Here is a 222,404-nt window from a genome sequence, read left to right on the forward strand (position 1 = left end):
CACCGAGTCGGCCGTGACGTCGAGGTCGGGGTCGTCGATGCGCGACCGCATGTCCTCGATGCTGTCGAAGACCACGGCCGGGCCCGTGTGCTGCAGCAGCGCGGGGGTGGCCGCCGCCGGCTTCACGATCGCGCCGCGGGGCGCCAGGTTGCCGCGGAGCACGGCGATTCCCGCGTTCTGCATGAGCGGAGCGTCGCGCGGCAGAATCACCGTGTCGTCGAAGACGGGCCGGTCGGCGAGCGCGTCGACCAGAGGCGCGCCGGTCACCGTGATCGGATCCGGGCGCAGCAGGTCCGTGACCTCGGCGAGCGCCGCGAGCACGCCGCCCGCGCGGTAGAGGTCGTCCATCAGGAAGGTGCCGCTCGGCTGCAGGTTCGCCAGCACCGGCACTCCGCGCCCGGCGGCATCGAAGTCGTCGAGCGTGAGGTCGACGCCGAGCCGGCCGGCGATCGCCAGCAGGTGCACGACGGCGTTGGTCGACCCGCCGAGCGCGGCGACGGCGACGATCGCGTTGAGAAAGGCATCCCGCGTCATGATCTGGCTCGGAGTGCGGTTCTTCGCGACCATGTCGACGATGAGCTGTCCCGTCTCGTGCGAGAGCGACAGCAGTCGGGCATCGGCCGCGGGGGTTCCCGCGAAGCCGGGGATCGTCATGCCGAGCGCCTCGGCGACGACCGCCATCGTCGAGGCGGTGCCCATCGTGTTGCAGTGCCCCTTGCTGCGGATCATCGACTGCTCCGACTCGATGAACTGGCCATTGGTGATGGTGCCGGCGCGCGCCTCCTCACTGAGCCGCCACACGTCGGTGCCGCAGCCGAGCGCCTCCCCGCGGAAGTGGCCGGTGAGCATCGGGCCGCCCGGCACGACGATGGCGGGGATGTCGACGGAGGCGGCCGCCATCAGCAGTGCGGGGATGGTCTTGTCGCAACCGCCGAGCAGCACCACCCCGTCGATCGGGTTGGCGCGAAACATCTCCTCTATCGCCATTGCCGCCAGGTTGCGCCAGAGCATCGCCGTCGGCCTGACCTGGGTCTCGCCGAGCGAGACGACCGGCAGGTTGTAGGGCACGCCACCCGCGGCCCACACCCCGTTCTTCACGCTCTCGGCCACCTCGCCGAGGTGCATGTTGCAGGGCGTCAGATCGGATGCGGTGTTGGCGATCGCGATCTGCGGCTTGCTGCCGTCGAGGGCGTCGCTCGGGTTGCCGCGCCGCATCCACGCCCGATGGATGTAGGCGTTGCGGTCGCGTCCTCGGTACCAGTCGGCACTGCGGAGGTGATTCACCAGTGAACCTCTTGACTCCAACCGCGCGAATGGTTGGGTAATGTTCGAGATTATGGCATGCACCGCGGCGGGCATGAGATTCGAACTCGGCGAAGGCATCCTCTGGGATGACCGCGCCGCCCGCGTGCGCTGGGTCGACATCTGGCGCGGCCGGGTTCACTCCGGCGCGCTGGACGGCGGTCAGATCGTCGACATCGACACGCGCGAGATCGGCCAGACCGCGGGGGCGGTCGCCCTGGCGGAGGACGGCGGACTGCTTCTCGCCGCCGCGCGCGGTCTCGCCACGATCGCACCCGACGGCACCGTCTCCTTCGGGCCCGACCTGCTCGGTGCGCGGCGCGACGTGCGCCTGAACGACGGCGCTGTCGACCCGCACGGGCGTTTCGTCGTCGGCACGCTCGCCCTCGGCCGCGCGCGCGGTGACGAGCGGCTCCTGCGCGTGTCACCCGACGGCACCGTCGAGACGCTGCGCTCGGGGATCGGGCTCTCCAACGGCGTCGCCTTCTCGCCCGACGGCGCCTGGATCTACCACGTCGACACGTTGGCGAGAACCGTCGCCCGGCATCCGTACGGCGCCGGGGAGTTCGACACCTCGGCGCCGTGGGAGGTGGTCATCGGCGACTTCCCCGCCTACCCGGACGGTCTCACGGTGAGTTCAGACGGCAGCCTGTGGGTGGCGCTGTTCGGCGGCTCGGGGGTGCAGCGCCGCGCCCCCTCCGGCGAACTCCTCGAGACGATCCCGGTGGACGCGACCCAGGCCACCTGCCCCGGTTTCGTCGGGCCGGCGCTCGACGTGCTGGCCATCACCACCGCCTACGAGGGCCTGACCGAGTGGAGTGACCAGTCCGGGGCGATCTTCCTCGCCGACGTCAACGCGACCGGGATTCCGGCGTCGCGCTGGGCGGGCAGCACCCTCCCGCTCGGGGCGGGGCGAGCCTGATGCGCGCGCTCGTTGTGACGGCGCCCCGGGACGCCTCCGTGCAGGAGGTGCCCGACCCCGTCGCCGGCGCGGGCGAACTGCTGGTCGATGTGGAGCGGGTCGGCATCTGCGGCACCGACGTCGAGCTCTACACCGGCGAGATGGCGTACATCGAGCAGGGCCACATGCACTTCCCGCTGCGGCTCGGACACGAGTGGACGGGCCGTGTCGTCGGCGTCGGCAGCCGCGCCGACGAACCGTGGCTCGGCGCCCGCATCACCGGCGACACGATGCTCGGGTGCGGTCGCTGCGCGTACTGCACCGCCGGAAAGCAGCACGTCTGCCCGGACCGCTTCGAGGTGGGCATCCGCGACGGATGGGCGGGCGCCCTGGCCGAGAAGGTGCTGATTCCGACGCGATTCGCGTTCGAGATCCCGTCGCAGGTGAGCCTGGCCGCCGCCGCGCTCGTCGAGCCGGGCGGCAACTCGCTGCGGGCGGCGCGGGCGGCGCGCATCGAGCCCGGCCATCGCGTGCTGGTGCTCGGCTCGGGAACGATCGGGCTGCTCGCCGCCCAGTTCGCCCTCGCCGAGGGGGCGGAGGTGCACGTCGGCGGCGTGCGCGCCGAGTCGCTCGCGCTCGCCCGCGCGCTCGGGGTGCCGCACACGCACCCGCTCGCCGAACTGGCCGACGGCGACGAGAACCGGTTCGACGCGGTCATCGAGTGCACCAGCAACGAGCGGATGCCCGCGCTGGCCGTGCGCCTCGTGAAGCCGGGGGGCCGCGTCGTCTACATCGGGCTGTCGTCCACGCCGAGCCTCGTCGACTCGCGCGCGATCGCCCTGAAAGACGTGGACGTGGTGGGGATCCTGTCGGCGTCACCCGGGCTGGCGGGGGCGATCGAGGCCTTCGCGAGCGGGGCGGTCGTTCCGGACGCGATCGTCAGCGAGGTCGTCGCCCTGGCCGAGGTGCCCGACCGGCTGGAGGGGCGACGCGGCGCGGCGGCGGGGCCCGGCCCCAAGGTGCACGTCGACCCGCGGCGCTAGTCGGGGGTGCGGCGAGGCTTCTCCGCGCGCGCCCGCGCGACGACAAGTCCACGGGCGGAGTCGGGGAAGCGCGCCAGCATCTGGCGCACCTCCTCGGCCTCGACGTGCGCGCCGAAGAGCTCGGTGTGCGGCTCGAAGCGCACCCCCTCGGCGAGCGGTCCGGCGACGACCGGGTCGAAGCCGAGGTCATCGACCAGTCGGGCGACCGTCGCCAGGTCGGCGGGGTCATCCCCCGCGATCGCGATCGCCTTGCGCCCGGGCGCGCCGGGCGGCCGCGGCTCCTCGTCGAGGTCGTGATAGCCCATGTGATTGAGCGCCTTGACGACCCGCGAGCGCGGGAGGAAGCGCTGCACGATCTCGCTCGACGAGGTGGTCGGGTCGTTGAGGTCGTCGCGGATGCCGTCCACCTCCCACCAGTAGTTCATGGCGTCGACCACGAGCTTGCCGGCGAGCTCGTCGACCGGCAGCGCGGTGTGCTTGCCGAGCGGAAGCGCGAGGACCACCAGGTCGGCGCGCGCCGCCGCATCCGCCGCAGTGGTGGCGACGGCACCCGGGGCGAGCACCTCGATGATCAGCCGGATGCGCTTCGGGTCGCCCGAGCCGGCGATCAGCACCTCGTAGCCGGCCTCGCGCGCGAGCCGGGCGAGCACGGTGCCGACCTTGCCCGCACCGAGGATGGCGAGGGTGGGTTGGGGCATGAGTTCAGCGTAGGGAACTCAGCGGGTGGGGTGCAGGCTGCTAGGTCGCCGCGCAGCGCTGGCGCCACGCCTCCTCGTTGTTGTGCACCGGAGCTTCCAGCACGCGCAGACCCGACGCGGCGCCGTGGTCCATCGGCCCGAAGAACTCGGTGATCGCGGCGGCAAGTTGCGCCACAGTGTCAGGGAGGTCCTCGGCGAGATTGCGCGACTCGCAGGGATCGGTGCTCAGATGGAACAGCTCCGCGGCGCCGTCGTGGCGCACAATCAGCTTGAGGCGCTCGGTGCGCACCATCCGGGTGTCGCCGTACTCGCCGAAGACCCGCCCCGCACCGGCCACCTGCTCGTCCCGCAGCACGGCAGCGAATGAGCGCCCCGGATAGACCGCACGATCGCGGCGCGGCGGCGTCAGACCTGCGTGATCGACGATGGTTTCGAACAGATCGCAGTGGTTGGCGAGGCGGCCGCTTCGCATGCCGGCGGCCACGCGCCCCGGACGGTTCAGGATGACGGGAACTCGAATCGACTCCTCGACCATGTTGTATGGCCGGGTCCCGTTGCCCTTCCCCCAGATCCCGTGCTGCCCCAGACACAGCCCATGGTCGGAGGTGTAGACGAGCAGCGTGTCCGCGCGGAGATCGCCAGCGTCGAGGGAGGCCACCAGCCTTCCCACCTGCTCGTCCAGAGACGTGACGGCCGCGTAGTACTGCGCCACGGCCTCCTCCTCGCGCCCCGGCAGCACCGAGAGCGATTCGCCCGCGAGCCGGCCGGGCGTCGGCGCATCGCTGCACGCCGACGGCGCCGACGCGCCGCGGTATCGCGCCACGAGTTCCTCCGGCTGCCCCGACCACGGCGAATGGGTGACAAAAGGCGCGACGACGAGGAAGAACGGCTTGTCGTCCGGGCGGGTGCTCAAGAAATCCAGCGCCCGATCGAAGATCGCGCTCGGATCATGAGCACTCCGCTCGGGCACCGGCTCATCCGACCAGACGACCTCGTGCGCTTCCGGCTGGGCGGTGAAGCCTTCGTACACATGCCAGTAGTCGACGCTCGCCGGGCGGCGGCGGGCATCGCCGAGGTGCCATTTGCCGATGTAGCCCACCGCGTAGCCGGAGTCGTGGGCCAGATCGAGCAAGGTCGGCAGCTCGCCCAGCCACGCCCGCTCGGCGACGGAGGCGAGCGTGGTGTCCAGGTAATCGTGAATCCCGTGCTGCGACGGCATCGTGCCGGTGAGCAGACTCGCGCGCGCGGGCGAGCACACCGGCGTCGGGGTGAACGCGAACTCCATCGTCGTTCCCGACTCGGCGAGAAGGTCGAGGTTCGGCGTCTGGACCGTCGAGTTGCCGTAGGCGCCACTCGCCCACGCCGCATGGTCGTCGGACAGCACGAGCACCACGTTCGGGCGCGTCATGCTGCCGTCCGATGCGTGCGCGGAGTTACTTGACGGCACCCTCGACCAGGCCTTCCTCGAATCTGCGCTGGAACACGATGTAGAGGATCACGACCGGCAGCTCGATCAGCACCAGGGCGGCGAAGAGCCGCGGAACGTCGACGAAGAACTCCTGCTGGAACGCGCGCGGCACCACCGTGACCACGAGGAGCTCGGGCGTTCGAATGAACAGGAACGCCAACAGGAACTCGTTCCATGTGCCGAGGAAGGTCCAAATGGCGACCATGATGAGTGTCGGCTTCGACAGCGGGGCCATCAGCCGGAACGTCTGCCACGAGGTCGCCCCGTCGACCTTCGCCGCCTCGAGCAGCTGAGGCGGGAACGAGTCGTAGTTGTTCTTCAGCAGCACGAGCGCGAAGGGCAGCATGATGGCCGCGTACGGGATCACGAGCGCGAGGTACGTGTCGTGCCAGCCGAGCGATTGCACCAGCTGCGTGAGCGCCACCAGCAGCGCGGCGAGGGGCATCATCAGCCCCACCAGAAGCGTGACGTACAGCGTGCGGCGCAGCGGGAACCGCATATGGCTGAAGGCGAATCCCGCCGCCGAGCTGACGGCGAGCACGATCGCGACGGTCGCCACCGTCACAACGGTGCTGTTGAAGATGTAGCGCAGCACGTTCTGGCGGCCGATCACGTCGGCGTAGTTCTGCAGACCGCCCTCCTGCAGCGACATGATCACGAGGTGGAACAGCGGGAGCACCCAGATCGCGGCGAAGGTCGCGACGATCATCAGGCCGACGTTGCGGCGATAGGCAAGACGTTTCATTCGTCGTCTCCCTTCTGGTAGCGCCCGATCGAGAAGGCGGTGAGGATGAGCGCCCCGGCCACCACGACGGTGCCGAGCGCCGCCGCGCGACCGTAGTTGCCCGCAAGCATCGTGTCGAGAAGCAGCGTGGTCGGAGTCTCCGTCGCGTTGGCCGGACCGCCCTGCGTCAGCACCCACGGCAGATCGAAGAACTTCAGCACGCCGATCGCGGCGAGAGTCAGAATCGCGTAATGCGATGACCTCAGCATCGGGAACACGACCCTCCAGGCGGTCTGCCAGGAGTTGGCCCCATCGACCTTGGCCGCATCGAGCACTTCACCGGGCATCCCGGCAAGACCCGCCTGGTAGATGGCCATCGCGAACCCCGTCCACATCCACACGTGGACAAGGGCGACGACCGGAAGGGCAATCAACGGGTCGGCGAGCCACGCGCGACTCAGCCAGTCGAGCCCGATGTCGCGGAAGAACGAGTTGAGGGGGCCGTTGCTGGCCTCCAGGATGTCGGCGAAAAGGTACCCCATCACGATGGGGGTCAAGACCACCGGGAGGAAGAACACGGTGCGCAGAATCAGTCGCCACAGCCCGTTCCCGCGGAGGGCGAGCGCCAACCAGAACCCCAGCAGCATCTGGCCTGTGATGATGATGAGCCCGTAGGGGATCAGGTTTCGGAGGGCCTGGCCGACGGCGCGATCGGAGAACACCCACTCGTAGTTCTCGGTCAGAGAGAAGGCGTAGTCGCCCGTCGGGCCTTGCGTGTAGAAGCTCAGCTCGACGTTGCGGACGATCGGCCACAGCAGGAACACCCCGATGAGCACGGTCGCCGGCAGCACATAGAGCAGCCCCTTCCAACCGGAGAGCGGGTCGCGACGGCTCTTCCGTCGCGCGCGGGACGGCGCCGGCGGCGTGGTGGCCGCGGGCGCCTCGCGAAGCAGCGTGGTCATCGCGAGCCCGCCGCTGAGGTCCCCAGCCGAGGAGGGGCGAGCTCGTCGGTCCACGTCCCGAGGACCGTTCCCAGAGCCCGCAGCTTGCCGAGGCCATGCTTCGTGTCGGGCAGGAGGTACTGGCCCTCCGTCCACTCGTTCCAGCAGCCGATCGTCACCACCTGCGGATACTCCGGATGTTCCGCGATCCACTCCGTCGCCGCCGCGGCGAGCCGCCCGAATCCTTCCGGAGTGTCGCCGACGACGAGTTCGTGCCCGGGCCAGGCGGCGCGATCGCTGACGCCGGCCTGCCGCGCCGGCTCCAGTGCACGCGGGGTCGAATCCCATCCCGGTCCGATCAACGGAAGGAACGGCAGCGCGGACTTCGCATCCATGTCGTCCCAGAGGCGGTCGACCACATCGGCGACCACCGTGTCGTACTCAGGCAGCTCCTCCGTCGAGGGCCGCTCGGCGGCCGCCAGGTAGATCGGGTTGTACACGCCGTAGCTGTCGAAACCGAGGTCAGCAATCGCCGAGAACGCCTCCATGCCCCCCTGGGTGGCATGCAGGTGGATCTCGGGGAGGCCCTGCGCACGGGCGAGCTCACGCACCCAGTCCAGCAACCTCGCCACCTCGTCCCGGCCATGCTCGGAGATCAGGGTTTCAGCATCCCAGATCACCAGCACTGGGCGCCCATCGACTCGGGCGTAGCGCGGGTGCCCGAGGTAGCGCGTCACCAGGTAGCTCAGGCTCCGGCGCGACTCCTCGAGAGTCTGCGACGGTGACGCGAACAGCGGCTCACGGGCACCGATGCCCACCGCGCCGAACATCCCCTGGAAGTCCTCGACGGCGGGCTTCCCCCAGGTGGGGCTGAACCGGTACCACGGGTGATTCGTCCACATGACGGCGAAGTCGGGGGCCCCGGGCGTCTCGTCTCGCAGGAAGCCCTCCTCGAGCGCCTCGTGGAACATCGGGCGGCCGTCGTACCAGTAGCTGTCGAAGATGAACGCGTCGATGCCACCAGCGTTCGCCAGCTGCGAGTAGATCCGCCACGTCGCCGGATCGCCCTCGTCGAGTTCGCCGTACGCGGGCGTGCGCGGCTGGTGGTGGCCCTCGAACCACGGTCGCCCGCCGCGAGCCAAGACGTACTCCGTCCAGCCCGGACCGAAGATCCGGTCGTTGTCGGCCGAGCGATGGAAGTGCGGGAAGGTGTAGCAGAAGACAGTCGGTTTCACTTTGCGTTTCGTTTCTGTTCGTTCAGCGGGCGGGAGAGGCAGCCCGGGTCACATGTCGAATCCGACGTGGTCGAGGTTGAAGTACAGTGCGTACCCGTTCACATCGAGGTGCACCGTGTAGGTGACATCGATGCGATCGATCGAGTCGCGGTGATCCCAGCCGCTCAGATCGACGTTGACGCGGTTCCACTGATTCGGCTGGTACTCGATCGTCGTCGCCAGCTGCTCCGCACCGCTGTGCACGGTGACGGTCGCCTCATACTTGTCCGGGGAGTTCGGCCAGGCGCCGTAGCCGTTGACGTAGGCGTACAGCGTCGAAGCGTCCCCCAGATCGATCGGCGTCTCCGGTGCGACCGTGACGGACCGCGGCGAGACGCCATTCATCGTTCCGCTGTGGATGCGCATCAGGTGCGAACCCGCGAACGGCGTGCCCGGCCCGTTCGCCATCGACGTCACCGCGCCGATCGCGTTGGTCGGCGCCACGATCTGCCAGCCCTGGGTGGTGCCGTCATCGAAGCCGTACAGCACGTTGGCGACGCTGACCCGGTAACTGCCCGCGGCTTCCGTTCCGCTCGTCGTCACGGCCGAGACCGACAGGTCATAGATGTCGGTGGCCGCATCGTCAACCAGAGCGACAGTCACGGGCACGGCGATGACAGATCCGTCGTGATCCGCCGGAACGGTGAACGGCTGCGGAGCCGCGGTCCAGCCCGCCGGAACGTCGACGGTGATGGTCCCGGTCGCGCCGCCCTCGGCCTGCGCCCAGACGCCGACGTCGAAGGTGATCTCGTCGCCCGACGCCGCCTCGGCGACCGAGTCGGAGATCAGCAGCTGCAGGCTCTCCTGCGCCGCGCCGACCGGCGTGTAGCGGAACGACGCGAGCCCGGAGGCGTCGTCGGTGACCGCGAGGTCACGGCCCAGCACGGATCCGAGCACCTGCACGTTCTCGCCGGAGGTCACCTCGCCGCCGGGGGCGTACCAGGCGTCACCGTTCACCGTCTCGGTGCTGACGATGTAGTAGATGCCGGGTTCGAGCGTCACCGGAGCCGCGAGCGGGGCATACACGTGCCCCGACTTGTCGCTCTTCTCGGACATGTCCACGGCCGCGGAGGCGACGATGCGCCCCGAGCTGTCGAGGATCTTCACGCGGTGCACCTGCGAGTCGTCGCCCGACTGGAACCGGCCGAGACTCGCCACCTCGATCGCGCGCGGCCCGACGGCGATCCGCGAGCCCACCTGGCCGTAGTAGTCCGTCCGCAGCTCGGCGTCAGCAGGGTCGACGTCGTCGACGGCGAACTCGGTCTTCTTCTCGCTCGCCAAGGGTGCCTCGATGCACGTCTTGCAGTCCACCGATTGGGTGGCCTTCTTGTCGCTCGCTGGCAGCTGGATGTCCACGTTGCCTGCGGCGTCGGCGGTGATGATCGCGGTGCCCTGGCCGGATGCCGAGACGCGATGCTCGCTCCCCGGTTCCTGATTGACGAACCGAACCGTGACGGGCGTCGGCACGCCGTCGTCCCACTTCAGTCGGAACGATGTCGTCGAGCGGTAGGTGATCTCCACCGGCTTGCCCCGCCAGGAGTAGTCGAGCTCGGTGCCCGTCATCGCGTCGGTGATGAACGGCGCCACGCGCAATTCGTCGAGCTGCGGCTGCAGCCCGTATCCGTAGTGGTAGAGGCCCCACGTCGGCATGACCGTCGTCGGGAAGAAGCGGGCCGCCCCGGTGCCGATCAGCGGGTTTTCGCGATCCCAGGTCGATGCGCCGTAGAAGCCATCCACCTCATAGCGGAGCAGGAAGCTCGCGATGCTCTGCTGAAGCAGCGAGGGATCATCCAACAGCGCCAGTCCCGCATAGAAGTCGCCGTCCGGCCCGCCGTACCAGCCGCCGTTCGACTTGTCGTTGGTGGGAGCGGAAACCCCCGCGTCCCAGAGGTCCCCCACCGTCATCGGAGCGAGATCGAGGTTCTCGCTCAGGTTCTGCGCGGTGATGGCGCGCGCGATCTGCTCCGCGCGTTCCGGGGAGACGATGTCGGTGTTCAGCGCTCGCGCGTTCACCGGAAGGTGCAGCACATCCTGGTTTCCCGAGCCATACAGGAACGTCTCCGTCGCCGGCGACCAGAAGCCGCCGTCCGCGACGTCCCGGTTGAAGCTGACCGCGATCGTCTCGGCGATGCCCCGCCAGTGGTTGGCCTGGTCGGCATCGTCGAGAACGGTTTCCTCGATCTCGGCCCACTCGGTGAGAGCCTCGTACAGAAGCACCGTCGTATAGCCGTTGAACTGACCGGTCGAGCGCTCCCAGTAGTCGTTGCCTCGGGTGGGACGATCCAGGTCGGGAATCGGGTTCGTGACAAAGCCAGTGGTCGGATCGCTGAAGTTCGCCATCAAGAACTCGAGGCTGCGCGTCACTGCGTCCTTGTGCTCCGCAACCCACGCCGCGTCGCCGGTCAGCCGGTAGCCCTGGACGACACCGAGCGCGTAGCCGGACTCCTGGTCGGTGTAGTCGTTCCCCCAGTAGGGCGGTTGGCCGGGGTCCGAGCACACCACGTTTCCGGACGGGCGAACCAGGTGGTCGCGGATCGCGTCCATTCCCGCCTGGAATGCGGAGATGGAGGCCGAGTCGCCGAAGATCTCGACCAACTGGCCGATCGAATGCATTTCGAGCGGAGGCAATTCGGTGGCGTAGCCGGGCTGCTCGGTGCTCGCGCCCTTGTCATGGTCCTGCATCATCCAGCGGCCATAGACGTTGATGGCCTGGCTCAGCGCCTCCTCGTCAACGCCTCGCAGCTGTCCGAGGTCGAAATAGCTGTCGTAGTCGTCGGGCACGAACTCCTGCACGACTGTGCTCGTGGTGCCCGCCGGCACGTTCATCGTGCGGAACACCGGAAGGCCGGACTTCTGTGTCTGACCGCCGTAGCCGAGCGCATTGCCGAACCGGTAGGTCAGGGTCGGGTTCCCGACGACCGTCGCCAGGTTCAGGGGCTGAGCGTCGCCGTGCTGCTCCCGCCACACTTCGGTCGCGCGTCCCCGCGTCGCGCCGTCACTGCTGGTCTCGCCGATGACGCGCAGCGCCACACCGTCGTCCGCGTCGAGCAGCGTGTAGGAGACCTGTTCCTTCGAGGTGCGAATGTTGGGCGCGAACATCTCGCCCGCCGCGAGCCAGTCCCGCTGGTAGGCGTTGAGCAGTTCCCCGCCGACCGGCGTGGTGCCGCCATCGTCGGCCCAGCGCACCTGCTCGAACGCGTCCTCCGCGAACGTCACGCGGGGCTGGCCCTGCTGGAGCACCGCCGCGTCGCTCACATACGTGCGCTCAAGGGTCGACACCAACCGGTCGTCGTGCGCCTCCAGCACCCAGCGCTCCTCAGCGACGGAGGTCGTGTAGATCAGCTCAACCGTGTCGGCCTGCTCGTCCACCGTCACCGCTGGCGTGGACGCGAGCTCAAGCGAGGAGACCTCGCCGTCCCCGACCTCGACCCAGGAGTACATCCCGCCGTCGAGGACCTGGTTGCCATCGATTGTCAACTCGGTGATCGCCGCCGCGTTCGCCGTGTCGAGGGTCGCGCAGTAGCGCTTGCCGCACAGCGTGATCTGATCGCCGTTGACCGTGATTCCTTTCTTGGCGCCACCGCTCGCGGCCGCAGCGGCTGGCGCGCCCGACACTGCGGACAGGATGAGGGCGAGAGCCACACCACCGGCAGGCAGCAGGCGTCGTCGGATTGCAGTACTCATGTCACATCTCTCAGTGTTCGGGCGCGCCAGTGCGCCGCGGTCGTCAGGAGGGAACGGAGATGCCGCGCAATTGCGGCGCCGGGATCAGCCCTTGGCAGCTTCCACCCGTGCGGCGGCTTCGGCAGCGGTGGCTTGACCCGCGGCGACGGCGATGAGCGCGTCACCCAGGGCGCTGAACGCCTCGGGGTCGTCGATCTGGCGGTAGCCGCCGAGGCTCTCGGTGATGAACTCCTGGATCGCGTCACGCGCCGCAGCGGCACTGGCGGGGATGCTCTCCTCGACCTGGATGGCCTCGGTGTGCACGGGGAACGTCAGTCGGTCCGCGGTCAGGATGCGCGCACCTTCGCCCGCGCTCATGAACTCGACGAAGCGATAGGCGGCCGCGAGGTTGTCGGAGTCCGCGTTGACAGCGATGATGTTCGACACATCGCCCGTGACCGGGGCGAGATCACCGTTCGGCGTCGGAAGCAGTGCCACACCGATGTCGAAGCCGCCGATCTGATCGGCGCTGTTGATGAACATGTCGAGGTTCCAGCTTCCGTTCGCGAGGAACGCGGCCCGACCTTCGGCGAACAGCCCGTAGGTGTCGTTGTAGGTCGCGGCACCGACGGCGCCTTCCTGCACGATGCCGTCGTCGAACAGCTGCTTCCAGCTCTCGAACACGCTGACCAGCGCCGGGTCCTCCCAGGATCCGGACCCTTCGATCGCGGAGTACAGCGCGTCGCTCGCGCCTTCGCCGTTCGCGATGGCCATGAAGTAGTCGACATCCATCCAGCCGTCCTTGGCGCCGAGCGCGAGCGGCTCGTAGCCAGCGGCGCGCAGTGCCACCGACGCTTCCACCATCTCGGCGTACGAGGTGGGCACCTCGATGCCGACCTCATCGAGAATCGTGTGGTTCACCCAGAGGAATCCGGCCGCGCCGTAGCCGAACGGCAGACCGGCGACGCCGTCGTCACCGACGACCCGCTCAAGAGCCGCGTCGCGATAGATCGACTGCCAGTCGTCGCCGAGCGACCCGGCCGCGAGGTCGTCGAGCGGGAGCGCGAAGCCCTGAAGCTGGTTGAACAGGGCACCGGGGTCCATCATGAAGACGTCGGGTCCCGATCCAGCGCGCAGTTCCGTCTGGATGCTCGTGCGGTAGTCGCCGTTGGGCAGGAGCCGCGGAATGACCTCAACGTTCGGATACTCCTCGTTGAAGGCAGCGATGACCTTGTCCATCGTCTCCGCGGTCGGCGTCCACGACTCGAACTCGATGGTGCCGGTGACCTCGGCGTTGAGGATCGCGTCGACGTCAACGTCGCCACTCGAACCCGAACTCACGGCCGGCGCGCCGCAGCCGGCCAGCGCGAGGGATGCCGTGGCCGCCACGGCCGCCACCATCAGTTTTCGACTGAACATGTCCGATCTCCTTTGATCATTTTTACGATTCAATTCGTGACGAGGCTAGGGCACGAGGCGATTCGGGTCAAGCAGCTCCCGAAAATAGGCGATCCGCTTGCCCTGCATGCCGGTCATTTCGCAGTCTGCCGCCTTTCCCCAGCTGGAAAAGCGATGTATCCTGTTATCGATTCAAGACTCGTTTTCATCACTGTGCGCCGCCGCACAAGGTAGGAGCACCCGATGTCCTCTGTCGGAACCAAGGAGGTCGCCCGACGCGCGGGCGTCTCCGTCGGCACCGTCAGCAACGTCATCAATCGCCCCGAAGTCGTCTCGGCGAAGACGCGTGAACGAGTACTCGAGGCGATCCGCGAAGTCGGCTACGTGCCCAACGAGGTCGCGCGCGGCCTGCGCATCGGCCGCACGCTCACGATCGGTCTTGTCGTCCTCGACATCGGCAACCCCTTCTTCGTCGACCTCGCGCGAGGCGTCGAAGAACTCGCCGACGAGCACGGGTCCACCGTGGTGCTGTGCAACAGCAACGAGGACCCGTTGCGCGAGCGCAAGCACCTTGGTCAGCTTGAAGCCCGCCAGGTTCGCGGCATCATCATCACACCGGTGAGCGACGAGATCCCGCATCTCGAAGACCTCGCCGCCAAGGACATCCCGGTCATCCTCGTCAACCGCGCGCCCGGCCGCAATCACTGCACGGTGGCGGTCAACGACACGCTCGGCGGCTGGCTGGCCGGCAAGCACCTGCGCGATCTCGGCCACCGCTCTGCTGCGTTCGTCGGCGGGCACGACGCGCTCAAGCCGACGCGGGATCGCCGGGAAGGCTTCCTCGACGCCGCCGGTCCGGCTGAGCCGGACGGCATGCAGGTGCTCACGATTCACACCGACTCGCTGTCCGTCGAGGACGGGGTCGCCGCGGGTCGTCAACTGGCGTCCATGGACCCCGAAGACCGCCCGACGGGTGTCTTCTGCGCCAACGACATGATTGCGCTCGGGCTGCTGCAGGAGATGACGCGTCAGCGCATCCGCGTGCCCGAGGACCTCGCCATCGTCGGGTATGACGACATCCATCTCGCCGCGAGTGCTGCCGTGCCGCTGAGCTCGATCCGGCAGCCGCGAGAGCAGCTCGGTCGCGCGGCTCTCGAACTGCTGCTGGAAGAAGAGCGCGACGGAAAGGCGCACGCGCACCGACACATCGTGTTCCAGCCCGAGCTGATCGTGCGGGAATCCAGCGGCGGACCCCGCGCCTAGGCGCGCGACCCGATGACCACCCGCTCGCGACGACTTAGGCCTGAGGCAGGCTCCGGCGCGAACGTGCCAGGGCGAACAGCGTCCCGACCGCGATGAGCAGGAGCGCCGCCGCCACGGTTCCGGCGACGACGTCGCTGGCCATGCCGGTTGCCGCAAGCTCGGGCTCCGCCGCATCGTCGACCTCGCCCGCATCCGCCTCGAGCGCGATGCTGCCCGCCGGGCCCCAGAGTTCGAACAGGGCGCTCATCGGCGTCGGCGTCCACGTGATGTCCGAGACGCCCGACCAGGGCGAGAACTGGCCGTTCTCCCAGTCGTCGCTGCTCGTCGACCGGTAGGTGGTCACGACGAGGGTGTAGGTGCCGGCGGTCAGGGGCGACACGAATTCGGGCGCCTGGTCGTCGGAGATGTAGTCGACGCCGCCATTCACGAACGAGATGTTGTCGAGGTCGCGATCGTCGTTGCAGTCGACCAGGTTGTCGGCCGGGTTCTCGGGGTCGAAGCTCGTGTACACCGCGAGGAAGAAGTCCTGGGAGGGGTAGTAGGGCTGGCCCCACTGGACATCCTCGTCGACGGGTGTGACGTCGATCACCCGGAAGGTGAAGTCCCCGTCGGTCGAGATGACGATCGGGAGCGCCTGGTACGGGTGGTAGCCCGCCTCCATCTGGCAGTCCGGGAATCCGCCGAGGTCGACATCGTCGCCGGCAAGGTGTACATCGACCTCGAAGTCATCGATGACGACCGGCATGTCGACGCGCGTCGTGACGGTCAGCGACCCGGTCGGGTCGGCGGCCGGAGTCGCGAAGTAGACGTCGATGTCGAGGTCGGACTCGTCATCCTCGAACGCCAACTCGATGTCGACCTGGTCATCGACCGTGAAGGTGAAGCTCGACGCACCTGCGGGAACGTCGAACCGGTCGACGGGCGTCGCCTCGCCGGGAACGGTCATGGCGCCCCGCGCGTCGATGTCTTGGACGCTCCAGTCCTCGCAGTTGAGCAGGGTGATCGTGAGCGTCTCGCCGGGGAGGATCACCTGGTTGTCGCCGTCGCCTTCGCCGACCGCGCAATCCACGGTGATGGAGGTGCGGGTGTCGCTCGGGCCGCCGAGGGCGACGGCGGCGGAGACGCTGCCAGTCACGACGAGGCCACCGGCGAGCGCGCCGATGAGAAGGGAATTTCGGACGCGCAGCATCGAGTCTCCAGAAGTCAGGGGGTCGGGCCAGCGTAGCGGGATGCGGGCCGGGCGCGTGCCCCCGCGCGGCGTGGCGGGAGGGCATCTCGGCACGGCACGATGATCTCCCTCCCGGGTTTCTGCTGCGCCGCTCCTCGAGCGACTTCTCACCCCACGGGCCGACACCCCCTCGGGCCAGCAGCTTTCCTGTAGATTTCTCGCGGACTGGCTGCCTCGGGGGCTCGCGCCGTCGCGCGGCGAGTCCACCCAGCCGCTCGAACGAATCACTGTCGGGCAGCACCGACAGGCGCTGGCGGGAGGCGAATCCATGGAAGACCCCACACGCGAGACAACCAAGCTGATGCTCGACTTCAACGGTGTGCCCATTCGCACCGGCCGTGAACTCGTCGAAGCGATGCGGCCCGAATGGGAAGCGGCGACCGCGCTGCTGGACGAGTGGCCGAACCCCCGCCTGGTGCCGTGGATGCGAGCGAGACCCGACGGCGATCTGCTGCTCACGGCGCTGGGAATGGAGCACTCTGGGGCCGCTCGCTTCGTCTACCTCCAGGCCGAGTTCGACAAGGAACGCACCCCCGAGTTCCGCGGCATCCCGCTCACGGAAGCCTCGATCCAACAGGCGCTCGCCGAACTCCAGGCGTGGGAACAGGATCCCGACGGCGACCGACCCAGCGCCTACGAATGGCTGTTTGAGCTCCGCGGCGGCCGGGTCTTGCGCGCGCTCGCGTCGACATCGCGGGGCGACGCCTCAACGAGATTCCTTAGGGCCGACTACGCGCTCACGCGCTGGCCACGAGAAGGCAAGCAATTCCTGGTCGAGGCTCTCAACGCGTGGAACTTCATCCAGACGGGCAACGAGTCGTCGACAACCTCCAGTTCCAGCGTCAACGAGTCAGCGGCAGTGGCCGCCAAGAGCGATCGGCTCCCGACATATCGTGTCGACCAGCTGGCAGAGCTCGACGCAACGATCCGCGAGTGGCGCCAAGAGCTCGAGGCGCTCCCTCGCGAACAGAACCGACTCGGGACTCCCGACAATGCGGAGTTGGTCGAGGCGCGCGCGCCATGCGCGTGCCGTTCGTGCACTCCGAGAACTCTCCAACCCATTGCTCGGACTCCACGATTTGGCTCTTGACCACTTCAGTGCCGTCGCAGGCGCTTTCCGCCGTTCGGGTGCCCTGCATTCAACCGTGTTTGCGGCCGCTTTCAACCCAGACTCGTTGCCCCCGATCAAAGCCGAGACCGTGCGTCGAGCGGACACGATGGTGTCGACCTTGGCGGACCTCGATGCTCTTGCGCTCACCCCCGGCGGCGAGGACGACGCGATACTCATGCGGCACCGAGAGTGGATCAGGGAGCTCGTCGAGCGTATTCGGGGCGCTGACCCCGCCGACTGCGGCGTGCTGATCGCCGCGAAGCACCTGCTCGATGTAATGCAGGAAGGTCTTGAAGACAACCTCGCGCGGAAACGACACGAGCTCGGCGACCAGACGGCTTGACGTCTCGTCGCGCACTGCCACGGCAGTGAGCGAACTCAACAGCCTGCTTCAGGCCAGAACGTCAGCTCGGACCCACCTCGCGCCGAATCGAGGGTGCGGGGCGCGCGTGAGTCTCGGCGGCGTGCCGGGCGGGATCTGGTCCGGGTTCAGGCTCGCGAACGCCTCTGCCGGAGCCCCCCGGAGGTCTTGCGCACCGCCGGGGCGAGGCGTATCGTGCAACCAAATGGTTGTAGAACTTGAACTCTCCGACGACGACGTGAACCGCATCTTCCGGGCTCTCGCCGACGCGACGCGACGCGACATCGTGCGCCGAACGCTCGTTGCCGACGTTTCGGTGTCGCAACTCGCGGACGCGTATGCCATGTCGTTCGCCGCGGTTCAGAAGCACGTCGCCGTGCTGGAGGAGGCGAGGCTCGTGACCAAGCAACCGCGCGGCCGGGAGCGGATGGTGCGGGGCAATCCCGACCGCATCCGCCAGGCGCAGCGCCTGCTCACCCAGTTCGAACACGTCTGGCGCTCCCGGATCGACCGCCTCGACGCGCTGCTCGAAGAAGACCACGACAACTAGAAGGAGCGATCATGCCCGTCACCTCCGTCGAGAAAGACCTCGACGCACTCACCCTCACGATCGTCGCGGAGTTCACCGCGCCCCTCGCCCGACTGTGGGATGCCTACGTCGACCCGCGCCAGATCGAACGATTCTGGGGCCCTCCGACGTATCCCGCGACGTTCCTGCGGCACGATGCGGCGGTGGGCGGCCGCAGCATCTACAAGATGACCGGGCCGGACGGCGACGAGCACTACGGATTCTGGGAATGGACGGACGTCAAAGCTCCGGCGTTCTTCGCCATCGTCAACGGCTTCGCCGACGAGACCGGCACACCCAACACTGAGATGCCGAGGATGCGGGCGACCTTCGCCTTCGAGGCGACGGACACCGGCTCACGCCTGACCACCGTCACGAGCTTCGACACGCTGGAACAGCTCGAACAGCTCCTCGCGATGGGGGTGCTCGAGGGCACGACGGCGGCCATGGCGCAGATCGACGACGTGCTCGCCGATCTCGCCGCCTTCGCCTCCGACCGTGCCGCCGAGGCGCAGCTGCTCGGCGACAGGCAGGTGCGGGTGTCCCGCGTCATCCGCGGAACCGTCGAGCAGGTGTGGCACGCGCACAACGACGCCTCGACCATGCAGAAGTGGCTGCTCGGCCCCGACGGCTGGACCATGCCCGTCTGCGAGATCGCGACGGCCGTCGGCGACAGCTACCGCTATGTCTGGGAGCCGGACGGCGGCGGCGAGGGCTTCGGCTTCACCGGCGAGCTGCTCGAGTTGGAGGCGCCCTATCGTGCGGTGACCACCGAGGCGATGATCGGCATGGACTTCCCCGCGACCCTCAACGAGCTCACTCTCACACCCGTCGCGGGCGGCACGCTGCTGTCGATCGTCATCACCTACGCGGATGCGGCGCAGCGCGACGCGGTGCTGGCGACCGGCATGACCGGCGGCATGGAGACCAGCTACGCGCGGCTCGAGGGCCTGCTGGAGTCGGTCACGGCGTAGGCCTTCGAGCCCGCCACCGTCGACCCCGTGAGAAGTGCGCGGCCAGATCGAGACCCTTGCCGGTTGCGGCAGATCGCCCGCGGAACCGGAAAAGCCCTCGAACCGAGAGGTTCGAGGGCTTTTCTGTGTCCGAATTCAAGACAGTGGCGGTACCGGTGGGATTTGAACCCACGGTGGGTTTAAGGCCCACACAACTTTTCGAGAGTTGCACCTTCGGCCGCTCGGACACGGTACCGCCGACCATCCTAACGCAGGGTGACGGTCATGCCGAATCGTGCTTGACACATCCATGCAAGCGTCCTAATCTCGTATTCAACCGAACAGTTGAATAAGGAGATGATGGGCACCAGCGACGCGAACGACCAGCTCGACCGGGCCTTCCTGGCCCTGGCCGATCCGGTCCGACGCAGCATCATCGCGCGGTTGAGTCGCGGGCCGGCCACGGTCAACGAACTCGCCGAGCCCTTCGCCATCACGGTGCAGGCCGTCTCGAAGCACATCTCGGTGCTCGAGCAGGCCGGCCTCGTGACGAGAACACGGGATGCCCAACGGCGCCCCGTGCACCTCGACCCCGCCGCGCTCGAACGCCTCACGGCATGGATCGACCGCTACCGCCTCGACGCGGAGCGCCAGTTCCGCGCGCTCGACGGGGTGCTGGCGCAGCTGAGCGACACCTCGAACACCGACACGACCGAAACACCAGGAGAGAAGCCATGAGCAACGCACTGACCGTCAACGCCCCCGAAGGCCTGCCCCTCGTCATGTTCGAGCGCGAGTTCGACGCCCCCGTTGCGGCGGTGTTCCGCGCGCACCAGGACCCCGAGCTCGCGAAGCAGTGGCTCGCGCCGGAAGGCTACGAGATGGTCATCGACCGCTACGACTTCGCCACCGCCGGCGCGTACCGCTACCTGCACAAGAACGACGGGGAGGAGTACGCCTTCAACGGGGTCTACCACGTGGTGCGCGAGAACGACCTCACGATTCAGACCTTCGAGTTCGAGGGCTTTCCCGACGTCGTCACGATGGAAACCAACCGATTCATCGACCTCGGTAACGGCCGCACCCGGATCGAAGGACAGTCGACGTTCCCCAGCCTCGAAGCGCGCGACGGCATGATCGAAAGCGGCATGGAGGTCGGCATGGTGGAGTCCTACGACAAGCTCGACGGGGTGCTCGCCGCCAGCTGACCCGCGCGACCGCGCCGCACGTCGCGGCGCGGTCGGCGCGCCGGGTCGCGGCGCGGTCCCCCGGCGTCGGCGCACCTGGCCGTCCCGCCTCCCGCCGCATCCGCTGCTCCGTGCCGCCCGGTGCCGCCCGATCCGCTGCCCGGTGCCGCCGCATCCGCTGCCCCGTTGACGAAATGCAGGAGAAACGGGGATGCGGGCGCAGCTCAGCCCCGGCAGCTGGCCCCACGCGCGCAGGATCTCCTGCATTTCGTCACGCGGCGGGCACGGCGGGCGGCGGCGACGGATCGGCGAGCGACGGCGGGGGCAGACCGGCGAGCGGCGTCGGACGGCAGATGCGGCGCGCGGGCGGCGTCGGCGGCCGCGCCTAGGCTGTCCGCATGGCTCGCCCCGCATCCGCCGCGTACCGCTGCACCGACTGCGGCTGGACGGGCGCCAAGTGGTACGGCCAGTGCCCCGAATGCCAGGCCTGGGGCACCGTCGCCGAAGCGGATGCGCCCCGCAGCGCCGTCGCCGCGGCGAGCGTGAGCGCGGCCCGCGTCGCCCGCCCGATCACCGAGCTCGACACGAACGCCGTGCCGCGCTGGGGCACCGGCATCGCCGAGCTCGACCGCGTGCTGGGCGGCGGCATCGTGCCCGGCGCCGCGATCCTGCTCTCGGGCGAGCCGGGTGTCGGCAAGTCGACGCTGCTGCTCGAGGCGGCCGCGCGCGCCGCCGCCACCGGCCGCCGCGTACTCTATGCGAGCGCCGAGGAGTCCACCGCCCAGGTGCGACTGCGCGCCGAGCGCACCGGCGCCCTGCACGACGAACTGTTCCTCGCCGCCGAGACCGACCTCGCCACCATCCTCGGCCAGGTCAACGCCGTGAAGCCCGAGCTGCTCATCGTCGACAGCGTGCAGACCGTGTCCAGCGCGATGAGCGACGGCGCGCCCGGTCAGCCCGCGCAGGTGCGCGAGGTCGCGGGCACGCTGATCCGCGTCGCCAAGGAGCGCGGACTTCCGGTGCTGCTCGTCGGGCACGTCACCAAAGACGGCTCGATCGCTGGCCCTCGTCTGCTGGAGCACCTCGTGGATGTGGTGTGCAGCTTCGAGGGCGACCGCCAGACCTCATTGCGGTTCGTGCGGGCGCTCAAGAACCGGTTCGGACCCACCGACGAGGTCGGCTGCTTCGAGATGACCGGCGACGGGATCGCCGAGGTGCCCGACCCCTCGGGCCTGTTCCTCTCGCGCGGCGGCACGCCGGTGAGCGGCACCTGCGTCACCATCGCCCTCGAAGGACGTCGGGCGCTGCCGGTTGAGGTTCAGGCACTCGTCGTCGGAACCCAGGCCCCGCAGCCGCGCCGCGTCGTCGGCGGCGTCGACTCCTCGCGGGTCGCGATGCTGCTCGCCGTGCTCGAACGGCGCTGCGGGCTGCGGCTCGGTCAGATGGATGTGTACGTCTCGACCGTCGGCGGGATCCGGCTCGTCGAACCGGCCGCCGACCTCGCCATCGCGCTCGCCATCGCCAGCGCGGTGAAAGACGTGGCGCTGCCGCAGACCCTCGCGGCGGTCGGCGAGATCAGCCTCGCCGGGGAGATCCGGCCCGTCGCGGCGGCGAAGCAGCGCGCCAGTGAGGCACGGCGGCTCGGGTATTCGACGGTGCTCGACCAGGAGGCCGGGCCGCTGCGCGAAGCGCTGCGGCGGGCGTTCGCGGCGGCCGATCGGGCGACGCCGGCGGGGGTGCCGGAGTTCTAGGGGGTTTCGATACGTCGCTGACGCGACACTCAACCCGCTGACGCGGTTTCGATACGTCGCTGACGCGACACTCAACCCGCTGACGCGGTTTCGATACGTCGCTTCGCGACTACTCAACCCGCTGGACTTGCCGGTCGAGTAGCACGCAACGCGGGCGTATCGAGACCCACCCCGCGCATCCCTCCGCGGTTTCGATACGTCGCTTCGCGACTACTCAACCCGCTGGACTTGCCGGTCGAGTAGGGCGCGCAGCGACCGTATCGAGACCAGCTCGCGCGCGACTCAGGGGTTTCGATACGCCCTTCGGGCTACTCAACCCGCTCACGCGGTTTCGATACGCCCTGCGGGCTACTCAACCCGCGGGGACGGCCCACTCGACCGGGTCTCAGCTCCCGGTCGAGTGGGCCGCGCGGCGGGCTCAGCGCCCGCCGGCTCCCGCAGGCGGGCCGCCGTCGGTCGGCGGCGTGCCGCCGAACTCGCCGCCCGGCTCCTCGGTCGTCCCCCCGAGATCCGTGAGACCCGTGGTCTCGGCCGTCGCCTCCTCGGTCGCGGCCGTGAGATCCGCGATCACCACCTCGTCGCCGACGGCGATGCCGGAGATGATCTCGACCAGGTCGGTGCCGATCGCTCCCACCTCGACCGGCACGGTGACGAGCTCGCCCCCGTCGAGCACCGAGACCGTGTCGCCGGCATCCGAGCGGTGCAGCGCCGAGATCGGGATCACGACCACGCCATCCGCGGTCGCCACCGAGACCGCGACCTGCGCCGCCGCCCCGATCAGCAGCACCTCGTCGCCCGCGTCGATCGAGATCGTGATCGCGTAGGAGGGCGTCGCCGAATCGGTCGCCACATTGACGAACCCGACCGAGCTGACCGTCGCCGGGTAGTGCTCTCCCGAGCTGGAGATCGTGACATCGGCGACCTGTCCGACCGCGACCTTCTGCACCTCCGCGAGGGTGACGGTCGTCTCGATGAGGTAGCCGTCGTCGCCGAGGATCGTGATGACCGCCGTCGTCGAACTCGCCGCGACTGTGTCACCCACCTCGAAGGCGACCAGCGCCACGGTGCCGTCGATCGGGGCCGTCAGCTCGGCCGCCGCCAGGGACTGCTCGGCGATCAGCACGTTCGCCTCCGCCACCTCGATCGCGGCGTAGTCGGCCACGATGTCGGCCGCGCTCGGCACCGAGGCGATGCCGCCCGCCGACGAGGCGCCCGAAGAGGTGCTGGTGGTGGACGATCCCGACGACGAGTCGCTCGGTGCGCTGCTCGTGGTCGTGCTCGCCGCGACCGCCTCCTGAAGCGCGGTGATCGCCGCATCCAGTTCGGTCATCGCCGCAGCGACGGCCTCCTGCGCGGCCTGGGTGACGGCCTGCGCGTCAGCGACGCCGGTGATCGCCTCCTGGCACGTCACCAAGAGCTCCTGCACCGCCTCGAGCGTCAGCGGCTCCGACTCCTCATCGGATTCCTCCGCCTCGTCGTCGGCGGCAGCGAAACCGGACTCCTCGCCCGACACCGCGTCCGCCTCCGGGTGGGCCTCGGAATCCTCCGCACCCTCGAGCTCGGCGTCGAGGAACGGCTGGCACAGCTCCGTCGCGTCCGTCACGGTGGCGTCTGCGGCGGTCAGCGACTCGGAGGCCGCCTCGATCAGCGCGAGCAGCTGCTCCTGCGCGTTCTGGACGTCGCGAACCGCGGCCTCGATCGCCGGATCCGCCGAGCTCTCGCCCGCCCCCGACGGCGCGGAGCCGGTCGAGGCCGACGCGTCGCTCGAGGTGTCCTCGTCATCCTCCTGCTCGGCGACGCTCGACTGCGCTTCGAGGTCGCTCTCGAGCGCCTCCTCCGCCGAGGCGACGCGTTCCTCGGCGGCCTCGACGGCCTCCTCGAGATCGCTCGTGTCGAGCGTGGCCAGCACATCGCCGGCCTCGACGGTGTCGCCAAGCGAGACGTTCACCGTGGCGACCTCACCGCCGACGCCGAAGCTCGCGTCGCGACGGTTCGCCGACTCGATCGTGCCGATCAGGTCCAGCTCCTCCTCGATCGCGCCGGTGGCGGCGGTCGCCGTGCGGTAGCTGCTCGGGTCGGAGCCGCCGGCCCAGGCGACGCTCGCCCCGCCGACGACGATCGCGAGTCCGGCGGCGCCGGCGATCACGGTGCGGCGTCGGCTCCACGTCACGCCCTTCAGGCGCGGGATGACCGAACTCTGCCACCAGGCGCCCGCTCGCCCGAGCGCCGCGCGCGGCGTCAGGGGGCTCACCGGTCACCCCCCGCATCGGGACGCTGCTGGCCGCCCGCGGCCGCCGTTCGCGTGCTCGCAGCCCTCGTCGCCCGGCTCGCTCACCACGAGCGCGGCCGCCGCGTAGCCGCCCGAGGTGTCGGCCTCGCCCTGCGCGGTGACGCACTGGCCGACGACCAGCGCCGACGTGTCGGCGTCGACCGTCACCAGGATGCTCGTCGCCTCCGTCACGGTGAGGGTCGTCAACGTGGTCGCGTCGTCTTGGCCGGTCGCCTCGACAGTGAAGCCGCTCGAGTCGACCGCCGAGACGGTTCCCGCGGTGACCGCGGCGAACCCGGTCGGCGCTCCGCCCTCGCCGGCCCCCTCGGGGGCATCCGCCGGGGCCTCGCCCTCCGGAGCCGCGCCGTCGGCGGGCGCGTCGCCCCCGGGAGCCGCCCCGTCGGCGGGAGCTCCCCCGCCGGCCGCGAGCCCGGCGATGCCGCACTCGCCGTCGACCGCAGCGGTCACCGTCACCATCGTGGCGAGGGTGGTGTCGTCGGCGTCCGTCGTCACGAAGACGCAGTCCCCGACCTCCAGATCCGAGAGCGAACCCGAGACCTGCGCGGTGATCGTGGTGTCGTCGGTATACGAGACCGCCGTCTGCGACTCGGTGTCCTGCACCTGCATCAGGCCGTCGGAGACGTACGCGATCTCACCGGTGACGCCGGAGGCCACCCGCTCCGGCGCGGCCTGCGCGGCGGTGGTGTCCGTTGCCTCGACCGCCTCTTCGACGGTGTCGGCGGTGTCGGCGGTGGCGCATCCGGCGAGCGCCAGGGTGGTGCCGAGCGCGAACACGGTGAAGACCGGAAGCGCGGCGCGGCGGCGGAGGGGTGTTGTCATGGTGGGTGTCCTTTGAGGTGTCACGGGGGTCATTCGGTGCGAAGTGCGTCGATGGGGGCGAGGCGGGCGGCCCGGGTCGCCGGGTAGACCCCGAACACCAGGCCGATCGCGAGGGAGACGCCGATCGCCATCACGACGGCGGTGGGCGACAGCACGATCGAGCTGCCGATCACTCCCGGGAGGGTGATCGTGGCGAGCGCGCCGAGTCCGGCGCCGAGCACGCCGCCGGTGAGGCCGAGGATGCCGGCCTCCACCAGGAACTGGCGTCGGATCGCCCACGGCGGAGCGCCAAGTGCCTTGCGCAGACCGATCTCGCGGGTGCGCTCGGTCACCGACACGAGCTGGATGTTCATCACCCCGATGCCGCCGACCAGCAGCGACAGCGCCGCGATGCCGGTGAGCAGAATCGTCAGGGTCTGGTAGATCGCCGTCGCCGTGCTGACGAGCGCGTCCTGGCTCGACAGGTCGAAGTCCGCGTCGTCGGCCGAGGTGATGCCGTGCAGGTTGAGCAGGATCGTCTCGGCCTCCTGGTACGCGGCCGACAGCTGCTCGGCCGACTCGGCCTGCAGGTAGATCGTCGTCAGTGCGGTCGCGGTCGGTCCGCCCGACAGCACATCGGAGGCGGTCGACAGCGGCACGATCGCCATGTCGTCGAGGTTGGTCGAGCTGTCGGAGCCCGCGGATTCCAGCACGCCGATGACCTCGAAGGAGGTGCCGTCGATCTCGACCGTCTGGCCCACCACGTTGGTGGTGCCGAACAGCTCGTCGGCGGTCTCCGAGCCGAGCACGACCACGTTCGCGGTGGCGGCCACGTCTTCATCGGTGAGGAACTCGCCGACGGCCAGCTCGCGGGAGCGCACCTCGAGCCACGACTCGGTCGTGCCCGTCACGGTCGTCGTCCAGTTGGTGTCGTTGGCCTCGAGCGAGAACGAGCTCGCCTTCTCGGCGGCGACACCCGCGATGTCGGGGGCGCTGATCTCGGAGTCGAGCGCTTCGGCGTCGGAGGCGGTGAGGGTCGTGGCGGTTCCGAAGCCGCCCCGGGCGCCCGCGGCGTCGGTGGAGGATCCGGGCGAGACGATCAGCAGGTTGCTGCCGAGCGAGCTGATCGACTCGCTGACGTCCTTCTGCGTTCCGAGGCCCAGGCCCACGGTGAGGATGACCGCGGCGATGCCGATGAGGATGCCGAGCACGGTGAGCATCGAGCGCAGCAGGTGCGCGCGCACCGCCGACCACGCGGTCGAGAGGGTTTCGCTCCAGTTCATGCGGCGACCTCCACATCCGACTGGATGAGTCCGTCGCGCACCCGCACCACACGGCGCGAACGCTCGGCGACCTCTTCCTCGTGGGTGATCAGCACGATCGTGCGACCCGCCTCGTGCAGCTCGTCGAACAGCGAGAGCACGTCCTCGGTCGAGACCGAGTCGAGGTTTCCGGTCGGCTCATCGGCGAGGATCATCGTCGGCTCGCCGACGAGCGCCCGCGCGACGGCGACGCGCTGCTGCTGGCCGCCCGAGAGCTCACCGGGCTTGTTGTTCAGCCGCGAGCCGAGACCGACGCGTTCCAGCGCCCGCTCGGCGCGCTCGCGCCGCTCATCCCGGTCGACGCCGGCGTAGACGAGCGGCAGCTCGACGTTGCGCCAGGCCGACAGCGACGGCAGCAGGTTGAAGCCCTGGAACACGAAGCCGATCTCGCGGTTGCGGATGCGTGCCAGGTCGGCCTCGTCGAGGTCGCGCACGTCGGTTCCCGCCAGGCGGTAGGAGCCCGCGGTGAGGGTGTCGAGGCATCCGAGGATGTTCATCAGCGTCGACTTGCCCGAGCCGGAGGGGCCCATGATCGCGAGGTACTCGCCGCGTTCGATCGTGAGATCGATGCCGCGCAGCGCCTCGAACTCGACCGTGCCGGTGCGGTACATCTTGCGCACCTGGTCGAGGCTGATGACGGGACCCGAGGTGTCGTGGACGGCCGCGCTCACTGGCCCGGTGCCTGTCCGCCGAAGTCGGGACGCTCGCCCGCCGTGCCGGTGCCGCCGGCGCCTGGTCCGACGTCGCCGGTGACGCCCTCGGCGGTGCCGGCGTTGCCCTCGCCCGGGGTGAAGGTCGCGACAAGCACCTCGTCGCCTTCCGCGATCCCGGAGATGATCTCGGTGAGGCTGCCGACCGTCTCGCCGACCTCCACCGGGGTGACGACCTGCTCGCCGTCCGCCGTGATCACCGTGACGGTGCTCGTCTCGCCGTCGGTGGTGACCGCGGCGCTCGCGACGGTCAGCACGTCGGTGCGTCGCTCGTAGATGATCTCCGCCGTCACCGAGATGCCGTCGAAGAGGCCCTCGGCGGTGCCGGTGACGTCGATGCTGACCGGGTACGCGGCGGCACCCGTGTCGGTCGAGGGCAGCATGCCGACCTCGCTCACGACACCGAAGAACGCGACGCCGTCGTCGGTCGCGAGCTCGACCTGGTCGCCGACCTCGATGAGCGTGACGTCGGCCTCGCCGACGGTCACGTCGACCGCCCAGGCATCCGTTCCGACGATGGTGAACGCCGCGGTCGTCCCGCCGCCCGCGGCGGAGCCCACCGCGTCGCCGACCTCGACCCCGACGGAGGTGATGACGCCCGCCGCCGGAGCGGTGAGCGTCGCGTCATCGACCGCGTCTTCGGCATCCTCAACCGCCGCTTCGGCGACCTCGACCGCGGCCGCGTTCGCCGCGATCTGCGCCAGATCGGCGGTGCTTCCGTCGCTCTCGTCGTAGCTGTCGGAGAGCTTCGCCTCCGCGCTCGCCAGATCGGCCTTCGCCTGCAGCAGCGCCGCGTCGAGGCTGATCGTGTCGACGGTGGCGAGGGTGTCACCCTCCTCCACGATGTCGCCCTCCTCGACGGAGACCTTGGTGACCGTGCCCGAGACCGCGAACGAGACCTCTTCGTTGACGAGCGGCGTGAGGGTGCCCGAGGTGGAGATGCTCTTGTCGAGGGTCTCGAGGCTGGCGATGGCCGTGGTCGTGATCGTCTCGTCGCTCGAGGACGCGGTCGCGGGGACCACCAGCGTCACGACGACGATGGCGGTTGCGGCGAGCGCGGCACCGGCGGCTGCGCCGATGACGATCCACCGGCGCCGGCGAAGGTGCGCAAAGGCACTGCGGAAGTTCATGATCTCCTCTCGACCGCGCAGACTGCGCGGGATGCATGACCCGAAAAGTACGGTCGGGGTCTATGCGAGATCGTTCGGCTTCCTGAGAAACAGCCGTGAGCGGGGGTTGTGGGGTTTCGATACGTCGCTTCGCGACTACTCAACCCGCTCAGGTTCCCGCCGGTCGAGTAGGGCGCGAAGCGCCCGTATCGAGACCAGCGCCCGCGCGGCGACGCGGTTTCGATACGGCCTGCGGCCTACTCAACCCACTGACCTTGCCGGTCGAGTAGGGCGCGCAGCGCCCGTATCGAGACCAGCGCCCGCACGGCGACGCGGTTTCGATACGGCGCGGAGCGCCTACTCAACCCGCTGCAACTGTGCCGGTCGAGTAGCCGACGCCGTCGGCGTATCGAGACCCCGCTAGTTGAGGAGGAACTGCTTGGTCTCGGCCGACTCGGCCTCGCCGAGCTTCACGGTGAGGTGGTAGCTGGCACCGCCGGCGATGACCTCGGGCCGCGAGCCCGAGCAGGTGTCCGTCGACGACCGGGTGCGGTCCCACCCGAACGGCGTCGTGGCGAGCGTCTGCGAGGGCTCCAGCGCGATGACCGACTCGGTCGGATCCTCCTGGCAGTCCGCCGAGCTCCAGATCTGCTCGCTGCCGCTCGTGATCACGTACTCCTGCGCGCCGGTGCCGACGTCGAAGCTACATGCCGCGGTGCCGACGTTCTCGATCTCCATGGAGAGCATCGGCTGCTCGGAGTTGCCGTAGCTGGATGCGTCGGTGATCGCCGTCAGCCGCACCATCAACGGGTCGCACGCCGCGATCTCGCTCGGGTCAGCCGACGGGTCGGCGGTCGCCGCATCCGTGGCCGCGGGCGCACTCGTGTCGGTCGGAGCCGGGCTGCTGGCGGGCTCCCCCGCGCCCGGGCGGACGAAGATCAGCACGATCACGACGATGACGGCGAGCAGGCCGAGTCCGAGGACCACGCGCCGTCGCCAGTACACCGAGGGCGGCTGCGGGCCGACCGGATGACGGAGCGTCGACATGCGGACAGGTTAACGCCGTCGCCGCGGCCACTCCGTCTGCCGCGCGGGTCTGCCCGAAACCGAGGTGACGAGCTGGTCGGCGAGTTCCGCCTCGACCATGAGCGCGAACTCGCGAAGGCTCGCGACGTCGATCGTCTCGATGTCGCGCGGCGTGACGTCGAAGACGCACAGTGCGCCGATCGGCTCGCCCGAGGGCGCCCGCACCGGGTAGCCGGCGTAGAACCGAAGTCCCGGGCTCCCCGTCACATACGCGTTGGTCGCGAACCGGGCGTCGTGCGACGCGTCGGGCACGATGAGCGGATCTCCGCCGTCGCCGATCAGGCGGTAGCAGAACGAGTCGTCGAGGGAGTGCGCGGCCAGGGTGGGACCGATGAGGGACTTGTACCACTGGCGCCCCACTCCGACCACGGTGAAGGCGGCATGCGACGTGCGGAAGACCGATCGGGCCGCGCGGACGATGCGGTCGAAGCGCTCTTCGGGCTCGGTGCCCGCGATCCCGATCTGCTCCAGGGCGCGACTGCGCTGCGAGGGATCCTGACGGTGGGCGCTCGGCGGCGTCGCGCCGAGCACTTCGTAGGCCACGCCGGCGGCCATCACCTCCGCCCAGAACGCGTACCGCGCCGAGTCGCCGTAGACGTTCTCAATGTCGCCCGGCGTCTGGGGCAGGTCGACGAATGTCACGCCGCGTCGCCGCGCGCACTCGGCGCGCGTGAGCTCGTTCAGCTGACGGGCTCGCCGCTGCAGGACGCGCGCGACCGGACCTGCGAATGCGGGAATCGCCTGAAGCGGCTGGATGCCGGTCACGAGGACCTGCGAATCGGCGCAGCGACGCCGTTCGATCTCGTCGAGCGCGCGGGCGAGGCCGCGGAGCCATTCCCGGCGCGAGGTCAGCGCCAGGACGTCGTTGACGCCGAGCACCAGGCCGATGATCGTGTAGACATCCAGCGATCGCGCCTGCAGCACGCCGGTGGCGTCGCGCATCCGCATGTCGGGGTCGACGGCTCCGGTGGCGGTGACCCCGCCGCGCCGACGCTGCGCGATCGCGCGACAGAGCGCGCCCACGAGGCTCAGGTCGTGGGTCAGGACTCCCCAGCCGGTCGCGGCACCCGAGCCCACCACCAGCACCTCGACCGCGTCCGGGCCCGGCGTATGCGACCGCGCGGTATCGCGCGGCCTTGGCACGTCAACGAGTTCCTGGGCGCGCCATGCCGCCCAGGCGCGCACCGGCGCCCGCAGCGCGGTCCATGGATCGGTCTTCACGGCAATTCATCCCCCTGGTGGTCGACGATCCCGAACCGCCCCTCGCGATCTCGACCCCCTGCTTGTTCGATTTTATGCGGGAGGCCCGAAAGGGATGCTCGACTTCGAGTGCCGCTCGCGACGCCGACCGTGATGCGTCATCCAGGCACCCGGCGAGCAGGAACGCTGAGCACCCGAGCTTGCGCCGCACCCGCGAGCGCGTCGACGAACAGTGCCGCACAGCACAGCACACCGCGGCCGCGGCGGTCCGCGGAACTACGCGCGAACGAGCGCGACGAGCGCGGGGAAGAGCGGATGCCCGTCGCCGATGCCGGTGACGCTCTCGACGAACGCTTCCGCCGTCTCGCCGCCGGCGGCGACGGTCGCGAGACGCGCGGCGAGCTCGACCGCCTGCGGGTCGTCGTCGGAGCGGAAGGCCAGGGCAGCTCCGACGGCGCGAATCAGCGCCTCAGGCTGCGTTCCGGACTCGGCGATCTCCGCCGCGGGGCGGATGAAGCGTTCGTGCCGCGAGAGCTTGCGCAGCGGTTCACGGCCGACCCGCCACACCGTGTCGGGCAGGTTCGGGTTGGTGAAGCGCACGACGTTCTTGTCGACGTAGGCGGCCTGCACCTCGGCATCCACCCCGTGCTTGGCGACGATGAGTGCCGCGGTTTCGGCGAGCACGGCGCGCACCTCGGCCTCGACGGCGGGCAACGCGATCGCCTCGGCGATCGTCTCGGCCCCCGCCTGCGCGCCGTGATAGGCGATCGTGGCGTGGCCGGTGTTGACGGTGAAGAGCTTGCGCTCGATGTACGGCCCGAGCTCGTCGACGAAGGTGGCGCCGGGGATGTCGAGGTCGGCCCCCGCCAGCGGCGGCTGCTCGATGACCCACTCGCAGTACGCCTCGACGGTGACGTCGAGACCCTGGCCCTCGGGCTGTCCGGGCACGATGCGGTCCACGGCCGTGTTGGCGAAGACCGCGCGGCCGTCGAGTGCGACGTCCGGGCGGGCCGCGACGATCTCCTCGCGCAGCCGATCGGTCGCGTTGATGGCGTTCTCGCACGCCATCACGACAAGCGGTGGGGCGTCGTCGGCGCGGCGCGCGATGCCCTCGGCGATCGCGGGAGCGACGAAGCGCAGGATGTTGGGGCCGACGGCGGTGGTGACGACCGTCGCGCGCGAGATCTCATCGAACAGCGCCTCGGCATCCGCGCCGCTGTCGATGCCCGAGACGCCGGAGACGTCGTGGTCGCGCGCTCCCGGTCCGACCTCGAGCACCCGATACGCGCCTGCGGCGTTGATGCTCGCGATGAGTTCGCTGGCGACGTCGGCGAAGACCAGCCGGAAGCCGGCCTCGTGGAGCAGCAGCCCCACGAAGCCGCGACCGATGTTGCCGGCCCCGAAGTGGACGGCTGTCCCCGCCGACTCGCTGGTCACGCGTTGACCTCAGAGAGGATGTCCATCACCTCGGCGGGTGACGCCGCGTTCTCCAGCGCCGCCACCTCGTCCTCGTCCGAGAACACGATCGCGATGCGACCGAGGATGTCGAGGTGCTCGTTGCCCTTGCCCGCCACGCCGACGACGAACCGGACGGGGTTTCCGTCCCAGTCGATCGGCTCGGCGTAGCGCACGAACGAGAGCGCGGACTCGAGGATCTCGTCCTTCGCCTCGTTGGTGCCGTGGGGGATGGCGAGGAGGTTCCCCATGTACGTCGACACTGTCTTCTCGCGTTCGATCATCGCGGGCAGGTAGGCGGCGCTGACCGCGCCGACTCCCGCGAGGATCTCGTGCGCCTCCCGGATCGCCTCAAGCTTGGTGGTGGCCTTGCCGTCGGTGCGAATCTGGTCGATCGACAGGATCTGACGTGACATGGGGAACCTTTCTCGGTGTGCCTAGCTCGAAACCGGCTTGTTGCTGAGCATCTCAGCAACTTCGTCGTACTTCGGGCTGTTCATGAAGTTGTCAACCGAGACGTGCACGGCCGACGGGTTGACGTGCTTCGCACGGTCGGTGAGTTCTGCCTGCGTGATGATCAGATCCTCCGTGCCGTCGAGGTTCGCGATCGCCTTGTTGGTGACCGTGACATCGGTGACGCCAGCCTTCTTGAGCTTCTGACGCAGAACCGAGGCGCCCATGGCGCTCGATCCCATGCCAGCGTCGCATGCGAACACGACGTTGTGAACCCCGCCCTCGTGCTTGGCGACGAGGCCGCCCAGCACCGCGGAGGACTTGCCCTTGTTGGCTTCCGTCTGCGCGACGGCCGCGCCGAACGCGGCAGCCTCAGCTTCCTGGTTGGCGAGGTCGCGCTTGCGGCTCGCCAGCAGGATCAGCATCGCCACCACGAAGGTGACGCTCGCCGACAGGATGACCGAGAGGATCACGCCGACATAGCTGCCGGGCTCCGTCTGGATCAGCACCGCGAAGATCGATCCGGGCGATGCCGGAGCACGCAGACCGGAGTCGAAGATCACGTTGGTGAGGACGCCCGTGGCGCCACCGGCGATCATCGCGAGGATGAGGACCGGCTTGGCCAGCACGTACGGGAAGTACACCTCGTGGATGCCACCGAGGAACTGGATGACCAGCGCACCCGGAGCGGTCGCACGCGCGGCGCCGACACCGAACAGGGTGATCGCGATCAGCAGACCGGCACCCGGGCCGGGGTTCGCCTCGACGAGGAAGAGCAGGCTCTTGCCCGCCTCGGTGACCTGCTCGGTTCCGATCGGCGTGAACACACCGTGGTTGATGGCGTTGTTCAGGAACAGCACCTTCGCCGGCTCGACGATGATCGAGGCGAGCGGGATGAGTCCGGTGTCGATCAGCCAGCCGACCGCGTTGCCGAGCACGTCGGCGATCCACTGCACGACCGGAGCCATCCAGAAGAACGCGGCGAGCGCGAGGCCGAAGCCGAGGATGCCGGACGAGAAGTTGTCGATCAGCATCTCGAAGCCGGCCTTGACCTTGCCGTCCCACAGCTTCTCGAGCTGCTTCAGGATGTAGGCCGCGAGCGGACCGGTGATCATCGCACCAAGGAACATCGGGGTTCCCCAGGCGCCGATGATGACACCCATCGCCACGACCGCACCGATCACTCCACCGCGGTGGCCGTAGACCATCTTTCCGCCGGTGAATGCGATCAGGAGGGGAAGCAGGAAGAGAATCATCGGTCCGACGAGACCCTCATAGGTGACGCCGTCGAACTCGCCACCACCGATGATGGGCGAGCCTTCCCAGCGCCAGGCCTCGACGGGACTCTGGTTGCCGACCCATCCGGTGGGGATGAAGAAGGCGGTGATGAGGCCCCACGAGATGAAGGCCGCGATGTTGGGCATGATCATGCCCGAGAGGAACGTGCCGAATCGCTGCACGCGCACTCGTGCACCGCCGCCCGTGGCGGCCGGTGCGGCTGACGTCGTTGTCATGGTGGTGTCTCTCCTTGTGTTGTGTGGTGGCTATGGTGCAGGGGGTCCGACTAGGCCGTCGGCACAATCGTGGCGGCGGCACGGGCCGCTGCAGCGCTCGGAGCGGCAAGCGCCGCCTCCGCGAGGCGCCGCGCATCTTCGGGAGTGCGCAGCGCGAGTTCCGCACGCACCTCGGCGAGGGCGGCGGGGGTCATCGACAGGCTCGTGACACCGAGCCCGACCAGGACGACGGCGAGCTGCGGATCGGCAGCGGCCTCGCCGCAGACGCCCACCGGGCGGCCGGCGGCGATGCCCGCGTCGGCGAGCATCTTCACGAGCCGAAGCACCGCGGGGTGCCACGGGTCCTGGTAATGCGCGACGCTGCCGAGCATCCGGTCGGCGGCCATCGTGTACTGGGTCAGGTCGTTGGTGCCGATGCTGACGAAGTCGCACTCGGCGAGCACCGAGTCGGCCTGCAGCGCGAGCGACGGAACCTCGGCCATGACGCCCACGGTCTTGAGCCCGATCTCGCGCGCGAGGGTGACGAAGTACTCGGTCTCCTCGGCGTCGGCGACCATCGGCGCCATCACCCAGAGGTCGGCGGGCTCGCCGTCGGCGGCGACCGCGGCCTCAGCGTTGACGAGCGCCGTGAGCTGGTCGCGCAGGATCTCCTCGTGCTCGCGCAGGGCGCGCAGGCCGCGCAGGCCGAGGGCGGGATTCTCCTCGTTGTCAGCGGTGAGATACGGCAGCGGCTTGTCGGCGCCCGCATCCAGGCAGCGCACGACGACCTTCTTGCCGCGGAAGTGGCTGAGCATGTCGCGGTACTGCTCGGTCTGGGTCTCGACGCTCGGCCGTTCGGTCGAGTCGAGGAAGAGGAACTCGGTGCGGAACAGCCCGACACCCTCGGCGCCCAGCTCGACCGCCGCGGCGGCGTCCTTCGACGAGCCGAGGTTCGCCAGCAGCGGCACGGCCGTTCCATCGGCGAGCGCACCGGGCGTGATCGGCGCGGTCGCGATGGCCGCGAGCTCGCGAATGCGGATCGCCGCGGTGTCGAGCGTCTCCGGGTCCGGCTCGACCGTGACGGTGCCGGCTCCCGCGTCGAGCACGACCTGCTGGCCGTCCGTGAGAGCCTCGGCGCCGGCGACGCCGACGATCGCGGGGATCGAACGCGCGCGGGCGAGGATCGCGGTGTGCGAGGTCGGTCCGCCCTCACGCGTGATGAGGCCGAGCACGATGTCGAGATCGAGCAGCACGGTGTCGGCGGGGGCCAGGTCCTCGGCCACGAGGATGTAGGGAGTCGTCGACTCGGGAACGCCCGGGGCGGCGACGCCGCGCAGGCGCGCGATGATCCGCTGGGCGACGTCGCCGAGGTCGGCGGCGCGCTCGCCCAGGTAGCCGCCGAGGCCGATGAGCATCTGCTTGAACTCGTCGAAGGCCTCGTAGACGGCGCGCTCGGCGTTGGTTCCGCTCTCGATGCGCGCCACGACGAGGTCGCGCAGCGCGGGGTCCTTCGCCATCAGGGCCTGCGCCTCGAGCACGTCGCGCGCGTCGCCGCCCGCGACGGAGCCGCGGAACACGAGGTCTTCGGCCACCTGGGCGACGGCGGCATCGACGGCGGCGATCGCGTCGGCGGCATCGCCTTCGAGCGGGTCCGCGGTCGGCGCCTCGAGCGGGGCGGCCATGCGCAGGACGGGGCCGACAGCCACGCGCCGGCCAATGCCGATGCCGTGAAGTTCTGGCATGGATGACTCCTTCATCGATCCGGGCGGTGGGGGCCTTTCCGGCGACATTACACGGATTACTCGACTCAAACAAACAATTCCAAAAAGAAAAGCAGAAAATCAAACTTTTGTTTGTGTTGGGACGGGCGTCGTGAGAAAGTGAACGCGATGTATGCACCGGAGCGGCACCAGGCGATCCTCGAACTCGCGCAGAGTCGGGGACGCGTTGACGTGCGCGACCTCGCGGAGCAGCTCCAGGTGACGCCGGAGACCATTCGCCGCGACCTCACCAGCCTCGAACGGCGCGGACTCGTGCGCCGTGCGCACGGCGGCGCCGTTCCCATCGAGCGCGCGAGCCTGAGCCACACGGTGCCCGAGCGCGAGACCGTTCAGGCCGCCGAGAAGACGGCGATCGCGTACGCGGCACTCGCCGAGGTTCCCGACTCCGGATCGATCCTCATCGACGCCGGCACGACCACCATCCGCCTCGCCGAGATCCTGCCGCGGGATCGTCGACTGACCGTCGTGACGCACTCGCTGCCGGTCGCGATGGCCCTCACCGATCGCCGCGACGTCGAACTCCACTTCCTCGGCGGGATGCTGCGCGGCGACTCGCTCTCCGCCGTCGGAACCTGGACCCACCAGATGATCGGCATGGTCGCCGTCAACGTCGCCTTCCTGAGCGTCAACGGCATCACGCCCGAACGCGGTCTCACCACGAGCAACCTCGCCGAATCGGCCGTCAAGTCGGCGATGATCCGCGCCGCGCGGCGCACCGTCGTGCTCGCCGACCACCGCAAGTTCGGACGCGAGGAGTTCAGCCGCATCGCCCCGCTCGCGGCCGTCGACACGATCATCACCGACGAGGGCGTCAACCTCGAACTCGTCGCCGAGGTCGAGGCCGCCGGCACCGACGTCATCCGTGCGGCCCTGCAGGCCGAATCCCGTACCGCCTAGTTCCGATTCGCAAGGAGAACCCATGTCAGAAGCGCAGCGCACCGTCGAGTTCGGCTCCAGCGTCGGCCTGCACGCCCGCCCCGCCTCCGCGCTCGCGAAGGCCGCCGGCGAGAGCGGTCACACGATCACGCTCACCACGCCCGCCGGCAAGAAGGCGAACGCGGCGAGCATCCTGACCCTCCTGGCGATGGGCGTGAACCACGGCGACGAGGTCACGATCACCGTCGAGGGCGACGACGCCGAGGCGGTCGCCGAGAGCTTCGCCGCGCTCGTCGCGAGCGAGCTCGACGCCGACTAGCCCGCGTCGACCCGTCGCCCAGCGGGTTGAGTAGCCGCTACGCGGCGTATCGAAACCCCCCAGCGGGTTGAGTAGCCGCCACGCGGCGTATCGAAACCCCGCAGCGGGCCGAGTAGCCGCACCGCGGCGTATCGAAACCGCGCCCCCAGCGGGTCGAGTGCCGCGCAGCGGCGTATCGAAACCCAGGCCCTACAGCCGCTTGAGCATCCGCGTGTTGCCCAGAGTGTTCGGCTTCACCCGCGCCAGGTCGAGGAACTCCGCGACGCCCTCATCGGGCGAGCGCACCAGCTCGGCGTAGACATCCGGTGACACGATCCCCTCCGAGATCGCCTCGAAGCCGTGCCGCCCGAAGAACTCGGTCTCGAAGGTCAGGCAGAACAGGCGTGAGAGGCCGAGCTCCCGCGCATCCGCCTCCAGCTGGTGCAGCAGCGCATGCCCGACCCGGCGGTGCCGCCACGCGTCGTCGACGGCGAGCGTGCGCACCTCACCCAGGTCCTCCCACATGACGTGCAGGGCGCCGCAGCCGACCAGTTGGCCGTCGACTTCGGCGACGCGGAACTCCTGCACCGCCTCGTAGAACACGACTCGATCCTTGCCGAGCAGGATCCGCTTCTCCACCAGCGGCGCGATCAGGGCGTCGATCGCGGGCACATCGGCCGTTCGCGCGCGTCGCACCAGCATGTCGTTCACAACGCCCGACTCTACTGCGCCGCGGAGTTCACCCGCTCGCGACGGACTCCGCCGGGAGCTCGAACCAGAGCAGCTCCTCGAAGTCGTCGCCGAGACTCTCGCGGGTGGCCCGCGCCGGCTCGCCGGGCAGACTCTCGAACAGCTCCCGCGCTTCGGCGATGTGCTCGGCGAGCACCGACACCGGCGCGCGGTCGACGTTGTGCGGATAGCGCAGCACGCCCTGCTCGTCGTAGCGGAGCATCGAGAGGCGCAGCGGCGGTTCGACCGCACCGTCGCGGTGCCGCCACAGCCCCGTCGCGGCATCGAAGCGGTAGCGCGGCAGGAGCTTGTGCCCGTGGTCGGCGACCAGGGTGATCGCCTCGACGATGTAGCGGAACACCTCCTCCTCGAGGAAGTAGTTGAAGTTCACGCGCACCCAGCCGGGTTTGATGCCTTCGCATCCGCGGGCGATCTCGCGCTCGAACGCGTGCGAGCGCTCCAGGTCGATGCCCAGCAGGCGATGCCCGTACGGTCCCGCGCAGGAGCATCCGCCTCGGCTCTGGATGCCGAACAGGTCATTCAGGATCGCGACGACCGCATTGTGGTGCAGGTAGCGTCCGTCGGGCCGGCGCACCACGAACGACACGATCGAGAGGCGTTCGGCGGTCGGGGAGCCGAGCACCTGGATCTGCGGATGCCGCTGCCACACCGAGATCGCCCGACTGAGGAAGTCGCGCTCGCGCGCGGCGATCACGTCCACGCCGACCTCGCGCTTGAGCCCGAAGACGAGCCCGGCGCGGATCGACTCGAGGATCGCGGGGGTGCCGGCCTCCTCGCGGTGGGTGGCGTCATCCAGGTAGCGGTGGCCCTCCGGGTTCACGTACATGACGGTGCCGCCGCCGACCACGGTCGGCACGCTGTTGGTCAGCAGGCGGCGGCTCACAATCAGCACCCCGGGCGTGCCCGGGCCGCCGATGAACTTGTGCGGCGAGAGGAAGATCGCGTCCTTGCGAGCGGCCGGATCGCCGTCGCGCGGGTTCATCTCGATGTCGAACGTACGGGGCGGCGGCCGCGAAGTCCCAGAACGCGAGCGCGCCGTGCGCGTGCAGCAGGCGCGTGATCGTGTGCGTCTCGGTGAGCACCCCGGTCACGTTGCTCGCCGCGCTGAACGAGCCGATCTTCAGCGGCCGGTCGGCGAAGCGCTCCAGCTCGGCGGTGAGGTGATCGAGGTCGACGTGGCCGTCGGCATCCTCGTGGATCGTCACGACGTCGGCGATCGACTCGCGCCACGGCAGCTCGTTGGAGTGGTGCTCGAAGGGGCCGACGAAGACGACCGGGCGCTCGTGCGCGGGGATCAGCTCGCGCATCCCGTACCTCGCGTCGAGGTCGGCAGGCAGGCGCAGCTCGAGGATGCCGATGAGCTTGTCGATGGCGCCGGTGCAGCCGCTGCCCGCGAAGATGACGGCGGTGTCCTCGTCGCCGCCGACGGCCGCGTGGATCTCGGCGCGCGCATCCTCACGCAGGCGCGTGGTCTGCAGGCCGGTGCCGCTCGACTCGGTGTGGGTGTTGGCGTAGCGCGGCATCACCTCGTCGCGGATGAAGTCCTCGATGAAGCCAAGGCTGCGGCCGCTCGCCGTGTAGTCGGCGTAGGTCACGCGGCGGGGGCCGAACGGCCCGTGCATGAGCTGGTCATCGCCGATGACGGACTCGCGGATGCGCGCCAGAATCGGCGGATCCGGCAACCCCGGATCCGGCGCAGGAATCGAACACGCCTCCACCCCCACAAGCTACCCCCTGCCGTGGTGCCGCGGGGATGCATCCCGCGCGCTGGGGAGTATCGCGCGCGGCACGCGGTGGGCGCGCGGGTCACGCGGCGCGGGGCCTCGGGGTGCGGGTGCGGCGGGTGCGCGTGGCTGGCGGGGATGCATCCCCGGCGCAACCGAGTGAGGCGTGCGGCACGCGGTTCGGGCGCGGGTCACGCGGTGCGGGAGTAGGCCAGGGGCGCGGGCGCGGCGGGCCGGGCGCGGGGCGCAGCGTGCGGCCGCGGGTGCAGCGCGGGGGGCGCGGGCGCGGGGAGCAGCGTGCGGCCGCGGGTGCAGCGCGCGGGGGCGCGGCGGGCTGGCGCGTACGCGAAGACGGGAGCGCGTGCCGCGTGCGGCACTCGCTCCCGTCGGGAGTAACGCGCATGGCCCGCGCCTCGCCGAACGGCGTGACGCGGGCCCTGCAGAACGACCTAGTCGGTGATCGCGGCGACCTTCTCGTCGAGCTCCTCGCGGCCCGGCTGACGCACGGTCTCGAAGGTGAACTCGCCGCCGCCGTCCTCGGCGCCGGTGCCCGGCTTGAAGTCGACCTTCACGTGGTCGCCCGCGTTGAGGCGCCCGTGCAGGATCTCCTCCGAAAGGCGATCCTCGATCTCCTGCTGCACCGCGCGGCGCAGCGGACGAGCACCCAGGGTCGGGTCCCAGCCGATCTCGATCAGACGCTTGCGTGCGGCCTCGCCGACCTCGATCGTCATGTCGCGATCGAGCAGACGCTCGCTCAGGCGCTTGACGAACAGGCCCACGATCTGCAGCAGCTCGTCCTGCGAGAGCTGCGGGAACACGATCGTCTCGTCGACACGGTTCAGGAACTCGGGCTTGAAGTGCTTCTTGAGCTCCTCCACGACCTTGCCGCGCATGGCGCGGTACGAGTTCTCGACGTTGCCCTCGAGGGTGAAGCCGACGGGGCCGCCCGTGATGTCCTTCGTTCCGAGGTTGGTGGTCATGATGATCACCGTGTTCTTGAAATCGACGACGCGACCCTGACCATCCGTCAGACGTCCCTCCTCCAGGATCTGGAGGAGCGAGTTGAAGATGTCCGGGTGGGCCTTCTCGATCTCGTCGAACAGCACCACGCTGAACGGCTTGCGGCGCACCTTCTCGGTGAGCTGGCCGCCCTCCTCGAAGCCGACGAAACCGGGAGGGGCACCGAACAGCCGCGAGACGGTGTGCTTCTCGCCGTACTCGCTCATGTCGAGCGAGATCAGCGCGTCCTCGTCGTCGAACAGGAACTCGGCGAGCGCCTTGGCGAGCTCGGTCTTACCCACACCGGTCGGACCGGCGAAGATGAACGAGCCCGAGGGACGCTTCGGGTCCTTGAGTCCGGCACGGGTGCGACGGATGGTCTTGGCGAGCACCGAGATGGCCTCTTCCTGACCGATGACGCGCTCGTGCAGGGCCTTCTCCATGAAGATCAGGCGCGAGCTCTCCTCTTCGGTGAGCTTGAAGACCGGGATGCCGGTGGCGTTGGCCAGCACCTCGGCGATGACGCCCTCATCCACGGTTCCGGATGCGGCGACATCTCCCGCACGCCACTGCTTCTCGAGCCGCAGCCGCTCGCCGAGGAGCTTCTTCTCCTCGTCGCGCTTGCTCGCGGCGGCCTCGAAGTCCTGGTCCTCGATCGCGGTTTCCTTCTCGCGACGCACCAGGGCGATCTTCTCGTCGAACTCGCGCAGCTCCGGCGGGGCCGAGAGGATCGACAGCCGCAGACGCGCGCCGGCCTCGTCGATCAGGTCGATCGCCTTGTCCGGCAGGAAGCGGTCGGAGACGTAGCGGTCGGCGAGGTTCGCCGCGGCGACGATCGCGCCGTCGGTGATCGACACCTTGTGGAAGGCCTCGTACTTGTCGCGCAGCCCCTTCAGGATGTTGATGGTGTGCGGCAGGTTGGGCTCGTGCACCTGCACCGGCTGGAAGCGGCGCTCGAGAGCCGCATCCTTCTCGAAGTGCTTGCGGTACTCGTCCAGCGTGGTCGCGCCGATGGTCTGCAGCTCGCCGCGGGCGAGCAGCGGCTTCAGGATCGAGGCGGCGTCTATTGCGCCTTCGGCAGCACCGGCCCCGACGAGGGTGTGGATCTCGTCAATGAAGGTGATGATGTCGCCGCGGGTGCGGATCTCCTTGGTCACCTTCTTGAGGCGCTCTTCGAAGTCACCGCGGTAGCGGCTTCCGGCGATCAGCGAGCCGAGGTCGAGCGTGTAGAGCTGCTTGTCCTTGAGTGTCTCGGGCACGTCGCCGCGCACGATCGCCTGGGCGAGGCCTTCGACGACGGCGGTCTTGCCGACGCCGGGCTCGCCGATCAGCACCGGGTTGTTCTTGCTGCGACGGGAGAGGATCTGCATGACCCGCTCCATCTCCTTCTCGCGCCCGATGACCGGGTCGAGCTTGCCGTCGCGCGCGGCCTGCGTGAGGTTGCGGCCGAACTGGTCGAGGATCTGGCTGCCCTTGTCGGGCGCCTGGTCGTTGCCGCCGACGGCGACCTGCTCCTTGCCCTGGTAGCCGGAGAGCAGCTGGATGACCTGCTGGCGCACCCGGTTCAGGTCGGCACCCAGCTTGACGAGCACCTGCGCCGCAACGCCTTCGCCTTCGCGGATCAGGCCGAGCAGGATGTGCTCGGTGCCGATGTAGGAGTGGCCGAGCTGCAGCGCCTCGCGCAGGCTCAGCTCGAGCACCTTCTTGGCGCGCGGGGTGAAGGGGATGTGCCCGGTCAGCTCCTGCTGACCCTGGCCGATGATGTCCTGCACCTGCTCGCGCACGGCGTCGAGCGAGATGCCAAGCTCCTCGAGGGCCTTGGCGGCAACGCCTTCGCCCTCGTGAATGAGGCCGAGCAGGATGTGCTCGGTGCCGATGTAGTTGTGGTTGAGCATCTTCGCCTCTTCTTGGGCGAGGACGACGACCCGGCGGGCCCGGTCGGTAAAGCGCTCGAACATCTCGATCTCCATCTGGCACGGGGTGCGAGGGCCGCGCCGATACATCGAGAGTAACGACGGGGATTGGCGAATAGTCGCGTGTTCGCCGTGGGCGTGAGGCTTGCGCTTTCTGACGCCCTGATCTAACTTATCGAAGAACGATAATATCGATGATCGATAAGGAGAACCATGAACGCCTCACCTACATCGCTGAGCCGATCCGACCGGATCGGCCTGTACCTCACCATCGCCCTCGGCGCCGTCGCGGCGTTCGGCGTGATCTGGGGCATGATCGCACGGCTGGTCGAGGTGATCCCCGGACGCGATGTGCCCGTGCCGGTGCCCTTCCTCGACGAAACCGCCCAACTGCCCATCGGACCGGATGGCGCGCTCGTCACCGTGAGCGTCGACCAGGCCGTGCTGACCGTCTCCGAGCTCGCCCCGGCGACCCAGTTCGCGCTGATCGCGCAGCCGCTCGTCACGGGGATCGCGATCCTCGCCGGAATCGTGCTGCTGTGCCTGCTCTGCTGGAACCTCGCGCGGGGGCGCGCCTTCACCCGTCGCAACGTCCGCATCATCCTTGCGGGAACGGTGGTGCTGCTCGCCGGCTGGTTCCTCGGATCGATCCTCAGCAACATGACCGTCAACGGAACCCTCTCGGCCATCAGCGACTACGGCTACGACGGGGTGATCTTCGAGGCCGACTGGGCGCCGTTGTTCGCGGTGCTCGCGCTCGGTGCGATCGGCGCCGCCTTCCAGATCGGCGAGCGCCTGCAGCGTGAGACCGAAGGGCTCATCTGATGGCCGCCGCCGAGGACGCCGATGCCGGACGCATCCACTGCCGACTCGACGAACTGCTGGAAGAGCGCGGCCTGACCCTCACCCGACTGAGCGAGCTGGTGGGGGTGAGCCTCGTCAACCTCTCGGTGCTGAAGAACGACCGGGCCCGCGCGATCCGCTTCTCGACCCTCACCGCGATCTGCGACGCCCTCGACTGCGAGGTGGGCGACCTGCTCGTCATGAGCTGACGTGCGTCCGTCGAGCGCGGCGAGCGGATGCCGCACTAGCATCCCGTGCATGAGCAATCTGGAGGCCGACCCGGCCGAGCTCGTGTGCGACCGCGATCCGGCGGTCGCCATCGAGGTGCTCGAACCGCGCGAGGTGCCGCTCGGCGGGCCGCGCGCGATCACGGTGCGGCGCACCCTGCCGCAGAAGCAGCGTTCGCTGATCGGGGCGTGGTGCTTCGCGGATCACTACGGACCGCATCCGCTGGATCACGCCGCCGTCATGGACGTGCCGCCGCACCCGCACACGGGCCTGCAGACGGTGAGCTGGCTGTTCGAGGGCGAGATCGAGCACCGCGACTCGGTCGGCAGCCTCGCGACGATCGTGCCCGGCCAGGTGAACCTGATGACGGCGGGCGCGGGCATTCAGCACTCCGAGGTGTCGACGGCGCGCGCGACCGGCCTGCACGGCGTGCAGCTCTGGGTGGCGCTGCCCGACGCCGATCGCCATCACGCGCCGTTCTTCGAGCACGACTCCCCCGCACCGACGGCGGTCGGGGCCGCGACGCTGCGCGTCTTCGTCGGCTCGCTCGCCGGCTCCCGCTCGACCGTGACGACGTTCTCGCCCCTGCTCGGCGCGCAGCTGGACCTGCCGGCCGGCGCCTCCGTCTCGCTCGACGTCGATCCCGCCTTCGAGCACGGTCTGCTGGTGGATGCCGGCACCGCCGCGCTCGACGGCGTCACCGTCGCGCGCCATCACCTGGGCTACGCACCACCCGGCGCCACCGCCCTTCAGATCACGGCGGGCACGGAGCCGCTCCGCGCGATCCTGCTCGGCGGCACCCCGCTGGGCGAGCCGATTCTGATGTGGTGGAACTTCGTCGGGCGCACCCACGACGAGGTGGTCGCCTTCCGCGAGCGGTGGCAGCGCGAGGTGATCGCCGGCACGGACCCGGACGGGCTCTTCGGCCGCGTTGACGGTTACGCGGGCCCGGCGCTGCCCGCTCCTGAGCTGCCGAATGTGCGGCTGAAGCCGCGCGACCTGCCGACGTCCGGGACCGCGAAGCCCTGATGGTCTGGCAGCAGGTTCTGCAGGCGATCGGCGCCCTCGCCGCCGGCCTGGTGCTGGCATTCCTGGTGGCGAGCGCGATCGTGGTGCTCGGATTCCGGGCCCGGTCGCCTCGCATTCGGCGCTCGATCGCGCGAATGAACCGCTCGGTGAGCAACCCGCGGCAGCTGGCGACGGCAGGTCAGCCGGGTGCGCCGTTCTCGGTGGTCCGCCACCGCGGACGCGTCAGCGGCCGTGAATTCACGACGCCGGTCGGGGCGCTGCGCGCGGGCGGCACGGTCGTGGTGCCGCTGCCCTATGGCGCCGGCGCCGACTGGGTGCAGAACGTCCTCAGCGCGGGCGAGGCTCAGCTGGAGTGCGAGGGGTCGACCCTGCGGATGGTGAGGCCGCGCATCGTTCCCGTCGAATCGATCCGGGCGTCGCTGCCGCGCGGCGAACGGTTCTCGACCCGGCTGTTCCGCGTGACGGACGCGCTCGAGGCCGACGTCGTCGACTAGAGCGCGCGCGCTCGCACGACGACCGTCTCGTCGGGCAGCAGCATCGGCAGTTCGAGCCCTCGGGCCGCGAGCACGGAGCCGGGCAGCGTGATGCCGCCGTCCGACCACCACGGTGGCGGGGTGCCCCAATACCAGGCCGGGTCGGCCCCGAATTCGACCGCCTCGACGCGGTAGTCGAGCGCCGGGTCGAGTCCCGGCAGGCGCCGCAGCGACCGGGCCGACGACTCGGCGCGGTCGAGCGAGCTGAGCCAGTACACGGCATCGCGCGCGTCGGGCGCGACAACGCCGAGCACGGTCTCGCCCGCATCCGCCTCATCGCCGCGCACGACGGCACCGGAGTGCACCAGCCCCCGCAGCGATCGGTACGCCCCCGCCCACGCGGCGAGCGCCGCGCGCTCCGCCGGATCGGTCGCCGACAGGTCCCACTCGATGCCCGCGTGCCCGAACAGGGCGGTCGCCAGCCGGAACGCCAGCGAGTGCGCCCGCCCGGTGACGTGCGCCGGGGCCGCGCCGACGTGCGCGCCCAGATACTCGGGCGGAACCAGCAGGCTCGTCCAGCGCATGATCGTCTGCCGGTCGTGCGCGTCGTTGGTGTCGGAGGGCCACACGCGCTGGGTTCGCTGCAGGATCCCGGCGTCGATGCGGCCGCCGCCGGAGGAGCACGACTCGATCTCGAGATTCGGGTGGTGCTCTCGCAGCTCATCCATGAGGCGATAGGTGGCGATCACCTGACGATGCGCCGAACCGCCGAGCTGGTCCCGGTTCATGTCCCACTTGAGGTAGTCGATCGGGTACTCGGCGAGCAGCGCGAGGAGCGCGTCGCGGATGTGCTCGCGGGCGGCGTCCTCCGCCAGGTCGACGACGTACTGGTAGCGCCACGACTCCGGCAGCCGGTCGCCGGTCTCGCGCAGCACCCACTCGGGGTGCTCGCGGGCCAGTCGGGAGTCGAGCGACACCATCTCCGGTTCCACCCAGAGCCCGAACTGCATGCCGGCCGACGTCACGCGGTCGATGAGCGGATGCAGCCCGTCCGGCCACGACTCAGGGTCGACGGTCCAGTCGCCGAGGGCGCGGAGGTCGTCGCTGCGCCCGATCATCCACCCGTCGTCGAGCACGAAACGCTCCACGCCCACCTCGGAGGCGAGCTCGACAAGGCCCAGCAGCCGGTCGAGGTCGTGCTCGAAGTACACCGCCTCCCACGTGTTGAGCGTGAGCGGACGAGGGAAATCCGGATGCGCCGGCAGCGCGCGCGCCCACGCATGGAATCGCGCCGAGATGCCGTCGAGTCCGTTCGCCGACCAGGCCGCAAGCAGTTCGGGGGCCGCGTAGGTCTCGCCGGGCGCGAGTCGGATCTCCCCCGGAGCGAGCAGCTCGCCCGCGCCGAGCGCCGTGAAGCCGAGCGCCGAGCGGTCGATCCAAACGCGCGAGTCTCCGCTCCAGGCCAGGTGCGCGGCCCAGACCTCTCCGCGCCGGAACCCGAAGCCGGGTTCCCCCACCGCGGTGACGAAGACATCATCGTGTCCGCCGCGACCGTGGCGCGACTCGCGCAGCCAAGTGCCGACGTCGATCGCGGCGCGCTGCGGGACCCGCTCCGCCGACCAGGCGCCGGCGAAGTCGAGTCGCTCGCGGGCCGAGCCCGGCAGCGGCAGCACGGCCGCGAGACCGGAGAGCTCGAAGTCGGCCGAGCCCGTGTTGGTGAGCTGCGAGCGCACGGCCAGCACCCCGTGCTCGCCGAGGTCGTAGTCGATCTCCACCCGAAGCACCGGGTCGCCGTCGGCGTCGTCGACGAGAACGACGCGCGCCGACCGCTCAGAGCTCTCGACGCTCTCGAGCCGGAGCGCCGGTCGCCGCAGCGCCTGGCCGGGCGTCGGGTCGTGCCGGCCGTCGAGACCCGGGAGCCCGCTCCAGCCGTCGGCCAGGAGCGGAACGATCCCCAGCCGAAGCGGCGCATTGAGCGCGCTCGGCGGCACGGCGCGGACGCTGGTGTCGGCGAGCGCGAGCAGCTGCGGCTCGGTCAGCTCGCCGAGGTCGCCGCCGAAGTGGAGGATCGCGGGCATGCCCGCGTCGCGGGCGTCCAGCACGAAGCTCGTGCCCGCAGACCGAAGATGGACGACAGTCATGATTCACCCATCCCCGTGACGGCATCAGTCGGCGTCGAGATTATCTCGGCACGGCCAGTGTAGGGGCGGCACCGCGACGGCGCGAAGCGCGGGCGCGGCTCAGAGCTTCGCGGCGCGCTCCGCCTCGAACTTGGCGCGCTCTTCGGCCTCGATCTTCGCGGCGAAGGCGCGCTCACTGCGGTCGGCGCGGAAGATGGCGCGGAAGACGAACCAGAACACGAGACCGAACAGCAGCGTCGGAATCACGCTGAAGATCGCGTTGGCCCAGTACTCGGTTGGCATGACCCCAGCCTACGCGCCGAAGCCGAGAGCCGAGGCGACGGCGATGACCGCGAGGATCACGGCGAGGCCCGCGTACATCACGAACCGGGAGGTGCGTCGATCCATGTCAGGCCTTCGCCGCGATTCCGACCATGCCCATGACGGTCAGCGCCACGCTGAACCCGGCGACGGCGAGCCACGTCGCGGCGCGAGCCGGGGTGACCTTCGGCTTCCCGCCAGCGGGCGACGGGGGCAGGTTGCTCATGCTCGAACCCTACCGAAATCCGGCGGTGCGGGCCGCCGCGAGGCGACCCGCACCCCGGAGTCATCCGCGCTGTGCGATGCGGATCCGCCAGTAGCTGACGGCCGCCGCGATGGCCAGCGCGATCGCGATCAGCCACCACCACCAGTCGATGCCCGTCGGCGCTGCCGAGGCGGCGAGCTCGGTCGTCTCCTCGCCGGAGCCGGTGCCCGCCGTGTCGTCTGCTTCGGACTCGGCGCCGTCATCGAGCGCCAGGGTCGTGAGCGCGACGTCGGGACCGTCCGCATCCGGCGCCCCGCCGTCGCCGGTCGGTGCCGGCGCATCGCCGTCGCCGCCGGTGGTCGGCGCGAGCGTCGGCCCTCCGGCGCTGCCCGCCACCGGCTCGGCCGCGGTCGTGATGACGAACGTCGACACGGTGGTCTGCACGTTGCCCGCGAGGTCACGCGCGGCCGCACGGATCGTGTACGTGCCATCCGCGAGTCCCGCCGGAATCGTCCACGTTGCCGAGTCGCTCGTCGTTCCGAGCGAGGTCAGGCCCGACGTGGAGCCGATCGGTCCGAGGAAGACCGAGCCGCTCTCGTCGTACAGGTTCGCCACGAGCCGGGCGAGCCCGAACTCGTCGGCGCCCGAGATCTCGACGATCACTTCTCCGTTGAACTCGGCACCGTCGAGCGGCGCGTCGATCGCGATCGTCGGACGCGTCAGGTCGACCACGAACGTGCTGCTGGTCGTCTTGACGTTGCCGGCGACATCATGGGCGCTCGCGCGCAGCGTGTACACGCCTTCGGCGAGGCCCGCGGCCGAGAGATCCCAGGTGCGCGTCTCGCTCGTGGTGCCGAGCGCCGATGCGCCACCCGTCGTTCCGACATTCGTGATGAACGTCGAGTTGGTCGCGTCATACAGGTTGACGTCGAGTCGCTTGAGGGCGACATCGTCGGTCCCTGTCAGCGTGACCGGGATCGTGGACGAACCGCGGAACGGCTCGTCCAGCTCGGGCGAATCGATCGCGATGGTCGGACGCGTGCCGTCGACCACGAACTGGATCACGTGAACACCACGGAGGCCGACGGTGTCGGTCACGTTGGCGCGAATCGTGTAGGTGCCCTCGGCGAGTCCGGCCGGAATCGTCCAGGTACGCGTTTCGGCGTTGGTGCCGAGCGCGCTGAGGCCCGACGTCGAGCCGATCGCCTGGATGAATGCCGTGCTGTCCTCGTCGAACAGGTTCACGCCGATGCGGTTCAGGGCCCCCGCGTCGCTCGCGTTCACGGTCACCTCGATCGACTCGCGCGGCGAGAAGATCGCGCCGTCGAGCGGCGTCACGATCTCGATCTCGGGCGCGGTGGCGTCGCGGCTGTAGTGCACGACGGGCGCGCTCCACGGACCGTTGACACTGGAGGGGTCGCTAGCGCGGTACGGGATGTTGTAGACCGCGCGCACCCGGATCGAGAGCGGTCCCTCGTAGCCGGTGCTGAAGCTCTGCGTGTGCGACACCGTCGCGCCCGCCGCCCACGTGGTGCCGGGAACGTCAACGTACTCGTACTCGAGCGTTCCGTCGCCGTCGCCATCGACGCCGTACTCGATCTCGTAGTGGTTGACGCCGCCGATGCCGAAGACCGCCGTCCAGCTCGCAGTCAGGCTCGTCTCCGAGAACGTGTAGCCGGTCGTGGGCGTGATGATCTCCGGGATGCCGATGATCTGGACGCCGGTTCCCGCGCTCCACGCCGACGCGTTGCCCAGGTCGTCGATGGCGCGAACCTGCCAGCGCAGCGGACCGGTCGGGATGTCGTAGGCCAGCGTCGTGCCCGTCAGGTCGCTTCCGATGGTCACGCCGTCGTTCAGGCGGCCGTCAGTGGTGTTCGGTCCACGACCGAGCACGACCTCGTAGCGCACGCCGTTCGGGTCGGTCACCGGGTTCCAGCGGAACTCGGACGCCTCGAGGGTGTAGCCCGTCGGGAAGGCGACGGTCGGGGTCGCCGGCGCGGTGTTGTCGATCTCGAACGACTTGAGGTGGTTGCCGCCTCCGTTGGTGTTGCCGACGGCGTCGCTGGCGAGCGCGGTCAGGCAGACCTCGCCGTCGGCGACGGCAGTCGTGTCGATGTCGACGCTCCAGTTTCCGCTGGCGTCGACGTTGACGTCGTAGGAGTCGACGAACGCGCCGCAGTTGCCGGTCGCGGGGTTGATCGCCCGGACCTTCAGCACGAACTGGTCGCTGGCGAGTCCCGAACCGGAGTCGTGGGCCGTGCCGGTGGCGGTGATGGTGCCCGAGACGAGGTCGCCGGCCGCGGGTGCCGAGAACGTGACGCTGGGGCGCGAGGCGTCGGCGGTGACCTTCGCGGTCGCCATGGATCCGGCGTCCTTCTGGTTGAAGGCGTCACGCGCCTGGAACTTGAAGACGTGGACGCTGCCGTCAGCCCAGCCGGTGGTGTCGACCGTCGTCGCGTAGTTGGTCAACGAGCTCGAGGAGCCGTACTCCAGGCCGACGCCGTCGAGCTGCGAGTAGTAGATCGAACGGATTCGCGTCCGAGATGGTCGCGGTGAAGTCGAGCATGGCGCCCGGCTTCACGAAGCTCCCGTCGGCCGGGGAGGTGATGACGACGTCCGGCGCGTCGGCGTCGACCGTGAAGGTGACCTTCGCGATCGAGCCGGAGTCCTTGTTGCCCGCGGCGTCGCGAGCCTCGATCTGCGCGATGTAGGTGCCGCTCGCGAATCCGGTCGTGTCGATCGACCGCGAGACCGAGGTCAGGCCGGTCTCGTCGGTGTCGGAGCCCACGCCCTGGACCGCGACGTAGGTGCGCCACGGGTGCGCGTCGCTGATCGACCCGACGAGCGGGATGATCGTGCCGGGGGCGACGACGAGCCCGGGGGCCGGAGCCGAGATCGTCACGTCGGGGGCGACGGTGTCCACGATGACGGACGTGCGCACGGTTGCGTTGTTGCCGGCCGCGTCGTTCGCGCCGATCCGCAGCTCGTAGTCGCCATCGGCGAGGGCGGGCAGAGTCCAGCTGGCGGAACCGCTGGTGCCGGAGGCGCTCGCGGTGCCGACCACAGCAACGAGGCCGCTCGCGTTGTAGAGGGTGGCGGCGAGACGCGCCAGCCCGCTGTCGTCGGTGGCCGACACGGTGACCGTGTCGCCCGAGAAGACGAAGTTGGAGGCTGGCGCCTCGAGTGTGACGGTCGGCCGCGTCGAATCGGCGGCGAGGGCGGGGGAGGCAAAGACAAGGGAGCCGACGGCGCTCACTGCGACAGCAGTGAGCAGGGCAAGGCTCCGCCGGGGGACGGAGAACACGGGTTGATCCTTCGGGGGCTGAGAGAGGTCACCGAGTCGGGTAACTCGTTCGGGTGGTGACCACGGAACTCGGGGGCGAGGTTCCGCTACGTGTGAAGGTACCGAGCACCACCGACATTAATCAAGTGTTGCTCACTAATCGCTCCGGCCGGGTGCCTACTTGACGAGCGGGAAGAGGATCGTCTCGCGGATGCCGAGGCCCGTGATCGCCATCAGCAGCCGGTCGATGCCCATCCCCATGCCCATGGTCGGCGGCATGCCGTGCTCGAGCGCGCGCAGGAACTCCTCGTCGAGGCGCATCGCCTCCACGTCGCCGCGGGCTGCCAGGGTGGCCTGCTCGACGAAGCGCTCGCGCTGGATGACCGGGTCGACGAGCTCGGAGTAGCCGGTGGCCAGCTCGAAGCCGCGCACATACAGGTCCCACTTCTCCACGACGCCGGGGGTGTCGCGGTGCGCGCGCACGAGCGGCGAGGTGTCGACGGGGAAGTCCATGACGAAGGTGGGGCGCTCGAGCGAGCCCTTCACGAAGTGCTCCCACAGCTCCTCGACGTACTTGCCGTGAGTGGGGAGCTTCACCTCCACCTCGACCTTCTCGGCGAGCGCCGCGAGCTCGTCGAGGGAGGTCTCCGGGGTGATCTCGACGCCGGCCGCCTCCGAGAGCGAGGCGTACATCGGCATCCGCTCCCACTCGCCGCCGAGGTCGAACTCGGTGCCATCGGCCCAGGTCACGGTCGTGGAGCCGGAGACGGCGATGGCCGCGTTCTGGATGAGCTCCTGCGTGAGGTCGGCCATCCGCTGGTAGTCGCCGTAGGCCTGGTAGGCCTCGAGCATCGCGAACTCGGGGCTGTGCGTAGAGTCGGCGCCCTCGTTGCGGAAGTTGCGGTTGATCTCGAACACGCGCTCGAGCCCGCCGACGACGGCGCGCTTCAGGAACAGCTCCGGCGCGATGCGCAGGAACAGCTCGGTGTCGAAGGCGTTCGAGTGCGTCACGAACGGGCGGGCCGCGGCGCCGCCGTGGATCGTCTGCAGCATCGGGGTCTCGACCTCGAGGAAGCCGTGGCTCGCGAACGTCTGGCGCAGGCTCTGGACCGTCGTGGCGCGGGCGATGACCGTGGTGCGCGCCTGCTCGCGCGCGATGAGGTCGAGGTAGCGCTGGCGAACGCGCGTCTCCTCGTTCAGCTCGGAGTGCAGGTTCGGCAGCGGCAGGATCGCCTTCGCCGCCATCTTCCACTCGCTCGCCATGACGCTGAGCTCACCGCGGCGGCTCGAGATCACCTCGCCCGCGACGAAGACGTGGTCGCCCAGGTCGACGAGCTCCTTCCAGCGGTCGAGCGCCTCCTGGCCGACCTCGGCGAGCGACACCATGGCCTGGATGCGACTGCCGTCGCCCGCCTGGAGGGCGGCGAAGCACAGCTTGCCGGTGTTGCGCAGATGCACGATGCGGCCGGCGACGCCGACCGTCACGCCGGTCGAGGTGTCGGCCTCGAGCTCCGGGAACTGCGCACGCACCTCGCCGATGGTGTGGGTGATCGGCAGCACCACCGGGTAGGCCTCGCCGCCCTCGGCGAGCATCCGCTCGCGCTTGGCCAGGCGGACCGCCTTCTGCTCGGCAACCTCTTCTCCGTTTTCAGGAGTTTGTGTGACGGGTGTGGCGGATGTCGCGTCCGGAGCCCCTGGGGTCACATCGGTCACAAAAACTCCTGAAAAAGGTTGAAGCGGTCAGTTGAGGTAGATGGCGTCGTTGTCGATCAGCCGGGTGGATCCGACCTGCGCGGCGATCAGCACGCGCGCCGGGCCTCGGAAGTTGTCATCCACGGGAAGGAACGTCGCCGGATCGACGACCTTCAGGTAGTCCAGCTTAACGAGGTCCTCATCCATGAGCACCGACTGGGATGCCGCCAGCACCGCGTCGATGCCGCGATCGCCGGCCGAGGAGGCCGCTTCGAGCGCGCGCGACAGCGCCTTCGCCGCGTGGCGCTCTTCGCCGTTGAGGAAGCGGTTGCGACTGGAGAGCGCGAGACCGTCGTCGGCGCGCACCGTCTCGACGGGCACGATCCGGGTGTCGATGTTGAGGTCGGCGACCATGCGCTGCACGAGGAACAGCTGCTGCGCGTCCTTCTGCCCGAACACCGCGACGGCGGGGCGGACGATGCCGAGGAGCTTGGCGACGACGGTGAGCACGCCGTCGAAGTGGCCGGGACGCGACCGGCCCTCGAACATGCCCGCGACGCTGCCGCCGGTGACGCGGGTGGTGGTCGCGCCGTCCGGGTACATCTCCTCGGCGCTCGGCGCGAACACGTAGGCGACGCCGAGCGGGGCGAGCGCGTCGAGGTCGCTCTCCAGGTCGCGCGGGTAGCGGGTGAGGTCTTCGCTCTGCCCGAACTGCAGCGGGTTGACGAAGATCGAGACCACGACGGTCTCGGCCTGCCGGGTCGCCTCCGCGACGAGCTCCAGGTGCCCCTCGTGCAGGGCGCCCATCGTCGGCACGAGCGCGACCTCGCGTCCGGCGAGTGCGTCGCGGAGCGCGGCGATCGTCTCGATCACGACGGGCCTCGTCACGGTGAACCTCCCTGAGCCGGGGGAAGCCCGACGTGCATCCCCGATGCTACCGGGGCTCGTCGTCGCCCGACGCCGCCTGCAGGGCGTTCTCGACGCTCGAGCGCACCACCGAGCCGAGCACCCGGCCCGGGTTGTCGATCCCGATCTCGCGCAGGATGCCGACGGCCTGGCCGACGATCGCGGTCGAGAACTCGGTCGCCGTCGCGATCGCCTCCGCGTAGGCGGCGCGGTCCTTCTCGGCCACCACCACGGGCTCGGCCCCCATCTCGACCACGAGCGCCTGGGCGATCGGAAGCACCGGCGCGGGGGCGGTGACGGCGCACCAGGACTCGCGCAGCCGGATCAGGTCGAGGCTGGTGCCGGTGAAGGCCATCGCCGGGTGGATCGCCAGCGGAATCGCCCCCGCCTGCAGCGCCGGCGCCAGCACCCCGATGCCGAGCCCGGGGGCGGTGTGCACGACGAGCTGTCCGGGCTGCCAGGCCCCGACGGCCGCGAGTCCGGCCACCAGATCGGCGAGCTCCGCCTCGGGCACGGCCAGCAGCACGAGCTCGCTGCGTTCGACGATCTCGGGGACGGTGAGCACCGGAACGCCGGGCAGCATCGCCTCGGCGCGGTCGCGGCTGGTCTCCGAGACCGCGCTCACGCCGACCAGGGCGTGGCCCGCGCCGCCGAGCGCGACGCCGAGCACGGGACCCACCCGGCCGGCGCCGACGATGCCGACGCCGAGGCGCCCGTCGCGCGGGGACGGGCTCATGCGCCGTCCCGGTCGGCGCGCCAGTGGTGGCTGCGGTCGTGATCGGCGGCGGCGACGCCGAGCGCCGCCGCGTCGCGGAAGAAGCGCGCGGCGTCCTCCGCGTCGAGCGCACCGAGACGCGCCGAGATCGGTCCGGCGACCGTGTGCGGATGCACGACGGCCAGGCGCAGGCGACGCGCGAGCGGGCCCTGCGTGACGGCCACGCTCTGCATGCGGGCGGCCGGGACGATCACCAGTTCGCGCCAGATCGCCCCGCGACGCACGAGCACCGCGTCGGGAAGCAGCGCGAAGCCGTTGCGGCGCCACGAGAACCAGCGCAGCACCGCCGCGCGCCGCGGGGACGCGGTGTAGCCGTCGTCGGGAGTTCCCCGGTCGAGGCCCGCCGAGACGCGGGCGGCGACCTCCGGGGCCGCCAGGCTCGGCAGCACCAGTTCGAGCACCCGGAAGGCGTCGGCTCGCGGCCCGACCGGCAGGATCGTGGTGTTCTGCCGCCCGCCCGCGCCCTGCGCGGACGACGTGCCGGCCCGGTTGACCTTGACCTCCCACCAGTCGAACGGGCGCCACAGCAGCGGCTGCGAGATCGAGATCGAGTGGATGCGGCCCGGCGGCAGCGTCTCGTTCGTGGTCGAGAGCAGCCCGTAGCCGATCCGCACCCCGTCGGGCGTCGAGGCGACCGTGAAGCGCAGCGACTTCACCAGGCGGCTGATCGAGTACGAGCCGACGGCGATCAGACCCGGGATGAAGCCGAGCAGGACGGGCGCGAGCGCGGGCAGCAGCCCCACGTCTCGACCGACCAGGATCCCGAGCACGGCCCCGACGCCCGCCAGGATCGCAATCAGGATGAGCAGCACCAGGCCGCCGCTGAGGGCCGAGGAGCCGATCACCCGGCCGATCGGCATCGCGACGATCGACTCGGGCGGCGCGAGCTGCGGATCCAGTTCGGGCGCGGTGAGCTCGGCGAGCCGCCGGTCGAGCAGGCTCGCGTTCGCGTTCTCGACCACCGATCCGGCGGGGGTCGCGGCCGCGGGCGCGACGCCGTCGATGGCGACGCCGCGCACCCCCGAGGCGAGGCGCAGGATCTCGGCGCGCAGCGCATCCGCGGTCGCGCTGCCGAGGTAGTACAGCTGCACGTTCGCGTCCTGCCCGGCGACGTTGACCTCCAGCTTCGCGGCGCCGAACAGCCGGGCGATGACCGGCCGGGTGATGTTGATGCCCTGGATGCGGTCGAGGCGTCCCTTGCGGTTGGTGCGGAAGATGACGCCGCTGCGCACCTCGACGACCTCGTCGGTGATGCGGAAGCTGTGCATGCGCCAGGACAGGTAGAACGCGCCGATCAGGACGAGCAGCAGCGCGGCCACCCCGAGCAGGGCGAACACGAGATAGCCCTGCTCGACGACGAAGCCGATCGGGTCGTCATCGCCACGCCCGGGGGCGCCGACGATCCCCGGGATGACCGACTCGAAGAACTGCTCGCGCAGGTTCGCGATGACGAACGCGAAGATCGCGATGAGCGCCACCCCGCCGCGAAGGAACGGCGTGGCCGGGTGCAGACGGTGCCACTCGCCGTCGAGGAAGTCCTCGCGCCCGTCGCGGGCTCGACCGCGCGCGTTCACAGTCCGGCGCGACGCGACTCGGCGACGGCGACGAGGTGATCGCGCAGCGCCTCGGCGTCGGGCTCGGGCAGCCCCGGAATCGTGATGTTGCTCGCCGCCGCGGCCGTCACCAGCTTCAGCTCGGCAAGCCCGAGACCGCGATCGAGCGGGCCGCGGTTGATGTCGACCAGCTGCATCCGGCCGTAGGGCACGGCGACGAAGCGCTGGAACATGAGACCCCGACGGAACAGCAGATCGTCCTCCCGCAGCTGATAGCCGATCGACCGCACGCGTCGGGGCGTGAACACGACGATCAGCAGCGCGATGACGCCGACGGTGATCGGAATCGCGAGCAGGAAGGGCAGCTGCGAGAAGAACCAGGGCAGGCCCGTGCCCACCGTGAGAATCGCCCCGCCGATGAGCGTGCCCACCAGGTCGACGACGATGTACTTGGGCGAGACCCGCTGCCACTCACCGGCGACCGGTTCGAGTCGGGTCGGCGAGGAATCCTGCGTTGCGTCAGTCACGACCCCACGCTATCGCGCGGGTGCGGGCCCGTCACGGTCCTCGTCACTGTCAGGCGGCACGGTGCACAGATGCTCGGCCACGAGGCCCGCCACCAGGAGCGCGATGCTCGCCAGCAGCATGGCGACGACGCGCAGCACGGTGTCGAGCTCGGGGGTGACCGTGCGGGTGAGCACCTCGATCAGGAAGCCAGCCCCGACTCCCAGCAGCGCGGCGCCCACGTACGCGCTCGCCTTCGCGAACAGCACCACGCGGGTGGCCCGGAACGGGTCGACCGGCCGACGCACCTCGGCGTGGGTCGCCTGCCAGATCGGCACCGCCACCAGCACCACCAGCACAGCGATGATGACCAGCGAGAACGACAGCGTGTACTCGGGCCGGATCTTGACCAGGCTCGCCGCGGCGAGCACCCGCTGCACGAGGTAGCCGCCCGCGCCCGCGACGAGGGCGAGCGTGAACAGGGTGACCGGGGCGGTGCGCTTCACGAGCGGGTTTCCCCGGTGTCGAGTGCGGCGACCAGGTCGCGCACGGCGCCGTGGCCGGCGCAGCAGCGCATCCGGTGCGACCTCGAGCCAGGGTCGCAGCACGAAGTCGCGCTCGTGCGCGCGCGGATGCGGCAGGGTCACGCGCTCAGTATCCACGGTGCGATCGCCCATCGCGACGATGTCGAGGTCGAGGGTGCGGTCGCCCCAGCGCTCATCACGCACGCGGCCGTGCGCCCGCTCCACCTCGTTGAGCCGGTCGAGCAGATCCTCGGGGCCGAGCGTCGTGGACACCAGCGCCACCGCGTTCAGATAGGCGGGGGCGCTCGGGTCGATGCCCCAGGGGCGCAGGGCGGGCGTCTCGTGGAAGCTCGAGATCGCCTCGAGTTCGATGCCGGGCGTCTCGGCGATCTCGCGCAGCGCCGCGGCGAAGATCGCCTCGCGATCCCCCAGGTTGCTGCCGAGCGCGATGACCGCCGGGCCCGCCGCGGTCATGCGCGCTCCCGCTCGATGGTGACGCTCACATCGGCGAAGGGCACCGAGATCGGCGCCTCCGGCTTGTGCACGGTGACCTCGACACGGCGCACGCGCTCGAAGGCGAGGGCCGTGTCGGCGACGCGCTCGGCGACCGTCTCGATGAGGTCGACGGGGTCGCGCTCGACGGCCGCGACGACCGCCTCGGCGAGCTCGCCGTAGTGAACGGTCTGCGCGAGCTCGTCGTGGGCGGCGGCGGCGCCGAGCGGCAGCCACACGGTCACGTCGATGACGAACTCCTGGCCCCGCTCGCGCTCGTGCGCGAAGACGCCGTGGTGCGCGCGCGCCCGCAGGCCCTCCAGCCGAATGCGGTCGCCGCTCACTCCTGGCCCTCCGGCCCGTCGGCGGAATCGGGGCGCTCCGAGTCCGGCTGCTCGGATCCCGCCTCGAGCTCGTCCTGCTCCGACTCCCGATCCGTCGGCTCGACGGACGCCGCCTCGTCGGCGCGACCGCCGCGCAGGACGTGGGTCGCGGGGGCGCCGTTCCAGGATTCGACGACGTCGAGCGCGAGCCGCGTGCCCGCGACATCGTGCACGCGCACCGCCCAGGCGCCCGCCTGCGCGGCGAGCGCGCTCACCACCGCGGTCGGAACGTCGCGCAGCTCGACCGCCGCCCCCTCGGGGAAGAACTCGCCGAGGAAGCGCTTGCGCGAGGCGCCGACGAGGATGCGGTGCCCGAGCGTTCCGAACTCGGGCAGGGCGCGCAGCAGCGCCCAGTTCTCGACGGCGTTCTTCGAGAATCCGAGCCCGGGGTCGATGACGACTCGCGCCGGGTCGACCCCCGCCACGATCAGGGCCGCGATGCGGTCCTTCAGCTCGGTGCGCACCTCGCTCACGACGTCGCGGTACTCGGAGGGCGTGTCGGAGGGCCCGCGCGAATGCATGGCGACGTACACGACCCCGGTCTCGGCGATCGTGCGCGGCATGTCCGGATCGGCGAGGCCGCCCGAGACGTCGTTGACCATCACCGCACCGGCCTCGACGGCCTCGCGCGCGGTGCGGGCACGCCGCGTGTCGACGCTCACGGGGATGCCGCGCGCGACGAGCGCCTCGATGACCGGGAGCACGCGGCGCCGTTCCTCCTCGGCGTCGACGGGCTCGCTGCCGGGACGGGTCGACTCCCCGCCGACGTCGATGACGCCCGCCCCCGCGTCGCGCAGGGCGAGGGCGTGGTCGAGGGCCGCCTCCGGATCTACGTACTTGCCGCCGTCGCTGAACGAGTCGGGTGTGACGTTCAGAATTCCCATGATCACGGTCATGCGGTTCCCCCTCCGATGAGGGCGAGCACGCCCGCTTGCGTCGCCGGCTCGGCGAGTTCGCCGCGCGCGGCGACGGTGACCGTGGTGGCGCCGGACTGTCGCGGGCCGCGCGCGGCCACGCATTCGTGGCGCGCGTCGAGCACGACGAGCACGCCGCGCGGCGCGAGCGCGGCGTCGATCGTGTCGGCGAGTTCGTCGCCGAGTCGCTCCTGCAGCTGCGGCCGGGCCGCGAGCACCTCGAGCGACTGGACGAGGCGCCCCAGGCCGACCGCGGTGTCGACCGGCAGGTACGCGATGTGCGCGACGCCCGAGAACGGGAGCAGGTGGTGCTCGCAGATCGAGCGGAATGCGATGTCGCGCAGCATCACCAGCTCGCCCGTCTGCTGCGCGTCGAGCGCGACGGCGTCGCCGAGCGGTGCGGTCGGATCGGCGCCGACCCCGGCGAAGAACTCGGCGAACGCGTCGGCGACGTGGCGCGGCGTCTGGGCGAGGCCCGGGCGCGCCGGATCCTCGCCGATCGCCGACAGGAGCTCCATCACCGCCGCCTCGATGCGCGGTCTGTCAATCGGCATCGGCGCGGGCCTCACGCCGTCGCGATGCCGGGGTTCTTGCGCGGCCTCGGCGCGCGGCGCTTCGGCGTGCTCTCCACCGCGCCGTCGGCGGCGTCCGCTTCGATCGCGGCCTTGCCGGGCACCTCGATCGGCGGGAGGTCGCTGAGCGGACGGTCGCTGCTCGACAGCCAGAGCGGGCGCTCGTCGAGTCGCTTCACGTCGGCGAAGATCTCGGCCAGCTGGTTGTGGTCGAGCGTCTCCTTCTCGAGCAGCTCCTTGGCGAGGTTGTCGAGGATGTCGCGGTTGTCGTTCAGCACCTTCCAGGCCTCGTCGTGCGCCTGGTCGATGAGCTTGCGCACCTCGAGGTCGACCTTCTCGGCGATCTCCTCCGAGTAGTCGCGCTGGTGGCCCATGTCGCGCCCGAGGAACACCTCGCCGCTGCTCGACCCGAGCTTGACCGCGCCGATGTCGGCGCTCATGCCGTACTCCGTCACCATCTTGCGGGCGATGCCCGTCGCCTTCTCGATGTCGTTGGAGGCGCCGGTGGTGGGATCGTGGAACACGATCTCCTCGGCGACGCGTCCGCCCATCGCGTAGGCGAGCTGGTCGAGCAGCTCGTTGCGGGTGACGGAGTACTTGTCTTCCAGCGGCAGGACCATCGTGTAGCCGAGGGCGCGGCCGCGCGGAAGGATCGTGACCTTGGTCACCGGGTCGGTGTGGCGCATCGCGGCGGCGGCGAGGGCGTGACCGCCCTCGTGGTACGCCGTGATCAGCTTCTCCTTGTCCTTCATGACGCGGGTGCGACGCTGCGGGCCGGCCATCACGCGGTCGACCGCCTCGTCCAGCGCGCGATTGTCGATCAGCTGCGCGTTGCTGCGCGCGGTCAGCAGCGCCGCCTCGTTCAGCACGTTCGCGAGGTCGGCACCGGTGAAGCCGGGGGTCTTGCGCGCGAGCACCTCAAGGTCGACGCCCTGGGCCATCGGCTTGCCTGCCGCGTGCACGGTCAGGATCTTCTCGCGACCCTTGAGGTCGGGAGCGTCGACGCCGATCTGGCGGTCGAAGCGGCCCGGGCGCAGCAGAGCCGGGTCGAGGATGTCGGGACGGTTGGTGGCCGCGATCAGGATGACGTTCGTCTTCGGGTCGAAGCCGTCCATCTCGACGAGCAGCTGGTTGAGCGTCTGCTCGCGCTCGTCGTGGCCGCCGCCCATGCCGGCGCCGCGGTGGCGGCCGACGGCGTCGATCTCGTCGACGAAGATGATCGCGGGGCTGTTCTGCTTGGCCTGCTCGAACAGGTCGCGCACGCGGCTCGCGCCGACGCCGACGAACATCTCGACGAAGTCGGAGCCCGAGATCGAGTAGAACGGCACGCCCGCCTCACCGGCGACGGCGCGCGCGAGCAGGGTCTTGCCGGTTCCGGGAGGGCCGTACAGCAGCACGCCCTTGGGGATGCGCGCGCCGACCGCCTGGAACTTCGACGGGTCCTGCAGGAACTCCTTGATCTCGTGGAGCTCCTCGACGGCCTCTTCGGCGCCCGCGACGTCGGCGAAGGTGACCTGCGGCGTCTCCTTGGAGACGAGCTTGGCCTTCGACTTGCCGAACTGCATGACGCGGTTGCCGCCGCCCTGCATGCCCGACCAGAGGAACCAGAACAGCAGACCGATCAGCAGGAACGGCAGGATGAAGCCGAGCGCGCTGAGGAAGACGTTGGTCTGCGGAACCTCGTCGGTGTACTCGGCGCCGCTCAGGTCGTTGACCGCCGCGACGACCTCGTCGGCGCGCGCCTCGACGTAATAGAACTGCACGAGCGTGCCGTTGCCGTCGAAGTCGGTGCTGAGGGTCAGGTCGACGCGCTGCTCGCCGTCGACGATCTTGACCTCATCGACCGTGGATCCCTGAAGGAGCTTCATGCCCTCCTGGGTCGTGATCTGCTGAAAGCCGGTGTTTCCGAGCAGGGAGAAGGCCAGGGCGATCGCGCCGATCCCCAGGAGGATGTAGATGATCGGCCCGCGAAAGAAGCGCTTGAGGTCCATGGTGTAGCGGGCGAAGCCCGTCGCCTCCCTTTCGAGGAATACAGACTGTCAGGCTATCGCGCGCTTTCGGGGCGAGCGCTGGATGTTCGCCGGAAGCTGACCGCCGTCAGGAGTAGACGTGCGGGGCGAGCACGCCGATCGCGCGGAGGTTGCGGTAGCGCTCCGCGAAGTCGAGGCCGTAGCCGATGACGAAGGCGTTCGGGATCTCGAACCCCACGTACTTGGCGTCGATCTCGACCTTCGCGGCCTCGGGCTTGCGCAGCAGCGCCAGGATCTCGAGTGAGGCCGGGTTGCGGCTCTCGAGGTTGGCCCGCAGCCAGGACAGGGTGAGACCGGAGTCGACGATGTCCTCGACGATGAGCACGTCTCGACCGGCGAGATCGGTGTCGAGGTCCTTGACGATGCGCACGACGCCGCTCGACTCGGTGCTGTTGCCGTAGGAGCTGACGGCCATCCAGTCCATCTCGACGTCGATCTTCAGCTCGCGGGCGAGGTCGGCCATCACCATGACGGCGCCCTTGAGCACGCCGATCAGCAGCGGCTTCTTGCCCGCGTAGTCGAGTTCGATCCGGCGACTCAGCTCGGCGATCTTGGCGTGGATCTCTTCCTCGGTGAAGAGAACTTCGGTCAGGTCGCCTTCGATGTCACTCGTGTCCATGCGTCGAGCCTAGCCACGCGGCGACGCCCGCGTCGCCCGCGTCTCGGTCGCCATCGGCGAGCGACGCCGGCGTGAACCGTTGCACAATTGTAAAGAGAACAGGGGTTCTTAGCGAACGTTTACATTCCCGAAACAGGTTTTGACTTTTCATAAGCGATGATCGGGCTATCGTTCGGATACCAAGCCCCTCGACGAGAGTTGACCATTTCCCATGCATCATGACTCTGAGGCCGACGCCGCCGCCATCTGGGCGGCCGTGAAGGACATGTACGCCTGCTACCTCAGCGGCGACCGCGAGCGCTCGAACAGCCACATCGCCCCGGACGTGACTCTGTGGGACACCGAGCACGAGCCGCTCGTGATCGGCCGCGACGGACTCGACGCCCTGCGCGACACGCGACCGGCGCCCACCGAGACGACGCGCGTCAGCCGCATCGACACGTCCGAGCCGCTCATCACCGTCGCGGGCGACTACGCCCTGTGCCGGCACACCTTCGAGGTCGTCTTCGAAGACCCGTCGACGCCGCCGGAGCGCGTGCGCAACACCGGCGTCTGGGAGCGTCGCGACGGCCGTTGGCTCGTCGTGCACAACCACGAAGACGTCCTCCCCCCGGCAGCCCCTGCCGCCTGAACCTGCACCACCCCTATCCAGCACACGAAAGGATCCACCCCGTGAATTCGTTCCGCTCCCGCCTGATCGGCGCCGGCGCGCTTGTTGCCGCCGTCGCGCTGGTCGCCACGGGCTGCGCCAGCACGTCGTCCGACGACACGAGCGCACAGCCCGACACCTTGGTGATCGACAAGTCCTTCGACCTGGTCACCGCCGATCCCGCCCGCATGTTCGAGACCACCGGCAACATCGTGCTGCACGCGGTCTACGACAGCCTGCTCACCTTCGAGGACGGCGACTCCACCACGCCGCAGCCGGGCCTCGCCGAGTCCTACGAGGTGAACGACGACGCGACCGTCTACACGTTCACCCTGCGTGAGGGCGTCACCTTCTCGGATGGCACCCCGCTGACCTCCGCCGACGTCGTGTTCTCGCTGAACCGCGCCAAGAACGTCCAGGGCAACGGCTCGTTCCTGATGACCGGCCTGACCGTCAACGCCCCCGATGAGAGCACCGTCGTCGTCACCTCGGAGACCTCGAACACCGCGGTGCCCGCGATCCTGACGAGCGCCACGCTCGGCATCGTGAACAGCGCGGTCGTCATCGAGAACGGCGGCTCGGATGCCGATGACGCCGTCGACACCGACACCGCGCAGGCCTACCTCGATTCGGCCTCGGCCGGAACCGGCCCGTACACGATCGAGTCCTTCGACGTGACGACCGAGGTCGTGCTGGTTGCCAACCCCGAGTACTGGGGCGAGGCGCCCGCCTACGACCGCGTCGTGGTGCGCAACGCCGCCGCAGAGGCGCAGCTGATGGACATCCAGTCCGGAACCGCTCACCTCGCGCTCGACCTCGGCAGCGACCAGCTCGCCGCGATCGAAGGCAACTCCGACCTGATCGTCTCGACCTCGAGCTCGCCGACGTTCTTCTTCCTGTTCGCCAACGCGAACTCGGAGATCTCGGAGCTCACCTCGAGCGACGACTTCCGCGAGGCCGTCTGGTACGGACTCGACCGCGACGCTCTGCTGGAGCTCGCCGGAGACGACGCGGCGCTCGCCTACGGCGTCGTGCCGAACACCTACCTCGGCGCCCTCGGCGCGGAGTCGGCCGTCGAGCGCGACATCGAGCGCGCCAGCGCCGCCGTCGAGCGCCTCGGTGGCGACGTCACCGTCTCGCTCGAGTACCCGAGCGACATCGCGGTGTCGGGCATCAGCTTCGGCCCCGTCGCCGAGCGTGTCGCCGCGCAGCTCGCCGAGGTCGGCATCACCGTGAACCTGGCCCCCGGCCCGGTCTCGACCACGCTGGAGAACTACCGTGCCGGCACCGAGGAGATGGGCCTCTGGCTCTGGAGCCCGGACTACCCGGACTCGGCTGACTACCTGGTCTTCGGCCCGGGCGGCATCGTGGGTCTGCGCGCCGGATGGAGCGCGGGCAGCAACGCCGAGATCGAGTCCCTCATGGAGGAGATCGAGACGACCACCGACGCCGACACTCGCGAGAGCATGTTCATCGAGTACCAGGAGCTGATGAACGCGGAAGGTGTCATCATTCCGCTGTTCCAGCCTGCTGCGTCGGTCGTTGCGACCGCCGCCGTCGGTGCCGTTCCGTTCGACCCGGTGTTCCTCCTGGACATCGCCGCGATCGGCAAGTAACCACACCCCTGGGCACGGGGGTCGGGGAGTCCATCATGCACGGGCTCCCCGGCCCCCGCTGCACCGCCACAGACGAAGGGAGGAGGCGCCATGCTCGCCTTCACCGCGCGGCGCCTCGGCGCCAGCGTCTTCCTCGTGATCGGCACCGTTGTCGTCGCGTTCCTCTTGACCGCCGTTCTTCCCGGCGATCCGCTCACCGCGCGCCTCGGCGAGCGCGCCGCGGCCGACGCGGAGCTCGTGGCGAGTCTGCGCGCCGAACTCGGCCTCGACAAGCCGCTGTGGCAGCAGTTCCTGATCTACGTCGGCAACATGTTCCAGGGCGACCTCGGAACGTCCCAGCAGACCGGCCACGCGGTGCTGGACGACCTCGCCCAGTTCGGCCCCGCCTCCGCGGAGCTCGCCCTCACCGCCACCATCATCGCCGTCCTCGTCGGCGGCAGCCTCGGCATCCTCTCCGCGATGCGCAGCAACACCTGGGTCGACAACACGCTGCGGGCAGTCAGCCTCGGCGGCGTCTCGGTTCCCCTCTTCTGGCTCGCGCTCATCGCGACCTCGATCTTCGCCACCAGCCTGCGCTGGCTCCCCAGCTCCGGTCGACTGGATGCGGGCCAGGTCCCGCCGCCCACCATCACCGGCTTCTACACCTTCGACGCCCTCGCGGCCGGAGACTTCGCCCTCGCCGCTCAGGCCATGACCCACCTGATCCTGCCGGCGATCGTGCTCGCCGCTCCGATGGTCGGACTGTTCACTCGCTTCACCCGCGCCTCCGTGCTCGACGTGCTGAGCCAGGAGTACGTGCGCGCCGCCGAGGCGAAGGGCCTTCCGCGTCGCCAGGTCATCTTCGGCCACGTGCTGCGCGGCGCGCTCGTGCCGGTGCTGACGATCCTCGGCACCGCCTTCGCGTCGCTGCTGGCCGGCACCGTCCTCGTCGAGCAGATCTTCGCCTGGCCGGGCATCGGCTCCTACGCCTACCGGTCGGCGACGACGCTCGACCTCGACGCCATCGTCGGCGTCACCATTTTCGTCGCGTTGATCTACATCATCGTGAACTTCGTCATTGACGTGCTGTACGGCACGGTCGACCCGAGGATCCGCCGCGCATGAGCACTCACCCCGCACCCCCGTCCCCCGACTCGACGCCCGCCGGGCTGTCGCCCCGTGACGTCGTCGATCAGGCCCGCCGCGCCTGGTGGCGGCCCCGGCTCTCGCTGCCGCGCGCCTGGCGTCGACCGCTCGCGGTCATCGGCATGGTGGTCATCGCCTTCTGGGCGGTCATCGTGATCTTCGGACCGTGGATCGCTCCGTTCGATGCGCTCGCGCAGGACTTCGAGCGCTACCAGGCCCCCTCGGCCGAGCACCTGTTCGGTACCGACGGCGTCGGCCGCGACATCCTCTCGCGGGTGGTCGCGGGAGCCCGCATCTCGCTCCCCGTCGCGGTCATCCTGGTTGCGATCTCGCTCGCCATCGGCTCCACCATCGGCGCCGTCGCGGGGTATGTCGGAGGCTGGCTCGACGGCTTCCTGATGCGCATCGTCGACCTGTTCTTCTCGTTCCCGGCGATCGTGCTCGCCATGGCCGTCTCCGCCGCCCTCGGCCCGTCGCTGCTCAACGCGGTGGCCGCGATCGTGGTGGTGTCCTGGCCCGCCTACGCGCGTGTCACCCGCTCGCTCGTGCTCGGCATCCGCGACCAGAACTACATCGCCGCCGCCCGCCTGCTCGGCGCCTCCCCCGCCCGCATCCTGCTGCGCGACGTGGCCCCGAACGTGCTGGGACCGATTCTGGTGGTCGCCACCCTCGAACTCGGCAACGCGATCCTGCTGCTCTCGGGCCTCAGCTTCCTCGGCCTCGGCGCGGTTCCCCCGACGCCGGAGTGGGGCTCGATGGTCGCCGACGGCTCGCGGGCCTTCTACAACTACTGGGTCGCGCTGTTCCCGGGCCTGGCGATCTTCACGGTCGTGCTCGCCTTCAACTTCCTCGGCGACGCCCTGCGCGACGCCCTCGATCCCCGCTCGAACCGGGCCGTCACGAACGCGGAGCTGTGACCGTGAGCACTCTTCTGGACATCCGCGACCTGCACATCAGCCTCGGCGGGCGACAGCTCGTCGACGGCGTCGATCTGACGGTCTCGAAGGGCGAGATCCTCGGACTCGCCGGCGAGAGCGGCAGCGGCAAGACGCTCACCGCGCTCACCACCCTCGGGTTCCTGCCGCACGGCGCGACGGCGACCGGAGAGGTGCTGGTCGACGGCGAGGACACGCTCGCCATGAGCGCCTCCCAGCTGCAGCGGCTGCGCGGCAACCGGGTCGCGATGGTCTTCCAGGACCCGATGACCTCGCTGCACCCCATGCTCACGATCGAGCGCCAGCTCACCGAGCACCAGCTCGTGCACCGCTCGGTCACCAAGAAGCAGGCCCGCGCCCGCGCGGTCGAGCTGCTCGAGCTGGTGCGCATCCCGGATCCGGAGCGCGCGCTGCGCTCCTACCCGCACCGCTTCTCGGGCGGCATGCGGCAGCGGATCGCGATCGCCGCGGCGCTCGCTTGCGAGCCGGAGATCATCGTCGCCGACGAGATCACGACCGCGCTCGACGTGACCGTGCAGGCCGGGATCCTGCGTCTGCTCAGCGACCTCCGCAGCGAGACCGATGCGGCGATCCTGTTCATCACGCACGACCTGGCCGTGATGAACGTGCTCGCCGACCGTCTCGTCGTGATGCGCAACGGCAAGGTCGTCGAGTCCGGCGACTGCCGGGACGTCCTCGCGGACCCGCAGGACCCGTACACGCGAATGCTCGTCGAGGCGCTGCCTCCCGCCGCCGATTTCGGCGCCGCCCCGAGCGAAGGAGAGGACCTCCGATGACCGATCGTCTCGACGTGCGCGATGCCGTGCTGGAGTACCACGTCCCGGGCCGCCCGACCGTGCGCGCCGTCGACGGCGTCTCGCTCACCGTCGGCGCGGGCGAGGTCGTCGGCCTGGTCGGCGAGTCGGGCTGCGGCAAGAGCTCGCTCGGCCGCGCGATCGTCGGTCTGCACCGTCTCACCTCCGGCTCGGTCTCGCTCGACGGCCGCGAGCTGCCGCCGCTGGGCCGCCGCGCCCGCCCGCGGGCCGATCGCGTCGTGCAGATGATCTTCCAGGACCCGTACTCCTCCTTGAACCCGCGGCGCAGCATCCAGCGCCAGCTCGCCGAGGCGATCGTCGCCGGGGGACGCACCTCCAGCCGCGAGCTGATCGACGATCTGCTCGCCACGGTCGACATGCCCGCCTCCAGCGCGACGCGCTACCCGCACCAGTTCTCGGGCGGCCAGCGGCAGCGCATCGCGATCGCCCGTGCGCTGGCCGTGCAGCCGCGGCTCGTGGTCGCCGACGAGCCGGTCTCGGCCCTCGACGCCTCCACCCGCGCGCAGGTCTCGCAGCTCATCTCGACGACGGCGACCGCCGGCGGCGCGGGGGTGCTGATGATCTCGCACGACCTCTCGGGCCTTCGCATGATCGCCGACCGCATCGCCGTCATGTACTTCGGCCGGATCGTCGAGCTCGGCCCCACGGACGCCGTGTGGGGCTCGCCCGCCCACCCGTACACCCGCACCCTGATGGGCGCGATCCCGCGGCTCGGCCGCACGGCGACGCTGCCGGATGCCTCCCCGTCGGAGCGGATCACCTCGCGCCGCGAAGACCCGGCGGGCGCCGAGCTCGTCGACCTGGGCGGCGGGCACCTCGTCGCCGCCGAAGCGCTGCGCGACACCGGGGCGGCGCGATGAGCGTCGCCGTGTCGTACCCGACCCGCGCCGACCTGGCGCTGCGTCACGCGACCGTCGTCAATGTCGCGACGTCGCGGCTGATCCCCGATCAGACCGTCGTCGTCTGCGACGGCGTGATCAGCGAGATCGCCGACGACGCCGCGTTCACGGGCGCCGGCGCGGCCGCGATCTCGGGGCTCCCGACGCGCGATCTGGACGGCGCCTTCGTGATGCCCGGCCTGATCAACATGCATACCCACTTCAGCCTCTCGCTGCCCGGGCAGGCGGGCGAGGTCGTCGAGGCGATGGGTCCGGGCGAACTGGCGCTCTACATGGCCGACGGCGCCGCCCGCACCCTCCGCAACGGCGTGACGACGGTCCGCTGCGTCGCCGAGAAGGGCGGGCTCGACTTCGCGCTGCGCCGCGCGATCGACGCCGGGCACGTTCTGGGTCCCAGCATCCGCACCGCCGGCCGCGCGCTCGCCTGCACCGGCGGCCACGGGCACGGCAGCGACGACACGATCGAGTGCGACGGACCGGTCGGCTTCACGCGCGGCGTGCGCAGCCAGGTCGCGGCGGGCGCCGACCTCATCAAGCTGATGATCTCCGGCGGCATCGCCGGCGAGCACGAGGGCATCGCCACCCCGCAGCTCACGCGCGAGGAGATGGCGGCCGCGATCCGCACCGCCCACGACTGGGGACGCAAGGTCACCGCCCACGCCGGGCCCGCCTCCATCATCGAACTCGCCGTGGAGCTCGGTCTCGACTGCGTCGAGCACGGCTACCAGCTCACCGCCGACGTGGCGCGCGCGATGGCGGCGCACGGCACCGCCCTGGTGCCGACGCTCGTCGTCACCCACGCCGACGCCTTCTTCGAGGAGCTCGGGGTGCCCGCCTGGATGCGCGAGCGCTCCGCCCAGGCCGCCATCCGCCACCGGGAGTCGTTCCGGCACGCGCTCGACGCCGGCGTCGAGATCATGCTCGGCAGCGACATGCCGCCGTTCTGGCCGTTCGAGGGCACGACCGCCGTCGTGCGCGAGCTCGAGCACATGCACGACGCGGGGCTGGATGCCTGGGGCGTTCTCCGCGCCGCGACGATGAACCCGGCGAACTGGCTCGGACTCGGCGAGCGCGTCGGCCGGGTCGAGGTCGGATTCGACGCCGACCTGGTCATCACCCGCGAGGATCCGAGCGCCGCCCCCGCCGCGCTGCGCTCGATGGAGCACGTCGTGCGGCGCGGCGTGCTCGTGCGCGAGGCCGCGGCGTGAGCGCGCCCGAGGAGGGCACGGCGCCCGAGAGCGACATGAGCCTGTGGGACATCCGCGTCGTCGTCGACCGGATCGAAGGGCGCTCGGTGTGCGGCATGCGCCCCGGCGACTGGTGCGAGGTGACCGAGAGCAGCCGCCTGCGCATCCCCGAGGGCGGGCACTTCTGCCTCTACGCGCTGCAGGCGGCGCTTCCGCTGATCCCCGCCAAGCAGCGCGACCTGCCCGCGGGCGACTGGCTCGAACGGGACAACGAGGTCGCCTGCCCGGATCCGGAGGAGCGGCTCATCATGCGCATCGAGCGCACCCGCCGAGTGGACCTGCGCGCGGACGACCTGACATGAGCGTGCAGATCTCGCTCGGCCTGCAGACCGACAAGGCCCCCGGACGCTACGGGGAGCTCGCCGCACACGCGGAGGAGCTCGGCTTCGACGGGGTCAGCGTCTTCTCGGATCTGTGGTTCCAGCCGTCGATCGTCGCCCTGCTCGAGATGGCGGAGCGGACGAACCGGATCCGGCTGGGCTGCGCCTGCTGGAACCCGTTCCTGATCCACCCGGTCGAGCTGACCGGCATGGCGGCGGCCCTGCACGCCCGCACCGAGGGACGCGCCTACCTCGGCATCGCCCGCGGCACCTGGCTCGACGACCTGGGGGTGCGTCCCGAGCGGCCCCTCGGGGCGCTGCGCGAGGCGATCGCCGTGATCCGCGCCTTGTGGTCCGGCGACACCTCCGGCGTTCCCGGCCGCACCTTCTCGCTCGCGCCCGGCGTCGGGCTCCGCACCGAGCTCCCGGATGCCCCGCTGTCGGTGCTCGTCGGATCGTGGGGGGAGCGCGGCGCGGCGCTGGCCGGCGAGACCGCCGACGAGATCAAGATCGGCGGCAGCGCCAACCCCGCGATGGTCGAGGTCACCCGGCAGCGCCTGGCGCCCGGGGTGGAACGCGCAGGGCGCCCGCTCGGAGACGTCGGCGTCGTCCTCGGCGCCGTCACCGTGGTGGACCGCGACGGCGCCAAAGCCCGCGCTGCCGCCCGCGCCCAGGTCGCGATGTACGTCGACGTGATCGCTGCCTACGACCCGACCGTGACCCTGCCGGAGGGCATGCTCGAGCGCGTGCGCGAGTCGCTCGCGCAGGGCGACGCGGCGGCCGCCGGGGCCTGGATCCCGCGCGACGTGCTCGACCGGTTCGCCTTCTCGGGCAGCCCCGACGACATCGCCGAGCAGGCCGCCGGTCTCATCGCGGCCGGCGTCGACCGCATCGAGTTCGGCACGCCGCACGGCATCGACGAGCGCGAGGGCATCGACCTGCTCGGCCGCGCCGTGCTTCCCGCCCTCGCATCCCTTCGCACCGACACCCCGGAGAGCTGACATGACCGACCTTGCCACCGCCCCGTTCGACTTCGCCCGCCGCCGCCGCGTGCTGTCGGAGCGGCTCGACGAGCGCGGCATCGACGTGCTCTTCCTGCCGGCCGATCAGGCGGACTTCGAGTACTACACCGGGGTTCCGCGCCGGGCGCCCAGCTTCGGCTCGATCGCGTACACGAACCACTGGATCTCCGGCGCGTTCCTCGCCCCCGGAGAGGACCCGCTGTTCGTGCTGACCCGGCACTTCCAGGAGTTCGATCTGCCCGACGGCATCGACGGCGAGGTCGTGACCGCGATCGAGACCGACGACGGCCGCGCCGTGTTCCAGCGCGCCTACGACCACTTCCGGGCCCGTCGCGTCGCCGTCCCGAGCGCGCCCTCGGGAGAGAGCTGCACGCACGAGGCCGGCGCCAGCGAGCGCATCGCCGTGACCGGACGCACCTGGGCCCAGGTGAGCATCGAGCTGCGGCGCCACCGGCCCGACGCCGATCTGGTGATCGCCGACGACGTGCTCGCCGGCATCCGCGCGATCAAGGACGAGCAGGAGATCGCCCTGATGCGCGCCTCGGCCGGCATCGTCGACGCCGTGCTGGCCGAGGTCGCCCCGCACGTCGTGGCGGGCATCACCGAGATCGAGCTGGCCTCCGAGGTCGACTTGCGGATGCGGCAGCACGGCTCGCTCGGCGCCTCCTTCGACACCGGCGTGTGGGGCATGGGCCCCGCCCTCACCCGCGACGCCTCGGTGCGCGTCAGCACGGATGCGCTCGCGGAAGGCACGGGCGTCAGCTTCGACTTCGGCGCGATCACCCGCGGGTACTGCAGCGACTTCGGGCGCACCGTGCACATCGGGGAGCCCTCCGCGGAGTACGTGAAGGTGCACGAGGTCGTGATGGCGGCCCAGGAGGCGGCCCGTCAGGCGGCCGTGCCCGGGGCCACCGGCGGCGAGGTCCACGAGGCGGCGCGCCGGGTGATCAACGAGGCCGGCTACGGCGACGGCTTCCGGCACCGGGTGGGCCACTGCATCGGCCTCGACGTGCACGAGGAGCCGTTCCTCTCGGCCGAGGACACGACGCCGCTGCGGCCCGGGATGCTGTTCACGATCGAGCCGAGCATCTTCCTCCCCGGTCGCGTCGGCGTGCGCGTCGAGGACGTGTTCCTGCTCACCGAGACCGGCGCCGAGAACATCAACGCCACCGACCACGACCTGAAGGCGAACGACTGATGCGCGCCGCCCCCCTATGCTCGTGGCACCCGTTCGATTTCGTGAGAAAGAGTTGACGATGACCCCCCGTGATCGAGACGCTGACCGGCAGTCCCCGATGTCGTCGATGACCTCCGAGGTGCTGCCCACGGCGAACCTGGTGGACTTCGACGAGGTGGATCGCCGCCTGCTTCAGCTGCTCGTGGCCGATCCGCGCGTCTCGCAGCGCCAGCTCGCCCGCGAGGTCGGCATGTCCTCGCCCGCCGTGGGTGAGCGCATCGGCCGGCTCGAGCGCAGCGGCCTCATCACGGGCTACACGACCGTGCTCGACTGGGCGGCCCTCGGGTACCCGAGCGTCGTCTACATCCCGATGACGCTCGCCACCGATGCGGATGTGCAGAAGATCATCGGCGAGCTGCGCGCCGTTGACGAGCTGACCGAGCTCGTCGTCGTCACCGGCAGCTATGACCTGATGGCGCGCTTCCGCATCCGCGATCACGCGCACCTGCAGCGCCTGCTGCTCGACCGCATCTGGCCGATCCGCGGCCTGCAGCGCATCGAGACCTTCCTCGGCATCGGCGAGATCGTGCGCACTCGGACGCCCGCTGCGGTCATCGGCGGCGCCGAGCCGAGCCTCACCCCGACCGAGCGCTGACCGCCCGTCCCGGCCAGAGGCGCCGGGGCCCTGCTCAGCGCGGCGCGCGCTGGAGCTGCTGGGCGACGGCGTCGTGGAGCAACATCGTGTCGACCGCGACCGCGAGCGTGTCGAAGCCGCGGGCCGCGAGCTGGGCGGCGAGCTCGTTCGAGCCCGCGAACGCCCCGGCGGCGACGCCGTGCGCGCGGCAGGCGGCGACAATCCGGTCGAGCGGGTTCTCGGGCGAGCTGTCGCGCAGCAGCGACGGAACGTCGGTGCCGAGCGAGAGCGCCAGGTCGAAGGGGCCGACGAAGATCATGTCGACCCCGGGCGTCGCGGCGATCTCATCGACGCCCGCGACCGCCTCGGCGGTCTCGACCATGACGGCGCACTCGACGCGCTCGTTGGCGTCCGCCGCCGAGGCCGGGGTGCGCCCGTAGGCGCCGTCGAGGGGTCCCCACGACCGCGAGCCGAGCGGGGGGTAGCGGCAGGCCGAGGCGGCGAGGGCCGCCTGCTCCGCGTTCTGCACCATCGGCACGATGACGCCGTCGGCTCCCGCGTCGAGCGCGCGACCGATCAGCCACGGGGTTCCCGCCGCGACCCGCACGACGGTGCGGGGGCGATTCGGCGCGCCGGCGAGGAGCGAGAGCGTGTCGACGACGGCCGCGTCGTCGAATCGGCCGTGCTGCGCGTCGAGCACGAGCCAGTCGGGCTCGGCCGAGGCCATGACGGCCGCAACCGCCGGAGACCCGAGGAGGGACCAGGCCCCGATGCGTGTCGACATCACTTCTCCATTCATAGGACATTCGGCTGAAAACTTTTCGAAAGGAAACCCGACTGCCATTTTCAGTTTACAAACGGACGATACAATCGCGTCAACGATAAACATACGAGATCTGCGCCCCCGGGGCGCGCATCGCTTCGAAGGGCCGTCATGCCGCACCCCACCCCCGCCACCGGCGTGCTTCCGCACTCGGGAATCCGCGAGATCGTCGACCTTGTTCTCGTCGACTCCCGGCCGATCGTGCGCCTCGAGATCGGCGAGCCCGACTTCGCCACCCCGGCGCACATCGTCGAGGCGGCCGTCGAGTCGGCACGGCGCGGCAGCTCCTACGTGCAGGCCGCCGGCACGCCCCTGCTGCGCAGCGCGGCCGCGGCGTCGATCGAGCGCCGCTACGGCTTCGATGCGCCCGCCTCGCGGGTGCTCATCAGCCACGGCGCCGTCCACGCCATCGACGCGGTGATCCGCGCCATGGTGTCGCCCGGCGACGCCGTGCTCATCCCCGACCCCGCCTGGCCCAACTACGAGATGCAGGCGATCCTCGCCGGCGGCCGCGTCGACCGCTACCCGCTGCGCGCCGAGCGCGACTACATCGTCGACCCCGACGACATCCGACGCGCCATCACCGCCGAGACGCGCGTGCTCGTGCTGAACTCCCCCTCCAACCCGACCGGGAGCGTCGCTCCCCCCGCCGTCATGGCGGAGATCGCCGAGATCGCTCGCGAGCGCGACGTGCTCGTGCTCAGCGACGAGGTCTACGACGAGATCGTGTTCGAGGGCGAGCCGGTGAGCATGGCGAGCCTCATCCCCGAGCACGCGGTGTCGGTGTTCAGCGTGTCGAAGACCTACGCGATGACGGGGTGGCGCGTCGGATACTCGCTCGTGCCGGAGTGGCTCGTCGATCCGGTGACCCGCGTGCTCGAATCCTCCGTCGCGTGCCTGTCGACCGTGACGCAGGCCGCCGCCCTCGCCGCCCTGACCGGCGACCAGACGCCCGTCGCCACCATGCGGAACGCCTACCGCGAACGCCGCGACCTCGCCCTCCAGCTGCTCACCGAGGCGGGCATCGCCGTGCCGCGCCCCGGAGGCGCCTTCTACGCGATGGTGCCGCTGCACGAGACCTCGGACGCCCGGGCCTCCGCCCTCGACCTCGTCGAGCGCGGCGTCTCGACGGCGCCGGGCACGGCCTTCGGGTTCCAGGCCCCGCACGCGCTGCGCCTCTCGCTCGCCACCTCGACCGACGCGATCCGCCAGGGCGTCGGCATCCTGACCGACTGGTACCGCGAAACCTCGGGCGGAGCCCGCGACCTCGCCGCCCACGCGGCACACTGAAGACGGAGGCACCACCATGGCCGTAGAACTCGGACTCGGAGTATTCACCGGGGAATGGCACCCCGCGCTCGGACTCAGCCACGGCGAGTCGCTGCGCGAATCGATCGCGCAGGTGCAGGCGGCGGAGGCCGCCGGGCTCGACAGCGTCTGGGTGAGCGAGCACCACTTCCACGAGGCGCACTTCGTCGGCTCGCTCGCCGCCTACTGCGGCGCGATGCTGCAGGCGACCGACCGCATCACCGTCGGCTACGGCCTCGCCCTCGCCCCGCTGCACGACCCGGTGCGGATGGCGGAGGACGCCGCGTTCCTCGACGTGCTCTCGAACGGCCGCTTCGTGCTCGGCCTCGGGCTCGGCTACCGCGACATCGAGTACGCGGGCTTCGGCACCGAGCGCCGCTACCGCGTCGGCCGCACCGAGGAGCTCATCGACATCTGCCGGCAGGCGTGGGCGGGCGAGGAGATCGATCATGTCGGTCGGCACTACACCCGCACCGGCATCCGGGTGAGCCCGGTTCCGGAGCGGCCGGCCGGTCCGCCCATCATGCTCGGCGGCCACGCGCCCGCCGCGATCGACCGCGCCGCTCGCCTCGGCGACCGCTTCTGCATGGATGCGGGCACCGACGCCGACGAGTACGAGCGCGGCTCCGGCGGCAACCGCGGCCTCATCACCCGTGTCTCGGCGGTGCTCGAGCAGTACCGCGAGGCCCTCGACCGACACGGTCGGGACTCGACCGCCCCCGCGCTGTCCCTCAACGTCGGCGGTTTCCTCCACCCCGACGGTGCGGATGCGGCGTGGGCGGCGGTCGAGGAGTCGTATCTGCTCACGCGCCGCGTCTACGGCGACTGGTACGGCCTCGACCCGGCCGAGTACGAGACCTGGTACCCGGGAATGCTCAGCGAGCAGCAGATCGCCCAGCGCCGCCGCGAGCTGCTGCTCGGCACCGTCGACGACGTGCTGCCGATCCTCGCCGAGGTGCGCGAACTGGTCGGCGAGAACCTGCACGTGATGTTCCGCTCGAAGTACCCGCTCGTCAGCGACGAGCTGACGCGGCAGTCGATCACCGAGCTCGGCGAGCTGCGGCGCCGCCTGATCGGGCAGGAGTAGCCCGTGGCGACTACGGTCAGTCTTCGCATCAACAACGACCTCGACAGCCGCGAGCTGATCGCGGTCGCCGAGGCCGCCGAGGCGGCGGGGATCGACCAGCTGTGGATCTCCAACGATCTGATGCTGCACTCCGCCCCGGCGGTGCTCGGGGCGATCACGCAGCGCACCGAGAGGCTGCGCATCGGCACGGGCATCATGAACCCGTACACGGTGCACCCCGCCGAACTGGCGATGACGGCCGCGACGCTGCAGGAGCTCAGCGGCGGACGCTTCCTGCTGGGACTGGCCGCCGGATCCGCTGAGTTCCTGAACTGGGTCGGGATCGACCAGCCCACCCCGCTCACGACCACGCGGCAGGCGCTGCGCGCGATCCGCGCCCTGCTCGACGGCGGCGCCCCGGTCGAGGTCGACGGCGCGGGCGAGGGCTGGACGGCCGACGCCCGCCTGCGCTTCACCCCGCCGTCGACGCGGGTGCCGATCTACATCGGCGCGATGAGCCCGCGGATGCTCGCCTTCGCCGGCGCCGAGGCCGACGGCGTGATCGCTCTGCATCTGCCGCCGGAGCACTTCACGACCGCGCGCGCCCACATCGCCGAGGGTGCCGCGTCCGCCGGCCGCACGCTCGACGACCTGGACACGCCCGCCTGCGTCTGGCTCTCCCTCGACGAGGATCCGACCGCCGCGGCGCGCGCCCTCGCCCTCAAGCTGGCGTATTACGGCCCCGCCTTCTCGCCGTTCCTGCTCGGCCAGCTGGGACTCGAGCCGGAGGACTTCGTCGCGGCCGAGCGTCACCTCGCCCGCGGCGACGCCGACGCGGCGGCCGACGCGATCACGCCGACCATGCTGCGGATGGGCATGTGCGGCGGACCCGCCGACGTGCTCGCGCGCAGCCGCGACCTGCTCGCCCTCGGCGCACGCCACCTCAGCTTCGGGCCGCCGCTCGGTCCCGACCCGCTCGCCTCGATCGCCCTGCTCGGCAGCACCGTGCTGCCCGCGCTGCGCGCCGAGACCGCCACCGACCCCACCCCGATTGGATCTGACAGATGAGCCACGACGACGAACTCGGCACCCTCGCGCGCGACGTGGTCGAGGCGACCCTCCGCTGGGCCTTCCACTCCAGCGACGACATCCCCCGCCTGCCGCACCCGGTCGGCTGGATGCCCGACTTCACCCCCGCCGCCCTCGAGCGCCGCCGGGTCGAGATCGCCGAGCTGCGCGCACGCTGGCGCGCGGTGGACGCCTCCGCCGCGACGCCGTCGGCGCAGATCGAGCACCGCCTCGCCGGCGCCATCCTGAACCGCGCGCACTGGGACTTGAACGTCACCCGCAACGCGGAGCGCAACGCGGTGTTCCAGTTCTCGCAGATCCTCGGCCCGTTCTACGACCTCACCCTGCCGCTGCCGCCCTACGACGACGCTCGCCAGGATGCACTGATCGCCGTGCTGGCGGCCGTGCCCGCGCAGGTCGAGGTCGCCCGCGCCCACCTCGAGGAGCAGGGCGTCGCCGACCTCGCGCGCGCCGCCGTGACCGAGATGGAGAGCATCGGCACGCGGGTGCGCACCGCCGAGGAGGCGCTCCGCATCCACGTCGACCCGACCCGGCACGCCGCGCTCGGCGCCGCCGCGGAGGCCGCCGCCGCCGCACTCGACGAGTGGTGCGCGTGGCTCGATGACGCCGCCGACCGGATGGCGCCCGCGCGCGCGGTCGGTCGCGACAGCTTCGTCTGGTTCCTGCGCGCGGTCGCGCTCATCCCCGACGACCCGGACGACCTGGTGCGCGCCGCCACGCAGGACCTGAACCGCGCCATCGTCTGGGAGCAGCTGACCCGCAACCGCTACCGCAACGCACCGCCGGCCGAGCTCGCGCGCACGATCGAGGAGCAGATCGACACCGAGGCGCGCCACGAGCGCCAGATCCGCGACTTCTACGAGCGCGAGGACCTGCTCAGCCAGCCCGAGAGCCTGAAGCACTACCTGATCGCGGAGATGCCGCCGTGGATCGAGCAGCTGCGCAGCCTCGGCGTGCCCGACGACCTCACCGACGAGCACCGGCTCGCGCAGAACGCCGTCTCGTACATGCCGAAGCCGCGCACCGAGCTGCCGTACTTCTACGCCGCCAACGCGAAGGATCCGCGGCTGGGCATCATCCATGAGGGCGCGCACTACCAGCAGCTCGCCCTCAGCTGGGCCTCGGCCAGCCCGATCCGGCGCCGCTACATCGACTCGAGCGCCAACGAGGGGGTGGCGCACTACAACGAGGAGATGATGCTGATGGCGGGGCTCTTCGACGACGCCCCACACTCCGAGACCGTGGTGCACAACTTCACCCGGCTGCGCGCGCTGCGCGTCATCGCCGACGTCAACCTGGCGACCGGCGAGTTCACGCTGACGCAGGCGATCGAGCACTTCGTCAACGCCGTGCCGATGGATGCCGAGACCGCCCGCGAGGAGTCGGCCATGTACCTGGCGACGCCGGGCCTGGCGATGTCGTACCACGTGGGCAAGCAGCAGATGCTGGCCCTGGTGGCGGATGCGATCGCGGCCTGGGGCGAGGAGTTCAGCTTCCGCCGCATCCACGACGCGGTCTGGCAGCACGGCAATACGCCGTTCTCGCTGCTGCGGTGGGAGATCCTCGGCGACCGCTCGGCGATCGACCGCCTCGACGCGGACCTGGCCGAACTGGCCGACCCGGTCGGCTGATCGCGTCGGCTCATCCGGCGCGCGTTCGCCCGGGCTCCGGCGCGGGTGAACGCGGTCAGTGGTCGTGCGGCGGCTTCTGCCCGGTGAGCTCGCCGGCGCGCGTCGAGATGAGGTGGATGCGGCCTCCGCGGCGCTCCGCCGTGAAGCCAGGCAGCGCCACGGCGCCCTGCCCGCGCCAGTCGGTGACCAGTCGCGCGATCTCGAGGGTGTGCGTGCGGCTGAGCGCCTCGTGGAACTCGCTCTGCGCCACCAGCCGGATGATCCGCTGCCGCAGCGCGGCGGGGTTCGCGGTGAGCGCCGCCACCGAAAGCGAGACGCCCGCCTCCTCCAGCTCGACGACGTCTTCGGCCACCTCCTCGGCGAAGGCGTCGAGGGCGGCAGTGTCTTCGCGGAGCTGCTCGGCGGTGCGCGCCAGCGCCTCGGCGACGCCGGGGCCGAGCTCGGACTCGAGCACCGGCAGGACCCGCTCCCGCACCCGCACGCGGGTGTAGCGCGCGTCCACGTTGTGCGGGTCGTCCCAGAACGCCAGGCCCGCGTCGACGCAGGCCTGCCGGGTGGTCGCCCGCGGGATGCCGAGCAGCGGCCGCCGGTAGCGGCCGGACTCGGCGGGCATCCCCTGCAGGCTCGTGGCGCCGCTGCCGCGCGCCAGACCCAGCAGCACCGTCTCCGCCTGGTCATCGAGGGTGTGGCCGAGCAGGATCGCGTCGGCGCCAAGCTCGTCGGCCGCCGCATCCAGTGCCGCGTAGCGCGCCGCCCGGGCCGCCGCCTCGGGGCCGGCCGGGTCGTCAGATGCCACGTTCACGCGCACGACCGTCACCGGGTCGAGGCCGAGCTCGCGCGCCTGCGCCGCCGCGGTCTCGGCGACCTCGGCCGAGACGTCCTGCAGCCCGTGGTCGACGATGACCGCCGCCGCCCGCCAGCCCGCCCGGGGTGCCTCGAAGGCGGTCGCCGCCGCGAGGGCGAGCGAGTCGCCGCCGCCGCTGAGCGCCACCAACACGATTCCGTTTTCAGGAGTTGGTGTGACATGTGTGGCGGAAGTGGCGTCGGCGGCCTCACCAGTCCCACCCGTCACGGAAACTCCTGAAAAGAGTGCGGTGCGGACCGCCCGCCGGAGGTCGGCGATCGCCGGGGTGAGTCTCGGACGCGCGACCATTCGACTAACGTAATGCGAGAACCACTTGCGACGAGAGACCGAGGATATGGCCGAGTACTACGACGTCACCATCGAGGTGCCGAAGGGCAGCCGCAACAAGTACGAGATCGACCACGAGACCGGTCGCGTCATGCTCGATCGCGTGCTCTACACGCCGATGGCCTACCCGACGGACTACGGCTACTTCGAGAAGACCCTCGGCCTCGACGGCGACCCGGTCGACGTTCTGGTGCTCGGCGAGTACCCGCTGTTCCCCGGCATCGGCATGAGCGTGCGCGTCGTCGGCGTGTTCAACATGACGGATGACGGCGGCAGCGACGCGAAGGTCATCGCGGTCGCCGCGAAGGACCCGCGCTGGGACTACATCCAGGACATCAACGACGTCCCGGAGTACAAGCGCAAAGAGATCGAGCACTTCTTCGAGCACTACAAGGACCTCGAGCCCGGCAAGTGGGTCAAGACCGAGGGCTGGGGCGACGCCGCCGAGGCGGAGCGCGTCGTGCAGGCGGGTCTCGCCGCCTACGTGCCCCCCACCCACTAGCCCCCGGCGGGTTGAGCAGCGCGCAGCGCGTATCGAAACCGCGCCCGCCGCGCACCCCTGGCCTCGATACGCCGACTTCGTCGGCTACTCGACCGGCAAACGGGTTGAGCAGCCGCGCGAGCGGCGTATCGAAACCGCGCCCGCGTCAGCCGGTGGGGCGCCCCGCGTACGGCACCAGATCGCCGTACCGGATCGACACCTCGCGCACGACCTGCCCCGGGTACGGCGCCTCGATCATCTTGCCGTTGCCGACGTACAGCGTGACGTGGTACTTCGTGCCCGTCGTCGACCCGCCGTCGGAGTAGAACAGCAGATCCCCGGCCTGCAGGTCGGCGATGTTGACGAGCTTCCCGGCCGGCTTCAGGTAGTTGTACTGGCTGGTCGAGCCGTGCCCGCCGATCGAGACGCCGACCGACGAGTAGGCCATCATCGTGAGCCCGGAGCAGTCCCAGCCGTTCGGTCCGGCACCGCCCCACACGTACGGCTCGCCGAGCTGGGCACGGGCGTAGCTGATTGCTCCCGAGACCTTGTCGCTGGCCGGCGGGGCCGGGTCCTCGGCGGGCGGGTCCGGGTCGTCGGCGGGCGGCACCGGCGGTGTCGGATCCGCGGCCTGCTCCCGCTCCCAGGCGAGACCCTCCTGGTAGGCCTGCTCCAAGTCGGCGGAGGTGTTCTTCAGGCTCGCCAGCTGCGCGTACATGCGCTCGGAGTCGGCCCGCGTCTCCTCGACCCGCGCCTGCGCCTCCTCCACGGCCGCTTCGGCTTCGGCGAGCGCCTCGGCGGCCACCTCGGCCAGTTCGCCGCGCTTCTCCTCGGCGAGCTCCGCCTCGGCGGCGAGCGAGTCGGCCGAGTTGCGGTCGAACACCGCTCGCTCGAGCAGTGCGCGCGAGGTCTCGCTCAGGCGCGACATGGAGGCCAGCATCGAGAGCACCTCGTCGGTGTCCTCTGCCGAGCCGAACAGCAGCGCGAGCGTCGGATCGCCCCCGCCGGTGCGCGACAGCTGGGTCAGGATCTGCGCGGCCCGTCGAGCCGACGCGTCGGCCTGGTCGCGGGCCTCCTCGGAGCGCGCCTCGAGGTTCTCGACCCGCACGGTCGCGGCATCCAGTTCCTGCTGCGCCAGGTCGGATTCCTCCGCCCGCAGCAGCGCGACCTTGCCGAGCTCGGCGGCCTCCGCCTCCAGTGCGGCGAGCGCCGCCTCGATCTGCGCGACGGCAGCCGCGCTGGCCGCCTCGTCCGCCTTGGCCGCCTCGACCTCGTCCCAGCTGGGGTAGTCGGGCATCGGGGCCGCGTGCGCGGCGACGCCGGGTGCGAGCGCGACGACGAGAGCGATGGCTACTGCCGTCGCCCCCCTGAAGCGCCGGCTCGCTGTCATCAGCGGCCCTGTTCGCTCCGTGCGTGCTCAGCCAAGCGTGACCCCCCGGTCTTGCATGAACGTGACGGGATTGGTGAGAACCCCGCTCTGGTAGACCATAAAGTGCAAATGCGGTCCCGTCGAGCCCCCCGTTGAGCCGACCTTCGCGATCTGCTGCCCGGCGATGACGATCTCGCCGACCGAGACGAGCATCCCGCCCGTGTTGATGTGGGCGTAGCCGGTGACGATCCCGCCGCCGTGATCGATCTTGATGTAGTAGCCGAGGTCGCTGTAGTAGCCGGCGTAGACGACGCGTCCGTCGGCCGCCGCGTAGATGGGGGCGTTGTAGCCGCCGCCCGCGATGTCGGTTCCCGAGTGCAGCTTCCACACGTGGTAGATCGGGTGGTAGCGCATGCCGAAGTGGCTCGAGATGTAGCCGGAGGTCGGGTTGGCCCAGCCCTGCGCGTTGACGACCCCGCCGGATGCGGCCGCCCGCGCCTCGACGCCGGCCCGGTAGTCGGCTTCGGTGACCTCGCGCTTGGTGGTGAGCACCTCAAGCTGCGCCTCCAGGCGCGCCTTGTTCTCGGCCTGGGCGTCGTAGGCCTCCTGCGCGGCGATCGCGGCGTCTTGCGCCTCTTCGAAGGCCGCCTCGGCGATCGCGCGGAGCTCGTCGAGCAGCTCCTGCGCCACCGCCGCCTGATCGGTCAGCGACTGCGCGTTGTTCTGCAGCTGCACCGCCCGCGTGTAGAGCTGCTGGTTGGTGGAGCTGAATTTCTGCTGCGCCGACAGGTTGTAGAGGAGCGCATCCGCTTCGTCGCTCTGCGCGAACAGAGTCGCCGTCAGGTCGGTGCCGGCGGCGCCGCGGGAGAGGTTGGCGATGAGCTGGGCTGCGGTGCGCTTGGCGTCATCGGCTTCTTCTTGGGCCGCATCCGCCTGCTCCTTCAGCTGCTGGGCGATGTAGGCCTGCTCGTCGTAGGCGGTCTGCGCTTCCGCGTAGATGGTGCCTTTCTCCTCGGCGACCTTCTGCGTCGCCGCGACCTCGTCTTCGAGATCGGCGAGCAGCGCCTTGATGCGCGTGATCTCCGCCTTCGCGGCCGCCTCGTCGGCCTTGGCGTCTTGAACGTCGTCCCAGCTGGGGTAGTCGACGAGGACCGCCGCGCGGGCGGTCTCGGGCGCAGGTGCGGCGACACCGAGCGCGGGAATGAGGGCGAGCGCGAGCAGGAGCGCGGCCGTCCGCGGGCGCGCCGCCCGCCAGTGTGCGATGCGGCTCGCGCCCACGGCCCCCCGGCCGGGATGTGATCCCATGATTTTCCTCAAATCTTCGTGACGTGGATTTGGCCCACACGAGTCACAAAGGCAACACGAGTCACATTAGCAACAACCCCGAGACTTGCCCAGCATTGAAAACATTGGGATGTCTCGTGCCACAGCGCCGTAACCCTCGACCCTGGCTTGAACCTAACCCGGGTGGCTGGGAAGGCCGTGTTGCGCGCGCCGAAACGGCCGATTGCGTCGATTGGAGTTTTTGGCGCGCCGTGCGTATGCTTGACCCTCGGTTGCTATGTGATTTATTTCATGGCCCCATCGTTTAGTGGCCTAGGACACCGCCCTTTCACGGCGGCAGCACGGGTTCGAATCCCGTTGGGGTCACTCAACACACAATCAAATAGCAAGGCCCTGTAGCGCAGTTGGTTAGCGTGCCGCCCTGTCACGGCGGAGGTCGCGGGTTCAAGTCCCGTCAGGGTCGCGGAAAGCGAGCCTCTCCTGAGGAATCTGGAGAGGCTCGCTCCACATCGGGAACATGTTCCCGAGGCTCTGTAGCTCAGTTGGTAGAGCGCACGACTGAAAATCGTGAGGTCACGGGATCGACGCCCGTCGGAGCCACTCGAAGCCCCCATGACGATGGGGGCTTTCGTTTGTTAACGGGCCGCGTCCACCCTCACGACGAGGGCTTCCGCTCGCCCTCGCCGAAAACGTGCTGCAGTTCACCCTCGGCGCTGAACTCGTAGAAGTAGCCGAAGTCGCCACCGGGAACCCACTGCGCGTACGGCGTCGCGGTGATCCCGAGCTTGCTCTCGAACTCGTGCTCGCCGACATCCGCCGTGAACGACTCCCATGCCTCGACGACATCGGGGCGACCGTCCGCCAGCCCCGCCACGGTCGTGCCGAGCGCATCCGCGATCTTGGCGACGTCGTCGTCATCGATGCGGAAGAAGATCATCGACTCCGACTCACGTGTGAACTTGAACGCCCACCCACCGGACTCTCGCTTCGGAAAGGAGCAGGAACTCCAGGTTTGCGTCATCGTGACCTCCGTCGTCCGCCTTCACTTCGAACATAAGGCGAGCATCCGACACTTTTCCGCGCCCGCCTGGCTCCGCAGTGCAGGCCCCGGCAGCGCCACGGCAACCGACACTGGCCAACGTGTGGAGTCCTCGAGTTGCGGGCTACGTTGTTGTCATGAGCGATGAATCCGAGACCGCCGCCGACCGCACGCACTGGGGGACCCTCGGGCAGGCGTTCCAGGCGTTTCGCTTTCCACTCGAAAACCTCTCTTTTGTCCAACGGATCGTGGATCACGTCGGGGTCGACCGCTACGAAGCACCGGCCTCGCAGAAGCGCTACTTCAGGGCGATCCGCCGCGACGGGGGCCGTGCACTCCGAGTCGAGTTCGGGTTCACCGAGGGGTTCGCCACTGAGGAAGAGGCGGCAGCGGCCTCCGGCGATGCACGCCCCGAGCGCTCGCGGAGCGGCAGCTGGTACATCCCACATCCTCAGAATGCGATTGGCAAGTGGTACGGCGACTCAGGGAGCAGAGCAGACAGACGTCCGATCGACGAACTCGACTGCCCTGATTGCGGCTTCCGGGTCCGCATCGGCTCCGAGTGCGATGACACCGCGCTACCGCACGCAGCGTTGCCGTCCGACCCCTGAACCGCGCATCCCGGTCCGCCCAGCCGGACTGACTGCTTCAAGGCCACTCGTGGCGACACTCTCGACAATCCATCGCCACATGATGACGAAGAGCAGCACGACGGGGAGAACGCACGGATCTGACCGCAGTCCGCGCCAAATGAACCACGGAACGCGGCGAGCCTCAGGGGAACCGTTGTCGAGCCCGACGACTGGATGACGAGAAGCGGCCAGATGAAGTTGTTCCAGCTCGCGAGAAAGGTCAGCGCTCCGAGGGCGGCGAGCGGCGATCCCGACGACAGCAGCACGACCCGCCGGAGCATTGCGACTACCGGACTATGGCGCTACAGGAGGCGGCAGTGAGAGCTTCCACAATTCCCCTACAAGATCAAGGAGCTTCGATCCTCGTCGCGCAACCAAACGTTCCGTCAACGTTTGGACCTTCGCGAGGTACCAGGGCGCCACGTCGCCAGCGCGTCCTCCTCGTAGCCGACGGCTCGCAGCAGTTGCCTGGCGCTCTTAGTGCTGAGCGTGAGCCTGTCGGCTACCTCGCGCACGCTCCACTCGCCCTTAGTGTCGATCCACAGGCGAAGTGCTGCGGGGCGCGAGATGTTGCGGAACGCCCATTCGGACGCCAGAAAACGCGCGTGCCGGTCCTCACGACTCGTCCGTCGCCGGCTCCGTGCCGAGCTAATCAGCCGATAAGCCGCGAACTCAGCGACAGCCGTGATCCCAATATCTACGCCGTGATCCAAGAGCCAGATCACGATGTCAGAGAGCGGCGGGGCATCCCCGCCACGACCTCCTTGCAAGCGCACTACGATCTGTGTCGGCTGCGCCGACACGTACCCGGCCTCCACCGCCACGTCTAGATCGTCGAATGTGGCGTCGGGGTAGGAATCACTCAAGTGCGGTGCGAGCACCAGAACGCCCGAGTACTCGCCGTAGTCGTCCCGAACTACGTAAGGCATCGGCACATCGTCCGATAGCGACACGTAGTCGTCGGCGGACGCACCTACCCGAAGGAGATTGAACTCGAGGTGCCACGGCGACTTGTAGTCATACATTTCTTCCGCGACCTCGGCGAGGTCTCCGCCGAGATCACGTAGTGCGGACATCGCCGCAGAAATCACACTCTCACCAGGATCAGGCTCCAGCTCAACAGATGCACGAATCCCCCAGGTGTTGAAAAAGGGCTCACTCTGAGTGGGGAAGTGGAAATGCATCGAGTAGGTCTTGGGCTGACTCACACCCCGAACAGTAGCCGCGATCAACGCTCAACTACTGTGCCACGCAGAGCCGAGCTCCGCGCCAGGAAGGCGCCCGCGAGCCGCGCCTCCGGCGCTCCCAGCGACGCGGATCCACCCGTACCGGGCACACCCGCACCGCGGTCGCCTGGCGTGTGATCCCACAACACCCCCGATTCGCGGTTCCACGCGACCAGCCCCGCGTAGTCATACGTCGAGGAATCCAGCGGCACCCCGCGCAGGTCCGCATCCTCCAACGTGTGCCGCGTGCCGCAGCCGCAGACACCCACGGGCGTCTCCCCCTTCGGCACGCGATGGACCCGACCAAACGACGGAGCAGTCAGCGTCAGCAGGTAGGAGCGGAAGTGCTCAACCGGGCCATCGAACACACCAGAGCGCACAATCACCGCCAGTCGCCCCGATACAGCTCCGCGCACGACGCGCACTGGCTCCGCACGCGCGACTGGCAACGCACGTGCACACCCGAGCGCGTCTTGAACGGACGAACTCAGACCGAAGGCATCGAGTTAGGCCCTTCTAGAAGCCTCATCCGGAGTCACCGCCGCCCAGATGCGGCACCAAACCCGCGCGCGATGTTCGTCATTTCACGGGGTCACCACCCGCCAGAACCACTTGAAACACCCCCACGCGACGGGCGTTCGTCTACTACTGGGCCGTTCACTCATTTGCTTCATTTGCGAACCCAGAAGACACGGCTCGGCCACACCACGGACTTGACCACCGATTGTCGCCGCTTTGGGAAGCGAGGAAGCGTCGGATACCAGTACGATGACTCGCGTGACACCGAGACTGGGCCAGGAGGCGCCGCCCGAATCACGCTGGCCGGTGGGTCTCGCTCATCCAATGCGAAGCACGGCACCTATGGACTGGCGTGACTGAGGCTGGCAAGCCGCGCGACGAGAGCATGCGGTCGTTCTACGTCTCCCTCGCGATCGTGAGCATCGCATGCGGACTCTATATGCAGAGCTCTAGCCGCCCAGGCGACGGCTACGCCGACGGCGCCGAGTTCATGCATTTCGTCATAGGTGCCGGGATCGGGCTGATGACACCGGTCGGCTGGATCGCAGCGTGGATCCTCGCGTGGCTTGGGGACAAGCTCTTCGGAACGGCAGACGCATCGGAGCCCCACTCCAACACGGTGCGGCGACCGGCGCCAACAGCTCCACCGGGATTCGAGACATTCCCTGGATCAGGACTTAACCCCGCGTGGTCTGGCTACGGCAATTGGGGCGTACAAGAGCGAATGGTAGACATCGCCCATTCTCGGCGAAATGCCGCGTATGCGGTCGGTGTCGTGTATCCGCCGCCGGAAGTCGTGTTCAAAGCATATTGGTACACGTCGGAGGCAAGTACGAAAGTTGTCGTGATTGGTGCCGACCCGTACCCGACGCCGGGCAAAGCGGACGGATTGGCCTTCAGCTCAACGGAACCGCCCCCGCCAACGTTGAGCGCAATTTTCGACGAGCTGCATCGGGATCTGGGCGGGCCACGCAGAACGCGTAGCGACCTCTCCGATTGGGCGAGGCAAGGCGTCCTCCTCCTCAATGCCAGCCTGACGGTTCAGCCAAGCCCTGACGAGTCGACTGCACGAGAGAACGCGAGACGTCACGCGCAGATCTGGCACCCTCTCATCAAGTCGACGATTGAGACTCTCAACTCACGCAACAACGGCGTCGTGTTCGTCCTGTTGGGCCAGCCTGCCCAGAGCTTCCTGCCCCTGATTTCAGCTTCGGGCCGAGCCCTGGCGACGATGCACCCTTCGCCTAGGACGAACTCAACAGTCGGCTCGTTGCCTGCCTTCTACGGATCGGGCGTGTTCTCCAAGACCAATGAGCTGCTCGTGTCAGCCGGAAAGACGCCAATCGATTGGCGAGGCCGCAGCTGAATGCCCACGCGCTCGGCCCGGCACTCAGGCTCTGACATCTGAAACTAGACTTCAAGAAATGGCCCGGGCAACTGCCAGTTGACCCGGCGGCATCGAAGCGCGCGATTAGCTTCGGAGAAACACCACGACTCCATGAACGGCGTCCGAGTCGTCTTCCGCCCACGGCTGTTTCGTGGAGATGGATGCGCCGAATGGAGCGCAATGTGAGCGTGGCTGGCATCTCCACCGACAGCATCGAAAACCTCCGCAGCCTTATCGCCCCAGAGTAAGAAGACAACACGGCGTCGACGTGCCATCACCGCTCGGAGCACATGAAGCGTGAAGTCATGCCAGTGTTGCGAGTGTCGCTTCTTGTTGGCCCGTCGCAAGACAGGGTCGGCAAGCACTGGCTCCACCGTCAGCGCACTGTTCAGCAACAGGACGCCTCGGCGCGCCCACGAAGTCAGGTCACCCCGAACGGGGCGACGGAACCTCACCTCCGGATCCCTCTCAAGGTTGTCGAAGATCCGGCTCAATGAACCGTCGACTCGGTTTCCGTTGGCGATCGAGAAAGCGAGGCCGTCGGGCTTCCCGCTCACCGGATACGGGTCCTCACCGAGGACGACTACCCGTACCTTCCGAAACGGCGTTTCGTGAAATGCGCGGAACACCAAGTCGTGCGAAGGAAGCACTTCTGCCGATGACGTGTACATCTCGGCCGTCGTGGCATTCAGCTCATCCAAGAGTTCACGCCCGAAGCCGGAAGCCATCAACGCTCGTTCCCAGTCCCGGGGAAGACAACGCGCTGTCGCTTTTGCACTCAAGTCGGTTCGCCTCTCGCGGCCACACGTGACGTGCACGCGCCTCACGTTCGTCCAAGGACAGCGTACTGACGACGCGGCGGCATGACGCGCGCCACCGACTGGGTTCGACCTAGTCCCTCGCCGTCCCGTCACCTACCCCGAGTAACATCCGCCGCATGGCTTTCATCGAGGCGTCCGGACTCGTCAAGACCTACACCCCGAAGGGGGCGCCCGTCGTGCGCGCCCTCGACGAACTCGACCTGGAGGTGCCGCAGGGCACCGTCACCGCGCTGCTCGGGCCGAACGGCGCCGGCAAGACGACGACGGTGAAGGTGCTCACCACCCTCATCCGCCCCGACTCCGGCACCGCCACGATCGACGGCGTCGACGTGCTCGACGACCCGCAGGCGATCCGCCGGATGATCGGCGCGAGCGGGCAGTACGCGGCCGTCGACGAGAACCTCACCGGCTTCGAGAACCTCGTCATGGTCGGCAAGCTCTACCACCTGGGCACCAAGGTCGCGAAGCAGCGGGCGACCGAGCTGATCGAGCTGTTCGACCTGGTCGAGTCGCAGAAGCGCCCCGTGAAGGGCTACTCGGGAGGCATGCGCCGCCGCATCGACCTGGCCGGCGCGCTCGTCATCAAACCGCCCGTGCTGTTCCTCGACGAGCCGACCACCGGCCTCGACCCGCGCAGCCGCCTGGGCCTCTGGGATGTCATCGAGACCCTCGTCTCCGACGGCACCACCGTGCTGCTCACCACCCAGTACCTGGACGAGGCCGACCGGCTCGCCGACTCCATCTCGGTCATCGACGAGGGCCGTGTCATCGCGAAGGGCACCGCCGATGAGCTCAAGTCGTCGGTGGGCGGGCAGCGCGTGGCCCTCACCGTTGTCGACCCGGCCGACGGCGCCGCCGTGCGCGACATCCTGGCGCGCTTCGGCACCGGCGAACCGGCGCTCACCGGCGGGCGCACCTGGATTGTCCCCGTCGACGACGGGCCGGCGGCGCTCAGCGCGATCGTCGGCGCCGCATCCGCCGCCGGCATCGCGCTGCACGACGCCGGCATGCGCCGCCCGACCCTCGACGACGTGTTCCTGCAGCTGACCGGGCATGTCGCCGAACAGCCCGAAGACGAGTCGACGGAGGCCCCCGCATGAGCACCCAGACGACCACCGGAACGCTGCAGGCGATCCCCGGCACCCCGCTCAGCCGATTGCTCTCCGATGGGTGGGTCATGACCTGGCGCAACATGATGAAGATCGTCCGGGTGCCCGACGTTCTGGTGTTCAGCCTCATCCAGCCGATCATGTTCGTGCTGCTGTTCAGCTACGTCTTCGGCGCCGCGATCGACATTCCCGGCGAGGGATACACCTCGTTCCTGATGGCCGGGATCTTCGCGCAGACGGTCGTGTTCGGCTCCACCTACTCCGGCTCGGCGATGGCGCAAGACCTCAAGGACGGCATCATCGACCGCTTCCGCACCCTGCCGATGAGCGGCGCGGCGGTGCTGATCGGCCGCACCAACGGCGACCTGGTCATCAACGCGCTCGCGATGACCGTGATGATGGGCACCGGATTCATCGTCGGCTGGCGCGTGAACACCTCACCGATCGAGTTCTTCGCTGCCGTCGGCCTGCTGCTGCTGTTCGCCTACGCGTTCTCGTGGGTGATGGCGTTCCTCGGCATGAGCGTCAGAAGCCCCGAGATCATCAACAACGCCTCGTTCCTGGTCCTGTTCCCGCTGACCTTCATCTCGAACGCGTTCGTGCCGAGCGAGAACCTGCCCACCCCGCTGCGCATCTTCGCCGAATGGAACCCGGTCTCGTCCCTCGTGCAGTCGGCGCGCGAGCTGTTCGGCAATGTGCCGCCCGGCACCCCGACCGGGGATGCCTGGACCGCCCAGAACCCGATCGCCACCGTGCTGATCGGCGTCGTCGTGTTGCTGCTGGTGTTCGTGCCGCTGTCGATCCGCAAGTTCGCGACGCTGTCGCGGTAGTTCAGCGTTGACTGTATGGTCAGTGCATGCTGACCATTCCGACGCGTGTTGATGTGCTCACCCGGCTGGGGCGAGCGATGGCCGATCCCAGCCGGGCGCGCATCCTGCTCGCCCTCCTCGACGGCCCCGGATACCCGGCCGAGCTGGCCCGCGACCTCGACCTCACGCGCCCCAACGTCTCGAACCACCTCAGCTGTCTGCGCGGCTGCGGCTTCGTGACCGCGACGCCGGAGGGGCGCCAGACGCGCTACGAGATCGCGGATCCGCACCTGAGTCATGCGCTCACCGACCTGCTCGCCGTGGTCGAGACGGTCGACGCGGGCGCCGCCTGCGACAACCCGAACTGCGCCGTCGACGGGTGCTGCGAGTGAGCGCCGCCGTCGCCCTGACCGACGCGCGCCGCGCCGTCCTGCAGCGCCGCATCCGCCTGATCGTCGGATTCACGATCGGCTACAACGCCATCGAAGCGGTCATCGCGATCTCCGCCGGCACCGTCGCCTCCTCCGCGGCGCTCATCGGATTCGGCCTCGACTCGGTCATCGAAGTCCTGTCGGCCGCCGCGGTCGCCTGGCAGTTCACCCGCAAGGATCCGGAGCGCTGGGAGAAGCCGACCCTGCGGGTCATCGCCGTCTCGTTCTTCGTGCTCGCCGCGTATGTCACCGTGAGCGCGGTGCTGTCGCTCGCCGGGGTGACCGAACCCGAGCACAGCACCGTCGGACTCGTGCTGACCGCGCTCAGCGTCGTCGTGATGCCGATGGTCTCGCTGCTAGAGCGCCGCGCCGGACGCGAACTCGGCTCCGCCACCGCCGTCGCCGACTCGAAGCAGACGCTGATCTGCGCCTACCTCTCCGTCGCCGTGCTGGCGGGCCTCGCGCTCAACTCGCTCTTCGGATGGGCCTGGGCCGACGCGGTGGCGGCGCTGTTCATCGCCGCCTTCGCGATCCGCGAAGGGATCGAGGCCTGGCAGGGCGACACCTGCGCGACCTCGGTGGGCATGCTGCTCGAGGATGAGGATGAGGACGCGCACGACCACGACCACGACCACGACCACGACCACGACCACGACCACGACTGAGCCTCCTCCCGTCGACAGCGTCGGCGGTCGGGCGTAGCGTGACGCGCATGCACGTCATCCTGATTCCCGGTTTCTGGCTGCAGGGCGAATCCTGGGCGCCCATCACGCCGACGCTCGTCGCGGCGGGGCACCACGTGCTCACCCCGACCCTGCCCGGCAAGGAGTCGGCCGCCGCCGACCAGGCGGGCATCGGCCTGCGCACCCACATCGAGGCGGTCGTCGCCCTGGTCGATGAGCTCACCGGACCGGTGGCGCTCGTCGGGCATTCCGGCGGCGGAGCTATCGCCCACGGCGTCGTGGATGCGCGACCCGAGCGCATCGCGCGCGTCGTCTACGTCGACTCAGGTCCGCTCGGCGAGGGCGCCGTCATCAACGACGACTTCGAGCCGGAGGGCCACGGAATCCCGCTGCCCGACTGGGGCGCCTTCGGAGACGAAGACCTCGCCGACCTCGACGAGAGCCTGCGCGCCGAGTTCCGGCGCATCGCCGTGCCCGAACCGGTGGGGGTGGCCACCGAGCCGCAGCAGCTCAGCGACGAGCGCCGCTACGACGTGCCGGTGACGGTGATCACCTGCTCCATGCCGCGCGAGCTGCTCGAGCAGTTCATCGCCGGCGGGCACCCCTATGTGGCGGAGCTCGCACGCATGCGCGACCGCGAGATCGTCGAGCTGCCGACCGGCCACTGGCCGCAGCTGACCAAGCCGCACGAGCTCGCCTCGATCATCGAGACGGCGCTGGGCTGATGCGCTGCGAGACCAGGTGGGCCTGCTCGACGAGCAGCCGACCCAGCTCGGGCTGACGCTCGGCGCGGAAGCGCGCCTCGATCCCGGTCAGGCTCAGCGCCCAGCGCGGCTCGCCCCGGTCGTCGAAGACCGCGGCGCCCATGCCCCAGCTGCCCTCCAGCACGAGCCCCGGGTTCACCGCGTAGCCGGCCTCGCGCGTCGCAGCCACCCGCTCGCGAATCGCCTCCGCCGAATGCCCCGGCCCCCACTCGCGCTCCAGCCGCGCGCGCGTCAGATACTCGTCGATCCGCTCATCCGACTCGAACGACAGGGTCACCAGACCGGCCGACGCCACCCCGAGCGGGAAGCGGACCCCCTCCGACAGCACGAACGACCGCACCGGGAAGCTGCCCTCCTCGCGCAGCAGGCAGACCGTCTCCTCGCCGCGCCGCATCGAGAAGAACGCGCTCTCGCCGGTGCGGTCCGCGAGAAGTCGCACGCTCTCCCGCGCCGCGTTGACGACGTCGTAACGCGATGCCGCAACCGTGCCGAGCAGATACGCCTCCGGCCCCAGACGCCAGTGCGTGCGGTCCTCGTCCTGGTCGAGCAGGCCGTCGGCGGCGAGCGCGCGCAGCAGTCGGTGCGCGGTCGGGCGGGTCAGCGCGGTGCGCTCGGCGACGAGCGCCGTCGTGATCCCGCCCGGTTCGTGGGCGCCGACGACGCGCAGGATCGCGCTCACCCGCCGCACGACCTGACTGCCGTGAACCTCTGCACTCATCGCCACCTCGTGCTCACATAGTAGACAGCACTCGCCCGCGTGCTCACGACCTGACGAGGTCGCGACCCCCGCGCGGCAGATGATTGACCCGGATGCTCGAAACTCCTAGCGTGGGAACGAAGATCGTCGGACAGGACAAGGAAGCCCGGTGCCCACTATGTGGTCGAACAACGAACCCGTGACTCGCAGCCGCGTCGGCGGCATCCGATGAGCGCCGTCATCGCGGGCTACGCCCGCACCCCGTTCGTTCGCTACCTCGGCGCGTTCGCCACCGTCCCCGCAACCGCCCTCGGCGGACACGCGGCCGCCGAGGCGATCTCCCGCGCCGGGCTCACCGCCCACGACATCGACCACGTCTTCGCCGGCCAGGTGCTGCAGGCCGGTGCTGGCCAGAACCCCGCCCGGCAGTCCGCCATCGCCGCCGGCCTCTCCTACGACGTCCCGGCGCAGACCCTCAACGTGGTCTGCCTCTCCGGCACGGAGGCGGTCACCGCCGCCGCGCGCCTCATCGCCACCGGCGAGGCGCGCATCGTCGTCGCGATCGGCCAGGAGTCCATGTCGCTCGCCCCGCACGTGCTGCCCGGCTCCCGCACCGGCACCCGCTACGGCGCGATCGAGCTGATCGACACCATGGAGCACGACGGCCTCACCGACGCGTTCGAGTCACGTTCGATGGGCCTCTCCACCGAGGAGCGCAACCCGGGCCTGGCCATCACGCGCGAGCAGCAGGATGAGATCGCCGCGGCCTCGCACCAGCGACTGGCCGCCTCGACCGAGTTCCTCGCCGGCGAGATCGCGCCGTTCGAGGTCACCTCCCGCCGCGGCAGCACCACCGTGGACACCGACGACGGACTCCGCGCCGACACCACCGTCGAGTCGCTCGGCGCCCTGCGCCCCGCGTTCTCGAAAGACGGCACGATCACGGCCGGCAACTCCTCGCAGATCTCCGACGGCGCCGCCGCGGTCGTGGTGATGCACGAGGACGAGGCGCGCATCCGCGGCATCCACCCGCTCGCGCGCATCCTCGCGCACGCCTTCGTCGCCGGCCCCGACGTCACCCTGCACTCGCAGCCCGCCCGCGCCATCGAGTCGGCGCTCGCCCGCACCGACTTCGCCGCCGACGAGCTCGCGGCGATCGAGATCAACGAGGCCTTCGCCGCGGTCTCCGTGCAGTCGACGCGCGTGCTCGGCGTCGACCCCGCGCTCGTCAACGCGCACGGCGGCGCCATCGCGCTCGGCCACCCGATCGGCGCCTCCGGCACCCGCATCGTCGGGCACCTCGCCCGGCGTCTGGGCGCCGCCGGCACCGGCTCGGTCGGCGCGGCGGGCATCTGCGGCGGCGGCGGTCAGGGCTCGGCGATCATCCTCGAAGCGCTCTGAGCCCGCACCGCGAGGCGGCCCAGGTGCTCGCCGAGCGTGCCCGCTAGCATCGACCCGTGGATCCGATCTCTCTCAGCTTCGCGGGCATCGTCCCGCTCATCATCTTCATCATCACGCTCGTCTCGATCGTCAAGAATCCGAATCACGGTTTCTTCGGCAAGGTGATCTGGACGCTCGTGGCGTTCTTCCTCAGCATCCTCGGCTCGATCCTGTGGCTGATCTTCGGACGCGGGAAGGTCACGCGCTGAGAGTCGCCATCGTCGGCGGCGGGGTCATCGGCCTGAGCTGCGCACTCGAACTCCGCGACGCCGGTCACGACGTCACGGTGCTCGCGCGCGACGAGCTCGGCGACACCACGTCCGCTCGGGCCGGAGCCGTCTGGTTCCCGTTCCGCGCCGCGCCCGCCGATCGCGTGCTCGCCTGGGGTGCACGCACCTTCGAGCGCTTCGAGACGCTCGCGGCCGACCCGGCCACCGGGGTGCGGATGCAGCGCGGCCGGGTGCTGCACCGCACCCCCGCCCCTGACCTGTGGTGGACCGTCGCGGTGCCGTCGGTGACGACCATCGATGACCCCGCCGAGCTGCCCGACGGGGTGCTCTCGGCGAGCGAGTGCACGGTGCCCGTCATCGACATGTCGTACTACCTGCCCTGGCTGCAGGCCCAGTGCGACGCCCGCGGCGTCCAGACACGTCGCACCGAGATCTCGGAGCTCGACGAGGCCTTCGAGCATGGCGAGCTGGTCGTGCTCGCCGCCGGTCTGGCATCGAATGACTTCGCCGCCGACGCCGACGTCGTGCCGGTGCGCGGCCAGACGGTGCGCCTGAAGAACCCCGGCTATTTCGAGTGGACGCTCGACTACGCCAACCCCGACGGCCTCACCTATGTCATCCCCCGCCTCGACGAGATCGTGTGCGGCGGCACCGACGAGGAGGGCGAGTGGGGCCTCGACCTCGACCCGGCCGTCGAGGCGGGCGTGCTGGAGCGGGTGCGCGCGCTCATCCCGGAGCTGCGCGAGGCGCCCATCACCTCCCGTGCCGTGGGTCTTCGCCCGGGCCGCCGCGAGGTGCGCGTCGAGACGATTCCGGATGCGCAGGGTCGTCCGGTCATCCACTGCTACGGCCACGGCGGCTCGGGCGTCACCCTCTCCTGGGGCTGCGCCGAAGCCGTCACTGCACTCACCGCGCAGCTGTAGGGCGTACGCTCACGAGCAGAGAGCCGTTTCGGCTCACCAAGGAGAGCCCTCATGGGTGACAAATCCGCTCGCAAGAGCAGCCCCAAGACCGCCGCATCGAAGACGCTGAAGGAAAAGCGTCTCGCCAAGGCCGACAAGCGCGCATCGAACGCTCGCACGGCGAACACCGACGCGGTGACGAAGGCCACGAAGCACTAGGCCTCGCGTCGACTCAGCCGATTCGCCCGATGCCCGGGATGAATCGGCCGGTTCGGCGCGCGTACTCGGCGTAGCCGTCGTAGCGCTCGAGCAGCATCCGCTCCTCCCAACGCGCCTTCACCGTCAGCAGCACGACGAGCGCCACCCAGGCGGCGACGTGCCACCAGGTCGCGGCGGCGAGCATCACGCCGAGCGCCGCCAGCAGCAGACCGCTGTAGATCGGATGCCGCACCCGCCCGTACAGCCCGCTCGTCACCAGTTCCGAGCTCTCCAGCGGCACCGGGTTGGCGGTCAGCGACCGGCCGAGCCCGACGACGCCGAGCACCGCGATCACGGCTCCGGCGAGCGCGAGCGCGCCGCCGATCACGAGCGCGAGGGGTGTGCGCTCCCAGAACGGCGTCGTCCACGGCAGCAGCACGATCGCGGCCAGCAGCACGAACTGCACGCCGACGAGCGCCATGCCGATCGCCCGCCGGTTCACGGTCAGCCCTTCTTCGACGCCTTCTTCGGAGCCTTCTCCATCACCGGCGCCAGCCCGGTCGCCTCGAGGTCGCGGTAGTAGGCGCGGGCCTCCTCCTGACGCTCGTGCTCGGCGCTCGTCGCGTTCGGCGCCCGCAGGTGCTCGGGCTCGTAGCCGAACGCGTCGACCAGGTCGACGGCGTGCGGACGCAGCCGCGGCAGCAGCCGGTCGTCGATGTAGTCGGTGATGGCGCGTGCACGCGGCCCGGACAGCCGGCCGTGGAGCAGGTACCAGTCGAGGTTGTCCTCGATGAGGGTGAAGCCGAACAGGTCGCGCAGCCAGGTGAGCACCTGCTTGGTGTCGGCATCCGCCACCTCGTCGAGCGCCTCGGTGAACGCCTCCCACTCGAGCAGCTCGGAGTGGGCGCGCGCCGCGGTGATGAGGTCGTTCTGGTGGCGGTTGAACAGGGCCGCGGCCTCCTCGGCGGGCAGCTTGCCCACCTCGCGGAGGTGCCCGGCCAGCTCGGCGACCATGCTCTCGACGCGGTCGGTGAGCAGCTGACGCTGCGCGTCGGTGCCGCGCACGTAGCCGATCGAGCGGGCGGTCGAGCCGAAATCGGCGACCTTCTGCGCGAGCGCGCGCAGCCCCGAGCGGTTGATGGCGACGTCGCCGACCTGCCCGGCGACGAGTGCGGCCAGTGCGCCCGCATCCGCCTTGGCGAAGCGTCGCGCGTAGTCCGACATCAGGCGCTTGCCGACCAGCTGCAGCAGCACGTTGTTGTCGCCCTCGAAGGTGACGTAGATGTCGAAGTCGGCGCGAAGTCCGGTGAGGCGGTTCTCGGCGAGGAAGCCGGAGCCGCCGCACGCCTCGCGGCTCTCCTGCAGGATGTCGAGCGCCTTCCAGGTGCTGAAGGTCTTCAGCGCCGCGGCGAGCGTCTCGAGCTCCTGGCGGTCGTCGTCGGTGTCTTCGGCGCCGGAGAACACCGCGTGGAACTTCTCGAGCAGGGTCTCGTGCGCGAACGACATCGCGTAGGTCGCGGCGAGACGCGGCAGCAGGCGGCGCTGGTGGCGCTGGTAGTCGAGCAGCGTCACCTCGCCGCGGTCGGTGCCGTCGGCGAACTGGCGACGCGCGGCGGCGTAGCGCACCGCGATCATGAGGGCCATCTTGCTCGCGACGACGGAGGCTCCGTCGAGGGAGACACGGCCCTGCACGAGGGTGCCGATCATCGTGAAGAAGCGGCGACCGGGGCTCTCGATCGGCGAGGTGTACTGGCCTCCCTCGGCGACGTGGCCGTAGCGGTCGAGCAGGTTGGTGCGCGGGACGCGGACCTCGGTGAAGTGCAGGCGGCCGTTGTCGATGCCGTTGAGGCCGCCCTTCAGCCCGTCGTCCTCGCCGCCGACGCCGGGGAGGAATCCGTTCTCGTCGCGGATCGGCACGTAGAACGCGTGCACCCCGTGGTTGACGCCCTTGGTGATGAGCTGCGCGAACACGACGGCGGCGGTGCCGTGCAGGGCGGCGTTGCCGAGGTAGTCCTTCCACGCGGCGCGGAACGGCGTGTGGATGACGAACTCGTCGGCGGCCTCGTCGTAGGTGGCGGTCGTGCCGATCGAGGCGACGTCGGAGCCGTGACCGGTCTCGGTCATCGCGAAGGCGCCGGGAACCTCGAGGCTGAGGGCCGCGGGCAGGAAGCGCTCGTGGTGGCTCTCGGTGCCGAGGTGCAGAATCGCCGAGGCGAACAGGCCCCACTGCACGCCGGACTTGATCTGCAGCGAGGGGTCGGCGGTGACGATCTCCTCGAAGGCGGCGAGGAACCCGCCGTGGTCGTCGTCGCCGCCGAACTTCTTCGGGAAGGCGCGGTGCACGGAGCCGTTCTCGACCAGCAGCTTCAGCTGGCCGAGCACGCGCTCGCGGTGCTCATCCATGCCGAGCGCGGGGTCGCGCCACATCGCCGGGTTCTTCATGAACTCGCGCGAGCGGCGGCGGGCCTCGGCCCAGCGGCCGAGCAGCTGCTCCCCGAGCGCGGCGACGTCGACGTTCAGAGCGCTCGTCTCGATCGCGCTCGTCTCGGTGTTCTCGAAACCATTTGCGTCCGCAGCGGCGGGACGATCGACCAGATCGGTCATGACACACAACTCCCTCGTGAGGTCCTGACGTGAGGCTACGTCCGGCGCCTGCAAACGTCGAGAGAGTCGTTGTCGGGTGACGAAGGCGCGGCGCGAGATCGTTCGGCTCCTTGTCGGGAACCCACAATCGACCGGCGATCCCTGTGGCAGGACCCGCCAGTCTGAACGCGCCGCGCGCCGGGCGTCAGGCCGTGGCGTCGCCGTCGCGGCGGCCGTAGTTCGGCGTCGTGAACGCGCGGTCCCACGGCGCCCCCGGAGCGAGCAGCTCGCGCCACGGAGCCACCTCGACGTACAGCACGCGCATCGCGTCGAGCGCGTTGTCGTGGAGCGATTTGCCGTCGGTCGAGACCGCGTCCTCGGGGACGGCGATCTCGAAGTTCTTCATCATCCCGGTGCGCGACGTCGTCTCGACGCACACGTTGGTCTGCAGGCCCGCGACGACCAGACGGCGCACGTCGAGGTTGCGAAGGATCGTGTCGAGGTCGGTCTGGAAGAAGGCATCCCACCGGTGCTTCTCGATCACGATGTCGCCCGGCTGCGGCGCGACCGCGTCGAGGATCTGCGACGACCAGTCATTCGGCTCGACGACCGGGCCGTCGGCGGCGTCCTTCAGGGACTCGGCGAGGCGGCGGATGCTGGGCGGCGTGTCGGCGCCGTCGGGCCGGCTCACCTGTCGCGTGTAGATGATCGGGATGCCCTTCGAGCGGGCGTCGGCGAGGAGCGCGGCGCACTCGGCGACGACGGCCTCGAAGTTCCAGATCGGCGGCCAGCCGTAGGCGTCGCGTCGGTCCTGCTCGAGGTACATGTTCTGCATGTCGATCATCACGACGGCAGTCCGGTCGCTCATGGTGGCTCTCGCTTTCTTCTTCAATGTAGTGTGAAGCCGTACTCCAATACTGTTGTACAGTATAGGTGTTTCCTCTATGTTTCCGTTCGCTCGTGATTTCGACGCTCGTGCGACTCCGACGCCGACGAAAGGATCTTGTGAACGCCCGCATCTCCACCCCTTCGGCGCGCCGTGCGCCGCGTCGCTGGGCCACGTTCGGGGTGCTCGCGGCGACCGCCGCACTCACCATCCTCGACGTCTCCAAGGTCGGGGTCGCGCTGCCGGCGATTCAGGAGTCGACCGGCGGATCCGGATCCACCATCCAGTTCATGGTGGTCGGCTACACGCTCGCGTACGCCGTGCTGCTTCTTCCGGCCGGACGCATCGGTGACGTCCTCCCGCGCAAGGCCGTCTTCCTCGTCGGCGGGTTCATCTTCCTGGCCGCGAGCGTCATGTGCGCGCTCGCGCCGGACATCGCCTGGCTGATCGCCGGGCGTCTCGCGCAGGGTGCCGGCGCCGGAATCCTGATGCCGCAGGTGCTCGGACTGATCCAGCGCATCTTCCCGCCCGAGGAGCGCTCCCGGCCGCTGGCAGCCCTCGCGGCCACGATCGCCGCGACCTCGCTGTTCGGGCCGGTCATCGCGGGCGTCATCATGGAGCTGGTCGGCGGTGCCGAATCGTGGCGGGCCCTGTTCTGGTTGAACGTCGCGATTGGCGTCGTCGTGCTGCCGATCGCCGCGTTCGTCATCCGCGAGCCGCAGGGCGAGAAGCGCCGCGGCTTCGACGTCGTCGGCTTCCTCCTGCTCGCCCCCGCCGTCGCGCTCCTGGCCGGACCGCTGAGCGCCATCTCGGAGGACTCCCCCGCGTCCTGGTGGACACTCATCCTGACCGCCGCGGGGGCCGTGTTCGCCACCGCGTTCATCCTGTTCGAGCGTCGACGAACCCGACGCGGCCTTCAGGCGCTCGTCGATCCGCTGCTGTTCGGATTCCGCCACCTCACCACCGGTGTCTTCGTGGCGGGATTCATGCACGCCGCCGCGACGGCGGGCACCCTCATCATCACGATCGGCCTGCAGCAGGCAGCCGGGCAGACCGCGCTTCAGACGGCGCTCTGGATGCTGCCCGCGGCCGTGTCCACGATCATCGGCGCGTGGATCGCGGGCCGGCTGCCGCAGCGCTCGACCTATCGCCTGATCGCGATCGGCACGGGGATGGGCGCCCTCGCGCTCGGCGGGATCGCGCTCGCCTTCGGCGCGGCGCCGGTCGGCCTGCTGCCGGTGATCGTGAGCATCATCCTTGTCGCGAACTCCTTCGGCGGTGCGATCGCGGGCCCGGCCAACCAGGCGCGGACGCTCGTCGAGGTTCCGGACTACCGCGCGAGCGTCGCGGGCTCGCTGATCCAGTTCGCCCAGCGCTTCGGCTCCGCCTTCGGCATCGCGGTCGCGCTGATCCTCTACTACGGCTACGAGCACACCGAGACGGTCGCCGGGCAGCCGACCCTCGGCCCGACCTTGGCGATCGCCGTGACGGCGCTCTTCCTCGCGATCGCGTCGGTGCTGGCGATTCTGGATCGCACTCGCGAGCCCGCGCCGGCACCGGTCGCTGAGGCGCCTATCGAGGACGCCGCCACCCGCGCGACCGCCGCGGTCTAGGCGCTCCGCTCGCGAGCGGGACACCGGCGCACCGGGCCGTCCTGCCGGGCATCGGGTCTCCCCCGCGTGCCCGCGGTGCCGCGCCTGTCGCGCCCCGCCTGCACCGCGGCACCGGGGCCCGCCGGACGACGCCGACCCCCTCGGCAACTCGGCCGCTGTCTTGGGCCCGAGCACTGGATGGCGCAGACGGAGGAGCATGGGCGTGCGATGAAGCGGTAACCGTCAATGACGGTGACGCGACCGCGCAGCCGCTCACGGCAGCCGCGCCGGGCGCCGCACACGGCGGATGGTCGGGCACCGCACACGGCGGATGCCTCGGGCACCGCCCTCCCTGCCGGAGCGCCGGGGACGGCGGCCGGCCGGAGCCCCCGACTGTCGCCCCTCGGGCGAGCATCCTTGCCAGGCCCGAGGGCGGCGCTGCGGGCACGCAGAAGGGCCGGCCCCGCCTGACGGCGGGACCGGCCCTGTTCCTGCGGGTGGAGCTAGCCGACCATGTAGACGTCGGTGAACTCGATCCACCAGCTCTTCGGCTGGACGTAGCCCTCGACGTCCGCCGACATCGCGCGCGGCGCGGTGTCGTTGGCGACGAACAGCCACGCGGCGTCCGCGGTGACCAGGTGGCCGACCTCGGTCAGGAGCGCGGCGCGCTCCGCCTCGTCGGTGGTGACGATCGCCTGGGCGTACAGCGCGTCGGCCTCCTCGTTGCAGTAGTTGAAGAGGTTGCCGTCGCAGCCGAACCAGAAGCCGTTCCAGCTCGAGGGCTGCTCGAGGCTGAACGCCTGGTTGGCGGCGTGCCAACCGGTGTTGCCCTCACCGAGCTGTCCGTACATTCCCGAGAAGTCGACCGGCTCGAGGGTGACGTTGATGCCGACCTCGGCCAGCTGCGCCTGAAGCGCCTCGTTCATCGACTTCGCCTGCATCGAGCCGGAGCCCGCCGTGATGTAGCCGACGGTGATGTCGATGCCGTCCTCGTACCCAGCCTCGGCAAGGAGCTCGAGCGCCAGTTCGGGGTCGTAGCTGTAGATGTCGTCGGCCTCGTCGTAGTAGAGGCTGGCCGGGGCGAACATCTGGTACGCGGCGGAGGCGGTGTCGTGCATCAGGTCGTGCGCGATGGCCTCACGGTCGATGGCGAAGTTCATCGCCTGGCGGACGCGGATGTCATGCATCGGCGCCTCTTCGGTCATGAGCTGCCACGACCACTCCCAGTCGAAGGCGTTGCCGACCGTCACGAACCCGGCAGACTCCAGGCTGGCGAAGTCATCCGGCTGGGCGTTCTCGATCCAGTCGACGCGACCCGAGCGAAGCGCCGCGGTGCGGGCGGCGGGGTCCGGGATCAACTCGACGGTGAGGCGGTCGAGCTTGGCGACGTCGCCCCAGTAGTCATCGTTGCGAACGAACGAGATCGACTGGTTCTCCTCGAGCGCGTCGAAGATGAACGGGCCGGTGCCGACCGGGTTCTTCGCCTGGCCGGCCGCGCCGGACTCCTCCAGCGAGGTCGGGCTGGCGAAGTACACGTTGTACAGGTCCGCCAGGAAGAACGCGAACGGCTGGTTGAGGTGGAAGATGACCGTCATGTCATCGACCTTCTCGACCGACTCGATGAAGTTGAGCACCGAGTAATAGGTGACGAGCACCGGGTCGTAGTTGGGGTCGTCCTCGTTCATGTAGCGCTCGAGGTTGAAGAGCAGCGCGTCAACGTCCCAGGCGGTGCCGTCGTGGAAGGTGACGCCCTCCTGAAGGTAGAAGGTGTAGTCGAGGTCGTTGTCCGCGATGTCCCACGACGCGGCCAGGGCCGGCGCGACGCCAGCCGGCGCGTCGGGGTCCGAGACGTCTCGCTTGGTCAGGCCTTCGTAGATCAGGTTGCCGATGAGGCGCTGCCCCTCGTAGCCGGCGGTGGTGATGGCGCCGGTGTCAAGGCTGGGGAACGACGCCATCTGCGAGCCGATGATGAGTTCCTGCTCGACCGTGTCCGAGCTGTCGCTGCCGGCACAGCCGGTCAGGACGAGCGCCGTGGACACAGCCGCGGCCGCGAGCGCCGTCAGGCGTCGCGAGCGGGTGCTTGTGAAAAACATGTCTCTCCTTGTGTCGTAGGGGGGTGCGCGTTTCTTCCGTCGGTCACGTCGCCTCCGCGCTGTGCCTCGCGTCCAGAAGGACCCGGGTATAGGGATCCTTCGGGTCGTCCAGCACGGCACGGGTCGGTCCCGATTCGACGGCTTGACCGCGGTTGAGAACGAGCACGTCGTCACTGAGGTGCTCTACGACCGCGAGATCGTGACTGATGAAGAACAGGGCGACACCGAGGTCGCGCTGAAGCTCCGCGAACGTGTTCAGCACTTGCGCCTGAACGGACTTGTCCAAGGCCGACACCGCCTCGTCGGCGACGATCACCTCGGGGTTGTCGGCGATCGCGCGCGCGATCGCCACCCGCTGCGCCTGCCCGCCGGACAGCTCGTGCGGATAGGCGTGGAGGTAGTCCGCCGTCAACGACACCCGGGCGAGCAGCTCCACCGAGCGCGACGCCCACTCCCGCGCGGGAACCGCCTGGGCGCGAAGCTGGAAGGCCAGCGACCGCTGCACCGTCATCGTCGGGTTCAGGGCGTGGCGCGGATCCTGCGGCACCAGTTGGATGCGCCGACGGGCCATGCGCAGCCGGTGCCGGCTCATCGAGAACAGGTCGTCATCCCCGAGCGTCACCGTGCCGGCGTCAGGTGACATCAGACGCATGACGATCCGGCCGAGCGTGGACTTGCCGCTGCCGGACTCGCCGACCACCCCGAGCGTGCGTCCGCGCTCCAGCCGGAACGAGACCCCGTCGAGCGCCGTGAACGCGCCGAAGCGCTTGACGATGCCGTCAGCTGCCAGAACGGAACTCATGATGTCGCCACCTCGGGAGTCGAGGCCACCGCGTGGCCGGGTTCGATGTCGCGCAACGGTCCCCAGTCGCGGCGCATCCGGACCTCGTCGGGCACCACGGCGAGCTGACCGCGCGGCGTGCGGGCGGAGGGCTCTGCGGCGAGCAGCGCTCGCGTGTACTCGTGCTGCGCGTTGTGCAGAACCTGATGCGCGAAGCCGAGCTCGACGATGCGGCCGCCCAGCATGACGGCGACCCGGTCGTGCGGCTTCGACGCGATGAGGGCGGCGATGCCGATGTCATGCGTGATGAACAGGATCGCGGTGTGAAGTCGTTCGCGCAGGTCGTCGAGGAGTCGCACCACGCGCACCCCGACCGACGCGTCGAGCGCGCTGGACGGCTCGTCGGCGACGATCAGCTCCGGCTCACAGCAGATCGCGATGGCGATCGCGATGCGCTGACGCATCCCGCCGGACACCTCGTGCGGGTAGTTGTGCAGCACCCGCGCCGGATCGTTGATCTGGACGAGCTCGAGCAGCTCGGTGGCGCGAGCGAGCGCGGCCGCCTTGGTCGGCGCCTTGCCGTGCTGCAACAGGGTTTCGACGATCTGACCGCCGATGCGTCGCATCGGGTCGAGCGACGAGTTCGGATCCTGCGGAACCATCCCGACGCGATCACCGTGGAGCCGGCGGAGGGTCCGCCGATCCGCGGAGAGCAGATCGACGCCGTCGAACTCGGCCGTTCCCGAGATCTTCGCGGCGCGAGGCGCCATGCCGGTGATGGTGCGAGCGAACACGGTCTTGCCGCTGCCGGATTCGCCCAGCAGCACGGTGACCTGCGAGCGCTCCAGGCCGAGCCCGATCGAGTCGACGACGGTGTTCCAGCCGCCGCGCGGTGAGCGGAAGGCGACCGAGACGTCGGTCGCGTCGAGTGCCAACGGCGTCTGGGCGTCGAGCTGCCCGGCCGCCGCCGTGGTTGTCGTTGCCCGGCTCATGATTCCTGCCCCCGTCCGGAGATGGCCTCTCGGAATCCGTCGCCGACCAGCGGGAACAGCATCGAGAGCGCGATGATGACGATGACCGGCGCCAGCGCGAGGCCCGGGTCGCTGTAGATGGCGACCTGCATCTCCTGGAGGATCGAGCCGAGTTCCGGCTCGGGCGACGGGACGCCCAGACCGATGAACCCGAGTCCGCCCGCGATCGCCACGTTCGCGCCGACGAGCGACGTCGAGTAGGCGAGCACGGCGGGAAGGGCGACCGGCACGATCTGCCGGCCCAGGATCGAGGGCAGGCTTGCCCCGCTCGCGCGGGCCGCCGTGACGAAGTCGAGATCGCGGATGCGCGTGACCTCGGTCTCGGCGATGCGCGCCACCGGCGCGATCCAGACCACCGAGAGCGCGAGGATGAGCGTTCCGAGTCCGACGCCGAGCGTGATCGCGAGGAGGAGCGAGAGCAGCACCCCGGGAAAGGCGAACAGGATGTCGACGCCGCGCATCATGACGGTGTTGAGTCGTTTTCCGGCGAGCCCGGCGATGGTGCCGATCACGAGCCCGATCGACGTCGCGATCAGGATCGGCACGACGCCCGCGATCAACGAGGTTCGCGTGCCGTAGACCAAGCGGCTGAACATGTCGCGGCCCTGCGAATCGGTGCCGAGCAGGTAGCCGTCGCTGAAGAAGGGCAGCAGCCGGTCGGAGAGCGACCCGCTCAGCGGGTCGGCGATCGGCAGCACCGGTGCCAGCGTCACCACCAGTGCGACGACGACCACCATGCCGAGCGCTACTTGGCTGCGCAGCGGAAGGCGCGAAAGCAGACCGCGGCGCTGGAAGCGCGGCGTCGCCGTCGGTGTCGGTGTCGGTGGAGCCACGGCGGCTCTCCTTTCGCTCGAAAGCAGGCCGGTCATGCTCGTCCCACCCGGATTCGAGGATCGAGCAGCGCATTGAGGATGTCGGCAAGCAGCAGCACGAGAACGAAGACGACCGCGATCACGAGCGCCACGGCCTGAACGAGCGTGTAGTCGCGGAGGGCGACCGACTGCACGACGAGCGCGCCGAGCCCAGGGATGCTGAAGATGTTCTCGACGAACAGCGCGCCGCCGAGCATCGAGCCGACCTGGATCCCCAAGACGGTGATCATCGGCGGCAGTGCGTTGTGGTGCGAGTGCACCGCGAGACGCCACGGGGAGAGGCCGCGCGCGCGCAGCGCGGGAAGGAGCTCGGTCGCCTGCAGGGTCGCGATCGAGGTCTTGAGCGATCGAGCCATCTGCGCGCCCGGCGCGAGCGCCAGCGCCGTCGCCGGCAGCACGAGGTGGGCGGCGACGTCGAGGAATCCGCCGTCGCCGCGGCTGCGGAGCCCTCCCGCCGGGAAGATCGGCAGCAGAACGGCGAAGGCGAGAAGGAGAAGGAGCGCGACCGAGTACTGCGGGGCGGAGAGGAAGAAGGCTTCGATCCAGTCGATCGTGCGTCGCACCGCGCGAACCGAGGAGGTCGCAAGGTTGCCCATCACGATCGCGAGCACGACGGCGATGAGTGCGGCAGCACCTCCGAGCAGCGCCGTGTTCTCGAGCGCCGGGCCCACGATCTCGAGCACGGGGCGGCCCTGGCTGTAGGAGTAGCCGAGGTCTCCGGTGAGCAGTCGACCGAGCCAGCCGAAGAACTGCACGAGGAGCGGCTGGTCCAGGCCCATCACGACACGCAGCTCGGCGCGCTCCTCGACCGTGCTGTCCGTCCCGAGGATCGTGATCGCGGGGTCACCGGGGATCGCCCGGATCGCGAAGAACACGACCGCGGCGACGAAGAAGGCGGTGAGCACTGTCAGCAGCAGGCGCGCCCCGACGAACCGGACGAACCGGTTATGTGCCAAAGTCTTGTAGTCCACAATTGGAATTAGACAGTACTTCTATTTCGGACTTGTTACGCCGGCATTAATCCCGTTCTTCGGTTCCAAACGCATAGTTCACAAAAGGACTACCCTGGAGGGCGTGCGCCGTGTCGACCAACGGCGCTTTATGCTCTGAGTCGACGAAGACTCGGAAAAACGGAGGATCCATGGCGCTGCGACACGCAATCCTGTCCGCACTCTCCCGGGGCGTTCCGCGAACCGGCTACGACCTCAACACGAGCTTCGCCGACGACGTGGACCGCGCCTGGCACGCCAGCCCCTCGCAGGTCTACTCGGAGCTGACCAAGATGGAGGCCGCCGGGCTGATCGACATCAGCGAGCGGAACGAGCGGGGCCGCACGAGCTACGTCATCAACGACGCCGGCATCGAAGAGCTGCGCCGCTGGCTTCTCCTCGACGAGCCCGACCACGGCATCCGCGACGACGCGATGATGCGGCTCACCACGCTCTGGGTGCTCGACGACAAGAACGCCGGATACCTGATCGACGCGGAGACCGCGTTCCAGCGGCGCCGGCTGCTCGGGCTCGAGCACCTGCTCGAGACCTGGGACAACGTCCGGGAGGACACGCGCGTCTGGCGCAACCGCCACGCGATGCACCTGCTGTGGTACCGCCAGACCCAGCAGACGCTGGTGTGGCTGGACGGGCTGCGCGAGGTGCTCGAGAACCCCGATCGCCCCGTGCGCGAGGTCTTCGCCGAGCACGCGATCACGGTTCCGTAAGCGCCACGCACCCGCTCCCGCGGCGCCTCCGCCACCCGCGAGGCGCGGTGATAGCGTGAGGTAGTTCGACGCTCGAAGGAGTTTCCGCGTGCCCTCACCTCGCACCCGCTGGATCGGCCTCGTCGTCGTCAGCCTCGCCGTCGCGCTCATCATCGTCGACTCGACGATCGTCACCGTGGCGGTGCCCTCGATCGTCGAAGAGCTCGGGCTGAGCTCGACCGAGGTGCAGTGGGTGCAGGAGAGCTACACGCTCGTTTTCGCCTCCCTGCTGCTCGTGTTCGGCACGCTCGCCGACCGAATCGGCCGGCGACGGATGCTGCTGCTCGGCATCACGATCTTCGCCGTCTCCAGCGTGATCGCGGCGCTTGCGGGCTCGGGCGGGGCGCTCATCGCCGCGCGCGTCGTGCAGGGCGTCGGCGGCGCGATGCTGCTGCCGACGACGCTGTCGATCATCAACGCCGGGTTCCGCGGCAAGGACCGCGCGATCGCCTTCGCCGTCTGGGGCTCCACGATCGGCGGCATGGCCGCGGTCGGGCCCCTGCTCGGCGGGTGGCTGACCACCTTCTTCAGCTGGCGCTGGGCCTTCGGCATCAACGTGCCGCTCGGCATCATCATCATCGTCGGAGCTCTGCTGTTCGTCGCCGCGTCGCGCGACCCGAACCCCGGCCGACTCGACCTCGTCGGCGCCGCGATCTCGGTGGTGTTGTTCGGCACCCTCGTGTTCGGGCTCATCGAGGGCCGCAGTTACGGCTGGTGGCTGATCGACACCCCCTTCCAGGTGGGCGACTGGACGTGGCCGCTCGATCTGTCGCCGGTTCCGCTCGCGTTCGCGATCTCGGCGCTGGCGCTGGTCGCCTTCATCGCCTGGGGCGTGTGGCGCTCGCGCACCGGGCGGACGACGCTCATCGACTTCGGCCTGTTCCGCATCCCGTCGTTCCGCAACGGCAACATCGTCGCGATGCTGGTGTCGCTCGGCGAGTTCGGCATCATCCTCTCCATCCCGCTCTGGCTGCAGACCGTGCTCGACTACGACGCACTGCAGGCGGGACTCGTGCTGGTCGCCCTCGCCGGCGGCAGCTTCGTCGCCAGCGGCTTCGCCGGCTCGCTCGGGGCGCGACTGCGTCCGGTGCTGATCGTGCGTACGGGACTGCTCGCCGAGATCCTCGGGCTGCTGATCGTCGCGCTCGTGCTCGCCGTCGACGTCTCACCGTGGGCGATCGCCGGCGGGCTCGCGGTGTACGGCTTCGGCGTGGGACTCGCGACCGCGCAGCTGACCGGAGTCGTGCTGAACGACGTGCCGATCGAGGACAGCGGACGCGCCTCCGGCACCCAGAGCACCTCGCGCCAGGTCGGCTCGGCGCTCGGCATCGCGATCCTCGGCACGATCCTGTTCGGGGCCCTCGGCACGCACCTCGACGCGAAGCTCGCCGACGAGGGCTTCGCCGAGTCGGCGCGCGAGGAGATCGTGGATGCCGTGGTCGACAGCGCCGGCACCGCCATCTCCGGCTTCGACGCGGAGCAGCCCGCCGTCGCCGATGCGGCGCGCGAGGCGTTCACCGACTCGACGCGGCTCGCGGCGCTGGCCGCCGCCGGCTTCCTGACCGTCGGACTCGTCGCCACCGCCTCCCTCGGCGGACGGCGCGAAACCGAGGATGCGGAACTAGTTCAGCGCACGTGACCGGGCGCGCAGCGCCACGATCCACTCGACCGTCAGCCAGACGAGGGCGACGCCCGACAGCAGGGTGAGGGGAGAGAAGGCCACGTTCGCCGCATCCGCGAAGTCGGTGTTGGACGGAAGCCCGAGGACCAGCGCCAGGGGCGAGGTCCAGGTGCCGTCGTCCCCGCCGTCGACCAGCACGGCCGTCGCGAGCAGGAACGTGCCGATGTGCGTCCACGCGGCGATGCGGGCACGCACCCGGCCCCCGGCGACGAAGGCGAAGGGGCTGCGCCGGGCGAAGAAGCCGGTGATGACGATCACCACGACGAGCACGTAAAGCGGCACGAAGACGATCAGGCCGGTCAAATAGATGAGGGCCATCCAGCCCGGGGCGATGAGCTTCACGATCGCGGTCGCGAACGGGAACGCGAGCAGCGCGACGCCGGCGGCGACATCGCCCGCGCGACGACTCAGAACGTCGGTCATGGCACGAGATTACTGAGTCTCGGTCACCACGCCCAGCACGGCCTCGCCGTAGGCCTCGAGCTTCTTCTCGCCGACGCCGCTGATCTCGGCCAGCTGCTCGATCGAGGTGGGCTCGGTGAGCGCGACGCCGCGCAGCGTCGCATCATTGAAGATCACGTACGCCGGGACACCCTGCTCGCGGGCCACCCCCGCACGCCATTCGCGGAGCCGCTCGAACAGCGGCTGCGCCTGCTCGGGCAGCTCGGCGCCCGCGCTGCGCTTGGCGCGCTTGACCGGGCGCTCGGGCTCGCGGCGCAGATGCACGGCGCGCTCGCCGGCGAGCACCGCGGCCGAGGCCTCGGTGATGCCGAGGGTGCCGTACTCGCCCTGCACGGCGAGCAGCCCCTGCGCGAGCAGCTGCCGCACGACCCCGCGCCACTCCTGCTCGCTCAGCTCGGCGCCGATGCCGAAGGTGCGCAGCTCGTCGTGGCGGTTGCTGCGGATGCGGTCGTTCTCGCGCCCGAGCAGGATGTCGATCAGGTGCCCGGCTCCGAAGCGCTGGTTGCGCTCGCGCTGCAGGCGCACCACCGTCGACAGCAGCTTCTGCGCGGGCACGGTGCCGTCCCATGACTCGGGCGGGCTGAGGCAGGTGTCGCAGTTGCCGCACGCCGTGGAGCTCTGGCCGAAGTAGTTCAGCAGCTGCACCCGGCGGCACTCGATCGTCTCGCACAGTGCGAGCATCGCGTCGAGGTGCGCGGACAGGCGCCGCTTGTGGGCGACGTCGCCCTCGCCCTCGTCGATCATGCGGCGCTGCTGCACCACATCCTGCAGCCCGTAGGCCAGCCACGCGGTGCTCGGCAGGCCGTCGCGGCCGGCGCGCCCCGTCTCCTGGTAGTAGCCCTCGACGCTCTTGGGCAGGTCGAGGTGCGCCACGAACCGGACGTCGGGCTTGTCGATGCCCATGCCGAACGCGATCGTCGCGACCATGACGATGCCGTCCTCGCGCAGGAACCGCGACTGGTTGCGGGCGCGCGTCGCCGTGTCGAGGCCCGCGTGATACGGCAGGGCCGGGATGCCGGCGGCGACCAGCGCATCCGCCGTCTTCTCGACGCTCTTGCGCGAGAGGCAGTAGACGATGCCGGCGTCGCCCGGGTGCTCGGTGCGCAGCAGCGTCAGCAGCGCTGCATCGGCTGGGCCTTCGGCTCGATGCGGTACTGGATGTTCGGACGGTCGAAGCTGGCCACGAACTGGCGCGCGTCCGTCAGCTCCAGCCGCTGCACGATCTCGCGCCGAGTGGCGTCGGTCGCGGTCGCGGTGAGCGCGATGCGCGGCACCGTCGGCCAGCGCTCGTGCAGCACCGTCAGCCGCAGGTAGTCGGGGCGGAAGTCGTGGCCCCACTGGCTGACGCAGTGCGCCTCGTCGATCGCGAACAGGGCGAGCGGCGCGCGATCGAGCAGGTCGAGGGTGGCGCCCACGTTGAGGCGCTCGGGCGCGAGGTAGAGCAGGTCGATCTCGCCGGCGACGAGCGCCGCCTCCACCTCGCGCCGGGTCTCGGCGTCCTGCGTCGAGTTGAGGAAGGCGGCACGCACGCCCAGGGCGGCGAGCGCATCCACCTGGTCCTGCATGAGGGCGATGAGCGGCGAGATGACGACGCCGGTGCCGGAGCGCACGAGTGCGGGGATCTGGTAGCACAGCGACTTGCCGCCGCCGGTCGGCATCAGCACGAGCGCGTCGCCGCCGCCGACGACGTGGTCGACGATCTCGGCCTGCTCGCCGCGGAACTCGGCGTACCCGAAGACGCGGTGCAGCACCTCCGCCGGGGCGCTCGGCTGGGCGGCGGGCGCGGTGGACGTCATGCGTCCAGGCTAGACGGCACCGCGGACGCGGTGGGGCCGATCACGGCGCCGCGGGCTCAGTGGGGCGCGTGGTACTCGGCTTCGCCGCGCTTCCAGTAGCCCTTCACGATCGACCGCTCGAGGTCGAATCCTGCCGACACGAGCGCGGCGCGCGCCGGCTTCACGACCGACTGTTCGGCGGCCACGAACGCGAAGCCGTCGCCGTCTCGGCGCGGCGCGGCGTCGAGCGCCGCGATCAGCGCATCCAGGTCGCGAACCCAGGTGACTCGGAGGTCACCCGGTGTCGAGATCGACTGCTCATCGGCGGGATCCTCGGCGATCACCACGACGTCGACCGGAACACCGGAGGCCGCCTGGGCCGCGAACCGTCGGATCGCGGGAAGCGCCGTGCGGTCACCGGCCAGGAGCCAGTGATCCGGTCGCCCCTCGATCACCTGAGAACCGCGCGGCCCCCCGACCATCGCTCCGTTGCCCGGCGTGGCCGAGGCGGCCCAGTTCGAGCCGGGTCCCTCGCCGTGCACGACGACGTCGAGCATGAGCTCGTCGTCGCTCCACGACACCGGGGTGTACTCGCGCGACGGGTAGTCGCGCAGCTCGGCGAGCTCACCGGCACCGACGCCGTCGGGTACGAAGAACAATCGCAGGTGGTCATCGGCGCCGCGCGACTCGAAGTCGGTGAAGTCGCCTTCGAGCGCGATGCGGAGGTAGGTCGGCGTCAGCGCGTCGACGCGACGAACGGCGACACGGCGCGAGCCGTTGGGGAGCGGGGTGCGAACGAGTGAGAAGACCATCGCGTCCACTCTACCGATTTTGAGTTTGGTAAGCCTCACCTAACTTCATATATGCTCGCCGAGGCGTGCCGCCCGGTACGCCCCGTCAGGCCCGGGAGAACACCCGGTCACCGACCCAAGGAGAAACAACCTCGATGCGCATTCATCGTCGATCATCGATCACCGTCAGCCTCGCCGTCGTCGCCGCTCTCGGACTCAGCGCCTGCAGCGGCACGGCCGAGCCCGAGGCCGTCGCCACTGCGACCGTCGTCGTGGAGAACGCCAAGCCGGCGTTCATGGCCAGCGACGACAGCACCGCCACGGACCAGACCGTGGTCGACTACTCGCTGCCCTCCGAGAGCGTCGAGGTCCCCTTCCGACCCACCAGCGTCATCACCTTCGACCTGGCCACCCTCGACACGCTGGATGCCCTCGGTCTCGGCGCCGCCGTCGTCGGCATCCCCGAGGCCGTGCTGCCCGACTACCTCGCCGAGTACGCCGAGCTCCCGACCGTCGGCACGCTCTTCGAGCCCGACTTCGAGGCCGTCGCCGAGCTGAACCCCGACCTGATCGTCACGGCGGCGCGCTCCTCCTCCGCGTATGACGAGCTCGCCGAGATCACCACCACGATCGACCTCACCGCCGCGGTCGGCGGTGCGTTCGACCCGGCAGCCGCCATCGTGCGGGCCACCCAGCTCGGCGAGATCTTCGGCGCGGAAGACGCCGTCGCCGCCCTCGTCGGCGACATCGAGACCCGGATCGCTGAGATCTCGGCCCTCGCACCCGACGCCGGTTCGGCCCTCATGCTCATCGTCACCGGCGGCGAGTACGGCGCCTACGCGGAAGGTTCGCGGTTCGGCTACTTCTTCGACGGGCTCGGGTTCACCTCGGCGGTTCCCGCTGCCGAGCTTCCCGGCGCGGAAGGATCCCCGCACGGCGACGTCGTCTCCAACGAGTTCATCTTCTCGGTCGACCCCGACTGGCTGCTCGTGCTCGACCGCGGCGCGGCGACCGGCGAGACCACCGGCGACAGCGCCGCCGCGGAGGTGCTGGACAACGAGCTCGTCGGCGCGACCACGGCCGCGCAGGAGGGCCAGATCATCTACCTCCCCGCCTCCGAGCTGTACATCGTCATCAGCGGGCTGACGGCGGTCGGCAACGTGCTCGACGCGCTCGTCGCGGGACTCGAAGGCTGACACCCTGAATCCCAGGACCCGAACCCTCACGATCGCGGGGGCCGCGCTGGTCGCGGCCCTCGCGGTCGTGTCGGTGTTCATCGGGGTGGCCGAACTGGACGCCCTGGTCCTGCTGGCGAGCCGCATCCCGCGCACCGTCGCCCTGATCCTGGTGGGCGTCTCGATGTCCGTCACGGGGCTCCTCATGCAGGTGCTGACGCGCAACCGCTTCGTCGAACCGTCCACGACGGGCGCCAGCGACGCCGCCACGCTCGCGCTGCTGTTCGTGCTCGTCCTCCAGCCCGGCATGCCGATCTGGGCCAAAGCCATCGCGACGACCCTCGGGGCGGCGATCGGAGTCGCGGGATTCCTCGGGCTCGCCCGGCGCATCCCGGTGCGATCCAGCGTGCTCGTGCCCGTCGTCGGGCTCATGTACGCCGGCGTGATCGCGGCGACCGCCACGTTCCTCGCCTACCGCGTCGACCTCCTCCAAGAGCTGAACAGCTGGGCCCTCGGCGACCTCTCGAGCATCCTGCGCGGGCGCTACGAGATGCTCTACCTGGCCGCGGCGGCGGCTCTGATCGCCTGGATCGCCGCCGACCGCTTCACCATTGCCGGGCTCGGCAGCGACACCGCGCGCGGCCTCGGGCTCAACGCGCGGGCGACCTTCATTCTCGGCGTCGCGATCGTCGCGCTCGTCACCGGAATCACGACCGTCACGACCGGAGTCATCCCGTTCCTCGGGCTGATCGTCCCCAACATCGCGAGCCGCCTCGTCGGCGACAACATGCGGCGGACGGTCCCGCTCGTGGCCATGATCGGCGCCGCGATGGTGCTCGCCTGCGACATCGTCGGGCGGCTCGTGAACTTCCCCTACGAGATCCCGCTCGGCGTCGTCATGGGAATCCTCGGCAGCGTGATCTTCCTCGCCCTCCTGCTCCGCTCGCCGTCCTCGAAGGCGGTGGCCCGTGGTTGACATCGCCACCCGCGCACCGCGCCGGCCGCGCACCGCGCGCCCCGCGATCCGGCTCTCGCTGATCGCCGGCCTTGCCGTGGTGTGCGTCGGGCTCTACCTGTTCACGGACCTGCCGGCGGCCGCCGAATACGCGCTCGGGCTGCGCTCGCGCACCATCGCCGGCATGATCATCGCGGCAGCGGCCGTCGGCGTTGCCACGGTGCTGTTCCACACCATCACGGCGAACCGCATCCTGACCCCCGGGATCATGGGCTTCGACGCGGTGTTCCTGATGATCCAGACCGGCGTCGCGTTCACGCTCGGCCCGGCGTTCCTCGCCGGCGCGCCCGCCGCCGCATCCTGGGCGGTCGAGCTCGTCGTCATGACCGGCGCCGTCGTCGGCCTGTACTGGTGGCTGTTCGTCCGACGCCGCCTCGACCTCCACGTGATCGTGCTGGCGGGACTGATCCTGGGCACCCTGTTCCGCTCGATCACGACCTTCCTGCAGCGCCTCCTGGATCCCGACACGTTCGCGATCGTGCAGAACCTGGTCTTCGCCTCGTTCACCTCGGTCGACCGGACCCTGCTGCTGCCGACCGGGATCCTCGTCGCCGCCGCGCTCGCCTCGTTGTGGCCGATCCGGCGATCCCTCGACGTGATCGCGCTCGGGGAGACGCCCGCCATCGGCCTCGGCGTCCGCCATCGCGCGGTCGTGATGCACACCGTCGTCGCCATCGCGGTGATGGTGGCGGCCTCCACTGCGCTGGTCGGCCCGGTCGCGTTCTTCGGCCTCCTCGCCGCCAACCTCGCCTACAGTCTGGTCGGACACCGGCATCGTCACAGCGTCCCCGCCGTCATCGCCGTCGGCGTGATCGCCCTCGTCGGCGGGCAGCTGGTGCTCGATCGGGTGCTCGGCTTCGGAACCGAGCTTCCGGTCGTCATCGAGTTCCTCGGCGGCGTGCTGTTCATCGTTCTCGTACTCACCGGGAGGGCCCGATGATCCAGACCCAGAACCTCAGCAAGCGACACGGGCCGACGATCGCCGTCGACGACGTCAACGTCGCCATCGCCGCAGGCCTCACCGCCATCATCGGCCCCAACGGCGCCGGGAAGTCGAGCCTGCTGACGCTCATCGGCCGCCTGGCGCGGATGGACGCGGGGGCCGCCGTCGTCGGCGGGCTGGACGTCGCCACGGCGAAGACGCGCACCCTCGCGCAGCGGCTCGCCGTGCTCCGGCAGGAGAACCACCTCGCCATCCGGCTCACCGTCGCCGACCTGGTCGGATTCGGGCGGTTTCCGCACGGCGGGTCCGGTCGCACCGCCGCGGACGTCGAGCACATCGAACGCGCCCTCGAGCTGCTGACGCTCACCGAGCTGCGCGACCGCTACCTCGATGAGCTGTCGGGCGGCCAGCGGCAGCGCGCCTTCGTCGCCATGGCCGTCGCGCAGGACACCGACTACCTGCTGCTCGACGAGCCGCTGAACAACCTCGACCCGCGCCACGCGGTCGCGCTCATGAAGCTGCTCGCCGAGCTCGCCGAGCAGCGCGGGCTCACGATCGTGGTCGTCATGCACGACATCAACACCGCCGCACAGTTCGCGGACTCGATCATCGCCATGAAGGACGGACGCATCCACTGCCACGGACCCGTCGACGAGGTGGTGACCGTGCCGAACCTCAGCACGCTCTACGAGACCCCGGTTCGCGTCGAGCACGTCGGCGAGCGCCGGGTGGTGCTCTGGGACTGACGTCCGGCGCTAGCGTGAGACGGTGATCCCCGTTCTCGTCGGCCTGTCCAGCGCCCTCATCTTCGGTGCCGCCGACTTCTTCGGCGGACTCGCCGCCCGGCGGATCCAGCCGCTGCGGGTCACCTTCATCGCCGCCATCGCCGGCCTGGTGCTCATGAGCGTCGCGGCTCCGCTGTCCGGCGGTGCCGTCTCGGGCGAAGCGCTGCTCTGGGGAGCGCTGTCGGGGCTGAGCGGCGGATTCGCCATCGTGCTGCTCTACGCCGCGCTCGCGATCGGGCCGATGAGCATCCTGTCGCCGCTGACCGCCGTCATCTCGGCGATCGTGCCGATGACCTGGGGGCTGCTCGGCGGGGAGACCCTCACCGGGGTCGGCTACCTCGCCCTCGGCCTGGCGCTCGTGGCGGTCGTGCTCGTCGGCTTCGTGCCCGAGAAGGGCGCGGTGCGGCCGCGCCCGCGGGGCGTTCTCTACGCGGTCGGCTCCGGAATCCTGATCGGCATCTTCCTGGTGATCATGGACCAGACGCCCGACGACTCGGGGCTCGTGCCGCTGCTCGCGAATCGCGCCGCGAGCGTGGTGTTCCTCGGCGCGCTCATCCTGGTGCTGATCGTGCGGGCGCGACGCGGCACCGCGGAGTCGACGGATGCGCGCACCGGCTGGCGCGCGGGCCTCGGCATCGCCCTGATCTGCGGCATCCTCGACGCCACCGCCAACGCGATGATCCTGTTCGGCCTGCGCCTGGGCGACCTCAGCGTCATGTCGGTGCTGGTCGCCCTGTACCCGGCGGGCACGATCCTGCTGGCGGGGATCCTGCTGCGGGAGCGCATCGCTCCCGTGCAGTGGGCGGGTCTCGCCCTCGCGGTGGCCGCCGCCGCGATGCTCGGCTCGCATCGCGAGCTCGCCGCCGTGCTCGCCCTCGGCTAGAAGCTCACGTCATCGGCGCGCGCGACCGGGTGGAATTCGCGCCTCCGCATCGCGGATAACGTGGAGCGGTGATTCCCGTTCTCGTCGGCCTCGGCGCCGCTCTCATCTTCGGTGCCGCCGACTTCATGGGCGGGATGGGCTCGCGCCGCATCGCCGCCGTGCGGGTCACCTTCATGGCCGGGGTCACCGGCCTCGTGCTGATGCTGATCATCGCGCCGCTGGTCGGCGGGGTGGCCTCGGTCGAGGCGTTCGCGTGGGGTGCGATCGCGGGCGTGAGCGGCGGCCTGGCGATCATGCTGCTCTACGCCGCGCTCGCCATCGGTCCGATGAGCATCCTGTCGCCGCTCACCGCGGTCGTCTCCGCGATCATTCCGATGACCTGGGGCCTGGCCACCGGCGACGAGCTCAGCCTGCTCGGCTACCTCGCCCTCGGCCTCGCGCTGGTCGCCGTCGTGCTCGTGGGCTTCGTGCCGGAGAAGGGCGCCGTCCGCCCGCGGCTCCGCGGCATCCTGTACGCCGTCGGCTCGGGGGCGCTGATCGGCGTGTTCCTCGTCTCCATCGACCACGCTCCCGCCGACTCGGGGCTGTATCCGCTGATCACCCACCGCCTGGCGACCGTGCTCGTGCTGGGCGCGGTCATCGTCGGGATGGCGCTCCTCGCGCGACGCCGGGCGCCGCTGTCCCCGGCGCGCGTCTCCGGCTGGCGCGCCGGCATCGTCTTCGCGATCACCTGCGGCGTGCTCGAGGTGACGGCGAACTCGCTCATCCTGATCGGCCTGCGTCTCGGCGAGCTCAGCATCATGTCGGTGCTGATTGCGCTGTACCCGGCGGGCACCATTCTGCTGGCGGCCATCGTGCTGCGGGAGCGGATCGCCCCGGTGCAGTGGCTCGGCCTCGCCCTCGCGCTCGTCGCGGCGGCCACCCTCGGCTCGCACCGGGATCTCTCGATCCTGCTCGGCCTGGGCTGAGCCGCAGCCTCCGGGCGAGACGGAAACGGGGGTGGCGCCTGACGGCACCACCCCCGCATCACACGGCTTCTGCGACCTAGGAGATCGCGACGCCCTCCGCGAGGTCGCGGATCACGTCGTCGCCCGGGCGGACCTGGATCCACTCGGCGGTGATCTCGGCACGGCTGAGCAGGTCCTCCACCTTGCGGCGGCGGTTGCGCGGCACGAGCGTCACGACGACACCGGACTTGCCGGCGCGGCCGGTGCGGCCCGAGCGGTGCAGGTACGACTTGTACTCGTCGGGCGCGTCGGCCTGGATGACCAGGTCGACATCGTCGACGTGGATGCCGCGCGCGGCGACATCGGTGGCGACGAGCGCCTGCAGGCGGCCCTTGCTGAACTTCTCGAGGGCGCGCTGACGGCGCGACTGGTTCAGGTCGCCGTGGATCGCGTCGGCCGCGATGTCCGCCTCGTCGAGGAAGTCGGCGAGCTGCTCGGCGAAGGCGCGAGTTCGGGCGAAGACGAGCTTCTTGCCGGGACCGGAGGCGAGCTCGGCGAGCACCGCGAGCTTGTCGCGCTGATCCATGACGAGCACGCGGTGGTCGATCGTGGAGCTGGCCTGGTCTTCGCCGGCGACCTCGTGGACGCTCGGCTCGACGAGGTAGCGCTCGACGATCTCGGCAACGCCCTTGTCGAGGGTCGCCGAGAACAGCAGCTTCTGGCCGCCCTCGCTCGTGCGGTCGAGGATCTCCTGCACGGGCTCGGCGAAGCCGAGCTCGCACATGTGGTCGGCCTCGTCGAGCACGGTCACGACGACCTGCGAGAGGTCGAGGCGGCCCTGCGCCGAGAGGTCCTGGATGCGGCCAGGCGTGCCGATCACAATGTCGACACCGCGGTCGAGAGCCCCGAGCTGACGCGCGTAGGGCACACCGCCGTAGATCTGCGTGGTGAAGAGTCCGACGCTGCGGGCGATCGGCTGCACGGTGCGGTCGATCTGCAGGGCGAGCTCACGCGTCGGCGCGAGGATCAGGGCGCGCGGCTTGCGGCCCGGCTGACGACGCTTGCTGTCGCCGGCCTGCATGCGCAGCAGGCGCTCGACGAGCGGGGCGCCGAAGGCGATGGTCTTGCCAGAGCCGGTGCGGCCGCGGCCGAGCACGTCGCGACCCGCGAGAACCTCGGGGATCGTGCCCGCCTGGATCGGGAACGGCGAGGCCGCGCCGAGCTCGGCGAGCGCACGCACGATGTTGTCGCCGAGACCGAGGTCGCCGAAGCTCACGCCCTCCGAGTCGCCGGCGACGATGGCCTGCGCCTCGAGGCGCTCGAGCACGACGTCGTCGGTCGGAACGAAGCGGGCGGCCTCGTCCTGACGCGGCGCACGCGCCGGACGGTCATCGCGGAAGTCGCGGCGCGGACGGTCGTCCTGGAAGTCGCGGCGCGGTCGGTCGTTGCCGAACTCGCGACGCGGGCGGTCCTCGCGGGCCGGACGGTCGTCGCGGTTGTAGCGGGGGCGGTCGTCGCGCGCCGGGCGGTCGTCACGGTTGTAGCGCGGACGCTCGTCACGGTCGAAACGGGCCGGGCGGTCGTCGCGGTTGTAACGGGGGCGCTCGTCGCGGTCGGTGCGAGCCGGACGGTCGTCGCGGTTGTAACGGGGGCGCTCGTCGCGGTCGGTGCGAGCCGGACGGTCGTCACGATTGAAGCGCGGACGCTCGTCACGGTCGAAACGGGCCGGGCGGTCGTCGCGGTTGTAACGCGGACGCTCGTCCCGGTCACCGCGCGCGGGGCGGGCGTCCCGGTCGACACGGCCGGTGCGCTGCGCGTCGCGCTCGAAGCGCGACTGCTTGGGACGCGGCTCCCAGTTGGGGCGCTCGCCGGTGCGCTCACCGCGCGCGGCGGACTCGCCGCCGCGGGGACGCTCGGCGTTGCGGCCGCGGGCGACGCGGTCGTCGCTGCTCCAGCGCGCCTTCTTGGGCGCCGGAGCGGTGCCCGCAGCGGCATCCTCGGCACGATAGCCGCGGTGCTTGGGGCTCTTGCTGCCCGACTTGGGGGCGCTGGACTTGAACTTCGGCGCGCGCACAGGCGCGCCCTTCTTCTGAGGCATGGATGTCTTTTCCGGTTGTGGTCACACAGAGTGCACAACGACTGAACGCAGCCGCGTGAGAACCCGGGCGATACTGACCGGGGCCGTTTTCCTGAATGGATTCCTCGTCAGCGGATGCGCTGACGATCCGGCCCGATTCGACACACAGTGAAGCATTGCGGAGAGTTCCGCTGTCGAGAGCCGACCTCGGTACCTTACAGGACCGATCCTGAATTCGCCTATGCTCGCCTGAACATGCCCCGAATCGCGCCGTCCGTGAGAGCTCTCGCGCTCGTGACGCTGTGCGGTGCCGTGCTCGCCGGATGCGTGCCCGCCTCCAGCGAGATCGAAGCCGCCGAGACGGTCGCCGCGCCGCTCGGTCTGCCGCTCGTGGACGGGGTGACGGTGCAGGCGGGCCTCGTCTACGCCTCGCCCGAGGGCACGGAGCTGGCCCTGGACACCTGCCTTCCCGCGAGCGACGGCACCGAGGCGCGACCGGCGATCATCTTCATCCACGGCGGCAGCTGGTATCGCGGCGCCCGCGACGAAGCCCTGTACCGCGAGACCTGCGAGTGGCTGGCGGGCGCCGGCTACCCCACGTTCTCGATCAGCTACCGGCTCTCGCCCGCGGCGCAGTTCCCTGCCGCGACCGACGACGTGCGGGCGGCCCTCGCCTGGCTGCGCGAGCCCTCGCAGGTCGCCGCCTACGGAATCGACCCGGATCGGATCGCGCTGTTCGGCAGCTCCGCCGGCGGTACGCTCGCCGCCTGGGTCGGCACCGCCGGCGAGGGCGCCTGGTCGGCCCCCGACCGGGTGGCCGCCGTCGTGGAGCTGAGCGCGCCGATCGACCTGAGCGGCGTGGCCGAGGACGCCCGACTGACGCCGCGGCGGCTCGACTACCTGGGGTGCGAGTCCGACGACGACTGCGCGGCGGCGGCGCTCGCCTCGCCGATCACCGCGATCGACGCGAGCGATCCGCCGGTGTTCATCGTGCACTCGGAGGACGAGTTCGTTCCGGACGAGCAGGGCGAGCTGTTCGCGGCCGCCCTCCGCGAGGCGGGAGTCGACGTGGAGCTCCTCGTCGTCCCCGGCGACCGGCACGCGATCATGCTGCTCGACGCCGACATCTCGGCGCGCATCCTCGACTTCCTGGCGCGCACCGTCGGCGGCGAGGCGATCCTCGCCGCCGACTGAGCGCGGCTAGTTCGCGGCGGTCTCCGCCGCGGCGGCTCGGGCCTCGCGCTTGGCGGCGCGACGCTCGGAGGCGCCCTCGACGAGGGCGTACAGCGTCGGCAGCACGACGAGCGTGAGCAGCGTCGAGGAGAGCAGCCCGCCGATCACGACGATCGCCAGCGGCTGCGAGATGAATCCGCCCTCGCCGGTGATGCCGAGTGCCATCGGGATGAGCGCCACGATCGTGGCGAGTGCCGTCATCAGGATCGGGCGCAGACGGCGCGAGGAGCCGTGCTCGACGGCCTCGTTCACCTTCATTCCGCGATCTCGGTACTGGTTGACGAGGTCGACGAGCACGATCGCGTTCGTCACCACGATGCCGATCAGCATGATCACGCCGATGATCAACGCGATGCCGAACGGCACCCCGCTCGCCAGCTGCAGCAGGATCGCGCCGGTCGCCGCGAACGGCACCGAGATCAGCAGCAGCAGCGGCTGGCGGAGGCTGCGGAAGGTCGCGACCATGATGATGTACACGATCAGGAGCGATGCCAGAGCGGCCAGCCCGAGCTGGGCGAAGCCCTCCTGCTGGTCGGCGACCGCGCCGCCGACGCTCGCCGAGGCGCCCTCCGGCAGGGTGACGTCGGCGACCGCGGCGGTGACGACGGCGCCCGCCGAGCCGAGGTCGGCCGTGTTCGGGGTGAGCGTGACCTCGGAGGTGCGCACGCCGCGCTCGGTGGTGATCGAGGTGGGCCCGTTCGTGATCTCCACCTCGGCGATCTCCTCGAGTCGCACCGTGTCACCGGTCGGGGTCTGCAGCTCGTACTCGCGCAGCTGCTCGAGCGTCTCGGGCTCGTCCGGGTCGACCAGGTAGATCGAGATCACCGTGTTGTCGAGCTCGAAGTCGCCGGAGGCGGCGGGCTGCATGGCCTGGGCGACCAGGCTGCCGACCGCGAGTTCGCTGAGGTTGTACTCGGCGGCGGCCTCGCGATCCACGTCGACCGAGATGAACGGCCGACTCGCGGCGAGGTTGCTGGTTGCCTCGGCGGTCACGTCGAGGTCGCTCACGGCATCGAGCACGGCGGACGTCGCCTCCAGGAGGGCGTCCTCATCCCCGGCCGAGATCTGGATCGAGATGTCGCTGGAGGCGAACGCGGCGCTCTCGCCGCCGCCAACCGTCACCTCGCCGACGTCGCTCAGATCGTCGATCGCGGCGCGCACGGCGGCCGTGATCTCATCCTGATCGCCGTCCTCGTCGGTGGTGAGCGAGAAGGTCGCGTCGTTGCCGCCGCCGAAGAAGGCGGCCAGCTGGTTGCCGCCGCCGATCGAACGACTGCACGATCTCGACGCCCTCGACCCCGATCAGCGCCTGCTCGACCTTGGTGGCGGCGGCATCCTTCGCCTCGAGGTCGGAGCCCGCGTCAATGGTCTGGGTGACGGTGATCGTGTTGGCGCCGCTGGATCCGATGAAGTTGGTCTGCAGCAGCGGCACGGTCGCGATCGTGCCGCCCATCACCAGCACCGCGGCGAGCAGCGTGATCGCGGGGCGACGCAGCGTCCAGCGGATCACCGGCAGGTACACCTTCTGCAGTCGCGTCGGGCGCTCCAGCTCGTCCTCGCCGGAGGCCGCCGCGGCCTGCGCCGCCTCCGCCTTCGCGATCGCCTTCGCGCTGAGCGGCTTGCGCCCTAGGAACCAGTAGGCGAGCACCGGCACGATCGTCAGGGCGACGAAGAGCGACGCGGCGAGCGCGATCGTCACCGTGACCGCGAAGGGCCGGAACAGCTCGCCCGTGATGTCGCTGACCAGCGCGAGCGGCAGGAACACCGCGATGGTGGTGACGGTGGAGGCGGTGATCGCCGTGGCGACCTCGCGCACGCCGGTCTTGATCGCGGTGAGCTTGTCGTCGCCGAGGGCCAGGTGCCGCTTGATGTTCTCGATGACGACGATGGAGTCGTCGACGACGCGCCCGATCGAGATCGTGATGGCGCCGAGCGTCAGGACGTTGAGCGAGTAGCCGCTCGCCCACATGCCGATGAAGGTCACCAGCAGCGAGGCGGGGATCGAGATCGCGGTGACCAGCGTCGAGCGGATCGAGACCAGGAAGACGAAGATCACGAGGATCGCGGCGGCGAGACCCAGGAGGCCCTCGGTCGCGAGCGTCTCGATGGAGCGCTCGATCGAGGGCGCCTGGTCGAAGACGACAGTGAACTCGGTGTTCGAGCCGACCTTCGCGGCGACCTCCTCGAGCGCCTCCGAGACGGCGTGCGAGACGTCGACGGTGTTGCCGGTCGCCGTCTTGGTGATCGCCACCGCGAGCGAGGGCTCGCCGTTGACCCGGGCGATCGAGTCGGAGGGGTTGTCGACCAGTTCGACGGTGGCGAGGTCGTCGATCGTGAGCTCCTGCGCCTCCGAGGTCGTCACCTCGCCGAAGCCGGGCACCGTCTCGGTGTCGGTCGTGTAGCCGCCGAGCACCGGCAGCGCGCGCAGCTCGTCCACCGATTCGATGCGCGCGCCCGACTGCACGGTGAGGGTCGTGCCGTCTTCGGCGATCTCCCCGACCGCCAGCAGGACGCCCGCCGAGTTCAGCGCGTCGACGATCGACTGCGTGGTGAGGTTGTTGTCCTCGAGCTTCTCGGGGTCGTAGGTGATCTCGACGCGCTCGCCGGCGCCGCCGGTGACGGAGGCCTCGCTCACCCCGTCGAGCGACTGGAACTCGGGCACCGCGATCGACTCGAGTCGGCTGGTGAGCTGGTTCTGGTCGAGGTCGCTGGTGACGGCGAGCTGGATGACCGGGAAGTCGTCGAAGGAGAAGGTCGCCACCGTCGGGGTGACGTCGTCGGGAAGCTGGTTGGCGATCCGGTTGAGCGCGAGCTGCACCTTCTGCTCGGCCGTCGTGAGGTCGGTGCCGTAGTCGAACTCGGCGGTGACCAGCGAGAGCCCCGAGCCGGATGTGGCGCTGGTGCCGCTCAGCCCGCGGATCCCCTGCAGCGCCGCCTCGACCGGCGTCGACACGTCGTTCTCGACGACCGCCGGGCTGGCGCCCGGGTAGCTCGTGGAGATGCTCACCTGCGGCAGGCTGATCGACGGGAACAGCTCCTGCTTGAGCTGGGTGATCGCGATCCCGCCGAACAGGCCGATGACGATGGTGACGAGCGCGATGAGCGCACGATTGCGGAGGCTGAAGAGGGACAGCAGATGCACGGGGATGGCTCCTCGGGGTGTTCGGTCTCCGCGGCGGTGCAGGCCGACGAAGGGCGCGCACGCCACCGTGCACCTGAGTCAGTATCACAAGCGTGCGCGAGCGCACTGTACTCCGACGGGATGAAATCGCGCCGGAAACCGCTCAGACGACCTGGGCGTACTCCGGCTCGGCGACGATCGCGGGGGTGCGGCGCACGCGCGACCAGGCGGCGATGAGGCGATCGACGCCGCGGTCGATCTCGTCGCTCGGATAGGTGAACGGAACCCGGATGAAGCGCTCGAACACGCCGCCCTCGACGCCGAACCGCGGACCCGCCGCCAGGATGAGCCCCTCGGCGCGGGCCGCGATCGCGAGCGCGGTGCTCATCGGGGCGCCGAGGTTGATCCAGCTGGCGATGCCGCCCTCGGTGTGCGGCACCTCCCACTCGGGGATCGCGGCGCGAAGGCGCGCGGCGAGCTGGTCGCGGCCGCGGGTGAGCGCGGCCCGGCGCTCGGCGAGGATCTCGTCGTAGCGCGGGAGCAGCTCGAGCAGGATCAGCTGATCGAGGATCGGCGTGCCGAGGTCGCCGGTGAAGCGCTCGCGCGCGGCGCGCTGGATGAACTCGCGGTCGGCGCGGATCCAGCCCAGGCGCAGTCCGCCCCAGACCGACTTGCCGAGGGATCCGATCGACACGGCGGGCCCGGTCGCCGCGTACGGCGGCGGGGTGGGGCGGCCGACGAGCCCGAGCCCCGCGATCGTCTCATCGGCGACGACGACGGTGCCCTGCCGCGCGGCGAGCCGGGCGACCCGCTCGCGCATCTCCGGGTCCATTGTGCGCCCGGTCGGGTTGTGGTTCTCGGGCTGCAGGTAGGCGAGCACGGGGCTGGTGCGCGGGAACACCTGCTCAAGCGTCATGGCATCCCAGCCCTCCGAGGTGGAGACGGGAACCGGGACGGGCCGACCGCCCGCCGCGCGGATCGCCTCGAGCGCGTGCGGAAACGTCGGCGCCTCGACCACGGCGCGGTCGCCGCGCGAGAGCACCGTGCGCGCGATGAGGTGGATGGCGTGCTGCGCCCCGACCGTGATCATGAGCTGGTCGGCCGTGGTCGGCACGCCCCGCGCCGTGTAGTGCTCGGCGAGCGCCTGCCGGGCGACGAGCAGGCCCAGCGGGTCGAACCCGGACTCGCCGAGGAACCGCGGCAGGTGGGCGACGGCGCGCTCGGCGGCGCCGGCGACCCCGTGCACGGCCGGCAGCATGGCCTTGCCGAAGTCGACGAAGCCGGCGGGGGTGTCGGGATCCGGGTCGAGCTCGTCGTGCCGCGGCAGGCGCGCGACGCTGCCCGAACCGCGCGTGCTCTCGACGAAGCCGGCGTCGCGCAGGCTGGCGTACGCCGACGACACGGTGGTGCGGCTGAGCACCAGCTGGTGGGCGAGCTCGCGCTCCGCCGGTAGCCGCGTGCCGAGCGGGATGCGTCCGTCGAGGATCAGCAGCCGGATGCGGTCGGCGAGCTCCTGATAGACGGGACCGCGGGCGGCATCGCGCCACCCCCGAAGCAGAGAGGCCAGCGCACGGGCCGAAAGCGACGTCACCCGGCCACCCTACGCCAGGCACCGAGAATTGGCATCTTGATTGCAGTCCAATTGCGTCCTTGACTGGCGACATGACCGCACGCATCCTGGCCGACGCCGCGAATTGGACCCGGCGCTGGGCGCAGCTTCTCGTCGGGCTCGTCCTCTACGGCATCGCGCTCGGGGTCATGGTGCGCGCCGGCATCGGCGTCGCACCCTGGGACGTGCTCGGGCAGGGGATCGCCCGGCAGACCGGGCTGCCCTTCGGGCTCGTCACGAACCTCGTCGGCGCGCTCGTGCTGCTGCTCTGGATCCCCCTCAAGCAGAGGCCGGGGATCGGCACGATCCTCAATGTGCTCCTCATCGGCACCAGCGCCGAACTCGGCCTCTGGCTCGTTCCCCAGCAGACGGTGCCGTGGCAGCAGGGCATCGTGTTCGCGGGAGGACTCGCCCTCCTCGCCGTCGCGACCGGCCTCTACATCGGGGCGCGGCTCGGCCCCGGGCCGCGCGACGGCCTCATGACCGGTGTGCACGCGCGCACCGGCTGGCCGATCTGGGTCGTGCGCACCGGCATCGAGGTGACGGTGCTGACGGCGGGCTGGATGCTCGGCGGCCAGGTGGGCGTCGGCACGCTCGCCTTCGCGCTGCTGATCGGGCCGATGGTCGGCGTCACGCTGCCGGTGCTGCGGGTGCCGGTCCGTCCGGGCCCGCTCGAGTCGCCCCGAGAGGAGGTGCCGGCATGATGATCGCCCTCTCCCTCGGCGCGCTCGCGCTGTGGGCCATGATCGCCACGGTCGTCGTCGTCGCGAACGACGGCTACCGCGCGATCCCCTTCGACCCCGACTACGACAGCCGGTTCGCCGCGTAGGCGGCGAGCGCGTCGCGCACGAAGGCCGCGCCGGTCGCGCCGCCGTAGTTCGCGGCGAAGCGCGGGTCGGCCACGTACATCTCGGCGAGCCCGAGCACGTACTCCTTCGCCGGGGCATCGCCCGTGCGCGGGATGCCCGGGGTGCTCCCCAGCCACTCCACGTGCCGTTCGGCGAGTGCGAGCGCCTCGTCCGAGCTCGGATCGATGCCGCTCTCGGCGGCATCGATCCAGTCGCGGTTCAGCGCCGCCACCTGCTCGCGGAACGCGGCCTGGCCGTCGCGGCCCAGGCCCCGCCACCATGCGTCGCTCGTCGCGTACGCCTCGGCGCCCCACTCCCGCTCGACCTCGTCCCGGTACTGGGTGTGGTCGAAGCCGTCGAACATGTCCTCTGCCATCAGCTGTTCACCTCCTTCCAGGGTCTCGATGGTGTGCTCGACGCTCGCGATCTGCCGCGCCAGCCGGTCCTGCTCCTGCCGGAGTTGGGCGAGCTGACGGCGCAGCGCCTCGCGATCATCTCGCTGCCCCTCGATCACGTCCGCGATCGCGGGAATCCCGAGGCCGAGCTCGCGCAGCAGCAGCACGCGCTGCAGGCGCAGGAGCGCGGTCTCGTCGTAGTAGCGGTAGCCGTTGGCGCCGATCCGACTCGGCGGCACGAGGCCGACGTCGTCGTAGTGGCGGAGCGTGCGACTCGTCGTTCCGGCGAGGCGCGCGACCTCCTGGATGCTCCAGTCCCTGGTTTCCGCTGTCATGCCTCCGACGCTACAAGTTGACGCAGCGTCAAGGTCAAGCGCGTCGCCGACGCTGCCGCGCGATCCCGCGCTCCGCAAACTCGGAGATCTGGGCAGTTCAGCCACGACTCGTGGATCCGCGGCCCGTTTCTCCGACTTTGCGCGAAGGTGGCGCACGTCAACGGGACAGCGCGGCTCGGCGGAACGGCGCGCTAGTCGGCGAAGCCCACCGGGATCGCGAGGTCCTGCACGCGGTCCGCCGCCGCCGTGTGGTCGTTGCGGGTGTAGATCGCGCACGCCTCGACGCGGCAGTCCAGGCCCTCGCCCACCGGATCCGGCACCTCGACGTAGGCCGTGAAGCTGCCCGTCTCGAGGTCGTCGAAGGAGCGCGCGCCGAACAGCCGCCACGCCCAGTCGTCGTTCACCCAGTTGCTCGCCGCGAATTGGATGGTGCCCTCGGCGACCTCCTGCTGCTCCTGCGTCGGGATCCCGCCCAGGCACGGTCCCGGCTTCTCGCCCGCGCTGTCCGGGATGCGGCAGATCGCCACATAGATGCCGCGCGCCGGGTCGTAGCCGGATCCCGTCACCACGAGCTGATCGCCGGGCACCAGCGACGACGTGTCGACCGCCGCGCTCGACTCGAAGGCGGCGACCTCGAGCGCGCGGTCGCGCCCGTCGTCACCCGAGGCCGTCACCCGCGTCGGCCACTCATCCTCGGTCGGGTCCTGGTTGGCCAGACCCTGGTTCGAGTGGGTGAGGATGGGCACCGCGATGAGCGCGGCGGGGACGAGGACGACCACGAGCGCGGCCGCGAGAATCCACGGCCAGCGTCGGCGTCGGGCGTTGGAAGGCACGGCCCGATCATACGAGCGCGCGGGCCTCGCGTCCGGTTCGCGGGGAGCGACGCGACTACGCTGGCGCGCGTGACGATCCTCGCGGTGCTTCTGGGGGGCGCGCTCGGCACCGGGCTGCGTCTCGCGCTCGACGCCGCCCTCCCCCACGCCGACGCCGGATTCCCCTGGTCGACGCTGCTCGCCAACGTCACCGGATCGTTCCTGCTCGGACTGCTGGTCGGGCGCTTCGAGCTGTCCACCCCGCTCTGGGCGCGGGCGGGCCTGCGCACCGGCGTGCTCGGCTCGTTCACCACCTTCTCGGCGCTCGCGGTCTCCTTCGTCGCCCTCGTCGATTCGGAGCAGTGGGGTCTCGCCGTCGCCTACCTCGGCACCTCCCTGGTGCTCGGGCTGGCCGCGGCCGCACTCGGCCTGGGCATCGGAACGCGGCGCCGGATGCCCCCGCTGCAGGTGACCGAATGAGCGGCTGGGTGATCGCCGCGGCCCTCGGCGCCGGCGCGCTCGGCGCATTGGCCCGCTACGGCACGACGGTGCTGCTCAGTCATCCGCGCGCCCGGATCCCGTGGGCCGTGCTGACCGTCAACGTGATCGGCTCGGCGCTCGGCGGGGTTCTACTGGGTCTCGCCACCAATGGCTCGATCGACCCGGAGCTGCGGTACGTGATCTTCGGCGGCTTCGCCAGCGGACTCACCACGTTCAGCACGCTGAGCGTCGAGACGCTTCAGCTGGCGTCGCGCCGCCGGCTGCGCGCCGCGATCGTCAGCCTGACCGGCAACCTCGTGCTCGGCCTCGCGAGCGCCGGGGCGGGCTTCGCGCTCACCCTCGCGGCGCTGGCGTAACGTCGCCCTGGTGCCGTCTCAGGCGCCGAGCTTGCTGAGCGTCGCCACCACCTGGCGGGCGATCGTGCGGCCGGCGCGATTCGCGCCGATCGTGCTCGCGGTCGGGCCGTAGCCGGCGAAGAACACGCGCGGGTTCCGCCAGGAGACACCGCCGCCGACGACGACACCGCCCTCCTTCTCGCGCAGCTTGAGCGGGGCGAGGTGACGCAGCTCAGGGCGGAAGCCGGTCGACCAGATGATCGCGTCGGCGGGCCGGAAGCTGCCGTTGCTCCAGCGCACCCCGGTCGGCTCGATCTTGTCGAACATCGGATGCGCGACCAGCAGCCCGCGGTCGATGCCCGCCTGGATGCGGCGACTGCGCGGAACGCCCGTCGTGCTGACGATGCTCGGCAAGGCGCGGCCTTCGCGCGCGGCGGCGTCCTGCAGCGCCACGGCCGAGGCCCCCGCCTCGAGGTCGAGACCCTGCGAGTCGAGGAACTGGATCGGGCGGCGCGAGACCCAGACCAGCGACTTGGCGATGCCCTCGAGCTCCATCAGGAATCCGATCGCGCTGGTGCCGCCGCCGACGACCACGACCGCCTGGTCGCGGAACTCCTCCGCGTTGCGGTACTCGGAGGTGTGCAGGTGGCGACCGGCGAAGGTGTTCATGCCGGGGTAGTACGGCACGAACGGCGCCCCCCAGGTTCCGGTCGCGTTCACGACGACCGGCGCCCGCACCGTCTTGGTCTCCGGCTCGTCGTCCTCGTCGATCCCGGGGAGGGAGAACGACACGGCGAGGCCGTCGAGCTCCGGGGTGACCGAGGTGACCTCGGCCGGGCGCACCACCTGCAGCCCGAAGTGCTCCTCGTAGCGCCCGTAGTAGTCGGCGACGATCTCCTTGGCGGGGGCGTGCCGATCGGCGGTGTCGAAGCTCAGCCCGAGCTCGTCCATGCCGGGGAGGTCGTTGACGCGGTGCGCGTAGCCGAGACGCAGCGCCTCCCAGCGGAACTGCCAGGCACCGCCGGCGCCGGGTCCGCGATCCAGCACGACGAAGTCGTTGCCGGGGTCAAGGCCGAGGCGGCGCAGGTAGAATGCGGTGGACAGTCCCGCCTGACCGCCACCGATCACGACCACTGAGGTGTCGTACTTGGGCTCGGTCACGCGGTCAAGACTAGTCGGCGCAGGTGGACACCAGTCGTTCCCCAAATGGGGTACGTGTTAGACTTTTGGGCAGTTTTCAACCATTGCCATAACTCGAATCAGAGGGGGTCACGCATGGGGCGCGGCCGTCAAAAGGCGAAGCACACCAAGGTGGCGCGCGAGCTGAAGTACTTCAGCCCCGACACCAACTACGGTGCGCTCGAAAAGGAACTCGGCGGCAACTCGCGGCTTGAAGAAGACCTCGAGAAGTGGCCGGAATACTCGGCGTCCGACGACGACGAGTACGACCCAGGTCAGTTCAAGACCGCGTAGGTCGAGTCGTGCCGGGCGCGTGCTCGGCAAGGTTGCGTGCGCACGGCGCCGTGATCAGTGCGCTCGTCAGCGCCATCATCGCGCCCGCGGCGAGATAGATCGCGATCAGGAGCCCCATCGGCGTGCTCTCGTCGACGACGATCAACGGGGCGAGGGTCCAGGTCAGGCCGGCCGTCCACGCGGCCATGCTGATCGGGATCCATCGTGCGCTGCGCGGTCGGTCGCGCAGCGCGAAGAACCACTGCAGGGTCGGGATCGTGGCGACCAGGGCGAGCCCGCCGACGACGAGCAGCACCACGGTGAGCGGCTCCGGGGTCTGGTCGAAGACGCCGCCGAGGCTCAGCGACATGCCCATCGCCCAGGCGAGCGCGGCACCGGCCGCGGTCGCGCTGATCCAGCGCCCGGCGCGGATGCGGGCGCGGCGTCCGAAGCCCAGCACCTGCCCGGTTCCGAGCAGCGCCCCCTCAGCCACCCCCGCGGCGATCAGCGTGGTAAGCGCGATCGGGGGTGGAGCCGCGAGGGTGGCGACGAGGATTCCCGCGAGTGCGGGAATCGCGAACCCGATGATTTCTGCCCCTGAGACGACCATCACCCACCGTGTGGCGAAGCCGTGCTCCGTGTGCGCCGCGTGTGCGGCGCGTCGACCGTGCGCGTGCTCTGCGACGAGCATCGCACTCGCAAGATCTCCGAGTCGGGTACTCATACCGCGACGCTACGGATGCGCCAAGCAGAGCCGTAGGGCCAGAGGTCCCGCGCACCCGCGCCCAAAGTCGGAGAATCGCGCCCCTCGTCCACGAGTCGTGGACGAGGTCGGCTGCGCTCCGACTTTGAGCCGGGGGTCTGCGCAGGGGGTCTGCGCAAGGGGCCTGCGCGGGCGAGGACGATCTAGCCGGCGAACGCTCCGACGAGGCGCACCGCTTGTGCATGCGCAATCGATTTGCCACACTGTGGGAAGGCCGTTCCACGCGCGGTCGCGCGCCACCGAATCCTTCGCTGGCGCGCGACCGCCGACGAAGCTCGACGACGCCGTGCCCGCCACCTCGGGGGTGAGCAGAACCTCGGCGGCGACCTCCGCACCCCCGCGGGCCGCGGTCGACCGCCGCGATCCGAAGAACCCAGACAGGATGGTGACCATGCCCACGATCACGCACGTTGACGCACGGGTCGCGGCGATCGAGACACGGCTGCCGTTCCGCTACGGGATCGCCGAGATGACGAGAGCACCCCACGTGATGGTGCAGGTGCGGCTCCGCACGGAGCACGGCGAGCACGACGGCTGGGCGAGCGAGCACCTCCCCCCGAAGTGGTTCATCAAGGACGCGGCGCTCCCGTTCCCCGACGAGGCCCGCCAACTCGCTGAGGCGATCCTCGACGCCGCCGAGCAGGCGCGCGGCCTGACCGCACCCGACGTCTTCCAGCTCTCGCGGCGCCTCGACCGGCTGGCCCGAGAGAACGCCCCGACGGACCGGTCGGGACTCGTGACCGGACTCGGAGTCTCCCTGATCGAACGCGCCACGATCAACGCGTGGTGCCGGGCCGAGGGGCTCAGCTTCTCGGATGCGCTCGACACCGGCGCGCTCGGGTTCGACGCGGCGGCGATCCACCCGGAGCTGACCGGGCTGGAGCGTCGGCGCGCGGCGAGGCGCACGACCATCGCGGTGCGGCACACCGTCGGACTCGCGGACCCCCTCACGGACGCGGATGTCGAGTTCGACCCGGGTGACGGCCTGCCGGTCAGCGTCGAGTCGGCGATCCGCGCGTCCGGTGTCACGCACTTCAAGCTCAAGACCAGCGGTGAAGCCGACGCCGACATCGATCGCGTCGTGCGACTCCTTGAGGTCTGCCGCAGCGCCGACATCGAGCCCCGCTTCACGATCGACGGCAACGAGTCGATGCACACCGCCGATGCCCTGGTCTCGTGGATCGACACGCTCTGGTCCGAACCTCGCCTCGCGGAGTTCCGGGATCGGCTCGACGCGGTCGAGCAGCCGCTGCACCGGTCCGTCGCCGTGGGAGAGGCGGCGGCCGACGCACTGGCCGAAGTCGGCCGGCTCGCCCCGATCATCATCGACGAGTCGGACGACGACGAGGGCACGGTCCGTCGCGCGATGGACCTCGGATACGCCGGAGGCACCTACAAGGGCTGCAAGGGCGTCTTCCGCGGCCTGGCGAACGCCGCCCTCGTCGAGCATCAACGCCGCCCCGATCGGCGCACCGTGATCACGGCGGAGGACCTGAGCACCGTTCCCCCGCTGACCGTCGCGCAGGACCTGGTCGTGGCCTCGGCGATGGGGCTCGGCCACATCGAGCGCAACGGCCACCACTACTTCGCTCGGTTCGCGCCCCTGGGAGACGACCTGCCGGGACGCTGCCTCGCCGCGCATCCGGATCTCTACCGCCGCGATGGCGCCGGAGCGCGGCTTCGCATCGTCGGCGGCATGCTCGACGTCACCTCGGCGCTCGCGGCGCCCTTCGGCACCGCCCCCGAGCCGGACATCTCTCCGGCGGCCGCGCTGACGCCGGAGAGCGCGGCGCGCATCGCCGACGGGACCGGAACCGCCTCGAACCCGACGTGAGGCGACGGCCAATGAACAATCGGTTGCGCACGCGCCCGTGTTCATGCTTCAATCGGCACAACGAAAGGTCCAGTCGATGACGACTCCTCCCGCCGCCGACGCGGCTCTCGCCCTCCTGCGCCGCGGAACCGTGCTCCCCGCGCACCCGCTCGCACTCACCGAGGCGCGGCGCATCGACGAGACGCATCAGCGCGCTCTGACCCGCTACTACCTCGACGCGGGGGCGGGCGGCATCGCGATCGGCGTGCACACGACGCAGTTCGCAATTCGCGCCGCCGGCCTCTACCGCGACGTTCTCGCGCTCGCCTCCGAGACCGCGCACGCCTGGACCGACCGCGGGCTCGCCCTGGTGGCCGGAGTCGCGGGCGACACCGATGCGGCGATCGCCGAGGCCGAGACCGCGCGCGAACTTGGATACACCGCCGTCCTGCTCAACGTCGCGGCCTGGCGCGATCGCCCCGAGGCCGACATCCTGGACCACGCGCGGCGGGTCGGCGAGGTGATGCCCCTCATCGGGTTCGCCCTGCTGCCCGAAGTCGGCGGATTCCACCTCTCGAGCGGATTCTGGCGGGAGTTCGCCGCCATCCCCAGCGTCGTGGCGATCAAGATGGCGCCGTTCGACCGGTACCGCACCTACGACATCGTCCGCGGCGTCGTCGAAGCGCGCGCCGAGCACCGCATCACGCTGTACACGGGCAACGACGACCACATCATCCTCGATCTGCTGCAGCCGTTCTCGGTTCCGCGCGACGGCGAGAACATCACCGTGCGCGTCCGCGGCGGCCTTCTCGGCCACTGGAGCGTGTGGACCCGCACCGCGGTCGAGCAGTTCGACCGCGTCCGCGCGCTCGCGGATGGCGCCCCGGTGCCGAGCGAGCTGCTCGCACTGGATTCGCGGGTCACCGACTCCAACGCCGCGATCTACGACGCGCGGAACGCGTTCGCGGGGTGCATCCCCGGCTGCCACGAGGTCCTGCGCCGACAAGGGCTGATGGCCGGAACCTGGTGCCTCGACCCGGCCGAGACGCTCTCTCCCGGGCAGGCCGCCGAGATCGACCGGGTGCTGCGGGTGCATGCGGATCTCAGCGATGACGACTTCGTCCGCGAGGGCCTCGACCGTTGGCTCTCCTGACCACCTTCGAACACAAGAACAGGACATCATGACGAACACCGAACTGCTGACCTTCGACTCGCTCCCGGAACGGTTCGCGGACGTCGCAGCGCTCGACGAGTTCATGTCACGACCGACCCCGGAGACCGTGCGCGAACTCGCCGAGCTGGAGGGCGACGTCATCATCCTCGGGGTGGCCGGCAAGATGGGGCTCGGCCTCGCGCGGCTCATCAAGCGCGCGGCGCCCGAGAAGCGCGTCGTCGGCGTCGCGCGGTTCAGCGACCCGGGCTCCGCGGAGGCGCTCGAGGCCGTCGGCGTGGAAGCGATCAAGGCCGATCTGCTCGACCGCGACGCGGTCGACGCGCTCCCCAAGCTGCCCAACGTCATCTACATGGCCGGGCTCAAGTTCGACTTCCGCGGCCGCGAGGGATTCCTCTGGGCGATGAACACGCTCGTGCCCGGCTACGTCGCCGACGCCTTCCGCGACTCGCGCATCGTGGCGCTGTCCACGATCCACGTCTATCCGTGGTCCGACCCGCGCCGCGGCGGCGTGGACGAGACGCACGCGCCGCTCGCCCGGCCCGGCGAGTACGCCAACTCGGTGGTCGGACGCGAGCGCACCTTCCAGTACTTCTCCGAACTCCACGGCACCCCGGGCCGCATCGTGCGCTTCGTCTACGCGATCGACATGCGCTACGGCGTGCTGCAGGAGATCGCCTCCTGGGTCGCCTCGGGCACGCCGATCCCGCTCGCCACCGGGAACGTCAACATCCAGTGGCAGGGCGACGCGCTCAACCACTTCGCGCGGCTGCTGACGCGCGTCACGACACCGGCGACGCCGATCAACATCGGCGGCCCGGAGACGGTCTCGGTGCGACGCGTGGCGCAGGCCTTCGGCGAGATCTTCGGCGTCGACCCGATCTTCGAAGGCGAGGAGAGCGACTCGGTCCTGTTCGTCAACTGCGACCAGGCCGCCGCGGAGCTCGGCAACCCGGTCGTCTCCGTCGACCACATGATCCGCTGGGTCGCCGACTGGGTCGCAAACGACAAGCCCCTGTACGGCAAGCCCAGCAAGTTCCAGATACGAGACGGAGTCTTTTGATGCACCAGTTCCTTTCGGGTACGCGGGTTGTCAGCTTCACCCACTTCCTCCAAGGACCGTCCGCGAGCCAGCTCCTGGCCGACCTGGGCGCCGATGTCATCAAGGTCGAACCGCACGGCGGCGCATTCGAGCGCTCGTGGACCGGTCCCGACAAGTTCCTGAACGGGGTGTCGCCCTTCTTCTCATTGGGGAATCGCAACGTCCGCAGCATCGTCGTGGATCTCAAGAGCGCCGACGGAATCGCGATGGTGCGTCGACTCCTCGCCGACGCGGATGTGCTGATCGAGAGCTTCCGCCCGGGAACTATGGACAAGCTCGGACTGGGCCCGGACGAGCTCACCGAGCTCAACCCGCGCCTGATCTACGCCTCGCTGTCCGGCTACGGCTCCGACGGCCCCTACCGTGATCGCCCCGGCCAGGACGTGCTCGTGCAGGCCCTCTCGGGCTTGGCGATGGCCACCGGACGCGCGGACTCCGCACCGACGCCCGTCGGCGCGTGCGTCGTCGATCAGCACGCCGCCGTGCTCGGCGCCTTCGGCATCCTCGCGGCGCTCCAGGGTCGCGAGCGCAGCGGTCGCGGAACCCGGGTCGAGTCGAACCTGCTGAACGCGGCACTCGACCTCCAGATCGAACCGCTGGCGTACGCCCTGAACGGCTTCGTCGGGAGCCGATCCGAGACGGGCGTCTCGTCGCCCTTCTACACCGCACCGTACGGCGTCTTCGCGACCGCCGACGGACACCTCTGCATCTCGCTCACGGCCCTCGACGCCCTGGAGCGGGTGTTCGAGGACCCGTGGTTCGCAGGAGTTCCGCTCGATGCGAAGTTCGAGCACCGCGACGCGGTCAACGCACGCGTGGCGGAGCACCTCGCCACGCGCACCACCGCCGAGTGGTCGGAGCACCTGAACCAGCACCGGATGTGGTTCGCGCCCGTCAACGGATACGACGAGGTGATCGCGGACCCGCAGGTCAACCACAACGACTCCTTCGACTCCTACGACGACGACCGCGCGGGAACGATCCGCACGCTGAAGCACCCCGTGATGTACGACGGCGTGCGACCCGGAATCCGGACGGCGCCGCCGGAGCTCGGCGCACACACGCGGAGCGTGCTGAGCGACCTCGGCTACGACGCGGACGAGATCGATTCGCTTCTCGCCAGCGGGGCCGTGGCATGACCGACGGGCGGGTCCGGGCGGAATGGAGCGGTGATCGGCTGTCGATCACGCTGGATCGCCCCGCGGCCCGGAACTCGGTCACGCCCGCGATGCTCGACGAGCTCGAGAGCGCGATCGCGGAGGCGCGTCGTGCGCGCGTCGTCACGATCATCGGCGCGGGCGCGTCGTTCTGCGCGGGGGCCGATGTGCGCTCCTACGCCGAACCCGCCGAGCAGCTCGGCCGCCTCGACGCCTACACGCGACGCGCGCGCGACCTGTGTCGGGCGATCGAGACCCTCGACGCCGTCGTCATCGCCGGCGTGCGAGGCTCGTGCTTCGGAGGCGGCCTCGAGATCGCCCTCGCCTGCGACCTCGTCGTCGCCTCGACCACGGCCCGCCTGGGGCTGCCCGAGACCCGACTCGGCCTGATCCCCGGCTGGGGCGGCACGCAGCGCCTGACCCGCTCAGTCGGCGCCGCTCGCGCACGACGACTCATCCTGACGGCGGAGGCCCTGGACGGCGAGACCGCCGAGGCCTGGGGACTCGTGTCCTTCCTCTCGCCCGATGCCGAACTCGAGACCGAGCTCGATCGGCTTGCCGCCCAGGCGCTGACGGGCGCGCCGCTCGCCTTCGCCGCGGCCTCGCGCGCGATCGCGGCGGCATCCGCTCCGTCGTGGCCGGCGCCGGGCGACGAGCTCGAGACCGACGAGCTGCTCCGGCTCTTCGCCAGCCAGGACGGCGCCGAAGGGGTCGCCGCATTCCTGGCCAAACGACCCGCCGAGTTCTCCGGACGCTGAGGAACGACATGCCGCTCCCCCCACACACCTCCCCCCGCCTCGAGCAGTGGCAGCTGGATGCGGTCGTCGGACTCGATCACGGCCTCCCGGTCCTCGCCGAGGTCAACGTGATCGTCGTCGGGCTGGGCGCCGCAGGCGTCGCCGCCGCAACGGTCGCGAGCGAAGCCGGCTTGGATGTCATGGCGATCGAGCGCTACGGCTTCGCGGGCGGCGCTGCCGTCGCGGGAATGTCCGGCACGATCTGCGGCCTCTACCTGGCGTCCGATGACGCATCCCGCGCTCCCGTGCAGGTGGTCGCCGGCTTCACCGAGCGCTTCCGCGCGGCCCTCGACGCGCGCGGCGGCCTGACCGCGCCGCAGCGCTACGGGAAGACCTGGACGGTGGCCCACGATCCGCTGATGTGGCGAGAGACCGCGGATGCGCTGCTGGCCGAGGCGGGAGTCCGCGTGCTCTTCCACACGGCCGTGGTGGCCGTGGTGAAAGACGGCGAGGCGGTGCGCGGCGTCATCCTCGAATCCAATGCGGGACGGGTGGCCGTGCATGCGCGGCGAACGATCAATGCCTCCGGAGACGCGGCGGTCGTCAGTCGCGCGGGCGGCGACTACACCTTCGGGAGCGAGGGCCGCATCCAGAACCCGACGATGTTCTTCCGCCTGGGCGGCGTGGACACCGACGCCTTCTGGCGCGCCTACGGTCCCGACACGATCTGCCCGCCGTTCGTCAGCGACGCCATCCGCGAGGCTCGCGGTCGCGGCGCGGACCTGCCCCGCGAGAAGATCTGGATCTTCCGCACCAGCCGACCGGGAGAGCTGCTCGTCAACGCGACGCGATTGACCGCACCGGACGGCCGGGTGCTGAACGTCATCGACCCGGAGGACTTCACGTTCGCCGAGATCGCCGGACGCCAGCAGGTCCGCAGCTACGCGGCCTTCCTGCGCGACACCGTTCCGGGCTGCGAAGCATCGTTCGTGGTGGACACCGGCGTCGAAGCGGGGATCCGCCAGACCCGCAGCATCGCCGCGATCACGACGCTCACCAACGACGATGTGGTCGCCTGCCGCAAGCGCGACGACGGCATCGCGCGCTCACCCTGGCCGATCGAGCTTCACGACGGCGAGCGGCCGCGGCTGCAGTGGCTTCTCGACGACTGGTATGACGTGCCGTACGGCAGCCTGGTTCCGCAGCGCGGGACAGGGCTCATCGTCGCGGGGCGCTGCCTGGGTGCCGAACACGAGGCCCTCGCGTCGGCCCGCGTGACGGCGCAGTGCTTCGAGTACGGGCACGCGGCCGCCGCGGCCACCCTCGAGTCCCTGGCAAACGACCTCGACTACCGGGAGGTCGACCCCGCCGCGGTTCGCGCCCGACTCGCACGTGCCGGAAGTCTGCTCTAGACCGGGGCCTCTCGGCTAGCATCGGCACAATGGCCAGACTCAAGGATGTGGCGGCGCTGGCAGGCGTCTCACCTTCCGTCGCGTCTCGCGCGCTCACCAACGACGCGCAGGCCCGCATCAGCGCTGAGACGCGTCAGCGGATCCTGGATGCGGCCGCCCAGCTCGACTACGTTCCGGACCACCGCGCACGGGCTCTGCGCCTCTCGCGCTCGGGAGCGATCGCGCTCGTGGTGCCCGAGGTCAACAACGCGATCTTCGGCCGCCTCCACGAAGGCGTTCACGTCGAATGCGACTCTCGGCATACGGCGGTGCTGCTCGGCCAGCTCGACGCCTCGGATCGCAGCAGCAACGGGCTGTCGAAGCTGATCGGACGAGGTCGCGTCGACGGCGTCATCCTGCAACGCGCCGAGGAGTTCGACGATGACGCGCTCGCGACGGCGATCGACATCAATGTTCCGGTGGTCCTGTTCAACTCGACCCTCCCCGGACATGACGGCGCCGTCGCACTCGACGACGCGGCGGCCGTCGCCGTCGCCATCGAGCACCTGAGCGAACTGGGCCACCGCGACATCGGCTTCATCACGGGCGCGCCGCACCACGACGCCGCGGCACGCCGACTCACAGCCTTCCGCGAGGCGCTGGCGGCCCACTCGCTTCCGGTCCGCGAGGAGTGGATCGGGGAAGGCGGCTGGGAAGCACCGGCCGGCATGGCGGCGCTCGAGCGCATCGTCGCCCTGCCGGAGCGCCCGACGGCCGTGCTCGTGGCGAGCCTCAACGCCGCGGTCGGCGCTCTCGCCGCGGCCACCGCGGCGGGCATCGCCGTGCCGGCGGAGCTCTCCCTGGTCGCGATCCATGACGCCTGGATCGCGGCCTACACGACCCCCGCCCTCACGACCGTGCAACTGCCGATGGCCGAGAGCGGACGTCGTGCGGCCGCGATGCTGCTGGATCACCTCGACGGCGAGCCCCTGAAGAACGTCACCCTCCGCGAGCCGCGCCCGCACCTCGTCGTGCGCGCCTCGACGGCACCGCCGCCGGGCGCGGGCGCCGGGCGCTAGAGCGCCGAGCGAACCGCCTCGGGAGAGAGGTGCCCGTCAGCGACCAGCAGGCGATGACGGAACCGAAGCGCGCCCGTCGCGGGCACGTCGATTCCCGACTCGTAGAGCGACGCCCACCCGACGGCCGAGAACGGCTCGAAGCGGTGCAGCCATCGCCGGTCGCCGGTCGCCGGTTCGCCCCGGAACGAGAACCCGAGAGTCACGGGCACCTGTTCGCCGGTCCGCCCGTGGACGGTCATCGTGCGGGAGTCGCCGCCGGACTCGGAGAGATCAGACTCGTCGCCGACGATCGCGTCGGCGCCGAAGTCCTCGGCGAGGCGCAGGAACAGTCCGCCGTAGCCGCCGTCGTCGCGGCCCGCTTGGGCCGGCGTCGCGAGGCTCACGGCCTCGCCCGTCGCGCTCCGAAGCGCGGACTCGAAGTCGATGATCAGCGCGGCGACGCCGTCCACCTCGGTGACGGCGAAGCTCCAGGCGCGCTCCTCGTCCAGCAGCGCTCGTCCGTCGTTCCCCACCCATCGCAGCGTCTGGCCGATCACGGCGGACTCGCCGTCACGGCGCTCCGTCCACGCGAGGTGGTCGATCCGGCCCTGGTTGTCCAGCACCTGGTATCCCTGCTCCGGGCTCAGGTAGGTCCCGCCGCCCCACAGGTTGTGCTCATCGACCCGCGGCATGGCGAACTGGAGCCCGTGGTGCCAGGGGTGATCGTCGGGAGCGAAGCCGGTGATCGTGACGCCGCCGGGGGTGCGAAGCGGGTGGATGAACGGCTTCGGCGTGTTCACCGCAGCGATCTCGCCACCGAGCTCCAGGCGAGCGATCTCGCCGTGTTCGCCGTGCACGGCAAGGCCGCCGGCGGGCATGTCGGCAATCAGCATCTCAGCCACGTCGCGCCGCCGCTCGCGCCGGTCCGGCGGCATCCAGCGCCTCATAGAAGGGGTCGCCCGGGCCGATCTCTCCGCGGACCACCTCACGGCCCTCCGCCGAGGATTTGTACAGTCCGGCCAGGAACTCCAGCGTCGCCCGCGACTCCGCGGTCGTGAGCTCGGGCTTCGCCCCGTCCCGCCAGCGCGCCACGAGCTCCGCCAGCTGGGCGCGATGCGCGTTCACGTTCATCGGCGGCTCGTCGGCGGCCCAATCCGCGAGCTCCACGGCGGCGTCGTCGGCACCGATGGTGCGCACCGACCACTCATCGAGCAGCGGCAGGTACAGGGTCTCCAGACGGACCGTCGCCTCCTCGGCGATGATCTCCAGGCGCGTCGTCGGGTCGTGGCTGACGACCGTCGAGACGACGCTGCCGATCGCGCCGCTCGCGAAGCGCACCGTGGCCACGCTCGCGTCCTCGACCTCGATCGGCCGGGTCAGCGTGTCGGCGATCCCGCTGACCGACTGCCAGTCGCCGCCCATCAGCCAGAGCATCAGGTCGATGGCGTGATAGGCCTGCGTCGTCGTCGAGCCGCCGAACTCGGTCGCGAAGCGACCGCGCCACGGGATGTCCCAGTAGTCGGGGCCGCGGTACCAGTTGGTGTGCGAGATCCCCAGCAGCGGTCGACCCCAGCGCCGCGACCGCAGGCTCTCGGCCACCTGGCCCGAACCGCCCGAGTAGCGGAACTGCGACACTGTCACGCACCAGTTGCCGGTCTCGGCCTCGACGGCGGCGATGCGGTCGGCCGACGCGAGCGAACCCGTCAACGGCTTCTCGCAGAACACCCACGCCCCGGCCCGCATCGCTTCGATGGCGAGCGGCTCGTGGACGTGCGGCGGCGTCGCGACGACCACGATGTCCGGCTTCACCTCCGCCAGCATCTGCGTCGTGTCGGCGTACAGCTGGGTGCAGCCGAACTTCTCCCCGGCGTCGGCGCGACGCGATGCGTCGGAGTCGACGATCGCGACGAGTTCGACATCGTCGGGGAGCGCGGCGATCGCCGGCAGGTGCGCGTTCGCACCGATGCCGCCCGCGCCGATGATCGCGATACGTGCTCGAGCCATTCGAGTTTTCAGCCTTTCAATCCGGTCGTGGCGATTCCCGTGGTCAGGTACTTCTGACCGGCGAGGAAGAATCCGAACAGCGGGCCCAGCGAGAGCACCGCCATTGCGAACATGGGGCCCCATGCGCTGTCACCGCTGGCGTCCAGGAACGCGTTGAGCCCGAGGGGCACGGTGTAGTTGCGGGGATCCTGGAGGTAGATCAGCGGCGACAGGAAGTCGTTCCACGTCCAGATGAACGTGAAGATCGCGGTCGTCGCGAGCGCCGGCACCGTCAACGGGAGGATGACGAACCAGAACGTCTTCCACGGACCCGCGCCGTCCACCTTCGCGGCCTGGTCGAGCTCCAGTGGGAGCGAGCGCAGGAACTGCACCATCAGGAAGACGAAGAAGGCGTCCACCGCGAGGAACTTCGGCACCACCAGCGGGAGGATCGTGTTCACCCAGCCCAGGCCGGAGAACAGGATGTACTGCGGGATCAGGAGCACGTGATACGGCAGCATCAGCGTCGCCAGCATGCAGGCGAAGAAGAAGCCGCGCCCGCGGAACTTCATTCGCGCGAAGGCATATGCCGCCAACGAGCACGCGACGAGGTTGCCCACCACCGAGAGCAGCGCGACCACGGTCGAGTTCAGCATGAACGTGCCGAAGCCGACGCCAGCGCCTTCCCACCCGCGCACGTAGTTGTCGAAGGTGATCGGGTTCGGGAACGGCGAGATCTCGCTGAAGATGTTCTCGCTCTCCTTGAAGGAGGCGCCGAGCATCCAGATCAGCGGATAGAGCATCACGATGCCGAACGCGATCAGGAGAGTGTGCGAGAAGGTCGATCGAACGCGGCTGCGCTGCTGGCCGACGCCGAGCGCGACCGTTCGCTCGTCGAACTTGGTGTCAGTCGTCATAGTGCACCCAATACTTTGAGAACCAGAAGTTGAGAGCCGTCACGATGGCGATGCCGACGAACAGCACCCATGCCATCGCGCTCGCGTAGCCCATGTCGAATCCGGTGAAACCGCGCTGGTAGAGGTAGAGCGTGTAGAACAGCGTCGAGTTGATCGGACCGCCCGTGCCGCCCGAGACGACGAAGGCCGGGGTGAACGCCTGGAAGGCGCCGATCATCTGAAGGATGAGGTTGAACAGCACCACCGGGCTGAGCATCGGCAGCGTGATGTGCCGGAACGTCTGCAGCTTCGACACCCCGTCGACCGCGGCCGCCTCGTAGAGGTAGGCCGGGATCTGGCGAAGCGCGGCCAGGAAGATCACCATCGGCGAGCCGAAGGTCCAGACGTTGAGGACGATCAGGGTGCCCAGAGCGGTGTCGGGGCTTCCGATCCAGCTCGGGCCGTCGATGCCGACGACCTCCAGCACCTGATTGATGAGGCCCTGCGAGCCGAACATCTGACGCCACAGGACGGCGATCGCGACGCTCGCGCCGATGAGCGACGGCAGGTAGTAGATCGAGCGATAGAGCGCCAGGGCGCGAAGGCCCCGGTTGAGCACCATCGCCACCGCGAGCGCGAACGCCAGTTGCAGCGGCACGGAGACCAGCACGTAGACGAGCGTGACCCGGACCGAGTCCAGATACTTCGGGTCGTTGGTGAACAGCTTCTCGTAGTTGTCGAGGCCGACCCACTGCGCCGGGGCCAAGAGGCTGAAGTCGGTGAACGAGAGGTAGAGCGACACCGCCATCGGCCCGAGGGTGATCGCGAAGAATCCGATCATCCAGGGGGCGAGGAACAGATATGGTGCGATGCGTTCGGCCAGGAGTGCGCGTCGGATCGATGCGGGCCGGGAGGTGCGGGGGGCCTTGGCCCCCCGCACCCGGCGCTCACCGTCGCGTGCATCGCTCGCGTCTTCGTTGCTCTGCGTTGAGCGAGTGAGCGTCATCGTTGTCTTTCTTGAGAGTTGACGGGCCGAACTCAGCCGAGTTCGGACGCCGCCTGGGACAGGAACTGCTCGACAGCCTCGTCGATCGTCAGCTGACCGAACTGGATCTGCTGAGCGACCTCCGCGAACAGCGAGTTCACGGTTCCCGAACCGGCGGGGGCCGGAACCGGCGCCGGGGATCCGTTCTCACGGACCGACTCGAACACCGCGATGGCTGCCGCGACGTTGTCGTTCGCGTCCGCCGATGCCGCCTCGATGACCGACGCGTTGGCCGGGAATCCGCGGTTCAGGCCAAGCAGCTCGTTGGCCGCCGGGTCGTTCAGCAGGAAGTCGAGCAGACGCGCCGCCTCGGCCGGGTGCTCCGACTGCGACGAGACCACCAGGTTCATCGCGGTGCGGAGGTACTGTCCGGGGCTGTCCGCCTCCCCGGGCATCCGCTGGAGCACGAGCTCGTTCGGCGTGTTGCCCTGAACCGGGTCGTACTGGTTGATGAACAGGAACGTCGAGGTCGCGACTCCGCCGATCACGGCGTCGTACGGCGTGCCCTGGTACTCCGACGACACGTCGGGCGAGGTGGCCCCGCCGTTGTCGCGCACCGAGGCCCAGTAGGTCCAGAAGTCGCGGAGCGTGTCGTCACTGAAGCCGATTCCGTCGGCCGTGAGGTACTCCTCGCCCGCCTGCTTCGCCCAGACCTCGAACACCTGGTAGCTGTGCGAGAGGTCGGTGACGCCCGCGACATCGCCGCCGGACGCCTCACGAACCTCGCCCGCGAAGTCACGGAGGTCCTCCCAGGTGTAGCCCTCCTCCGGCGCGGCAACGCCGAGGCTGTCGAGGGAGGTCTGGTCGAAGATGAAGCCGTGGGTCGAGAGGCCGAACGGCATCGCGCTGAGGGCGCCGTCGACGGTGTTGACCTCGATCAGGTCGCTCGGCCATCCGTCGAGCGACAGCTCGCCGGCGTTGACCTGCTCGTTGAGGTCGATCAGCTGGCCGCGCGACGCGAACTCGACGAGCACCTCGTTGTAGAGCTGGATCACGTCGGGGGAGTTCCCACCCGTGTACTGGGTGGTGATCTTGTCGAGGTAGCCGTCGAAACCGCTGAAGTCGCGCACGACGGTGATGCCCGGGTTCTGCTCTTCGAACAGATCGAGGGCGGCGTTGGTGCGCTCGTGGCGGGAGTCGTCTCCCCACCACGTCATCCGCAGCTCGACGGGGCCTTCTGCGGCGCCGCTGTCTGAACCGCACGCGGCGAGCGACAGCGCGACCGCGATACCGGTCGCGAGCGCCGCGACCTTTTTGACTGTGCCACTTCGTTGAGCAAACACTCTGAGTTCCTATCTCCTCGTTGAGATGTGCAGATCGCAGGACGGGATGTCCCCGGACGGTGCAGAACCGGCCGAGACCCGCGTCGCCGACTCCAGTGAACAATCGATTTCGCAGGTCTTGCGGCAACTATAGGCGCAACCCCCGAGCGAGGTCAATTGTCGATGAAGACTCATGCCGGGATCCCCCCTTCCGCGTCAGATTCGCTGGCGGCGCGCCCCCTCCGCGGCCCAGCCGAGCAGCGCGGGCACGGCACGGTCGACGAAGAGCTCGGCGTCCTCCGCCGTCGAGTAGGCGTGCGAGGAGATCCGCAGGAAGTCGCTGCCGCCCCAACTCGCGATCTGCGTCTCGACCGCCAGCTCGTCAGCGATGCGGGCCCGCAGCCCGCCCGCGCCCTCCGCCTCCGAGACGAGCCCGTCCGGCAGACGCACGAGGCCCATCGCCGGTGCCGGCATCGCCACCGAGACGCGGTGATCCTCGCCGGTCGCGTCGCCGAACGCCTCCGCGATCAGCTCCTGCGAATAGCGCAGCACGGCGTGCTGATGGTCACGGATCCGCTCCCAGCCGAGCAGCTCCTCGAGCTGCGCGATGCCGAACACCGTCGCCAGGTACGAGGTCGCGTCGATCGTGCCCTGGACGTCGAACGGCGCCGGGAACGGCTCGTCGATCGCCCACGAATCCGTCGGCGGCTGGACCCGGCTCGCCCACGACCCGCGAAGCACGATCGCGGCCGCGCCGCGCACCCCGCAGGCGAACTTGTGCAGGTTTCCCACCCATGCGTCGACCGGGGCCGCCGCGGGGCCGGGCAGCATCCCCGGCGCGTGCGCCGCATCGACCAGGATCGGCACCCCGCGTTCCGCCGCGAGCGCCGCGAGCTCCTCCACCGGAAACAGCCGCGCCGTCGGCGACGTGATCTGGTCGACCACGAACATCGAGATCTCGGGAACGAGCGCCTCGGCAACCCGGTCGAGCACCTCCGCCCGATCGGCGCTCAACGGGACGTCGACGACGCGGACGTCGGTGCCCGCACGCGCCGCCGTCGCACGGGCGGACGACGCCAGCGCGCCATAGGCGTGATTCGTGATCAGCACGGGACCCGTGACCGCCGCACGCAGCACGGCCGTGGTCCCGGCGCTCGTGTTCGGCACGAAGGCGAGCTCCTGCGCGTCGACGCCGAGGAATGCCGCGAGCGAGGTCCGCGCCTCGACGATCCGGTCACGCACCCCCAGGTGCCAGCGCAGCGGATTCAGCTCGACCTCACGAAGCAGGCGCTCCCGCTCCTCGACCGTGACGCGCGGCGCCGCCCCGAACGAGCCGTGGTTGAGGTGCAGCGACGACGGCTCCAGCGACCACAACTGCGCGGCGGGACGACCGTCGAACGTCGTGAGCGCCGCGGGCCGAGCGCTAGTGGTCATGCGAGCCGACGAGGCGCACCGCGCCGCCGTCCACGCCCTTGGCGCCCTGCTCGAAGCCGTCGAGATCGCGATCGCCGACCGTGACGCGGCCCGCGACCCACGCGGGCATCCCCGCCGCCTCAAGCGCACGCGTCACCGCGCTGGCCGAGTCGGGCGCGACGACCGCGAACATGCCGACGCCCAGGTTCCAGGTGCCCTCCGTGTCGGCGAGCGCGAGCCCGCCGAGGTCGGCCAGGACGCGGAACACGGGGTCCGGGCTCCAGGTCGAGCGGTCGACCTCCACCCAGGCGCCGCGCGGCAGCACGCGGGCCAGGTTGGCGGCGATCCCGCCGCCCGTGACGTGGCTCAGGGCGTGCACGGCCCCCGGCAGGTCGGCGAGGATGCCGAGCAGCGGGCTCGTGTACAGGCGAGTGGGCTCGAGCAGCACCTCGCCGACCGTTCCGCCGAGCTCGGCCGAGTGGTCGGTGTAACCGACGCCCGCGTTCGCCAGGATGTGGCGCACCAGCGAGAAGCCGTTGCTGTGCAGACCGCTCGACGCGATCGCGACCACCAGGTCGCCATGCTCGATGCGCTCCGGGCCGAGGACCGCATCCGCCTCGACGGCTCCCACCGCGGCGCCCGCGATGTCGTACTCGTGCGGCTTCATCAGGCCCGGGTGCTCCGCGGTCTCGCCGCCCACCAGCGCGGTGCCGGTCTCGGCGCAGGCGCGCGCGACCCCCTCGACCAGGGTGGCGATCCGGTGCGGGTCGACCTTGCCGCAGGCGATGTAGTCGGTCATGAACAGCGGCTTCGCGCCGACCACGACGATGTCGTCGACGACCATGCCGACCAGGTCCTGCCCGATCGTGTCGTGCTTGTCGAGCGCGATCGCGATGTCGATCTTCGTGCCGACTCCGTCGGTGCTCGTCGCCAGCAGCGGGCGGCGGAAGTCGCGCAGCGCGCTCACGTCGAACAGTCCGGCGAAGCCGCCCACGCCGCCCAGGACCTCCGGTCCGTGGGTCGCGCCGACCGCGGCCTTCATCAGCTCGACGGCGCGGTCACCCGCGGCGGTGTCGACGCCGGCGGCGGCGTAGCTGGCGTCACCATGAGAACTGGATGCGGCGGTCACACAGCCAGGGTAGCCGTCCGCCGCGCGATGCGACGCCGCCCTATGCGAGACTGAGACGTACCCGCGGTGCGGGTACGCATCCTTCACCGGTGGGAGCACTCCGCGGAATGTGCGGCATTGTCGGCATCGTCTCTTCGAGCCCAGTCAACCAGCAGGTCTACGACAGCCTTGCGCTGTTGCAGCATCGCGGCCAGGACTCCACCGGCATCGCGACCGCCGACGGCAGCATCATCCACATGCACAAGGCCAAAGGCCAGGTCCGTGAGGCGTACCGCACGCGCGACATGCGCACCCTGCTCGGCACCATGGGCCTCGGCCATGTTCGCTACGCCACGCGCGGCGACGCCGAGAAGGAGCAGGAGGCGCAGCCGTTCTACGTGAACGCGCCGTACGGCATCGTGCTCGTGCACAACGGCAACCTCACCAACACGCGTGAGCTGAGCGACCAGCTGTTCCGGGTCGACCGCCGGCACCTCAACACCAGCTCGGACACCGAGCTGCTGGTCAACGTGCTCGCGCACGAGCTGCAGTCGCAGGTGCGTGGCACCGACCTCGACCCCGACCAGATCTTCGACGCCATCGAGACGCTGCACGAGCGGGTCGAGGGCTCCTACGCCGCGATCGCGCTCATCGGCGGGCACGGACTGCTGGCATTCCGCGACCCCTACGGCATCCGTCCGCTCATTCTGGGTCGCCGCACCAGCGGACTCGTCGGCACCGAGTGGGTCGTGGCGAGCGAATCGCTCGTGCTCGAGAACGGCGGCTACGAGGTCGTGCGCGACGTCGAACCCGGCGAGGCGATCTTCATCTCGCGCTCGGGCGAGCTGTTCGCGCGGCAGTGCGCGAAGAACCCGCGCCTGATCCCGTGCTCGTTCGAGTACGTCTACCTGGCGCGTCCCGACTCGATCATGAACGGCATCTCCGTCTACGACGCGCGCCTGCGCCTCGGCGACCGGCTCGCCGACACCATCGCCAAGTACACGCCGTCCGGCGACATCAACGTCGTCATGCCGATCCCGGATTCCTCGCGTCCCGCCGCGATGCAGGTGGCGCAGAAGCTCGGCATCGAGTACCGCGAGGGCTTCTACAAGAACCGCTACGTCGGCCGCACCTTCATCATGCCCGGGCAGGAGCAGCGCTCGAAGAGCGTCAAGCAGAAGCTCAACGCGATGAGCTCCGAGTTCAAGGGCAAGAACGTGCTGATCGTCAACGATTCGATCGTGCGCGGCACGACCTCGAAGGAGATCGTCGACATGGCGCGCATCGCGGGCGCCAACTCGGTGACCTTCACGAGTGCCGCGCCGCCGGTGCGCTACCCGCACGTGTACGGCATCAACATGCCGACCCGGGCGGAGCTGATCGCGCACGGTCGCAAGATCCCCGAGATCGCGACCGAGCTCGGCGCCGACTACCTGATCTACCAGGAGGTCGAGGACATGCAGTCGGCCATCCTCGAGGGCTCCGACATCCAGGGCCTCGAGATGAGCTGCTTCACGGGCGACTACATCACCGGCAACGTCACCGACGAGTACCTCGCCTGGCTCGAGTCCAACCAGCTCAGCTGACCCCTCTTCCGCCGAGCGCTGCCCGCGCGGGCGCGGGTCAGCGGGGGGTGCGGGTGGCGGTCGCGGTGCGGGCGCGGCGGCGCGAGATCGCGTCGAGGATGAGGGCGACGACGGCGCCGAGCAGCGCCCCCGCGGGCACGCCGTAGATGAGGAAGTAGCCGAAGGTCGCCGCGAACCCGATGCTCGGGTCCGGCTCGAACAGGCTCGTCGCCACGAGCGTGCCGATCACGCCCAGCACGATGCCGAGGGTCAGGAAGACGCCGATGCGCGGGGCGCGCCGGATGCGCACCTCCTGGCGCTCGTCGCCGGCGTTGTCGGATTCGGGGCTGCTCACCCCTCCATTGTCGGTCACGCGGGGAGCGCCGGGTTCTCCCACGAGATCGGCAGGAACTCGCTGAGGTCGGCGCGGGTGCCGGAGGCGACGACGTGCGCCGACTCGATCGCGGCCGCCCAGTCGAGCGTGCCGGTGGCGAGCGCGATCCAGGTGGCGGCATCCATCTCGACGACGTTGGGCGGCGTTCCGCGCGTGTGGCCGGGGCCGCCGACCACCTGCACGGCGCCGAACGGCGGCACCCGCACCTCGACCGAGTGCCCCGGCGCCTTCTCGGCCAGCAGCTGCAGCAGGTACCGGGTCGCGAGCGCGGTCGAGTCGCGATCGCCCTCGCCCCGCATCTCCTTGCGGATGGATGCTTCGCCCACGATCGCCGCGATCTTCGCCTTCGCCATGCCTCCACGCTAACAACCGACCCCGCAGAACTCACGGTTCGCTGGACAGGTTCGGGCGCCTCGCGCGCGCCAGGTAGCCTGGCCAGGTGAGAATCCTGGTCCTCGGTTCGGGCGCCCGCGAGCACGCGATCGTCGCAGCTCTGATTCGCGAAGATGCGAATCACGAAATCATCGCCGCCCCCGGCAACGCCGGAATCGCGGCGGAGGTCGAGACGGTCGCGCTCGACGCGGAGAACGGCGAACTGGTCGCCTCCTACGCACGGGAGAGCGACGTCGACCTCGTCATCATCGGCCCGGAGGCCCCGCTCGTCGCGGGCGTGGCGGATGCGCTGCGCGCGGTCAACGTCCCGGTGTTCGGCCCCGGCAAGCGGGCCGCCGCCCTGGAGGGCTCGAAGGCGTTCGCGAAGCGGATCATGGACGCGGCGAACGTGCCGACCGGCCGCGCGATCCGCACCACGGATCCCGACGAGCTCGCCACCGCGCTCGAGGACCTCGGCGCCCCCTACGTGGTGAAGGCCGACGGCCTCGCCGCGGGCAAGGGCGTGCTGGTGTCGAACGACCACTCGGCGGCGCTCGCCCACGGTCTGCACTACCTGCAGCAGGGGCCGGTGCTGATCGAGGAGTTCCTGAGCGGCCCCGAGGTGTCGCTGTTCTTCCTCTCCGACGGGCACGACGTCGTGCCGCTCAGCCCCGCGCAGGACTACAAGCGCGCGCTCGACGGCGACGAGGGCCCGAACACCGGCGGCATGGGCGCGTACTCGCCGCTGCCGTGGCTGAACGACCGCTGGGGCAGCGAGGCTTCCTTCGTCGACGAGGTGCTCGACACGATCGCACTGCCGACGGTCCGTGCGCTCGAAGCGGAGGGCACCCCGTTCGTCGGCCTGCTCTACTGCGGCCTCATCATCACCGAGGCGGGCGTCAAGGTGATCGAGTTCAACGCGCGCTTCGGCGACCCGGAGACCCAGGTGGTGCTGCCGCGACTCGAGACCCCGCTCTCCGAGCTGCTGCTCGCCGCCGCCACCGGGCGGCTCGGCGGCAGGAGCTACCCCGAGTTCTCGAACGACGCCGCCGTCGTGGTGGTGCTGGCGAGCGAGGGCTACCCCGAGGATCCGATCACCGGGCGCGAGCTGACCGGCCTCGACGAGGCCGCCGCCGTTCCGGGCGTCACCCTCGCGCACGCCGCCACCGCGCTCGTGGGCGAGCGCCACGTCGCGACCGGCGGCCGCGTGCTGGGCGTGGTGGCCCACGGCCACGACTTCACGGAGGCCCGCACCCGGGCCTACGAGGCCATCGGACGCATCGGACTCGACGGCGGCCACTACCGCCACGACATCGCGGAGCGCGTCACGCGGCCCGCGGGATCGGACACCGCATCATGACCGGACTCCCCACCTCCGACGACCCCCGCCCGGGCGCCCACGCGGCCGGCGATCCGCGCCTGCTGGAGCTCGGCTGGAAGCACGTCTACTCGGGCAAGGTCCGCGAGCTCTACGTCAAGGATGACGAGCCCGGCCGCGTCCTCGTCGTCGCCTCGGACCGCGTCAGCGCCTTCGATCACGTGCTGGAGCCGGCGATCCCCGGCAAGGGCGCCATGCTCACCCAGCTGAGCATGTGGTGGTTCCGCCGGCTCGGCGTTCCGCACCACCTGGTGGCGGCGCACCCGGCGCTCGGCGAGCACCTGCCGGAGGGCATCGCCGAGCGGGCGATGCACGTGCACGAGCTCGACATGCTGCCGATCGAGGCGGTCGTGCGCGGCTACCTGGTCGGCTCCGGTTGGGCCGAATACCGCGAGACGCAGACCGTGTGCGGTCTGCCGCTGCCGGCGGGGCTGAGCGAGGGCGACCAGCTGCCCGAGCCGATCTACACTCCCGCGTTCAAGGCGCCGCTCGGCGAGCACGACGAGAACATCACCTTCGAGCGCACGGTCGAGCTGGTCGGCGCCGACCGCGCCGAGGAGCTGCGCGCGCGCAGCCTCGACATCTACCGCACCGCGTCGGAGATCGTCTCGCAGCACGGGCTGATCCTGGCCGACACGAAGTTCGAGTTCGGCCTCGACCCGGAGGACGGCGGCGACCTGACCCTCGCCGACGAGGTGCTCACGAGCGACTCGAGCCGCTACTGGGACGCGGAGGTGTACGCCGCGGGCGGCGAGCGCCGCCTGGAGAGCTTCGACAAGCAGATCGTGCGCGACTGGCTCGCGGCGAACTGGGACAAGACGGGCACCCCGCCGGCGCTGCCCGACGACATCGTGGAGAAGACGGCGGCGCGCTACCGCGAGCTGGCCGACCGGATCACGGGGTGACCGCGCTCTCGCTGGAGATCCGCGAGGTGCCCTGGGAGGATCCCGCGGGCGATGCGCTGCGCGAGAGCCAGCAGGCGGAGGTGCGCGCGCTGTACCGCGGCGAGGACACGGAGCCCGGCCCGAAGCCGACCGGCGACGACATCGCGCTGTTCCTGGTCGCCTTCGACGGCGCGGAGCCCGTCGGATGCGGCGGCCTCCGCCCGATCAACGCCTCGCACGGCGAGATCAAGCGCATGTTCGTCGTTCCGGAGCGGCGCGGCGCGGGGGTCGCCGAGGCGATCCTCGGCGCACTCGAGTCGGCCGCCCGGGAGCGCGGCTGGTCGCGCCTGGTGCTGGAGACGGGGCTGGAGCAGCGCGCCGCGGTGCGGTTCTACGAGCGCGCCGGGTTCCACGAGATCCCGCGGTTCGGGTACTACGTCGACGCGGAGCTCTCGGTCTGCTTCGAGAAGTCGCTCGACGCCGCCTGAGCCGCACGCCGCCGCATCCGGCGGGCCAGGCCCCGCGCCTCGCGCGACCACTCGGAGCCGAGCGTCACATGCCGGGCCTCGCAGTACTCGCTGTAGCCGGGTCCGAACATCGCGAGCAGCGCGACCGCGCCGATGGTGCCGATCACGCCCGTGATGGGGGCGACCAGTTCGTCGCTGTCGATGTCGGCGAGCACGCCGATGATCGATCCGAAGAGGATCCCGGCGACCACGAACGCCCAGCCGAGGGTGATGGCGCGCGCCGTGCCGGTGCCCATCACGAACGCCAGATCGCTCGCCCGGATCGCGGCGAGCCGACTGCCGGAGAGCGCCGCCAGCAGCGCGGCGACCCATCCGAACAGCACCGGAATCCATTGCGTCAGCTCGACGACGCCGACGAGGAGCCCGACGGTTGCCCACAGCATGAATGTGCTGCTCGCACCGAATCCGATCCAATAGATCGCGAGCCACCCGCGCTGAAAACGGGATAGTGACGGACGCGACGCGGTCTCAGCCATGCGGACTCCTCGAGCAATGACGACAAGGAATCATATTCCGGATATGCGCTCTCTCACCCGAGAGAGCGGCCGAGCCAGTTCCGCGGTCTCTGCCTCGCTCAACGCGGACAGCGCGGGGTGACGAACCTCGTCGCGCTGGCGGTGCCGATCCGCCGAGGCGTGGTCGCCCCGGTCTCGCTGAGGCGTTCGCTGGCACCGCGGCCGCCGCCCGGCGCGTCACCCAGCCCGAGCCCAGCGTGCTCCGAATGGCGTGGCCCGACGGGGAACGGCTTATGTACGCCTCCTGGCGAGCGCGAACCTGCCGTCTGCCTGACCACGTTGAGCCTGGGCAGCGCTCGGGCGTTGGTCGGGTGCCATATGCGCGCGTTGCAGCATTCGGGCCCGCGTTCTGTGCACCTTTGCATATGGCGAACGTGTTGGAACCTGGGCCAGTCTCGCCGCATCTGTCTACCCGAGGGCGCGCGCCCCGCGGTTCGCTCGCCGGATTGAGCGACCAACTCTTGAGCCTCGCGATGCTCTTCGGTAGTCGCTGAGCACAGCGAAATCCTGCTGCAGTGGGATCGCGGTCACAGTCAGTCAATTTAGGCAACGGCAGGTCAGCGACGCAGGCGTTCGTCTTCGCCCCAAAGGACCTCGCCCAGGGGAGCTTGACCGAATCAACCGGCCCTTTTCTCGGCGGGACCGCGGTCGATCACTCGAACGTCTGCAGGGGATACCAATCCGGCGCGCAGTTCCTACGTTCGGGCGCGTGGCGTCGACCGGTAGATCAGTAGTCCCGGACGAGCGCTGTTCGTGGCCACCGGAACCTGCGACCACCACCTGGCCATGAAAGGCTGAAGCAGATGCGGTGCGGGACGTCATCGGCGCGCCTTGGGCCTAGGTTGCGTCGGGGCTCGCACTGGCTCACTCCCGAGAGCGGGACGTACTAGCCGAATACTTCTCGCGTCTTCGCTTTAGATTCACCCAGTCCGACCAAAGGCTCGAGCCAGGGTTCCTGGGAACAGCGCCGTTCGCGCTTCACCACCAACTCAACAGCGTTGCCGCCAATACTTATTGCGCCGCGACAGCGTTGTTGTGATAATTGCGACATGGCCGACAGCAACCAACTGACGAAGATCGCGAAGATCCGTGCAATAAACACAGTGTTCACGCCCTCCGCGCCGGTTCGAAAGCGCGAAGCGTTTGCCGGTCGGCTTGATCAAATCATTCAAATCACGGGCGTGATCGCCCAGCCCGGTCGTCATGCTGTCCTGTATGGGGAGCGAGGCGTCGGAAAGACATCGTTGGCCAATGTTCTCTCAGAGCTCTACATCGGGTCGGGGAGCGCAACGCGAGAATTCGCGGTCCGGGTTAACTCCAACGTCAACGACACTTTTGCCAGCCTCTGGAAGCGTGTGATGCAGGCGTTAGGAGTAGATGTCCCGGAATCTTGGAACTACGGAACGCCGAACCCCGACGATATTCGAATCTTGCTTGAGACCGTTCGGCCCCCAAGGGCCGTAGTCCTCGACGAGTACGACCGCCTCGAAGACGACAGCGCGCTTTCGTTGATGGCCGACACGCTCAAGGCGCTCTCCGACCACGTGGTCGAGACGAAGGTTGTGCTCGTCGGAGTGGCGGACTCGATCGATGATCTTGTCGGAGAACACGAGTCGATCAAGCGCGCGATCGAAGAAGTACCGATGCCGAGAATGAACGGCAAGGACATCGTGGAGCTGGTGCGGAATGGGTTCGAGAGCCTCGAAATGTCGATCGAGCGACCGGCCCTGGCGAGGATCATCAAGCTTTCGGAAGGTCTCCCCACCTACGCGCACTCGCTCTCGCTGAAGTCGGGGACGCGAGCCATCCAGGACGATCGAGACGTGGTCACCCTTGAGCACGTCGACCGGTCAACTAAGGACCTGGTCAACGAGAAGCATTCCTCCGCATCGGCCTACATCAAGGCGGTGCAGAGCCCGCGCAAAGAGAACCTGTATGCGCAAGTGCTGGCCGCGTGCGCGCTCGCCCCGAAGGATCAACTCGGCTACTTCGCTCCTAGCGCCGTGACCGCCCCAATGTCGCGAATCATGGGAAGGCCGTACGAAATCCCGGCATTTGCTCGTCACCTTTCCGAGTTTCTGACCGATGAACGAGGGCAAATTCTTCAACGCCGCGGCGAGTCGCGCAAGTATCGCTACCGCTTCCGCGACCCGTTGATGCAGCCCTTCGCGATCATGGCAGCGCTTTCGAACGAACTCATTCCGACCGACTTCGTAGACGAGTTCTTCCGAATCGAAGAGAGCGACGACTGGGACACCCTCCTCCCGCACTAGTTGTCTCTTTGCCTCCATCGACGACGAGCGGGCGAACCGTATCCGGGCGACCGCTCCGGAGCGCGCGGGCCCGCCGACTAGACTCCGGCGCATGGGCGATCGACGACTCCGTCAACGCTGGGATCGGCTCCGCGAGGCTGTCCAGAGCCGGGTGTGGCCCCTGCCGACCGCGGCGATCGTGGCCGGGGTCATCCTCGGTGTCGCCCTGCCCGAGCTCGACCGGGTGCTCGACCCGATCGTCCCCGAGTGGCTCGGCGCCCTCCTGTTCGCGGGCGCCCCGGACTCGGCCCGCGCGATGCTCTCCTCGATCGCCGGCTCGCTCATCACGGTCACCTCGCTGACGTTCTCGCTCACCGTCGTCGCCCTGCAGCTGGCGAGCAGCCAGGCCTCGCCGCGACTGCTGCGGATGTTCGCCAGCGACCGCCGCGTGCACGCCACGCTGGCGATGTTCCTCGGCACCTTCGCCTTCGCGATGACGGTGCTGCGCTCGGTGCGCTCGGCCGACGAGAGCGTCGTCAACGACACCGGCTTCGTCCCGCGCCTGGCGGTGAGCCTGACCTTCGTGCTGATGCTCGCCGCGGTCGTCACCCTGACGCTGTTCCTGGCTCACCTGGCGACGCGTCTGCGGGTGGAGACGATGCTGCGGGATGTGCACGGCGAGACGACGCGCACCGTCCGCGCGCTCTACTCCGAGGAGCCGCCGACCGACGACGCGCACGACCTCCCGGCCGAGCCCGACGAGCGTCGGCTCACCCTCGCCACCCGTTCCGGGTTCCTGGTCGGCGTCGACCGCACCGCACTGCGCGGCGTCGCCGTGCGCGACAACCTGGTGATCTCGGTCGACACGGCCGTCGGCGACGACGTCATCGAGGGCGCACCGATCGCATCCTGGTGGCCGCGCGACCCGATGGAGGGACCGCGACCGGATGACGCGGAGGCGACCGAGCGGATCGACGCCGCCATCGCCCGCGCCCACCTCGTCGAGTACGAGCGCACCTCGGTGCAGGATGTCGGCTTCGGCATCCGGCAGCTGGTCGACGTGGCCGTGAAGGCGCTCTCGCCCGGCGTCAACGACCCGACCACCGCGGTGCACGCCCTCGGGCACGTGTCGAGCGTCGTCGGCGACCTGGTGTCGCGGCCGATCCCCTCGACCGTGGAGCGCGACGAGGACGGCCTCATCCGGGTGGTGGGGCGGCAGCTTCGACCTGGAGGCGATGCTCGACATCGCGATCTCGGGACCGCGCCAGTACGGCGCGGGCGACCTCGAGGTCGCGCTGCGCCTGCTGCGCCTGCTGCGCGAGGTGGCCTGGCGGAGCATCCACCCCGAGCTGGCGGAGGGGATCCGCCGCCGCGCGAGCGAGGTGCTCGCCGCCGCCGAGACCGCCGACCGCACCCGAACCGAGGTGGTGCGACTGACCGCGGCGCGGGCCGCCGTCCTCGACGCGCTGGACGCGCGCTGGCCGGTGCCGGAGATCTCCGCCGACTCGTAGACTGGGGTGGTTCCCACCGCCGACAGACCGGAGTTCGCCGTGCCCACCATCGTCGTCGAGGTCATGCCCAAGCCTGAACTGCTCGACCCCGCCGGCAAGGCCGTCGCGGGAACCCTCAACCGTCTCGGCAAGAGCGAGTTCAGCGGCGTGCGCATCGGCAAGCGCATCGAGCTGAGTGTCGACGGCGAGATCACGGATGCGGTGCTGGCCGACGTGCGCGAGCTCGCCGACGAGCTGCTCTCCAACTCGGTCATCGAGGACGTCGTCTCGATCACCGTCGCCGACGAGGTCACCGCCTGATGCGCGTCGGCGTCATCACCTTCCCCGGCTCGCTCGACGACCGGGACGCGCAGCGCGCGATCCGCCTCGCCGGCGCCGAGCCGGTGGCGCTCTGGCACGGCGAGCACGACCTGCACGGCGTCGACGCGATCGTGCTGCCCGGCGGCTTCAGCTACGGCGACTACCTGCGCTGCGGTGCGATCGCGGCGCGCAGCCCGATCATGGCGGAGGTCATCGACGCCGCGAACGCGGGGATGCCGGTGCTCGGCATCTGCAACGGATTCCAGATCCTGGTCGAGTCGCACCTGCTGCCGGGCGGTCTGATCCACAACGACCACGGCAGCTTCATCTGCCGCGACCAGAAGCTCCGCGTCGAGAACGCCTCCACCGCGTGGACGAACGCCTTCACCGAGGGCCAGGAGATCACCATCCCGCTGAAGAACGGCGAGGGCGGCTACATCGCCAACGATGAGACGCTCGACCGGCTGGAGGGCGAGGGCCTGGTGGCGTTCCGCTACCTGGACGGCAACCCGAACGGCTCTCTGCGTGACATCGCCGGTCTCACGAACGCCCGCGGCAACGTGGTCGGGCTGATGCCGCACCCCGAGCACGCCGTCGAGCCGGGCTTCGGCCCCGACACCGACGTCGCGATGCGCTCCGGCATCGACGGTCTCGGCTTCTTCCGCTCGGTGCTGGAAGCGAGCCTGTCGCGCGCATGACCCCGAAGAAGCTCTTCCGCATCGTCGCGATCGCGGAAGCCATCACCTGGACCCTGCTCATCACCGGCTTAATCCTGCGCGCGACCGCCGACCTGGCGATCGCGGTCACGATCGGCGGAGGCATCCACGGTTTCGTGTTCCTCACCTACGCGGGCATCTCGCTGCTGGTCGGCATCGACCGCCGCTGGAAGCCCGGCCTGGTCGCACTGGCCGTCGTCAGCGCGATCGTGCCGTACGCCACCATCCCGGTGGATGTCTGGCTCGACCGCCGCGGCAAGCTCGACGGCGCCTGGCGCACCGAGCCGGACGCCACGGGCGACCGCACCTTCCTGGACAGCCTGGTGCGCTGGTTCGTGCGCCGCCCGGTCGTGCTCGTGCTGATCTTCGTCGTCGTGCTGATCGCGATCTTCACGATCCTGCTCGTGATCGGCCCTCCCGGCGGCTCGCACTAGGTCAGACGGTGACCTGATGTCGCACATGGCCCCGCCCTCAACGATCGTCGCGACGCGCGCGGAGTGTACGTTGTGAGCATGACCACCGGGGAGCCGCGTCGACCCAGGCTCGCGGACGTTGCGCGGTTGGCTGGCACATCGACGGCGGTGGTGAGCTATGTCATCAACGACGGCCCGCGACCGGTCTCCGCGTCGACTCGCGAACGCGTGCTGAAGGTCATCGCCGAGACCGGCTACCGGCCGAGCAGGGCCGCGCGCGCACTCCGCTCCCAACGGCAATCGTTCATCGGCCTCGTCGTGCCCGGCATGGCCGACCCGTTCTACGTGCAGCTCGCGCAAGAAGTCGAAGCGGCGGCGCTTCGTCGCGGCTACCTGACGATGACCGGGAACTCAGGGTTCAGCACCGATCAGGAGCGAGCCCTGCTCGCGGGCCTGCTCGATGAGGGCGTCGCCGGCGTGATCGTCGCAGGTCTGGGCAATTCACAGGAGCTGCTGTCCCTGCTCTCGACGTCCCCGACGCGTGCTGTCTTCCTGCACAATCGGCCGGAGGGGCTCGACGGCGCGCTTGTCACGGTCGATAACCGCGCCTGGTCTCGACGGGCCACCGACCATCTCTTCGATCACCACGGATTCCCGACCGTCGCCCTGTTGACGCACGAAGACGACGAAGGGCCGGTGGGCGAGCGCACCCGCGGGTGGCGGGATGCCGTGCAGGCCCGTGCGAACGCAGGCGCCGAGCACATCATCCGGTCACGTCACGATCGCCAGAGCGCGTCGCGTGCCATGAGCGAGTGGCTCCCGCTTTCGGATCGCCCCCGAGCCGTTTTCGCCGCGACCGACGAACTCGCCTTCGGTGCGCTTCACGCCGCGGGGAGACTCGGCCTCCGAATTCCCGATGATCTCGCGATCATCTCGTTCGACGGTGTCTTCGAGACCGCGACGACGGTGCCCGAGCTGTCGACCATCACCGAGCCGTTCGAGGAGATGGGCGAGCGCGCCGTGGAGTTGCTGCTGGAGCGCACTGACGACAACGGCGTCCACTACTTCGAGTGCGCCCCCGTGTACCGCGCGAGCTGCGGATGCGCCCCCGGCGTCACGTCCGCGTGAGCCCGCGGCGCCAGCGCTTCAGCCGCTCCCAGCGCGAGGTCTCCATCACCGCGAACTGCTGCCGCCGCTGCGACTCGCGCCAGGCGAAGAGACCGAGACCCACAAGTGTCGCGAGGTACGGAATCGCCTGAACCAGCTGGCTCGGAATGTCCCCGTTGCCCAGTCGAATCGACAGCGCGGCAAAGAATCCAAATACGAGCGATGCCACGCCGACGCCCAACGGCCGCATCCCGCCGAGGAAAATCGCCGCCACGGCGATGAACCCGCGGCCCGCAGTCATGTCTCGGAGGAAGCTCGACACGTACCCCATCGACAAGAACGCCCCCGCCGATCCGGCCAAAGCCCCGGTAATGAGCACGGCCGCATACTGCAAGCGCTTCACATCAACGCCCGCTGTCGAAGCGGCGAGGGGATTCTGGCCGATCGCGCGAATGTGGAGTCCAAAGCGCGAGCGGGCAAGCACGAACGCCATCACTCCCCAGGCGATGAACGCCACGTAGGTCAGGATGTGCTGACCGAGAAGGACGTCGCCGACGAACGGAACGTCGGCGAGCGCCGGAATCTGCACCTCCGGCAGGGTGTTCCCGCCCAGCGAACCGGTCCCCGACTTGTCGCCGAGGACGCTGAAGACGATGAAGGTCGACAGCCCGGCCACGAGGAGGTTCAGCCCGATTCCGACGACAATCGGATCGGCACCGAACTCGAGGTGGAACACGCCCAACAGCAACCCGACCAAGCACCCGGCCGCCACGGCGGCTGTCAACCCCAGCCACACGTTGCCGCTCAGTCCGGCGATGAGAGCGCCCGACGCCGCACCTGCCAGCATCGATCCTTCAAGGGTGATGTTCGGGACGCCCGCGGTCTCGGAGAGCATGCCCCCGATCGCGGCGAGCAGGATGGGCGTCGAGACACGCAGAATGGCGGCGAGGAAGAGCGTCGAAAAGACTGTGTCCCAGATCATGCGAACTCCCGCTTCTCGAGACGCGCAGCGCGTCGTTTCTTGACCACACTCATCACGAACTGGGAGGTCACCAGGAGCACGATCAGGGCCTGGATCACGCTCACGATCTCGGTACCGACGGACATCTCCTGCTCCATGACGTTGCCGCCGACCTTGAGGTAGCTGTAGAACAGCGCGGCGAACGGAATCACGAGCGGGTTGTTGCGCGCCAGGATCGCGATCATGATCCCGTCGAACCCGGTGCTCACGGAGAGCGTGAGGAGCGCCCGCCCATTGACCCCCTCGACAAGGTGCGCGCCGGCGAGTCCGGCGATCGCGCCGCTGATGAGGAACCCGAGGATGATCACTCGCTTGGACTTGATGCCTCCGTAGGCGGCGAACAGGCTGTTGCTGCCCTGAGTGCGCACCTCGTAACCGAATGGAGTCCGCTGGATGATCGCCCACACGGCAACGGTCAGCAGCGGTACCAGGATGAACGCCAAGTTCGCTTGCCCGAACGCGATCCCGGTCACGCTGGTGAGGCTCGGAATGACGCTCTCGTCGGGGAGGTACGCCGACGCGACGCTCGTCGCGCCCTCGGGTGTCAGGTGGCGCGTCAGGATGTACCCGTAGAGCTGGATGAGCACCGTGTTCAGCATCAGGCTCGAGACGAGCTCATTCGCTCCGAGGTACGCCTTCATCCAACCGGGGATGAGCCCGACGATCGCGCCCGCCGTCATGGCCGCGATCATCGGCACAATGATCCCAAATCCGGGTGAGAGCGGGAATCCGAGGCTCACGGCGGTGGCGGCGAGCGCCCCCATATAGAGCTGCCCCTCGGCGCCGAGACTCAGCAGCCCCGAGCGGAACGGGATCGCAACGGAGAGGCCGAGGATCGTCAGCGTCGTGGTGAGCACGATGACCTGGCCGAGTCGCGTCGTCCGGGAGAACGGTCCGGTGAGCAGCCAGTGATACGCCTCGACCGGGTCCTTGCCGACCGCGAGCAGCATGACGAAGCAGATCGCGAGGGCGATGACGATTGTGACGATGACCGCGGCGAAGGCCTCGAGCGTGTCCCGGCGGCGCTGAATGCGAACCGCGGCGCGGTCGGCCTCCCGGTCGTACGACACGAGCGACGCGGCCCCGGTGCTCGTGCTGGTGTCAGTCGGAAGCATGGTCACCGCCCTCGGCCGGGCTGGCGACGGCGCCGAGCATGTGCATCCCGATGATCTCCTCTGTCACGGCGGCGACGTCATCGAACTCGGCGACGACTCGTCCCTGGCGCAGCACGATGAGCCGATCCGAGAGCGAAAGCGCCTCCGTGAGATCGGCCGACACGAGCAGGACGGCCGCTCCCCGATCGCGTGCACCGCGCATCTGCGCGTAGATGAACTCCATGGCCCCGATGTCGACCCCGCGCGTGGGCTGCGCGGCGAGAAGCACCACGGCGTCGTCGTCCAGTTCGCGCGCCACGATGACCTTCTGGATGTTGCCGCCGGAGAGCGAGCCGACCGGCACCTTCGGGTCGGCGGCACGAATCGCAAAGCGGTCGATGAGCCGCTCGCCGTTCTCGTCGACCGCGCGCGTGTCGAGGATCCCGTGTCGCGCGAACGGCGGACGCGTGTACCGGTCGACGATCAGGTTGTCGGCGATCGACTCGGACAGCGCCGCCCCGTTCTTGATCCGGTCCTCCGGGATGTGCCGCAGGCCGAGCTCGCGCCGTTCGCGCACCGACAGCGTCGTCACCTCGGAGCCGGCGATCGTCACGCTGCCCGCCGTCGCGTCGCGCAGGCCGGCGATGGTCTCGATGAGCTCCGTCTGGCCGTTCCCTTCGACGCCGACGATCCCGACGATCTCGCCGCGATGCAGTTCGAAGTCGATGTCGACGGTTGCGGGCTGGCCGAGGTCGTTGAGACAGCTGAGGCCGGTGGCGCGAAGAGCGGTCTCGCCGATGTGCTTCGCGGGAGAGCGCGTCTGCGCCGCCACCGACCGTCCGACCATCAGGGAGGCGAGCTCGCCCTCGGAGGTCGAGTCGGCAGCCACCCGCCCGACGAGGCGACCGGAGCGCATGACGGCGACGTTGTCCGCGACGGACATGACCTCGCGAAGCTTGTGGGAGATGAAGATGACGGTGCGTCCGGATGCCGCGAACTCGCGCAGCGCCCGGAAGAGCTCCGTCGTCTCCTGCGGTGCCAGGACGGCCGTGGGCTCATCGAGCACGAGGATCTGGGCGCCGCGATACAGCGCCTTGAGGATCTCGGCGCGCTTGCAGCATGCCGACCGGAACGTCACGCGCTTTCGCGTTCGGGTCGATCGTGAGCTGGAAGCGACGAGAGAGCTCGGTGACCTCCTCGACCGCGCGTCGACGGTCGAGGAGCCCGTGCTTCATCGGCTCGGCGCCGAGCACGATGTTCTGGGCGAGAGTGAAGGTGGGGACCATCATGAAGCTCTGATGGACCATCCCGATGCCGTGAGCGATCGCATCGTGGGAGGACCCGAGCGCGACCGGCTCGCCGTCGATCGTGATCGAACCGGAACTGGGCCGCTCCATCCCGTAGAGCATCTTCATCAGCGTGGACTTGCCAGCGCCGTTCTCGCCGATGATCGCCTGCACCGTGCCGGGCTCGATGTCGAAGCTGATGTCGGAGCACGCGACGACCCCGTTGGAGTACTCCTTGCTGAGCCGCGAGAACGACAGCCGCGGTGCGGTGGCGCGCCGGGAGGCGGCGGCGGAGACAGACTCCACCGACGCCTCCCGGGTCGTGCGCGTTGACGTCATGTTCAGAATGCAGTTGCAATCGACACGTTGCCAGCCTTGATCGACTCGTAGACCTCGTTGACCAGCTCGGCGACGGAGGCCGGGACCAGCGTGGCGTAGTTGTCGTTCTCGGTGGCGAGGCTCACGCCGCCCTCCGCGATTCCGACGTTCTCCGCGGCACCGTAGACGAGCGCTCCCTCGAGTTCGAGGTTCGCCGCACGCGGCAGAGCCGCGTCGACACCCTTCACCATGGAGGTGAGGATGGTCGCCTTGAGCGCCTCATCCGTCTCGGTCAGGTACTGGTCGGAGTCGACACCGATCGAGTAGAGACCGTGATCGGCCGCCGACTCCATCACACCGGCGCCGGATCCTCCCGCGACACCCCAGACCACCGCGGCACCCGCATCGAACATGCTCGAGGCGATTTCCTTTCCGCGAGCCGGGTCGTTGAAGGCCTTGTCGCCGCCGACGTACTGGACGATGACGTCGCTCTCGGAACCGCCCGCGTCAACGAAGCCGTTGATGAATCCCACGATGAAGTCATTGATGACGGGGATGTCCTGCCCACCGACGATACCCGCCTTGGTGAGACCGTCCGCGTTCGGAAGCGAACCGTCGGCCAGCAGGGTGGCGACCAGGAACCCGACCAGGTAGGAGCCCTCATTCTGCTTGAAGGTCACCGAGTAGACGTTCTCGCACAGGTTGTCGCATCCGACCGCTCCCGTGTAGTCCGGCGGTGCGTCGTAGACCCAGAACTTCTTGTCGGGGTACTGCGGCGCCACGCGGCCGACGTAGTCGGACATGCTGTAGGAGCCGGCGACGAGGATGTCGTAGTCATCGCCCGCGGCCGCATCAGCGAGTCCCGATTCCCAGGTGCTCTCGTCGTAACCCAGCTCGACCGTCTTGATGTTGTAGCCGAGCTCTTCCGCTTCGGCCAGCCCGCGCGCGGCGGAGTCGATGAAGGACTTGTCCCCCAGCGTTCCGTTGATGACGTACTTGATGGTGAGGCCAGTCGACTCAGTGCTCTCCGAGTCGGCGGCCGACTCAGCAGAACAGCCCGTCAGGGCCGTCGCCGCGATGGCGAGCGCAGCGCTGAGTACCAGAAACCTGCGTTTCATCGTTACTCCCTATGGATTGTGATCGGATTGTGGTGCAGCACCGTCGTGACGGCACGTGTGGAGGCCGAGCTACTCGGCAGACCCGGGCGTTCGCTCCGCATTGAGCATGGCCAGGATCGGGATCGACTCGATCTGGTCGGCTTCGAGAAGACCCCACTGGATTCCCGTCGGCCCGGACTGGGGCGAGGTTGCCCGCAGCGTCTCCGTCTCGGTCACGATGTAGTCGACAGTGGAGTCGGTGGGGGTCATCGGGAGCAGCGCGTCGTCGACGACGCTGAGCGGGTGGACCGTCGTGCAGATGGCGGTCGACTCGTCAACCAGCCCGGCGTCGCGAAGCAGCGCCAGTTCGAGGTCGGCGAAGCCTGCGCCCTTGCCGGTTCGCCCGCCCGCCGGCGTCACCGCGACGGATCCGACGTTGACGATGTCGATGTGGCGCATCTCGTCGAACGGAACCAGCCGCCCGTGCTCGATCGCCCCCTCCATCGTGGATGCGGTCTCGAAGTCAACCCCGTTGCGCGTGAGCTCGGCCGCATCGAGCTCGAGGAAGCACGGGTACACCGCCAACTGCGGGTACGCCATGTAGAGGAGCTTGCCCTCCTGCAGCGCGCGAAGCCTGATCGGAGCCTGACATGCGTCCGGGGTGCACTTGATGACGGTGGCCTGCTTCCAGATCTCGAGGCTCGCGAGTCGGGCCGCGGCGCGGTCCGCGCCCTCAAAGTCCGGGATGGAGCCTCGCGGGTCGCCGTCGACGGCGTTGGCGGTTTCGAGAGCGCTCCAGATCTGCTCACGGAGCTCATCCTTCGCAGGATTCCGCCCAACCCACCGTTCAGATTCGTTTTGCATGGCTGTGAATCTAAACGGTTAGAACGCGCGGTGTCCAACGCAAAGCGACCACGAAACGAGAAAGTAACGAACCGGAACTATGCCGGAAATCCGGCGGTCTAATCGATTAGTAATCCTCACCCCTTGAGGTGCTCCGGCACACGCCTGCGATCGTGCCGCAACAGCCTCACGCCCCCGAAAGTCGGAGAATCGCGCACCTCGTCCACGAGTCGTGGGCGACGGCGCCGAATCTCCGACTTTGCGCGCGGCGGGGACGCGCCGCTAGCGACCGCCCTCGGCCCAGGCCTCGCGGACGAGCCGCTCGAGCACCTGCTCGTCGACCTTGTCGAGGCGGCGAACGTACAGGCAGCCGACCCCGGTCTTGTGCGGGCCGAGCTCGGCCAGCAGCGGCTCCGGCTCGGGGTTGTACGAGTTCTGCAGCCCGTACAGCGAGAGTTGCGCCTTGCGCGGCGAGAAGCCGACGATCGGCCAGTCGCCTTCGCGCCCGCTCGAGGTCGCGTAGTGCTTCGAGCCGAAGCCGACGATCGTCGGCCCCCACATCACCGGCTCGACGCCGGTCGCTCGACGGAAGATCTCCAGCAGCCGCTCGCCCTCGGCTCGTCGGCGCTCATCTTCCACGGATGCCAGGAACTCCTCGACGGGAACGTCGGTCGGCAGGGTCGTGTTGTCGTTGCGAGAACTCATGATGCCTCCTCACTCCTTCGTGGGTGACGCGGTTCCCTCTGATCGTACGACGGGCATCGACTGGGTGTAACTCTGCTGCCGCTGGTCGCCCTCGGCGCTGCCGCTGAACATGCCGGAGTGCTCCTCGCCGGCCTTCGACCGCACGGCCCGCTTGGGCGCTTCCACCATCTCGACGCGCGTGCGGGGCACCCCGGCCGGGGACTTCGCCTGCAGCCACTCGACCATCGCCTCGCGGACGTTGCAGCGCAGGTCCCAGAGCGCCCCCGAGTTGGCGGCGGTGACGGTAATGCGCACGCGCACGAAGCCGGCGGTCGCGTCGGTGATCTGCAGCACCGCGCTGCGCTTGTCCCAGAGCGGATCCGCCTCCACGACGCGCTGGAGCTCGGCGCGCATCGCCGAGGGCGAGACACGCCAGTCCAGGTCGAACTCGACCGAGCCCAGGATCTGGGTGCCGGAGCGGGTCCAGTTCTCGAACGGCGTCGTCGTGAAGTAGGTGGACGGGAGCACCAGGCGGCGGTCGTCCCAGATGTGCACGACGATGTAGGTGAGGGTGATCTCCTCGATGCGGCCCCACTCGCCCTCCACCACGACGACGTCGTCGACGCGGATCCCGTCGGTGAAGGCCAGCTGAAGACCGGCAAACACGTTCGACAGCGCCGACTGCGCCGCGATGCCGGCGACGACGCTGACGAGACCGGCCGACGCCAGCAGGCTGGCCCCGTAGGCCTCGACCCCCTCGAAGGTGAGCAGGATGGCGCCGACGGTGACGACCGCGACCAGGACGAAGGCGAGGCGACGCAGGATCGCGACCTGCGTGTGCACACGGCGAGCGCGACGGTTGTCGACGACGTCGACGGGGTAGCGCGCGAGGGTTCGCGCGAAGAGGAACCCGATCACGCCGGCGGTGAGCCACCCGGCGCAGGCGATGATCGCGATCTGCAGGCCGTGCTCGATCCAGGATCGGAGCGTCTCCCAGTCCTCACCGAGCGGCATGAACGCCGTCATGATGAGCAACGCCGCCGCGAGCAGCAGCGCGCGGAACGGCCGCCGGATCCGTCCGAGATTCCTGGGATCCCATCCGGCGCGCTTCGCGATGAAGCGGAACGGCAGGGTGACCAGCGCGACCACCACCACGACAAGAACGGCGACGCCGACAACGACGATCGCAAAGGTCAACCAGGGGTCCCAATCGGCGGGCATAGTCCTCCAGACTTCGGGCAGTTCTTCCACGGTAGCCCGAGCCGCGGCGCGTTCGCGCGCGCTCGGTAGGATGGGCGGTGAACTTCCCCCCGCGAACGGAGCCCAGGCCGCGTGACTGACACCACCGCTGCGACCGCCCCCGCGTCCCCTGTCGTCGACTCGGTCGACAACGCACGGGCGACGCCGGAGAAGGAGCAGCCCTACGCCGCGCTCGGGCTCAAGCCCGACGAGTACGAGCAGATCAAGCAGATCCTCGGCCGCCGCCCCACGAGCGGCGAGCTCGCCATGTACTCGGTCATGTGGAGCGAGCACTGCTCCTACAAGTCGAGCAAGGTCTGGCTGCGCCAGTTCGGGCAGAAGGTCAGCCCCGAGATGACCAAGGACCTCATGGTCGGCATGGGCGAGAACGCGGGCGTCATCGACATCGGCGAAGGCTGGGCGGTCACCTTCAAGATCGAGAGTCACAACCACCCGAGCTACATCGAGCCGTTCCAGGGCGCCGCGACCGGCGTCGGCGGCATCGTGCGCGACATCATCTCGATGGGCGCACGCCCCGTCGCGGTCATGGATGCGCTGCGCTTCGGCGCCGTCGACCACCCCGACACCGCGCGCGTGCTGCCGGGCGTCGTCAGCGGCATCAGCTTCTACGCCAACTGCCTGGGCCTGCCGAACATCGGCGGCGAGACCTGGTTCGACCCGGTGTATCAGGCCAACCCGCTCGTCAACGCGCTTGCGGTCGGCGTACTGCGCCACGAGGACCTGCACCTGGCGAACGCCCGCGGCGCGGGCAACAAGGTCGTGCTGTTCGGCGCCCGCACCGGCGGCGACGGCATCGGCGGCGCGTCGATCCTCGCCTCCGACACCTTCAGCGAGGGCGGCCCCACCAAGCGACCCGCCGTGCAGGTGGGCGACCCGTTCGCCGAGAAGGTGCTCATCGAGTGCTGTCTGGAGCTGTTCCAGGGCGACCTGGTGGAAGGCATCCAGGATCTCGGGGCGGCCGGCATCTCGTGCGCGACCAGCGAGCTCGCCAGCAACGGCGACGGCGGCATGCAGGTCTCGCTCGACGACGTGCTGCTGCGCGACCCCTCGCTCACGGCGGAGGAGATCCTCATGTCGGAGAGCCAGGAGCGCATGATGGCGATCGTGCGGCCCGAGAAGCTCGAGGGCTTCCTGGCCGTCACCAGCAAATGGGATGTCGAGACCAGCGTGCTCGGCGAGGTCACCGACACCGGCCGCCTGATCATCACCTGGCACGGCGAGACCATCGTCGACGTCGACCCGCGCACCGTGGCGGTCGACGGCCCGGTCTACAACCGGCCGATCGCGTACCCGAGCTGGATCGACGCGGTGCAGGCCGACTCGGCCGCGAACCTGCCGCGCCCGAGCGACGGCGATGGCATCCGCGCGCAGGTGCTGGCCCTGCTCGGCAGCGCCAACCTGGGCGACGCGAGCGTCATCACCAGCCAGTACGACAAGTACGTCATGGGCAACACGGCGCTCAGCTACCCCGACGACGCGGGCATGGTGCGCGTCAACGAGACCTCCGGCCTCGGCTTCGCCGTCGCGACGGATGCCAACGGCCGCTACTGCTACCTCGACCCGTACCAGGGTGCGCAGCTCGCCCTCGCCGAGGCGTACCGCAACGTCGCCACGACCGGGGCGAAGCCGGCCGCCGTCTCCGACTGCCTCAACTTCGGCTCGCCGGAGAACCCCGAGGTGATGTGGCAGTTCTCGAAGGCCGTCGAAGGTCTCGCCGACGGCTGCCTGGAGCTCGGCATCCCGGTGACGGGCGGCAACGTCAGCTTCTACAACCAGACCGGCGATGTGCCGATCCACCCGACGCCGGTGGTCGCGGTGCTCGGCACCATCGACGACGTCGCGCGCCGCGTGCCCTCCGGCTGGCAGGACCCGGGCGACAACCTGTACCTGCTCGGCACGACGGCGCTCGAGCTCGACGGCTCCGCCTGGGCCGGCGTGATCCACGACCACCTCGGCGGTCGCCCGCCGGCGGTCGACCTCGCTCGCGAGAAGGAGCTCGGCGAGCTGCTCGCCGCGGGCGCGCACGAGGGCCTGTTCAACGCCGCCCACGACCTCAGCGACGGCGGCCTCGCGACCGCGCTCGCGGAGGGCGTGCTGCGCTTCGGCGTCGGCGCGCGCGTGTGGCTCGACGACCTGATCGCGCGCGACGGCGTCGATGCGGCGACCGCGCTGTTCAGCGAGTCGACCGGCCGCGTGCTGGTGGCCGTGCCGCGCGAGGAGGACGTCAAGTTCACGCGCCTGTGCGAGGGCCGCGGCTACCCGGTGCTGCGCATCGGCGTCACCGACAGCGAACCGACCCTGGAGGTCCAGGGCCAGTTCAGCCTGTCGGTCGACGAGCTGCGCGGCGCGCACACGAGCGCGCTCGCGCGGTTCTAACGCGCCGCGACGAACTCCTGGCGGGCGTAGCCGAGACCCTCGATCTCCAGCTCCACGATGTCGCCGGCGACCAGGTACGGCGTGCCCGGCAGTCCGAGCGCGACCCCGGCCGGGGTGCCGGTGTTGATGACGTCGCCCGGGTTCAGCACCATGAACTGCGACAGATACCAGACGATGTGCCGGATCGAGAAGATCATGTTCGACGTGGTGCCCGTCTGCCGCTCGACGCCGTTGACGCGGAGCCAGAGCCCGAGCTTCTGCGGGTCCGGAATCTCGTCGGCGGGGACGAGCACCGGACCGAAGGGGTTGAACGTCTCACAGCTCTTGCCCTTGTCCCACTGGCCCCCGCGCTCGAGCTGGAACTCGCGCTCCGACACGTCGTGCGAGATCGCGTAGCCGGCGATCACCGCGTCGGCGTCCTTCTCGGCATCCAGGTAGCGGGCGGTGCTCCCGATCACGATGCCGAGCTCCACCTCCCAGTCGGTCTTCTCCGAGCCGCGCGGGATCGCCACGCTGTCGAAGGGCCCGACCATCGTCGACGGGTCCTTCATGAAGATGACCGGCTCGTGCGGAACGGTGGCGCCGGTCTCCTGAGCGTGGTCCAGGTAGTTGAGTCCGACGCAGACGATCTTGCCGGGGCGCGCGATCGGCGCCCCGACTCGCATCGACGCGGCGCCGGGCAGAACCGGCAGATCGGTCGCCGCGCGCGCCCGGTCGAGACCGCCGGAGGCGAGGAACGCGCCGTCGATCTCCGGCGTCAGCGACCGCAGGTCGTAGCTGACCCCCTCACGCTGCAGGACGGGGATCTCGGAGCCGAGATCCCCGAGCCGTGCGAATCCGCTCACGGGATCGCGATGATCGCGTCGATCTCGACGTCGAATCCGCGCAGCGCGACCTCGATGGTGGTGCGCACGGGGAACGGCTCGACGAAGAACTCCTTGGCGATCTCGTTGAACTCGGCGAAGTCGTCCAGCGAGCGCAGGTAGACGCCGTAGCGCAGCGCGTGCTCGAGCGAGGTGCCCGCGGCCTCCGCGTTGGCCTGCAGGTTGCCGAAGGTGAGGCGCACCTGGTCGGCGAAGGTCTCTCCGACGCGCGTGCCCTCGGCGTCGAACGGACCCTGGCCGGCGAGGTAGAGCACGCCGTTGTGGATCATTCCGGGCGAGTACGGGCCGGCGGGCGGCGGGGAGGCGGGCGAGGCGATGCGTGTGCGCATGGTGCTGATTTCTCTTTCGGTGTTGACGGTCAGGCGACCGGACGGACCCGCGGCACGGCCGCGAGCAGTTTCTGGGTGTAGGGATGTGCGGGCGCGGTGAGCACGTCGGCGACGGGCCCGTGCTCGACGACGGTTCCCCCGTTCATGACATAGACGTCGTCGCAGAAGCGCGCCACGACCCCCATGTCGTGCGTGATCATCAGCACGGCCATGCCGAGGTTGTCGGCGAGCGACCCGAGAGTCTCGAGCACGGCGGCCTGCACGGTGACGTCGAGCGCGCTCGTGGCCTCGTCGGCGATCAGCAGCGCCGGGCGCGAGGAGATCGCCATCGCGATCATGACGCGCTGCTGCATCCCGCCGCTGAGTTCGTGCGGGTAGCGGTCGAATACGCGCTCGGCGTCGCGGATGCCGACGGTCTGGAGGGTGTCCACGACCACCGGGCGGGCGGCCGATTTCGAGTACGGGTGGTGCGCGCGCAGCACGTCGACGATCTGCTCCCCCACGGTGAACACCGGGTTGAGGGTCGACATCGGGTCCTGGAAGATCATCGAGATCTCGGCTCCGCGCACCTGCCGCAGGCGCGACGCGGGGGCGGTGAGCAGGTCTTCGCCGCGGTACCGGATCGCCGAGTCGTCGGAGTAGCTCATGATGCGCTCGTCGTTCAGCCGCAGAATCGACATCGCCGTCACCGACTTGCCGGAGCCGGACTCGCCGATGATGCCGACGCGACGGCCCGCGGGCACGGCGATCGACACCCCGTCCACCGCGTGGCCCGGGGCGCCCTCGAAGCGGATGCGAAGGTCGTCGATCTCAAGCAGGTCGCTCACGGGGTTCCCTCCACCAGGTCGATCGGGCTGGTCAGGTCGGCGCGGACCTTCGAGACGGCGTGACGCGAGGCCGGGTCGGGATCGAGCACCGCATCCAGCAGCGCCTTCGTGTACGGGTGCTGCGGGTTGTCGAACACCTCGTCCACCGGCCCGGTCTCGACCACGCGACCGAGGTACATCACGGCGACCCGGTGGCACATGCGGCGCACGATTCCGAGGTTGTGGGCGATGAACAGGTAGGCCTGCCCCTGGTCGCGCTCGCAGCTCCTCGAGCAGGTCGAGCACCTGCGCCTGCACCGACACGTCGAGGGCGGAGGTCGGCTCGTCGCAGACGATCAGCCGCGGCGAGAGCCCGACGGCGCGCGCGATGGCGATGCGCTGGCGCTGGCCGCCGGAGAACTGGTGCGGGTAGCGCGCGGCCACCTCGGCGGGCAGCCCGACACGTTCGAGCAGGCTCGCGACCATGGGTCGCACCTCGGCGCGGTCGACGACGCGGTGCGTGACGAGCGGCTCCGCGATCTGCGCGCCCACCGTCATCCGCGGGTCGAGCGTCGCGTACGGGTCTTGGAAGATCATCTGCAGCCGCGGTCGGAGCTCCCGGAACGAGCGCGCGCGCAGTCCGCGCAGTTCGTGATCCTCGAACCGGATGCTTCCGGTGAAGTCCTGGAGCCCCATCACGGCGCGCGCGATCGACGACTTGCCGGAGCCGGACTCGCCGACCAGCCCGAGCGTCTCGCCCGGGGCCAGGGTCAGGCTCACACCGTCGACGGCGGGACGGCCGGTGCCGTAGTCGACGACGAGGTTGTCGACGGTCAAGAGCGCGGTCATCGCTGCCTCCTCAGTAGGGCGCCGGGCCGGGCGCCGGTCGCGACCCCGTCGCGCACGACGTGCTGGCCCGCGACGATCACGTGGTGGATTCCTGCGGGCGGCACGAGCGGCTCCGCGTAGCTGGCCCGGTCGGCGATCCGGGCGGGGTCGAGCACGACGATGTCGGCGACGCGACCGGCGGCGAGGACGCCCCGATCGAGCCCGAGTCGGGCGGCCGGCTTGGCGGTCATCTTGTGCACGATCGCGCCGAGCGGCATCCCCGCGTCGGCGAGCTCGCGAAAGGCGCGCGGGAAGGTGCCGATCGAGCGCGGGTGCGGCACGTTGTGGTGATGGTCGAGCGCCAGCGCGGATCCGTCGGAGGCCACGCTGACGAGAGGATCGGCGAGGACGCGCGCGGCGTCCTCGGGTCGGGTTCCGACCACGATCATGTCGACGTTGCCGTCCGCCTCGACGAGCAGGCGCTCGGCGACGGCGGCCCAGTCCTCGTGCGCGGCGGCGAGCGCGGCGAGGTCGTGCCCGACCTCGGGGGCGCCCGCGCGAGCCCGGGCGATCGTGATCGCGCTCGCGTCGAACTCCTGCGCGGAGCGCAGCGCCGCGGCCAGCGAGCCCGGCTCAGCCTCCGCCAGGGCGAGGATGTCGGCGACGCCCGCGGAGCGGAGCTCGGAGGGCAGCGCTGCAGCAGCGTCGTGTGCCCGGCGAGATACGGGTAGGCGTCCGCCTCGACGTCGACCTCGGTGGCGGCCAGCAGCTCGAAGGCGCGCTCGATCGCGCTGCCGTCGTCGTTCAGCGAGCGCAGGTGCGAGATCTCGAGCGGCACCTCGGCGGCCCGCGCGAGCCGCAGGACCTCGTCGATGGCGCCGGGCAGACCGGCCTGGCTGTAGGCCCGCAGGTGCGACGCGAGCAGACCGCCCGCGGCACGGAGCTCGCCGAGCAGCCCGAGCAGCTCCCGCTCGTCGCTGCCCTCGCCCGGTGCGTACATGAAGCCGAGGCTCATGCCCCAGAAGCCCTGCGCGAGCGCTTCCGTCAGCAGGGACTGCATCGCGGCGCGCCCGGTCGCGTCGGCAGCGCCGACCCGAAGCCCCATCACCGCATGGCGCAGACTGCCGTGGCCGAGGAGGGGCACCAGGTTGGTGGCCCCCGGGGTCTGGTCGAGCACCTCGAGGTAGCTCGCCGTGTCGTGCCAGGCGAGCTCGAGGTCGGGAACCGTGTCGATCGGGCCGATGACGGTGCGGAACTCGGCGAGGTCCCGCCCGAGCGGGGCCGGGCTCATTCCGCAGTTGCCGATCACCTCGGTGGTGATGCCCTGCAGGGCGCGGCTGGCCGCATCCGGCGACGAGATCCGGCCCAGATCGGAGTGGGTGTGGATGTCGACGAAGCCAGGCGCGACCAGCATCCCCGTCGCGTCGAGACGTTCGGCCTCGACCGCGGCGCCGGGCGCCAGGAGGTCGACGACGACGCCGTCGCGCACCAGCACGTCGCGCGCGATCGGCTCGGCTCCCGTGCCGTCGGCGACGAGGCCTCCGGCGATCAGAACTGCGGGGGTCACGCCGTCCTCCGTCTCCGAAGCGGGTTCGACCACTCCGCGGCGAGATCGCCGGCCCACATCAGGAGCGCCGCCACCAGCGTGATCGTCAGACCCGCGACGACCGCGTAGGCGGGCGAGGTGACGTAGTAGTCCTTGGACGACTCGAGGATCGTGCCCCAGGTCGCGTCCGGCAGGGACACGCCGAGCCCGAGATAGCTGAGGCCGGTCTCGATGAGGATCGCCTCGGCGGCCAGCTGCGGCGCCAGGGTGAAGATCGGCCCGGCGGCGTTCGGCAGGATGTGGCGCCCCAGCGTGCGCAGCGGCCCGATCCCGGTGACCCGGACCGCGACGACGAACTCGCGTTCGCGCAGCGCCAGCGTCTGCCCGCGCACGAGCTGGAACACGCGCGGGAAGAACAGGAATCCGATGATCCCGACGAGCGTGGTGCTGGTGGTGCCGAAGCTCGCCACGATGAGGATGGCGAAGAGGATGAGTGGGAAGGCGAGCGTGGCCGCCGAGACGCTGGAGAGGATCCCGTCGAACAGCCGCCCGGCGTAGCCGGCGAGCAGGCCCGTGGGGATGCCGAGGACCAGCGCGACCAGCACGCTGCCGATCGCGATGACCAGCTCCAGCCGCGTGGCGTACAGGATGCGCGCGAGCACGTCGGCTCCCGCATCGTCGGTGCCGAAGGGGTGCGCCCACGACGGTGCCTGCAGGATCTGCGTCGCATCGATCGCGGTCGGGTTGTACGGGGTGAAGAGCTGAGGTGCCACCGCGATCGCGACCAGGAGCAGGGCCGCGGCCAGGAGCACGGCCCGCGCGAGGCCGAGGGAGCGGAGTCGGGCGATCATCGGGTAATCCTTGGGTCGACCAGGCGGTAGGCGATGTCGGCGAGGTATCCCACCAGGAGCACCACCGCGGTGGTGAGGAGCACGGCGGACTGCACGACCTGGTAGTCGCGGTTCAGCACGCTCGAGAGCAGGAGCTGCCCGAGGCCGCCCAGGCCGAAGACGGCCTCCACCAGCACGGCGCCTCCGACAAGCGCACCGATCTGCACGCCGACGATCGTGATCATCGGCAGCACCGCGTTCTTGGCGGCGTAGCGGAACAGCCGGCGGGCGGGCGAGATGCCCATCGCGAGGCTGGTGCGCATGTAGTCCTGGCGCAGCACGTCCGAGGCCTCCGCATAGACGAAGCGGGTGAGCACGCCGGTGAGGAACACCGACAGCGTCGCGACGGGCAGAACCATGTGGCGGACGAACTCGACGAGATCCGTCCCCGGGGCGACGTAGCCGCCCGAGGGGAGCACGCGCAGCGTGACCGAGAACACGATGATCAGCAGCAGACCGAACCACACGCCCGGGAGCGCGATCGACACGGTGGTGATGCCGCGGACGAGCCGGTCGACGATGCCGTTGGCGCGGCTGGCGGCGATGATGCCGAGCAGGATCGAGAGCGGAACCGACACGGCCACCGACAGGCCGATCAGCCACAGCGTGCTGGGGATCGCCCCGGCGATCAGCTCGACGACGGCGACGCCGTTGCGGCTCGACTCGCCCAGATTGCCCTGGAGGATCTCGCTCAGCCACAGCCAGTACTGCACGGGCCACGGCTGGTCGAGGCCCATCGACTCGCGCAGCGCGGCGAGTGTTGCGGCGGCGTCGGGCCGCCCCGCCTGGGAACCCAGCAGCAGAGCCGCCGGGTCCCCGGGCGTGAGGCGGAGCGCAAGGAAGACCATGATCGACACCAGCAGGAGCACCAGCATCAGCCGGGCAGCCTGGATTCCGATCCGTTTCATGATGTTCATCTCGCGCTCCGCCGGGTCCTTACTTCGCGACCGCGATCTGGCTCAGCAGCGAGTTGCCGAGGGGGTTGATCTCGTAGCCGCTGACGCCGGGAGCGATGATCGCCGCGACCGGAGCCGACTGCACCACCATTACGGGCAGCTCGTCGACCATGATCTCCTGCAGCTGGGCGTAGATCGCCGCGCGGGCGCTCTCGTCCGACACGCTCGTCGCCTCGGCGATGAGCGCCTCGACCTCGGCGTTCTGGTAGTCATCGGCGAGGTGCGCCGTCATGATCACGTCGAAGAACGAGTTCGGGTCGCCGCCCACGTTGAAGACGTTCCAGGTCGCGTCGTAGTCGCGGTTGATGTACGCGTCGAGCCAGACCGACAGCTCGCCGACCTGCGGGTTCAGCGTGACGCCGATCTCGGCGAGCGACGACTGCCACACGCGGGCGATCGACTCGGCCTCGGGGAATCCGGTGAGGATCTCCAGGTCGAACTCCAGGTCGCTGACGCCCGCCTCGGCGAGCAGCTCCGCCGCCTTGTCGAGGTCGTACGGGTAGCCCTCCTGCTCGGCGTAGGCCCAGCTGCTCTCGGGGAGCGGGCTCCACGCCGTGGAGCCGCCGCCGCCGAAGGCGATCTCGCGGATCGACTCCTTGTCGAGCGCGTAGGCGAGAGCCTGGCGCACGAGCGGGTCGGCGAGCTTGCCGGAGGAGTTGAACTCGATCAGCTCGAGGCTGTTCGAAGAGGTCGGCTCGACGACGACCGCACGGTCGGCATCCACCTGAGCGGTGGTCGCCGCGGAAGCGGTCGTGATGATGTCGACCTCGCCGCTGTAGAGGTTGTTCAGCGCGACCTGCTGGTCGGCGATCGGACGCTCGATGATCGTCTCGGTCGCGCCCGCCTCGCCGAAGTAGTCATCGAAGCGGGTCAGCTCGATCTGCGAGTTCGGCTCCCACGACTCGAACGAGTACGGTCCCGAGCCGATCGGCGCCGCGCTGACATCGTCGAAGTTCGACGGCGCGACGATGGCGATGTCGGTGATGCCCGCGAGGAACCCGGCGTTCGGGTTGTTGAGCGTGATCACGACGGTCGCGTCGTCGACGGCCTCATACGAGGCCACGTCGGCGAGGCGTCCCGAGAAGATCGAGTCCTCCTGGCCGGCGGCGCGCTCGAGCGACGCGATGACGGCCGCAGCGTCCACCGCTTCGCCATTCTGGAACACGGCGTCCGGGTCTAGAGTGAACGTGAACACCGTTGCATCTTCGTTGACCTCGAAGGTCGCGAGATCCGGCTGGATCTCGAGCGCGACGTCGTACTTCACAAGGGTGCTGAAGACCAGGTCTCGGACCGCGTACTGGTAGATGATGAGCTGGTTGGTGTGCGGGTCGAAGTTGTCGATGTCGCCTGGCAGGGCGACGACGATCTCACTCGCGGCTGCCGGGTCGCTGTCCTGCGATCCGGCAGTGCAGCCCGCCAGCACGAGCGTGCCGGCAGCGAGCGCGGCGAACGCGCCGAGCCGGGCAGTTCTCTTGGTTCCTGTCACAATCTGACCTCTCATAGTGGGGTGGGGTGGTGCGTTTCAGGGTCCGGTCAATGCCGTCCGACCGGATGCCACGTCTGCACCGCGCCGTCCTCATCGAGCACGTGAACCGTGCCCCACATGTTGACGACGCCGCAGGCGTGATTGGGGAGAAGAGCCACGGTGTCGCCGACGCTCAGATCGGCGATGCCGCGCCCCACGAGGGTTCCGTGCTCCTCGTAGGCGGTGGGGAACTCGACGGTGTCGTCGAGTTCGAATTCAGGGGTGAGCAGCAGGCCGAACGTCGAGCCGCGGTTCGAGCCGTCCGCGCTCATCGCCTTGAGTCCGGCGTCGACGATGACGGCGCCCGGGCGCTGCACGCTGACGACCGTCGCGCGAACCGTGAGGGCGCACTGGTCGAGGGTCGTGGACTCGAGCCGAAGCTGGTTCGCGTCGCTGAAGACGTAGGTTCCGGGACGGGCCTCGGTGACGCCCGCGACCGTCGGCGCCGAATCCCAGCCCGGGGTGGATCCGACCGAGACGACGGCGACTGGAACTCCGGATGCCCGGATGTCCTCGGCCACGGCGACGAGCGCCTCCGCCGCGGACACGCCCGCCGCGCGGATCGCCGCGCGGTCTCCCGAGACGCCGGCGAGCTGCCCTTCATGGGTGTAGATCCCCTCGAACTCAAGGTTCGGCAGGGCGGCGAGCGCGGTGGCGACGACCACCGCGTCGGAGGCCCGGATTCCGGTGCGTCCGAGGCCGGTGTCGATCTCGAGGCGCACCGGCACGGTGACGCCGAGCCGGGCGGCCTCGCGCGACACGGGCTCGGCGAGTTCGACCGAGTCGACGCCGATCGCGACGCGTCCGCGTCGGTTGAACTCCGCCGCGAGCGTCGCCTTGGCGCCCACCGGGCCGTGCGCCCAGAACAGGTCGGCGAAGCCGGCCGTCAGAAGCGCATCCGCTTCTTCCGGCGTCGCGCAGGTGAATCCGACCGCGCCGGCCTCGGATTGCAGGCGGGCCACCTCGATCATCTTCGAGGTCTTGAAGTGCGGGCGGAGGGCGACTCCGGCGTCGCGCATCGCGCGCGCCATCCGGTCGATGTTCGCGGTCATGCGCGCGCGGTCGATGACGAGCGCGGGGCTGGGCAGGGCGGTCATGCGCGACCTCCGAGAAGGTCCGCGGCGTCGCGCGTCCAGGAGAGGGACTCCGCGGTCGCGGTGCCGTAGTTGTAGAGCGCGATCCGGTCGACCCCGGCGGCCAGCACCGTCTCGACCTTGCCGAGGAAGTCGCCGCGGGAGGCGTGGTGCGCCGGCCACAGGGTCAGCGCCACGGTGAGCGGCGCGGACGTCGGCAGCGGGGCCGCGAGTGCCAGCGTGTGGTCGAGCTCGGCAGCCACCTCGCCGGCGGTCGGGAAGTAGCTTTCGAGCACGAAGCCGTCGACCGCGGCGAGCGAGGCGGTGACGTCGACCCCTTCGAGCCAGTTCATCGGAGCGGGGCGCCCCCACACGGCGGCGCTCAGCGTGAACTCGACTCCCTGCGCTCGCGCGTCGGCCGTCAGCTCGGCGACCAGAGCGGTGACCACATCGAGTCGCATCCGGGTGTAGGCCGCGAGATCGGGCCAGTTGAGCAGCAGCGACGCGAGTTCGCTGCCGGCGTCGGCGAGCCGCCCTCCGGGAGCCGACGCGTTCCACGTGCGGTGCAGCTCGGCCGCGACGGTGGCGCGCAGACGCTCGCCGTCGATGCCGCGCGACCCCGCCTCGGCCAGGCAGTGCTCGCAGAAGCACAGCGACAGCAGGTAGCGGGTGAGCACGTCGAGCCGGGCGCCCCACAGCTCGTGCGGGTGGCCGTGCGACTGCAGCAGGTAGGAGACGCTCTCGGCGAGGAGCCGTTCGAACAGGCCCGTCGCCCCCAGCGCGCCGAACAGCTCGCGGGCATAGCGGCGCGACGCCGGGTTGGCGGCGCACAGCCCGTGCGTGAAGCGGTCGCCGAAGCAGCTCAGGATGGCGGCGTCGGGTCGCTCGACCGCGAGGCGCGTGTTGTGGAAGGCGATCCCCCAGCCGTCCAGGGCGATCCCCGCGGCGTCGGTCGCGGCCTTCAGGCGCGGGTAGAGCTCGGGATCGTTCGAGGCGATGCTCGACGCGGGGATGCGCAGGTCGCTGAAGGTGTCGTCCGGCAGCGGCAGGTGGGCCGTGTTGGCTTCCGCCCGCACGAACACCCGCTCGGTGCGACGCGGCGCGATCACCTCGGCGGAGTGGTACGCCGTCGCGATCTCGAGGCGGGTGACGCCAAGCTCGGCGACGGTCTCCACCGCGTTCTCCACCCCATCCGCCTGGAGATCCCAGGGATAGATGAGCATGCTCAGCTCGCTCATGCGGCCACCTCCCGGTAGCAGTTCTCGATCATCTGAAGGGTCGGTTCGAGGTCGTGCAGCCCGAAGCCGGGCTCGGCGTCGCGGAACGACAGCCACTGCGCGGCGAACGGCTCGTCGGCGTCGATCGCCGGTCCGGAGCGCTCCCCCGCGTCGGTGCGGATGCTCCAGCTGCCGTCCATCGCGACGCGGCCGAATCCGCGAGTGCCGGTCACCGCGACTCCCGCCCCCGTCGCCGCCACCGGGGACCACAGCATGCTCAGCAGCACGGGCGCACCGGAATCGGTGGTGAGCACGAGCTCGGCCGAGTCCTCGGTCTCGTGCTCGGGGAAGACGGTCCGAAGTCGCGCGTGGAGCAGTTCGAGCGGCTCCCCGAGCAGCGCTCGCGCCCGGTCGATCGCGTGCACGCCGTTGGTCAGCAGCACGCCGCCGCCCGAGACGGCGCGGTCGAAGTACCACCCGGGCAGGTCGTCCGGCCCGAGCTGGAAGTGCATCGTGTCGGTGTAGCTGAGAAGCTCGCCGAACTCGCCCGCGGCGACCGCGGCGGCGAGCGCGCGGACCCCGGGCCAGTGCCGCGTCGTCATGCCGACCGCGAAGTGGCGGCCGGTGCGCTCGAGCGCGGTTGCGAGGGCGCCCGCGTCCTCGCCGGGAACGCGGTGCGGCTTCTCGACGAGCACATCGCAGCCGAGCTGGACCGCGTCGAGCGCCAGCCGAAGGTGCGAGGCCGACGGCGTGGCGATGATCACCGCGTCGGCGCCGACGGCGGCCACCGCCGCGGGCAGGCTGGTGAAGGCGGATGCGCCGGCCTCGGCGGCCAGCGCCGTCGCGCGGTCGAGGTCGCCATCGACAACAGCGACGACCCGGTCCCCCGCGTGCAGAACTGCGTGCAGCTGCCGGGTGCCGATCACCCCCGCCCCGACGACCACGACCGCGCGCCCGGTCATCCGAAGACGCCTTCCTGCGCCATGCCGCCGAGCACCCGGTCGGCGGCTTCGAGCGTGCGGTCGATGTGCTCCTCGGTGTGGGCGCCCGAGATGTGATTCCGCTTGAGCGTCATCGGGTACATCATGAAGCCCTCGTCGGTCATGCGGCGGTGGAACATCGCGTAGGCGGTGTCGTTGTTGCGCAGCAGGTCGCGGTAGCCGCGCACCGGGCCGTCCATGAAGTAGGTGACGAAGACGGATCCGAGGCCGGTCACGATCGCGGGGATCGAGTGGCGCTCGGTGATCTCGGTGAGCCCGGCGCGCATCCGGTCGCCCAGGCGCGTGACGTGCTCGTGGAAGCCGATCTCGGGATCGCTGATCGCCCGCATCGTGGCGATCGCCGCCGCCATCGACGCCGGGTTGCCGTTGAAGGTTCCCGCCAGGACGACGTCGCCGCCGGCCGAGCTGAAGCGCGACATCAGGTCGGTGCGTCCGCCCATGCCCGCCACCGAGAAGCCGTTGCCCATCGACTTGCCGTAGGTGGTCAGGTCGGGCGTGATGCCGACGAGCTCCTGATAGCCGCCGGGCGCGTGCCGGAATCCGGTGATGACCTCGTCGAAGATCAGGATCGCGCCTTCGCGCGTGGTCAGGTCGCGAAGCCCCTGAAGGAACTCGCGCTCCGGCAGGAGGGCGCCGACGTTGTGCGGGACGGGCTCGAGAATCACCCCGGCGATCTGGTCGGGGTACTTCACGAACAGCTCCTCGACGCTGGCGAGGTCGTTGAACTCGGCGATCAGGGTCGAGTCGATGGCGTCGTCGAGGATGCCCGCGGACAGCGGGTCGCGACCGTAGGCGCGCTCCGGCGTGGAGGCGACGTTGCGCGCGACCGCGTCGTGCCAGCCGTGGAAGCAGCCCTGGAACTTCACCATGAACTTGCGCCCGGTGACGGCGCGCGAGAGCCGCACCGCCTGGAAGGTCGACTCGGTGCCGCTCATGGTGGTGATCGACATCTCCACCGAGGGGATGAGATCGGCGACGAGGCGCGCGGTCTCGACCTCGAGCTCGCTGACCCCCAGGCCGATCAGGTCGATCGTGCCGAACGTGTCGGCGACCGCGCCGTTGACGCGCTCGTCGTTGTGGCCGAGCAGGATGGCGCCGAAGGCCGCGTGGTAGTCGATGTAGTCGCGGCCCTCCAGGTCGGTGATGATGGCGCCGTGCGAGGAGCGGAATCCGGTCGGATTGCCGATGTTGCGCGTTGCGGAATTCACCCCGCCGGGGATGAGGGCGCGGGCCTCCGAGAGGATGTCAGCGGACACGGGTGTCACGAGTGGTGCTCCTTGCGAGTGGTTCGGTGATTCAGCGGATACGGGGATCGGGAAGGTTCAGCAGCGCGAGCGTGTCGCGGTGGATGATGGATTCGACCGTCTCGTCGAGCACGTGGGGCAGGTCGCCGGCGCGCAGCGTCGCCAGGTGGCGCAGCTGCGTCATCGCGGCGGCGGGCTCCCAGAGCGGGTAGTCGCTGCCGAACAGCAGCTTGTCGACGACCCCCCACTCCTGGGCGTGCACAAGGGCCATGAATCCGTCCATCGGACGCGACCAGCTGGCCGACACGTCGGCGTAGACGTTCGGCTGCTTGCGCAGCACGACGTTCGCGTCGCGCTGCCACGGGTGACCCATGTGCGCCATGACCTGCTTGAGGTCGGGGTGGCGGCGGGCCACCTCGTCCACCACGTGCGGCTGGCTGATCGAGAGCCGACCCTGCGGGCTCGGCGTGGCGCCCATGTGCCACAGCAGCACCAACCCGTGGGCGGTGCAGGTGCGGTAGAAGTCGTCGAACTCGGGCGCCATCGGGTCGAAGAGCGACAGCACCGGGTAGAGCTTGACGCCCTTGAAGCCGAGCGCGATCGCCTCCTCGAGCTGCTCGCGCCAGTTGCTGTCCAGCGGGTCGAGCGCCGTGAACGCGATCGTCGGCGTGGACAGCTCGGCGCAGAAGTCCGCGACGAACTGGTTCGGGGTGTGCACGCCGGCGCGGCTGGCGGCCAGCCCGAAGACGACGGCGACGTCAACGCCCGCCTCGGTCATGACGGCATCGAAGCTGGTGGGGGTCACGCGCGGGTACGGCTTTCCGTAGGCGGGTTCCCAGTTCTTCTTGTGCTCCTCGCCCCAGTGCTCCGGCTGGAGGTTGTGGCTGTGGATGTCGACGATCATGCGATCTCCAAACTGTGGGCTCCGTGCGCGGCGCGCAGCGCCGTGATGAAGCGGGCGTTGTTGCCGAGGTCGGCGGCGACGCGCTGCAGCAGCGGCAGGTGCTGCTCGCGCTCGGCAGGACCGAGCTCGCCGCTCGGGCCGGCGATGCTGAGCGCCACGTTCAGTCGCGCCAGGTTGGGAATCGGCACCGCCATGCAGATCACGCCGAGGTCGCGCTCCTGCTGATCGACGCTGCAGCCGCGTTCGCGGATCACCGCGAGTTCCGCGACCATCGCGTCGACGTCGGTGATGGTGTGCTCGGTGAACCGGGGCCACGGCGATTCGGCCGGCAGATGCTCGGCGAGCCGTTCGGTCGGAAGGGCGGACATCAGCATCTTGCCGAGACCGGTCGAGTAGGTGTGGTCGAGCGAGCCGCTGGCCGACCGGAACCGCAGCGGTCGGTCGGGCTCCTCCACGACGACGTGCAGGACCCAGCGGCCTTCGAGCACGCCGAGGTTGGCGGTGAGCCCGGTCGCCGTCGCCAACTCGCGCAGGTAGGGCGCCGCGACATCCGCCGTGTTGGCCTGTCGGCGGTAGTTCTCACCGAGGTCGAGGATGGCGTGGCCGATCGCGTAGCCGTCGGCGTCGCGGTGGACGAAGTCGTGCTCTTCGAGGATCTTCAGCAGGCGCACCAGCGTCGGCTTCGGCAGCTCCAGCGACGAAGCGAGGTCGCTCAGGGTGCGCGCCGAGGTCGCGGAGCCGAGCTCGCGAAGGATGGCGATGGCACGCACGAGTCCCTGCGAGTGGTACGACGTGGAAGAAGGTTCCATGTCGAGTCACCCTAGGTGGACAGTTCCGTCTATGCCTAGCGATCGGGCGTAAATTCCACGTTACGCGACATGAAACCTCAGACATGAAACGCGCGAAGGGTCCCCGGCCACGCCCCCGGCCGCCGAGAAATCCCCGGTCACGTCCGAACTCGGGCCCCACCCGGCGTCGGGCGCCTCCCCGTGCTTGACTCGACACGGGAGGGCGCCATGCTCCGAATCATCCGCCGCGGCTACGGTGAGGCCTCCGCGATCCTCGGCCTCGCCGCGATCAGCTTCGCCCTCGTCCAACTGCTCGGCGGTGCCGGAATCGGCTGGGCCGGCCCGATTCTCGCCTGGCTGCCGCTGACCGCCTACCTCGGCTTCATCGTCGTCGGGCGCCCCTCCACCCGGACCCGCACGCTGTGGCCCCTGCTCGCCGTCAGCGGCGCGGGCGTCGTCCTCGCCGCGTTCGCCAGCGCGGTCGCCGTCGTCATCGCCGTGTCCGGTCTCGCCGCGCTGGCCGGCTACGTGTTCTGGTACTCCCGGCAGGCCCGGCACTCCTGCGCGCTCGTCGTCGGCTCGCCCCTGCCGGACTTCCCGCTCAGCACCGTCGGCGGCGACCGCGTGCGCAGCGCGGTGCTCACCGAGCGCCCGCAGGTGATCGTGTTCTTTCGCGGCTCGTGGTGCCCGTTCTGCACCACGCAGCTGCGCCAGCTCGCCGAGCGCTATCGCGAGCTGGAGCACCGCGGCGTCGGCGTCAGTCTGATCAGCCCGCAGCCCGCCACCGACACCGCCGAGCTCGCCACCCGCTTCGACGTTCCGATGCGGTTCTTCGCCGACCCCGGCGGGGTCGCCGCCGCGGCGCTCGGCCTCACCCAGACCGGCGGGGTCCCGCTGCTCTACGGCGCGGGAACGAACGGCGACACGGTGGTGCCGACCGTCGTGATCACGGACGCCGCCGGCGTCGTGCGCTGGCTCGATCGCACCGACAACCACCGCATCCGCCCCGAACCGGACGCGTTCCTCGCGGTGCTGGACCGCGAAGGGATCACCGGACCGCCGTCACAGCTCGAGTGACTGGCCCGTCGACTCCTCGGCGAGCGCCCAGAGCCGCGCGCCGAACTCGGGCGAGGCGCTGGAGGCGACCGGGCTGACGACCCTCGGGGTGCCCTTCAGCTCGGAGAAGCCGCCCGGGCCGTAGAACTCGCCCGACTGCGCCGCCGGGTCGAGCGCAGCGCGAACGCTCGGCCACGCCCCGTGATCCTTGCCCTGAGCGAACGGCGCCGAGAGGCGCCCGATCAGCCGGTGCGGGGTGCTCTGCCTGTCATTCACGCCCGGCACCTGCTCGGCGAGCTCGGTGACGGCGTAGCCCGGATGCGCCAGCAGCGACGCGCGCGCATCCCCCGCCGCGCGCAGGCGGCGGTCCAGCTCGAAGGCGAATCCGTGCACGGCGTGCTTCGAGAACGCGTACGCACGGAAGCCGCGGTACGTGCGGACCGACAGCAGGTCCTCGGGCTCGAGGGTCACGAGCCGGGTCGACATGCTGCCGAGTCCGACGACGCGTCCGGTCGGCTCCAGCGCCGGGAACAGCAGCGCCGTCAGCAGGAAATGCCCGATCGCGTTGCCGCCGACGAGCAGCTCGAGGCCGTCGGCGGTCTCCTGGCGGGACCCCGGCGGGATCACCTGCCCGGCGTTGTTGATGAGCGCCGCGATCGGCCCCTCTGCGCGCAGTTCCTCGGCGGCGCGCCGGATCGAGGCGAAGGAGGCGATGTCGAGCTCGACGAACGCGACCTGCGCATCCGGCACCCGATCGCGCAGGGCCGCCATCGCGCGCTCGGTCTTGTCGCGCGAGCGCGACGCGAGGATGACCCGCGCCCCGGCCGCCGCGAGCTGCTCGCTCGTGAAGTATCCGATGCCGGCGTTCCCGCCGGTGACCACGACGGTGCGGCCGTCCTGCCGCGGCAGGACGCGAGGCTCCCAGGTCACGACGCGTCGGATCCGTTCGCCGAGGCGATGCGCTCGTGGTGGTGGATGACCTCGGCGACGACGAAGGTGAACCACTTCTCGGCGAACTCGGGGTCGAGCTGCGCGTCGACCGCGAGGGCGCGCAGGCGCGCCACCTGGCGGCGCTCGCGCTCCGGATCCGAGGGCGGCAGACCCTTCTCGGCCTTCAGCTGACCGACCTGCTGGGTCGCCTTGAAGCGCTCGGCGAGGAGGTGCACGAGCGCGGCGTCGATGTTGTCGATGCTCTGCCGCAGCGCGGCGAGCTCGGCCACGACCTCCGGGGCGATGTCACCGTTCTGCGTCATGCTCCGAGCCTAAGCGCCCGCGCGCCGCTCTCCCGGCAGCGGCGTCGGCGCGGTCGGCGCAGAGCGGAACAGCACCGGCCGTTCGCCGGAGTCGGCGAGGCGGGTCTCGAGTCCGCGGCGCACCGTCGGCCACTCGCTCGACAGGATCGAGTAGATCGCCGTGTCGCGCCAGGAGCCGTCGGCGCGCGGCCGATCGTGGCGGGCGATCCCCTCGAACACGGCGCCGAGCCGCTCGATCGCCGCCCGAGACCGCGTGTTGACCGCATCCGCCTGGATGCGCACCCGCTCGAAGCCGTGGCCGAACGCGTGGCCGCGCAGCAGCAGCTTCGCCTCCGGGTTCACCTGGGTTCCCCAGACCCGCGGGTCGTAGGCGGTCCAGCCGATGTGCGTCGACCCGGCGGCCTCATCGAAGTCGCCGAGGGTCGTCGCGCCGACGAGGGCTCCGCGGTGCGGTCCGCTCGCGACGCGGACCACGAAGTTCTGCCGCGCGTCTCCCGCGTAGTACGCGGCGTTCCACGTCGCGTAGGCCGCCTCGTCGACGGGAAGGCCCGCCGGACCGCCCCCGTAGCCGCCGGCGAAGACGGCGGGATGGCCGAGAGCGCGCCACAGCTCGGGCGCGTGAGCGCCGGCCATGGGCTCCAGCATCACGAAACGACCCATCAGGGTCACCGGTTCGGGGCGGCGCGCGGTCACGATGCGATCCTGCCACCCCCCGGCCTGGCGTCGCGGGAGGTGAACAACAGCGGTTAACATCGGAACGCAATGGGGATCTGGGACCTGAACGGCGAGACCACGGCGACGGCGGAACACGCCGCGCCCGAGAACTCGCGCCCGGATCTCACCGACTGGTTCGATCCGCGCAGCCGCCGCGTCGCCGCGGAGGACGCCGTGAAGGGCCTCAGCCTGCCGGACGCGGTGCTCGCGCTGCTGCTGATCGAGGAGCGTCACCCGACGCCGGTCGGGCAGCCGAACCTGGCGATCGCCGACTTCGTGCCGGAGACCGACCCGAGCAACCTGGTTGCCTGGATGCGCGCCGCGCTCGCGCTGGTGCGCTCAGCCGAGGAGTTCGGTCGACGCAATGTCGTCAACGGGGAGTCGGGCCCGGCGCTCGTCGCCGCCATGGCGGGCGCGCACCCCGGGTTCTCGCAGAAGAGCTACAGCGACGTGCTGTTCCACGGCTTCTCGCTCGTCAGCAACTGACCCGCCGCTCCCGCATCAGCGCGCGAGAGAACTCACAGCAAGTCGTGGCGCACGACGATGGCCTCACGGCCGGGGCCGACGCCGATCGCCGACATGCGGGCCCCGCTCATCTCCTCAACGGCGAGCACGTAGTCCTGCGCGTTCTTCGGCAGATCGGAGAACTCGCGCGCGCCGGTGATGTCTTCGCTCCAGCCCGGGAACTCCTCGTAGATCGGAGTCGCGTGGTGGAAGTCGCTCTGGTTGACGGGAACCTCATCGAAGCGGGTGCCGTTGACGTCGTAGGCGACGCAGACCGGGATCGTCTCGAGCCCGGTGAGCACGTCGAGCTTGGTGAGCACGAAATCGGTGACGCCGTTGATGCGCGCCGAGTAGCGCGCAATCGGGGCGTCGTACCAGCCGGTGCGCCGCGGGCGACCGGTGGTGGTGCCGAACTCGAAGCCGGCGGCGCGCAGGAACTCGCCCGACTCGTCGAACAGCTCGGTCGGGAACGGGCCCGCGCCGACGCGCGTCGTGTACGCCTTGACCACCGCGATGACGCGGTCGATGCGGTTGGGGGCGACGCCCGAGCCGGTGGCCGCGCCGCCGCTCGTCGCGTTGGAGCTGGTGACGAACGGGTAGGTGCCGTGATCGACATCGAGCATCGTCGCCTGGCCGCCCTCGAACAGGACAGTCTTGCCGGCATCCAGGGCCTGGTTCAGCACGAGGCCGGTGTCGGCCACCATCGGGCGCAGACGGTCAGCGTAGCTCAGCAGCTCGTCGACGATCTCGTCGACGCCGATCGCCCGGCGGTTGTAGATCTTGACCAGCAGGTGGTTCTTCTGGTCGAGGGCTCCCTCGACCTTCTGGCGCAGGATGTTCTCGTCGAACAGGTCCTGGATCCGGATGCCGACCCGGTTGATCTTGTCGGCGTACGCGGGTCCGATGCCCCGGCCGGTGGTGCCGATCTGGCGCTTGCCGAGGAAGCGCTCGGTGACGCGGTCGAGCGTGCGGTGGTAGCCGGTGATGACGTGCGCGTTGGCGCTGACCAGCAGCTTCGACACGTCGACGCCGCGCGCCGACAGGGCGCCGAGCTCGTCGAAGAGCACCTCAACGTCGACGACGACGCCGTTCGAGATGACGGGGGTGACCCCGGGCGTCAGAATGCCGGACGGCAGCAGGTGCAGCGCGTACTTCTTGTCGCCGATGACGACGGTGTGGCCGGCGTTGTTGCCGCCGTTGAATTTGACGACGTAGTCGACGCGGCTGCCGAGCAGGTCGGTCGCCTTGCCCTTGCCTTCATCGCCCCATTGGGCGCCAACGAGAACGATCGCGGGCATGCTTTTCTCCCTCACGGTCGGGCGGGATTACACCCCAGTCTAACGGGACGTCGGCGGGCCTGGCCCTCGGCGGTCAGTCGCTGGCGCGCCGGCGGCGAATGGCGACGACCACGACCAGGACGACCCCGCCGAGCAGCAGCCCGGCACCCGCGATCACCACGACGGTCGGCACCGTGCCGCCGGTCTCGGCGAGCTCGGTGACCGGGAGCGGCACCCCCACGTACATCGCGAGGACGTAGTCCTGCGACTTCGGCACCCCGCCGAAGACCGTGCAGGTGAGGATCGTGTGCAGCTCGGCCTCGCCGACGAAGTCGGTGTCGAGCTGGAAGTTCAGCGGATGCGAGATCCCGTTCACCTGCGGCGGCTCGGCCGTGTGCAGCACATCCGGAATGGCGTAGATCTCGATCTCGCAGACCGGCTTCTCCCCGTTGATCGTGGGCGCGAACAGGGCGAGCGGGAACGATGCCGGCTCGCCGGGCTCGATGTACATCGGCTCCGGCTGCGGACCGAACGAGACGTCGGTGGGAACGGGCACGCCGACGAACGCGACGAGCTCGTACGCCTTCTCCTGGATTCCGTTGCCGATCCGCACCGTGATGGCGACCGCGTTCGGCACGTTGCGGGGGTCCCCGCCGCTGGTGAGCATGGTCACGTCGACGCCTGGGGCGGTCTCGTTGAACGCGGCCGTGAACCGCGACGACGGGTTCGTCACCGTCATCTCGACCGTGCTGCCGGCCGGGAAGCTGAGGCCCGTGAAGTCGAACGTCGCGGCCGATCCGACCGGCGCGGAGATCGGCGCGATCCGGGTCGGGAACGTCGCCGCCGGGGTGCCCACGTAGTTGTAGATGTCGAACGTCCAGCTCTCTCCGCCGAACTCGATCTCGAGGATGAGGTGCGCGACGCCGCTGAACCCGCTCGGCGGATCGAGGGTGATGCCCGCCGAGGTCGAGCCGTCGGCCGTGACCGAGTACCCCTGCGTCGTCCCGAAGTCGTCGACGAGCGTCACGGTCGGGGTTCCCGGGAAGCACATGCCGGACAGCGGCACGACGCCCAGCACGTCGACATGCGACTCGATCACGTAGATCGTCGGATCGCTGGCGTTCGCCGGGCTGTAGTTCGGCGGCACGTAGCTCGCGCAGGCCGGAGCCGCCGCCGCTGGATCGGTGTGGCCGGTCGTCGGGGCGACCGTCGACAGCGCGCCGACGATGCATGCCGCTACAGCAATACGCAGAACTCGGGAGAGCACCGGGACCCACTCTCTGTCGTGCGCAGCCTTCGCGCGTGTCCGCCGAGTCTAGGGCCCGTCAGCTTTCGGCGTGCCGGCGAATCCATTCGTGCATGACGATCGCGGCCGCCGCCGCCGCGTTGATCGACCGTGTCGAGCCGTACTGCCGGATGTGCACCGTGGCGGTCGCGGCGGCGAGCGCCTCGGCGCTCAGGCCCGGGCCCTCCTGGCCGAACAGCAGGCACGCAGCCGGCGGGGAGCTCGGCGTCGATCACATCGACCGAGCCGGGCACGTTGTCGACGGCGAGGACCGGCAGGTCGCGCTCGGCCGCCCAGGCGACGAGAGCATCCACCGTCTCGTGGTGGATCACCGTCTGGTACCGATCGGTCACCATCGCGCCGCGCTTGTTCCAGCGGCGCTTCCCGACGATGTGCACCGCCGCCGCCGCGAAGGCGTTGGCCGTGCGCACGATCGAGCCGATGTTGAGGTCGTGCTGCCAGTTCTCGATCGCGACATGGAATTCGTGGCGGCGCGTGTCGAGCTCGGCGACGATCGCATCCATGCGCCAGTAGCGGAACTCGTCGACGACGTTGCGGCGATCGCCGTGCTCGAGCAGCTCCGGGTCGAGGCGCGGATCGTCCGGCCAGGATGCGCGCCCGCCCGGCCAGGGGCCGACGCCGACCGGCATCTGGTCTTCACTCGGTCGCTGCTCGTCCACCCTGCGAGAGTATCGGCGCGCGGACTGTTAAGGTCAGCGCATGCCCACGCCGGAGGATGCGCCCCTCGTCGGCCCCGACGCTTCCGACACGATCGTGCTCGGCGACAACCTGGCGGTCACAGCCCAGCTGCCCGACGCCTCCGTGCGGCTCATCTACCTCGACCCGCCGTTCAACACCGGGCGCACGCAGCACCACACGCCGATTCGCACGGAGCGCGCCGCCGACGGCAGCGACCGGGTGGGCTTCGGCGGTCAGAGCTATGCGAGCGTTCGCGGCGAGCGCCGCAGCTTCGGCGACAGCTTCGACGACTACTGGGCGTTCCTCGAGCCGCGGCTGCGGGAGGCGCACCGGCTGCTGGATGACCAGGGCACCCTCTACCTGCACCTCGACTTCCGCGAGGCGCACTACGCGAAGGTCGCCCTCGATGAGCTGTTCGGCCGGGACTGCTTCCTCAACGAGCTGATCTGGGCCTACGACTACGGCGCGAAGTCGAACCGGCGGTGGCCGGCCAAGCACGACACGATCCTGGTCTACGTCAAGGATCCGGCGCGGTACTACTTCGACAACGCCAGCGTCGACCGGGAGCCGTACATGGCGCCGGGACTGGTGACGCCCGAGAAGGTGGCACGCGGCAAGCTGCCCACCGACGTCTGGTGGCACACCATCGTCGGCACGAACGCGCGCGAGCGCACCGGGTATCCGACGCAGAAGCCGGAGGGCATCCTGCGCCGCATCGTGCAGGCCTCGAGCGCGCCGGGCGACCTGGTGCTCGACTTCTTCGCCGGTTCCGGCACGACCGGGGCGGTGGCGCACGCGCTCGGGCGGCGCTTCCTGCTGGTGGATGAGAGCCGGGATGCCGTCGAGGTGATGCGCGCGCGCCTGCCGCACGCCCGCATCCTCACCCCTCCCACCCCCTGAACGCCCCGCCAGCGCCCCGCCGCCTCCGCCGCATGTGCCACATGCGCCGCGCGAGTGTGCCGCTTCTCCGGGGGTTTCACGCGCGACCCCGGGTTTCACGCGGCCGCATCCGGCCCTCGGCCCGGAATCTCCGGAGAAACGTCGCACTCGGGCGCTCAGTAGGCTGGTCGCATGGCTAATCGCGCTGACGTCGAATGCTGGCTCACCGATATGGACGGCGTTCTCGTCCACGAGAACACGGCGCTTCCCGGCGCCCAGGAGCTCATCGAGCAGTGGACGAACACCGGCACCCCGTTTCTGGTGCTGACGAACAACTCGATCTTCACCCCGCGTGACCTCGCTGCGCGCCTGCGCGCCTCGGGCCTCTCGGTTCCCGAGGAGGCGATCTGGACGAGCGCCCTCGCCACGGCCGACTTCTGCGCCCAGCAGATGCCCGGCGGCACGGCGTTCGTGATCGGCGAGTCGGGCATGACGAACGCGCTGCACGAGGTCGGGTTCATCCTCACCGAGACCAACCCCGACTACGTGGTCGTCGGCGAGACCCGCAACTACTCGTTCGAGGCGATCACCAAGGCGATCCGATTCATCAACAACGGCGCCCGCTTCATCGCCACCAACCCGGATGCCACCGGCCCCTCGGCCGAGGGCGCCCTGCCGGCGACCGGCGCGATCTCCGCCCTCATCACGAAGGCGACCGGCAAGGAGCCCTACGTGGTGGGCAAGCCGAACCCAATGATGTTCCGCTCGGCGATGAACAAGATCGGCGCGCACTCCGAGGTCACGGCGATGATCGGCGACCGGATGGACACCGACATCGTCGCCGGCATCGAGGCGGGACTGCACACCGTGCTGGTGATGACCGGGATCAGCGACCAGGCCGAGATCGACCGCTACCCGTTCCGGCCGGACGAGATCCTCGCCGGCGTGCACGAGCTGGTCGCGCCGATGCCCGCCGAGACGGAGCTCTGAGTCCCGACCTCAGTCCGAGCCCGGGCGGCCCCGCCTAGCCCTCGTCGACCGGGTAGGCGGCGCTGCCCTCGAGCGGCTCGCCCGAGGTGCGCGTCACGAAGCAGCGGTACGACGGGTCCTTCTCCCACTGCTCCGCCGTCGCCGGGTAGCTGCCCTGCATGGTGACGTCGAGCAGGTTGTTGAGTCCCTCCAGGTTGACGACGCCCTGCGCGGCGCAGAGCTCGTCGATGCCGGCCTGGAGCTGCTCGACGCCGGGGAACGGCACCAGCGGCTCGGCGGTGGCCGGAGTCTCGTCGTCGCTCTCCTCCGGCTCGGGCTGGTAGCTGCTGCGGTAGACCAGCTGGGCGGCGTGCGGCTCAGCGCAGTCGACGACCGTGTACTGGGTCTGCCAGGCATCCGTGTAGGGGTCGAGGCATTCGCCGCCGAGCAGCTCGTCCCACAGATAGAGCCCGGGCTCGACGGGGCCGATCGCCTCCACGGTGGCGCTCGCGCTCGGGGTCGGGCTCGCCGTGATCACCGGCGCCGGCCCGAGCAGCTCGGGAAGCCGCGTGCCGACGAAGTACAGCACGATGAGGGCGAGGATGCCGATGAGGCCGCCGGCGACCGCCATCAGGATCTTCTGGGTCTTGCCGAACCCCGCGACGGGAGGCCCGTCGCCGTCGCCGGGTCCGCCGCCGTCGCCGCCGTCCGCGCCCGCGTCGCGCGAGGACTTGGACAGGCGCTTGGCGAAGGGAGCCTCGTTCGGGTCCGGGCCGACCGGCACCTCGCGGAACTGGTCTTCGCCGAACAGCGACTGGAGCGCATCCCCCGACGCCGCCTCGGCGCTCGGGAAGAGCGCGGTGGGCTGGTCGGCGGCGGAGAGGCGCTCGGTGGGCTGATCGGCACCCCCAGCGCCCGACATGTCGTCGACGGGCGGAGCATATGCCTGCGTCGCCATGTCATCGAAGTCGGGGGTGAACGGCTGCGTCGGCTCCGACTCGACGAACGGGGTCGGCGGGCGAAGGTCGGGCGCGAAGGGCTCGGTCGGCGGCGGTCCCGCGAACGGCTGAGGCGCGGCGGAGTGGGGCACCGCGGCCGCGGGCGGGCTCGGCGGCGCTGGCTGGCTCGGCGGCGCTGGCGAGGACGGTGCGGCGGGCTGGCCCGACGGCGCGGGCGGCGTCGGTTGGCTCGGCTGCGCCGGCTGCACTGGCTGGCTCGGCGGCAGCGGCTGGGCCTGCTGCGCGGTGGGGAACGGCGCGGCCGACGGACTCGGCGGCGCGGGCTGGGCGGGCTGGCTCGGTTGTGCGGGCGGGGCGTCGTCTCCGCTCGGGCGCAGCCCCCAGTTGAAGCCGCCCGCCGCAGCCGGCGGGGCGGCGGGCGGAGTCGTCGGTGACGCGGGCGGCTGCGCGGCTGGCGGCGCGAAAGGCTGTGCGGGAGGAGCCGTCGGCGGGAAACCCGGTGCGCCCGGGAAACCAGCGGCAGGCGGCGCCTGCGCCGGCGGAACCTGTGTCGGAGGCACCTGCGCGGGCGGCACGTGCGCGGGCGGCACCGCGGCGTGCGGCCGCGCGGCCGGCGGCGGGGTCACCGGCGGCGGTGGCGGCGAGACCGGCGGCGAACCGGGTGCCGAGCCGAACGGGTTGATCAGCGTGGGCGGGCTGGCGGGCGGGCCGGAGCGCGGCGGCGCGGCAGGCGGAACCGCAGGCGGCGCAGCGGGCGGCGCGGCAGGCGGCGGAGTCTGCGGCGGCGCGGGCGACGCGGGCGTCACCGGCGGCGCGTCCTCCTCGTCACCGGCGCCGAACTGCGCGGCGAACCAGTCGGCTCCCGAGTCGATCGGCTCGTCGTCCCGTCCGGTCACGGCGCCAGTCCGAGATCGGCCAATCCGATCGCGGCGTAGTACGGGTAGCCGGCGGCCTCGATGACTTCCTTCGCGCCGGTGTCGCGATCGACGACGACGGCGACGGCCGCGATCTCGGCGCCGACCTTGAGCAGGGCCTCGATCGCCTTCAGCGGGGAGCCGCCCGTGGTCGAGGTGTCCTCCAGCACGACGACGCGCTTGCCCGCGAGCTCCGGGCCCTCCACCTGACGACCGCGCCCGTGGTCCTTCGGCTCCTTGCGCACCACGAAGGCGTCATACGGTCGCCCCTGCGCGGCGCCCTGGTGAAGCACCGCAGCGGCGATCGGGTCGGCGCCCATGGTCAGGCCGCCCACCGCATCCACGTTCGGGATGTCGGCGATCAGGTCGACCATGACCTGCCCGATGAGGGGAGCGACCCGCCCGTCGAGGCTCACCTTGCGGAGGTCGATGTAGTAGCTCGCCTTCTTCCCGCTGGTGAGGGTGAAGTCGCCGTGGAACACGGCATCCTTCGAGATGGCATCGATCAGCTTCTGGCGGGCGCTCACTCGTCCAGATTAGGGCAGGTCGTCGAAACCCAACGAGGCGAGCGCGGAGGCGGGCTCGCCGTCAGCGCCGGAACCGGCCGACGCGGAGGCGACCCCGAGCCAGGCGACGGCCGCGGAGGCCACGATCATCACGACAACCAGAATCATCGTGGCGCGCGGAGACAACCGCGGGGCACGGAGATGGGCGTCGGGATCGGAGGTCACTGCGATCACCGTATGAGAGTCGAGCCTTGGTCAATAGCCACCCCTTTGGGGGGCACCGCGGTGGCGTGCCTTCGCCCGGTAGCTTGGGAGCCATGCGCATCGCCACCTGGAACGTCAACTCGATCCGGACTCGCGTCGGTCGCGTCGTCGATTGGCTCGAGCGCGCCGACGTCGACGTGCTCGCGATGCAGGAGATCAAGTGCAAGCCGGAGCAGTTCCCGCACGCCGCCTTCGAGGTCGCGGGCTATGACGTCGCCGTGCACGGACTCAACCAGTGGAACGGCGTCGCGCTCGCCAGCCGGCTGCCGATCACCCAGGTCGAGACAGAGTTCCCGGGGATGCCCGGCTTTCTGAAGGGCGCGGAGGGCCCGGACCTCCCGCGCGAGGCGCGCGCGCTCGGCGCGACCATCGACGATGTGCGCGTCTGGAGCCTCTACGTGCCCAACGGCCGAGCCCTCGATGACCCGCACTACGCGTACAAGCTCGACTGGCTGGCGGCGCTGCGCACCGCGACGGAGGACTGGCTGCGCGCCGACCCGGACTTGCCGCTCGCGCTCACCGGCGACTTCAACATCGCGCCCTTCGACGCCGACATGGGCGACCCGAGCTTCGCGCCCGGGCGCTCGACGCACGTCTCCGAGCCGGAGCGCGCCGCGTTCCGCGCCTTCGAGGATGCGGGCCTCACCGATGTCGTGCGTCCGCTCGTGCCCGAGGGCTTCACCTTCTGGGACTACCAGCAGCTGCGCTTCCCGCGGAACGAGGGCATGCGGATCGACTTCGTGCTCGGCTCGGCCGCGTTCGCCGACCGGGTCGCGGGCGCCGAGATCCACCGCGACGAGCGGAAGGGCGACGGCCCGAGCGACCACGTGCCGGTGCTCGTCGAGCTGATGAATGAGGGCGACGACGACGATCGCCCGATGATCTTCTAGCCGGCCGCACCCGTCCGGCCGGGGTCAGGCCGCCAGGATCGCGGCGACGACGACGAGCACGGGCAGCGACAGCACCGTCGTGATGAGCACGGTGTCGCGCGCGAGCACCACCCCGCGGCCGTAGCGCTGCGCGTAGTTGAACACGTTCTGCGCCGAGGGCAGCGCGGCCAGCACGACGACGACGAACAGCTCGTGCCCGGTCAGTCCCCAGAGGACGTGCCCGACAAACCAGGCGACGATCGGCATCACGATGAGCTTGAGCGACGAGGCGAGGATGACGTCGCGGCGCGCACTGCCGGGGGCGAGCACGCGGCGACCGTGCAGCGACATCCCGAAGGTCAGCAGGATCACCGGCACCGCCGCAGATCCGACGAGGGCGAACGGCTCCATCACGAAGTCGGGAAGGTCGAGCCCGAGCACGGCGACGAGAAGGCCGGCGGCAGACCCGACGATGAGCGGGTTGGTGATCGGCTGCAGGAAGATGCGGCCCCAGGAGCGGTGCCCGTGCGAACTGACGTCGAGCACGGTGAGCGCGAGCGGAGCGATCACCAGCAGCTGCAGCAGGATGACGGGCGCCGACGCGGAGGCGTCGCCGAGCACGTAAACGGCGACCGGGATGCCGATGTTGTTGGCATTGACGTAGCCCGAGCCGAGCGCCCCGATGGTGACGTCGGCGACCGAGCGGCGCCAGGCGAAGCGGGCCACCAGCAGGAACACCAGCATCGGCACGACGGCGGAGATGATCGAGATCGGCAGGACGTCCGAGAACAGCCGCGCGACGTCGGCCTCGGCGAGCACCGTGAACAGCAGCGCGGGCGACAGCACGAAGAAGGCGAGCCGGCTGAGCGCGTAGTCGGCGTGCTCGCCCAGAAGCCCGATGCGCCCGATCAGGTACCCGACCCCGATGATGACGGCGATGATCGCGAACCCCACGAGAACACCGATCATCCCCCCATCCTGGCGTAGGTAGGGACTGCTCATGGCGCGGCGCACGGGACCCGAGAACCATAGGGAACCCACAGACCTGGCGCGCCCGCGCCTGCATCAAGGAGATTCCCATGCGACGCATCGTCCCCGTACTCGCTCTCGGCGCTGGCCTGTCCCTCGCCCTCAGCGGGTGCTTCGTCAACCCGCTCGAGAGCATCACCGAGAACCTTGTCGAGGAGGGCGTCGAGGAGCTGATCGAAGGCCAGACCGGCGTCGACATCGACGTCAACGGCTCGGGGATCTCGCTTCCCGACAGCTGGCCGTCCGAACTCCCGGTTCCGAGCGAGGGAACGCTCCAGTACTCGGCCTCGATCGGCGAGACGTTCTCAGCGCAGTACGAGGTGAGCGGACGCGGCACCTTCGACGACCTGGTGTCGAAGCTGGAGGCGGCCGGCTTCGAGAACACCGGTGAGATCGACTACGGCGGACTGACCAGCACCGCTCTCGAGACCGAGCGGTGGCAGGTCTCCATCGTCTACATCAACGGCGAAGACGGCACCCCGGCGGCGCTGCAGTATTCGATCGTCGACAAGGACGCCCAGTAGAGCCCACGACGAATTCTCGCGAGAACCGGCGCTTCGGCGCCGGTTTTCTGCGTCGGTCGCAAGAAAACCGGCGACTCGGATGCCTACGCTCGAAAGAGAAAGGAGGCGCCATGTCATCGCTCACTGCTCACCGCTCGATCGTCGGAGAACCGGAGGTCGTGGAAGACGGCGCGCTCCTTCCCGAGTCCTCGACCTGGCACGAGCTGAAGGCCGCCGTGAGCGAACTGCGCACGCTGCAGGCCGCCGACGGCAGCATCCCCGAGGTCGCGTCGCACGCGGCCGCTGCCGTGCTCGTCGCCCGGGCCGCGGCGTCGTTGCGGGCTCTCGCCCCCGCTCTCCCGCACGACGCCGCGTATCTGACGGCTGTGGACGCCGACCTCGCCCGCTGGGTCGAGACCGGGTTCCCGGTTCCCGACTTCTACGACAGCCTCGTCGCCTTCCACCCCGAGCACACGCGTGCCGACGGAGTCCGGCACGTCGTGCTGTTCCCGATGTACACGCAGAACGGGCAGAGCGAACGCCTGCTCGAAGCCGTGCTGATCGAGGTCATCTGGCCCGACTTCGTCGCGGCCCTCGAGGGCGACGCCTACTCGAACGCGATGTTCATCCCCGTGCGGTTCCTCGACTTCACCGCCGGCTACGACACCAACTCGGCGGTGCTCTTCCCCGAGACCGTGTCGATCGCCGACCGCCCGGTGCCGCCGTTCACCTGGGGGGCGATCTTCGCCGACCGCGAGGCGGCACGGTTCCGTCGCGTCGTCCGCGCCGCGGTCGAGACGACCAAGCTCGACCTGCCCGCCGACGCCGCCGAACTGCTCGACGACCAGGCGATGACCGAGCACACCTTCGTGATGTGGGACCTGATCCACGATCGCAGCCACATGCGCGGCGACCTGCCGTTCGATCCGTTCATGATCAAGCAGCGGATGCCGTACTTCCTCTACTCGCTCGAGGAGCTGCGCTGCGACCTGACCGCGTTCCGCGAGTCGGTGCGGATCGAGCACGACTCCGCCACCGACGACGAGACCCGCGCCCACGCCCGCCACGTGCAGTACGCGATCCTGTTCGACCGGATCTTCCGCTTCCCGCTGACCGGCTCGCGCGTGCGCAACTACGACGGACTCGGCGGCCAGCTGCTGTTCGCCTGGCTGCACCAGCACCACGTGCTGCACTGGACCGACACCCAGCTCGCCATCGACTGGGCCGAGCTGCCCGCCGTCGTGATCGAGCTCTCGGACCGGATCAACGAGCTGTACTGGAAGAGCATCGACCGGCCGAAGCCCGCGCACTGGCTGGCCGCCTACGAACTGGTGCGCGGCACCCTCGCGCCGCACCCCGCCTCGCAGTGGGCGCGCGGCCTGAGCGACGAGGTGCTCGCCGGAGCGCCGAAGGGCTACACCGACGCGGTGCTGGAGGACGAGTTCCCGCTGTCGATGTTCTACGAGGCGCTCGGCAGGAAGCTGCGCGCGGTGATCGATTCGACCAGCGGAATCACGGCCGCAAGCGCCGAGCCAGCCTCTAGCCTGGAGTCATGAAAAGACCCGTTCTCACCTCGGTTCTGATCGGCCTGGGCGCGCTCGTCTACGGCGCCTCGCCGCTCGACCTGGTGCCCGAGCTGCTGGCGGGTCCGCTCGGCTTCGGCGACGACGCCGTCGTGCTCGTCGCGGCGGGCGTCGCGATCTGGCGCATCCTGCGCAAGCGCTCCGGTCGCGGCGATGCCGGTGTCGACCCGGCGCCCGAGCACTGACCCGAATGCGAGACTGAGCCCGTGAGACTCCACGACGACACCCTGCGCGCCTTCGCGAGCGACAACTACGCGGGCGTGCACCCCGAGGTGCTGCACGCCCTCGCGGATGCCAACGGCGGCCACCAGATCGCCTACGGCGAGGACGACTACACGGCGCGGCTGTCGGAGGTCGTGCGGGAGCACTTCGGCGAGCGCGCGGAGACCTTCCCGGTCTTCAACGGCACGGGCGCCAACGTGGTCGCGCTCACGAGCGTGCTGCCGCGCTGGGGCGCCGTCATCGCCACCGACACCGCGCACATCCACACCGACGAGGCGGGCGCCCCCGAGCGCGTCTCCGGGCTCAAGCTGCTCACCGTCACGACGCCCGACGGCAAGCTCACCCCCGAGCTGATCGCCACCGAGGCGTGGGGCTGGGGCGACGAGCACCGCCCGCAGCCGCTCGCAGTCAGCATCACCCAGACCACCGAGCTCGGCACGCTGTACACGCCCGCCGAGGTGCGCGCGATCGCCGACTTCGCGCACGAGCACGGCATGGCGCTGCACATGGACGGCGCCCGACTCTGGAACGCGGCCGCCGCGATCGGCGTGCCCTTCGCCGAGTTCACGACCGAGGCGGGGGTCGACATCCTCAGCCTCGGCGGCACCAAGAACGGACTGCTCGGCGCCGAGGCGATCGTCGTGCTGAACCCGGAGCGCGCCGACGGGCTGATCTACCTGCGCAAGCTCAGCATGCAGCTGGGCAGCAAGATGCGCTTCCTCTCGGCGCAGCTGCTCGCCCTGTTCGACGGCGGGCTCGGACTCGCCTCGGCCGGTCACGCGAACGCGATGGCGACGCGGCTGCGGTCGGCGCTCGAGGAGGCGCGCATCCCGGGGCTCTCGTTCTCGCAGGAGACCCAGGCGAACGCGGTGTTCGCGGTGCTGCCGAACGAGGTCGCCGATGCGATCCGCGAGCACGCCCGCTTCTACGACTGGGACCGCGCCGCCGGCCAGGTGCGCTGGATGACCTCGTGGGACACCACCGAGGCGGACGTCAATGCGTTCGTCGAGCTCATCCGCTCGGAGTTCGCGCGACCCGACGGCGACTGACGACGTCACCGAACGGCGAGCACCCCCGACCCCGCTGTCCCTGCGCGAGTAGGGTGGGCGCGACCGTTTGGGGGAACTGTTGACACAGGCTGCACCGTGGCCGATCGTGCCGAGAACGGCGCTGCTCGACTCGCTCGGCGCCGGTGTGACGGCGACCCCTCCGCGCTCCCAGCTTCTCGTCGGGCCCAGCGGCACGGGCAAGACGGCGCTCGCGCAGGCCGTGGCTGCTCGAGCCGACAAGGACGGGCGCGTCGTCGTGCCGATCGTCGGAGTCGCCGAGCTCCGCTCCGTAGCGTTGGGGGCGATGGCTGCCGCGCTCGGGCCCGACGGCGATCGCAGCCTCGACGAACGAGTCCACGACCTCATCCGTCGCGTCGGGATGGCAGCCCGTCACCACCTCCTCGTGGTTGACGACGCCCCGCTGCTCGACGACGTCTCAGCGGGGGTCGTCTACCAGCTCATCCGCGTGTTCGGCGTGCCCGCTGTTCTCACGGCGCGCGACAGTCACGAACCCGGCGACATCCTCGAACGACTTCTTCGAGAGGATGCCGTCGCGCGCGTTGAGGTGACAGGGCTTGACATGCACGAGGCCGAGCTCGCTGTGCAGCGCAGGCTCGGCGGGCGATTGAACCCCGACACCCTCCACCGCGTCTGGGAGCGCACGCAAGGAAACCCCCTTTTTCTGCGGGAACTGGTCGAACGTGCCGTCCGTGCCGGAACCGTGCACCAGACGGCGTCCGGGATCGCCTTCGACGAGGGTGCGTCGGTGACGACGGACGCCAGCATCGACCGCCGTCTCGACTCGCTCGGCCCCGAGCTTGCCGCCCTCACGCGCCTGGTCGCCCTCACGCAGCCGGTTCCGCTCCGGTCGATCGCCGAGTCCGTCCACGCGCGCCATCTCGACCAGCTCATCGAGTCGAGCGTTCTGCTGCACACTCACGAAGGCATCCGGATCTCGCACCCGTTGTTCGCAGAGGCCGCGCTCCGCCGAGCGCTCCCGCAGCAGTTGAGCGCATCCCGCCTCGCCGCGGTGGCGCTGCTCCGCGAGATCGGAGATGACAACGCTCGTCTCCGCGCCCTCCGTCTCGAACTCGACGAGGGTGAGCACAGCGATCCCGCCGAGCTCGCCTGGGCTGCGGCGATCGCACGTTCTCTGGGCGACCACGCAGGCTCGGTGGAGTTCTCCCGGCGCGCGCTCGCGAACGGCACAGAGGACGAGAACACACGGTGGCACTTGGCGGCAGCGCTGTCGGCGTTGGGCCGGCTCGACGACGCAGATGCGGCATTCGCGGAGGCGTGGATGCACCTGGGCGACAGCCACGATCGGCGCGCCTGGGGGGTCTCGCTGAACGGCGACCATCTGGCGTTTCATCGCCACAACCCCGAGGCCGCGCTCGCCCTCGCCGAGCAGCACGTCGGCATGCTGCCTGCGGCCCTCCACGAGGCACTGGGCCCGGAGCTGGCGACATGGGGCATCATCGCGGGGCACCAGGCCGCGGTCGATTCCAGCAGTCGGTTCGACGACGAGTCGCCACCGCAGCTGCTGGTGCGATCCGCCATGGCCAGCGTTCTCCGCAATGCGATGGGTGGCGCCGACAACGAGTCTGGGGACTCGGTCAATGTGCTGGGGCGCATGGCGAAACGATTCGGCGTGCTCGATCCTCTCGCCGGCGCCATGGAGACCGCCGGGCGCATCCTCGCCCTGATCTCCGACGAACGCGGAACCGAGGCATGGGAGCTGGTGCAGAACCAGCGGCTCGGTCCGGTCAACGATGCCGCCGGAATGTGGAGCTTCTCGCTCGGCAACTTCTGCCACTACTCGGGTCGACCCGAGGAGGGCCTCGAGTACGCCGATCTGGCGATTCAGCAGCTGCATTGGCGCGATCTCAGCGGAGTTCTGGGCGCCGCCATGGTGCTCAAGGCGTTCTTCTTGATTCAGCTGCGGCAACGGGCCGCGGCTGAGGACGTCCTCGAGACGTTGAAACCGGCCCAGCGCCGAGAGCCGCGCGCTGCATTGCTTCTCGCCGAACTGACGGCCTGGGATCTGGCCGAGCGCGGCCGCACCGCCGAGGCCGCCGCCGCCTTGCTCGCTGCCGGTCGCCACGCCGTGACGAGCGGATACGCCGTGGGCGGAGCGTTGACCATGTCGCTCGGCATTCGGTTCGGAGAGGCAGCGCAGGTTGTCGCCGCGCTGGAGGAGTGCGCCCAGGCGGTCGAGGGACGCTCAGCGCTTGCCAACGACCTGCGCGACCTCGCTCGCGCCACCGCCGATGGAGACCCGCGAACCGTGGTCGCGATCGCCCCGCGTCTGGTTGACGCGGCCATGCCGCCCACGGCGCTGGATGCGCTGTTGGTTGTTCGCGACGCCGCGATGAGTGCCGAGGATCGGCGCCTGGTCGATCTGACCGTCGCCACGTTGCGACCGCTGTGCGAGCAAGGCCCCTGGAATTCGCGCGAGTACGAGCCCATCCTCAGCAAGCGGCAGCTCGAGGTGGCCGCGCTGGCGGCGAAGCGCTTGTCGAGTCGCGAGATCGCCCTTCAGCTCGGCGTCTCGGTTCGCACCATCGACAATCACCTGGCGCACGTCTACCGACGCCTCGGCGTGAGCGACCGGCGTGAGCTGCGCGGCGCGCTCAGCGAGACTCCTAGGCTGTCAGGGTGACAACGGACCCTTCGAAGCCCTGGCTCGACTCCTACGCCCCCGGTGTTCCCCACACGCTCCCCGACCCGACCGGGTCGCTGTTCGACCTGATGGCCGAGTCGGTGGCGACCTACCCCGATCATGTGGCGCTGGAGTTCTTCCGCCGTGAGACGACCTACGCGGAGCTCGGCGACCAGATCGCCCGGGCCGCCGAGGGGCTGCGCGAACTCGGGGTGAAGGCCGGCGATCCCGTCGCGATCTCGCTGCCGAACTGCCCGCAGCACGTGGTCGCGTTCTACGCCGTGCTGCGGCTCGGCGCGATCGTCATCGAGCACAACCCGCTCTACACGGCGCGCGAGCTGCGTCACCAGTTCGAAGACCACGGCGCCCGCGTCATCATCGCCTGGGACAAGATCGTCGAGACGGTGCAGGCCTTCCCCGCCGATGTGCGCGTCGACCACATCGTCTCGGTCAACGTCACGCGTGCGATGCCGTTTGTGACGCGCGCTGCCCTCCGCCTTCCGATCCCCAAGGCTCGCGAGGCGAGGCAGTCGCTCACCACCTCCGTCTCCGGCACGACGCCGTGGCAGGAGCTGCTCGACCACGAGCCGATCGCCGCCGAGGTGCCGAAGCCGGCCGTCGACGACGTCGCACTCATCCAGTACACGAGCGGCACCACCGGGCACCCGAAGGGCGCGACCCTCAGCCACGGCAACCTGCTGATCAACGCCGCCCAGGCGCGCGCCTGGGTTCCCGAGGTGCCGCGCGGCAGTGCGAGCGTGCACGCCGTGCTGCCGCTGTTCCACGCCTACGGCCTGACCCTCTGCCTCACCTTCGCGATGAGCATGGGGGCCCGCCTGGTGCTGTTCCCGCGCTTCGATCCCGACCTGGTGCTGTCGGTCATCCGCAAGCGCCCGCCGACGTTCCTGCCGGCGGTGCCCCCGATCTACGAGCGGCTCACCCTCGCCGCCGCGGAGCGCGGGATCTCGCTGCGCGGCATCAGCATCGCGATCTCGGGCGCGATGCCGCTCTCCCCCTCCGTCGTCGAGCCGTGGGAGGCCGCCACGGGCGGCTACCTCGTCGAGGGCTACGGCCTGAGCGAGACGAGCCCCGTGCTGATGGCGAACCCGGTCGCCCCCACCCGCAAGGCCGGCACGGTCGGCCTGCCGCTGCCGAACACCGAGATCCGGGTCGTCGACCCCGAGAACCCGACCGTCGAGATGCCGGCGGGAGAAGCCGGCGAGCTGCTCGTCCGCGGGCCGCAGGTGTTCTCCGGCTACTGGAAGCGCTCCGAGGAGACCGCCGCGGTGTTCGTCAACGACTGGTTCCGCACCGGCGACATCGTGCGGGTCGACGCCGAGGGCTTCGTGACGATCGTCGACCGGATCAAGGAGCTCGTCATCACGGGCGGATTCAACGTCGCGCCGAGCGAGGTCGAGGAGGCGTTGCGCGCGTTCCCCGGCGTCGCCGACGTCGCGATCGTGGGCATCCCGGATGAACGCGACGGCGAGCACGTCGTCGCCGCGGTCGTCGCGGCGCCGGGCGCGACCATCAACGAGCAGGCCCTGCGCGACTTCGCGCGCGAGCGGCTCGCCGCCTACAAGGTGCCGCGCCGCGTCGTGCTGGTCGACGAGCTGCCGAAGTCGCTGATCGGCAAGGTGCTGCGGAAGAAGGTGCGCGACCACATCCTCGAGCGCCCCTAGCCTGGGGTGATGCGATTCGGAATCTTCATCCCGCAGGGCTGGCGTCACGACCTCGTCGAGATCGACCCGAAGGACCACTGGGCGACGATGAAGTCTCTCGCCCTCGCCGCCGATGCGGGGCCGTGGGAGTCGCTGTGGGTGTACGACCACTTCCACACCGTTCCGGAGCCGACCGAGGAGGCGACCCACGAGGCGTGGACGCTGATGTCGGCGTTCGGCGCGGTCACCGACCGCATCCGGCTCGGCCAGATGTGCACCTGCCTCGGCTACCGCAACCCCGCCTACCTGGCGAAGGTGGCGGCGACCGTGGACCACGTCTCCGGCGGGCGCGCCGAGATGGGCATCGGCGCCGGCTGGTACGAGCACGAGTGGCGCGCCTACGGCTACGGCTTCCCCACAGCCCCGGAGCGGCTGCGGATGCTCAACGAGGGCGTGCAGATCATGAAGCAGGCCTGGACCGAGGGCGTCGCGACCCTCGACGGCGAGTTCTACCAGGTGGACGGCGCGATCGTCCGGCCGCTGCCGGTGCAGTCCGGCGGCATCCCGCTGTGGGTCGCGGGCGGCGGCGAGAAGGTGACGCTGCGCATCGCGGCGCAGTACGCGAACTACACGAACTTCGGCGGCTCCCCCGAGGTCTTCGCGCACAAGAGCGAGCTGCTGCGGGCGCACTGCGAGCGCCTCGGCACCGACTTCTCGGCCATCACGCGCTCCAGCAACTTCAACACGGTGATCGCCGAGACGGATGCGGAGGTGCAGGCGAAGCTGAACGACTACGAGGCGCGCCTCGGCCGCTTCCTCTCCGCCGACAAGGCCGCCGAGGTCGTCGCGCCGTACCGCGACGACTCGACGGACGCTCTCGCCGGCACCCCGGAGCAGATCGTCGAGGCGCTGCGCGCGCGCGAGGCGCTCGGGCTCGGCTACGCCATCCACTACTTCCCGGAGTCGGCCTACGACCGCTCCGGCGCCGCCCTCTTCGAGCGCACCGTCATCCCCGCCCTCGCCTGACCCCCGCCCGCGCCCGGGAAGGCGCGCGGGGGATCAGTCGTCGTCGCGGGGGGCGTGCGTGACCTGGAGCTCGTCGCCTGAAAGGTCGACGCGCACGGTGTCGCCGTCGCGCACCTCGCCCGAGAGCAGCGCGCGCGCCAGGTTGTCGTCGATCTCGTGCTGCATGAGGCGGCGAAGCGGTCGGGCGCCGTACACCGGGTCGAACCCGCGCTCGGCCAGCCAGGCCCGGGCATCCGGGGTGACGGCCAGCTGCAGTCGGCGCTCACTGAGTCGACGCTCGAGCCGATCGATGTACAGCGACACGATCTGCCCCAGGTCGTCCTTGCTGAGCGGCGCGAACACGACGATGTCGTCGAGCCGGTTCACGAACTCCGGCTTGAACGAGGTGCGCACGAGGTCGTGCACCGCCTCGACCTTGGTCGACCACTCGAGCGTCTGGTCGGTCAGGAAGTGGCTGCCCAGGTTCGAGGTGAGGATCAGGATCGTGTTGCGGAAGTCGACCGTGCGGCCCTGGCCGTCGGTGAGGCGCCCGTCGTCGAGCACCTGCAGCAGCACGTCGAAGACCTCGGGATGCGCCTTCTCGACCTCGTCGAGCAGGATCACCGAGTACGGGCGTCGCCGCACCGCCTCGGTCAGCTGTCCGCCCTGCTCGTAGCCGACGTAGCCGGGAGGGGCGCCGACGAGGCGCGAGACGGAGAACTTCTCGCCGTACTCGCTCATGTCGATTCGCACGAGAGCCTTCTCGTCGTCGAACAGGTACTCGGCGAGCGCCTTCGCCAGCTCGGTCTTGCCGACGCCGGTGGGCCCGAGGAACAGGAACGAGCCGGTCGGCCGGTCGGGGTCGGAGATGCCGGCGCGCGTACGGCGCACCGCCTCGCTGACCGCGCGCACCGCATCCTTCTGGCCGATCAGGCGCTTGCCGAGCTCGCCCTCCAGGTGCAGCAGCTTCTCGGTCTCGCCCTGCTGCAGCTTGGCGACCGGGATGCCGGTCCACGCCGCGACCACGGCGGCGATGTCCTCGTCGGTCACCTGGTCGTTGACCATGCGGGGGCCGCTCTGCTCGGCCTGCTCGGCCGCGGCGAGACGCTTCTCGATTCCCGGGATCGTCTCGTAGTTGAGCTTGGAGGCCTTCTGGTAGTCGCCCTCGCGCATCGCCTTGTCGAGTTCGATGCGGGTGTCGTTGAGCATGCTCTTCAGGTCGCCGACGGAGTGCAGCGTGCTCTTCTCGGCGTTCCAGCGCATCTGCAGCGCGTCGAGCTCCTTCTCCTTGACGCTCAGGTCGGCGCGCAGCTTCTCGAGGCGCTCCTTGGAGGCGGCGTCCTTCTCCTTCTTCAGCGCCAGCTCTTCGATGCGGAGCCGGTCGACGGCGCGCTTGAGCTCGTCGATCTCGACCGGGCTGGAGTCGATCTCCATCTTGAGCCGGCTCGCCGCCTCGTCGATCAGGTCGATCGCCTTGTCCGGCAGCTGCCGGGCGGTGATGTACCGATTGGAGAGGGAGGCGGCGGCGACCAGCGCGCTGTCGGCGATCGTCACCTTGTGGTGCGCCTCGTAGCGCTCCTTCAGGCCGCGCAGGATCGCGACGGTGTCTTCGACGCTCGGCTCGCCGACGTAGACCTGCTGGAAGCGGCGCTCGAGCGCGGCATCCTTCTCGATGAACTCGCGGTACTCGTTGAGGGTGGTGGCGCCGATCAGACGCAGCTCACCGCGGGCGAGCATCGGCTTCAGCATGTTGGCCGCCGCGACGCTGCCCTCACCGCCGCCGGCGCCCATGAGGGTGTGCAGCTCGTCGATGAAGGTGATGACCTTGCCGTCGGAGTCGTTGATCTCCTTGAGGACGGCCTTGAGCCGCTCCTCGAACTCGCCGCGGTATTTGGCTCCGGCGATGAGGGCGGCGAGGTCGAGCGAGACGAGCTGCTTGTCTTTCAGCGAGTCGGCGACGTCACCCGCGACGATGCGCTGGGCGAGGCCCTCGACGACGGCGGTCTTGCCGACGCCGGGCTCCCCGATGAGCACGGGGTTGTTCTTGGTGCGGCGGGTGAGCACCTGGCTGATGCGGCGGATCTCCGAGTCGCGCCCGATGACCGGGTCGAGCTTGCCGCTCTTGGCGATCTCGGTGAGGTTGACGCCGTACTGCTCGAGGGCGCTCTTCTGCTCCTCCTGGCTGGAGGGCGCGCCTTGCATGTTCGCCATGGTGCTCCAAACTTGAGTGCGTGTGACTCAAGTTTACACCCGGCGACGCGAGGCCGTCACTGTGAACTTGCTGGTGCGGTGCACCTGGCGGGTCGGTCCGACCACGCGCTCGAGCACGGCGCGGTGCCCGAGATGCGAGTTGAAGACCGTCCACAGCTCGCCGCCCGGGCGCAGCACGCGTGCGGCCCCCTCGAAGATCGCGCGCGAGACCCCCTCGTGCACGGCGGCGCCGCTGTGGAACGGCGGGTTCAGCACGATCAGGTCGGCGCTGGCGGGCGGCTGGGCCGCGAGTGCGGCATCGCGTTCGACCTCCACCTCGAGTCCGTTCGCCGCCATGGTGAGCCGCGCCGACTCGACGGCGGCGCTCGACTGGTCGCTCGCGAGCACCCGCGCCTCGGGGCGCAGTCGGGCGAGAGAGGCGGCGAGGATGCCGGTGCCGCAGCCCAGATCGATCGCCCGATCGAAGGCGGGAAGCCGATCGAACACGTCGAGCAGGGCGCGCGTGCCGATGTCGAGCGAGGTGCCGGCGAAGACACCTCCGGTCGCGACCACCCACAGGCCGAGCTCATCGTGGAACTCGCGACGAGGTTCGACGGCTCCGCCCGGCCGCGGACCGCGCGCGATCAAAAGACGGGACTTCTGCCGCGCGAGCGAGACGTCGAGCCGGTCGAAGTGCCGTCGCAGCACCTCGTTCATGCGCGGTGTCATGTGCTTGAGTCGCCCGCCCGCGATGACGACCACCTCGGGGTCGGCCTCCCGGGCGATCAGCGCCGCGATCTCCTCCAGTGCCTCCAACGATCGCGGCAGCCGCACGAGCACCAGCGTCGCGCCCGCGACGAGTTCGGCATCGAGCGGCAGCTGCCGGTAGTCGCCCGCGCCGTTCGCACGCAGCGCGAGCTCGCCGAGCAGGGCATCCTGATGCACCCGCACCCCGCTCGCCCCGCGGTCGAGCGCGCCGAGGGTGAGCGCGCCGTGGGTGTCGCCGATGATCGCCAGTCGCGAGGTCGCGAGCGCCGACCCGGCCTGGTCGAGCAGGTAGGCATCGGCGGCGTCCCAGGCGCGAAGCTCGGGCGCCTCGAAGTCGGGCCGTCGACGCAGGTCGTCGAACGAGAACATGAGGCGCCCAGTCTAGAGGCGCCCGGTCTCGAGGCGCCCGGTCTCGAGGCGCCCGTGCGGGAGGCGCCGGACTAGCTCGCCGACGCCGAGAGCACGCGCGTGGCCTCGCGCTCGGTGTCGTCGGTGTTGTTGACCAGGTCGCGCGATCCGCGCAGCTTCGCCGCGATGTGCTCGCCGACCGTGATCGGCTTGTAGAGCGGCTCCTCCCCCTCGGCGAGGATGCCCGGGAGCGTCGAGATCACGGCGTCGACGTCGCCGTCGAAGAAGTAGGCAGCCGAGCGGCGGCGGCGGATCGTGCCGTTGATCACCGGGGGCTTCACCCGGTGCAGGGTCGAGCGCCACTGGTCGTTCGTGAGACGCGCGGTCACGTCACCGAGGTTCACCAGCAGCGCACCCGGCAGCGGCGAGACGTCGTTCCAGCCGCCCTGGTCGTCGAGCACCTGGAGGCCCTTGACGTCGTCGGCCCACAGCAGCGTGACGATGCCGAAATCGGTGTGCTCGCCCATGCCGATCAGGTCGCCGTCGAGTTCGACCTTCGCGCCGTCCGGCAGCGCGTAGTTGTTCATGCGCAGCACGTCGAGCGAGTGGTCGGTCATGCCGGCGAGCGTGCCGGCCGGCAGGTGGAGCGCGTCCTCGAAGATGCGGATCATGACGTGCGCGACCGATCCGGCGTGCGTCATCCAGTTCTCGACGTCGGACTGGAACTCTTCGACCTCGGGCCAGATGTTCGCCGCGTAGTCGATCGGATCGAGTTCGACGTGCGGGTAGTCGGCCTGGGTGGCGCCGGTGTTGAACGCCTCGAAGAAGTCGTTCATGCGCTCGGCCTTCTCGACGCCGAGGCTGTAGCTGAGGCGCTCCGACTTCGGCGGGGAGTAGCCGCGGTTGATGCCCTTCGGCGCGCGGTAGCGCTTCTTCTCCTCGAGCGGCAGCGCGAAGAAGCGGTCGATGGCGCGGCCGAGCCGCTGCCAGGTCTCCAGCGGGATGCCGTGGCCGGTGATCTGCATGAAGCCGACCGTGCGGGCGGCCTCGTCGATCTGGCGGGCGATCTCGCGACGCTCCTCGTCGCTGCCCTCGCCGATGTAGGCGCTGATGTCGATCGCGGGGACGGCAAAGACGGACATGTAGGCTCTCCTCACGATCGCGATCCGAGGGATTGCGGCTGATAGGTATTGGTTATCGCTATCTTGTCCGATTCCCCGCGCGAACAGGTTTCCGACGCGTTACAGATCGATGAGAACGACCGCGTCCTCGGCGTCATCGGCACCGCGATCGCCGACGCGCGGGCCGCCGCGGGCCTCTCGATGCGAGAACTCGCCCGCCGCGCCAAGGTCAGCCAGCCATTCCTCAGCCAGGTCGAGCGCGGCCGCACCGTTCCCTCGCTGCTGACGCTGTACCGCATCGCCGGCGCCCTCGAGATCTCGCCGAGCTCGCTGATGCCCGCGATCGGCGGGGAGAGCGAGACCCTCGTCGTCCGCGCCGACGAGGGCGCCCGGCTGCCGGTGAGTGACCGCACCGACGCCGCCGTCGGCCGACTGCTCGCCGCGGGACCCGATCACCGGCTCGAGGTCGTCGAGTACCGCATCCGGCCCGGCGAGGACCTCGGCGGCTGGTTCGAGTCCACCGGGGAGATGACCGTCTACCTCGTCGACGGCTCGCTCGACGTCGAGGTCGAGCAGGTCGGACAGTGGACGCTGGCCGCGGGCGACGCGATCACGCATCCAGCGGATCGCCCGCACCGCTGGCGGCCCGGCCCGGACGGCGCGACCGTGCTGCTGGCGCTCGCCCGCGAGATCGGCACCGCCCAGCCGGGGCGGCGCAGCGTCGAGGGCTGAGCCTCAGTCGCTCGGCGGCAGCATCGGCCGCCAGACGACGACCTGGTTGCGCTTCACGCGCGTGCCCGCCCGCAGGCTCACCACGTCGCCGCGCGCGCCCGCCGCGAACACACGACGGCCGGGGCGATTGAGCAGCTCATCGGCGAGGGCGCCCTCGAGCTCCCGCACGCGCTCGGTGAGCGCCTCGACCTCATTCTCGAGCTCGAGAATGCGCCGGATGCCCTCCAGGTTGAGCCCCTCGGAGCTCAGCCGGGCGATCTCGCGCAGCTGCACCACGTCGCGCATCGAGTAGCGCCGCGACTGGCCGGCGGTGCGGCGCGGGCTGACCAGCCCCATGCGGTCGTACTGCCGCAGCGTCTGAGGATGCATCCCGCTCAGCTCGGCCGCGACGGCAATCGCGAACAGCGGGCTGTTCTCGTCAACGGTCATCGCGTCCCCCGTGCCTTATGCGTTCCGAGCTCGACTCAGCAGATCATCTCGCGGATTCTCGGCCGGCATCGCCGCCGCGAAGTCATCCAGCGCCTGACGCGCCTTGTCCGGCAGATGGCTCGGCACCGCCACCACGACGGTGGCGAGCAGGTCGCCAGTGCCCTTCGCCGTAACGACGCCGCGGCCCTTGACGCGCAGCACCCGCCCGCTCGGCGTTCCGGGGGCGACTCGCAGGCGCACCGGGTCGCCGTCGAGGGTCGGAACCTCGATCGTCGCGCCATTGACCGCCTCGACGAACGTGACCGGGACATCGACGCGCAGGTTCAGGCCGTCGCGGGTGAACACCGGATGCGGGCGCACCGAGACGGCGATCACCAGGTCGCCGGGCTGTCCGCCGTCCGGGCTCGGCGAACCGGCCCCGCGGACGCGGATCTTCTGACCGTCGGCCACCCCCGAGGGGATCTTCGCCTTGGTCGTGCGTCCGCTCTGCATCTGGATGCTCACGGTGGTGCCGTGGATCGCGTCGAGGAAGTCGATCGTCGTCGCGCCGACCGCGTCGGCGCCCTTGGTGGGGCCGCCGAATCCGCGGTAGCCGCCGCTCGAGGTGCCGAAGCCGCCGGCGCTGGCTCCGCCGAACATGCCGCCCAGCAGGTCCTCGAACTCGGACTGGCGCGCGCTCGCGCGACGGCCGCCGCGCGGACCGCCCGGCTGACCGAACAGGCCGCTGAACACGTCGTCGAAGCCGCCCTGGGGGCCGCCGGCGGTGAACCGCGCACCGCCGGCGCCCATGGCGCGCATCTGGTCGTACTCGGCGCGCTGCTCCGGATCGGAGAGCACCGTGTACGCCTCGCTGACCTCTTTGAACCGCGCCTCGGCCTTCGCATCGCCCGGATTGGAGTCCGGGTGATACTGCCGAGCCAGCTTGCGATAGACCTTCTTCAGCTCGGCATCGGAGGCATCCTTCGACGTGCCCAGCACGGCGTAGAAGTCCTTCTCGAACCAGTCCTGACTGGCCATCGGATCTCCGCTCGTTCTATTCGGGGACGCTGACGGCGACCTTGGCCGCGCGAATGAGCCGCTCGCCGAGGGCGTAGCCGGGCTCGATCACATCGGCCACGGTGTTCACCGTCACCTCCGCGCTCGGGAGCTGCACGAGGGCCTCGTGGAGCTTCGGGTCGAAGGGCTCGCCCTTCTCGCCGACGCGCCGCAGCCCGTACTTCTCGAAGCCCGCACGGATCTTCTGCGACACGATCGTGAGCGGGCTGCCCTCGACCAGGTCGCCGTGCGCGTCCGCGCGATCGAGGTCGTCGATCGCGGGAAGCAGCGAGCGGATCACCTCGGCGATGACCGCCTCGCGGTTCGCCTGGCGGTCGCGCTCCACCCGGGTGCGGAAGTTCTTGAGCTCGGCCTCGGCACGAGCGGCCCGCTCGCGGTACTCCGCGACCAGGTCCCGCTCGGCCTCGGCCAGCAGCTCAAGATCGGCGTCGCTCAGCTCGACATCGGCGTCCTCCGCCGCGATCAGGTCCTCGACTCCGTCGACCTCGGCGGTGGCGCCGTCCTCCGACGCCACCTCCTCGGTCGACTCCTCGGGCGCCTCATCGGGCGTCGTGGGCTCGTCGTTGTTGCTTCGCTCGTCCGACATGACTACTTCTTGGGCTCCTCGTCGTCGACGATCTCCGCGTCGACGATGTCGTCCTCACCGGGCTGCTCGGCGGCGGGCTCGCCCGCCTCGCCGGCCGCCGCGGCGGCCTCCGCGTCGGCGGCACCGGCCGCGTAGATCGCCTCGCCGAGCTTCGTCTGGCTCTCGCTGAGCTTGTCGAACGCGGTCTTCACGGCCGCGTCGTCCTCGCCCTGGAGCGCGGTCTTCAGCGCATCCACGTCGCCCTGCACCTCGGTCTTGACGTCCTCGGGCAGCTTCTCGGCGTTGTCGGTGATGAGCTTGTCGACCGAGTAGGCGAGCTGCTCGGCGGCGTTGCGGGTCTCCGCCGACTCACGGCGGGCCTTGTCCTCCGCGGCGTGCTCCTCGGCCTCGCGCACCATGCGCTCGATGTCGTCCTTCGGCAGCGACGAGCCGCCGGTGATGGTCATCGACTGCTCCTTGCCGGTGCCCTTGTCCTTGGCGGACACGTGCACGATGCCGTTCGCGTCGATGTCGAAGGTGACCTCGACCTGCGGAACGCCGCGCGGCGCGGGGGCGATGCCGGTCAGCTCGAAGGTGCCGAGCGGCTTGTTGTCACGCGTGAACTCGCGCTCGCCCTGGTACACCTGGATCGCGACCGACGGCTGGTTGTCGTCGGCGGTCGTGAAGGTCTCGCTGCGCTTGGTCGGGATGGCCGTGTTGCGCTCGATGAGCTTGGTCATGATGCCGCCCTTGGTCTCGATGCCGAGACTCAGCGGGGTGACGTCGATGAGCAGCACGTCCTTGCGCTCACCCTTCAGCACACCGGCCTGCAGCGCGGCGCCGACGGCGACGACCTCGTCCGGGTTGACGCCCTTGTTCGGGTCCTTGCCGCCGAGCTCCTTCTTGACGAGCTCCGCGACGGCCGGCATGCGGGTGGAGCCGCCGACGAGCACGACGTGCGCGATGTCGGCGACCTTGATGCCCGCCTCCTTGATGACGTCCTGGAACGGCTTCTTGGTGCGGTCGAGGAGGTCGGAGGTCATCTGCTCGAACTGGGCGCGGGTGAGCGACTCGTCGAGGTTGGCCGGGCCGTTCTCGGTGAGCGAGAGGTAGGGCAGCTGGATGTTGGTGCTGGTCGAGCTCGACAGCTCCTTCTTGGCCTGCTCCGCCGCCTCCTTGAGTCGCTGGAGGGCGATCTTGTCCTTGGAGACGTCGACGCCGGTGGTCTCCTTGAACTTCTTGATGAGGTGCTCGACGACGCGGTGGTCCCAGTCGTCACCGCCGAGGCGGTTGTCACCGGCGGTGGCGCGCACCTGGATGGTCGAGAAGTCGTCGTCCTTGCCCACCTCGAGGAGGGAGACGTCGAAGGTTCCGCCACCGAGGTCGAAGACGAGGATGAGCTCGTCCTCCTTGCCCTTGTCGAGGCCGTAGGCCAGGGCCGCGGCGGTCGGCTCGTTGATGATGCGCAGCACGTTGAGGCCCGCGATCTCACCGGCCTCCTTGGTGGCCTGACGCTCGGCGTCGTTGAAGTAGGCGGGAACCGTGATGACGGCGTCGGTGACGTTCTCGCCCAGGTACTGCTCGGCGTCGCGCTTCAGCTTGCCGAGGATGCGGGCCGAGAGCTCCTGCGGCGTGTACTTCTTGCCGTCGATCTCGGTCGACCAGTCGGTGCCCATGTGGCGCTTGACGCTCGCGATGGTGCGGTCGACGTTGGTGACCGCCTGGCGCTTCGCGGTCTCTCCGACGAGGACCTCGCCGTCCTTGGTGAACGCGACGATCGACGGCGTCGTGCGGAATCCCTCCGCGTTGGCGATGACGGTGGGTTCGCCACCTTCGAGGACGGAGACGACCGAGTTGGTCGTTCCGAGGTCGATTCCGACTGCTCGAGCCATGTGGGGTATCTCCTTGTGAGTCTGTGGTTCACGACGGGGTGAGGTTCACCTTGAGTCGCGCGGTATCAAGTTTACGGTCGCGTTCCTGTGCGTCAAGTTGACACAGCGAATCTTGAGTCTTCTCGACTCAAGTCACGCCGCGCCGGGGTGTTCTTTACCGCCGGTTCACCCGACAGCAGTAGCGTGCGTGCATGACCGAGACCACGCCGGGTGCCGACGACGCTGACGACACCACCACCCCGCCGACTCCGCCGATCTACGGGAACACCCGCGCCATCGGCACCGTGGGGCAGGGGCTGCTCGCCGACCAGCCGATTCCGAAGTCGCGCGTGCGCGCCTGGGCGCTGTGGGACTGGGGCTCCGCCTCGTTCAACGCGGTCGTCACGACCTTCGTCTTCTCGACCTACCTCGCCAGCAGCCTCTTCGTCGACCCCGAGATCGTGGCCGCGGCGGCCGGCGACGACAGCAACCCGGCGCTCGTCGCCGCCGAGGCGGCCAACGCCACCGTGATCTCGGGGGCGCTCACCATCGCGGGCGTGCTCGTCGCCCTGCTCGCCCCGATCCTCGGGCAGCGCTCGGACGGCTCCGGTCGCCGCAAGCTCTGGCTCGGCATCAACACCGGCCTGGTGGTGCTGGCGATGGCCGCGATGTTCTTCGTCGCGCCCGTCCCGAGCTACATCTACCTCGGCGCCGCGCTCCTCGCCGCCGGCAACCTGTTCTTCGAGTTCGCGAGCGTCAACTACAACGCCATGCTCGTGCAGGTCTCGACGCCGAAGACCGTCGGACGCGTCTCCGGATTCGGCTGGGGCATGGGCTACGTCGGCGGCATCGTGCTGCTCATCATGCTGCTCGTCCTGTTCATCCAGAACTTCGGCAGCGAGACCGGCAACGGACTCCTGAACGTGCCGTTCGGAACCGAGGGCGGCGCCCTCGACATCCGCCTCGCGATCCTGGTCTCCGCCCTCTGGTTCGCCGTCTTCGCCCTGCCGGTGCTGATCAAGGTCCCTGAGATCCCGAAGAAGACCCGCGAGAACCGGGTCGGCATCCTCGGCAGCTACCGTCAGCTGTTCCGCACCATCGCCGCGCTCGCCCGGAAGAGCCCGCAGGTGCTGCTGTTCCTGCTCGCCAGCGCCGTGTTCCGCGACGGCCTCGCCGGGGTCTTCACCTTCGGCGCGATCATCGCCGCGCAGGTGTTCGGCTTCAGCTCCACCGAGGTCATCTACTTCGCCGTCGCGGCCAACCTGGTGGCGGGCATCGGCACCTTCATCGGCGGCTGGGTCGACGACCGGCTCGGCGCCAAGAACGTCATCATCGGCTCGCTCGTCGGACTGCTGATCGCCGGCAGCGCCGTGCTGTTCATCGGCGACGCCAAGACCGGATTCTGGATCGCCGGGCTGTTCCTGACGCTCTTCGTCGGGCCGGTGCAGGCCGCCAGCCGCAGCTTCCTGGCGCGGATCACGCCCCCCGGCCGCGAGGGCGAGATCTTCGGCCTCTACGCGACGACCGGTCGCGCCGTCAGCTTCCTCGCGCCCGGCCTGTTCACGCTGTTCGTCGGGTTCACCGGCGACACCCGCTTCGGCATCATCGGCATCGTGCTTGTGCTGCTCGCGGGCCTGCTGCTCATGCTGCCGGTCAAGCCCAAGCAGTCGCAGATCGAGTGACGGGCGCCGCACGCACCTGAACACGCGCTGGAGAGCCTGGCCCGACACGGCGCGTCCGCGTAGCGTGGAGGCATGAACGGCACGCCCGAAGGCGCCGCGCGCCCGATCGGTTTCTGGCTCAAGCTCGTCGACCGACTCATCAACGAGAAGTTCGACGAGGTGCTCATCGAGCACGGCGTCACGCATCGGCAGTGGCAGCTGCTCACCGTGCTGTCGCGCGGCCCGGCCGACCTGGCCACCCTCGATGCGACCATTTCGCCGTACCTGGCCGACAGTCCCGACGATCCGGATTCGAGCGCCGAGCACCTCGCCGAACTGGTCGACAGCGAGTGGCTGGTGCTGAGCGGCGGCCACTACGAGGTCACCGAGTCGGGCGCGAACGTGTTCGAGCGGCTCAGCGACGTCGTCACCGAGCATCTGCACGCGGTCGGCGCCGGGCTCAGCGAGGAGCAGTACGCGCAGACGCTCGAGGCGCTGGAGCGCATGGCCCGGAACCTCGGCTGGACCGACGACCCGGACGGCCCGTAGCGGGAGCGCTCAGCCGAGCAGCGCCCCGGCGATCAGCAGCATCGTGACGAGGAACCCGGTGGCGAAGTTGAGCCACAGGAAGCGGCGCCAGCCGCGGTTGGCCGTCTCGGACTCCTCCTCCGTGACGTTCCACCACGGCGCCGCATTCAGCGCGTAGGGCACCGCGAGCAGCGCGGCGAGAATTCCCGGCCAGGGCAGCAGCAGGAGCAGCGCGCCCGCGACGAGGTAGGCCGCGATCGCGAGCCGGGTGGTCGCGCGCGGGCCGATCACGGTCGCGATCGATCCGATCCCGGCCTCGCGGTCGGGCAGCACATCCTGCACCGCCCCGAAGGCGTGGGAGGCGGTGCCCCAGAGGAAGAACGCGACGATCACGGCGACGGTCACGGGCGTCCACTCGGCGCCGACCAGCACGAGGGCGTAGACGGCGGGCGAGACGAAGTGCGTGCTGGAGGTGACCGAGTCCAGGAACGGCCGCTCCTTGAAGCGCAGGCCCTTCGCCGAGTAGGCGACCACGGCGAACAGGCTCACGGCGAGCACCAGCCAGCTGAGCGGATCGCCGACCACGACGAGGTAGACCACGAACGGCAGCGCGACCAGGCCGGAGAGCCACAGCGTCAGGCGGTGGTAGCGCGGCTGCAGCAGCGCGCCCTCGACGCCGCCCTTGCGCGGGTTGCGCAGGTCGGACTCGTAGTCGAAGACGTCGTTGATGCCGTACATCGCCAGGTTGTACGGCACCAGGAAGAACAGGGTGCCGACGATGAGCGTCGCGTCGACGCGCCCGGTGGCGAGCACGTAGGCGGCGGCGAACGGGTAGGCGGTGTTGACCCAGCTGAGCGGCCGGCTGGTCAGGAACAGCGCGCGGATCACGCCTCCCCCTCCCGCCCGGGTGCGTCGTTTCTCCGGAGATCTCGGCCGGATGCGCTGGCGGCGCCTGGAACGACGGGGGTGCCCTGCGGATCCTCCGGAGACGTGTGCACGGAGGCGCGGGGACCGCCGAGCATCGCCCACAGCGCGGGCAGCAGCACGATCGCGCCGATCGTGTACGCGAAGTCCTCGATCGGGGCGACGCCGATCGTGCGTCCGCTGGTCAGGGCGACGTCGTAGGCGACGATCCCGGTGCCGACCAGCACGTTGTCGAAGATCGCCGTCAGCACGAGGGTGATCACGGCCGCGGCGCCGACGGCACGGCCGCTCGGGGCGCGTCGGGCCAGTAGCGACACGAGCAGCACGAGCACGGCGGCGATCAGGAACTGCAGGTTGAGAAGCCAGTAGGTCAGCATGGTCAGCCTCGCGCCTCCCCGCGCCGGGCGAGCAGGCGGGCCACCGCGCCGTAGCTGTTCATCACCGTGTAGCAGAGCAGGGCGAGGAAGAAGAGCTCCTCCAGCGGCAGCTCCGGGCCGAGCAGCACGCCGGTCAGCAGCTCCGGGTTGCCGCGGAAGAAGATGCCGGCGTCGATGCCCGCGACATCCCAGATCAGGAAGTAGGTGATCCCGACCGCCATCACGATCGCGGCGCGCCACCAGGAGTGGGCGAAGAACAGCCGGAAGCGCACATCCAGCACGACCATCCCGGTCAGCGAGATCAGCAGCCCGACCAGGTAGAGGGCGTTCACGCGCGCTCCAGCGGTTCCGGCATCGGTCCGGCGCTCGTGTCGCCGCGCAGCCGCTTCACGATCAGCTCGGCGCTGATCAGGCACATCGGCAGGCCGATGCCGGGGATCGTCGAGCCGCCGACATAGAGCAGATTGTCGACCTTCTTGCTCTTGTTGCCGGCCCGGAAGAACGCGCTCTGGCTCAGCGTGTGCGCGGGGCCGAGCGCGGTGCCCTTCCAGGCGTTCAGGTCGGTCTGGAAGTCGCGCGGTGCGATCGTGCGGCGCACGACGATGCGGTCGGCGAGGTCCGGGGTGCCCGTCCAGTCGGCGATCTGCGCGATCACCCGGTCGGCGAGCGCCTCCACCTCGGCGTCGCCCGCGCCGTCCACGCCGCCGGCGCCGATCGTCGGATCGGCGGGCAGCGGAACCAGCACGAACAGGTTCTCGTGGCCTTCGGGGGCGACCGAGGCATCCACCCCGCTGGGCTTGCAGACATACAGCGACGGGGTCGCCGGGATGCGCGACGGGCTGTCGAAGATCGCCCCGAAGTTCTCGTCCCAGTCCTCCGAGAACAGCAGCGTGTGGTGCTCGAGGTTCGGCAGCTCGCCGCGCACGCCGAGCAGCAGCAGCAGGGCGCTCGGCCCCGCGGTGCGCTTGGCCCAGTACGACTCGGGGAAGGTGCGGTCGGCGGCGTTCTCGAGCAGCCGGGTCTCGGTGTGGTGCAGGTCGGCGGCCGACACCACCAGTTCGGCATCCAGTCGCTCCGTCGCGCCGTCGGCACCGACGACCTCCACGCCGACGGCACGGCCGTTCTCGACCACAATGCGCTGCACGCTCGCCCCGGTGCGCACCTCGGCGCCCTCCGCCGCGGCGAGCGCCGCGATCCGCTCGATGACGACGGTGAAGCCGCCCTGCGGGTAGAAGACGCCCTCCTCGAGGTCGAGGTGGCTCATCAGCGAGTACATGCTCGGCGCGAGCCGCGGCGCCGAGCCGAGGAACACCGCCGGGTAGCCGAGGATCTGCCGCAGCCGTCGCTCGGTGACGGTGCGGGCGGCGAGCGAGTGCAGCGACTCGGTGAGCAGCCGGGTGAGGCGCCCGCCGCGCGCGACGACACGACGCGAGAAGACCGGGCCGAGCTTGTCGAAGGTGGAGTAGAGGAAGTGATCGATCGCGAGCCGCGTGATCTCCTTCGCCTTGTCGAGGTAGCGGGCGAGCTTGGCGCCGGCACCCGGTTCGACGCTCTCGAAGAGGGCGATGTTGGCCTCGCGGTTCGCGGCGATGTCGAGCGGCTCAGGGTGGCCTTCGCCGAAGACCCGGTAGCCGGGGTCGAGCTGGGTCAGGCTCAGCTGCTCGTCGGCGGTGGTGCCGAGCAGCCGGAAGAAGTGGTCGAACACCTCCGGCATCAGATACCAGGAGGGTCCGGTGTCGAAGCGGAACCCGTCGCGCTCCCAGGATCCGGCACGACCGCCGACCACGTCACGCTGCTCCAGCACGGTGACCTCGTGGCCGTCGCGGGCGAGCAGCGCCGCGGTCGCGAGTCCCGCGATGCCGCCGCCGATGATGATCGCGCGCGTCATCGGGCGGTCCGAACATTCGCGGCGAGCGCCAAGCGCAGCTTCACCGGATCCGGCACCCGCACGCGCGTCGTGAGCAGGTCCGCCGCGGGCGTCGCCCGCAGCCGGGTCGACAACTCTCCGAACAGCGCGTGGGCGAGGCTCACCCCGCGTCGTGCGTTCGCCGGCAGCAGCGGCACCGACCGCGCCGCGGTCGCCAGTTCGGCGTCGATGTCGTCGAGCAGCCGCACCTTGTCCTCCTCGTCGAACTTCTGCGGGTCGAGCCCGGGGAAGTAGCTGCGACCCAGCGCCTCGACATCGGCGGAGAGATCCCGCAGGAAGTTGACCTTCTGGAACGCCGAGCCGAGCGCGCGCGCCCCGGCCACCAGGGTCTCCCGGTCCTCGGCGGTGCGCTCAGTGCCGTCGTCGGCGAGGAACACCGCCAGGCACATCAGCCCGACCACCTCGGCGGAGCCGTAGACGTAGCGCTCGAAGCTGTCATGGTCGTGGCGGGTGAGCGAGAGATCCATCCGCATCGATTCGAAGAACGGCGCCGTCAGCTCGGCGCCGAATCCCGCCCAGCGGGCCGTGCGCGCGAAGGCGTGCACGACCAGGTTGGCGCTGTAGCCCTCCTCGATCGCGCGCTCCGTGTCGCGCTCCAGGTCGTTCAGCAGCCGGGCCGCCACGACCGTGTCGAGGCCCGCCTGCTCGGCACCGCCGTCGACGATCTCATCGGCGACGCGCACGAGGGCGTAGAGGTTCTCGATCGGCTGCCGCACCCCGCGGCCGAGCAGCCGCGAGGCCATCCCGAACGAGGTCGAATAGCGTGCGATGACCAGGCTCGCCGTCTCCTCGGCGAGCGCCGAGTACAGCTCCAGGCGCGGACCACCATCGTCGGCGCGCTTCTCGGCACGCCGTTCCCGTCGACTCACTTCACGCGCTCCAAGACCTCGTCCGCCACCGGGATCAGTACATCACGCAGCGCCGACGGAACGTGCGGCGCCGACAGCCGCTCCAGGCCGCGTCGCGAATAGTCGCGCGCGAGCGACTCCAGGTAGCGTCGCGCGCCGCAGTCGGTGAGGAACGCGCGGATGCGGTCGGCCCCCGCCTCGTCGAGGTCCGGGTTGCCGAAGTCGGCCGCGAACTCGCCCCAGCCGCTGCGCATCATCGCGTAGGCGATCAGCACGGTGCGCTTGCCCTCGCGCAGGTCGCCGAGCGTCGTCTTGCCCGTCAGCGACTCCGCGCCGAAGACGCCGAGCAGGTCGTCGACGAGCTGGAAGGCGATGCCGATCTCGCGACCGAAGTCGCCGAGGGTGGCGACCACCGCATCCGAGGCGCCGGCGAGAATCGCGCCCGCCTGCAGCGGGCACTCGAAGGTGTAGACCGCGGTCTTCAGCCGCACCATCCGCAGGATGTCGTGCACGGGCGGGGGCTCGTCGCCGCCCGAGTAGTCGATGTCGATCAGCTCGCCGGCAGCGCTCGCGAACAGCGCCTCGTCGAGCACCTCGAGCAGCCGGTCGCGCACGACGTCGTTCGCACCGCTGCGGTCGATCAGCCGGTAGGCGTTGAACAGTGCCAGGTCGCCGGCGATGACCGCCGCACTGGCACCGCGGTGCTCGGCGGTCGCCACATCGAGGCCGCGCCCGAGGGCCCGGTCGCGGTAGATGCCGGCGATGTTGGGGGCGCCGCGGCGCACGAAGTCCCGGTCGATGACGTCGTCGTGGATGATGAGCGCGGTGTGAAGCAGTTCGAACGCGGCGCCGACGTAGGCGGGCGGCTCGACCTCGATGCCGCCGAGCGCGTCGTAGGCGAGCGACACCATCCGCGGCCGGAATCGCTTGCCGCCGACCGTGTTCGCCTCCAGGGATTCCCACAGGTCGACGTAGCTCGCGTCGAGCGTGCGGGCTCGGGAAAGCTGCGCGCGGAAGAACTGCGCCAGCACGTTGTCGACGACAGCCTGCCGGTCTTCGGTGACCATCTCCGACGGAGAATGCTTCATTCCGGCAGACTACCTTCAGGATGAGCCCGCACCCAGAGACCTTCGGCCCTGTCGAGAACGAGCTCGTGGTTCTGCTCGATGAGCAGGGCACGGCGATCGGCACGGCCGACAAGGCGAGCGTTCACGACGAGTCGACGCCGCTGCATCTGGCGTTCTCGTGCCACGTCTCCGACCGATCCGGCCGGGTGCTGGTGACCCGTCGCGCGCTCGGCAAGAAGACGTGGCCGGGGGTGTGGACGAACTCGTTCTGCGGCCACCCGGGACCCGGCGAGGACATGGTCGAGGCGATCCGCCGCCGCGCCCGCCAGGAGCTCGGGCTCGAGATCGGCGAGATCACGGTCGCGCTTCCCGAGTTCCGCTACCGCGCCGTGGATGCCTCCGGAATCGTCGAGAACGAGATCTGCCCCGTGTACACGGCCGTCGCGGATGCCGACCCGGTTCCCGCCGCCGACGAGGTCGCCGAGTGGGCATGGGTCGACCCGGCCGAGCTGCGCGCCGCGGTCGGGGCCACGCCCTTCGCGTTCAGCCCCTGGCTCGGCTGGCAGCTCGCCGCCTGGCCCGCGGGTTGAGTAGCCCAAAGAGCGTGTCGAAACCGCCCGGATTCACACCAGGTTTCGATACGGCGCTTCGCGCCTACTCAACCGCCAAGGCTGAGCGGGTTGAGTAGCCGACGCAGTCGGCGTATCGAAACCGCGGGTTGAGTAGCCCGCAGGGCGTATCGAAACCCCTAGTTCCCGAGCGCTCCCGCATCCGTCGCACTCACGTCGGTGCGGTGGAAGTTCTGGAAGCTGCGCGAGGCGGTCGGCCCACGCTGCCCCTGGTAGCGGTTCGCGTACGGCCCCGAGCCGTAGGGGTTCTCGACCGGCGAGCTGGTGCGAATGAAGCACAGCTGCCCGATCTTCATCCCCGGCCACAGCTTGATCGGCAGAGTCGCGACGTTGCTGAGCTCGAGGGTGACGTGCCCCGAGAAGCCGGGGTCGACGAATCCGGCGGTCGAATGCGTCAAGAGGCCCAGGCGGCCGAGGCTCGACTTGCCTTCGAGGCGCGCCGCCACATCGTCGGGCAGGGACACCAGCTCGAACGTGGAGCCGAGCACGAACTCGCCCGGGTGCAGGATGAACGGCTCACCCGGCTTCGCCTCCACCAGGCGGGTCAGCTCGGGCTGCTCCTCGGCCGGGTCGATGAACGGGTACTTGTGGTTGTCGAACAGCCGGAAGTAGCGGTCGAGGCGCACGTCGACACTCGACGGCTGCACCATGTCCAGATCGAGAGGGTCGAGTCCGATTCGGCCGGTCGACAGCTCGGCGCGGATGTCGCGATCGCTCAGCAGCATGGGTCGAGACTAGCGGCACCGCGCGGAGGTAGTTCAATGGCCGGACCTCAGCTTCCC

216 protein-coding genes, 4 tRNA genes and 1 pseudogene (1 of these 221 running past the window's edge) are annotated in these 222,404 nt (G+C 70.0%); 95 read left to right on the forward strand and 126 right to left on the reverse strand.

Features of this window, described 5'->3' with window-relative positions; all coding sequences use genetic code 11:
• Window positions 1-1,284, reverse strand: partial view of an IlvD/Edd family dehydratase gene (locus tag AC0L6Y_RS10910; RefSeq protein ID WP_473552235.1) — the 5' portion only. The gene continues 435 nt to the left of window position 1, outside the view; the window shows 1,284 of its 1,719 coding nt (coding positions 1-1,284); the start codon lies at window positions 1,282-1,284; its stop codon lies beyond the left edge, outside the window.
• A 73-nt stretch (window positions 1,285-1,357) separates the two neighbouring features.
• Here AC0L6Y_RS10910 and AC0L6Y_RS10915 point away from each other — a divergent pair, with 73 nt between their 5' ends.
• The gene (locus AC0L6Y_RS10915) at window positions 1,358-2,224 is read left to right on the forward strand and encodes an SMP-30/gluconolactonase/LRE family protein (protein WP_473552237.1); all 867 of its coding nucleotides are present in this window, start codon (window positions 1,358-1,360) and stop codon (window positions 2,222-2,224) included.
• Window positions 2,224-3,246 (forward strand): zinc-dependent alcohol dehydrogenase, encoded by a 1,023-nt coding sequence (locus tag AC0L6Y_RS10920; RefSeq protein ID WP_473552239.1) that lies wholly within the window; start codon window positions 2,224-2,226, stop codon window positions 3,244-3,246. The genes AC0L6Y_RS10915 and AC0L6Y_RS10920 overlap by 1 nt, the downstream gene beginning before the upstream one ends.
• On the opposite strand, the gene AC0L6Y_RS10925 is transcribed toward AC0L6Y_RS10920, so the two are convergent.
• The 7 genes from AC0L6Y_RS10925 to AC0L6Y_RS10955 all read right to left on the reverse strand — a co-directional run bounded on the left by AC0L6Y_RS10925 (window position 3,243) and on the right by AC0L6Y_RS10955 (window position 13,433).
• Complete coding sequence (locus AC0L6Y_RS10925) at window positions 3,243-3,944, reverse strand: NADPH-dependent F420 reductase (protein ID WP_473552242.1); 702 nt, start codon at window positions 3,942-3,944, stop codon at window positions 3,243-3,245. The genes AC0L6Y_RS10920 and AC0L6Y_RS10925 overlap by 4 nt on opposite strands.
• A 40-nt stretch (window positions 3,945-3,984) precedes the next feature.
• A complete protein-coding gene (locus AC0L6Y_RS10930) occupies window positions 3,985-5,352 on the reverse strand; it encodes a sulfatase family protein (protein WP_473552245.1) in 1,368 nt (455 codons plus the stop codon).
• 25 nt (window positions 5,353-5,377) lie between these two features.
• Window positions 5,378-6,157 (reverse strand): carbohydrate ABC transporter permease, encoded by a 780-nt coding sequence (locus AC0L6Y_RS10935; protein WP_473552248.1) that lies wholly within the window; start codon window positions 6,155-6,157, stop codon window positions 5,378-5,380.
• Window positions 6,154-7,098: a carbohydrate ABC transporter permease gene (locus AC0L6Y_RS10940; RefSeq protein WP_473552251.1), complete on the reverse strand. Its 945-nt coding sequence runs from the start codon at window positions 7,096-7,098 to the stop codon at window positions 6,154-6,156. Before AC0L6Y_RS10940 ends, AC0L6Y_RS10935 begins: the two co-directional genes overlap by 4 nt.
• Window positions 7,095-8,312, reverse strand: coding sequence for a glycoside hydrolase family 99-like domain-containing protein (locus AC0L6Y_RS10945; protein WP_473552254.1), 1,218 nt, complete (start codon window positions 8,310-8,312; stop codon window positions 7,095-7,097). The genes AC0L6Y_RS10940 and AC0L6Y_RS10945 overlap by 4 nt, the downstream gene beginning before the upstream one ends.
• A gap of 48 nt (window positions 8,313-8,360) precedes the next feature.
• Window positions 8,361-12,035, reverse strand: a complete 3,675-nt coding sequence (locus AC0L6Y_RS10950; protein WP_473552258.1) for a hypothetical protein — start codon at window positions 12,033-12,035, stop codon at window positions 8,361-8,363.
• 84 nt (window positions 12,036-12,119) lie between these two features.
• The gene (locus AC0L6Y_RS10955) at window positions 12,120-13,433 is read right to left on the reverse strand and encodes an ABC transporter substrate-binding protein (RefSeq protein WP_473552262.1); all 1,314 of its coding nucleotides are present in this window, start codon (window positions 13,431-13,433) and stop codon (window positions 12,120-12,122) included.
• Between the two features lie 222 nt (window positions 13,434-13,655).
• Between AC0L6Y_RS10955 and AC0L6Y_RS10960 the strand changes: the two genes are divergently transcribed.
• Window positions 13,656-14,675 (forward strand): LacI family DNA-binding transcriptional regulator, encoded by a 1,020-nt coding sequence (locus AC0L6Y_RS10960; protein ID WP_473552265.1) that lies wholly within the window; start codon window positions 13,656-13,658, stop codon window positions 14,673-14,675.
• Between the two features lie 34 nt (window positions 14,676-14,709).
• Here the strand turns inward: AC0L6Y_RS10960 and AC0L6Y_RS10965 are convergent, their stop codons facing one another.
• Complete coding sequence (locus AC0L6Y_RS10965) at window positions 14,710-15,864, reverse strand: hypothetical protein (RefSeq protein ID WP_473552269.1); 1,155 nt, start codon at window positions 15,862-15,864, stop codon at window positions 14,710-14,712.
• A 307-nt stretch (window positions 15,865-16,171) separates the two neighbouring features.
• Here AC0L6Y_RS10965 and AC0L6Y_RS10970 point away from each other — a divergent pair, with 307 nt between their 5' ends.
• Window positions 16,172-16,993 (forward strand): hypothetical protein, encoded by an 822-nt coding sequence (locus AC0L6Y_RS10970; protein WP_473552271.1) that lies wholly within the window; start codon window positions 16,172-16,174, stop codon window positions 16,991-16,993.
• Window positions 16,994-17,042: 49 nt separating this feature from the next.
• On the opposite strand, the gene AC0L6Y_RS10975 is transcribed toward AC0L6Y_RS10970, so the two are convergent.
• Entirely contained in the window at window positions 17,043-17,396 is a 354-nt protein-coding gene (locus tag AC0L6Y_RS10975; protein WP_473552274.1) for a hypothetical protein, read from the reverse strand.
• A 184-nt stretch (window positions 17,397-17,580) separates the two neighbouring features.
• Here AC0L6Y_RS10975 and AC0L6Y_RS10980 point away from each other — a divergent pair, with 184 nt between their 5' ends.
• The gene (locus AC0L6Y_RS10980; protein WP_473558467.1) at window positions 17,581-17,925 is read left to right on the forward strand and encodes an ArsR/SmtB family transcription factor; all 345 of its coding nucleotides are present in this window, start codon (window positions 17,581-17,583) and stop codon (window positions 17,923-17,925) included.
• A gap of 11 nt (window positions 17,926-17,936) precedes the next feature.
• Window positions 17,937-18,917 (forward strand): SRPBCC family protein, encoded by a 981-nt coding sequence (locus tag AC0L6Y_RS10985; RefSeq protein ID WP_473552276.1) that lies wholly within the window; start codon window positions 17,937-17,939, stop codon window positions 18,915-18,917.
• Window positions 18,918-19,061: 144 nt separating this feature from the next.
• On the opposite strand, the gene AC0L6Y_RS10990 is transcribed toward AC0L6Y_RS10985, so the two are convergent.
• A tRNA-Ser gene (locus AC0L6Y_RS10990) sits at window positions 19,062-19,152 on the reverse strand.
• 104 nt (window positions 19,153-19,256) lie between these two features.
• Here AC0L6Y_RS10990 and AC0L6Y_RS10995 point away from each other — a divergent pair.
• From AC0L6Y_RS10995 to radA, 3 genes are all read left to right on the forward strand, one after another.
• On the forward strand, window positions 19,257-19,634 hold the full coding sequence (locus AC0L6Y_RS10995) for an ArsR/SmtB family transcription factor (protein ID WP_473558471.1): 378 nt from the start codon (window positions 19,257-19,259) through the stop codon (window positions 19,632-19,634).
• A complete protein-coding gene (locus tag AC0L6Y_RS11000) occupies window positions 19,631-20,104 on the forward strand; it encodes an SRPBCC family protein (protein WP_473552278.1) in 474 nt (157 codons plus the stop codon). The genes AC0L6Y_RS10995 and AC0L6Y_RS11000 overlap by 4 nt, the downstream gene beginning before the upstream one ends.
• Window positions 20,105-20,481: 377 nt before the next feature.
• The gene (gene radA / locus AC0L6Y_RS11005; protein ID WP_473552280.1) at window positions 20,482-21,834 is read left to right on the forward strand and encodes a DNA repair protein RadA; all 1,353 of its coding nucleotides are present in this window, start codon (window positions 20,482-20,484) and stop codon (window positions 21,832-21,834) included.
• Window positions 21,835-22,252: 418 nt separating this feature from the next.
• On the opposite strand, the gene AC0L6Y_RS11010 is transcribed toward radA, so the two are convergent.
• From AC0L6Y_RS11010 to ptsP, 11 genes are all read right to left on the reverse strand, one after another.
• Window positions 22,253-24,085 carry an efflux RND transporter periplasmic adaptor subunit gene (locus AC0L6Y_RS11010; protein WP_473552282.1) on the reverse strand — a complete coding sequence of 611 codons (1,833 nt, stop codon included), beginning with the start codon at window positions 24,083-24,085 and terminating at the stop codon, window positions 22,253-22,255.
• A gap of 3 nt (window positions 24,086-24,088) precedes the next feature.
• The gene (locus AC0L6Y_RS11015; protein ID WP_473552284.1) at window positions 24,089-24,943 is read right to left on the reverse strand and encodes a hypothetical protein; all 855 of its coding nucleotides are present in this window, start codon (window positions 24,941-24,943) and stop codon (window positions 24,089-24,091) included.
• 29 nt (window positions 24,944-24,972) lie between these two features.
• On the reverse strand, window positions 24,973-26,205 hold the full coding sequence (locus AC0L6Y_RS11020) for an ABC transporter permease (protein WP_473552286.1): 1,233 nt from the start codon (window positions 26,203-26,205) through the stop codon (window positions 24,973-24,975).
• Window positions 26,202-26,855 (reverse strand): ABC transporter ATP-binding protein, encoded by a 654-nt coding sequence (locus tag AC0L6Y_RS11025; RefSeq protein WP_473558474.1) that lies wholly within the window; start codon window positions 26,853-26,855, stop codon window positions 26,202-26,204. The genes AC0L6Y_RS11020 and AC0L6Y_RS11025 overlap by 4 nt, the downstream gene beginning before the upstream one ends.
• Window positions 26,856-26,911: 56 nt before the next feature.
• Window positions 26,912-28,084 carry an efflux RND transporter periplasmic adaptor subunit gene (locus tag AC0L6Y_RS11030; RefSeq protein WP_473552288.1) on the reverse strand — a complete coding sequence of 391 codons (1,173 nt, stop codon included), beginning with the start codon at window positions 28,082-28,084 and terminating at the stop codon, window positions 26,912-26,914.
• Window positions 28,085-28,483: 399 nt separating this feature from the next.
• Window positions 28,484-29,110: a hypothetical protein gene (locus AC0L6Y_RS11035; protein WP_473552290.1), complete on the reverse strand. Its 627-nt coding sequence runs from the start codon at window positions 29,108-29,110 to the stop codon at window positions 28,484-28,486.
• A 9-nt stretch (window positions 29,111-29,119) separates the two neighbouring features.
• Entirely contained in the window at window positions 29,120-30,370 is a 1,251-nt protein-coding gene (locus AC0L6Y_RS11040; RefSeq protein WP_473552291.1) for a GAF domain-containing protein, read from the reverse strand.
• A gap of 255 nt (window positions 30,371-30,625) precedes the next feature.
• Entirely contained in the window at window positions 30,626-31,786 is a 1,161-nt protein-coding gene (locus AC0L6Y_RS11045; protein ID WP_473552293.1) for a mannitol-1-phosphate 5-dehydrogenase, read from the reverse strand.
• A complete protein-coding gene (locus tag AC0L6Y_RS11050) occupies window positions 31,783-32,220 on the reverse strand; it encodes a PTS mannitol transporter subunit IIA (RefSeq protein WP_473552296.1) in 438 nt (145 codons plus the stop codon). The genes AC0L6Y_RS11045 and AC0L6Y_RS11050 overlap by 4 nt, the downstream gene beginning before the upstream one ends.
• Before the next feature lie 21 nt (window positions 32,221-32,241).
• The gene (locus tag AC0L6Y_RS11055; protein ID WP_473552298.1) at window positions 32,242-33,771 is read right to left on the reverse strand and encodes a PTS mannitol transporter subunit IIBC; all 1,530 of its coding nucleotides are present in this window, start codon (window positions 33,769-33,771) and stop codon (window positions 32,242-32,244) included.
• Window positions 33,772-33,821: 50 nt separating this feature from the next.
• Complete coding sequence (ptsP, locus tag AC0L6Y_RS11060; RefSeq protein WP_473552300.1) at window positions 33,822-35,492, reverse strand: phosphoenolpyruvate--protein phosphotransferase; 1,671 nt, start codon at window positions 35,490-35,492, stop codon at window positions 33,822-33,824.
• On the opposite strand from ptsP, the gene AC0L6Y_RS11065 reads away from it, so the two are divergent.
• Genes AC0L6Y_RS11065 through AC0L6Y_RS11075 form a run of 3 tightly spaced genes read left to right on the forward strand, consistent with a single transcriptional unit; the run spans window position 35,491 to window position 36,726 of the window.
• Window positions 35,491-35,634 carry a hypothetical protein gene (locus AC0L6Y_RS11065; protein ID WP_473552301.1) on the forward strand — a complete coding sequence of 48 codons (144 nt, stop codon included), beginning with the start codon at window positions 35,491-35,493 and terminating at the stop codon, window positions 35,632-35,634. The genes ptsP and AC0L6Y_RS11065 overlap by 2 nt on opposite strands.
• A 5-nt stretch (window positions 35,635-35,639) precedes the next feature.
• A complete protein-coding gene (locus AC0L6Y_RS11070) occupies window positions 35,640-36,428 on the forward strand; it encodes a DeoR/GlpR family DNA-binding transcription regulator (protein WP_473552303.1) in 789 nt (262 codons plus the stop codon).
• 22 nt (window positions 36,429-36,450) lie between these two features.
• Window positions 36,451-36,726, forward strand: a complete 276-nt coding sequence (locus AC0L6Y_RS11075; RefSeq protein ID WP_473552306.1) for an HPr family phosphocarrier protein — start codon at window positions 36,451-36,453, stop codon at window positions 36,724-36,726.
• 189 nt (window positions 36,727-36,915) lie between these two features.
• Here AC0L6Y_RS11075 and AC0L6Y_RS11080 read toward each other — a convergent pair whose 3' ends face one another.
• From AC0L6Y_RS11080 to AC0L6Y_RS11095, 4 genes are all read right to left on the reverse strand, one after another.
• Complete coding sequence (locus tag AC0L6Y_RS11080; RefSeq protein WP_473558482.1) at window positions 36,916-37,407, reverse strand: amino-acid N-acetyltransferase; 492 nt, start codon at window positions 37,405-37,407, stop codon at window positions 36,916-36,918.
• Between the two features lie 37 nt (window positions 37,408-37,444).
• Window positions 37,445-38,347, reverse strand: coding sequence for an aminotransferase class V-fold PLP-dependent enzyme (locus AC0L6Y_RS11085; protein WP_473558488.1), 903 nt, complete (start codon window positions 38,345-38,347; stop codon window positions 37,445-37,447).
• Window positions 38,244-39,137 carry an aminotransferase class V-fold PLP-dependent enzyme gene (locus AC0L6Y_RS11090; protein WP_473552309.1) on the reverse strand — a complete coding sequence of 298 codons (894 nt, stop codon included), beginning with the start codon at window positions 39,135-39,137 and terminating at the stop codon, window positions 38,244-38,246. The genes AC0L6Y_RS11085 and AC0L6Y_RS11090 overlap by 104 nt, the downstream gene beginning before the upstream one ends.
• A gap of 491 nt (window positions 39,138-39,628) precedes the next feature.
• The gene (locus AC0L6Y_RS11095) at window positions 39,629-42,136 is read right to left on the reverse strand and encodes an ATP-dependent Clp protease ATP-binding subunit (protein WP_473552312.1); all 2,508 of its coding nucleotides are present in this window, start codon (window positions 42,134-42,136) and stop codon (window positions 39,629-39,631) included.
• Between the two features lie 168 nt (window positions 42,137-42,304).
• On the opposite strand from AC0L6Y_RS11095, the gene AC0L6Y_RS11100 reads away from it, so the two are divergent.
• The 4 genes from AC0L6Y_RS11100 to AC0L6Y_RS11115 are packed head-to-tail and all read left to right on the forward strand — an operon-like array spanning window position 42,305 to window position 44,685.
• The gene (locus AC0L6Y_RS11100; RefSeq protein WP_473552314.1) at window positions 42,305-42,916 is read left to right on the forward strand and encodes a hypothetical protein; all 612 of its coding nucleotides are present in this window, start codon (window positions 42,305-42,307) and stop codon (window positions 42,914-42,916) included.
• Window positions 42,916-43,143 (forward strand): helix-turn-helix domain-containing protein, encoded by a 228-nt coding sequence (locus tag AC0L6Y_RS11105; protein ID WP_473552316.1) that lies wholly within the window; start codon window positions 42,916-42,918, stop codon window positions 43,141-43,143. Before AC0L6Y_RS11100 ends, AC0L6Y_RS11105 begins: the two co-directional genes overlap by 1 nt.
• Window positions 43,144-43,192: 49 nt before the next feature.
• The gene (locus tag AC0L6Y_RS11110; protein WP_473552319.1) at window positions 43,193-44,191 is read left to right on the forward strand and encodes a pirin family protein; all 999 of its coding nucleotides are present in this window, start codon (window positions 43,193-43,195) and stop codon (window positions 44,189-44,191) included.
• On the forward strand, window positions 44,191-44,685 hold the full coding sequence (locus AC0L6Y_RS11115) for a PNPOx family protein (RefSeq protein WP_473552321.1): 495 nt from the start codon (window positions 44,191-44,193) through the stop codon (window positions 44,683-44,685). Before AC0L6Y_RS11110 ends, AC0L6Y_RS11115 begins: the two co-directional genes overlap by 1 nt.
• Here AC0L6Y_RS11115 and AC0L6Y_RS11120 read toward each other — a convergent pair.
• The 16 genes from AC0L6Y_RS11120 to hpt all read right to left on the reverse strand — a co-directional run bounded on the left by AC0L6Y_RS11120 (window position 44,682) and on the right by hpt (window position 61,557).
• Complete coding sequence (locus AC0L6Y_RS11120) at window positions 44,682-46,805, reverse strand: alpha-galactosidase (RefSeq protein WP_473552323.1); 2,124 nt, start codon at window positions 46,803-46,805, stop codon at window positions 44,682-44,684. The two genes, AC0L6Y_RS11115 and AC0L6Y_RS11120, sit on opposite strands and share 4 nt — an antisense overlap.
• 99 nt (window positions 46,806-46,904) lie before the next feature.
• Window positions 46,905-47,087, reverse strand: coding sequence for a hypothetical protein (locus tag AC0L6Y_RS11125; protein ID WP_473552325.1), 183 nt, complete (start codon window positions 47,085-47,087; stop codon window positions 46,905-46,907).
• Window positions 47,088-47,193: 106 nt separating this feature from the next.
• Complete coding sequence (locus AC0L6Y_RS11130; RefSeq protein ID WP_473552327.1) at window positions 47,194-47,331, reverse strand: hypothetical protein; 138 nt, start codon at window positions 47,329-47,331, stop codon at window positions 47,194-47,196.
• Window positions 47,332-47,391: 60 nt separating this feature from the next.
• Window positions 47,392-49,779 (reverse strand): Ig-like domain-containing protein, encoded by a 2,388-nt coding sequence (locus AC0L6Y_RS11135; RefSeq protein WP_473552330.1) that lies wholly within the window; start codon window positions 49,777-49,779, stop codon window positions 47,392-47,394.
• Complete coding sequence (locus tag AC0L6Y_RS11140) at window positions 49,736-50,614, reverse strand: Ig-like domain-containing protein (protein WP_473552333.1); 879 nt, start codon at window positions 50,612-50,614, stop codon at window positions 49,736-49,738. The genes AC0L6Y_RS11135 and AC0L6Y_RS11140 overlap by 44 nt, the downstream gene beginning before the upstream one ends.
• A gap of 156 nt (window positions 50,615-50,770) precedes the next feature.
• Window positions 50,771-52,306, reverse strand: a complete 1,536-nt coding sequence (gene lysS / locus AC0L6Y_RS11145) for a lysine--tRNA ligase (RefSeq protein WP_473552335.1) — start codon at window positions 52,304-52,306, stop codon at window positions 50,771-50,773.
• A 27-nt stretch (window positions 52,307-52,333) separates the two neighbouring features.
• Entirely contained in the window at window positions 52,334-53,173 is an 840-nt protein-coding gene (panC, locus tag AC0L6Y_RS11150) for a pantoate--beta-alanine ligase (protein ID WP_473552338.1), read from the reverse strand.
• A 46-nt stretch (window positions 53,174-53,219) separates the two neighbouring features.
• Window positions 53,220-53,927, reverse strand: coding sequence for a Rossmann-like and DUF2520 domain-containing protein (locus AC0L6Y_RS11155; RefSeq protein ID WP_473552340.1), 708 nt, complete (start codon window positions 53,925-53,927; stop codon window positions 53,220-53,222).
• Complete coding sequence (locus tag AC0L6Y_RS11160; RefSeq protein ID WP_473552342.1) at window positions 53,924-55,540, reverse strand: PH domain-containing protein; 1,617 nt, start codon at window positions 55,538-55,540, stop codon at window positions 53,924-53,926. The genes AC0L6Y_RS11155 and AC0L6Y_RS11160 overlap by 4 nt, the downstream gene beginning before the upstream one ends.
• Window positions 55,537-56,046, reverse strand: a complete 510-nt coding sequence (locus AC0L6Y_RS11165; RefSeq protein WP_473552344.1) for a PH domain-containing protein — start codon at window positions 56,044-56,046, stop codon at window positions 55,537-55,539. The genes AC0L6Y_RS11160 and AC0L6Y_RS11165 overlap by 4 nt, the downstream gene beginning before the upstream one ends.
• A gap of 9 nt (window positions 56,047-56,055) precedes the next feature.
• A complete protein-coding gene (folK, locus tag AC0L6Y_RS11170; protein WP_473552346.1) occupies window positions 56,056-57,021 on the reverse strand; it encodes a 2-amino-4-hydroxy-6-hydroxymethyldihydropteridine diphosphokinase in 966 nt (321 codons plus the stop codon).
• Window positions 57,018-57,383 (reverse strand): dihydroneopterin aldolase, encoded by a 366-nt coding sequence (gene folB, locus AC0L6Y_RS11175; protein WP_473552350.1) that lies wholly within the window; start codon window positions 57,381-57,383, stop codon window positions 57,018-57,020. The genes folK and folB overlap by 4 nt, the downstream gene beginning before the upstream one ends.
• A complete protein-coding gene (gene folP / locus AC0L6Y_RS11180; protein WP_473552352.1) occupies window positions 57,380-58,318 on the reverse strand; it encodes a dihydropteroate synthase in 939 nt (312 codons plus the stop codon). The genes folB and folP overlap by 4 nt, the downstream gene beginning before the upstream one ends.
• Window positions 58,315-58,890 carry a GTP cyclohydrolase I gene (gene folE / locus AC0L6Y_RS11185; RefSeq protein ID WP_473552355.1) on the reverse strand — a complete coding sequence of 192 codons (576 nt, stop codon included), beginning with the start codon at window positions 58,888-58,890 and terminating at the stop codon, window positions 58,315-58,317. The genes folP and folE overlap by 4 nt, the downstream gene beginning before the upstream one ends.
• Window positions 58,891-58,901: 11 nt before the next feature.
• Window positions 58,902-60,899, reverse strand: a complete 1,998-nt coding sequence (gene ftsH, locus AC0L6Y_RS11190) for an ATP-dependent zinc metalloprotease FtsH (protein ID WP_473552358.1) — start codon at window positions 60,897-60,899, stop codon at window positions 58,902-58,904.
• Window positions 60,900-61,005: 106 nt separating this feature from the next.
• A complete protein-coding gene (gene hpt, locus AC0L6Y_RS11195; RefSeq protein ID WP_473552360.1) occupies window positions 61,006-61,557 on the reverse strand; it encodes a hypoxanthine phosphoribosyltransferase in 552 nt (183 codons plus the stop codon).
• 211 nt (window positions 61,558-61,768) lie between these two features.
• Between hpt and AC0L6Y_RS11200 the strand changes: the two genes are divergently transcribed.
• The 11 genes from AC0L6Y_RS11200 to AC0L6Y_RS11250 all read left to right on the forward strand — a co-directional run bounded on the left by AC0L6Y_RS11200 (window position 61,769) and on the right by AC0L6Y_RS11250 (window position 72,038).
• A complete protein-coding gene (locus tag AC0L6Y_RS11200; RefSeq protein ID WP_473552363.1) occupies window positions 61,769-62,188 on the forward strand; it encodes a nuclear transport factor 2 family protein in 420 nt (139 codons plus the stop codon).
• 41 nt (window positions 62,189-62,229) lie between these two features.
• Window positions 62,230-63,822 carry an ABC transporter substrate-binding protein gene (locus tag AC0L6Y_RS11205; RefSeq protein ID WP_473552365.1) on the forward strand — a complete coding sequence of 531 codons (1,593 nt, stop codon included), beginning with the start codon at window positions 62,230-62,232 and terminating at the stop codon, window positions 63,820-63,822.
• A gap of 90 nt (window positions 63,823-63,912) precedes the next feature.
• Complete coding sequence (locus AC0L6Y_RS11210) at window positions 63,913-64,926, forward strand: ABC transporter permease (protein ID WP_473552366.1); 1,014 nt, start codon at window positions 63,913-63,915, stop codon at window positions 64,924-64,926.
• Window positions 64,923-65,864, forward strand: coding sequence for an ABC transporter permease (locus tag AC0L6Y_RS11215; protein WP_473552368.1), 942 nt, complete (start codon window positions 64,923-64,925; stop codon window positions 65,862-65,864). Before AC0L6Y_RS11210 ends, AC0L6Y_RS11215 begins: the two co-directional genes overlap by 4 nt.
• 2 nt (window positions 65,865-65,866) lie before the next feature.
• Window positions 65,867-66,679, forward strand: coding sequence for an ABC transporter ATP-binding protein (locus tag AC0L6Y_RS11220; protein WP_473552370.1), 813 nt, complete (start codon window positions 65,867-65,869; stop codon window positions 66,677-66,679).
• On the forward strand, window positions 66,676-67,578 hold the full coding sequence (locus AC0L6Y_RS11225) for an ATP-binding cassette domain-containing protein (RefSeq protein WP_473552372.1): 903 nt from the start codon (window positions 66,676-66,678) through the stop codon (window positions 67,576-67,578). The genes AC0L6Y_RS11220 and AC0L6Y_RS11225 overlap by 4 nt, the downstream gene beginning before the upstream one ends.
• The gene (locus tag AC0L6Y_RS11230; RefSeq protein ID WP_473552374.1) at window positions 67,575-68,825 is read left to right on the forward strand and encodes an amidohydrolase family protein; all 1,251 of its coding nucleotides are present in this window, start codon (window positions 67,575-67,577) and stop codon (window positions 68,823-68,825) included. Before AC0L6Y_RS11225 ends, AC0L6Y_RS11230 begins: the two co-directional genes overlap by 4 nt.
• Entirely contained in the window at window positions 68,822-69,166 is a 345-nt protein-coding gene (locus AC0L6Y_RS11235; RefSeq protein ID WP_473552376.1) for a TIGR04076 family protein, read from the forward strand. Before AC0L6Y_RS11230 ends, AC0L6Y_RS11235 begins: the two co-directional genes overlap by 4 nt.
• A complete protein-coding gene (locus AC0L6Y_RS11240; RefSeq protein WP_473552378.1) occupies window positions 69,163-70,185 on the forward strand; it encodes an LLM class flavin-dependent oxidoreductase in 1,023 nt (340 codons plus the stop codon). Before AC0L6Y_RS11235 ends, AC0L6Y_RS11240 begins: the two co-directional genes overlap by 4 nt.
• A 1-nt stretch (window position 70,186) precedes the next feature.
• Window positions 70,187-71,404, forward strand: coding sequence for a M24 family metallopeptidase (locus AC0L6Y_RS11245; protein WP_473552381.1), 1,218 nt, complete (start codon window positions 70,187-70,189; stop codon window positions 71,402-71,404).
• A 58-nt stretch (window positions 71,405-71,462) separates the two neighbouring features.
• Window positions 71,463-72,038, forward strand: coding sequence for an Lrp/AsnC family transcriptional regulator (locus AC0L6Y_RS11250; RefSeq protein WP_473552383.1), 576 nt, complete (start codon window positions 71,463-71,465; stop codon window positions 72,036-72,038).
• A 34-nt stretch (window positions 72,039-72,072) separates the two neighbouring features.
• Here AC0L6Y_RS11250 and AC0L6Y_RS11255 read toward each other — a convergent pair whose 3' ends face one another.
• Complete coding sequence (locus AC0L6Y_RS11255) at window positions 72,073-72,801, reverse strand: HpcH/HpaI aldolase family protein (protein WP_473552385.1); 729 nt, start codon at window positions 72,799-72,801, stop codon at window positions 72,073-72,075.
• 150 nt (window positions 72,802-72,951) lie between these two features.
• Between AC0L6Y_RS11255 and AC0L6Y_RS11260 the strand changes: the two genes are divergently transcribed.
• From AC0L6Y_RS11260 to AC0L6Y_RS11275, 4 genes are read left to right on the forward strand one after another with little or no spacing between them, the layout of a single operon-like run.
• On the forward strand, window positions 72,952-74,130 hold the full coding sequence (locus AC0L6Y_RS11260; RefSeq protein ID WP_473552387.1) for a pyridoxal phosphate-dependent aminotransferase: 1,179 nt from the start codon (window positions 72,952-72,954) through the stop codon (window positions 74,128-74,130).
• A 16-nt stretch (window positions 74,131-74,146) separates the two neighbouring features.
• Entirely contained in the window at window positions 74,147-75,235 is a 1,089-nt protein-coding gene (locus AC0L6Y_RS11265) for an LLM class flavin-dependent oxidoreductase (protein WP_473552389.1), read from the forward strand.
• Between the two features lie 3 nt (window positions 75,236-75,238).
• Entirely contained in the window at window positions 75,239-76,282 is a 1,044-nt protein-coding gene (locus tag AC0L6Y_RS11270) for an LLM class flavin-dependent oxidoreductase (protein ID WP_473552391.1), read from the forward strand.
• Window positions 76,279-77,934 carry a DUF885 family protein gene (locus tag AC0L6Y_RS11275; protein ID WP_473552392.1) on the forward strand — a complete coding sequence of 552 codons (1,656 nt, stop codon included), beginning with the start codon at window positions 76,279-76,281 and terminating at the stop codon, window positions 77,932-77,934. The genes AC0L6Y_RS11270 and AC0L6Y_RS11275 overlap by 4 nt, the downstream gene beginning before the upstream one ends.
• Before the next feature lie 55 nt (window positions 77,935-77,989).
• Here the strand turns inward: AC0L6Y_RS11275 and tilS are convergent, their stop codons facing one another.
• The gene (gene tilS / locus AC0L6Y_RS11280) at window positions 77,990-79,087 is read right to left on the reverse strand and encodes a tRNA lysidine(34) synthetase TilS (protein ID WP_473552395.1); all 1,098 of its coding nucleotides are present in this window, start codon (window positions 79,085-79,087) and stop codon (window positions 77,990-77,992) included.
• 46 nt (window positions 79,088-79,133) lie between these two features.
• Between tilS and AC0L6Y_RS11285 the strand changes: the two genes are divergently transcribed.
• The gene (locus AC0L6Y_RS11285; protein ID WP_473552396.1) at window positions 79,134-79,628 is read left to right on the forward strand and encodes an inorganic diphosphatase; all 495 of its coding nucleotides are present in this window, start codon (window positions 79,134-79,136) and stop codon (window positions 79,626-79,628) included.
• A 145-nt stretch (window positions 79,629-79,773) separates the two neighbouring features.
• Here the strand turns inward: AC0L6Y_RS11285 and AC0L6Y_RS11290 are convergent, their stop codons facing one another.
• Window positions 79,774-80,997 (reverse strand): C40 family peptidase, encoded by a 1,224-nt coding sequence (locus AC0L6Y_RS11290; protein ID WP_473552398.1) that lies wholly within the window; start codon window positions 80,995-80,997, stop codon window positions 79,774-79,776.
• Window positions 80,998-81,024: 27 nt separating this feature from the next.
• Window positions 81,025-82,281 (reverse strand): M23 family metallopeptidase, encoded by a 1,257-nt coding sequence (locus tag AC0L6Y_RS11295; protein WP_473552400.1) that lies wholly within the window; start codon window positions 82,279-82,281, stop codon window positions 81,025-81,027.
• Window positions 82,282-82,553: 272 nt separating this feature from the next.
• Here AC0L6Y_RS11295 and AC0L6Y_RS11300 point away from each other — a divergent pair.
• From AC0L6Y_RS11300 to AC0L6Y_RS11310, 3 genes are all read left to right on the forward strand, one after another.
• Window positions 82,554-82,626 (forward strand) — tRNA-Glu (locus AC0L6Y_RS11300).
• Between the two features lie 23 nt (window positions 82,627-82,649).
• Window positions 82,650-82,723: transfer RNA gene (locus AC0L6Y_RS11305), tRNA-Asp, on the forward strand.
• 64 nt (window positions 82,724-82,787) lie between these two features.
• A tRNA-Phe gene (locus tag AC0L6Y_RS11310) sits at window positions 82,788-82,860 on the forward strand.
• Window positions 82,861-82,915: 55 nt separating this feature from the next.
• Here AC0L6Y_RS11310 and AC0L6Y_RS11315 read toward each other — a convergent pair.
• Window positions 82,916-83,197: a hypothetical protein gene (locus AC0L6Y_RS11315; RefSeq protein ID WP_473552402.1), complete on the reverse strand. Its 282-nt coding sequence runs from the start codon at window positions 83,195-83,197 to the stop codon at window positions 82,916-82,918.
• Window positions 83,198-83,436: 239 nt separating this feature from the next.
• Here AC0L6Y_RS11315 and AC0L6Y_RS11320 point away from each other — a divergent pair, with 239 nt between their 5' ends.
• Complete coding sequence (locus AC0L6Y_RS11320) at window positions 83,437-83,910, forward strand: hypothetical protein (protein WP_473552404.1); 474 nt, start codon at window positions 83,437-83,439, stop codon at window positions 83,908-83,910.
• 407 nt (window positions 83,911-84,317) lie between these two features.
• Here AC0L6Y_RS11320 and AC0L6Y_RS11325 read toward each other — a convergent pair whose 3' ends face one another.
• Together AC0L6Y_RS11325 and AC0L6Y_RS11330 are read right to left on the reverse strand one after the other, a co-directional pair.
• On the reverse strand, window positions 84,318-85,139 hold the full coding sequence (locus tag AC0L6Y_RS11325) for a hypothetical protein (protein WP_473552406.1): 822 nt from the start codon (window positions 85,137-85,139) through the stop codon (window positions 84,318-84,320).
• A 20-nt stretch (window positions 85,140-85,159) separates the two neighbouring features.
• On the reverse strand, window positions 85,160-85,582 hold the full coding sequence (locus AC0L6Y_RS11330) for a replication initiator (protein ID WP_473552408.1): 423 nt from the start codon (window positions 85,580-85,582) through the stop codon (window positions 85,160-85,162).
• Between the two features lie 446 nt (window positions 85,583-86,028).
• On the opposite strand from AC0L6Y_RS11330, the gene AC0L6Y_RS11335 reads away from it, so the two are divergent.
• On the forward strand, window positions 86,029-87,042 hold the full coding sequence (locus AC0L6Y_RS11335) for a uracil-DNA glycosylase (protein WP_473552410.1): 1,014 nt from the start codon (window positions 86,029-86,031) through the stop codon (window positions 87,040-87,042).
• Window positions 87,043-87,086: 44 nt separating this feature from the next.
• Here AC0L6Y_RS11335 and AC0L6Y_RS11340 read toward each other — a convergent pair whose 3' ends face one another.
• Window positions 87,087-87,791 carry a uracil-DNA glycosylase gene (locus AC0L6Y_RS11340; RefSeq protein ID WP_473552412.1) on the reverse strand — a complete coding sequence of 235 codons (705 nt, stop codon included), beginning with the start codon at window positions 87,789-87,791 and terminating at the stop codon, window positions 87,087-87,089.
• A gap of 209 nt (window positions 87,792-88,000) precedes the next feature.
• Between AC0L6Y_RS11340 and AC0L6Y_RS11345 the strand changes: the two genes are divergently transcribed.
• The 5 genes from AC0L6Y_RS11345 to AC0L6Y_RS11365 are packed head-to-tail and all read left to right on the forward strand — an operon-like array spanning window position 88,001 to window position 91,641.
• Window positions 88,001-88,984 (forward strand): ATP-binding cassette domain-containing protein, encoded by a 984-nt coding sequence (locus AC0L6Y_RS11345; protein WP_473552414.1) that lies wholly within the window; start codon window positions 88,001-88,003, stop codon window positions 88,982-88,984.
• A complete protein-coding gene (locus AC0L6Y_RS11350) occupies window positions 88,981-89,823 on the forward strand; it encodes an ABC transporter permease (protein ID WP_473552417.1) in 843 nt (280 codons plus the stop codon). The genes AC0L6Y_RS11345 and AC0L6Y_RS11350 overlap by 4 nt, the downstream gene beginning before the upstream one ends.
• A 26-nt stretch (window positions 89,824-89,849) precedes the next feature.
• Window positions 89,850-90,194: a Cd(II)/Pb(II)-sensing metalloregulatory transcriptional regulator CmtR gene (cmtR, locus tag AC0L6Y_RS11355; protein ID WP_473552419.1), complete on the forward strand. Its 345-nt coding sequence runs from the start codon at window positions 89,850-89,852 to the stop codon at window positions 90,192-90,194.
• Entirely contained in the window at window positions 90,182-90,898 is a 717-nt protein-coding gene (locus AC0L6Y_RS11360) for a cation efflux transmembrane domain-containing protein (RefSeq protein WP_473552421.1), read from the forward strand. Before cmtR ends, AC0L6Y_RS11360 begins: the two co-directional genes overlap by 13 nt.
• 47 nt (window positions 90,899-90,945) lie before the next feature.
• Window positions 90,946-91,641: an alpha/beta fold hydrolase gene (locus AC0L6Y_RS11365; RefSeq protein ID WP_473552423.1), complete on the forward strand. Its 696-nt coding sequence runs from the start codon at window positions 90,946-90,948 to the stop codon at window positions 91,639-91,641.
• Here the strand turns inward: AC0L6Y_RS11365 and AC0L6Y_RS11370 are convergent.
• Complete coding sequence (locus tag AC0L6Y_RS11370) at window positions 91,619-92,398, reverse strand: IclR family transcriptional regulator (RefSeq protein WP_473552425.1); 780 nt, start codon at window positions 92,396-92,398, stop codon at window positions 91,619-91,621. The two genes, AC0L6Y_RS11365 and AC0L6Y_RS11370, sit on opposite strands and share 23 nt — an antisense overlap.
• A gap of 207 nt (window positions 92,399-92,605) precedes the next feature.
• Between AC0L6Y_RS11370 and AC0L6Y_RS11375 the strand changes: the two genes are divergently transcribed.
• Genes AC0L6Y_RS11375 through AC0L6Y_RS11390 form a run of 4 tightly spaced genes read left to right on the forward strand, consistent with a single transcriptional unit; the run spans window position 92,606 to window position 95,168 of the window.
• Window positions 92,606-93,778, forward strand: a complete 1,173-nt coding sequence (locus AC0L6Y_RS11375) for an acetyl-CoA C-acyltransferase (RefSeq protein WP_473552426.1) — start codon at window positions 92,606-92,608, stop codon at window positions 93,776-93,778.
• Window positions 93,779-93,834: 56 nt separating this feature from the next.
• Window positions 93,835-94,026 carry a PLDc N-terminal domain-containing protein gene (locus AC0L6Y_RS11380; RefSeq protein WP_473552428.1) on the forward strand — a complete coding sequence of 64 codons (192 nt, stop codon included), beginning with the start codon at window positions 93,835-93,837 and terminating at the stop codon, window positions 94,024-94,026.
• Window positions 93,990-94,970, forward strand: coding sequence for an FAD-dependent oxidoreductase (locus tag AC0L6Y_RS11385; protein WP_473552430.1), 981 nt, complete (start codon window positions 93,990-93,992; stop codon window positions 94,968-94,970). The genes AC0L6Y_RS11380 and AC0L6Y_RS11385 overlap by 37 nt, the downstream gene beginning before the upstream one ends.
• 51 nt (window positions 94,971-95,021) lie before the next feature.
• A complete protein-coding gene (locus AC0L6Y_RS11390) occupies window positions 95,022-95,168 on the forward strand; it encodes a hypothetical protein (RefSeq protein ID WP_473552432.1) in 147 nt (48 codons plus the stop codon).
• Between the two features lie 13 nt (window positions 95,169-95,181).
• Here AC0L6Y_RS11390 and AC0L6Y_RS11395 read toward each other — a convergent pair whose 3' ends face one another.
• The 3 genes from AC0L6Y_RS11395 to AC0L6Y_RS11405 form a co-directional block, all read right to left on the reverse strand.
• The gene (locus AC0L6Y_RS11395; RefSeq protein WP_473552434.1) at window positions 95,182-95,649 is read right to left on the reverse strand and encodes a methyltransferase family protein; all 468 of its coding nucleotides are present in this window, start codon (window positions 95,647-95,649) and stop codon (window positions 95,182-95,184) included.
• Between the two features lie 2 nt (window positions 95,650-95,651).
• Window positions 95,652-97,751 carry an acyl-CoA dehydrogenase family protein gene (locus AC0L6Y_RS11400; protein ID WP_473552437.1) on the reverse strand — a complete coding sequence of 700 codons (2,100 nt, stop codon included), beginning with the start codon at window positions 97,749-97,751 and terminating at the stop codon, window positions 95,652-95,654.
• Window positions 97,752-97,935: 184 nt separating this feature from the next.
• Entirely contained in the window at window positions 97,936-98,598 is a 663-nt protein-coding gene (locus tag AC0L6Y_RS11405; protein WP_473552439.1) for a cysteine hydrolase family protein, read from the reverse strand.
• Between the two features lie 137 nt (window positions 98,599-98,735).
• Between AC0L6Y_RS11405 and AC0L6Y_RS11410 the strand changes: the two genes are divergently transcribed.
• Window positions 98,736-100,229, forward strand: a complete 1,494-nt coding sequence (locus AC0L6Y_RS11410) for an MFS transporter (RefSeq protein WP_473552442.1) — start codon at window positions 98,736-98,738, stop codon at window positions 100,227-100,229.
• Window positions 100,230-100,711: 482 nt separating this feature from the next.
• On the opposite strand, the gene AC0L6Y_RS11415 is transcribed toward AC0L6Y_RS11410, so the two are convergent.
• From AC0L6Y_RS11415 to AC0L6Y_RS11435, 5 genes are read right to left on the reverse strand one after another with little or no spacing between them, the layout of a single operon-like run.
• Window positions 100,712-102,301, reverse strand: coding sequence for an ABC transporter substrate-binding protein (locus AC0L6Y_RS11415; protein ID WP_473552444.1), 1,590 nt, complete (start codon window positions 102,299-102,301; stop codon window positions 100,712-100,714).
• A 43-nt stretch (window positions 102,302-102,344) separates the two neighbouring features.
• On the reverse strand, window positions 102,345-103,103 hold the full coding sequence (locus AC0L6Y_RS11420; protein WP_473552446.1) for an ABC transporter ATP-binding protein: 759 nt from the start codon (window positions 103,101-103,103) through the stop codon (window positions 102,345-102,347).
• On the reverse strand, window positions 103,100-104,074 hold the full coding sequence (locus AC0L6Y_RS11425) for an ABC transporter ATP-binding protein (protein ID WP_473552448.1): 975 nt from the start codon (window positions 104,072-104,074) through the stop codon (window positions 103,100-103,102). Before AC0L6Y_RS11425 ends, AC0L6Y_RS11420 begins: the two co-directional genes overlap by 4 nt.
• Complete coding sequence (locus AC0L6Y_RS11430; protein ID WP_473552451.1) at window positions 104,071-104,946, reverse strand: ABC transporter permease; 876 nt, start codon at window positions 104,944-104,946, stop codon at window positions 104,071-104,073. The genes AC0L6Y_RS11425 and AC0L6Y_RS11430 overlap by 4 nt, the downstream gene beginning before the upstream one ends.
• Window positions 104,947-104,978: 32 nt before the next feature.
• On the reverse strand, window positions 104,979-105,956 hold the full coding sequence (locus tag AC0L6Y_RS11435) for an ABC transporter permease (protein ID WP_473552453.1): 978 nt from the start codon (window positions 105,954-105,956) through the stop codon (window positions 104,979-104,981).
• A gap of 170 nt (window positions 105,957-106,126) precedes the next feature.
• Between AC0L6Y_RS11435 and AC0L6Y_RS11440 the strand changes: the two genes are divergently transcribed.
• Together AC0L6Y_RS11440 and AC0L6Y_RS11445 are read left to right on the forward strand one after the other, a co-directional pair.
• Complete coding sequence (locus tag AC0L6Y_RS11440; protein WP_473552455.1) at window positions 106,127-106,702, forward strand: PadR family transcriptional regulator; 576 nt, start codon at window positions 106,127-106,129, stop codon at window positions 106,700-106,702.
• Between the two features lie 88 nt (window positions 106,703-106,790).
• Entirely contained in the window at window positions 106,791-108,380 is a 1,590-nt protein-coding gene (locus AC0L6Y_RS11445) for a DHA2 family efflux MFS transporter permease subunit (RefSeq protein WP_473552458.1), read from the forward strand.
• Here AC0L6Y_RS11445 and AC0L6Y_RS11450 read toward each other — a convergent pair.
• From AC0L6Y_RS11450 to AC0L6Y_RS11460, 3 genes and pseudogenes are all read right to left on the reverse strand, one after another.
• Window positions 108,363-108,845 carry a hypothetical protein gene (locus tag AC0L6Y_RS11450; protein ID WP_473552460.1) on the reverse strand — a complete coding sequence of 161 codons (483 nt, stop codon included), beginning with the start codon at window positions 108,843-108,845 and terminating at the stop codon, window positions 108,363-108,365. The two genes, AC0L6Y_RS11445 and AC0L6Y_RS11450, sit on opposite strands and share 18 nt — an antisense overlap.
• Before the next feature lie 9 nt (window positions 108,846-108,854).
• Window positions 108,855-110,680 (reverse strand): annotated as a pseudogene (gene recQ, locus AC0L6Y_RS11455) (DNA helicase RecQ).
• A gap of 56 nt (window positions 110,681-110,736) precedes the next feature.
• On the reverse strand, window positions 110,737-111,471 hold the full coding sequence (locus AC0L6Y_RS11460) for a siderophore-interacting protein (protein ID WP_473552463.1): 735 nt from the start codon (window positions 111,469-111,471) through the stop codon (window positions 110,737-110,739).
• A 134-nt stretch (window positions 111,472-111,605) separates the two neighbouring features.
• On the opposite strand from AC0L6Y_RS11460, the gene AC0L6Y_RS11465 reads away from it, so the two are divergent.
• From AC0L6Y_RS11465 to AC0L6Y_RS11490, 6 genes are all read left to right on the forward strand, one after another.
• Entirely contained in the window at window positions 111,606-112,646 is a 1,041-nt protein-coding gene (locus AC0L6Y_RS11465) for a siderophore ABC transporter substrate-binding protein (protein ID WP_473552465.1), read from the forward strand.
• A 67-nt stretch (window positions 112,647-112,713) separates the two neighbouring features.
• Window positions 112,714-113,601, forward strand: coding sequence for an ABC transporter permease (locus AC0L6Y_RS11470; protein WP_473552467.1), 888 nt, complete (start codon window positions 112,714-112,716; stop codon window positions 113,599-113,601).
• Entirely contained in the window at window positions 113,594-114,580 is a 987-nt protein-coding gene (locus tag AC0L6Y_RS11475) for an iron chelate uptake ABC transporter family permease subunit (protein WP_473552469.1), read from the forward strand. The genes AC0L6Y_RS11470 and AC0L6Y_RS11475 overlap by 8 nt, the downstream gene beginning before the upstream one ends.
• The gene (locus tag AC0L6Y_RS11480; RefSeq protein WP_473552472.1) at window positions 114,577-115,329 is read left to right on the forward strand and encodes an iron ABC transporter ATP-binding protein; all 753 of its coding nucleotides are present in this window, start codon (window positions 114,577-114,579) and stop codon (window positions 115,327-115,329) included. Before AC0L6Y_RS11475 ends, AC0L6Y_RS11480 begins: the two co-directional genes overlap by 4 nt.
• Before the next feature lie 22 nt (window positions 115,330-115,351).
• Window positions 115,352-116,251, forward strand: coding sequence for a DMT family transporter (locus AC0L6Y_RS11485; RefSeq protein ID WP_473552474.1), 900 nt, complete (start codon window positions 115,352-115,354; stop codon window positions 116,249-116,251).
• Window positions 116,252-116,319: 68 nt separating this feature from the next.
• Window positions 116,320-117,219 carry an EamA family transporter gene (locus AC0L6Y_RS11490; RefSeq protein ID WP_473552477.1) on the forward strand — a complete coding sequence of 300 codons (900 nt, stop codon included), beginning with the start codon at window positions 116,320-116,322 and terminating at the stop codon, window positions 117,217-117,219.
• A 76-nt stretch (window positions 117,220-117,295) separates the two neighbouring features.
• On the opposite strand, the gene AC0L6Y_RS11495 is transcribed toward AC0L6Y_RS11490, so the two are convergent.
• Complete coding sequence (locus tag AC0L6Y_RS11495) at window positions 117,296-119,296, reverse strand: DEAD/DEAH box helicase (protein ID WP_473552479.1); 2,001 nt, start codon at window positions 119,294-119,296, stop codon at window positions 117,296-117,298.
• A gap of 234 nt (window positions 119,297-119,530) precedes the next feature.
• Here AC0L6Y_RS11495 and AC0L6Y_RS11500 point away from each other — a divergent pair, with 234 nt between their 5' ends.
• Window positions 119,531-120,469 (forward strand): alpha/beta hydrolase, encoded by a 939-nt coding sequence (locus AC0L6Y_RS11500; RefSeq protein ID WP_473552481.1) that lies wholly within the window; start codon window positions 119,531-119,533, stop codon window positions 120,467-120,469.
• Between the two features lie 6 nt (window positions 120,470-120,475).
• Here AC0L6Y_RS11500 and AC0L6Y_RS11505 read toward each other — a convergent pair whose 3' ends face one another.
• From AC0L6Y_RS11505 to yczR, 3 genes are all read right to left on the reverse strand, one after another.
• A complete protein-coding gene (locus AC0L6Y_RS11505; RefSeq protein ID WP_473552483.1) occupies window positions 120,476-121,669 on the reverse strand; it encodes an efflux RND transporter permease subunit in 1,194 nt (397 codons plus the stop codon).
• A gap of 13 nt (window positions 121,670-121,682) precedes the next feature.
• Window positions 121,683-123,650, reverse strand: a complete 1,968-nt coding sequence (locus AC0L6Y_RS11510; protein WP_473552485.1) for an efflux RND transporter permease subunit — start codon at window positions 123,648-123,650, stop codon at window positions 121,683-121,685.
• Between the two features lie 142 nt (window positions 123,651-123,792).
• Window positions 123,793-125,220 (reverse strand): MocR-like transcription factor YczR, encoded by a 1,428-nt coding sequence (gene yczR, locus AC0L6Y_RS11515; protein WP_473552487.1) that lies wholly within the window; start codon window positions 125,218-125,220, stop codon window positions 123,793-123,795.
• Between the two features lie 71 nt (window positions 125,221-125,291).
• On the opposite strand from yczR, the gene yczE reads away from it, so the two are divergent.
• On the forward strand, window positions 125,292-125,942 hold the full coding sequence (gene yczE, locus AC0L6Y_RS11520) for a membrane protein YczE (protein WP_473552489.1): 651 nt from the start codon (window positions 125,292-125,294) through the stop codon (window positions 125,940-125,942).
• A complete protein-coding gene (locus tag AC0L6Y_RS11525; protein WP_473552491.1) occupies window positions 125,939-126,067 on the forward strand; it encodes a hypothetical protein in 129 nt (42 codons plus the stop codon). The genes yczE and AC0L6Y_RS11525 overlap by 4 nt, the downstream gene beginning before the upstream one ends.
• On the opposite strand, the gene AC0L6Y_RS11530 is transcribed toward AC0L6Y_RS11525, so the two are convergent.
• Window positions 126,043-126,816, reverse strand: coding sequence for a MerR family transcriptional regulator (locus AC0L6Y_RS11530; protein WP_473552493.1), 774 nt, complete (start codon window positions 126,814-126,816; stop codon window positions 126,043-126,045). The two genes, AC0L6Y_RS11525 and AC0L6Y_RS11530, sit on opposite strands and share 25 nt — an antisense overlap.
• 191 nt (window positions 126,817-127,007) lie before the next feature.
• A complete protein-coding gene (locus AC0L6Y_RS11535; protein WP_473552495.1) occupies window positions 127,008-127,649 on the reverse strand; it encodes a hypothetical protein in 642 nt (213 codons plus the stop codon).
• A 69-nt stretch (window positions 127,650-127,718) separates the two neighbouring features.
• Between AC0L6Y_RS11535 and AC0L6Y_RS11540 the strand changes: the two genes are divergently transcribed.
• Window positions 127,719-128,108: a fluoride efflux transporter FluC gene (locus tag AC0L6Y_RS11540; RefSeq protein ID WP_473552497.1), complete on the forward strand. Its 390-nt coding sequence runs from the start codon at window positions 127,719-127,721 to the stop codon at window positions 128,106-128,108.
• The gene (locus tag AC0L6Y_RS11545) at window positions 128,105-128,485 is read left to right on the forward strand and encodes a fluoride efflux transporter FluC (protein ID WP_473552500.1); all 381 of its coding nucleotides are present in this window, start codon (window positions 128,105-128,107) and stop codon (window positions 128,483-128,485) included. The genes AC0L6Y_RS11540 and AC0L6Y_RS11545 overlap by 4 nt, the downstream gene beginning before the upstream one ends.
• A gap of 18 nt (window positions 128,486-128,503) precedes the next feature.
• On the opposite strand, the gene AC0L6Y_RS11550 is transcribed toward AC0L6Y_RS11545, so the two are convergent.
• The gene (locus AC0L6Y_RS11550; protein WP_473552502.1) at window positions 128,504-129,625 is read right to left on the reverse strand and encodes an FAD-dependent oxidoreductase; all 1,122 of its coding nucleotides are present in this window, start codon (window positions 129,623-129,625) and stop codon (window positions 128,504-128,506) included.
• A 114-nt stretch (window positions 129,626-129,739) separates the two neighbouring features.
• On the opposite strand from AC0L6Y_RS11550, the gene AC0L6Y_RS11555 reads away from it, so the two are divergent.
• Complete coding sequence (locus tag AC0L6Y_RS11555) at window positions 129,740-129,937, forward strand: DUF3073 domain-containing protein (protein ID WP_473552504.1); 198 nt, start codon at window positions 129,740-129,742, stop codon at window positions 129,935-129,937.
• Here the strand turns inward: AC0L6Y_RS11555 and AC0L6Y_RS11560 are convergent.
• The gene (locus AC0L6Y_RS11560) at window positions 129,924-130,640 is read right to left on the reverse strand and encodes a hypothetical protein (protein WP_473552507.1); all 717 of its coding nucleotides are present in this window, start codon (window positions 130,638-130,640) and stop codon (window positions 129,924-129,926) included. The genes AC0L6Y_RS11555 and AC0L6Y_RS11560 overlap by 14 nt on opposite strands.
• Before the next feature lie 430 nt (window positions 130,641-131,070).
• On the opposite strand from AC0L6Y_RS11560, the gene AC0L6Y_RS11565 reads away from it, so the two are divergent.
• The 7 genes from AC0L6Y_RS11565 (at window position 131,071) to AC0L6Y_RS11595 (ending at window position 139,129) form a co-directional block, all read left to right on the forward strand.
• Window positions 131,071-132,513: a hypothetical protein gene (locus AC0L6Y_RS11565; protein WP_473552509.1), complete on the forward strand. Its 1,443-nt coding sequence runs from the start codon at window positions 131,071-131,073 to the stop codon at window positions 132,511-132,513.
• Window positions 132,514-132,589: 76 nt separating this feature from the next.
• Complete coding sequence (locus tag AC0L6Y_RS11570) at window positions 132,590-133,645, forward strand: dihydrodipicolinate synthase family protein (RefSeq protein ID WP_473552512.1); 1,056 nt, start codon at window positions 132,590-132,592, stop codon at window positions 133,643-133,645.
• A gap of 28 nt (window positions 133,646-133,673) precedes the next feature.
• Window positions 133,674-134,726, forward strand: a complete 1,053-nt coding sequence (locus tag AC0L6Y_RS11575) for an NAD-dependent epimerase/dehydratase family protein (protein ID WP_473552514.1) — start codon at window positions 133,674-133,676, stop codon at window positions 134,724-134,726.
• On the forward strand, window positions 134,726-135,904 hold the full coding sequence (locus AC0L6Y_RS11580; RefSeq protein WP_473552517.1) for a CaiB/BaiF CoA transferase family protein: 1,179 nt from the start codon (window positions 134,726-134,728) through the stop codon (window positions 135,902-135,904). The genes AC0L6Y_RS11575 and AC0L6Y_RS11580 overlap by 1 nt, the downstream gene beginning before the upstream one ends.
• On the forward strand, window positions 135,901-136,680 hold the full coding sequence (locus AC0L6Y_RS11585) for an enoyl-CoA hydratase/isomerase family protein (protein WP_473552520.1): 780 nt from the start codon (window positions 135,901-135,903) through the stop codon (window positions 136,678-136,680). Before AC0L6Y_RS11580 ends, AC0L6Y_RS11585 begins: the two co-directional genes overlap by 4 nt.
• 8 nt (window positions 136,681-136,688) lie before the next feature.
• Window positions 136,689-138,071: an FAD-dependent oxidoreductase gene (locus AC0L6Y_RS11590; RefSeq protein WP_473552521.1), complete on the forward strand. Its 1,383-nt coding sequence runs from the start codon at window positions 136,689-136,691 to the stop codon at window positions 138,069-138,071.
• A 29-nt stretch (window positions 138,072-138,100) separates the two neighbouring features.
• Window positions 138,101-139,129 carry a LacI family DNA-binding transcriptional regulator gene (locus AC0L6Y_RS11595; RefSeq protein ID WP_473552524.1) on the forward strand — a complete coding sequence of 343 codons (1,029 nt, stop codon included), beginning with the start codon at window positions 138,101-138,103 and terminating at the stop codon, window positions 139,127-139,129.
• Here AC0L6Y_RS11595 and AC0L6Y_RS11600 read toward each other — a convergent pair.
• From AC0L6Y_RS11600 to purM, 7 genes are all read right to left on the reverse strand, one after another.
• Window positions 139,126-140,001 (reverse strand): DUF6807 family protein, encoded by an 876-nt coding sequence (locus tag AC0L6Y_RS11600; RefSeq protein ID WP_473558491.1) that lies wholly within the window; start codon window positions 139,999-140,001, stop codon window positions 139,126-139,128. The two genes, AC0L6Y_RS11595 and AC0L6Y_RS11600, sit on opposite strands and share 4 nt — an antisense overlap.
• Window position 140,002: 1 nt before the next feature.
• Entirely contained in the window at window positions 140,003-141,112 is a 1,110-nt protein-coding gene (locus AC0L6Y_RS11605; protein ID WP_473552526.1) for a Gfo/Idh/MocA family protein, read from the reverse strand.
• An 8-nt stretch (window positions 141,113-141,120) separates the two neighbouring features.
• Complete coding sequence (locus tag AC0L6Y_RS11610; protein ID WP_473552529.1) at window positions 141,121-142,008, reverse strand: carbohydrate ABC transporter permease; 888 nt, start codon at window positions 142,006-142,008, stop codon at window positions 141,121-141,123.
• Window positions 141,998-142,993 carry a carbohydrate ABC transporter permease gene (locus tag AC0L6Y_RS11615; protein WP_473552531.1) on the reverse strand — a complete coding sequence of 332 codons (996 nt, stop codon included), beginning with the start codon at window positions 142,991-142,993 and terminating at the stop codon, window positions 141,998-142,000. Before AC0L6Y_RS11615 ends, AC0L6Y_RS11610 begins: the two co-directional genes overlap by 11 nt.
• 32 nt (window positions 142,994-143,025) lie before the next feature.
• Complete coding sequence (locus AC0L6Y_RS11620) at window positions 143,026-144,189, reverse strand: ABC transporter substrate-binding protein (protein ID WP_473552532.1); 1,164 nt, start codon at window positions 144,187-144,189, stop codon at window positions 143,026-143,028.
• A 321-nt stretch (window positions 144,190-144,510) separates the two neighbouring features.
• Window positions 144,511-145,728 (reverse strand): aminotransferase class V-fold PLP-dependent enzyme, encoded by a 1,218-nt coding sequence (locus AC0L6Y_RS11625; protein WP_473552535.1) that lies wholly within the window; start codon window positions 145,726-145,728, stop codon window positions 144,511-144,513.
• Window positions 145,718-146,836 (reverse strand): phosphoribosylformylglycinamidine cyclo-ligase, encoded by a 1,119-nt coding sequence (purM, locus tag AC0L6Y_RS11630; protein ID WP_473552538.1) that lies wholly within the window; start codon window positions 146,834-146,836, stop codon window positions 145,718-145,720. The genes AC0L6Y_RS11625 and purM overlap by 11 nt, the downstream gene beginning before the upstream one ends.
• 107 nt (window positions 146,837-146,943) lie before the next feature.
• On the opposite strand from purM, the gene purF reads away from it, so the two are divergent.
• On the forward strand, window positions 146,944-148,401 hold the full coding sequence (purF, locus tag AC0L6Y_RS11635) for an amidophosphoribosyltransferase (protein ID WP_473552542.1): 1,458 nt from the start codon (window positions 146,944-146,946) through the stop codon (window positions 148,399-148,401).
• A 37-nt stretch (window positions 148,402-148,438) separates the two neighbouring features.
• Here purF and AC0L6Y_RS11640 read toward each other — a convergent pair whose 3' ends face one another.
• Together AC0L6Y_RS11640 and AC0L6Y_RS11645 are read right to left on the reverse strand one after the other, a co-directional pair.
• A complete protein-coding gene (locus tag AC0L6Y_RS11640; RefSeq protein ID WP_473552545.1) occupies window positions 148,439-148,735 on the reverse strand; it encodes a hypothetical protein in 297 nt (98 codons plus the stop codon).
• Between the two features lie 14 nt (window positions 148,736-148,749).
• Window positions 148,750-149,127, reverse strand: coding sequence for a sterol carrier family protein (locus AC0L6Y_RS11645; protein WP_473552547.1), 378 nt, complete (start codon window positions 149,125-149,127; stop codon window positions 148,750-148,752).
• A gap of 86 nt (window positions 149,128-149,213) precedes the next feature.
• On the opposite strand from AC0L6Y_RS11645, the gene purD reads away from it, so the two are divergent.
• The 3 genes from purD to AC0L6Y_RS11660 are packed head-to-tail and all read left to right on the forward strand — an operon-like array spanning window position 149,214 to window position 151,896.
• The gene (gene purD, locus AC0L6Y_RS11650) at window positions 149,214-150,506 is read left to right on the forward strand and encodes a phosphoribosylamine--glycine ligase (RefSeq protein ID WP_473552550.1); all 1,293 of its coding nucleotides are present in this window, start codon (window positions 149,214-149,216) and stop codon (window positions 150,504-150,506) included.
• A complete protein-coding gene (locus AC0L6Y_RS11655; protein ID WP_473552553.1) occupies window positions 150,503-151,429 on the forward strand; it encodes a phosphoribosylaminoimidazolesuccinocarboxamide synthase in 927 nt (308 codons plus the stop codon). Before purD ends, AC0L6Y_RS11655 begins: the two co-directional genes overlap by 4 nt.
• Window positions 151,426-151,896, forward strand: coding sequence for a GNAT family N-acetyltransferase (locus AC0L6Y_RS11660; RefSeq protein ID WP_473552557.1), 471 nt, complete (start codon window positions 151,426-151,428; stop codon window positions 151,894-151,896). The genes AC0L6Y_RS11655 and AC0L6Y_RS11660 overlap by 4 nt, the downstream gene beginning before the upstream one ends.
• Here AC0L6Y_RS11660 and AC0L6Y_RS11665 read toward each other — a convergent pair.
• Window positions 151,842-152,318, reverse strand: a complete 477-nt coding sequence (locus tag AC0L6Y_RS11665; protein ID WP_473552559.1) for a hypothetical protein — start codon at window positions 152,316-152,318, stop codon at window positions 151,842-151,844. The two genes, AC0L6Y_RS11660 and AC0L6Y_RS11665, sit on opposite strands and share 55 nt — an antisense overlap.
• Window positions 152,319-153,499: 1,181 nt before the next feature.
• Here AC0L6Y_RS11665 and AC0L6Y_RS11670 point away from each other — a divergent pair.
• The 6 genes from AC0L6Y_RS11670 to AC0L6Y_RS11695 all read left to right on the forward strand — a co-directional run bounded on the left by AC0L6Y_RS11670 (window position 153,500) and on the right by AC0L6Y_RS11695 (window position 158,770).
• Complete coding sequence (locus AC0L6Y_RS11670) at window positions 153,500-154,723, forward strand: AAA family ATPase (RefSeq protein WP_473552562.1); 1,224 nt, start codon at window positions 153,500-153,502, stop codon at window positions 154,721-154,723.
• Window positions 154,724-154,814: 91 nt separating this feature from the next.
• Window positions 154,815-156,290, forward strand: a complete 1,476-nt coding sequence (locus tag AC0L6Y_RS11675) for a DUF2254 domain-containing protein (protein WP_473552565.1) — start codon at window positions 154,815-154,817, stop codon at window positions 156,288-156,290.
• Window positions 156,253-156,513, forward strand: a complete 261-nt coding sequence (purS, locus tag AC0L6Y_RS11680) for a phosphoribosylformylglycinamidine synthase subunit PurS (RefSeq protein ID WP_473552567.1) — start codon at window positions 156,253-156,255, stop codon at window positions 156,511-156,513. The genes AC0L6Y_RS11675 and purS overlap by 38 nt, the downstream gene beginning before the upstream one ends.
• Window positions 156,513-157,211 (forward strand): phosphoribosylformylglycinamidine synthase subunit PurQ, encoded by a 699-nt coding sequence (gene purQ, locus AC0L6Y_RS11685; protein ID WP_473552569.1) that lies wholly within the window; start codon window positions 156,513-156,515, stop codon window positions 157,209-157,211. Before purS ends, purQ begins: the two co-directional genes overlap by 1 nt.
• Window positions 157,208-157,663: a DUF3817 domain-containing protein gene (locus AC0L6Y_RS11690; protein ID WP_473552572.1), complete on the forward strand. Its 456-nt coding sequence runs from the start codon at window positions 157,208-157,210 to the stop codon at window positions 157,661-157,663. The genes purQ and AC0L6Y_RS11690 overlap by 4 nt, the downstream gene beginning before the upstream one ends.
• A gap of 126 nt (window positions 157,664-157,789) precedes the next feature.
• The gene (locus AC0L6Y_RS11695) at window positions 157,790-158,770 is read left to right on the forward strand and encodes a LacI family DNA-binding transcriptional regulator (protein ID WP_473552575.1); all 981 of its coding nucleotides are present in this window, start codon (window positions 157,790-157,792) and stop codon (window positions 158,768-158,770) included.
• On the opposite strand, the gene AC0L6Y_RS11700 is transcribed toward AC0L6Y_RS11695, so the two are convergent.
• The 8 genes from AC0L6Y_RS11700 to AC0L6Y_RS11735 all read right to left on the reverse strand — a co-directional run bounded on the left by AC0L6Y_RS11700 (window position 158,757) and on the right by AC0L6Y_RS11735 (window position 166,313).
• Window positions 158,757-159,644, reverse strand: coding sequence for an ABC transporter permease (locus AC0L6Y_RS11700; protein WP_473552577.1), 888 nt, complete (start codon window positions 159,642-159,644; stop codon window positions 158,757-158,759). The two genes, AC0L6Y_RS11695 and AC0L6Y_RS11700, sit on opposite strands and share 14 nt — an antisense overlap.
• An 83-nt stretch (window positions 159,645-159,727) precedes the next feature.
• Entirely contained in the window at window positions 159,728-160,885 is a 1,158-nt protein-coding gene (locus AC0L6Y_RS11705; RefSeq protein ID WP_473552581.1) for an ABC transporter permease, read from the reverse strand.
• The gene (locus tag AC0L6Y_RS11710; RefSeq protein ID WP_473552584.1) at window positions 160,872-162,002 is read right to left on the reverse strand and encodes an ABC transporter ATP-binding protein; all 1,131 of its coding nucleotides are present in this window, start codon (window positions 162,000-162,002) and stop codon (window positions 160,872-160,874) included. The genes AC0L6Y_RS11705 and AC0L6Y_RS11710 overlap by 14 nt, the downstream gene beginning before the upstream one ends.
• Window positions 161,920-162,456 carry an ATP-binding cassette domain-containing protein gene (locus AC0L6Y_RS11715; RefSeq protein WP_473552587.1) on the reverse strand — a complete coding sequence of 179 codons (537 nt, stop codon included), beginning with the start codon at window positions 162,454-162,456 and terminating at the stop codon, window positions 161,920-161,922. The genes AC0L6Y_RS11710 and AC0L6Y_RS11715 overlap by 83 nt, the downstream gene beginning before the upstream one ends.
• A 35-nt stretch (window positions 162,457-162,491) precedes the next feature.
• Entirely contained in the window at window positions 162,492-163,586 is a 1,095-nt protein-coding gene (locus AC0L6Y_RS11720; protein ID WP_473552590.1) for a BMP family ABC transporter substrate-binding protein, read from the reverse strand.
• Between the two features lie 69 nt (window positions 163,587-163,655).
• Entirely contained in the window at window positions 163,656-164,429 is a 774-nt protein-coding gene (locus tag AC0L6Y_RS11725) for a 5-formyltetrahydrofolate cyclo-ligase (protein ID WP_473552594.1), read from the reverse strand.
• A gap of 261 nt (window positions 164,430-164,690) precedes the next feature.
• Entirely contained in the window at window positions 164,691-165,113 is a 423-nt protein-coding gene (locus AC0L6Y_RS11730) for a DUF1801 domain-containing protein (protein WP_473552597.1), read from the reverse strand.
• A 9-nt stretch (window positions 165,114-165,122) separates the two neighbouring features.
• On the reverse strand, window positions 165,123-166,313 hold the full coding sequence (locus AC0L6Y_RS11735) for a mechanosensitive ion channel family protein (RefSeq protein WP_473552599.1): 1,191 nt from the start codon (window positions 166,311-166,313) through the stop codon (window positions 165,123-165,125).
• 111 nt (window positions 166,314-166,424) lie between these two features.
• Between AC0L6Y_RS11735 and purL the strand changes: the two genes are divergently transcribed.
• Window positions 166,425-168,728, forward strand: a complete 2,304-nt coding sequence (purL, locus tag AC0L6Y_RS11740) for a phosphoribosylformylglycinamidine synthase subunit PurL (RefSeq protein ID WP_473552601.1) — start codon at window positions 166,425-166,427, stop codon at window positions 168,726-168,728.
• On the opposite strand, the gene AC0L6Y_RS11745 is transcribed toward purL, so the two are convergent.
• The 14 genes from AC0L6Y_RS11745 to AC0L6Y_RS11810 are packed head-to-tail and all read right to left on the reverse strand — an operon-like array spanning window position 168,725 to window position 182,740.
• A complete protein-coding gene (locus AC0L6Y_RS11745) occupies window positions 168,725-169,573 on the reverse strand; it encodes a fumarylacetoacetate hydrolase family protein (RefSeq protein ID WP_473552603.1) in 849 nt (282 codons plus the stop codon). The genes purL and AC0L6Y_RS11745 overlap by 4 nt on opposite strands.
• Window positions 169,570-169,941 (reverse strand): RidA family protein, encoded by a 372-nt coding sequence (locus tag AC0L6Y_RS11750; protein WP_473552605.1) that lies wholly within the window; start codon window positions 169,939-169,941, stop codon window positions 169,570-169,572. The genes AC0L6Y_RS11745 and AC0L6Y_RS11750 overlap by 4 nt, the downstream gene beginning before the upstream one ends.
• A gap of 29 nt (window positions 169,942-169,970) precedes the next feature.
• Window positions 169,971-171,596 (reverse strand): ABC transporter ATP-binding protein, encoded by a 1,626-nt coding sequence (locus AC0L6Y_RS11755; RefSeq protein ID WP_473552608.1) that lies wholly within the window; start codon window positions 171,594-171,596, stop codon window positions 169,971-169,973.
• The gene (locus AC0L6Y_RS11760; RefSeq protein WP_473552610.1) at window positions 171,593-172,024 is read right to left on the reverse strand and encodes an amidohydrolase family protein; all 432 of its coding nucleotides are present in this window, start codon (window positions 172,022-172,024) and stop codon (window positions 171,593-171,595) included. Before AC0L6Y_RS11760 ends, AC0L6Y_RS11755 begins: the two co-directional genes overlap by 4 nt.
• On the reverse strand, window positions 172,021-173,142 hold the full coding sequence (locus tag AC0L6Y_RS11765; protein WP_473552612.1) for an amidohydrolase family protein: 1,122 nt from the start codon (window positions 173,140-173,142) through the stop codon (window positions 172,021-172,023). Before AC0L6Y_RS11765 ends, AC0L6Y_RS11760 begins: the two co-directional genes overlap by 4 nt.
• On the reverse strand, window positions 173,139-173,972 hold the full coding sequence (locus tag AC0L6Y_RS11770; RefSeq protein ID WP_473552615.1) for an ABC transporter permease: 834 nt from the start codon (window positions 173,970-173,972) through the stop codon (window positions 173,139-173,141). The genes AC0L6Y_RS11765 and AC0L6Y_RS11770 overlap by 4 nt, the downstream gene beginning before the upstream one ends.
• Entirely contained in the window at window positions 173,969-174,928 is a 960-nt protein-coding gene (locus AC0L6Y_RS11775) for an ABC transporter permease (RefSeq protein ID WP_473552617.1), read from the reverse strand. Before AC0L6Y_RS11775 ends, AC0L6Y_RS11770 begins: the two co-directional genes overlap by 4 nt.
• 19 nt (window positions 174,929-174,947) lie before the next feature.
• Window positions 174,948-176,453, reverse strand: a complete 1,506-nt coding sequence (locus AC0L6Y_RS11780) for an ABC transporter substrate-binding protein (protein ID WP_473552620.1) — start codon at window positions 176,451-176,453, stop codon at window positions 174,948-174,950.
• Between the two features lie 47 nt (window positions 176,454-176,500).
• A complete protein-coding gene (locus AC0L6Y_RS11785; RefSeq protein WP_473552623.1) occupies window positions 176,501-177,589 on the reverse strand; it encodes an alanine racemase in 1,089 nt (362 codons plus the stop codon).
• Entirely contained in the window at window positions 177,586-178,803 is a 1,218-nt protein-coding gene (locus AC0L6Y_RS11790; protein ID WP_473552624.1) for a hypothetical protein, read from the reverse strand. The genes AC0L6Y_RS11785 and AC0L6Y_RS11790 overlap by 4 nt, the downstream gene beginning before the upstream one ends.
• Entirely contained in the window at window positions 178,800-179,744 is a 945-nt protein-coding gene (locus AC0L6Y_RS11795; protein WP_473552626.1) for a Gfo/Idh/MocA family protein, read from the reverse strand. The genes AC0L6Y_RS11790 and AC0L6Y_RS11795 overlap by 4 nt, the downstream gene beginning before the upstream one ends.
• On the reverse strand, window positions 179,741-181,048 hold the full coding sequence (locus AC0L6Y_RS11800; RefSeq protein WP_473552628.1) for an aspartate aminotransferase family protein: 1,308 nt from the start codon (window positions 181,046-181,048) through the stop codon (window positions 179,741-179,743). Before AC0L6Y_RS11800 ends, AC0L6Y_RS11795 begins: the two co-directional genes overlap by 4 nt.
• A gap of 31 nt (window positions 181,049-181,079) precedes the next feature.
• Window positions 181,080-181,931 carry an amidohydrolase family protein gene (locus AC0L6Y_RS11805; protein ID WP_473552630.1) on the reverse strand — a complete coding sequence of 284 codons (852 nt, stop codon included), beginning with the start codon at window positions 181,929-181,931 and terminating at the stop codon, window positions 181,080-181,082.
• Complete coding sequence (locus AC0L6Y_RS11810; protein WP_473552631.1) at window positions 181,928-182,740, reverse strand: IclR family transcriptional regulator; 813 nt, start codon at window positions 182,738-182,740, stop codon at window positions 181,928-181,930. The genes AC0L6Y_RS11805 and AC0L6Y_RS11810 overlap by 4 nt, the downstream gene beginning before the upstream one ends.
• 207 nt (window positions 182,741-182,947) lie before the next feature.
• Here AC0L6Y_RS11810 and AC0L6Y_RS11815 point away from each other — a divergent pair, with 207 nt between their 5' ends.
• Window positions 182,948-183,796 carry a redoxin domain-containing protein gene (locus AC0L6Y_RS11815; RefSeq protein ID WP_473552633.1) on the forward strand — a complete coding sequence of 283 codons (849 nt, stop codon included), beginning with the start codon at window positions 182,948-182,950 and terminating at the stop codon, window positions 183,794-183,796.
• On the opposite strand, the gene AC0L6Y_RS11820 is transcribed toward AC0L6Y_RS11815, so the two are convergent.
• Genes AC0L6Y_RS11820 through AC0L6Y_RS11830 form a run of 3 tightly spaced genes read right to left on the reverse strand, consistent with a single transcriptional unit; the run spans window position 183,782 to window position 185,721 of the window.
• Entirely contained in the window at window positions 183,782-184,705 is a 924-nt protein-coding gene (locus tag AC0L6Y_RS11820; RefSeq protein ID WP_473552636.1) for an SDR family NAD(P)-dependent oxidoreductase, read from the reverse strand. The genes AC0L6Y_RS11815 and AC0L6Y_RS11820 overlap by 15 nt on opposite strands.
• Window positions 184,702-185,028, reverse strand: a complete 327-nt coding sequence (locus tag AC0L6Y_RS11825) for a chorismate mutase (RefSeq protein ID WP_473552639.1) — start codon at window positions 185,026-185,028, stop codon at window positions 184,702-184,704. Before AC0L6Y_RS11825 ends, AC0L6Y_RS11820 begins: the two co-directional genes overlap by 4 nt.
• A gap of 9 nt (window positions 185,029-185,037) precedes the next feature.
• A complete protein-coding gene (locus tag AC0L6Y_RS11830) occupies window positions 185,038-185,721 on the reverse strand; it encodes a GNAT family N-acetyltransferase (RefSeq protein WP_473552642.1) in 684 nt (227 codons plus the stop codon).
• Window positions 185,722-185,790: 69 nt separating this feature from the next.
• On the opposite strand from AC0L6Y_RS11830, the gene AC0L6Y_RS11835 reads away from it, so the two are divergent.
• Entirely contained in the window at window positions 185,791-186,228 is a 438-nt protein-coding gene (locus tag AC0L6Y_RS11835) for a hypothetical protein (protein WP_473552645.1), read from the forward strand.
• A gap of 32 nt (window positions 186,229-186,260) precedes the next feature.
• Here the strand turns inward: AC0L6Y_RS11835 and AC0L6Y_RS11840 are convergent, their stop codons facing one another.
• The 3 genes from AC0L6Y_RS11840 to AC0L6Y_RS11850 all read right to left on the reverse strand — a co-directional run bounded on the left by AC0L6Y_RS11840 (window position 186,261) and on the right by AC0L6Y_RS11850 (window position 189,488).
• The gene (locus AC0L6Y_RS11840; RefSeq protein ID WP_473552646.1) at window positions 186,261-187,544 is read right to left on the reverse strand and encodes an adenylosuccinate synthase; all 1,284 of its coding nucleotides are present in this window, start codon (window positions 187,542-187,544) and stop codon (window positions 186,261-186,263) included.
• A gap of 73 nt (window positions 187,545-187,617) precedes the next feature.
• Window positions 187,618-188,790 carry a hypothetical protein gene (locus AC0L6Y_RS11845; RefSeq protein ID WP_473552649.1) on the reverse strand — a complete coding sequence of 391 codons (1,173 nt, stop codon included), beginning with the start codon at window positions 188,788-188,790 and terminating at the stop codon, window positions 187,618-187,620.
• Window positions 188,760-189,488: a TrmH family RNA methyltransferase gene (locus AC0L6Y_RS11850; RefSeq protein ID WP_473552652.1), complete on the reverse strand. Its 729-nt coding sequence runs from the start codon at window positions 189,486-189,488 to the stop codon at window positions 188,760-188,762. Before AC0L6Y_RS11850 ends, AC0L6Y_RS11845 begins: the two co-directional genes overlap by 31 nt.
• Window positions 189,489-189,528: 40 nt before the next feature.
• Here AC0L6Y_RS11850 and AC0L6Y_RS11855 point away from each other — a divergent pair, with 40 nt between their 5' ends.
• Together AC0L6Y_RS11855 and AC0L6Y_RS11860 are read left to right on the forward strand one after the other, a co-directional pair.
• Complete coding sequence (locus AC0L6Y_RS11855; RefSeq protein ID WP_473552655.1) at window positions 189,529-190,407, forward strand: DNA-methyltransferase; 879 nt, start codon at window positions 189,529-189,531, stop codon at window positions 190,405-190,407.
• A 171-nt stretch (window positions 190,408-190,578) separates the two neighbouring features.
• On the forward strand, window positions 190,579-191,376 hold the full coding sequence (locus AC0L6Y_RS11860) for an HAD-IIA family hydrolase (RefSeq protein ID WP_473552656.1): 798 nt from the start codon (window positions 190,579-190,581) through the stop codon (window positions 191,374-191,376).
• 34 nt (window positions 191,377-191,410) lie between these two features.
• Here the strand turns inward: AC0L6Y_RS11860 and AC0L6Y_RS11865 are convergent, their stop codons facing one another.
• From AC0L6Y_RS11865 to AC0L6Y_RS11875, 3 genes are read right to left on the reverse strand one after another with little or no spacing between them, the layout of a single operon-like run.
• A complete protein-coding gene (locus tag AC0L6Y_RS11865) occupies window positions 191,411-193,210 on the reverse strand; it encodes a hypothetical protein (RefSeq protein WP_473552659.1) in 1,800 nt (599 codons plus the stop codon).
• Window positions 193,207-193,755, reverse strand: a complete 549-nt coding sequence (pyrE, locus tag AC0L6Y_RS11870) for an orotate phosphoribosyltransferase (RefSeq protein ID WP_473552662.1) — start codon at window positions 193,753-193,755, stop codon at window positions 193,207-193,209. Before pyrE ends, AC0L6Y_RS11865 begins: the two co-directional genes overlap by 4 nt.
• A gap of 9 nt (window positions 193,756-193,764) precedes the next feature.
• Window positions 193,765-193,959: a hypothetical protein gene (locus tag AC0L6Y_RS11875; protein WP_473552663.1), complete on the reverse strand. Its 195-nt coding sequence runs from the start codon at window positions 193,957-193,959 to the stop codon at window positions 193,765-193,767.
• A 92-nt stretch (window positions 193,960-194,051) separates the two neighbouring features.
• Between AC0L6Y_RS11875 and AC0L6Y_RS11880 the strand changes: the two genes are divergently transcribed.
• Entirely contained in the window at window positions 194,052-194,888 is an 837-nt protein-coding gene (locus tag AC0L6Y_RS11880) for an exodeoxyribonuclease III (protein WP_473552666.1), read from the forward strand.
• A gap of 24 nt (window positions 194,889-194,912) precedes the next feature.
• Here the strand turns inward: AC0L6Y_RS11880 and AC0L6Y_RS11885 are convergent, their stop codons facing one another.
• Window positions 194,913-195,836 (reverse strand): AEC family transporter, encoded by a 924-nt coding sequence (locus tag AC0L6Y_RS11885; RefSeq protein WP_473552669.1) that lies wholly within the window; start codon window positions 195,834-195,836, stop codon window positions 194,913-194,915.
• A 110-nt stretch (window positions 195,837-195,946) separates the two neighbouring features.
• Here AC0L6Y_RS11885 and AC0L6Y_RS11890 point away from each other — a divergent pair, with 110 nt between their 5' ends.
• The 7 genes from AC0L6Y_RS11890 to AC0L6Y_RS11920 all read left to right on the forward strand — a co-directional run bounded on the left by AC0L6Y_RS11890 (window position 195,947) and on the right by AC0L6Y_RS11920 (window position 204,602).
• Window positions 195,947-196,420, forward strand: coding sequence for a hypothetical protein (locus AC0L6Y_RS11890; protein WP_473552672.1), 474 nt, complete (start codon window positions 195,947-195,949; stop codon window positions 196,418-196,420).
• A 110-nt stretch (window positions 196,421-196,530) separates the two neighbouring features.
• Window positions 196,531-197,955, forward strand: coding sequence for a DUF6421 family protein (locus AC0L6Y_RS11895; protein WP_473552674.1), 1,425 nt, complete (start codon window positions 196,531-196,533; stop codon window positions 197,953-197,955).
• Window positions 197,952-198,167 carry a DUF1232 domain-containing protein gene (locus AC0L6Y_RS11900; protein WP_473552677.1) on the forward strand — a complete coding sequence of 72 codons (216 nt, stop codon included), beginning with the start codon at window positions 197,952-197,954 and terminating at the stop codon, window positions 198,165-198,167. Before AC0L6Y_RS11895 ends, AC0L6Y_RS11900 begins: the two co-directional genes overlap by 4 nt.
• A gap of 21 nt (window positions 198,168-198,188) precedes the next feature.
• Window positions 198,189-199,253, forward strand: a complete 1,065-nt coding sequence (locus AC0L6Y_RS11905; protein WP_473552680.1) for a threonine aldolase family protein — start codon at window positions 198,189-198,191, stop codon at window positions 199,251-199,253.
• Window positions 199,254-199,332: 79 nt separating this feature from the next.
• Window positions 199,333-201,915, forward strand: a complete 2,583-nt coding sequence (locus AC0L6Y_RS11910; protein ID WP_473552684.1) for a helix-turn-helix transcriptional regulator — start codon at window positions 199,333-199,335, stop codon at window positions 201,913-201,915.
• Complete coding sequence (locus tag AC0L6Y_RS11915; RefSeq protein WP_473552686.1) at window positions 201,912-203,597, forward strand: long-chain-fatty-acid--CoA ligase; 1,686 nt, start codon at window positions 201,912-201,914, stop codon at window positions 203,595-203,597. The genes AC0L6Y_RS11910 and AC0L6Y_RS11915 overlap by 4 nt, the downstream gene beginning before the upstream one ends.
• Window positions 203,598-203,606: 9 nt before the next feature.
• On the forward strand, window positions 203,607-204,602 hold the full coding sequence (locus tag AC0L6Y_RS11920) for an LLM class F420-dependent oxidoreductase (protein ID WP_473552687.1): 996 nt from the start codon (window positions 203,607-203,609) through the stop codon (window positions 204,600-204,602).
• Between the two features lie 33 nt (window positions 204,603-204,635).
• Here AC0L6Y_RS11920 and AC0L6Y_RS11925 read toward each other — a convergent pair whose 3' ends face one another.
• From AC0L6Y_RS11925 to AC0L6Y_RS11935, 3 genes are all read right to left on the reverse strand, one after another.
• Window positions 204,636-206,792, reverse strand: coding sequence for an ATP-dependent Clp protease ATP-binding subunit (locus AC0L6Y_RS11925; protein WP_473552689.1), 2,157 nt, complete (start codon window positions 206,790-206,792; stop codon window positions 204,636-204,638).
• 33 nt (window positions 206,793-206,825) lie between these two features.
• Window positions 206,826-207,908, reverse strand: coding sequence for a class I SAM-dependent methyltransferase (locus AC0L6Y_RS11930; RefSeq protein WP_473552692.1), 1,083 nt, complete (start codon window positions 207,906-207,908; stop codon window positions 206,826-206,828).
• A 71-nt stretch (window positions 207,909-207,979) separates the two neighbouring features.
• Complete coding sequence (locus AC0L6Y_RS11935; protein ID WP_473552696.1) at window positions 207,980-209,029, reverse strand: isopenicillin N synthase family dioxygenase; 1,050 nt, start codon at window positions 209,027-209,029, stop codon at window positions 207,980-207,982.
• Window positions 209,030-209,092: 63 nt separating this feature from the next.
• On the opposite strand from AC0L6Y_RS11935, the gene AC0L6Y_RS11940 reads away from it, so the two are divergent.
• Window positions 209,093-209,740, forward strand: a complete 648-nt coding sequence (locus tag AC0L6Y_RS11940; protein ID WP_473552699.1) for a helix-turn-helix domain-containing protein — start codon at window positions 209,093-209,095, stop codon at window positions 209,738-209,740.
• A 3-nt stretch (window positions 209,741-209,743) separates the two neighbouring features.
• On the opposite strand, the gene AC0L6Y_RS11945 is transcribed toward AC0L6Y_RS11940, so the two are convergent.
• Genes AC0L6Y_RS11945 through dnaK form a run of 4 tightly spaced genes read right to left on the reverse strand, consistent with a single transcriptional unit; the run spans window position 209,744 to window position 213,682 of the window.
• Window positions 209,744-210,169, reverse strand: coding sequence for a heat shock protein transcriptional repressor HspR (locus tag AC0L6Y_RS11945; protein ID WP_473552703.1), 426 nt, complete (start codon window positions 210,167-210,169; stop codon window positions 209,744-209,746).
• Window positions 210,170-210,184: 15 nt separating this feature from the next.
• On the reverse strand, window positions 210,185-211,186 hold the full coding sequence (locus AC0L6Y_RS11950) for a DnaJ C-terminal domain-containing protein (protein ID WP_473552706.1): 1,002 nt from the start codon (window positions 211,184-211,186) through the stop codon (window positions 210,185-210,187).
• A 16-nt stretch (window positions 211,187-211,202) separates the two neighbouring features.
• Complete coding sequence (locus AC0L6Y_RS11955; protein WP_473552709.1) at window positions 211,203-211,811, reverse strand: nucleotide exchange factor GrpE; 609 nt, start codon at window positions 211,809-211,811, stop codon at window positions 211,203-211,205.
• A 2-nt stretch (window positions 211,812-211,813) separates the two neighbouring features.
• Window positions 211,814-213,682: a molecular chaperone DnaK gene (gene dnaK, locus AC0L6Y_RS11960; RefSeq protein ID WP_473552712.1), complete on the reverse strand. Its 1,869-nt coding sequence runs from the start codon at window positions 213,680-213,682 to the stop codon at window positions 211,814-211,816.
• 191 nt (window positions 213,683-213,873) lie between these two features.
• On the opposite strand from dnaK, the gene AC0L6Y_RS11965 reads away from it, so the two are divergent.
• Both AC0L6Y_RS11965 and AC0L6Y_RS11970 read left to right on the forward strand, forming a co-directional pair.
• Complete coding sequence (locus AC0L6Y_RS11965; protein WP_473552715.1) at window positions 213,874-215,343, forward strand: MFS transporter; 1,470 nt, start codon at window positions 213,874-213,876, stop codon at window positions 215,341-215,343.
• 72 nt (window positions 215,344-215,415) lie between these two features.
• The gene (locus AC0L6Y_RS11970; RefSeq protein ID WP_473552719.1) at window positions 215,416-215,871 is read left to right on the forward strand and encodes a MarR family winged helix-turn-helix transcriptional regulator; all 456 of its coding nucleotides are present in this window, start codon (window positions 215,416-215,418) and stop codon (window positions 215,869-215,871) included.
• Window positions 215,872-215,880: 9 nt separating this feature from the next.
• Here AC0L6Y_RS11970 and AC0L6Y_RS11975 read toward each other — a convergent pair whose 3' ends face one another.
• The 6 genes from AC0L6Y_RS11975 to AC0L6Y_RS12000 are packed head-to-tail and all read right to left on the reverse strand — an operon-like array spanning window position 215,881 to window position 221,014.
• Window positions 215,881-216,738, reverse strand: a complete 858-nt coding sequence (locus tag AC0L6Y_RS11975) for a prenyltransferase (RefSeq protein ID WP_473552721.1) — start codon at window positions 216,736-216,738, stop codon at window positions 215,881-215,883.
• Entirely contained in the window at window positions 216,735-217,151 is a 417-nt protein-coding gene (locus tag AC0L6Y_RS11980) for a lycopene cyclase domain-containing protein (RefSeq protein WP_473552723.1), read from the reverse strand. The genes AC0L6Y_RS11975 and AC0L6Y_RS11980 overlap by 4 nt, the downstream gene beginning before the upstream one ends.
• A gap of 2 nt (window positions 217,152-217,153) precedes the next feature.
• On the reverse strand, window positions 217,154-217,483 hold the full coding sequence (locus AC0L6Y_RS11985; RefSeq protein ID WP_473552726.1) for a lycopene cyclase domain-containing protein: 330 nt from the start codon (window positions 217,481-217,483) through the stop codon (window positions 217,154-217,156).
• Window positions 217,480-219,039: a phytoene desaturase family protein gene (gene crtI / locus AC0L6Y_RS11990; protein WP_473552729.1), complete on the reverse strand. Its 1,560-nt coding sequence runs from the start codon at window positions 219,037-219,039 to the stop codon at window positions 217,480-217,482. Before crtI ends, AC0L6Y_RS11985 begins: the two co-directional genes overlap by 4 nt.
• Window positions 219,036-219,947: a phytoene/squalene synthase family protein gene (locus AC0L6Y_RS11995; RefSeq protein ID WP_473552732.1), complete on the reverse strand. Its 912-nt coding sequence runs from the start codon at window positions 219,945-219,947 to the stop codon at window positions 219,036-219,038. Before AC0L6Y_RS11995 ends, crtI begins: the two co-directional genes overlap by 4 nt.
• Window positions 219,944-221,014: a polyprenyl synthetase family protein gene (locus AC0L6Y_RS12000; RefSeq protein WP_473552734.1), complete on the reverse strand. Its 1,071-nt coding sequence runs from the start codon at window positions 221,012-221,014 to the stop codon at window positions 219,944-219,946. The genes AC0L6Y_RS11995 and AC0L6Y_RS12000 overlap by 4 nt, the downstream gene beginning before the upstream one ends.
• Window positions 221,015-221,034: 20 nt before the next feature.
• On the opposite strand from AC0L6Y_RS12000, the gene idi reads away from it, so the two are divergent.
• Window positions 221,035-221,583 (forward strand): isopentenyl-diphosphate Delta-isomerase, encoded by a 549-nt coding sequence (gene idi, locus AC0L6Y_RS12005; protein ID WP_473552736.1) that lies wholly within the window; start codon window positions 221,035-221,037, stop codon window positions 221,581-221,583.
• Between the two features lie 158 nt (window positions 221,584-221,741).
• On the opposite strand, the gene dcd is transcribed toward idi, so the two are convergent.
• Window positions 221,742-222,347 carry a dCTP deaminase gene (dcd, locus tag AC0L6Y_RS12010; RefSeq protein ID WP_473552738.1) on the reverse strand — a complete coding sequence of 202 codons (606 nt, stop codon included), beginning with the start codon at window positions 222,345-222,347 and terminating at the stop codon, window positions 221,742-221,744.
• Between the last annotated feature and the right edge of the window lie 57 nt (window positions 222,348-222,404).

This window comes from Pseudolysinimonas sp. 10J20-29 (assembly GCF_055809595.1).

Excerpts from the sequence above, each read along its gene's own strand:
- AC0L6Y_RS10915 (WP_473552237.1), top strand. The coding sequence starts at position 1,358 with ATGAGATTCGAACTCGGCGAAGGCATCCTCTGGGATGACCGCGCCGCC.
- AC0L6Y_RS10920 (WP_473552239.1), top strand. The coding sequence starts at position 2,224 with ATGCGCGCGCTCGTTGTGACGGCGCCCCGGGACGCCTCCGTGCAGGAG.
- AC0L6Y_RS10925 (WP_473552242.1), bottom strand. The coding sequence starts at position 3,944 with ATGCCCCAACCCACCCTCGCCATCCTCGGTGCGGGCAAGGTCGGCACC.
- AC0L6Y_RS10930 (WP_473552245.1), bottom strand. The coding sequence starts at position 5,352 with ATGACGCGCCCGAACGTGGTGCTCGTGCTGTCCGACGACCATGCGGCG.
- AC0L6Y_RS10935 (WP_473552248.1), bottom strand. The coding sequence starts at position 6,157 with ATGAAACGTCTTGCCTATCGCCGCAACGTCGGCCTGATGATCGTCGCG.
- AC0L6Y_RS10940 (WP_473552251.1), bottom strand. The coding sequence starts at position 7,098 with ATGACCACGCTGCTTCGCGAGGCGCCCGCGGCCACCACGCCGCCGGCG.
- AC0L6Y_RS10950 (WP_473552258.1), bottom strand. The coding sequence starts at position 12,035 with ATGAGTACTGCAATCCGACGACGCCTGCTGCCTGCCGGTGGTGTGGCT.
- AC0L6Y_RS10955 (WP_473552262.1), bottom strand. The coding sequence starts at position 13,433 with ATGTTCAGTCGAAAACTGATGGTGGCGGCCGTGGCGGCCACGGCATCC.
- AC0L6Y_RS10960 (WP_473552265.1), top strand. The coding sequence starts at position 13,656 with ATGTCCTCTGTCGGAACCAAGGAGGTCGCCCGACGCGCGGGCGTCTCC.
- AC0L6Y_RS10965 (WP_473552269.1), bottom strand. The coding sequence starts at position 15,864 with ATGCTGCGCGTCCGAAATTCCCTTCTCATCGGCGCGCTCGCCGGTGGC.
- AC0L6Y_RS10970 (WP_473552271.1), top strand. The coding sequence starts at position 16,172 with ATGGAAGACCCCACACGCGAGACAACCAAGCTGATGCTCGACTTCAAC.
- AC0L6Y_RS10980 (WP_473558467.1), top strand. The coding sequence starts at position 17,581 with ATGGTTGTAGAACTTGAACTCTCCGACGACGACGTGAACCGCATCTTC.
- AC0L6Y_RS10985 (WP_473552276.1), top strand. The coding sequence starts at position 17,937 with ATGCCCGTCACCTCCGTCGAGAAAGACCTCGACGCACTCACCCTCACG.
- AC0L6Y_RS10995 (WP_473558471.1), top strand. The coding sequence starts at position 19,257 with ATGGGCACCAGCGACGCGAACGACCAGCTCGACCGGGCCTTCCTGGCC.
- AC0L6Y_RS11000 (WP_473552278.1), top strand. The coding sequence starts at position 19,631 with ATGAGCAACGCACTGACCGTCAACGCCCCCGAAGGCCTGCCCCTCGTC.
- radA (WP_473552280.1), top strand. The coding sequence starts at position 20,482 with ATGGCTCGCCCCGCATCCGCCGCGTACCGCTGCACCGACTGCGGCTGG.
- AC0L6Y_RS11015 (WP_473552284.1), bottom strand. The coding sequence starts at position 24,943 with ATGACAACACCCCTCCGCCGCCGCGCCGCGCTTCCGGTCTTCACCGTG.
- AC0L6Y_RS11020 (WP_473552286.1), bottom strand. The coding sequence starts at position 26,205 with ATGAACTGGAGCGAAACCCTCTCGACCGCGTGGTCGGCGGTGCGCGCG.
- AC0L6Y_RS11025 (WP_473558474.1), bottom strand. The coding sequence starts at position 26,855 with ATGTACCGCACCGGCACGGTCGAGTTCGAGGCGCTGCGCGGCATCGAT.
- AC0L6Y_RS11030 (WP_473552288.1), bottom strand. The coding sequence starts at position 28,084 with ATGAACTTCCGCAGTGCCTTTGCGCACCTTCGCCGGCGCCGGTGGATC.
- AC0L6Y_RS11035 (WP_473552290.1), bottom strand. The coding sequence starts at position 29,110 with ATGTCGACGCTCCGTCATCCGGTCGGCCCGCAGCCGCCCTCGGTGTAC.
- AC0L6Y_RS11050 (WP_473552296.1), bottom strand. The coding sequence starts at position 32,220 with ATGTCACGTCAGATCCTGTCGATCGACCAGATTCGCACCGACGGCAAG.
- AC0L6Y_RS11055 (WP_473552298.1), bottom strand. The coding sequence starts at position 33,771 with ATGACAACGACGTCAGCCGCACCGGCCGCCACGGGCGGCGGTGCACGA.
- AC0L6Y_RS11065 (WP_473552301.1), top strand. The coding sequence starts at position 35,491 with ATGGATGACTCCTTCATCGATCCGGGCGGTGGGGGCCTTTCCGGCGAC.
- ptsP (WP_473552300.1), bottom strand. The coding sequence starts at position 35,492 with ATGCCAGAACTTCACGGCATCGGCATTGGCCGGCGCGTGGCTGTCGGC.
- AC0L6Y_RS11070 (WP_473552303.1), top strand. The coding sequence starts at position 35,640 with ATGTATGCACCGGAGCGGCACCAGGCGATCCTCGAACTCGCGCAGAGT.
- AC0L6Y_RS11075 (WP_473552306.1), top strand. The coding sequence starts at position 36,451 with ATGTCAGAAGCGCAGCGCACCGTCGAGTTCGGCTCCAGCGTCGGCCTG.
- AC0L6Y_RS11080 (WP_473558482.1), bottom strand. The coding sequence starts at position 37,407 with ATGCTGGTGCGACGCGCGCGAACGGCCGATGTGCCCGCGATCGACGCC.
- AC0L6Y_RS11095 (WP_473552312.1), bottom strand. The coding sequence starts at position 42,136 with ATGTTCGAGCGCTTTACCGACCGGGCCCGCCGGGTCGTCGTCCTCGCC.
- AC0L6Y_RS11100 (WP_473552314.1), top strand. The coding sequence starts at position 42,305 with ATGAACGCCTCACCTACATCGCTGAGCCGATCCGACCGGATCGGCCTG.
- AC0L6Y_RS11105 (WP_473552316.1), top strand. The coding sequence starts at position 42,916 with ATGGCCGCCGCCGAGGACGCCGATGCCGGACGCATCCACTGCCGACTC.
- AC0L6Y_RS11110 (WP_473552319.1), top strand. The coding sequence starts at position 43,193 with ATGAGCAATCTGGAGGCCGACCCGGCCGAGCTCGTGTGCGACCGCGAT.
- AC0L6Y_RS11115 (WP_473552321.1), top strand. The coding sequence starts at position 44,191 with ATGGTCTGGCAGCAGGTTCTGCAGGCGATCGGCGCCCTCGCCGCCGGC.
- AC0L6Y_RS11120 (WP_473552323.1), bottom strand. The coding sequence starts at position 46,805 with ATGACTGTCGTCCATCTTCGGTCTGCGGGCACGAGCTTCGTGCTGGAC.
- AC0L6Y_RS11125 (WP_473552325.1), bottom strand. The coding sequence starts at position 47,087 with ATGCCAACCGAGTACTGGGCCAACGCGATCTTCAGCGTGATTCCGACG.
- AC0L6Y_RS11130 (WP_473552327.1), bottom strand. The coding sequence starts at position 47,331 with ATGAGCAACCTGCCCCCGTCGCCCGCTGGCGGGAAGCCGAAGGTCACC.
- AC0L6Y_RS11155 (WP_473552340.1), bottom strand. The coding sequence starts at position 53,927 with ATGAGCCCGTCCCCGCGCGACGGGCGCCTCGGCGTCGGCATCGTCGGC.
- folK (WP_473552346.1), bottom strand. The coding sequence starts at position 57,021 with ATGACCGCGGCGGGCCCGGCGGTCATCGCGCTCGGCAGCAACCTGGGG.
- folP (WP_473552352.1), bottom strand. The coding sequence starts at position 58,318 with ATGACCGTGATCATGGGAATTCTGAACGTCACACCCGACTCGTTCAGC.
- folE (WP_473552355.1), bottom strand. The coding sequence starts at position 58,890 with ATGCCGATTGACAGACCGCGCATCGAGGCGGCGGTGATGGAGCTCCTG.
- ftsH (WP_473552358.1), bottom strand. The coding sequence starts at position 60,899 with ATGGACCTCAAGCGCTTCTTTCGCGGGCCGATCATCTACATCCTCCTG.
- hpt (WP_473552360.1), bottom strand. The coding sequence starts at position 61,557 with ATGGACACGAGTGACATCGAAGGCGACCTGACCGAAGTTCTCTTCACC.
- AC0L6Y_RS11200 (WP_473552363.1), top strand. The coding sequence starts at position 61,769 with ATGCATCATGACTCTGAGGCCGACGCCGCCGCCATCTGGGCGGCCGTG.
- AC0L6Y_RS11210 (WP_473552366.1), top strand. The coding sequence starts at position 63,913 with ATGCTCGCCTTCACCGCGCGGCGCCTCGGCGCCAGCGTCTTCCTCGTG.
- AC0L6Y_RS11215 (WP_473552368.1), top strand. The coding sequence starts at position 64,923 with ATGAGCACTCACCCCGCACCCCCGTCCCCCGACTCGACGCCCGCCGGG.
- AC0L6Y_RS11225 (WP_473552372.1), top strand. The coding sequence starts at position 66,676 with ATGACCGATCGTCTCGACGTGCGCGATGCCGTGCTGGAGTACCACGTC.
- AC0L6Y_RS11230 (WP_473552374.1), top strand. The coding sequence starts at position 67,575 with ATGAGCGTCGCCGTGTCGTACCCGACCCGCGCCGACCTGGCGCTGCGT.
- AC0L6Y_RS11240 (WP_473552378.1), top strand. The coding sequence starts at position 69,163 with ATGAGCGTGCAGATCTCGCTCGGCCTGCAGACCGACAAGGCCCCCGGA.
- AC0L6Y_RS11245 (WP_473552381.1), top strand. The coding sequence starts at position 70,187 with ATGACCGACCTTGCCACCGCCCCGTTCGACTTCGCCCGCCGCCGCCGC.
- AC0L6Y_RS11250 (WP_473552383.1), top strand. The coding sequence starts at position 71,463 with ATGACCCCCCGTGATCGAGACGCTGACCGGCAGTCCCCGATGTCGTCG.
- AC0L6Y_RS11255 (WP_473552385.1), bottom strand. The coding sequence starts at position 72,801 with ATGTCGACACGCATCGGGGCCTGGTCCCTCCTCGGGTCTCCGGCGGTT.
- AC0L6Y_RS11260 (WP_473552387.1), top strand. The coding sequence starts at position 72,952 with ATGCCGCACCCCACCCCCGCCACCGGCGTGCTTCCGCACTCGGGAATC.
- AC0L6Y_RS11265 (WP_473552389.1), top strand. The coding sequence starts at position 74,147 with ATGGCCGTAGAACTCGGACTCGGAGTATTCACCGGGGAATGGCACCCC.
- AC0L6Y_RS11275 (WP_473552392.1), top strand. The coding sequence starts at position 76,279 with ATGAGCCACGACGACGAACTCGGCACCCTCGCGCGCGACGTGGTCGAG.
- tilS (WP_473552395.1), bottom strand. The coding sequence starts at position 79,087 with ATGGTCGCGCGTCCGAGACTCACCCCGGCGATCGCCGACCTCCGGCGG.
- AC0L6Y_RS11285 (WP_473552396.1), top strand. The coding sequence starts at position 79,134 with ATGGCCGAGTACTACGACGTCACCATCGAGGTGCCGAAGGGCAGCCGC.
- AC0L6Y_RS11290 (WP_473552398.1), bottom strand. The coding sequence starts at position 80,997 with ATGACAGCGAGCCGGCGCTTCAGGGGGGCGACGGCAGTAGCCATCGCT.
- AC0L6Y_RS11295 (WP_473552400.1), bottom strand. The coding sequence starts at position 82,281 with ATGGGATCACATCCCGGCCGGGGGGCCGTGGGCGCGAGCCGCATCGCA.
- AC0L6Y_RS11315 (WP_473552402.1), bottom strand. The coding sequence starts at position 83,197 with ATGATCTTCTTCCGCATCGATGACGACGACGTCGCCAAGATCGCGGAT.
- AC0L6Y_RS11320 (WP_473552404.1), top strand. The coding sequence starts at position 83,437 with ATGAGCGATGAATCCGAGACCGCCGCCGACCGCACGCACTGGGGGACC.
- AC0L6Y_RS11340 (WP_473552412.1), bottom strand. The coding sequence starts at position 87,791 with ATGGCTTCCGGCTTCGGGCGTGAACTCTTGGATGAGCTGAATGCCACG.
- AC0L6Y_RS11345 (WP_473552414.1), top strand. The coding sequence starts at position 88,001 with ATGGCTTTCATCGAGGCGTCCGGACTCGTCAAGACCTACACCCCGAAG.
- AC0L6Y_RS11350 (WP_473552417.1), top strand. The coding sequence starts at position 88,981 with ATGAGCACCCAGACGACCACCGGAACGCTGCAGGCGATCCCCGGCACC.
- cmtR (WP_473552419.1), top strand. The coding sequence starts at position 89,850 with ATGCTGACCATTCCGACGCGTGTTGATGTGCTCACCCGGCTGGGGCGA.
- AC0L6Y_RS11365 (WP_473552423.1), top strand. The coding sequence starts at position 90,946 with ATGCACGTCATCCTGATTCCCGGTTTCTGGCTGCAGGGCGAATCCTGG.
- AC0L6Y_RS11370 (WP_473552425.1), bottom strand. The coding sequence starts at position 92,398 with ATGAGTGCAGAGGTTCACGGCAGTCAGGTCGTGCGGCGGGTGAGCGCG.
- AC0L6Y_RS11375 (WP_473552426.1), top strand. The coding sequence starts at position 92,606 with ATGAGCGCCGTCATCGCGGGCTACGCCCGCACCCCGTTCGTTCGCTAC.
- AC0L6Y_RS11390 (WP_473552432.1), top strand. The coding sequence starts at position 95,022 with ATGGGTGACAAATCCGCTCGCAAGAGCAGCCCCAAGACCGCCGCATCG.
- AC0L6Y_RS11400 (WP_473552437.1), bottom strand. The coding sequence starts at position 97,751 with ATGACCGATCTGGTCGATCGTCCCGCCGCTGCGGACGCAAATGGTTTC.
- AC0L6Y_RS11405 (WP_473552439.1), bottom strand. The coding sequence starts at position 98,598 with ATGAGCGACCGGACTGCCGTCGTGATGATCGACATGCAGAACATGTAC.
- AC0L6Y_RS11415 (WP_473552444.1), bottom strand. The coding sequence starts at position 102,301 with ATGTTTTTCACAAGCACCCGCTCGCGACGCCTGACGGCGCTCGCGGCC.
- AC0L6Y_RS11420 (WP_473552446.1), bottom strand. The coding sequence starts at position 103,103 with ATGAGTTCCGTTCTGGCAGCTGACGGCATCGTCAAGCGCTTCGGCGCG.
- AC0L6Y_RS11425 (WP_473552448.1), bottom strand. The coding sequence starts at position 104,074 with ATGAGCCGGGCAACGACAACCACGGCGGCGGCCGGGCAGCTCGACGCC.
- AC0L6Y_RS11440 (WP_473552455.1), top strand. The coding sequence starts at position 106,127 with ATGGCGCTGCGACACGCAATCCTGTCCGCACTCTCCCGGGGCGTTCCG.
- AC0L6Y_RS11450 (WP_473552460.1), bottom strand. The coding sequence starts at position 108,845 with ATGACCGACGTTCTGAGTCGTCGCGCGGGCGATGTCGCCGCCGGCGTC.
- AC0L6Y_RS11460 (WP_473552463.1), bottom strand. The coding sequence starts at position 111,471 with ATGGTCTTCTCACTCGTTCGCACCCCGCTCCCCAACGGCTCGCGCCGT.
- AC0L6Y_RS11465 (WP_473552465.1), top strand. The coding sequence starts at position 111,606 with ATGCGCATTCATCGTCGATCATCGATCACCGTCAGCCTCGCCGTCGTC.
- AC0L6Y_RS11480 (WP_473552472.1), top strand. The coding sequence starts at position 114,577 with ATGATCCAGACCCAGAACCTCAGCAAGCGACACGGGCCGACGATCGCC.
- AC0L6Y_RS11495 (WP_473552479.1), bottom strand. The coding sequence starts at position 119,296 with ATGCCTCAGAAGAAGGGCGCGCCTGTGCGCGCGCCGAAGTTCAAGTCC.
- AC0L6Y_RS11500 (WP_473552481.1), top strand. The coding sequence starts at position 119,531 with ATGCCCCGAATCGCGCCGTCCGTGAGAGCTCTCGCGCTCGTGACGCTG.
- yczE (WP_473552489.1), top strand. The coding sequence starts at position 125,292 with ATGACCGCACGCATCCTGGCCGACGCCGCGAATTGGACCCGGCGCTGG.
- AC0L6Y_RS11525 (WP_473552491.1), top strand. The coding sequence starts at position 125,939 with ATGATGATCGCCCTCTCCCTCGGCGCGCTCGCGCTGTGGGCCATGATC.
- AC0L6Y_RS11530 (WP_473552493.1), bottom strand. The coding sequence starts at position 126,816 with ATGACAGCGGAAACCAGGGACTGGAGCATCCAGGAGGTCGCGCGCCTC.
- AC0L6Y_RS11545 (WP_473552500.1), top strand. The coding sequence starts at position 128,105 with ATGAGCGGCTGGGTGATCGCCGCGGCCCTCGGCGCCGGCGCGCTCGGC.
- AC0L6Y_RS11555 (WP_473552504.1), top strand. The coding sequence starts at position 129,740 with ATGGGGCGCGGCCGTCAAAAGGCGAAGCACACCAAGGTGGCGCGCGAG.
- AC0L6Y_RS11560 (WP_473552507.1), bottom strand. The coding sequence starts at position 130,640 with ATGAGTACCCGACTCGGAGATCTTGCGAGTGCGATGCTCGTCGCAGAG.
- AC0L6Y_RS11565 (WP_473552509.1), top strand. The coding sequence starts at position 131,071 with ATGCCCACGATCACGCACGTTGACGCACGGGTCGCGGCGATCGAGACA.
- AC0L6Y_RS11570 (WP_473552512.1), top strand. The coding sequence starts at position 132,590 with ATGACGACTCCTCCCGCCGCCGACGCGGCTCTCGCCCTCCTGCGCCGC.
- AC0L6Y_RS11575 (WP_473552514.1), top strand. The coding sequence starts at position 133,674 with ATGACGAACACCGAACTGCTGACCTTCGACTCGCTCCCGGAACGGTTC.
- AC0L6Y_RS11580 (WP_473552517.1), top strand. The coding sequence starts at position 134,726 with ATGCACCAGTTCCTTTCGGGTACGCGGGTTGTCAGCTTCACCCACTTC.
- AC0L6Y_RS11585 (WP_473552520.1), top strand. The coding sequence starts at position 135,901 with ATGACCGACGGGCGGGTCCGGGCGGAATGGAGCGGTGATCGGCTGTCG.
- AC0L6Y_RS11590 (WP_473552521.1), top strand. The coding sequence starts at position 136,689 with ATGCCGCTCCCCCCACACACCTCCCCCCGCCTCGAGCAGTGGCAGCTG.
- AC0L6Y_RS11595 (WP_473552524.1), top strand. The coding sequence starts at position 138,101 with ATGGCCAGACTCAAGGATGTGGCGGCGCTGGCAGGCGTCTCACCTTCC.
- AC0L6Y_RS11600 (WP_473558491.1), bottom strand. The coding sequence starts at position 140,001 with ATGCTGATTGCCGACATGCCCGCCGGCGGCCTTGCCGTGCACGGCGAA.
- AC0L6Y_RS11605 (WP_473552526.1), bottom strand. The coding sequence starts at position 141,112 with ATGGCTCGAGCACGTATCGCGATCATCGGCGCGGGCGGCATCGGTGCG.
- AC0L6Y_RS11610 (WP_473552529.1), bottom strand. The coding sequence starts at position 142,008 with ATGACGACTGACACCAAGTTCGACGAGCGAACGGTCGCGCTCGGCGTC.
- AC0L6Y_RS11615 (WP_473552531.1), bottom strand. The coding sequence starts at position 142,993 with ATGACGCTCACTCGCTCAACGCAGAGCAACGAAGACGCGAGCGATGCA.
- AC0L6Y_RS11620 (WP_473552532.1), bottom strand. The coding sequence starts at position 144,189 with ATGACGTGGTGGGGAGACGACTCCCGCCACGAGCGCACCAACGCCGCC.
- AC0L6Y_RS11625 (WP_473552535.1), bottom strand. The coding sequence starts at position 145,728 with ATGACCACTAGCGCTCGGCCCGCGGCGCTCACGACGTTCGACGGTCGT.
- purF (WP_473552542.1), top strand. The coding sequence starts at position 146,944 with ATGTGCGGCATTGTCGGCATCGTCTCTTCGAGCCCAGTCAACCAGCAG.
- AC0L6Y_RS11645 (WP_473552547.1), bottom strand. The coding sequence starts at position 149,127 with ATGGCGAAGGCGAAGATCGCGGCGATCGTGGGCGAAGCATCCATCCGC.
- AC0L6Y_RS11655 (WP_473552553.1), top strand. The coding sequence starts at position 150,503 with ATGACCGGACTCCCCACCTCCGACGACCCCCGCCCGGGCGCCCACGCG.
- AC0L6Y_RS11665 (WP_473552559.1), bottom strand. The coding sequence starts at position 152,318 with ATGCTGTGGGCAACCGTCGGGCTCCTCGTCGGCGTCGTCGAGCTGACG.
- AC0L6Y_RS11670 (WP_473552562.1), top strand. The coding sequence starts at position 153,500 with ATGGCCGACAGCAACCAACTGACGAAGATCGCGAAGATCCGTGCAATA.
- AC0L6Y_RS11675 (WP_473552565.1), top strand. The coding sequence starts at position 154,815 with ATGGGCGATCGACGACTCCGTCAACGCTGGGATCGGCTCCGCGAGGCT.
- purQ (WP_473552569.1), top strand. The coding sequence starts at position 156,513 with ATGCGCGTCGGCGTCATCACCTTCCCCGGCTCGCTCGACGACCGGGAC.
- AC0L6Y_RS11690 (WP_473552572.1), top strand. The coding sequence starts at position 157,208 with ATGACCCCGAAGAAGCTCTTCCGCATCGTCGCGATCGCGGAAGCCATC.
- AC0L6Y_RS11700 (WP_473552577.1), bottom strand. The coding sequence starts at position 159,644 with ATGCTCTCCGAGACCGCGGGCGTCCCGAACATCACCCTTGAAGGATCG.
- AC0L6Y_RS11705 (WP_473552581.1), bottom strand. The coding sequence starts at position 160,885 with ATGCTTCCGACTGACACCAGCACGAGCACCGGGGCCGCGTCGCTCGTG.
- AC0L6Y_RS11720 (WP_473552590.1), bottom strand. The coding sequence starts at position 163,586 with ATGAAACGCAGGTTTCTGGTACTCAGCGCTGCGCTCGCCATCGCGGCG.
- AC0L6Y_RS11725 (WP_473552594.1), bottom strand. The coding sequence starts at position 164,429 with ATGCAAAACGAATCTGAACGGTGGGTTGGGCGGAATCCTGCGAAGGAT.
- AC0L6Y_RS11730 (WP_473552597.1), bottom strand. The coding sequence starts at position 165,113 with ATGAGTTCTCGCAACGACAACACGACCCTGCCGACCGACGTTCCCGTC.
- AC0L6Y_RS11735 (WP_473552599.1), bottom strand. The coding sequence starts at position 166,313 with ATGCCCGCCGATTGGGACCCCTGGTTGACCTTTGCGATCGTCGTTGTC.
- AC0L6Y_RS11750 (WP_473552605.1), bottom strand. The coding sequence starts at position 169,941 with ATGCGCACACGCATCGCCTCGCCCGCCTCCCCGCCGCCCGCCGGCCCG.
- AC0L6Y_RS11755 (WP_473552608.1), bottom strand. The coding sequence starts at position 171,596 with ATGACCGCGCTCTTGACCGTCGACAACCTCGTCGTCGACTACGGCACC.
- AC0L6Y_RS11760 (WP_473552610.1), bottom strand. The coding sequence starts at position 172,024 with ATGATCGTGGTCGGAACCCGACCCGAGGACGCCGCGCGCGTCCTCGCC.
- AC0L6Y_RS11770 (WP_473552615.1), bottom strand. The coding sequence starts at position 173,972 with ATGATCGCCCGACTCCGCTCCCTCGGCCTCGCGCGGGCCGTGCTCCTG.
- AC0L6Y_RS11775 (WP_473552617.1), bottom strand. The coding sequence starts at position 174,928 with ATGAACATCATGAAACGGATCGGAATCCAGGCTGCCCGGCTGATGCTG.
- AC0L6Y_RS11785 (WP_473552623.1), bottom strand. The coding sequence starts at position 177,589 with ATGACCGCCCTGCCCAGCCCCGCGCTCGTCATCGACCGCGCGCGCATG.
- AC0L6Y_RS11790 (WP_473552624.1), bottom strand. The coding sequence starts at position 178,803 with ATGAGCGAGCTGAGCATGCTCATCTATCCCTGGGATCTCCAGGCGGAT.
- AC0L6Y_RS11795 (WP_473552626.1), bottom strand. The coding sequence starts at position 179,744 with ATGACCGGGCGCGCGGTCGTGGTCGTCGGGGCGGGGGTGATCGGCACC.
- AC0L6Y_RS11805 (WP_473552630.1), bottom strand. The coding sequence starts at position 181,931 with ATGATCGTCGACATCCACAGCCACAACCTCCAGCCGGAGCACTGGGGC.
- AC0L6Y_RS11810 (WP_473552631.1), bottom strand. The coding sequence starts at position 182,740 with ATGGAACCTTCTTCCACGTCGTACCACTCGCAGGGACTCGTGCGTGCC.
- AC0L6Y_RS11815 (WP_473552633.1), top strand. The coding sequence starts at position 182,948 with ATGCTCCGAATCATCCGCCGCGGCTACGGTGAGGCCTCCGCGATCCTC.
- AC0L6Y_RS11825 (WP_473552639.1), bottom strand. The coding sequence starts at position 185,028 with ATGACGCAGAACGGTGACATCGCCCCGGAGGTCGTGGCCGAGCTCGCC.
- AC0L6Y_RS11835 (WP_473552645.1), top strand. The coding sequence starts at position 185,791 with ATGGGGATCTGGGACCTGAACGGCGAGACCACGGCGACGGCGGAACAC.
- AC0L6Y_RS11840 (WP_473552646.1), bottom strand. The coding sequence starts at position 187,544 with ATGCCCGCGATCGTTCTCGTTGGCGCCCAATGGGGCGATGAAGGCAAG.
- AC0L6Y_RS11855 (WP_473552655.1), top strand. The coding sequence starts at position 189,529 with ATGCCCACGCCGGAGGATGCGCCCCTCGTCGGCCCCGACGCTTCCGAC.
- AC0L6Y_RS11860 (WP_473552656.1), top strand. The coding sequence starts at position 190,579 with ATGGCTAATCGCGCTGACGTCGAATGCTGGCTCACCGATATGGACGGC.
- AC0L6Y_RS11880 (WP_473552666.1), top strand. The coding sequence starts at position 194,052 with ATGCGCATCGCCACCTGGAACGTCAACTCGATCCGGACTCGCGTCGGT.
- AC0L6Y_RS11885 (WP_473552669.1), bottom strand. The coding sequence starts at position 195,836 with ATGATCGGTGTTCTCGTGGGGTTCGCGATCATCGCCGTCATCATCGGG.
- AC0L6Y_RS11890 (WP_473552672.1), top strand. The coding sequence starts at position 195,947 with ATGCGACGCATCGTCCCCGTACTCGCTCTCGGCGCTGGCCTGTCCCTC.
- AC0L6Y_RS11895 (WP_473552674.1), top strand. The coding sequence starts at position 196,531 with ATGTCATCGCTCACTGCTCACCGCTCGATCGTCGGAGAACCGGAGGTC.
- AC0L6Y_RS11900 (WP_473552677.1), top strand. The coding sequence starts at position 197,952 with ATGAAAAGACCCGTTCTCACCTCGGTTCTGATCGGCCTGGGCGCGCTC.
- AC0L6Y_RS11920 (WP_473552687.1), top strand. The coding sequence starts at position 203,607 with ATGCGATTCGGAATCTTCATCCCGCAGGGCTGGCGTCACGACCTCGTC.
- AC0L6Y_RS11925 (WP_473552689.1), bottom strand. The coding sequence starts at position 206,792 with ATGGCGAACATGCAAGGCGCGCCCTCCAGCCAGGAGGAGCAGAAGAGC.
- AC0L6Y_RS11930 (WP_473552692.1), bottom strand. The coding sequence starts at position 207,908 with ATGTTCTCGTTCGACGACCTGCGTCGACGGCCCGACTTCGAGGCGCCC.
- AC0L6Y_RS11935 (WP_473552696.1), bottom strand. The coding sequence starts at position 209,029 with ATGTCCGTCTTTGCCGTCCCCGCGATCGACATCAGCGCCTACATCGGC.
- AC0L6Y_RS11945 (WP_473552703.1), bottom strand. The coding sequence starts at position 210,169 with ATGACCGTTGACGAGAACAGCCCGCTGTTCGCGATTGCCGTCGCGGCC.
- AC0L6Y_RS11950 (WP_473552706.1), bottom strand. The coding sequence starts at position 211,186 with ATGGCCAGTCAGGACTGGTTCGAGAAGGACTTCTACGCCGTGCTGGGC.
- AC0L6Y_RS11955 (WP_473552709.1), bottom strand. The coding sequence starts at position 211,811 with ATGTCGGACGAGCGAAGCAACAACGACGAGCCCACGACGCCCGATGAG.
- dnaK (WP_473552712.1), bottom strand. The coding sequence starts at position 213,682 with ATGGCTCGAGCAGTCGGAATCGACCTCGGAACGACCAACTCGGTCGTC.
- AC0L6Y_RS11965 (WP_473552715.1), top strand. The coding sequence starts at position 213,874 with ATGACCGAGACCACGCCGGGTGCCGACGACGCTGACGACACCACCACC.
- AC0L6Y_RS11970 (WP_473552719.1), top strand. The coding sequence starts at position 215,416 with ATGAACGGCACGCCCGAAGGCGCCGCGCGCCCGATCGGTTTCTGGCTC.
- AC0L6Y_RS11980 (WP_473552723.1), bottom strand. The coding sequence starts at position 217,151 with ATGCTGACCTACTGGCTTCTCAACCTGCAGTTCCTGATCGCCGCCGTG.
- crtI (WP_473552729.1), bottom strand. The coding sequence starts at position 219,039 with ATGACGCGCGCGATCATCATCGGCGGCGGCATCGCGGGACTCGCGACC.
- AC0L6Y_RS12000 (WP_473552734.1), bottom strand. The coding sequence starts at position 221,014 with ATGAAGCATTCTCCGTCGGAGATGGTCACCGAAGACCGGCAGGCTGTC.
- idi (WP_473552736.1), top strand. The coding sequence starts at position 221,035 with ATGAGCCCGCACCCAGAGACCTTCGGCCCTGTCGAGAACGAGCTCGTG.
- dcd (WP_473552738.1), bottom strand. The coding sequence starts at position 222,347 with ATGCTGCTGAGCGATCGCGACATCCGCGCCGAGCTGTCGACCGGCCGA.